This is a genomic window from Brevundimonas sp., assembly GCF_046299595.1.
In the GTDB taxonomy this organism is placed as follows: Bacteria; Pseudomonadota; Alphaproteobacteria; order Caulobacterales; family Caulobacteraceae; genus Brevundimonas.
Map to the genome: position 1 here is coordinate 220552 of NZ_JBKBHQ010000001.1, position 227042 is coordinate 447593.

Genomic DNA, 227042 nt, shown 5'->3' on the forward strand with positions numbered 1-227042 from the left:
CGAGGTGGCAGGCGCCGCCACGCGCGGCCATGACGGCAGACGCATGGCCGAGATCGGCCTGATGCACGAGGCTGGCGCGCTTTACTTCACCGATTGCGACCGGGTGATCGCCGACAGCCGGACCCTGCGCCGCGTGATGGCCTATGCCGGTGCCTTCAACGCCCTGATCGCCCATCGGCCGGTCGATGCCTGGCTGTGCGAGGGCGCCGTGGCGACGGAAGGCGAGCTGGCCGCACGGCTCGGCCTTGCTGCCGTGCCCGCCATCGCCGAGCGCATAGGGCTGGAGCGCGACCTGGCCCTCGTCGAGCTGACCGGCGCGCGCTTTCTCGTTGATATGCTCTCGACGGCCGAGGCACTTCAGACCCTGCGCCGGGCTCGCAAACGCGGCCTCGAGGTCTCGGCCTCGGTCTCGATCAATCATCTTTGCTTCAACGAGATCGACATCGGCGACTATCGCACCTTCTATCGTCTCGATCCGCCGCTGCGGCCCGAGGCCGACCGGCTGGCCCTGATCGAGGCCGTACGCGACGGCGAAATCGACGTGATCACCAGTGCCCACAGCCCTGCGCCCGCCGAGGACAAGCGCCTGCCCTTCGCCGATGCCCAGCCCGGTGCCGTTGGTTTGGAAACCCTGCTGCCCGCCGCGCTCGGCCTGCACCACGAGCATGGCCTTGAACTGATCGAGGTGCTGCGTCCCCTGACCTGCGGACCCGCTGCCCTGCTGGGGCTGGAGCGCGGATCGGTCACAGAGGGGGCGCCTGCCGACCTGTTGCTGTTCGATCCCGGTGCCCCGCGCAGCATAGATGCCGGCCAGCTCATCTCGCGCTCCAGAAACTCTCCTTTCGACGGCAGGCTGCTGCAAGGTAGGGTGAGCATGACGCTGGTGGGCGGGCGAATCGTTCACGATGATCTGAGCTAGCAATGGCCGGGGGGCCAGTTTGATAGAGAGCCTGACACAGAACCCGTCCCTTATGGCCGCCGCCGTCGTGCTGGTCAGTTATCTGATCGGTGCCATACCCTTCGGGCTCATCATCACTGCGCTGGGCGGGGCGGGCGATGTGCGCAAGATCGGATCGGGCAACATTGGTGCCACCAATGTCCTGCGCACAGGACGCAAGGGCCTGGCCCTGGCCACGCTGGTGCTCGATGCGGCCAAGGGTGCGGTGTGCGTGCTGCTGGCCAGCAGGCTTGGCAGCGACGACGTGCTGCCGGTGCTCGCAGGCGGCGCGGCGTTTGTAGGCCACATCTTTCCGGTCTGGCTGGGTTTCAGGGGCGGCAAGGGGGTAGCGACCTTCTTCGGCGTGGCCCTGGCGGTGGCGTGGCCCGTGGGCGCACTGGCAGCCGTCACCTGGATTCTGACGGCCCTTCTGATGCGCATCTCCTCGCTGGCGGCCCTGCTGGCGGTCTCGCTGGCACCGCTCTATGCCTTTGCGCTGGGCGGCAGCTCATCGGTGATCGCCCTGTTCGTGGTGATGGGCCTGCTGGTCATCCTGCGTCACCGAGAGAACATCACGCGCCTGCGCCGGGGAACAGAGCCACGCATCGGCGCCGGGCGCGCATGACCCTGAGCGGCGCTCTCAGCGAGGACGAGCGCCGCGCCCGACTGCGCCTTGCGCGCACCAGCCGCATCGGACCGGTCACCTTCGCCGAGCTTCTGCGCCGCTATGGCTCGGCCGAGGCCGCTGTTGAGGCCCTGCCCGCCCTATCCCGTCGCAGCGGTCGCGCGCTCGATCCCGCCAGCCTTAGCGACATTTCCGCCGAGATTGAGCGCGGCGAGGCTCTCGGTGCCAGACTGCTGGTGCTCGGAGACGAGACATGGCCCGCGCGCCTCGCGGCACTTGATCCGCCGCCTCCCGTTCTCTGGGTTATGGGCGATGCGACCCTGCTGACCCGCGAGCCCATTGCCATCGTGGGCGCACGCACGGCCTCTGTGGGCGGTCAGCGTATCGCGCGGGGCCTGGCCACCCGGCTGGGCGAGGCCGGACATGTGATCGTCTCGGGTATGGCGCTGGGCATCGATGGCGCGGCACACACCGGTGCATTGGCCAGCGGCACGGTGGCCGTTCTCGGCGGCGGCATTGACGACATCTACCCTTCTGCTCATGAGGCGCTCTATGGCGAGATTGTCCAGCGCGGTGCCATCATGTCCGAAAGCCCACCGGGTACCCGCGCCCAGGCCAGGGACTTTCCGCGGCGCAATCGCATCATCTCGGGGCTCAGCCTCGGCGTTGTCGTGGTCGAAGCCGAGATGCGCTCGGGCTCGCTCATCACGGCACGCCTGGCTGCGGAGCAGGGACGCGAGGTGTTCGCCGTACCGGGCTCGCCGCTCGATCCGCGCGCGCGCGGCACCAACGACCTGATCCGCCAGGGCGCGCACCTGTGCGAGGAGCCAGACGATGTGCTGCGGGTGCTCAACGGCCCGCGCAGCCTCTTTGAGCCACCCCGCCCAGAGTGGTCACACACGCCGACGAGCGTGGACGAGGTCGATGAGAGCCTGATCGCGCGCATCGACGCGCTGCTCTCGCCCGTTCCGACCCCGCGCGACGAGCTGGCCCGCGCCCTGCACGTGGACGTTGCCCTGATCAGCGCTGCCCTGCTGGAAATGACGCTGGCCGGCCGCGCCGCGCTTCTGCCCGGCGGTCTGGTCAGCCGCGCCTGATGAAATCAGCGCCCGGAGCGATCCGAAGATGGCGCGCGCTCGGCGATGCCCACAGCCTGTTCAAGCACGCGCGCCAGCGGCTCGTCCCCTTCGTGGCGCGCCATGGCAGCCAGTTCTGCGGCCATGGCCCCGATATACTCGCGCATCGGAAACGGATCGTGGCCTACCTGCGAGGCGCCTGCACGCGGGGGCTGGCCCGCTTCAAAGGTGACATCCATGGCGGCGCGACGTCCCATATCTGCTCCCCTTCCTGTACAGATGACATGGATAATACCCGTTAAACGTGTGGTGGCAACCGTACATTCCACTGGGCTTCGCAAGTTAGATTGACAGTCGGCGCGCGACCCACCACCTTCGCGCGCCCATATCGAAGCGGACTTTTCATGAACGTCGTCATCGTCGAGAGCCCGGCCAAGGCCAAAACCATCAACAAGTATCTCGGCCCGGACTATCGCGTTCTCGCCTCCTACGGCCACGTGCGCGACCTGCCCTCCAAGGAGGGCTCGGTTCGTCCCGATGAAGACTTTGCGATGGAATGGGATGTCGATCCCAAGGCCTCAAAGCGCCTCTCCGAGATCGCCGATGCGGTAAAGTCGTCCAGCCGCCTGATCCTCGCCACCGACCCGGATCGCGAGGGCGAGGCCATCTCGTGGCACGTGTTGGAGGTTTTGCGGCGCAAGCGCGTGCTCAAGGATCAGCAGGTCGAGCGTGTCACCTTCAACGCCATCACACGCGATGCGGTCACCGAGGCCATGCGCAGCCCGCGCCAGATCGACATGGAGCTGGTCGAGGCCTATCTGGCGCGCCGGGCGCTGGATTATCTGGTGGGCTTCACCCTGTCGCCGGTGCTGTGGCGCAAGCTGCCTGGAGCGCGCTCGGCCGGGCGTGTGCAATCGGTCGCCCTGCGGCTGGTCGTGGACCGTGAGAACGAGATCGAGCGGTTCCGCGCCGAGGAATACTGGAGCGTGCTCGCCGAGGTCGCCGCCGACAGCCCGCCCTTCGAGGCGAGGCTGGTAAAACTGGACGGGCGCAAGATCGGCCGGCTCGACCTGAAATCCGAAGCAGATGCCAGCGCGGCGCGTTCAGCCATCGAGGCGGGTAGACTGTCCATCACTTCGGTGGAGAAAAAGCCGGTGCGCCGCTCGCCCGCCCCGCCCTTCACCACCTCGACTCTGCAACAGGAGGCGTCGCGCAAGCTCGGCTTCTCGGCCAGCCGCACCATGCAGGCGGCCCAGAAGCTTTATGAGGGCGTGGACGACAGCGGCGGCCTGATCACCTATATGCGAACCGATGGCGTCCAGATCGCGCCCGAGGCAATCGGCGAGATCCGGGCCGTGATCGGCCAGCGCTTCGGTCAGGCCTATGTGCCTGCCGAGCCGCGCCACTATCGAAGCAAGGCCAAGAACGCCCAGGAGGCGCACGAGGCCATCCGCCCCACCCAGATCGGGCGTCACCCCGACTCCTTGCGCCTCGATGGCGATCTTCAGCGCCTCTACGAACTGATCTGGAAGCGCACCCTGGCCAGCCAGATGGAGAACGCGCGTCTGGATCGCACCACCATCGAAATCGAGAGCGCCGACGCGCAGACGGGCCTGCGCGCCACCGGCCAGGTCGTCGTGTTCGACGGTTTTCTCGGCGTCTATGAGGAAGGGCGCGACGACCGCAACAGCGGGGGCGATGACGATGACGAGGGCGGTCGCCTGCCCGCCGTCAGCGAAGGCGCGCACGCCAGCGTGAACCGAGTCGAGACCAGCCAGCACTTCACCGAGCCGCCGCCGCGCTACAGCGAAGCCACTCTGGTCAAGAAGCTGGAGGAGCTGGGCATCGGGCGCCCTTCGACCTATGCCTCGATCCTGACCACCCTGCGCGATCGCGAATATGTCCGCATGGACAAGAACCGCTTCATCGCCGAGGACAAGGGCCGACTGGTCACGGCCTTTCTGGAGCAATTCTTCACCCGCTGGGTCGAATATGACTTCACCGCAGCCCTCGAAACACGACTGGACGAAGTTTCGGCAGGCGATCTGGACTGGAAAATCCTGCTGCGCGACTTCTGGTCCGATTTCCACGAGGCCACCCAGAAGGCGGGTGAGCTGCGAACCGCCGAGATTCTGGACCATCTGAACGAAGCGCTGGGCCCGCACATCTTCCCGCCGCGGCAGGACGGCACCGATCCGCGTGCCTGCCCATCGTGCGACAGCGGGCGGCTCAGCCTCAAGACCAGCCGCTTCGGTGCCTTCATCGGCTGTTCCAACTATCCCGAGTGTCGCTTCACGCGCCCCGTTGGCGCACCCGTCGACGGCAGTGGTCAGGCCGCCGCCAGCGGTGATCGCGAACTGGGAACGGACCCGGTGAGCGGCCAGCTGGTCAGCCTCAAGATCGGGCGCTTCGGCCCCTACGTCGAAGTAACGCCGCCCGATGCCGACAAGCCGCGCCGCTCCTCCCTGCCCAAGGGATGGTCGCCCGAATCCATCACGCTGGAGCGGGCGTTGCGCCTGCTGTCCCTGCCGCGCGAGGTGGGCACCCACCCCGAGGACGGCAAGTTGATCACGGCGGGCCTTGGCCGATATGGGCCGTTCATCGCTCACGGGGGAACCTATGCCAATCTGGAGAGCATCGACGAGGTGTTCGAGGTCGGCATCAATCGCGCCGTCTCGCTGATCGCCGAAAAGCGGGCGCGGCGCGGCGGCGGCGGCACGGCTCCGCTGAAGGAACTGGGCGTTCATCCCGAATCCGGTGAGGCCATTCAGGTGCTGGCCGGGCGCTATGGTCCCTACGTCAAGGCGGGCAAGGTCAACGCCACCTTGCCCAAGGGACAGGAGCCGGACAGTGTGACGCTGGAACAGGCGCTCGAGCTGATCAAGGCCAAGGCGGGCAAATCTCCGACCAAGGCCAAGGCACCCGCGAAGAAGCCGGCAGCAAAGAAGGCCGCTGCGAAAAAGGCAGCCTCTGGCAAGTCGAGCAAGGCCAAGACCGCATCGAATCCACGAGCAAAAAAACCCGACTGATCTGGCCTTTATCTGAAGGTCTTTAGATCGCGCTTGCGCTGGCATTCGCCAGATAGGCCTCGGCCAGAGCCCGCGTCACAGGCCCTGGCTTCCCATCCCCGACCCTTTGCCCGTCGATGCTGATCACGGGCGTGACAAAGGCCGAGGCTGCGGTGAAGAACGCCTCGCGCGCGCGCCGTGCCTCATCCACGCTGAACGCCCGCTCCTCGATGCGGATCTGATGTTCTGGTGCCAGCGCCATGACGGCCGCGCGCGTGATGCCCCGCAGTATGTTGGCCCCGGTGTCGCGCGTCCTCAGCACGCCGTGCTCGTCCACGATCCACGCATTGGTCGAGCCGCCCTCGGTGACGAGGCCATCACTGTCGACCAGCCACGCCTCCGCCGCACCGGCCTCGCGCGCCGCCTGCTTGGCCAGCACATTGGGCAGGAGACCGACGGTCTTGATGTCGCATCGGCCCCAGCGAATATCGGGCCGGGTAATGACGGCAACACCCTTTTGCGCGCGGGCCAGCTGGGCGCGCCGATCGACCGAACGCGCCGTGACAACGACCGAAGGCGGCGTGCCGGGGGCTGGAAAGACATGATCGCGCCGCGCCGTGCCGCGCGTCACCTGGATATAGACCAGACCATCGCGGACCTTGTTGCGACGCACGGTTTCCTTCAGCACCAGCGTCAGGGCCGCCCGGCTCATGGGCAGGGCCATGGCCAGTTCGGTGAGGCTGCGCTCGAGGCGCGTCATGTGGCCATCGAAATCGGCCAGTCGGCCATCGAACACGCCCCAGACCTCATAGACGCCATCGGCGAACTGAAAGCCGCGGTCCTCGATGTGCACACTGGCCTCGCCATGGGGCCGATAGGTGCCGTTGACATAGGCGATGCGGCTCATGCCTCGCTCTCGTCCCCGTCCGCCTCGCCGCTGCCGCCGCGCACCGGCGCGATGTCGAGGGACTTGAGCTTTCTGTGCAGGGCCGAGCGCTCCATGCCAATGAAAGCCGCCGTGCGCGAGATGTTGCCGCCAAAGCGCATGATCTGGGCGTTCAGATACTCCCGCTCGAACACCTCGCGCGCTTCACGCAGCGGCAGGCCGATGATGCGTTCGGCACCCAGCGAGCCCGCCGAGCTGGTCTGGGCCGTCTCCTGGGGCAGCATATCCGCCGTGATCACGTCGCCGGGCTCGCCCGAACTCATGATGAGCAGGCGCTCGACGTTGTTGCGAAGCTGGCGGATGTTGCCCGGCCACTCCTGAACCTGAAGCACAGCCAGGGCATCCTCGCCGATGCGCCGACGCGGCAGGCCCTGGCTCTCGCACAGGGACTCGATGAAGAATTCGATCAGGCTGCCGATGTCCTCGCGCCGCTCCGACAGTGGCGGCACCCGGATCGGCACGACATTGAGCCGGTGGAACAGATCCTCGCGGAACCGGCCCTCGGCAATCTCGGCGCGCAGGTCGCGCGAAGTCGAGGAGATCACGCGCACGTCCACCTGCACGTCCTGATCGCCGCCGACGCGGCGAAAGCGCTGTTCGACCAGCACGCGCAGGATTCGGCTCTGGCTCTCGCGGGGCATATCGACCACGTCGTCGAGATAGAGCGTGCCGTTGTGGGCGCGCTCGAACACGCCGATCACAGCCGGGCGGCCGTCTGCGCCCTCCTCTCCGAACAGCTCCACATCGAGGCGCTCGGGCGTCATGCCTGCCGCCGAGATCGCCACGAATTCGGCCCGGGCGCGCGAGCTGCCCTCGTGGATCATGCGCGCCACCAGCTCCTTGCCCGAGCCCGGCGCGCCCGAAATCAGCACCCGGCTGTTGGTCGGAGCCACCTTGGCGATCATGCTGCGCAGCGCCTGCGCCGCCGCCGATCGACCGACCAGACCATCCGGCACGAAGGCGCGGGCCCGCAGGCGCCGGTTCTCGCGCTTGAGGGCCGCAGCCTCCAGCGCACGCTCGACCACGACGATCAGGCGGTCAGACTTGAAGGGCTTTTCGAGGAAATCGTAGGCACCCTTCTTCAACGCGCTCACAGCCGTCTCGATGGTGCCGTGCCCCGAGATCATCACCACGGGAAGGTCGGGGTCCAGCTGTTTGACCACATCCAGCAGCTCCAGCCCGTCGAGCCCGCCGCCCTGCATCCAGATGTCGAGCACGACGAGGGACGGTTTGCGCGCGCGGATGGCTGCCAGCGCGGCATCAGAGTCAGAGGCCATGCGCACGCTGTGGCCTTCGTCCTCAAGGATACCCGCCACCAGCTCGCGGATGTCGGCCTCGTCATCGACCACAAGAATGTCGGTTCCAGCAGGGTTTCGCATGATTACCTAGGCTTTCGTCGTGGACTTGGAACGCTTCGTCGGGGCGGCTCGCGCAGGCTTCTGGGCCGTCCCGCCGTCGGACGCCGGGCGCACTGTGGCCTCGTCCTGCAAGGTCGGTGCCGAAGACGCGCTCTGGCGCAGGGGGAACTTCAGACAGATGCGCGCGCCGGAAAGGGTCTGGGCATCGGCCAGTTGCAGCTCGCCGCCGTGGTCCTCGAGGATGCGGCGAACGATGGCCAGACCAAGGCCCGTACCCTTCTCGCGCGTGGTCACATAGGGCTCGATCAGCCGGTCGCGGTCCCTCTCGGGCAGGCCGGGGCCGTCATCCTCGATGATGTAGAACAGGTGATCGCCATCGAGGCTCATCTCGGCGTGAATGGCCAGCAGGGGACCGCCCGAGGCCGGACGCACGGCCGCAACGGCCTCGCCCGCGTTCTTGAGAATGTTGAGCAGCGCCTGGGCGACCATGCGCCCGTCGCAGACCATGCTCACGGCAGGCAGGTCGTCGCCCAGATGCACCGGAATGTCGGGGGCGGCGACACGCTGGGCGAAGACTGCCTCGCGCAGCAGTTCGGCCGCATTCTCGGGAGCAAAGCGCGGAGCGGGCATCCGGGCAAATGACGAGAACTCGTCCACCATCCGCCCGATGTCGTTGACCTGACGGATGATGGTGTCGGTGCAGCGGTCGAAGGTCTCGACGTCCTGTCCCACCTGATCGCGATACTTGCGGCGCAGGCGCTCGGCAGAGAGCTGGATGGGCGTAAGCGGGTTCTTGATCTCGTGGGCGATGCGCCGCGCCACGTCCTTCCACGCGGCGTTGCGCTGAGCCGCGATCAGGCGGGTAATGTCATCGAAGGTCAGCACCGTTTCGCCGCCCATGCCCGCATCAGCCCTGACCTGAAGGCGGCGCGTCTCGCCATCGCGCGTCAGGTCGATCTCGGTCTCTGCGGTCTCCTGAAGGTTCTGGATCAGAACATCGAACTCCGGCGCGATCCTTTCGACCGGCGCGCCGAGGGCCTCGCTCTCGTCCACGCCAAGAAAGTGCGCAGCCTGAGAGTTGATCGCCTTGACCCGCCCCTCTGTATCGAGGCCGATGACACCTGCGCTGACACCGGAAAGGACGGATTCCGTAAACTGACTTCGCGCACGGGCTTCCTCGCCGGCAGCGCGCAATGCTTCCTGCTGTTGCTGAAGATCGGTCGTCATCCGGTTGAAAGCACGAGACAAGACAGCAATTTCAGCGGGGTCTCGATCAGGATCCAGCCGCGCTGTCAGATCGCCGCTGGCCACCTTGTCGGCCGCCTGAACCAGGCGCGCGATCGGTGCGGTGATGGTGCCCGCCGCCGCCATCCCCAGCCACATGGCGCCGACCAGGACCAGCAGGGCCGTCTCCAGATAGCTGACCGCAAAGGCCGCCTGGATACGCGCACGGCTCTCTTCGGCCTCGCGATAGGCCTCGATGGCCTCAAGTCCGCTGGCGAGGCGTGCAATCATGCCGGGCTGGAGCGGCCTGATCCCGTAGAGATAGGCGTCGCCATAGGCCGGAAGGGGATAGAGCGCGCGCACCACATCCGGGTTCTCGGTCACCTGGACGGGCGCATCCTCGCCCTGGGCAGCGATGGCCAGGGCCTCTGCGGGCGGGGCCAGATAGGGCGGCGCGCCGGGAATCTCGCCGCTGGCCAGAACCTGACCCTCAGCATCCAGGATGTAGAGCGCCGGATAGCCAACATATTCTGCGATTCCCGCAAGATAGCCGTTGAACTCGATGCGGCGAGGAAAGGTCGCGCGCACCTCTCCGCTCAGCTCCTCGGCGATGGAGGACATGTCGGCCTCAAGTTGCAGACTGACATCGCGCACATAGATGCGGCCGATGTCGGCACCGTTCTCGACCGCCGCGCGCACATTGCGGCTGAACCACTCCTCGACGCCGCGATTGACCAGCACGCCGAACACCAGCGCCACCAGCACGGCAGGAACCACAGCGACAATGGAAAAGAGCGTGACGAAGCGCAGGTGCAGGCGCGAGGCCGGATCGTCGGTCTTGTGACGAACCAGATGCAGCACGCGAGTGCCCATGGCGAACACCAGAAGACCGATCAGGATCAGGTTGGCCAGCAGCACATAGAGCACGGCGCGGCTGGCGACATCCACGGCTCCGTCACCCGCCCCGGCACCGGGTGCCGCAGCCAGCAGCCAGATGGCCATCGCCACGACCGAAGCCGCCACGGCGTAAGCACCACCAAACAGCAGACGCTGGCGGCTCGGGTCGGCCCACCGCGATGGCAGAAGGCCTTGGAAACGCCGACGATCCTGCTGATCTGCCGTATCGGACATGATCCGGCTATGCCGCGACTGTGTTCAATTTTCAACAGTCATGTTGCGCTCAAGCGGCAATTTGTGTGCTCTCGCCCAGCCACAATCGCGTGAGCGCCGCCTCGATCTCGGCGGGGCTCTCCAGTCGGCAAAGCCGCGCCTTGGCCTCGCGCCTCACGCTTGCATCCCCTGGCCATGGAGCGTTGAGCACATACCAGCCCAGGTGCTTTCTGAACATTCGGATGCCGTGCTTTTCACCGTAAAAGCAGATGGATCGGGAGAGATGATCCATCACGATCTGAAAACGCCCCACCGCATCCGGGCCGCGCAGTGTGTGCACCCCTCCGGTCAGGTCGGCATTGAGGGTTGCGGCCAGCCAGGGCTGCCCATAGACGCCGCGCCCCAGCATCACGGCATCAGCACCGGATTGCGCCAGCGCCGCCCTCGCGCTTTCGGGGTCGGTGATGTCGCCGTTGACAATGAGAGGGATTCTGATGGCCGAGCGCACCGCGGCCACCGCGCTCCAGTCCGCCTGCCCGTTATAGAAGTCACATCGCGTGCGCCCGTGCACGCTGATGGCCATGGCCCCCAGCGCCTCGGCCCTCGCCGCCAGCTCAGGCGCATTCATGCTGGCACGATCCCAGCCAAGTCGCATCTTGACGGTGACAGGACAACGCACGGCGTCCGCGACAGAGCCGATGATGCGGGAGGAAAGCTCCAGATCGCGCATCAGGGCCGAACCCGACAGCACGCCCGTGACCTCCTTGGCCGGACAGCCGAAGTTGAGATCGATGATGTCCGCTCCCGCCGCTTCGGCCAGCCGCGCGCCCTCGGCCATGGCGGTCGGATCGCGCCCGACAAGCTGGATCACGGTAAGGGGCAGCCCCTCGCCCACGGCGGCGCGGCGCACCACATCGGGCCGGCCTCTGGCAAAGGCATCGCTGGCCACCATCTCGGTCGCGACATAGGGCGCGCCCAGCGCGCTGGCGATCTGGCGGAACGGAAGGTCCGTCACGCCGGTCATGGGCGCCATCAGCACCCGTCCGGGCACAGTGACATCGCCGATCTTCATCGCGGGTTCGAGTGTGGGCACGCTCATGATCCCCTAATGCACGACAAGGCGCCCTTGGGTCAAAATCCGCAACGACGCATTGTGAGCCCCCCGGGTTTGAGGCAATGAGCAGCCCATGAGGAACCCGTCATGAGCGCCTTTTGCGCCGTTCTGGTCGCGGCCGGTCAGGGCACCCGCTTCGGCATGTCCAAGCAGTTCGTCTCGCTGGCCGGAAAGCCCGTGCTGCGCTGGTCGGCGGAAGCGCTGCTGCGCGCAGGTGCCGCGCCGCTGCTGGTGGTGGTCGCGCCTGGACAGGAAGAGACCTGTCAGACCGCGCTGCAAGGGCTGGAGGGCTATCGCGTCGTTGCAGGTGGCCCGAGCCGCCACGACTCGGTGCGAAGCGGTCTGGCGGCGCTGGGGGCGGATGCGCCCGATCTCGTGCTCATTCACGATGCAGCCCGGCCCTTGCTAGATGCCCCGGTGATTGAGGCGGTGCTGGGGGCACTGGAGGCAGCGCCCGCGGCGCTGCCCGCCCTCCCCCTGACAGACACGATCAAACGCGCCGCCGATGGCCGGGTGATCGAGACCGTGCCCCGCGATCAGCTCTGGCGCGCCCAGACCCCGCAGGGCTTTCATCGTCACGCCCTGATGACTGCTCTCGCAGCATGGAGCGGCGATGATCCGAGCGACGAGGTGCGGGTGATGGAGGACGCGGGCCACGCGGTCGCTCTGGTTCCCGGCAGCGCGCGCCTGCTCAAGCTCACCCATCAGGAGGACCTGGCCATGGCCGAAGCCCTGGTTCCGCGCATAACCCTCACCGGCCAGGGCCTCGACGCCCATCGCTGGGGGCCGGGCGAGAGCGTCTGGCTGTGCGGGGTGGAGATCGACCACCACCAGAGCCTGATCGGGCATTCGGATGCCGATGCCGGCCTGCACGCCCTGACCGATGCCATACTGGGCGCTCTGGGCGATGGTGACATCGGCGACCACTTCCCGCCGACCGATCCCAGGTGGAAGGGCGCAGCGTCGGATCAATTCCTGGTCCATGCACTGGAGCGCCTGCGGGCACGCGGCGGCGCACTGGTCAATGTTGATGTCACCTTGGTATGCGAGCAGCCTCGCATAAAGCCGCACCGCGCCGCCATGCGCCAGCGTCTGAGCGAACTGCTTGGCCTCGACCTCGCGCGCGTCAGCGTCAAGGCGACCACCATGGAGGGCATGGGCTTCACGGGACGCGGCGAGGGCCTGTTCGCCCAGGCCATCGCGACGATCACCCTGCCCGCCTGACCTGAACCCTAGCGGCGCGTGTACTCGATGTTGCGGCGGATGGCGCCGACCAGATCGACATAGTCATCCGTCCAGGGCCGCACGTCGATATCGGCCACGGTCCGCCATGCGCCGGATTCCCTGAAGGGTTCGAGCCCCTCGGGCGTGGCCGAGATGATGACCACCTCCGATGAGGCCTCCTGCAACTCGCCCGTCTCGCTGCTACGAATGTAGATGCGGTGCAGGTCATGGGCGCCGAGCGCGCGCGCGGCGTTCACCGTCGGCACCGCCAGCTCGATATTGCGGTTGGACAGGTGCAACAGCACCACGCCATCCGGCTTCACCACGCGCAGATACTCGCGGATGGCCTCGACCGTCAGCAGGTGTGTCGGGATCGCGTCGGACGAGAAGGCATCGATGACCAGCAGGTCATGCAGGCCGTCGGGCTCGTTGCGCAAGGTCACGCGCGCGTCGCCGATCACCGTGTTGACCGGGCCGTCGGCACAGCCGGTGATGAAGCTGAAATAGTCCGGGTCGCGAGAGATACGGTCCACCATGGGATCGATCTCGTAGAAGGTCATGGTGTCGCCAAAGCGCTTGTAGGCCGCCATGGCCCCCGTGCCCTGACCGACGATGCCGAAGCTGATGCTTTCCGAGCGCTCGTACATCAGGCGCGCGGCCTCGCCCATCGGGGTCTGGGGCGCGTAGTAAAGCGTCGGCGCGCAGCGGAACTCCTCGGCCAGCGACTGGGCACCGTGCAGGGTCGTGCCGTGCATCATCATGTGCGACCAGCCCCCGATCTGGGCATCATAGAAGCGCGCCACCCGCACCACGCCAAAGAAGCTGCGCTCGGTGAACACATACTCCTGACGATCCATGGCGCGGTGCGCCGAGACCGAAATCATGGCCAGAGCGGCCAGGAACAGCAGCGCCCGCTCTCTCAGCATGAAGGCGGTGACAGCGGCCACCCCCAGCACGATGCGTGTAATGGTGTTGTAGGTGTCGGCTGTAAACATCGCCAGAACATCGGAATTATTGCGCATAAGCCACATCAGGACGGGCGGGATGAGCACCACCATCACCACCCCGCCCAGCAAGGCCCACTGGGCTGGCGTGAACCGGCCCCGCCCCCACGGCCTCACCAGCGCCGCCAGCACAAGCACCAGCGGATATTCCAGGACCACCTCGAACAGCGAGGGCGCCAGAAGAGCGGTAAAGGCCCCGCCGACCGCACCGCCGACGGACAGCCAAAGATAGAACTCGGTCAGCCGGTCCGCAGGTGGCCTGCGCGCGGCCAGATGCTGGTGGCACATCAGGGCGGTGAAGAAGAAGGTGGCGATGTGCATGGCGAAGATGACCAGCCACTCGCCCGTGCGGAACGGCATCAGGGCCGTCGTCGCCGCCGCCAGCGCCGCCTGGATCGTCAGGGTGAGCCAGTACGGAATGAGCGCGCGGCTCTGGAACGCGATGACAAAGGTCAGCAGATAGAGGGCCAGCGGCAGCACCCAAAGAAACGGCACCGAGGCGACATCGGTGGACAGGTGGGCCGTCACGCCCAGCATCAGGCTGGACGGAATGGCCGCCAGCGCGACCCAGATCAGACGCTCGCGCCACGCGATCGGCGCGCTTCGCTCCAGTAGCGGCGTGGGCGCTGCGGCCCGCTCCTTGCGCCACGTCACCACCAGCAGGGCCACGATCAGGGCGGCGAACAGCCCGTAGCCGATGCTCCAGCCGATACGCTGCTGGGTCAGGGTGGCGAGCGGCTCGACCAGCAGCGGATAGGAGATCAGGGCAAGGAAGCTGCCAAGATTGCTGGCCGCATAGAGCACATAGGGATTGGCACCATCTGCCTCCCCTGCCCGTGCGCGCGCAAACCAGGCCTGAACCAGCGGCGCGGTCGCCGACAGCACCGCGAAAGGCAGCCCCACAGACAGCAGCAGGATCGCCATCAGCCACAGGATCGGCTGGCTGGTGTCTGGATCGCCGATCAGTCCTGAAAGGCGCAGAGGCAGGAACAGGGCCGCCACGGCCAGCAGGGCGATGTGCACCATCATCTGCCCGCGCATGGAGCGGATACGCTGAAGCAGGTGCGCATAGGCATAGCCGACCAGCAGCGCGACCTGGAAGAACACCATCGAGGTGTTCCACACCGATGGCGACCCGCCCAGCAGCGGCACGGTCAGCTTGGTCACCATGGGCTGAACCACGAACACCAGAAGCGCACTGGTGAAGATGGTCACCGCGAACAGGGCAGACGCGAATCCGATCCGGCGCGGGTCGAGTTTCCTCAGATCGAAACCGCGCGCGCGCGGCGCCTCGTTCGCGTCCACCGTATCGGTCATGTCATCCCCTGTCGGCCCCGTTCGGCCCAAGCTCGCAAACAGCCTTATGCGGCTGTAGTGCCGACTTTGCCGCGCTCCCGCAATGGGCTAGGGATCGCCCATGAACGCATTCAATTCCGAAGACGTCTCGCGACTGGCCGCCAAGGTGACGGACAGGGCCAGGGCGCTTTCGCTGCGGATCGTCACCGTCGAGAGCTGCACCGGCGGTCTCGTGAGCGCCGCGCTCACGGACATTGCCGGCTCGTCAGACGTGCTCGAATGCGGACTTGTCACCTATTCCAACGAGGCAAAGACCGCTCTGGCCGGTGTTCCGTCCGGGTTGATCCACACCCATGGCGCCGTATCGAAGGCAGTGGCGCTCGCCATGGCCGAAGGCGCGCTGAGCCGCATCGAGAGAGCGGATCTGGCGGTGTCGATCACGGGCATTGCGGGACCGGGAGGTGCCACGCCGGGCAAGCCCGTGGGCCTCGTCCACTTTGCCTGCGCGCGCCGGGGCGAGGCCAGCGTGCATGAGCATCACGTCTTTGCCGGGCTGGACCGTGAGGGGGTGCGCCGCGCCTCGGTGGTGACGGCGCTCGGCCTGATGCTCAGGATGATGGAACGGGGCGACGGCACGGCGGGGCTGCCCTGATGGCCGAGATCACCATTGATGCGCGCGGGCATCGGTGCCCCGTGCCGACCCTGAGGTTGCGCCGTGCCATGCAGGAGGCTGAGCCCGGTGATATCCTGATCCTGCACGCTTCCGACCCGATGGCGCGGATCGACGTTCCTCATTTTCTCAGCGACCTGCCTGCCGATCTGGCCAGTGTCGAGACGGCCGAGAACGGCGACCTCAGCTTTCGCATCATATTGACCGGGCGCTTGCGGTGAGACAGCTCCAGCTCGGTGGCCAGGGCGCCGCCGAAGAACACCGCGTTCACATTCCACGACAGCCAGATCAGCATCACCACTATGGCACCGACCGAGCCGTAGGTGGCACCCAGCTCCACTACCTGCTCCACGTAGATCGCGCACAGCCATGATGCGACCAGTGACAGAAGCGTAGCAGTCACCGCCCCGGTGACGGCCGGCCCCCACGCCACGCGGCCTTCGTGGGACATGGCATAGCGATAAAGCCCGCAAAGCCCCAGCGTCAGCCCTCCCGCAGCCCACAGCCATTCGGTCAGGCTGGCGATACCATCGACGCCGTTGGTCGGCATGGACCGCTCCAGCACGCGCGAGACCACCACCATGCCCGAAATCACCGTGAACAGCAGAAACGCCACCACGGCCACGATCAGGGCCAGCAGGTTGAACTTCAGAAAGCTGTGAGAGCCCTCGTCCTCGCCATGGATGAGATTCAGACCGGCCAGCAGCGCCTTGAAGCCGCGATGGGCGGCATAGGCACCGATGACCAGCGCGACGGCGCTCTGGGCAGAAACGGTGCGCGCCGAGGCTTCGGACAGCCGCCGCACCTCGTTCTCGAAGATGTCGCGCGCCATCACCGGCACCAGATCGGCCAGCGCTGCGGCCTGCTCGGTGATCTGGCCCGTGCTCAGCACCACCTTGAGCGCCCCGATCAGCAGGGCGATAGCGGGAAAGATCGCCAGCAGGGCAAAGAACGACACCCCGCCGGTGTAGAGCATCACATCACGCCCCCATACGCGCCGGAACGAGCGCCCCATCAGGCGCAGGAAGCGGATCATGTAGGGCAGAGCCTGCCGCAGACGTGATTTCACAAGGCACTCCGTCGGATCGGACACCCCAAGGCGTCTTTCCCCAGTCGATCTGTGGGCTTTGCCTACGCGGACGTTGGCGACTCTGGCAACAGTGTTTATGGTCCGCTCGGCTCCGGTTCGGGGCTGATCTGGGGGCGCGCAGGCCGAGCGCGTAAAGGTTGTCAGCGTGGTTTCCATCGCCCGCGTTCTTCTGATTGCGTCTTCTGACGAGGCGGCAGGACCGCTTTCGTCGGGCCTCGACGCGCTGGGCTGGCGCACGCTCACGGCCTACAGCGTCGATGCCGCCATTGCCGCCCTGTCGGACATGAACATCGAGGCGGTCGTGCTCGATCTTTCCGACGCATCGCTGATCGAGGCCACCGACGCCGTGCGTGAAGCAGCGGGCGCGCGCAGGCTCGCCATGGTGGGCTTCAACGCCGGCGAGGGCGCTGCGGCGGGCATTCATGTTCTGGACCTGTGCATGGCAGGCATGCCCCATCCGGCCCAGCTGGCCCTGCGTCTCGAGCAGCTTGTGCGTGCCGCCGTCACCGAGGAAGAACTGCTGGTGCGAAGGGCCACCTTTGCCGAGCATGGTGCCAGCCTGGCCGATCCCCACAGCGACACCGCGCCCATCCGGGTGCTGGCCGTGGGCGCGGCGGACCGGCGCTTTCTGGCCCTGTCCAATGCGCTGAACGATCTGGGTGCCGTGACGGTGGCGGCCCTGACCCCTTACACCGCATTCGACTATCTGCACGAAAGCGCCTTCGACGCCGTGGTCCTGTGGGGCGCCAGCGACCACACACAGGCCCTGTCCATCGCGACGGGCATGAAGCGCAACACGCGCCTCTATCACATTCCCTCGGTGCTTTATCTGAGGCGTCCCGAAGACCTCAATCTGTCGGAAATCTACAACCGCGGCATCAGCGACGTGGCCACGGTCGAGACGTCAGAGGCCGAGACCGCCGCGCGGATCATGACCCTGGCACGCAGCTATCGACGCCAGCAGGCGACGCGGCGCGCCCTCGATCAGGCGCGCGGTTCGGGCCTGATGGACAAGACAACGGGGCTTTTCACCCTGCCGCTCTTCGCCGCCCATCTCTCCAGCCTGACACGCAGTGCGCGCGAGCGGGGGCGCACCTTGTCGGTCGCCGTGCTCAAGGTCAGCGACAGCCCCGAGGTGGCCAGCGCCCGCAGGGGCGGCTGGCTGGGCCGTGCCATGCCCCAGATCGGTGCCATGATCTCGCGCCTGGTCCGCAGCGAGGACACGGCCGCACGTCTGTCCGAGGAAGTGTTCGCCCTCGCCCTGCCCGCCACGCGCGAGGGCGCCGCGCGCCTTGCTGCCGAGCGCATCGCTGCGGTCATCGGCTGCACGGCCTTCGATGCAGGCGAGGACAAGCCCCCGTTCGTGGTCGAGCTGGTGACGGGCGTCGCTGAGATCCGCCCCGGCGAAAGCGCCAGCGAGCTTCTGGAGCGCGCCGCTGCAACGCTCGCCGCCCCCACAGCCGCCGCCGAAGCCTAGCAGGCCCGTTCACGCGGCGCTGCCCTTGCGCGCCACGCCCGCGAGGGCGGTCATGATGCGCTCTGCCGCCTGAAGCCGGTCGGCGCTGCCGGGCCAGTCGCCCATGACGACGACCTTCTGATCGGGCCTGATCTTCCAGGCGGCAGGCGCACGCTGGATCAGGCCCACCAGACCTGCAGGGTTGGCAAAGCGATCCTCGCGGAACGCCACGACCGCGCCCTTGGGCCCCACATCAATGCGCGCCACATTGGCCTCCCGGCACAGGGCCTTGACGCCCAGGATGCGGATGAGCTGCTGCACCTCGTCCGGCAGGGGGCCGAAACGGTCGATCAGCTCTGCGGCCAAGCCCTCGCGATCGGTCGCCGCTTCCGCTTCCGATAGCCTGCGATAGAGCGACATTCGGACGTTGAGGTCGGGCACATAGGCCTCGGGGATCAGCACCGAGGCCCCGACATTGATCTGGGGCGACCAGCCGCGGTCCACGACGTCATCACCCTGCTCGCGCAAGGAATTGACCGCATCCTCCAGCATCTGCTGATACAGCTCGACGCCAACCTCGCGGATGTGCCCGGACTGCTCGTCGCCCAGCAGATTGCCCCCGCCGCGAATGTCCAGATCGTGACTGGCCAGCTGGAACCCCGCGCCCAGACTGTCGAGCGATTGCAGGACCTGCAAGCGCCGCTCGGATGACAGGCTCATGCTCCGGTCGTTCGGCGTGGTCAGATAGGCAAAGGCCCGCACCTTGGAGCGCCCGACCCGTCCGCGGATCTGATAGAGCTGGGCGAGGCCGAACATATCGGCGCGGTGCACGATCAGGGTGTTGGCGGCCGGGATGTCGAGGCCGGACTCCACGATGGTGGTCGAGACCAGCACGTCATACTGCCCCTCGTAGAAGGCGGTCATGACCTCCTCGAGGCGGGTGGGTGCCATCTGGCCGTGGCCGACGACGAACTTCACCTCGGGCACCTGCTCGCGCATGAACTTCTCGATGTCCGGCAGGTCCGAGATGCGCGGCACGACGAAATAGGTCTGCCCGCCCCGGAACTTCTCGCGCAGCAGCGCCTCGCGCACCAGCACCGGATCCCACGGCGTGACATAGGTGCGCACGGCCATGCGGTCGACCGGCGGCGTGGCAATCAGCGACATCTCGCGCAGGCCCGACAGGGCCATCTGCAAGGTGCGTGGAATGGGCGTGGCCGTCAGGGTCAGCATATGGACGTCCGCACGCAGGGCCTTGAGGCGCTCCTTGTGCTTGACACCGAAGTGCTGCTCCTCGTCGACGATGACCATGCCCAGATCGGCAAAGCCGACCTGCTCGGACAGGACTGCGTGGGTGCCGACCACGATCTCGATGCTGCCGTCCTTGAGGCCTGCGCGGGTTTCTGCGGCATCCTTCGCGCTGACCAGGCGGGAGAGGTGGCGCACCTTGACGGGCCAGCCCCGGAAGCGCTCCTCGAAGGTGCGGAAATGCTGACGCGCCAGCAAGGTTGTCGGGCAGACGACCGCGACCTGCTTGCCGGACATGGCCACCACAAAGGCGGCACGCAGGGCCACCTCAGTCTTGCCGAAACCCACGTCGCCACAGATCAGGCGATCCATGGGCACGCCGCGCGTCAGGTCCTCAAGGACATCGGAAATCGCGTTGAGCTGATCGTCGGTCTCGTCGTAAGGGAAGCGCGCGCAGAACTCGTCGAACACGCCAGAGGGCGGGTCGATGACCTCGCTGCGGCGCAGGGCACGTTTGGCGGCCAGAGCGATCAGCCCCTCGGCCATCTCGCGCAGCCGCTCCTTGGCGCGAGCCTTGCGCGACTGCCATGCAGCGCCGCCGAGCCGATCGAGCTGGGTCTCGTCCTCCGAGCCTCCATAGCGCGTGAGAAGGTCGATGTTCTCGACTGGCAGATAGAGCTTCGCCCCGCCGTGATAGGCCAGCTCGAGACAGTCGTGGGGCGCATCCTGCACAGACAGGGTTTTCAGCCCGTCATAGCGGCCGATGCCATGCTCAAGGTGCACCACCAGATCGCCGGTGGTAAGCGATGAGGCCTCGGCGATGAAGTTGGTGGCCCGCTTGCGCCGGGTGGGCCTCGCCAGTCGCTCGCCGAGGATGTCGGTCTCGGAGATGACCGCCAGATCGTCGGTGACAAAGCCCTGATCGAGGGGAAGAACGCCGCGCAGGAACAGGCCGGGATTGGCCGCATCAAGGTCCGCGCCATCCCTGACCTGGACCACGGGAGACAGGCCATGATCGGTGAGCATGAGGCCCAGCCGCTCTGACGCCCCTTCAGAGAATGACGCGAACAGAACCTTGCGCCCGGCCTCCTGATGGCCCTTCGCGTGGGCGGCCACGGCCTCGAACAGGTTCACGCTGTCCTGGGCGCGCTCACCGGCAAAGCTGTAGCCAATCCGCCCGCCTGCATCCTCACCCTCGCCCGAGGGCGCAAAAGGCGAAAGCTGGTGGACCTGATGGGCGATCAGGGCTTCATGCCAGCGGGCGTCATCGAGATAGAGCGCATCCGGTTCCAGAACCCGGTGGCCTGTGCTGCCCTTGACCGGGCTCGCCTCCTTGCGCGCCTGATAGGCATCGAGAATGAGGGCATGGCGCTCCTTGCGCGCCTGCTCGCCCTGATGGTCGATATAGATGCTACTGCCCTCGGGCAGATAGTCGAACAGGGTTTCGGTGGCGGGATAGAACAGAGGCAGCCAGTGCTCCATACCCTGACGGCGCGCGCCCTCGCTGACCGTGACATAGAGCGGATCGTCTCCCGCAGCGCCGAACCTGGCCAGATAGCCGCGGCGAAAGTTCGAGATGGTCTCGGCACTCAGCAGCACTTCAGAGCTGGGCAGGAAGCTCACGCCATCCTGCGATCCTGTCGATCGCTGGGTGGCCGGATCGAAGGTGCGAACGCTCTCCAGCGTATCGCCGAACAGGTCGAGCCGCACGGGCTGCTCGCTGGAGGGCGGAAAGACATCGATCACCCCGCCACGGCGCGCATATTCGCCGCGATCAGAGACGGTCGAGGCACGCACATAGCCATTGGCACTGACGTAGGCCTCCAGACGGGCAAGATCGAGATCTTCGCCGACCTTGATGGAGAAGCCTGCGCCGCGCGCCACCTCGCGAGGCAAGGTCACCTGCTGCGCGCCCGCCACAGTGGTGACCACGATCAGGGGATGGCTCTGCTCTTTCAGCAGGCGGGCCAGGGTTGCCACGCGCGCGGCCAGAATGCCTGCGGTGGGGCTGAGCCGGTCATAGGGCTGCACGTCCCAGGCCGGAAAGGACAGACACTCCACATCCGGCGCAAAAAAGGCCAGGGCGCGGCTGAGCGCCTCGGCGCGGGCGAAGTTGCGTGTGACGATCAGGCTGATGCCGCCGCGTGCACGCGCACGCCGCGCGATCAGAAGCGCGTCCAGTCCCTCAGGCGCACCCGCGATCAGGGGATAGGAGGTCGCCGCATCACTGCCCGCGCTTGTGGCGCGCATCACATCACTCATCGCCGATCACACCGCCGCCTTCGCGCACGAACTGCTGGATGCGGGTCATGATGGGGCTCAGATAGGCTTCGGGCACCGGCTCGCGACCGATCACCCAGGCGTAGAGTTCCTGATCGGGCGCATCCAGCAGGTGTTCCAGCACATCAAGCTCCTCATCGCTCATGGCGCGGGCGTGCTGGTCCGTGAACGGCCCGAAGATCATGTCCGCCTCGCGAAACCCACGTCTCCAGGCCCGAAACCTGAGGCGTTTCAGACGCGCATCGTCATCGGCCACGGTGATTCCCCGCTCCGCTAGGGGGTTGAAATGAGCGCCTCACATAGTCCCTCGATGCGCCCAAGGCCAGCGACTCCATGGCCGTTCAAACCCGCAGGAAGGCCCGCCGATCCCGCCGCGCGCACCGATTTTCCGATCCGGGCCAACAGATATAGCCACAGCCGCCCGCCCAGGGTGTAGCCTCGAGCCATGCGCCCGGAGATTCTGTTTCCCCTGTTCGCGGAGATTTCGACGCTGAAGGGCGTGGGGCCCAGGCTTGCGCCTGCGCTCGCTCACATCGCCGGTCCGGTCGTGCGTGATCTTGCGTTCCTGCTTCCGACCGGCCTAATCGAGCGCCGCCACGCCAGGGCCGGAGATATTGCCGACGGCGAGCAGGTGATCGTCGAGGTGCGCATCGACCAGCACCTCCCGCCGCCCAAGATCGGCATACCGTGGAAGGTGCGCGCCAGCGATGACACGGGCTTCGTGCATCTGGTCTGGTTCAAGGGCGGGGGAAGTCACCTCGAGCGCCTCGCCCCACCCGGTCAGGTGCGGATCGTGGCAGGCAGGGCCGAGCGCTTCAACAATCAGGTCCAGATCGCCCACCCCGACTATATTCTTGCACCCGCCCGCGCCGATGAGATTGTGCGCATTGAACCCGTCTATCCGGCCGGTCAGGGACTGTCGGCGCGCGTGGTGCGGCGCTTCGTTCACGAGGCCCTGTCACGGGTTCCCGATCTGCCCGAATGGCAAGACCCGCTCTGGCTGGAACGGCAGGGCTGGCCCGGCTGGAAAGCTGCGCTGAGCGAGGCGCACAACCCCGCTGGCAGCAGCAGTCTCGATCCGCGCAGCCCGCCGCGCGCACGACTGGCCTATGACGAGCTTCTCGCTCACCAGCTTGCCTTGCAGGCCCGCCGCTCCGAGCGCGTGGCCCAAAGTGCGCCGGTCATCACGCCCTCGGATACGGCTGCGCGGCTTGAAGCGAATCTGCCCTTCACCCTGACGCGGGCCCAGATCGACGCCATCGCCGAAATCCGCGCCGACCTGATGAGCGGTCAGCGCATGGGACGACTGCTGCAAGGCGATGTGGGCAGCGGCAAGACGATCGTGGCCGCCGTCCTCATGGCCGATGCCGGCGAGAGCGGCTTTCAGGCGGCCTTGATGGCTCCCACCGAGATTCTCGCGCGCCAGCACGCCGAGCGGCTTCTGCCCCTGCTGGAACAGGTCGGCGTGCCGGGACTGCTGCTGACCGGACGCGACACCCCGGCACGGCGGCGGGAGAGCCAGCGACGCATTCATGCCGGTGAGGTTCAGGTGGTGATCGGCACCCATGCGCTCTTTCAAGATGACGTTAGCTTTTCAAGCCTCGGGCTTGTCATCATTGATGAACAGCATCGTTTTGGCGTCAGCGAGCGTCAGCGCCTGCTGGCCAAGGGTGAGGGTGTGCACCTGCTGTCCATGTCGGCGACTCCCATCCCGCGCACCTTGGAGCTGACCCAGTTCGGTGACATGGAGGTGTCGCGCCTGACAGAGAAACCGCCGGGTCGCCAGCGTATCGCCACCGCAGCCCTGCCGCTGGAGCGGATCGGGGAGCTGACCGAACGGCTGAAGTCGGCTGCAGCCTCCGGGGCGCAGGCCTACTGGATATGCCCGCTCATCGACGAGTCCGAGACTACGGATGTCGCAGCCGCCGTGGCGCGCGCGGATCATCTTCGGCAGGTCAGCGGCCTGCGCGTGGGCCTCGCCCATGGTCGCATGGCCGGTCCCGATCGCGACAGCGTGATGCAGAGTTTTGCCGATGGCCGCCTCGATGTGCTGGTGGCGACCACCATTGTCGAGGTGGGTGTGGATGTGCCGCGCGCCACCATCATGGTGATCGAGCACGCCGAGCGCTTCGGCCTCGCCCAGCTTCACCAGCTTCGCGGGCGCGTCGGGCGCGGATCTGACCGCAGCGCCTGCATCCTGCTCTACGGACAGCTCAGCGACGTGGCCAGACAGCGGCTCGACATCCTGCGCCAGAGCGACGACGGCTTTCACATCGCTGAGGAAGACTTTCGCCTGCGCGGCGGAGGCGACCCGCTGGGCCTGCGCCAGAGCGGCTTCCCCGCCTACAGATTCGCCGACCCCATGGTGCACCGCGATCTGATGCTGGCAGCCAGCGACGACGCACGCCTCATCAGCCAGATGGGCGAGCGGCTGCCCGCCGAACGCCGTCGCGCCCTGGCCAATCTCTCGGCCCTGTTCGACTGGCGCCCCGAGCGTTCCGACACGGACTGAAGCAAAGCGCGAACCAGCGGGTAGCGTTTCGCAACGATGCCGCTAGTGTAGCCCTTCGCGCTCATTCAGACGGTGCCCACCATGGCTGATCTCGAAACCTTCCGACAGGAAACCCGGCTCTGGCTGGAGCAGAACTGCCCGCCCGAGATGCGCACGCCCGTGCTCTCAGAGGAAGACTACTGCTGGGGCGGTCGCAAGTGGCAGTTCCGCTCGCCCGGCGAGAAGCTGTGGCTGGAGCGCATGGCCGCGCGCGGCTGGACGGCGCCCGAGTGGCCCCGCGAATATGGCGGCGGCGGCCTCAGCCGCGAGGAAGCCAAGGTTCTGGCCAGCGAGATGCGCCGCATCAAGGCCCGCCCTCCTCTTGCCAGCTTCGGCATCTGGATGCTTGGCCCTGCCCTGCTGGCCTTTGGCACCGAGGAGCAGAAACGCCGCTTCCTGCCGCCGATCGTGCGCGGCGAGATTCGCTGGTGTCAGGGCTATTCCGAGCCGGGCGCAGGCTCGGACCTCGCCGGCCTCAAGACCCGTGCGGAGGATCGCGGCGATCACTGGATCGTCAATGGCCAGAAGGTCTGGACGTCCTACGCCGACAAGGCCGACTGGATTTTCTGTCTGGTGCGCACCGATCCCGAGGCCCCCAAGCACCTGGGCATCTCTTTCGTGCTGTTCGACATGGAGACGCCCGGCGTCTCCACCCGCCCGATCACGCTGATCTCGGGCAAGTCCCCCTTCTGCGAGACCTTCTTCGATGATGTGCGCGTCGAAAAAGAGAACCTGATCGGCGAGTTGAACCGGGGCTGGGACGTGGCGAAATATCTGCTGGCCCACGAGCGCACCATGATCGGGGCCATGGGCGAGGGCCTCGATTTCCGCCCACTGGGTCAGGTCTGTGCCGACAGTCTGGGAGCGGATGCGCAAGGCCGCCTCGACGACCCGATCCTGCGCGCGCGCATCGCCGAGTTCGATGTCGACGCCGCCGCATTCCGTCTGGCCATGGAGCGCACGGGCGACATGGCTCGGGCCGGTCAGGCGCACCCTGCCCTGTCATCCATGCTGAAATATTACGGCTCCGAGCTGAACAAGCGCCGCCACGAGATTCTGATGGCCGCTGGCGGCTCTGACGCGCTGGAGTGGTCAGGCGAGCGCTCAAACGATGGCCGCCGGGCCAAGGCCTGGCTGCGCACCAAGGCCAACTCCATCGAGGGCGGCACCTCGGAAATCCAGCTCAACATCATCGCCAAGCACCTGCTGCGACTGCCCGGAGCCTGATCCATGCCTCTCATGCTCAATGACGAACAGCAGATGCTGGCCGAGGCCGCAGACGGCTTCGTGCGCGAAAATGCCCCCGTGGCGCACCTGCGGGCCCTGCGCGACAGGGACGATGAGCGTGGCTACGACCCTGACCTGTGGACACGGTTTGCGCAGATGGGCTTTGCGGGCGTGCTCGTGGACGAGACCCATGGCGGATCGGGCCTAGGCGCGGTCGAGGCGGGCGTGATCGCCGAGGCGCTGGGCCGGACCCTTGCGCCCACGCCCTATTTCTCGACAGGCGTTCTTGGAGCGCACCTGATCAGCGCGCTCGGCAGCGAGGCCCAGCGCGAGCAGTGGCTCTCGTCCATCGCATCGGGCGAGGCGCTGATTGCCATGGCCATTGACGAGCACACCAAGCACAGGCCGCAGGCCACAGCCTTGGGCGCACGCCCGTCGGGCAACGGTTTCGTGCTCGACGGCAGCAAGACCTTCGTTGTCGACGGCCACGTTGCCGATGCCGTGGTGGTGCTGGCCCGCACCTCCGGCGAAGCCGGCTCAGCCCACGGCCTCAGCCTGTTCCTGGTCGATCCCGCAACCTCGGGCGTGGGCATTGAGCGAACGCGCATGGTCGACAGCCACAACGCCGCGCGCATCACCTTCGACAAGGTGCAGGTGGCGGGCGATGCCCTGATCGGGCCGCTCGACGAGGGACTTTCAGCCCTGCAACCCACCCTCGATACCGGGCGCGCCTGCATCAGCGCCCATCTCAACGGCATCAGCGCGGAGTGCTTCGAGCGCACCATGGAGTATCTGCGCACGCGCCAGCAGTTCGATCGCCCCATCGGCAGCTTTCAGGCCCTGCAACATCGCGCGGCGCATCTGTTCACCGAGATCGAGCTGTCGCGCGCCGCCACCCTCGCCGCCCTCCAGCGCCTCGATCAGGATGCAGACAGCGCTGCGGCAGACGTCGCCATCGCCAAGGCCAAGGCCGGGCGCGTGGCCGAACTGGCCGTGCAGGAAGCGGTGCAGATGCACGGCGGCATCGGCATGACCGACGAGCACGACATCGGCCTGTTCATGAAGCGGGTGCGCGTCGCCCAGGAATGGCTGGGCGATGCGGCCTGGCACACCGAGGCGCTGGCGCGCCGTCACGGCTATTGAGGGCGCGCGGGTCTCAGCCCCGGCACGCCGCCACGAAGTTCGCGGCCAGCTCGCCTGTCAGCCCCGGCACCGGGCCCTCGCTCTGGGCACCGTAGGACAGGCCGATCTCGCCGCCGGCTTCCAGCCGCTGCAACAGGTCATCGGGGGCGTCGCCATTGGCCAGCACGCCGCTGGAACGCGACGACTCGAGGTCAGCGACAAAGGCATAGACCTCATCGCCCACGCCGACGCTCATGCGGTCCTCGCTGGCGATGGGCTCGAAGCGCTCGCCCACCACCTGTATCCGCGCAGGGCCTGACAGGCAGGTCAGGCGGATCAGGGGCGTGCCATCATCGCTCGCATAGGACACAGAGGGGCCCATGCTGTCGGCGCTCCAGCCGGTGCGCGCGGGCGGCTCGGGCGGGTCTTCATCCACCGGCGCCTGGGGCGCCTCGCACGCGACAAGCACCGTGCAGGCCATGGCAGTCATCATGCTGGCGGGGCTGGCCCACTTCGCTGCGGATAGTCTCATCGTCATCTCATCATCTGCGGGACTTCGCACCCGGCGCAGAACATCGCGCCGCACCCGGAGCACCATGATCCCTCGCTGAAAGCCCCCTGGCCGGAGGCTGAAACTTATTTGTCGGGCAGGCTTGCGCCGCGCATACCGGACCACCCCACCTGATGACGCCAAACGCGCGCGCCGACGTCAGGCCCGGATCACGGCGCCAGCAGCCTATTTCGGTGCTGGCGTGCTCTGGCCTGTGCAGCTGTTGCGACACCTGTGCCAGCGCTGGCGACAGACGTCCTCATTGCTGGTCCGAGCACGGGTGCAGCGTTGGAAGGGCGCGTTGCACTCCTGCATGCACTGTCGCTGTGCCGGCGTCGGCTGTGCAGGCGTTTGCTGGGCCATGGCGGCATAGGACGCGGCGAATACTCCGGCACCCATGCAGGCTGCGATGCAGAAAGCGGCGAGCCTACCTCTTGACGTCATCGTGTCCTCCCTCGTGACGTTTTCTCCCGTGGCTACAATGCGCTCATTTTTCGATCTGCGCCAGTTTGTCGCAGAAACGCGCCGGAGAAGACGCCGCGAGGCCTACAGGCGCGTGCGGATCGCCCACAGTTCGGGGAAGCAGCGGCGCTCCAGGGTGCTCATCAGATAGCCCACCCCGTCCGTGCCGCCTGTGCCGCGTCGCCGGCCGATGATTCGCTCGACCGTGACGACGTGCTTGTGCCGCCAGGTGAGCAGAGCATCGTCGAGATCGACCAGCTTCTCGGCAAGCTGATAGAGCGCCCACCATCGCCCGGTGTCGGCATAGACGCTCATCCACGCATCCTCCACGGCCGGGTCGGACACATAGGGCTGGCTGACATCGCGCCGGATCACATGATCGGGCAGGCTGAGGCCCTGGGCATGAAGCTGGCGCAGGGTCTCGTCGTATAGGCTGGGTGCCTCGATGGCCTGGCGCAGGGCGGCAAGCGCGTGAGGCCTTGCGGTGTGATATTTCAGGAAGCGCGCGTCCTTCAGGCCCAGCATGGCCTCGACCGTGCGGAACTGGTCGCTCTGAAAGCCCGAACTGGTGCCCAGCTCGCCTCGAAAGCGCAGATAGTCCGCAGGCGTCATGGTCGAGAGGATGTCCCAGCTCTGCGTCATCACGCTCTGGATGCGCGACACACGCGCCAGGCTCTTGTAGGCCGGCACCAGATTGCCCTCACGCACAAGCCGCATCGACAGGCTCAGTTCGTGCAGGATCTGCTTGAGCCACAGCTCCTTGGTCTGGTGGATGATGACGAACAGCATCTCGTCATGCTCGGCGCTCAGCGGTTTCTGCTGATCCAGCAGGGCGTCGAGCGACAGGTAGCTGGCATAGGTGATCTCGCGCGGGGCGTCGGGCGTCTGGGTCATGACCCGTCTTAGCGCGAGCAGGCCCTATCCGACCAGACGCGGCACCAGGCCGTGCTCGCCCGGACAGCTCAGCGCGTGCACGCGCAGGTCGGCTTCCCCGATTGACAGGCCTGCGACAGCCAGAGCCTGTCCGACAAGGGCATCGAGCACCGGCCCCAGCGGCGCCACCAGCAGTTCGAGCGCGCGCGCCAGATTACCAAGGCCGAGCCCCAGCCCCACCACATTGACCTCGATCTCCATGCGTCCCAGCAAGCTGGCGATCAGGCCCGATGCGGCCTGCTGCACGGACACGCGCTTTACTCTCTGCTCCTCGATGTCACGGCCATTGAAGCTGAGCGTCTGCCAGCGCAGGTCAGAGACCGATACGTCCGCCTGCGCGCGTATGCTGACCAGACCGGCGACGGACATCAGCGTGGCCCGCTGCACGGCCACCTCGCGCGTGAAATCGGCCAGGTGGCGCGTATCGACATCGCCGAGCCGCGCCCGCGCCAGGCCGGGGCGCGCCTCCAGCCTGACCTGCCTGCCGCCATCGCAGCTCAGGGCACCCAGCCTCGCCTCCGATGCCGCCAGCTCGACCAGCAGCGGCAGCCTGACCTGCGCCAGGCCCGCCAGCTTCTGCGAAGTCAGGGCCGTGATGAAAAGGCGCGCCTGGGCCGTGCGGATCACCGGGGTGCCGTCCGCGCTCACGGTCATCCAGGGCGAGCGGTTGGGGCGCTCGCCGATGGCAAGTACAATCTGGGTGTCGGCCAGTCCAGTGTGTGCGCCCGTCGCCAGCGCCACCTGCCGCGATCCGGCCGCGACCTCGATCATCGCACTGGCAAGATCAAGGGCCGAGACCCTGACAGCCGGGCTGTCGCGCAGGCTTCCGACGCTCGCATCGAGCACGTCGACCATGCGCACGCTCCGGTCCGCCACGGCGGCGCGGGAGAGGCTGCTCAGTGCGCTGGCGGCCCTGCCCTGAGCCAGAGTCTCGAGCACCCCCAGAGCCCGTGCCAGGGAAATCTCCCCGCTCATCACGGCACTGTCGGATGCCAGGTCGAGGTTCATCTCGCTGGCCAGGGCATCGAAATAGTCCAGCAGACTGATGTCGGCACCGGCCAGGGCCTGATAGTCCATGACCGTCAGAGAGACGCGGCTGCCCGTCAGTTCGCTCAGCACACTGTTGGCCAGACCCCCGTCGAGGCGTGCAAGACGCGATCCGATCGAAAAGGCCGCTTCGGGTCTGGCAAGGCTGACGCTGGCGCGCGCGCGGCGCTCGATCATGACGCTGTCCCGGCCCAGGACCAGCGCGCCAAAGTACAGCCTTGCAGGTGCGCGCAGGCGCACCTCGGCGGCATTGGGCGCGTCGGCATCGGGCGTGAAACGCTCCGTCGGTGCCAGCCGGGCATCGGCACGATAGAGCCCGGCCTGCACGCTCATGACCTCGACCCCGGCCAGATTGGCCTCGGCGGTGGCCCGTGCAGCGCGCTCATGACGTCCGAGATCGCGCGCGGCGGCCAGAGCCGAGAGATCGGCCGCCGATTGCACCTTGCGGGCATGAAAGGCCACGGCCCCAAGGTCGGTCGCTACCGCCACCACCAGGCAGAGCAGGCCAGCCACAAGCGCCCCCATCACCGCCGTGGCACCGCGCGTGTCGCACCAGAAGCGCTTGCGCGAGACGCTCATCAGTAGCCTCCGGTACGCACGACAGCGGTGCGGACGATGTGCTCCGGCGGCGGGGGCAGCATGACGGCAAACGCCTGCAACGGGTGGGCGCTGGCTGCATAGCGAAGCTGCACGCTGATACTCTCGGCATCACTAGCCACGCTGACCTCTATCCCCTCGGGATCGAGCCCCATGGCGCCACTGCCCGCAGAGCGGACATAGCCATGCACTAGTCCTTGCCGCTCATCTTCGGAAAGGCCCGCGATGGCGACCCGCGCCGCATCGGACGCCAGCATCTGGAGACTCTGCGCCATCCAGAACCAGCTGCCATAGACGATGATGGCAAAGACCAGCACCAGCATCAGCGGCGCGATCAGGGCGAACTCGACCGCCGACGCGCCCTTTTCGCAGTGCGTCATGCGACAGCACCCGATGGCGCTGTCCGTGCTGGCGCAATGCCCCCGATGATGCCCCACGCGACGCCCTCCTTCGCCTTCAGGGTGCAACAGTGCCAGCATCGCGTTAAACGCGAGTAAATCGTCAAAACACTCGCATTGGATGTATTCTGCCGAGCTGAAACTTTATGCCCACGCACGCGGTTGTCGGCGTGCAGGCGGGTCGGAAACGGCCAGTGCCAGCTGATTTACACTGCCATGGAAGGGATACAGACATGGGCTCCGACATCGATCACGACATCAAGGTTCTCAACGGCCTGATCGAAACGACGCTTGATTCCGCCGACGGCTACGCGGAAGCAGCCAAGGAAACCGACAACACCGCCCTGCGCTCTCTGTTCGAGAAGCGCGGCTCCGAGCGCCGTCAGGTCGCCAGCGAGCTTCAGAGCAAGGTGCGCGCCCTGGGCGGAGAGCCCGAGGACGACGGCACCGTTCTGGCCAAGGCCCACCGCACCTTCCTCAGCGTGAAGCACGCCGTGCTCAAGGACGAGCAGGCCGTCATCAACTCGGTCGAGAACGGCGAGGACTTCATCAAGGACAAGTATGAGAAGGCGCTCAAGGACGACGACCTGACGCCCGCCACGCGCAGCTTCATCTCCAGCACCTATCCGGTGATCAAGGACGGCCACGACCAGATGCGCGACATCAAGCACGCCATGCAGGGTCATTCCTGAGCGCCTGCGGACTGAACCGTCCATGACGCAGCAAAAAAAAGCCCCGGTCTGACGACCGGGGCTTTTTCACATTCCTGAAGGAGGCCTTACTCGGAAGCGTCCCCGGCCGCGGTGGTGTCCACATCGCGGCGCTGCTGGCGCTCGGCGATACGGGCGGACTTGCCGCGACGGTCACGCAGGTAATAGAGCTTGGCGCGGCGCACGATGCCGCGACGCTTGACCTCGATGGACTCGATGTTCGGCGACAGGATCGGGAACTTGCGCTCCACGCCCTCACCGAAGGAAATCTTGCGGACCGTGAAGGTCTCGTTGATGCCCGTGCCCGCGCGCGCGATGCAGACACCTTCGAAGGCCTGGACGCGCTCGCGCTCGCCTTCCTTGATGCGCACGTTGACGCGAAGGGTGTCGCCGGGGCGGAAATCGGGCAGGGTGCGCCCTTCAATCAGCTTGGCCTTTTCTTCGGCCTCGATCTGCTGAACGATATTCATGTCATCTCTCCTCGGGCTTCAGTCGCCCTTTGCCTGTAAGTTGGCGAGGTGGCGTTCCCATAGATCGGGCCGCCGCTCCCGCGTCGTCTGCTCCCGCTGCTGCTGTCGCCAGTCGGCCACCTTGCGGTGATCGCCCGACAAAAGAACCTCGGGAATATCGACCCCTTCAAACGTCCGCGGCCGTGTAAACTGCGGGTGCTCGAGAAGCCCATCTTCAAAACTCTCACTGCTGAGGCTGTCGGCCTGACCCAGCACGCCGGGTATCAGCCTGACACAGGCCTCGATCGCCACCATGGCCGCCGCCTCGCCTCCGGCAAGAACGGCATCGCCGACGGCGATCTCCTCGAACCCGCGCGCATCCAGCACGCGCTGATCCACCCCCTCGAAGCGCCCGCACAGGACGATCAGTCCCGGTGCCTGCGCCCATTTCCTGACACGTGCCTGGGTCAGGGGCCTGCCCCGGGCACTCATGTAAAGCCGTGGCCGCTTGCCGGTCTCGAAGCTGTCGAGCGCGCGGGCCACCACATCGGCTTTCAGCACCTGTCCGGGGCCTCCGCCCGCGGGGGTGTCGTCGAGAAAGCCGCGCTTATCGTTCGAAAAGTCGCGAATGTCCACAGTTTCGAGTGACCACAAGGCCTTTTCGCGCCACGCGGTGCCGATCAGCGAAACGCCGAGCGGGCCGGGGAACGCCTCGGGGAACATGGTCAGGACGGAAACCGCATAGGTCATCGGACAGCGCTTCTAGCGCCGTGGCGCGTCCGTGGCGAGAGCGCACAGGCGGTGCGGCCCAATGAGCCCCTGTCTGGCGGATCGCCCGCGTTTGCACTATATTGAAGGTGTCCGGGTTCGCCCGGACTATGGAGATAAACGCGCGCATAATAAGCGGACCGGACCCGGGTGCGATTCCCGGCGGCTCCACCACCATTCTTTCCCCCGTCCCACTTCGGGCAGGCTGGAAAGTGCGGGGCCGATCAGCATCGACGGACGTGTAAAGGCGTTGCTTTCTCTCGGCCTGACCCACCGTTTCGGGTCATTAAACTAACTGCGAACGATAACTTCGCTGGAGAAGTCCGTCTGGCCGCGTAATGCGGTCCGACAGATTTCGCATCTAAACTCCTGGGGGTTCAGATCCTCAGGCGGGGCCCGGAGGCGCCTGGCAACAGAAGCCTCCACCCTCCCCCGATTAAATTTAATCCGCTGTGACCGGCTTTGATGCGCCTGCGCCCCTTTCGCCGCAGGGGCCTCCTGTCTATTTTGCGCGGGCGGCGAACACGCCCGGCCAACGCGATCACAGGGACGGCGGCATGAAGGACGAGGCTCCGGTCGACCACCTCGGCTATCAGGACATGGCCCAGGAGGCCCTGCGCGGGGTGATCCGGGCGGCGCTGCGACGCGCGGGCGAGCCCGAGGGCCTGCCGGGCGATCATCACTTCTACATCACCTTCGTGACGCGCGCGGACGGTGTCAGCATTCCCGAGGATCTGGCCAGGGCCTATCCCGACGAAATGACCATCGTGCTCCAGCACCAGTTCTGGGATCTGGTGGTGAGCGAGACCGAGTTCTCGATCGTTCTGCAGTTCTCGGGCCAGCCCAAGAAGCTGGTGGTGCCCTATGCGGCCGTGACGCGCTTCTACGATCCCAGCGTGCAGTTCCTTCTCCAGTTCGAGCTGCCCCCACTCGCAGCACCTTCCGACAGCCCGGACGACACCAAGGGTACAGAGGCACCGGACGAGGCTTCGAGCGCCGCCGGGGACGGCGAGGATGGCGCGGCCAAGGTCGTATCTCTGGATACGTTCCGCAAAAGATGATTTGATCGGCCCACCGGTCAGCTCGCGCTCGTGCCTGCTGGCGCTTCTGGGAGGGGGCTCATCGTGTTCAATCGATTCTTGCGCCAGTCAGGGCAGCATTTCGTGCGCGCAGGCGCGGCGGCATTGGCGTGCGTGCTGGCGGTGGCTTGCACGCCCTCGCCGTCTCCGGGTGCCCATACCCACGCCGATGCGCGCTTTGCCGGCTGGACCGGCGCGGTGGTCTCGGCGGACTGGACCGACAGCGTGCGGCGCCCCATCGACGCTTTCGACAACGCCCGGCGAGACCTGACCTCGGCCTTCATCGCCGCTGGCTTCGATCAGGCAACCTTCGTCAACTATTCGCTGCGCCCGGATGTGAGACAGCCGACCACGCCGCAGCAGGCCCTCAACGGCATCGCTCAGACGGCCCGGCGCGGAACGGCAGGGTGCTTCCTCTATTTCACCTCGCACGGCTCGCCGCGCGGTATCGTTTTTGGTCCGGGCGGATTGATGGCCCCCTCGCAGATGGCCAGCCTGGTCGATCAGTGGTGCGGCACGCGTCCCACGGTGGTAGTGGTCTCGGCCTGCTATTCGGGGGTGTTCGTTCCCGCCCTGGCCGCGCCCAACCGCATGGTCGTGACGGCAGCGCGCCCGGATCGCAACTCCTTCGGCTGCAGCCAGGAAGCGACCTATCCCTATTTCGACGGCTGCATGCTCGAGGGCCTGCGCACGGCGCGCAACTTCGTCGAGCTGGCCGAGGGCGCGCGCACCTGTGTCAGCCGCCGCGAGCGCGAGGAGCGCCTGTCACCGCCCTCCGAGCCCCAGATCTCCATCGGTAGCGAGATCGCCGCTATCCTGCCTGGACTGACGTTCCGGGGCCGCTGACGCACATCAGCGGGCGCTGACCCTGATCACGATCCGCTCGCGCTCGCCCTCGACGCGCTCGACCAGCAGGCGCGCGACCTGGGCGTCGTCGTGGAAGGTATAGCCCTTGACGGCATCCAGCAGGGCCTTGGCCAGATTGTCGAGGTCCAGCCAGGGTGGTTCGCCGATGTGCTCCATGACGATGTGCACGTCGTGGTCCCCCCACGCAGCGCGGCGACCGCGCCACTCCTTGCGGAAGAACTCATAGACCAGCGGCTTGTAGTATTTCGCCTGGGTGGTCAGGCCGTCGATGACGATCTCGAGACCGCTCGCCTGCTCGCGTGCGCGCACCTTGCCCGTGCCGATCCATTCCCCGCTCATCAAAGTTCCTGCGGTCCCTTTGCCTGAAAACCTGCGCTGATCACGGGACGCGCCCGCTCCGGCCTGCGTCTTGCTCAGGGCCACGCTCGTGCTACACCCGCGCCGACGCGACCATAAGCCCCTTTGCGCGAGGCCGACACCATGAGCAGCACCCGCACCGAAACCGATACCTTTGGCCCCGTCGAGGTCGATGCCTCGCGCTACTGGGGTGCCCAGGCCCAGCGCTCGCTCGGCAACTTCCGCATCGGCTGGGAGAAGCAGCCCCTGCCCGTCGTCCGCGCGCTCGGCATCGTCAAGCGTGCCTGCGCCGAGACCAATCTGGCGCTGGGCAAACTGGATCCTTCCCTGGCCGAAGCGATCATCGCGGCGGCCAACGAGGTCATCGAGGGCAAGCTCGACGATCATTTCCCTCTGGTGGTCTGGCAGACCGGCTCGGGCACCCAGTCGAACATGAACGCCAATGAGGTGATCTCCAACCGCGCCATCGAGATTCTGGGCGGCGAGATGGGCTCGAAAAAACCGGTCCACCCCAACGACCACGTCAACATGAGCCAGTCGTCCAACGACACCTATCCCACGGCCATGCACGTGGCCTGTGCCGAAGAAGTCGTGCATCGCCTGCTGCCTGCCCTGACGCACCTTCGCGATGCTCTCCGCGCGAAATCGGACAGCTGGGCCGACATCATCAAGATCGGACGCACCCACACCCAGGACGCCACGCCGCTGACGCTGGGGCAGGAGTTCTCGGCCTATGTCCAGCAGATCACCAAGGGCATCGAGCGCATCGAAAGCACCCTGCCCGATCTGATGCAGCTGGCCCAGGGCGGCACCGCGGTCGGCACGGGGCTGAACGCGCCGGTGGGCTTTGCGCAAGGGGTGGCCGATCGCATCGCCGCCATCACCGGCCTGCCCTTCACAACCGCGCCCAACAAGTTCGAGGCCCTGGCCGCCCACGATGCCATGGTCATGAGCCACGGCGCGATCAACACGGTGGCCGCATCCCTGTTCAAGATCGCCAACGACATCCGCTTTCTGGGCTCCGGCCCGCGCGCAGGGCTGGGCGAGCTGTCCCTGCCCGAGAACGAGCCGGGCTCGTCGATCATGCCGGGCAAGGTCAATCCAACCCAGTGCGAGGCCCTCACCCAGGTCTGCGTGCAGGTGTTCGGCAATCATGCCGCCATCACCTTTGCGGGCTCGCAGGGCCACTTCGAGCTGAACGTGTTCAATCCGGTGATGGCCTATAACTTCCTGCAGTCCGTGCGCCTGATGGCCGATGCGGCGATAAGCTTCACCGACAACTGCGTGGTCGGCATCGAGCCGCGTCGCGACAACATCCAGCGTGGGCTTGAGAACAGCCTGATGCTGGTCACGGCGCTGAACGGCAAGCTGGGCTATGACACCTGTGCCAAGATCGCCAAGACCGCACACAAGAACGGCACCACCTTGCGCGAAGAAGCGGTGGGCGGCGGCTATCTGACGAACGAGGAGTTCGATCAGTGGGTGCGCCCCGAAAAGATGATCTCGCCGGGCTGAGGCGCGCCGGTCATGGCCGAGATCATCAATCTCAGGACTGTTCGCAAGCGCGCGGCCCGATCGAAGGATCAGGCCAGGGCCGCACAGAACCGTGCCCTGCACGGCCAGACGCGCGAGCAGATCACGGCCGCAAAAGCCGAGCGGGCCTCCCTGAATCGCGTCCTGGATCATGCGCGGCGCGAGGACGACGCTCCCGCCGCAGAACCCTGACGGCCTTGCGTGATCTGCATGGTTGATGCAGGCTCTAATAATGTCGATGGTGCGAGCAGGTCTGCTTTTGCTGGGTGTGATCGCATCCCTGATGCTGGGTGCCACACCACCCGTAGCGGCTGAGGTGCCATCCATCCCCTGTCATCAGGAAACCATTGCGGACGCCATAACCGTGAGCGAGGACAAGTCGCGGCAAGCTCCCGACGATCCCGGCTTATCCATCAACTTCATGGGCTGCTGCGTCATATCGGCTTGTGTTGCGACCGAGCCGACCACGCAGGCCGCTGTGTCGACCTTGATGATCACGCACAGCCCCCGCCATCGCTCTGTCGCGTGCGGACTGGACCCGATGCCTGAGCACGGTCCCCCACGGATCTGAGATCGCTGGCCCTGCATCGTTCGGGCACACAGCAAAGCGCAGACCTGTTTGGGCCTCGGACGAGGCACCGCGACGGCTTGCACCAGCGGGCAATCGTCGAGACGGGTCTTTGACACACAGCACCCAGACACAGGAGCAGATCATGTCTGCAACCCATAACGCGCGCCTGGCCGCCTTGGCGCTCGGCACCGCAATTCTGTCACTGACGAGCATCAATGCCTCGGCAGGCGAGCCGCCACGACACGCATCTCATCCCCCTCATGATCACGAACACCAGCCATCTGAAGAGGACGACCACGAAGGGCGGCATCCGCCCCACCATGACCACGACGAAGACCACACCCGCGATCATCGCATGGCGCATAACGAAAACGGGTCAGGCCACCACATGCCAAGTCCTATTGGCCCCTGGACCATCGCTCGTGATGCCTCCGGTACCAGCTGGCAGCCCGATGCTTCCCGTCATGGCGGCCTGCATTGGCAGAATGGTGACTGGTCCTTCATGAGTCACACCCTGCTCAATCTGTCCTACAGCCGCCAGAATGGTCCCCGAGGCGATCAGCAGGTCTTTGCTTCGGGAATGATCATGGGCTCGGCACGACGTGAGCTCAGCCAGGAGACGACCCTTAATCTGCGCGCCATGCTCAGCCCCGACCCCTCGATGGGGCGTGAGGGCTATCCCCTGCTGCTGGCTGCCGGCGAGACTGCGGACGGGGTCACACCGCTGGTGGACAGACAGCATCCCCACGAGCTCATCATGGAGCTTTCAGCATCGCTTTCGAGACGACTGGGAGAGAATTCTTCCGCCTATCTCTATGCGGGTCTGCCTGGCGAACCAGCATTCGGGCCGCCAGCCTTCATGCACCGTATGAGCGCCATGGACAGCCCGGAAGCACCGATCACCCACCACTGGCTCGATTCCACACACATTGTGTTCGGCGTGATCACGGCGGGATACGCGTGGAGAAATTTCAAATTCGAGGCGTCCGCCTTCAGGGGAAGGGAGCCTGACCAGAATCGCCTCGACATCGAATCGCCACGTCTGGACAGTGCAGCGTTGCGCCTGAGCTGGCTGCCGAATTCCGAGTGGGCAGTGCAGGTTTCTTGGGCTGACATCACCGCACCCGAACAGCTCCACCCAGACGATGATGAACGCAGATGGTCAGCAAGCGCTATACACACGCGTAACCTTGGAAGCGGCGGCTGGTGGTCCTCTACAATCGCCTTCGGACGTCGCATCGACGATCACGGTGAAAGCAAGGATGCTTGGCTGCTTGAGACCGCGCTTGCCCCTGACAACCGCTGGACATTGTTTGCCCGTGCGGAAAGCATCGAGAGCGACGAACTCATGCCTGGCCACGGCGGACATCATGGGGACGTCTACAGGGTCTCCAAGATTTCATTTGGCGCCATTCACGACTGGAGTATCGGCAGGCAAACTCGCCTTGGGTTGGGTGCCCTGTATGCCATCAACACCCTGCCGGATGCCCTGGCGATGTTTTACGGCCGCAGTGACCCGAGAGGCATGATGATCTTCCTCAGACTCAGGATCGACTGAGTGACCGAGTCCAGCCCGGCCGGAGCCCTCGGTTGCGGCCGGACTGGACTCACCACCAGCTAGCGACCGGCCTCGATGCGATAGGTCACGGGCTGGCCGTTGCCATCGACATCATCCCACTGCGCACCCACGGCGAGGGATTCGTCGAGCGGACGGCAATAGGGCTCGCTCGAAGGCTGGGGACTTTCGATCGTCACGCAGAGCAGCCCGGCATTCGGATCGAGCGTCCAGCGCCCGGTGATGCGCATGGCCCCTGCGCTGGCGTCCAGGGTACCGTCCTCGTTGAAGTGATAACGCACTTCCATGCCGCTATCGCTGCGCGACACCAGCGTGTTGCTGGTCAGCACATCCATGGGTGCGGCAAACGCAGTAGCCGCCGTCAGCGCAAAGACGCCGACGACAATTGAAGTCATGCAGGTTTTCATGAAACCCTCCCCTCGTTTCTCCCGGTCTGGAGGCTAGCAATACTGGCGCGGCGACTCAAGATTTCAGTCTTCGCCCAGATCAGCGGCAATCAAGACGGCATAACACTTCACTGTCATGAAACTCAGCCCATTGACTTTCCGGCGTTTTCACCTATGTCAGGGGCCACCTCGGAGCAGGACTGGCGAATCCGCGCCGCCCGCTCGCCCACGATCCGGGCGGCTCCGCGTGCTTGCTCCAAGAGTTTCATGACCGAATTCACCAAACTGGGCCTGTCCGCACACGCGCTGCAGGCCATCGCCGAAACCGGCTATACCGAAGCCACGCCCATTCAGTCGCAGGCCATCCCCGTCGCCCTCGCGGGGCGCGACGTGCTGGGCATCGCCCAGACCGGAACGGGAAAGACCGCTGCCTTCACCCTACCCATGATCGACCGGCTGTCGGCCGGGCGGGCGCGGGCGCGCATGCCCCGCGCGCTGGTGCTGGCACCGACCCGCGAGTTGGCCGATCAGGTCGGGGAGTCGTTTCGCAAATATGCCAAGGGCACGCGCCTGAGCTGGGCGCTGCTGATCGGCGGGGTGTCCATGGGCGATCAGGTCGCGGCGCTGGACAAGGGCGTCGATGTACTCATCGCCACGCCGGGGCGCCTGCTGGATCTGTTCGAGCGCGGCAAGATCCTGCTGACCGGCGTGCAGATCATGGTCGTCGACGAAGCCGACCGCATGCTCGACATGGGCTTCATTCCCGACATCGAGCGCATCTTCAAACTGACGCCGCCCCGGCGTCAGACCCTGTTCTTCTCGGCCACCATGCCGCCGGAGATCACGCGCCTGACCGAGGCCTTTCTCAAGGACCCGACCCGCATCGAGGTCAGCCGCCCGGCCACGACCGCCGACACCATCAGCCAGTTCATGACGCGCCTGCCCACCAGCGATCCCAAGGCCAAGCGCACGGCGCTGCGCGCCCTGATCGAGCGCGCGGATGTCAGGAACGGCATCGTGTTCTGCAATCGCAAGAGTGACGTGGACATCGTCGCCAAGTCGCTGAGCAAGCACGGGCTAGACGCGGCCCCCATCCACGGCGATCTCGACCAGTCGCTGCGCATGAAGACCCTGGCCAGTTTCCGGGCCGGAGATCTCAAGCTGCTGGTGGCCTCGGACGTGGCCGCACGCGGTCTCGACATTCCCGAGGTCAGCCACGTCTTCAACTACGACGTTCCCTATCACCCCGACGACTATGTGCACCGGATCGGGCGCACGGGCCGTGCAGGGCGCACGGGCGAGGCCTACATGATCGTCACGCCCCAGGACGACAAGGCGCTCGACAAGCTGCTGAAGCTGATCAAGAAAACGCCGCAAGAACTTGATCTGGATATTGACCTTCCGACCGAGTCGCGCGGGAAGCCTGCGGGTCGCAAGGCGTCAAGCCCTGAGCCCTCTGGCGCGGGTCGCACGCGCCGCGGCGCTGCCAAGAGCAGTGATGCCCCTGCCCCGGCCATGTCGGAGGCTCAAGGCACCGAGCCCCAGGAGCGCGCTGCGGAAGAAACTCGCACGCGCGCCGACAAGCCCGAAAAGAAGGCAAGCAAGCCCAGGTCGGAAAAGGCAGACAAACTCAGGGTCAACAAGGACAGTGGCGACAAGGACGGGGGCAGGGCCAGCGCAAGCAAGGCCTCGCGTTCCGGCGACAGCACCCGGGCTGGCAGTCGTGCTGACACCGCTGCGCGCGGGCGCAGTCGCGCCCAGCCCGAGCCTGTCGGTGCCTCGGCCTTTGGCTCGGCGTCCGATGTGCCCGCCTTCCTGCGACGCGGTTACTGATCCGCCCGGTTTGCGGCGATTATTCGCTGTCCGCCCGCGCGCTTAACCGCGTGTTACGAAACCCCATGCTTAGCCTTATATCGCCATAAGATAAGGCTATAGGGTGCAGGGGAGCGTTCATGGGTGCAGCCGTCCAGACCAAGATCAGGGGGCCGGAGGCCTATGCGCTCGCGCGCCAGGCTCTGGACGAGATGGAAAAGGCCCGCGTCTGGCCGACTCCCCTGAACTTCGAGCTTTGGCTGCATCATCTGGGCGACCCCCACGGGGCTCTGGCGCGTGAGCTGTCCCGGATCATCGCGTCCGGCGACACCATCACCGAAGAAGTCAGCGAGACCCTGGCGGCAGAGTATCTGCCGCGCATGCGCCTTTCCGAAGACATCTACGATGCCGGTGCGGTCCTGACGCGCGAGCTGGCCTCGGTCACCCAGGCCATAACCGATGCCCGCAATGCCCAGAGCGCCTATGGCGAGCACCTGAGCGATGCGAGCCGCAGCCTGAACGCCAGCGTCAGCGCGGATGATCTGGGCGCCATGGTCGCCACCTTGCAATCTGCCACACTGAAGGTCGCCGAGGACAACAGTGCGCTGGAGACCCGTCTGGCCGCGTCCACGCGCGAGATTCAGGTGCTGCGCGAGCATCTCGATCAGGTTCGCCGTGATGCCATGACAGACGCCCTGACAAATCTGGCCAACCGCAAGGCCTTCGACGAGGAGCTTGAGCGTCTGTGCGAGACTGCCGATCGCGAGCGCAGCCCCCTGACGCTGGCCGTGGTCGACATCGATCACTTCAAGGCCTTCAACGACACCTGGGGCCACCAGACGGGCGACCAGGTGCTGCGCTATGTGGCCAGCGTGCTGGCGCGCATCGGGCGCAGCCCGCGCGTTGCGGCGCGATACGGCGGCGAGGAATTCGCCATGATCTTCCCCGCCGAGAGCGCGCCGATCGTGTTCTCTGCCCTGGAGAGCGCGCGTACCGAGATTGCATCACGCTCACTGCGGCGCCGCTCGACCAACGAGGAGCTGGGCTCGGTCACGGTCTCGGCCGGGCTTGCCCAGCGTCAGCCACAGGAAGCGCCCGTTTCGCTGTTCGAGCGGGCCGACGCAGCGCTCTATCACTCGAAGCGCTCGGGCCGGAACCGCATCACCATCGCCGAGAGCCTTGAAGAGGCCGCATAGCCGGTCAAGGCTACGCCGGAATTAGGACCTGCGGAGCGCGCAGCACCATGAGATCGTTTCTCTTTGCCGCGGCCTACTGGGTCCTGTCGGTCGGCTACACCCTGCTGGCGGCACTGGCGGCGCTGTTTCCCGGTCGTGGGCTCGTGCGCGGCGTCATCCGGGCCTATGTACGCTCGATGGTATGGGCCATGCGCCATGTCGCGGGCATCCGTCTGCACGTTGAGGGCCGCGAGCATCTGCCCGAGGGGGCCTTCATACTCGCGTGCAAGCACCAGTCATGGGGCGACGGCTTCTGCATCTACAGCCAGTTCGACGATCTGGCCTTTGTCACGGGCGATCATCTGGAGCGCTTTCCCCTGCTTGGTACCGTGCTGCGCAAGCTGGGCGCGATCGTGGTCAATAACTGCGGCGGGATCGAAGCGCGACGCGCCCTTGCCAGCCGCGCCGCCGAAGCCCACGCCGAGGGGCGGCGCATCCTGATCTATCCCGAAGGCCATCTGGCGCGCGTGGGCGAGAAGTTCCGCTATCGCGCCGGTGTGTGGCACATGGCGCGCGATTTCCAGATGCCCGTGGTGCCCGTGGCGACCAACCTCGGTCTGTTCTGGCCTCAGCAGAGCCACCGCAAGCAACCGGGCCTGGCCACCCTCGCCTTCCTGCCCCCAATCGCGCCCGACCTGCCCAAGGCGCAGTTCATGGAAACTCTTGAGGCCGCCATAGAGCAGCGCACCGCAGAACTGGTCAGTGAGGCATCGGGCCAGCCCATAAGCCCGGCCGTGCGCGTGCCCGCCCCGGACGAGCGTGGGGTCCGCGAGACCTGAGTCTCAGTCCTCGCTGGCGGGCGTGATCGTCACGCTTTCGCCGCAGCCGCAGGCGTCGGTCTCGTTGGGATTGCGGAACACGAACTTCGAGGCAAGCGCCGTCTCCTCGAAATCGATCTCGGTGCCGATCAGGAAAAGAACGGCCTTTGGCTCGACCAGCAGGGTCACGCCCTTGTCCTCTATCACCTCGTCGAGCGGATCGATGGTGGTGGCATAGTCGAGCGTGTATTCCTGGCCTGCGCAGCCGCCGTTCTTCACGCCGATCCGCAGGCCCCGCACGGGCGTGGCAGAGCGCGCCATGATCGCACGCACGCGCTCGGCAGCCCGCTCGGTCAGGCTGACCACCCGGGGGCGGGGACGGCGCGGGCGCATGACGGTCTCGCTCATCATCGCCTCGTCAGAACATATTGAGCGCGAGCTTGGCCTCATCGCTCATCTTGGAGGGATCCCACGGCGGGTCGAATGTCAGGTTCACGCTGGCAGAGCGTACGCCTTCGACCTTGCGCACCGCATCCTCGACCCAGCCGGGCATCTCGCCTGCCACGGGGCAGCCCGGCGCGGTCAGGGTCATGTCGATGCGCACGTCCATGTCGTCCGAGACGTCGACACGATAGATCAGCCCCAGCTCGTAGATGTCGACCGGGATCTCGGGATCATAAACCGACTTCAGCGCCTCGATCAGCGCATCGGTCAGACGCGCCAGATCGTCGGGCGAGAGCGAGGCATGGGCCTGATCGTCAGGCGCGGGCGCGCCGGTCGCGCCTTGCGCTTCGAGGTCTGGGGCCTGGGACGGCTGGACTGCACTCATCGAAAGAAACTCTGGGCCTTGCTGACGGCGGCCACGAAGGCGTCCGCATCGTCGAGGGTATTATATAGGGCAAAGGAGGCGCGCGCGCTCGACGTCACGCCAAGACGCCGGGCGAGTGGCTCTGCACAATGCAGGCCCGCGCGAACGGCCACGCCGTAGCGATCAAGGATCTGCGCCAGATCGTGGGCATGGACCCCTTCCATGACAAAGGTCAGGATCGCACCCTTGCCGGGCGCCTCACCCAGCACCCTGACCCCTTCGATCGCGCCAATCCCGGACAGGGCACGCTCGTACAGCGCCTGCTCGTGCGCGTGCACAGCGGTGCGATCCATAGCCATGAACCAATTGAGAGCGGCATCGAGACCGATGGCCTCGAGGATCGGCGGCGTGCCCGCCTCGAAGCGACGGGGCACCCCGGCATAGACGATGGCATCCTCGCTGACGCTCTCGATCATCTCGCCGCCGCCCTGCCATGGCGGCAGGGACGACAGTGCCTCCTGAGTGCCATAGAGCGCGCCTATGGCCGTCGGGCCATAGAGCTTGTGCCCGGTCAGCACATAGAAATCACAGCCGATGGCCTGCATGTCCGGCTGGGCGTGCACCGCGCCCTGACAGCCATCGACCAGCACCCTCGCGCCCGCCGCATGGGCCAGACGCACGATCCTGTCGAGCGGGTTGATGGTGCCCAGCACGTTGGACATATGGGTCACGGCCACCATGCGCGTGCGCGGGCCAATGGCGCGCTCCAGCGCCGCCATGTCGAGCTGGCCGTCATCGAGGACAGGCACCCAGACAAGACGCGCGCCGCTGCGCTCACAGGCCATGTGCCAGGGCACGATGTTGGAGTGATGCTCCATCTGGGTGACGATCACCTCGTCGCCGGGCTTGAGGGCCAGCCCTGCCGCAACCAGATTGATAGCCTCGGTGCCACCGCGCGTGAGCACGATCTGCTCGGCACTGCCCGCATTCAAGAAGCGCGCGAGCGTATGGCGCACGGCCTCGAAGGCCTCTGTCGCCTCGTTTGCGAGCGTATGCAGCCCGCGATGCACATTGGCATAGGCCCCGCGCATGGCCGCGCTCATGGCTTCGATCACCACCTCGGGCTTCTGGGCCGAGGCTGCATTGTCGAGATAGACCAGCGGGTGCCCGTTGACCTGACGCGACAGGATCGGCACCTGCGCGCGCGCGGCAGCGGGGTCAAAACGGCTCATCAGAGTCTGTCCGTCAGCCATTGCCTCACCACCTCGCGGGCCTGCTCGTGTTCGATGCGCTCGACCACTTCCATGAGGAAAGCCTCGGTCAGCAGCGCCTGAGCCTCATCGCGCGGCAGGCCGCGGCTTTGCAGATAGAACAGCGCGCTCTCATCCAGCGCACCCACCGTATTGCCGTGGGCACAGCTCACGTCATCGGCATAGATCTCAAGCTCTGGCTTGGCATTGACCTCGGCGCGCTCGCCAAGAATCAGCGCGTGGTGGCCCATGCGCGCATCGGTGCCGTCCGCGCCGCGCTCGACCACGATCTTGCCCTGAAACACGCCGCGCGCCTGGTCGTGCACCACGCCTTTGGTCAGTTGCGACGTCACGCCATCAAGCCCGCTGTGGCGCACCACGCTGGTCATGTCCGCGTGGCGCGAACCCTTCAGCACATAGACGCCGTCCATGCGCACCTCGGCGCCATCGCCCGAATGGGCCAGGTGCGTCTCTGCGCGTTGCAGGCGCGCCCCGGTCATGAGCACGATCTGGTGACAGGTGCCGCCCGGCGCCACGCTCACCTTCGCCTCGCTGATTGCCGTGGCGCCCTCGCCATCCTCGGCCAGCACGATGCGCGTGAGCTTTGCACCCACCGGCACCTCGATGCTGACGCGGTTGTGGGCGAAATAGGTGGTGCCCAGCCCCTCGTGGCTCTCCAGCAAAAGCAGGTCCGCTCCGGGCTCCAGCGTGATACTGGCATGGGCGCCATGGCCCGTCCCAACGGTGTTGGAAACGAAGCGCAGTCTCAGGGTCTGCTGACCGCGCGCCTGAAAGTGACCCGTGCCTGGGGTGTGCCCGTTGCCGAACGTCATCTCCTCGCCGCCCAGTGCCCTGAACGGCCCGCCCTGCGCCACGGCGACGGGCGCCGAGCGGGAGGGCGCATCGCGCGTCATGCGCGACAGGTCGCTCCACTTCCAGGCCTCGCTGCGGCGGCTGGGCCAGGTGGACGGATCGAGAATGTCGAGTTGGGTTGTGCTCACGCCGCTGCGGGAAGGAACTTGTCGTAGCCCTCCGCCTCCAGCTCGTGCGCCAGCTCCGGTCCGCCCGAGGCGACGATGCGCCCGGCCGCCAGCACGTGCACCCGGTCCGGTCTGATGTGGTCCAGCAGGCGCTGATAGTGGGTGATCACCAGCATCGACCGATCGGGCGAGCGAAGCGCATTCACGCCCTCGGCCACGATGCGCAGGGCATCGATGTCGAGGCCGGAGTCCGTTTCATCGAGCACCAGCAGCGAGGGTTCCAGCAGAGCCATCTGCAGGATTTCCATGCGCTTCTTCTCGCCGCCCGAGAAGCCCACGTTGAGCGGGCGCTTGAGCATGTCGAAGTCCATACGCAGGGCCGAGGCCGCAGCCTTGACGCGCTTCATGAACTCGGGCGCCGACACCTCGTCCTGTCCGCGTGCGCGAAGCTGGGCATTGAGGGCGGTGCGCACGAACGTCAGGGCCGGAACGCCGGGAATTTCGACCGGATACTGAAACGACAGGAACACGCCTGCCGCCGCCCTCTCCTCGGGCTCCATGGCCAGAAGGTCGTCGCCGCGCCAGGTCACGACACCTTCGCTCGCCTCATAGCCGGGACGCCCGGCCAGGGCATAGCCCAGCGTCGACTTGCCCGCACCATTGGGGCCCATGATGGCGTGCACCTGCCCTGCGGGCACATCCAGCGACAGGCCCTTGAGGATCGGCTTGTCGCCGATGGTCACGTGGAGGTTGTTGATAGAGAGCATTGTTTCTTCTGTTTATCCAACTGAGCCTTCGAGGCTGATCGCCACCAGCTTCTGCGCCTCCACCGCGAACTCCATCGGCAGGGTCTGGAGCACGTCGCGCACGAAGCCGTTGACCAGCAGGGCCACGGCCTCCTCCTCCGACAGGCCGCGCGAGCGGGCGTAGAAAAGCTGGTCATCCGACAGGCGCGTTGTAGTGGCTTCGTGCTCCAGCTGGGCCGAGCCGTTGCGCGCCTCGATATAGGGCACGGTGTGGCTGCCGCAGTCCTTGCCGATCAGCAGGCTGTCGCACTGGGTGAAGTTGCGCACGCCCGAAGCCTTGGGATGCACCGAAACAAGGCCGCGATAGGTCGAGTCCGACCGGCCCGCCGAGACGGCCTTGGCGATGATGCGGCTTTTCGTGTTGCGGCCCAGATGGATCATCTTGGTGCCGGTATCGGCCTGCTGATGCCCGTTGGTGATGGCGATGGAATAGAACTCGCCCGAGCTGTCATCGCCGCGCAGTATGCACGAGGGGTATTTCCAGGTGACGGCAGAGCCGGTCTCGACTTGCGTCCAGCTGACCTTCGAGCGCGGCCCGCGACAGTCGGCGCGCTTGGTGACGAAGTTGTAGATGCCGCCCTTGCCGGTTTCGGGATCGCCCGGATACCAGTTCTGGACCGTGGAGTATTTCACCTCGGCATCGTCCAGCGCCACGATCTCGACCACGGCCGCGTGCAGCTGGTTCTCGTCGCGCATGGGCGCGGTACAGCCCTCCAGATAGCTGACGTAGGAGCCCCTGTCCGCGATGATCAGGGTGCGCTCGAACTGGCCGGTCTGGCTGGCATTGATGCGGAAATAGGTGGACAGCTCCATCGGACAGCGCACCCCCGGCGGGATGTAGACGAAGCTGCCATCGGAAAAGACGGCGCTGTTCAGGGCCGCAAAATAGTTGTCGGACACCGGCACCACCGAGCCCAGATACTGGCGCACCAGATCGGGATGCTCGCGCAGGGCCTCCGAGATGGGCATGAAGATCACGCCCGCCTTGGCCAGTTCCTCCTTGAAGGTCGTCACCACGCTGACGGAATCGAACACGGCATCGACGGCATAGCGCGGTGCGCCCTCGACGCCTGCCAGCACTTCCTGCTCCTTCAGGGGGATGCCCAGCTTGCGATAGGCCTCGAGGATTTCGGGATCGACCTCATCCAGCGATTTCGGCCCCGCCTTCGCCTTGGGCGCCGCATAATAGTGCAGGGCCTGATAGTCGATAGGGTCATAGCGCACGGCAGCCCAGGTGGGCTCGTCCATGGCCTGCCAGCGCTCGAAGGCCGCCAGCCGCCATTCCAGCATCCACTCGGGCTCGCCCTTCTTCTCGCTGATGAAGCGCACGATGTCGGCGTTCAGCCCTCTGGGTGCGAACTCCTGTTCGATGTCGGTGACGAAGCCGTGCTTGTAGCGCTCCAGCTCCGCAACCGTGTCGATGGTTTCCTTGACTGCGGGCATGGTGTCAGACGGTTTCCCTTGCACGCGCTTCCTGGCGCGCTCTGTGAGCGCCATAGGCGCGGGTCCAGACCTCGGCGAAACGCTGCCAGTGCTCGCGGCTCGTGCCCCAGCCGCCCGAGACGCGCACCGCGCCCAGCGCCAGAGGCTCCAGCCCCATCGCCATGAGGGTCTTGGACGGCTTGGTCTTGCCGGACGAGCAGGCCGAGCCTGCCGAGATCATCACGCCTGCCAGATCGAGGCTGATGAGCTGCTGCGGGCTTTCCCAGTCCGCCACGGCCATGAACAGGGTATTGGGCAGGCGCGGTGCGCCCTCGCCGATGATGGTCGCGCCCGCAGCGCGCACACGCGCCTCGGCCTCGTCACGCCAGAGCGCATGAGCGCCGGTCTCGTCCAGCTCGGCCATGGCCAGCTCTGCTGCCAGGCCGAAGCCGGCAATGCCCGGAACGTTCTCGGTGCCTGCGCGATAGCCGCGCTCCTGCCCCGCCCCGTGCAGGATGCGAACCGGCGCACGCCCCTCCTTCAGCACAAGGGCACCCGTGCCCTGCGGGCCGCCCAGCTTGTGCCCCGAGAGCGTCAGGCTGTCAGCGCCCAGCGCCGTCATGTCAACGGCGATCTTGCCGGCCGACTGAATGGCATCGACGTGCAGCCAGCCGCCCGCATCTCGCACCAGGCGCGCCGCCTCGGCGATGGGCTGGATCACGCCGCTTTCGTTGTTGGCGTGGTGGATGGCCACCAGTGCGGGACCGCGCTCATTGAGTAAAGCTGCCAGCTGGTCCAGATCAACGAGACCGTCTGGGCCGACGCCCACGATCTCGACCGGTACGCCGCTGTGCACGGCAGCCTCGGCGACGCATGGGTGCTCGGTGGCAGAGACGATCAGACGCTGACAGCCGCTGGCAATGGCCGAGGCCACTGCCTGGGCATTGCTCTCGGTGCCGCCGCTGGAGAAGGTCACGGCTGTAGGATCGGCACCGACCAGAGCCGCGACCTGGGCACGCGCCGTTTCAACCCGCGCCCGCGCACGGCGGCCCAGAGCGTGCACGGCATTGGGATTGCCGCCTTCGGCCAGCACCTCAGCCATCAGGTTCTGCACGGGCGGGCGGACCAGACCGCTGGCGTTGTAATCCAGATAGATCGCGCTCATGCCCTCGCCCCTTCGGACAGATCGGCAGGAGAGGCGCGGCGGGTGCGCCGCTGCACCACGTCCTCGAGGCTGACGCTCGCCAGATAGCGATGGATCTCAAGACCCAGGTCTTCCCACAGATGATGGGTGATGCACCGCTCGCCACCCATCATGCAGCCGCGCGGCGAGTCCTGACCGGCGCAGCGCGTGGCGCGGATCGGCTCGTCGACAGCCAGCACGATGTCGGCCACGGCGGTCTCGCGCGGCGGTCTGGCCAGGCGATAGCCGCCGCCGGGACCGCGAACGCTTTCGACCAGTCCATGCCTGCGCAGGCGGGAGAAAAGCTGTTCCAGATAGCTCAGCGAGATTTCCTGGCGTGTCGCGATCTCGGCAAGGGACACAGCGCGCACCTTCTCGCTCTCGCCCGCAGCGGGGCCGGAGCCATTGCGGGCCAGGTCGGCCATTGCCATCACTGCATAGCGCCCCTTGGTCGAGAGCCGCATGAAAAACCCCGTCAGAAATCGCGCGCATTCCGTGGCGTTTGTGCTAGAACCCGCCCCTTCGCAGAGGCATGGCGCAGGGGCACGGCGCGCAGGGCGGACATAGAAAGTCCGACTCGTGCGGTCAAGTATTTCCCTCCGTCTTTTGCCCCTGCCGCTTTTGCCGGTTCTTGTCGAGGTCGCCCAAAGTCCATGCCTGAAGTCATTCTGACCGGCGCATCTGGCCGTATCGAAGCCCGCTATTCTCCCGCCAAGCGCGACAATGCCCCCATTGCCCTGATCCTGCATCCGCACCCCAAGGCGGGCGGGCACATGAACAATCCGGTGGCGGTCCAGCTCTATCAGCTGTTCGTCAAGCGCGGCTTTGCGACCCTGCGCTTCAACTCGCGCGGCGTGGGCCGCAGCCAGGGCGAGTATGATTCAGGAATCGGCGAGCTGGCCGACGCAGCTACGGCACTGGACTGGCTTCAGGCCAGCAACCCGGCCGCCAGCCAGACCTGGGTCGCGGGCTATCAGTTCGGCGCCTACATCGGCATGCAGCTGCTGATGCGCCGACCCGAGACAGACGGTTTCATCTCGGTCTCGCCGCCGACCAACATGTATGATTTCAGCTTCCTTGCGCCCTGCCCGGCCTCTGGCCTGTTCCTGCATGGCACGGCGGACACCATCGTGCCGCCCGTCGAGGTCGAGCGCGTGGTCAACAAGCTGCGCACCCAGAAGGGCATCGTCATCGACTACGATCTGGTCGAGAACGCCAGCCACTTCTGGCAGGACCATCTGGCCGAAGTCGAAACGCGCGTCGGCAGCTATCTCGACAAGCGCCTGGCAGAAAAACCCGCCTGAAGATAACGGAACGCACGCGCAGCGCTGTCGTTCTGTGCTTGGGCAGTTGGTCAGGGCACTGTGCAGACAGACATTCTCATCATCGGCGGTGGAGCCGGCGGGCTGAAGCTGGCAACTCATCTGGGTCGCCACTACGCGCGGCGCGAAGGCAGCGAGGCGGCACGGCGGCGGGTCATGCTGGTGGACCGCTCTGCCATTCACCTGTGGAAGCCCACCCTGCACGAGATCGCCGCGGGCACGCTCGATGCCCATCAGGAGGGCCTCGCCTATACGCTGCTGGCGCGCCGCAACCACTTCCGCTTCGTGATGGGTGAGTTCGATGGCCTTGATCTGGACAAGCGCTGCGTGCGCCTGGCGCCTGTGCTCGATCCCGATGGCGAGGCGCTGATCGGGACGCGCACCATCAGCTTTGACCACCTCGTGCTCGCCATGGGCTCGGGCACCAATCTGTTCGACACGGAAGGTGCCGCCGAGCACACGCACCGGCTGGAGGACGCCGAGGACGCGCGCGCATTCCAGAAGCATCTTTCCCAGACCTTCCTCGCCGCCGCCTTCTCCGACGAGCGAAGAGTGCGAACGGCCATCGTCGGCGGCGGGGCCACGGGTGTCGAACTGGCGGCCGAACTGATCGAAGCCCATAGGGGCTTCATCGAGAACCTGCCGCGCGAGCAGCATTTCAAGCTGGATGTCACCCTGATCGAGATGGCAGAGCGCCTGCTTGGCCCGCTGCCCGAGCAGGTGGCCGAGGACGCCACCCGCTCGCTCGTCGAACAGGGCGTCGAGGTCAGGACAAGTACGCGGGTCAAGCGCATCGACGCGCAGGGCCTTCACACCGACAAGGGGCGCATCGAGACCGATCTGGTCGTGTGGGCGGCTGGCATGAAGGCCGATCCGCTGAACGCCAGACTGGGCCTTTCGGTCAACAAGCTCAACCAGATCAAGGTGGACACCTTCCTGCGCACCGAGGTGCCATGCGTCTGGGCCATGGGCGATTGCGCCGAGGTGCCCGGCCCCGACGACAAGCCCGTGCCTGCCCGTGCCCAGGCTGCCGCCCAGCAGGCCCTGTGGCTGGGCCGTGCCCTGCCCCGCTTCATCGCCGGAGAAAGGGTGCCCAGAGGCTTTCGCTATCGGGATCAGGGCTCACTCGTGGCCCTGGGTGATCACGACGGGGCCGGAGCGCTGAGGCTGTCGGTGTTTGGCAGGCGGCTTTATGTCGAAGGTCTGGTGGCGCGCTTCATGTACATGATGCTGCACCTCAATCATCACCGCTCGATCCTGGGTGTCCGCCGCACCGCTGTCCTCGCCCTGGCCCGCCTGATGCACCGGCGGGTGACCGGGAGGCTCAAGCTGCACTAGTAAAGCAGATAGCGCGCGCGCTCGTCCTGCCATGCGGCCTCGTCAGGCAGGGCCACGGCGTCAAGGTCGCCCGGCTCTGCCGCCGCATCATCCACCCAGTCCCGCAGGATCGTGCTGGCATTGATCGTGTCGATGGGCAGGCGTTCGAAGGCGTATTCATAAGGAAAATCGCGCCATAGCTCGTAGTCGGGCCAGAGCTGGCGGATGGCCTTGAAGCCCAGCGCCTGCAAGCGCCACGGCCGGAAGGCCTGATGGTCGTAGTGCGGGCCCTCGACGTGAATCTGCACGCCTGAGCAAAGCTGGCCCGCGTGCTTGTGGAAGGTGGGCTGGAACCACATCTCGCGCAGCACGCAGCCTCGCAGCCACTGCGGTGCCAGCGCCTGCATCCGCTCGATCACCGCGCGGGCGCTGATGTCGGGTGCGCCGAACAGCTCCAGCGGGCGCGTAGTGCCACGCCCCTCCGAGAGCGTGGTGCCTTCCAGCATGACCGTGCCCGCATAGGCGCGCGCCATCGAGATATTGGGCGCATTGGGGCTGGGGTTGATCCAGGCGCGCTCCAGCAGGGGCCAGCCATGACCGGGGGCGCCATCGGGATCGTAGCCCTCCATGGCGATCACGCGATAGTCCACATCCAGCCCGAAGTGTTCAATGAACCACTGGCCCATCTCGCCCAGCGTCATGCCATGACGCATGGGCATGGGTCCGGCCCCGACGAAGCTCTCGAAGCCGGGCCTCAGCAAGGTGCCCTCCACGGGACGACCGGCGGGATTGGGCCGGTCCAGCACCCAGACGCTCTTGCCGTGGCTGGCCGCCGCTTCGAGCACATACAGCAGCGTGGTCACGAAGGTGTAGATGCGACAGCCCACATCCTGAAGGTCCACAAGCATCACGTCGAAGGTGTGCATGGACTGGCCCGTGGGCCTGCGCACCTCGCCATAGAGGCTGAACACCGGGATGCCATGGACCGGATCGGTCTCGTCCGGCGTCTCCATCATGTTGTCCTGAAGGTCGCCCTTCATGCCGTGCTGCGGCCCGAAGGCGGCCGTCAGCCGGATATCGGGACAGGCCGCCAGCGCGTCGAGGCTGTGGACAAGGTTGTGGGTAACAGAGGCGGGATGGGCCAGCAGGGCCACGCGCCTGCCGATCAGGGGCTTGCGAAGCTCCGCATCGGTCAACAGGCGGTCCAGACCAGTTCTCATGAAGGGCTACCAGGCTCCAGAACGAAACTCTCGCGGTCGTGAAAGTCGGGCCGGACCCTTGCGTGGTGCGTCGCCCAGTAGCTCAGCCCCGTGCCCCCGGCGTCACCGCCACGCCACTCAATGACGGCGCAGACGCTGGCACGCAAGGGGGCCTGCGTGCGCGCAAGCGCATCGGGCAGCAACAGGCGCGCCTGAACCTGCCATGCACGCGTGCCCATCTGCCAGTCCACCTCGGGCGCGGGCACCGGGGCGTCGCGCCCACCCCTACGATACGCCTCGAACTCATAGGCCGCCCAGGCCCCGCCCGGTGCCATATTGTACTCGACATAGGCGTCGCCCTCACCGGCGACGAACAGCTCGAGACAGGTGGTTTTCCACAATCCATCCACACGCCGGGCACCCTTGTGGGCAGGGACCACAAGTCGCTCCAGATCCCCGGACAGCCGGTAGTGAACCCGAAGGCTCCGCGCATCGTCTCTGATGACCCAGACCTCAAGCCCGAGATCGCCTGCAAAGCCATCGCCGGGATGAGGCCGCAAAGGCTGCCATTGCGGCGCACCGGGGATCAGGTTTCGCGTGTCCATGCCCTCGTGCTACACGCCCTGCTCCCCAGTCGCAAAATCAAAGCCATGACCGAGACCGCTTTCGCATCAACGTTCCTCAAGACCCTGAAAGAGCGGGGCTACATCCACCAGATCACGCACACGGACGAGCTGGACGAGGCCGCCCGCAACGGGGTGATCAGCGGCTACATCGGCTTTGATGCCACCGCGCCCTCGCTGCACGTGGGCTCGCTCATCCAGATCATGCTGCTGCGCCGCCTCCAGCAGGCCGGGCACAGGCCTGTGGTGCTCATGGGCGGGGCAACGACCAAGGTGGGCGATCCCACCGGCAAGGATGCGTCGCGCAAGCTGCTGAGCGACGATGAGATCGCCGCCAACATCGCTGGCATTCGCACCGTCTTCGAGAAATTCCTTACCTTTGGTGACGGGCCTACCGACGCCATCATGCTCGACAACGACACCTGGCTGTCGCGCTTCGGCTACATCGAGTTCCTGCGCCAGTACGGCACCCAGTTCACCGTCAACCGGATGCTGGCCTTCGACTCGGTCAAGCTGCGGCTGGAACGCGAACAGCCCATGACCTTCCTCGAATTCAACTACATGCTGATGCAGTCGGTTGATTTTCTCGAGCTTTACAAGGCCCAGGGCGTGACACTTCAGATGGGCGGCTCGGACCAGTGGGGGAACATCACTTCGGGGGTGGACCTGATCCGGCGCACCGGCGGGCGGGCGTTCGGCCTGACCACGCCGCTGCTGACCACGGCCAGCGGGGCAAAGATGGGCAAGACCGCCAGCGGGGCGGTCTGGCTCAATGGCGAGCCGTACGACTACTGGCAGTTCTGGCGCAATGTGGACGATGCGGATGTCGGGCGCTTCCTGAGGCTGTTCACCGATCTGCCGCTGGACGAGATCGCCCGTCTTGAGCGCCTTCAAGGTGCCGAGATCAACGAGGCCAAGAAGGTACTGGCCGATGCCTGCACCTCGATGCTGCACGGCGAAGCGGGCGCTGCCACGGCGCGGAGAGCCTCCGAACAGGCCTTCGAGCAGGGCCAGCTTTCGGCCGACCTGCCCGTGATCGAACTGGCGAAGGATGAATGGGAAGCGGCGCGCTCCACGCGCGCACTGGTCAAGGCTGCAGGCTTTGCGCGCTCGCTGAGCGAGGCCGCTCGGCACATGGCCGGCCATGCGATCCGCATCAATGACGAGCTGATCACCGAGGACCGTCTGCACGGCTATGACGAGCTGCTGCCCGAACACCAGGCATTCAAGGTGCAGTTCGGCAAGAAGAAGATCGTTCTGGTGCGCCCGGTCTGATGCGGTGGAAAGCCTGATGCGGGGGAAAGCTCGCCGGGACACTCTTGCCCGCCACCTTGCCGAGCCTATCTGATCTGCCAGCGCGACTTGCGGCAAACCCTACAGCAGGCGGAGACACGATCATGACCACCCCCAGCGTCGGTGAAACGGCACCCGCGTTCGACCTTCCCGTGGCTGGGGGCGGCAAGGTCTCGTCCGCCTCACTCTCGGGCAGCGCCTATGTATTGTTCTTCTACCCCAAGGCCGATACGCCCGGCTGCACCAACGAGGCCAAGGACTTCACCGCGCTCAAGGCCGATTTCGAACGCCATGGCGTTCGCGTGATCGGCGTGTCCAAGGACAGCGTGAAGAAGCTCGAGAAATTCGCCGCCAAGCACGCGCTTGATGTGACACTGGTCTCGGACGAGGAAGGTGATCTGTGCGAGCGCTATGGCGTCTGGACCGAGAAGAGCATGTACGGCAAGACCTATATGGGCATCGAGCGAACCACTGTTCTTGTCGGAAACGACGGCCGCGTGGCGCACATCTGGCCCAGGGTCAAGGTCAAGGGCCACGCCGATGCTGTGCTGGCAGAGGTTTCAAGCGCAGCTTAATCGCCCTTCACCTTAAAGCTTCACGCTGGCGCAAACAGTCTGTGCGATGGCTGGAACAGTCAAGCTGCGCCAACGCCTAGATTCGCCCAAATACCCGCGATAGGCGAAGTTAACCATGCCCAGCATCGTGACAGGTGAAAGCCCTGTCTCGATTGCCCCTGATGCGGGATGGGTCTTGCATCCGGGCGGCTGTTCAAGGATAACCGCTGCGGTGCTAGGGGGCGTTAAGGTATGATTAAGAAACGTGTTGCGCAAATACGCCATCAGGCGGAGACACTGTTTCCTGAAAGACACATCTATCTGCGCAGTCGGGGGGAAACCCGCGGCTACGTGCTCACCACAGGCCGTCAGATGATGATCGCCGCCGCGCTTGTCGCATTCGGCGGCTGGACCCTGCTCTCCTCCGGCTCGACGGTCGTCACCTTCATCGCAGGCAGCCGCGCCGAGGCCGAGGTCATCCGCGTGCGCGCCATGTCCGAGCGCTACAACGCCGATCTGCAAGCTCGCCTCGACAGTGCCGTCGCGCGCATGACCGCGACCACGGGCTCGCTGGATGAAATGGCGCAGATGGTCGAGCGCCGTCACGCCGCCCTCACACAGGTCATGGGCATGTTCCATGGCGTCGCTGGCGCCGAGGATGCCCTGCGCCCCTCGCGGCCCCTCGATCCGGCCACGCGCACGCCCGTCGAGCGCATCGTGGCCGTGCGCATGGATCAGGAGCGCCTGATCGCGCGGGCCGAAGCCTTCGCCCAGAGCCGCGCCGAGCGCCTTCGTCTGGCCTTCCGTCTCGCGGGTCTCAATCCTTCCGCCTATGTGGGCTCCGGCCCCGGCCTCGGAGGACCGCTGGTCGAAGCCAATGACACCCGCGCGCTGGCTGCTGTTCTGGACGTGGACGAGGCCTTTGCCCAGCGCATCCGCCATGCGGCCCACAACCTGTCAGAGATGCGCGGCCTCGCCGATGCGGCCGAGCGCCTGCCCTTCTACCGGCCTGCGCCGGGCGCACGCACGACATCCAGCTTTGGCGTGCGCTTCGACCCCTTCAACGGCCGCCCTGCCCTGCATCAGGGTCAGGACTTCGCCGCACCGATAAACCACCCCATCGTTGCGACCGCGCCGGGCGTGGTGTCGTTCACGGGCGTGCGCGGCGGCTATGGAAACACGGTCGAGATCGACCACGGCGGCGGATTCAAGACCCGTTATGCCCACCTGAATACAATCGCTGTCAGACCCGGCCAGCGGGTCGCTGTCGGCCAGAGACTTGGCGGCATGGGCACCACTGGCCGCTCAACGGGCGTTCACCTGCACTACGAGGTGTGGATGAACGGCCGCCCTCAGAACCCCGCACGCTTCATCCAGGCAGGTGACCATGTTCAGCAAGAGTAAACCCTCCCCCCGTCCCCAGGCCGAGCCGGTTCCGATCCCGGACCTGCCCGATCTGCCCTCGCCCAGCCAGAAGAAGCAGGGCGTGACGACCGCAGCCGCAGCCCCCCAGCCCGCCCCGCAGGCGCGCCCGGCGCAGTCCAGCTCGACCCTCGCCTCGGGCCTCAGCTTCAACGGCGATCTCAGCGGCAACGGCCAGGTGACGATCGAAGGCTCCGTCACCGGCGACGTGCGCGTCAGCCATCTGGTGATCGGCGAGACCGGATCGGTCGAAGGCTCGGTCAGCGCCGATGTGGTCGAGGTGCGCGGTCGTATCGTCGGTGCGGTCAATGGCAAGCAGGTCAAGCTGTTCGCCACGGCCTACGTCGACGGGGATATCAGCCACGAGCAGCTTTCCATCGACGTGGGTGCCTATTTCCAGGGCCGCTGCCTGCAGGCCCGCAAGGACGCGCCCCAGCCCGCCCAGCCGGTCGGCTTCGCGCCGCCTCGCCCTGCCGAGGCTCCCCAGTCCGACGACGGCGCCCAGCTGATCTCGCTCAAGCCCGGCGCCTGAATTCCGGCTGCCTGAAGGCTGGCTGTGCCTGATCGAGAACCGGTCCGGCATTCAGATGAAACGCCCGCCCGGTGCACCCGTGGCGGGCGTTTTGCTGTCAGGACTCGCTGCCGTTTTCGCGTGTCTCGCCGACACTGGCCGCCAGCGCTGCACCCATGAAAGCGTCCAGATCGCCGTTCAGCACGCCGTCCGTATCGGAGGTCTCCACATTGGTGCGCAGATCCTTGACCATCTGATAGGGCTGCAGGACGTAGGAGCGGATCTGGTGGCCCCAGCCGATCTCGGTCTTGGCATCGGCCAGCGCCTGGGCCGCAGCCTGCCGCTTCTGAAGCTCAAGCTCATACAGGCGCGCGCGCAGCATCTTCCAGGCCTGCTCGCGGTTCTGGTGCTGCGAGCGCCCCGCCTGGCAGGCCACGACAGTGTTGGTCGGAATGTGCGTCAGTCGCACGGCCGAGTCGGTCTTGTTGATGTGCTGGCCACCCGCGCCCGAGGCCCGGTAGGTGTCGGTTCGCACGTCGGACGGGTTGATCTCGATCTCGATGGTGTCGTCGATCACCGGCGAGACCCCCACCGAGGCAAAGCTGGTATGGCGGCGCGCGTTGGAGTCATAGGGGCTGATACGCACCAGCCGGTGCACACCAGACTCCGACTTCAGCCAGCCATAGGCATTGGTGCCCTTGACCAGCAGGGTCGCGGACTTGATGCCCGCCTGCTCGCCCGGCGTCTCCTCCTGAAGTTCCACGTCATAGCCACGCGATTCGGCCCAGCGCGTGTACATCCGCAGCAGCATTCCGGCCCAGTCGTTGGACTCCGTGCCCCCGGCGCCCGAGTTGACCTCGACATAGGCATCGTTGCCGTCCGCCTCGCCAGACAGCAGGGCCTCAAGCTCGGCGCGCGCCGCGCGGTCCTTGATCTGGCGAAGCTGGACGCGTGCTTCCTCCAGCGACTCCTCGTCGCCCTCGTCGTCGGCCAGCTCGGCAAAGTCCAGCGCGTCGGCAAGATCGCGCTCAAGGCCCTGAACGGCACCGACCTGATCGCTCAGGCGCGTGCGCTCGCGCATCAGGGCCTGGGCCTGCTCGGCATCATCCCACAGGGTCGGGTCCTCGACCCGCGCATTCAGTTCATCGAGTTTTCGAAGCGCCACATCCCAGTCAAAGACGCCTCCTGAGCAGCCCGATGGACTGCTCGATGTCGGCCTTCATGGCCTCGACATCCAAACGCATGGCTCACTCCGTAAGCACGAATGAAAGGCCCCCGCCCGCGCCCTGGCGGGATCACACGGCGGCCGGTGATTGAGTTCAGGCCAGATAAGGCCTCAGAACAGACCCCTCAAGTCCTCGGAGGTGTCCTTGCGCGGCGGCGGCGGCGGCGCACTCTGCGGTGGCGGGGCCTGACCCTGCTGTCGCTCCAGCGCCTCGCGCTCCTGGCGCAGCACATCGAGGTAGGGGATCGGCCCTGATGGTGTCTCGGGACGCTCCTCGCGCACGGGCACGGTGCCGGGCCTGAACGCCTCCTCGATGCCGTTGACCATGCGGAACTCCGCATTGGCCGGGCGCGGCAGCGGGCGTGCGGGCCGGTCCTGCAGAGCGACACGCATGAAATCGATGAACACCGGCACTGCCGTCGCAGAGCCCGCCTCGCCGCTGCCCAGCGAGCGGTTGTCGTCAAAGCCGATGAACACGCCCACGACGATGTCGGCGCTGAAGCCCACGAACCAGGCGCTGCGATATTCGTTGGTGGTGCCGGTCTTGCCACCGATGTGCGGGCCAAGCTCGCGCGCACGCACCGCCGTGCCGCGCTGGACAACGCCCTCCATCATGGAGGCGAGCTGATAAGCCGTCACCGGGTCCATGACCTGCTCGCCTCGCGGCGCCAGGCGCGGAGAATCGTTGCCGTCGAAGGCGCGCGCACAGCCCGCACATTCGCGGCGGTCGGCCCGGTAAACCGTGCTGCCGTTGCGGTCCTGAACCATCTCGATCAGATAGGGGTCGATGCGCCGCCCGCCGTTCACGAACGAGGCATAGGCCGCAGTCAGACGATAGGGCGTGGTCTCGCCCGCACCCAGCGCCATGGACAGCACCGGCGTCATCTCGTCCACCACGCCATAGCGCACGGCATCATCGGCGACGCGGCGCATGCCGACGCGATCGGCCATGCGCACGGTCATGACGTTTCGCGACAGCTCCAGCCCGCGACGCAGGGTCTGGGGACCATAGAAGCGGCGACTGTAGTTCGAGGGACTCCAGCGCTCGCCGGGGCGCGAGCCTGCGTAGGAGATCGGTGCATCGAGCACGATGCTGGCGGGCGTGAAGCCGTTTTCCAGCGCGGTCGCATAGACGAAGGGCTTGAAGGCCGAGCCGGGCTGGCGCAGCGCCTGGGTCGCGCGGTTGAAGCTGGAAAGACCGAAGGAATAGCCACCCACCATGGCCAGCACACGCCCCGAGGTCGGCTCGATGGCCACCAGCGCGCCGTTGACCGCAGGAACCTGGCGCAGGTTGAAACGCTCGCCGCTGGACGGCTCGACAAAGATCAGATCGCCGCGATTGAGCCCCCGTCCCGCGCGCGCCCAGGTCACATCCGCCGCTTCCAGAAGGCCCGTGCGGTCGCTTTCAGCGGTGCGGATGCGCACGCTGCTGCCCTCGACGCTCTCGATGATGGCCGCTTCCCAGGTGCGGCGCTCGGCCGGCGTCGTGCCCTCGCGGGCCGCGCGTCGCCAGTCGCCGTCAAGCTCGGCCGTGCCCCAAGCTCCGCGCCAGCCATGGCGGCGGTCATAGCTTTCCAGACCACGCATCAGCGCATCGCGCGCCGCTGACTGAAGGCGCGGATCGAGGGTGGTGCGCATATAGTAACCACCCGCATTGATGTCGTCGCCCCACATGCTCAGGGCCCGGCGGCGCGCCTCCTCGACGAAGAAGTCGGCATCGGCATACTGCGCGCGGCGCGGAGCCTCCTGGGTGGCCAGCGGGCGGGCGATGGCGGCTTCGGCCTGCTCGCGCGTGATCCAGCCGATCTGCTGCATCTCGTTGATGATCCAGTTGCGCCGGGCCGTGGCCTGGGCCCTGCGCCGCTGGGGGTGATAGTTGTTCGGGCCCTTCGGCAGGGCAGCGAGGAAGGCCGCCTCCTCGATGGTCAGCTGGTTGAGGGGCTTGCCGAAATAGTTGTAGGCCGCAGCCGCCACGCCATAGGAGCGAAAGCCCAGGAAAATCTCGTTCAGATAAAGCTCGAGGATGCGCTCCTTGGAGATCGTCGCCTCGAGCCGCGAGGCGAGGATGCCCTCGCGCAGCTTGCGCCCGATGGTGGGATCGTCACCGACCAGAATGTTCTTGGCCACCTGCTGGGTGATGGTCGAGCCGCCCTCCAGCCTGCGCCCCTGTGCGGCATTGGCGACGTTCTTGACCGCCGCGCGGCCCAGTCCGCCCACGTCGACGCCGCCGTGCTGGAAGAAGTTGCGGTCTTCTGCGGCCAGGAAGGCCTGCACGACCACTGGCGGGATCTGCTCGTAGGGCACATAGATGCGCCGCTCCTGGGAGAACTCGCCGATCAGGGTGCCATCCCAGGCATAGACGCGCGTGGCCGTCGGCGGGCGATACTCGGCCAGCTCGGCGGCGTCGGGCAGTTCGCGGAACAGCAGCGCCGCATAGACCGCGAGCGCGACGCCCGCCACGGCGATCGCGCCCAGCAGGCCGATGCCCGCGATCACGAACCAGCGTTCGGCGATGGACTTCACCCGATACTCCGCGAAAGGCGCCCCATGGCCTCGTTTAGCGCGCGCCCCCGTTCATGGCCAGAGGGATTGCGGGGGAAGGTCCGTGCTTGCTGGCACTGCAACCTTGAACAGGCGAAGCCGTGGATGAGCAGGCACCCTGCCGACAGAAGCCTGAACCCTACTGATGAGCTAGCGCGAGCCGCCAGCAGGGCTTCCGGCGATCATCATGTCGGTGCCGCTGTCAGCGAAGTAGCGGTCGATGGAGGCTGCGACCGCACGCATAAGGCGCTGACGCTGGCGCGGATCGCTGAGCAGGCGTTCGTCGTCCACATTGGTGATGAAGCCCATCTCCAGCAGCACGGCGGGCACGTCCGGGGCCAGCAGGACGGCAAAACCGGCATCGCGGTGACTGCGCCGCAGCATGGGATGTCCGCTGCCCTCCACCTCGGACAGAAGCGAGCGCGCAAAGATGGCCGAGCGGTTCTGGGTCGCCCGCTGGGTGAGGTCGAGCAGGATGCGGTCTACGCTGGGATCACGACCGGGCAGGCGCATGTCGCGGAACCAGTCCTCGCGGTTGGTCACCTGGCGCACCGCGCGCTGGGCACCCTGTTCCGACAGGGTGTAGACGCTGGCCCCGCGCGTGGTCGGATCGCTGCCCGCATCGGCATGAAGGGAGATGAACAGGTCGGCACTGGCCTGACGGGCGATGCGCACCCGCTGTTCCAGCCCCACATAGACATCGCTCTCGCGCGTCAGAACGACCCGATAGCCGCCGCGACGCTCCAGCTCGCGTTTCAGATCGAGGGCGGCAGCGAGCGTTATGGCGCTCTCGCGCGCGCTCACGCCCTGGGCGCCCGGATCGCGCCCGCCATGACCGGCATCGATGACGATGGTTCGCACGAGACTGTTGCGGGCGGGCTGAGGCGCTGTGGCGGGTGCCCGGCTCGCAGGAGGCGGTGCCGCCTGCGGGCGGGGCTCGGCAGGCGTCTGGGCGCTCGCACTTCGGGGTGCGGAGCCGGAAGCATGGGCAGAGCGCAGATCGATCACATAGCGAAAGTGCGCCACCCCATCGCCCGGAGGCAGCAGGAAACGGCGCTCGACCTCGGCCGGACCGTTCAACTCCAGGCGCACGCGCGCGGCACCGGCCACGGCATCGACATCATAGGATCGCACCAGCCCCCGGCCCGGTCCGGGTGCCACGTCGCGCGAGGGGCGCGCGCCGACCAGTGCGAGCGTCATGCGTGAGGGGCGCGCGCGATCCCCCTCGATCACCTGCCCCTCGACACGGCCGGTCAGATCGATGACCACGCGGGTATGGGTCGCGTCCCCGCCAAAGCGCACACGCATGATCTCGCCGCCGCCTGAGGCCAGGCCCTGGCCTGCCGTCAGCAGCAACGCGATCAGCACAAGCGCGATCAGAGCCGCCAAGGCACGCGCCTTGAGCCCTGGAACCGCCGAGACCCTGTCGTAAAGCGGGCGAACAAACCCCACGGACACCCTCACCATTCTGGTCTGGTTTTCGCGCAAGCCTAGCGCAGCACGGTGAGGAAGGGGTTAAGGCGGCCCCGCTGCGCGCGAAAAATGCCGCGGACGGCCCAACCGCCATGCGACTTTGGGGGCCTTGCCCAACGAGCGCTTTTCTTTCGCCTCCGACATCTCTAAGTTGGCGGCGTTTTCGGCGATGACGCCTCATGCTCCTGTCGCGGACAGAAATGAGAGACATCGACCGGGGGCAACCCGCCGTCGCGCAGAGGCCAATACCAAGCCCGATGGCTGAGGCGTCACGTCCCCCGCTCGAAGTGAGCGGTCGGGCGGGCGCATCCAGGGAAACCGAATCGTTCATGGGCCGCATTGCCGTCCGACCTGACCTGTCAGAGCACGCTCCGGCGCACGCGGCCGCGACGCGCGATCAGCGCGTCCCCATGCCCAGCCTAGCAACACATCATTGGCGAGCCGCCTCCGCCCCCTCGCGGGCCGAGGCTGACGCGCGCCTCACAGAAAGACCCTTTAATGTCGAAGATCATGCTGATCGACGCGGCGCACGCGGAAGAAACGCGCGTCGCGATCATGGATGGACGCCAACTTGAGGAATTCGATTTCGAAAGCCGGGGCCGTCGCCAGCTCCGGGGCAACATCTATCTGGCCAAGGTCACGCGGGTAGAACCCAGCCTTCAGGCCGCCTTCGTCGAGTACGGCGGCAACCGCCACGGCTTTCTCGCCTTCAACGAGATCCATCCCGACTACTACCAGATTCCGGTCGCCGACCGCGAAGCCCTGATGGCCGAACTGGCTGCCGAGGCCGACAGCGACGACGACGGCGCTCACGAGCCTGCGGGTGAGACCGACGAGGCCGGCAGCCTCGATGCCAACGGCGATAACGGACATGGCCCCGACAATGGCGCCGAGAACGGGTCCGAAGCCGCTTCCGACGACGACAACGGCGATTCCGCCCCCTCTTCGGCCGAGGATCGCCTGCGTCGCAAGCTTATGCGCCGCTACAAGATTCAGGACGTCATCAAGCGTCGGCAGATCCTGCTGGTGCAGGTGGTCAAGGACGAGCGCGGTGCCAAGGGCGCGGCCCTGACCACCTGGCTGTCCCTGGCTGGCCGCTATTGTGTGCTGATGCCCAACACGGCCAAGGGCGGCGGCATCTCGCGCAAGATCACCACGGCGACCGACCGCAAGCGTCTCAAGACCGTGGTTCAGAGCCTGGATGTGCCCCAGGGCATGGGCCTGATCGTCCGCACGGCAGGTGCCAAGCGCACCAAGGCCGAGATCAAGCGTGACTACGACTATCTGCTGCGACTGTGGGAGACCATCCGCGAGACCACACTCAACTCGACGGCCCCTTCTCTGATCTACGAGGAGGAAACCCTGGTCCGCAGGGCCGTGCGCGACATGTTCGACAAGGACTTCGACGCCCTTCTGGTCGAGGGCGAGCAGGGCTGGCGCGAGGCGCGCGACTTCATGCGCATGCTCATGCCCTCCCAGGCCAAGAAGGTGCAGCTCTATGCGGGCCAGGCGCCGCTGTTCGCGGCCTACCGTGTCGAGGATACCCTTACGCACATTCACTCGCCGACCGTTCAGCTCAAGTCGGGTGGATATATCGTGATCCACCAGACCGAGGCCCTGGTGGCCATCGACGTCAACTCGGGCCGCGCCACCAAGGAACGCAACATCGAGGCGACGGCCCTCAAGACCAATCTCGAAGCCGCCGATGAGGCCGCCCGCCAGCTGCGCCTGCGCGACCTGGCCGGCCTGATCGTCATCGACTTCATCGACATGGACGAGCCCAAGAACAACCGGGCCGTCGAAAAGCGTCTCAAGGATGCGCTGGCCGTGGATCGTGCCCGCATCCAGATGGGCAAGATTTCCACCTTCGGCCTGATGGAGCTGAGCCGCCAGCGCCGCCGCCTGGGCGTGCTTGAGGGGGCCACGACCGTCTGCGATCACTGCCATGGCACCGGACGAGTGCTGTCGCACGAGACCAGCGCCCTCATGGCCCTGCGCGCCGTCGACATCGAGGCGGTGAAGGGTGCAGGCACCGTCACCCTGACCCTGCCGACCGAGGTGGCGCTCTACATCCTCAATCACAAGCGCGACTACCTCTCGCGCCTGCAACTGCGTTACGGCCTGTTCGTCGCCGTGGCGGTCGACGAGGACATGGCGCAGGACGAGCTGCGCGTCGATCGCACCAGCACGGACGAGACCTTCGTCCCGCCCGAAGCGCCCAGGAGCGACCTGCCCGCCCTGCCCGACCTCGACGACGATCTGGTCGAGGACGATGCGGAGGACGAGGACGAAGAGGGTGCAGGGTCCGAGTCCGACACCAGCGAGCGCGAGGATCGCTCCGAAGAGGGCCGCGGTCGTGGTGGCCGCCGCCGCCGTCGCCGTCGCGGGGGCCGCCGTGACGATGGGGAAGCCCGCGAGGACGATGCCGCTCACGGCACCGGCAATGATGACGAGCGCACCTCCGATGGCGGCGATGACGATGGCGAAGACGGCAATCGCCGCCGTCGCCGCGGCCGCCGCGGCGGACGTCGCGTGCGCGAGGAAGGCTCGCGCCCGAGCGGGATGTTCACCTGGGTTCGTGGGCGCACGCCCTCCATCGAGCAGCCGTTCGTCTGGTTCGATCCTTTCGATGTGGCCCGGGCCGCGCGCAACGACGAGGACAGGGACGCTGGCGCACGCAGACCGCGCCGCGAGGAGCGCAGCAACGTTCAGCCGCAACGGGCAGAGGCTGATGCGTCCCCTGATGTGACTTCCGCCACGCCCCTGCCCGCAGAGGCCAGCCAGGGCACTCCCGCCGAGGAGCCGCGCCGCCGCCGCGTGCGTCGCAAGACCCGCGAGCAGGCCCCCATGCCCGCCGAAGCGGTCGACACGGCATCGCCGGGCGATGAAACCTTCGTGATGGCTGAGGCCGCCGGGGTCGAGGACGCGGCACTCGCCGCCGATGCCGATACCGCTGCCGATCCGCTCGAAACGGGCCATGAGCGCGAGCAGAACGGGGAGCCGGAAACCGCGCCGGAGCCTGTGCTGGAAACGGCTGGAACCAGCGAGACCTTCGCGCCTGAGCCTGAGGCTGCCAAGGCCGAGGCTGCGCCCACAGCCGCCCCGGCCCCCGATCCGAACGAGATCACGGCACCGCCGAGCAAACCCAAGCGGGGCTGGTGGCGTCGCGGCTGAACTGTTGCTACATAGACGGCAGGGGTAGTGCTGGGCCTTCAGCTCGCACGCCTGCCGTCAGCGGCAGCGCGGGCCGGAGTGAAACGTTGAGTGTTGGAGCAAGCCTTTGCCGTTGACGCGCCGCCTCCTCGCCGTTCTCGTTGTCGCCTTCGCCTGGTTCAGCATCACCGATGCGGCCCGCGCCCAGTCGATCATCCGCGACACGGAAATCGAATCGATCATCCGCGACTGGTCCGACCCGGTGCTCGACGCCATGGGACTGGTCCCGGACGATGTGACCATCCTGCTGATCAACGATCCCAGCATCAATGCCTTTGCCACGCGCGGCCAGATCATGGGTCTGCACACCGGCCTGATCCTTGAGGCCGAGACCCCGCTGGAACTGCTGGGCGTGATTGCGCACGAGGGCGGGCACATCAAGGGCCGCCACGTCCAGCGCGACGGTGCCCAGAACGCAGGCATGCAGCCCTTTCTGGTCAGCATGGCGCTGGGGGCGCTCGCGGTCGCGGCCGGTGCACCCGATGCCGGTGCCGTGCTGATGGCCAGCTCGCCCTGGTTCGGCACCATCGGCGCGCTGCAATATCTTCAGAGCCAGGAAGGCGAGGCCGACCTCATGGGCGCGCGTGCGCTCAACGATGCAGGGCTCTCCGCGCGCGGCCTGCTGCGCTTCTTCGAGCGGTTCCGCTTTCAGGAAGTGTTCTCCGACCAGCGCCGCTTCCCCTACTTCCGCTCGCACCCGCTGTCGGATCGCCGCATCGAGAACCTGCGCCGCCCCGTTGAGCGCATGTCGAACTACAACCAGCCCGAAAATCCCCAGTGGGTTGCCGAGCTTGCCCTGATCCACGCCAAGATCCGGGCGTTCCTCGAGCCGCCGAACCAGACCTTCCGCACCTATCGCTCCACCGACCAGAGCCTGCCCGCGCGCTATGCCCGTGCCATTGCCTGGTATCGCGACGGCCAGACCGAACGCGCCCTGAGCGCCATCGACGAGCTTATCGCCGAGGATGAGGACAACCCCTACTTCTGGGAGCTGCGCGGCCAGGTGCTGTTCGAGGCGGGCCGCGCCGCAGAGGCCGTTCCCGCCCACGCCCGTTCGGTCGAGCTGATGAACGATGCGCCGCTGCTGCGCATCAACCATGCCCATGCGCTGCTTCAGTCCTCCGATCCCGCCGATATCGAACTGGCCCTGTCCGAGCTGCGCTGGGCCAGCGTCGAGGAGCCGCAGAACCCGCTCGCGTGGCGTCTGATGGCCGATGCCTATGGCGTTCTCGGCGACGAGGGCCGCGCCCGACTGGCCTCGGCCGAGCTGGCCTATTCGACCGGCCAGATGCGTCAGGCCCGCGACTTTGCCCTGCGCGCGCGCGACCGTCTTGATCGCGGCTCGCCCGAGTGGGTGCGCGCCATGGACATCGCCATGCAGGGCGGCGTGACCGACGAGGACTTTCAGTCGCTCGACCGTCGCGCACGCAATCTTGCCCCCGCTCACAACCACTAAGACCCGACCGCATGACCAGCGAAACGCCGACCGATCCCGCTCGCACGCCCTGGCACGCGCAGATGCTGCGGCCCGAGTGGATCGCACTGTTTGTTGCCGTCATCGCGCTCGGCTTCTCCCTGGCGTCGTACACAGTCGGGTTCGATGCGCGCGTGCGAAACTATCTGCTGAGCAACCCCACCATCCTTCAAGAGATGGTCTCGCGGGCCCAGGCTGCCGAGCAGGCCAGTGACTCGGCCGCCATTCAGGCCAATCTCGACAACGACCCGGCCCTGCTTCGGATCGACCCGCGCGATCCGGCCTTCGGTCCTGCCGATGCGCGCGTCACCGTGGTGGAGTATTTCGATTACCGCTGCCCCGGCTGCAAGGCGATCGCCGAGCCCATGCTGGCCCTGATCGAGGCGAACCCGGACGTGCGCTTCGTTTTTCGCGAATGGCCCATTCTGGACCGGGGCGATGATGTGACCTCGCACACCGCCGCCTATGCCGCCCTCGCCGCCCATCAGCAGGGCCGCTACCTGCAAGTCCACCGCGCCCTGATGGAAGCACGCGCGCTCGATCAGGACTCCATCACACGCATTCTGGAGGACAACGGCGTGGACATCGAACGGGCCGTGGCCTTCATCGAGAGCGCTGGCGTGCGCGACCATGTGGCGGACGTGGGCGCGGTCGCTCAGGGCAAGGGGCTGATCGGCACGCCGTCGTTCATCGTCAACGGCCGCTATGTCGAGGACTTCCGGCCCGAGAGCCTTCAGGCCGCCATCGACGCGGCGCGCGCCGGAACCCGTTAGTCCTCAGACGCTCATGCGGATGCGGCCATCGGCCAGAATGGTCCAGTAGGGATTGTGCGCCACTTCCCAGGCGTGCCCGTCGGGATCGGCGAAATAGCCTGAATAGCCGCCCCATTCAGCCCTGCATGGCGCCTTGAGCGGCTGCGCACCGGCGGCCAGCGCACGGACGAACAGCGCATCCACTTCGGCCTCGGAGCCAAGGTTGTGAGCCAGGGCCACGGCACCCGTGCCCTCGCAAGGGCGCTTCATGTCCTCGGCCAGTGCCTCACGATTGAACAGGGCCAGGACCACGCCCGACAGGTCGATGAAGGCCGTGGTGTCGTTTTCGAAGGCAACAGTCCAGCCCAGCCCCCGGTAGAAACCCAGCGCCCGCTCAAGATCGCTCACCCCGAGGGTGATGAGAGAGACGCGCGGCTCCATCAGATAAGCCCTGCCAGAGGGCTCGACGGGTCGGCATAGAGGCGCTTTTTCATGCGCCCGGCCAGGTAAGCATCACGCCCGGCCATGACCGCGTGTTTCATGGCGCGCGCCATGCGCACCGGATCGCGGGCCTCGGCAATGGCGGTGTTCATCAGCACGCCGTCACAGCCCAGCTCCATGGCGATGGCCGCGTCCGAGGCCGTACCGACACCGGCATCGACCAGCACGGGCACGCGCGACTGCTCGACGATCAGGCGGATGTTCACGGGGTTCTGGATGCCCAGCCCCGATCCGATCGGCGCGCCCAGCGGCATGATGGCGACGGCGCCTGCATCCTCCAGCTTGCGCGCATAGACCGGATCATCAGTGCAATAGACCATCACATCGAAGCCCTCGGCCACCAGCAGTTTCAGCGCTTCCAGCGTCGCTTCCATGTCGGGGAAAAGGGTCTTGGGATCGGAGAGCACCTCCAGCTTGACCAGCGACCAGCCTCCGGCTTCGCGCGCCAGTCGCAAGGTGCGCACCGCCTCGTCTCCGGTAAAGCAGCCGGCGGTATTGGGCAGATAGGTGAAGCGCTCAGGCGACAGATAGTCCACCAGCATGGGCTGGCCCGGATCGGTCAGGTTCACGCGGCGCACGGCCACGGTGACGATCTCGGCACCCGAGGCCTCGGCCGCCGCCGCGTTCTCGGCATAGTCGCGGTACTTGCCCGTGCCCACGATCAGGCGCGAGTGAAAGGTGCGACCGGCGACGGTCCATGTGTCCGGCTGGTCGGTGCTTGAAGGGGAAGGGTTTGTCATGGCGCGTTTGTATCGGCAGCCCGTTCGCTATGAAAGCCCGTGCGCTGTGACAGCGCATGCATCCGCGCTAGGATCGCGGCCTCAGGACGATAACGGAGAGACCCGGTGACAGATCATACGAACGCTGCCCCCGCACCCATCCGCCGCGCCGCTATGGCTGCGGCACTGCCCCTGATGCTCATGGCCGCACCGGTTCAGGCCCAGAGCGGGCCGGTCGATGAATACTGGGCGAGGCTTCAGGCACTGTGTGGTCAGGCGTTCGAGGGCACCTTGCTTCAGGCGCCCGCCGGCGACACCAGCTTCGAGGGCCAGCGCCTGGTCATGCATGTGCGCAGTTGCGAGGAAAACCGCATCCGCATTCCCTTCGTCGTCGGCGATGACCTGTCGCGCACCTGGGTGCTGACGCGCGAGGGCGACCGGATCGAGCTGCGTCACGACCACCGCCATCAGGACGGCTCGGAGGACGAGGTGACTCAATACGGCGGCTTCACGCCCAATCCCGGATCAGCCCACACCCAGATCTTTCCGGCCGACCGGCAGACCTTCGAGACGATCCCGAACGCCTTTCCCAATGTGTGGCTGATGTCGGTGGAACCGGGCGAGCGTTTCACCTATGCCGTCTGGCGGCTGGGCACGGAGCGGGCCTATCGGGTCTCGTTCGATCTGAGCCGCAGCGTCGAGGCCCCGCCCGCGCCGTGGGGCTGGGAGGACTGAGCGGGATCAGGCATCCGACAGCTTCGGCGCACGGATCAGCAGGGCCTGGCCGAGCAGCACGAGGGCCAGTCCTGCAAACGCGCCAATGCCAAAGCGCGCGTCCTCGAACAGCACCGACACCACCATGGCGACCGGCGGCGTCAGGGCCGAGATGTAGGAGGCCAGCGCATAGCCCGAAGATCGTGCCAGCTTGAAATAGAGCAGGAAGGCGACCACCGATCCCAGCAGCGACAGGTGCGCAAGCGACAGGGCATAGGACCAGCTCGCCTCATAGGTCCAGGCCACACCTGTCACCAGGCCATAGATCACCAGAAGGCCCGTGCCATACGCCATGGCCCATGCGGTCGCCTGAATGACAGGCGTGCCAAGCACCTGCCCTCGCCACGCATAGAGGTTGCCGATGGCGGCCCCCAGCACCGCGATGACGGCAAAGATGAGCCCGGTGAGAGCGCGCGGGTCCAGCTCGGCGCGAACCAGTTCCGAAGCGAACAGCACGGCCACGCCCGCCATGCCCAGCATGGCGCCGCCCCAGGCCCAGCCCGAAGCCTTCTGTCCCGCCACCACGCGGAAGGCGATCAGATTGACGAAGGCCAGCGCGGCAAAGATCACGGCGACCACCGCAGAGGCGATACGCTCCTCGGCCCAATAGACGAACGCATAGTCGATGGCGAAGACGAACAGCCCCTGGCCCAGCGCGGCCAGATGCTGGGCGCGCGTAAGCTTCAGCGAGCGACCGGTGAGCAGGCAGAAAGCGAACAGGATCGCGGCGGCGATGCCGAACCGGTAAGAGATCGAGGCGATGGGATCGACCGTGCCCAGTTGCAGGGTGATGGCATACCAGGTCGTGCCCCAGATCAGGGCGCAGATCAGCACCGAGGCTATGGCAAGCGTGCGCGCACGCGGTCTGTAAAGCGATCGAAACGGTGCCAAGGCCACTCTCCGGGTATGGGCCGCTCCCTAGCATCGCGCGCCTCTTTCGTCCCATCACGGATTGCAGCAGAGTGTGAGACCCTCGCACCTCTCCAGCCCTGCCGGGAGCCCGCCTTGAAAGGCAATCTGATCAAGCGCTCGCTTCTGGTGGTGGGCCACCCGACCTCTGTGGCACTGGAGCCCGAGTTCTGGGCGGTGCTCGACGCGGTCTGTGCCGCCCGCGGGCTGACGCTGAGCCAACTCGTCTCGCAGATCGACGAGAGCCGCGCCGGGCGCCCTCTCACCTCTGCCTGCCGGGTGTTCGCGCTCAAGGCGTGCGCCGACCAGCGGGGCTCCTGAATTGCAGATGGCCGGACCTCGCGGCCCGGCCATCGCTTGAGCAAGATATACTGCAATCCGCCTACTGCTGCGGCGTCGCCTCCGGCACCGGCTGCGGCGCGGGCGCCGGGTCCGGATTGGGCACCGAGGGCAGGTCCGGGGTCGGAACCTCGGGCAGCTGAATCTCGGGCAGTTCGACCGTGATCTCGGTCTCGCGAGGCTGATTGTTTGACCACAGGATGTAGCCGATCACGATCACGGCTACGATCAGGCCGCCCACCAGCAGCGCCAGCCAGGCATTGCCGCCGCCACCGCCATTGCTGCTGTTCTGCGGCGGGGGATTGTTGGGCGGCGGGCTGTGCGGCGGAGGCACATTGGGATCGGTATGGGTCACGTCGCTATCCCTCCTGACAGGGCTCAGTTACCGCTGGGCGCGGGCACCGAGGGCGCGTCCGGCACGCTGACATCGATGTTCACATCCTGGGTGTCGTTCGGCACGTTGCCGCCCGCGAACAGGAACCAGGCGATCACGATCACGACCACGACGAGGCCACCGACCAGCAGGGCCAGACCGGTGTTGCCACCCTTGTTTCCTTCAGCCATTTCATTTCCCTCCGGCATGAATGATGGCGTGAGAACGACAGCCAGCGTCTGCGGTTCCCAAGCGCGCCGCGCGTGCCCATGTTAAGGCTGTGAGCGAATCACCGCCTTGCCACCCGATTTTTCCGCGTAAGCCTTGTCCGATCAGCCTATCCCTGCCGCCATGCCCCCTGCCCCGCCGTCCGGGGGCGCGCCTGCCTATCTGAATGGTCTGAACCTGGAGCAAAGCGATGCCGTGCTCAGCACCGATGGCCCCGTTCTCGTGCTCGCCGGGGCCGGAACCGGCAAGACGCGCGTGCTGACGACGCGGCTGGCTCACATTCTGGCCACGGGCCGGGCCAGGCCATGGGAAGTGCTGGCCGTCACCTTCACCAACAAGGCCGCGCGAGAAATGCGCGAGCGGGCGACGCACATCATCGGACCGGGGGCCGAAGGTCTGCGCTGGCTGGGCACCTTCCACGCCATTGCTGCCAACATCCTGCGCCGCCACGCCGAGCTGGTGGGACTGCGCTCGACCTACACCATCCTCGACACCGACGATCAGGAGCGCCTGCTCAAACAGGTGCTTGAGGCCGCCAATGTCGACACCAAGCGCTTCACACCGCGCTCGCTCGCCACGCTGGTCGATCACTGGAAGAACCGGGGCTGGACACCGCAGAAGCTTCCTGCATCCGAGGACTTCGCCAATGGCAGGGCGCGCGATCTCTTCAGCGCCTACCAGGAGCGGCTGAAAGCCCTGAATGCGTGCGATTTCGGCGACCTGCTGCTGCACAACCTGACGATCTTCACCGGCCATGACGACGTTCTGGGCGAGTATCAGCGCCGCTTTCGCTACATGCTGGTGGACGAGTATCAGGACACCAACGTCGCCCAGTATCTGTGGCTGCGCCTGCTCGCAGGCGGGACCAGCGCGAACATCTGCTGCGTGGGCGATGACGACCAGTCGATCTATGGCTGGCGGGGCGCGGAGGTGGACAACATCCTGCGCTTCGAGCGCGACTTCCCCGGCGCGCGCGTGATCCGCCTGGAGCGCAACTACCGCTCGACCTCGCACATACTGGGCGCGGCGTCCGGCCTGATCGCCGCCAATCGCGCGCGGCTGGGCAAGACGCTCTGGACCGAGGCGGAAGGCGGCGAGAAGGTGCAGGTGCGCGGTGTCTGGGACGGCGAGGCCGAGGCGCGCCTCATCGCCGAGGAGATCGAACAGGCCCGTCGTGCCGGGCTGCGCTATGCCGACATGGCCGTGCTGGTGCGCGCCTCGTTCCAGATGCGGGCATTCGAGGAGCGTTTCGTTCTGACGGCCGTGCCGTACGCCGTGGTGGGCGGGCCGCGCTTCTTCGAGCGCGCCGAAATCCGCGATGCCCACGCCTATCTGCGACTGATCCAATCTGACGACGACGATCTGGCCTTTGAGCGCATCGTCAACGTGCCCAAGCGCGGGGTCGGAGACACCTCCGTCCAGCGTATCCTGTCGCTCGCCCGCCATCAGGGTGTATCGGCCATGGCAGCGGTGCGCGAGCTGCTCACCTCGGACGAGCTTCAGGCCCGCACGCGCACGGCTCTGTCCGCCTTCGTGCGCGACATCGACCGCTGGCGCGCCGGCCTCGACAGCTCAAGCCTCAGCGCCCTGACCGAAACCGTGCTCGAGGAAAGCGGCTACACGGACATGCAGCGTGCGGACAAGGCCACCGGACCTGCCCGCCTCGACAACCTCAAGGAGCTGGTGCAGTCCATGCAGGCATTCGACAGCCTGCAGTCCTATCTCGAGCACGTCTCGCTGGTCATGGAGCTTGATCGCGGCGCGGGCGAGGACGCGGTGCAGGTCATGACCCTGCACGCCGCCAAGGGGCTGGAGTTCCCGCTGGTGTTCCTGCCCGGCTGGGAGGAAGGCGTCTTTCCGTCCCAGCGCTCCATAGACGAGAAAGGCGAGAAAGGCCTCGAGGAAGAGCGGCGCCTTGCCTATGTCGGCGTCACGCGTGCGCGCCGCTTTGCCCGCATCAGCTTTGCGGCCAACAGGCAGGTCTATGGCCGCTGGACCAGCCAGCTTCCATCGCGTTTCGTGGACGAACTGCCGCCTGCGCACATCGAGACACGCTCGGACACCGGCTATTACGACGGGGCCGCGCCCGGCTTCGCCATGCCCGCATCACGCTGGGAAGACAGCCGTTTCGGCGGCGGCTACAGCTCTCCGGGCTGGCAGCGCGCGCAGCGCTTCTCGCGCCAGCAACCGGCCATCGAGGCGCGCGCAACCGCAGTCAGCCGCCCCGCACCCCAGGCCTCGCAGCCATGGGCGATCGGCGAGCGGGTCTTTCATCAGAAGTTCGGCTATGGCGCCATTGTCAGCATTGACGCCAACAAGCTGATCGTGGCCTTCGACAAGGCCGGCGAGAAAAAGGTCATCGACACCTTCGTCGAAAAGGCGGGTTGAGAGCCCCCGCCCACTTAAAGGGCAGCCTGGATCACACCTGCTTCAACGCCGCCAGCCGACCAGGATTCTTGGCAAGATGTGCTCTCGACTTCTTGTAGTAACCGAGAATGTCTTTCCGAAGCCACGAGCTGAGGTCGGACTGATTCTCAACCAGTGCCATGAACACGGCCATCGCAAAGCCCCAGCTTGACGGTGACATATAGCCACCGCCGGACACTCGCCAGCCTTGGCCGAAGGCATCCCCGTGCTGGGTTAGGCTAGGAGAGGCATTAGCGCCGAAAACACCAAAGCCCGCATAGGCCACACACAGGTCGGTAACCAGCTCCATGTCCTCACCAAGCTCGTTATGATGCGGGGCCAGGAGATAATGGGACAATTCGTGGGCGAAGGTCGCAATCAGCTGTTTCGGACTGGAAGTCAGGCTCGGCTCATAGGTGATTATGGCTTGGCCATTTTCGATGCTGAATGTCCCTAAGGGGACACCTTCGTTCACGAGAAAGAGAAATTCATCGACCCTGGCGCTGCCTGGTCTCGATGGCTGTGGACGCAGCACCACTGGGAACTCGCTCATTCCCATGCTTTCTTTCACGCAAGAAAAAAGATGCGAGGCCAGTTCGTGTCCACGCTTTGGCCCCGGCGGAAAGAACTCAGCCGTGGGAAGCACTAGGGGTGTATCCGTTGGCGGACCAAGCTTCTCAATCAGGTATTCCCAGGTCGCCCAGTGCCAGTCCTCGATATCCCTGTCGATGACCCTATTCTCACCTAAACCAAACACGGCTGCCCCTCCCCCACACCTCACGCGTTGGCGGCGTGAAATCCAAACCAATCCTTAAGGCGCGGGGGGCGATTTTCGCACCCTCATGCGAACGTATCGCTCCGGCCCTGCCCTGCCTGCCCTGCACTCTGCCCCGGCAGCGTGGGAGACGGCAATGGCGGCCTTCATCGTCATCATGCTCACCGGTGCGCTGGTCGGACCCATCTTCGCGCCCACCCAGGAAGAAACGCCCATCCTGCGCATGATCTGGCCTCCGATCTATGCGCTGGTGCTTGTTCTGGCCGCGCGCCGGTTCAGGGAAATGGTGCGCCTGTGGCCGGCGGCGCTCGTCATGCTGGTGCTGCTGGGCTTCGCCTTTGCCTCGCGCTGGTGGTCCATAGACCCCGAGACCACGGGCAGGCGCACCATCGCACTGGGCATCACCATGTTGTTCGGGCTCTATCTGGCCGCAGGCTGGCCGGGTGTGAGACTCGCGCGGCTTCTGGTCATCGCAGGCGTCGTCATGGCGATCGGCAGCCTGATCATGATCGCGGCCTTTCCGGCCTATGGCATACACTCGGACGTCAATGCCGGGCTGTGGCGCGGGCTTTGGTACGAAAAAAATCAGATGGGCCTGGTCATGGTCGCGGTGGCCATCGCCGCCATGGCAATTCTGGCGGCGCAGGAGCCCTCGCCGGGGCCGGTGCGCTGGCTGGCCATAGGGCTTCTGCCTGTGTCAAGCGCCCTGATACTGGCCACCCAGTCCAAGACCTCTCTGCTGTGCCTCGCCCTTGGCATCGGCCTGATCATCGGCTTCTGGATGTTGCGGAAGATGGGACCGGCTCTAGCCGTCGTGGGCGTCTGGATCGGGGTCAGCCTTGGTGCGCTGGGCCTGCTCATGCTGTTCACCGAGGCCGAGATCATCCTGGCCCTGCTGGGCAAGGATCCCACCCTGACCGGGCGCACCGACATCTGGGAAGCATTGATGCGTCAGGTCGATGCCCGGCCCATGACGGGCTATGGCTATGCGGCTTTCTGGGGGCTCGACTCGGTGCCCGCGCGCTTCATCCGTCACGAGACCGGCTGGCTGGTGCCCTCGGCGCACAACGGCTGGCTGGAGGTGCTGGTGCAGATCGGCTGGCCGGGCACCATCGCTGTGGGGATCGCCGTGGTTCTCGCCGGCCTTGCCACCATGGTGCGCCTGCCCGGCAGTGGTGCGCGCGAGGGCTTCTGGGGCGCGGCCTATCTGGCCGTGTTCTTCCTGCTCAGCCTGTCCGAGAGCGTGCTGATGCTGCACCACAATCTGAGCTGGGTTCTGTTCATCGCCATTCTGGCCCGTGGCTTCGCACCCACCGCCGCCACTCAGAGCGCACCTGCACACAATCACAGCCACAGACTGCCCACAGGCTTGCACCCCGGACGGGCCAGCCCTACCAAGCCGATCCGCGAATCGCATCAGTATCGGCGCCATGGGCAATCCTTCCGACCTTCCCCTGTTCGACACCCCCGCTGAGCCCTCGCCCGCCAGTGAGCTGAAGCCCCAGGCCCTTCAGCCTGCGCCCCGGAGCGAGAGCGTGTCCGTGCCCACTGCGGCGACGCCCTCGGGCTATTCGGCTTCGTCCATCGAGGTGCTTGAAGGGCTGGAGCCGGTTCGCAAGCGTCCGGGGATGTATATCGGCGGCACGGACGAGCGCGCCCTGCATCACCTGTTCGCCGAGGTGCTCGACAACGCCATGGACGAGGCCGTCGCCGGCCACGCCAAGGTGATCCACGTCAGCCTTGATGCCGAGGGCTTTCTGACCGTGCGCGACGACGGGCGCGGCATTCCCGTGGACCCGCACCCGCGCCATCCGGGCAAGTCGGCGCTGGAAGTGGTCATGACCGTGCTGCACTCGGGCGGCAAGTTCTCGGGCAAGGCCTATCAGACCTCGGGCGGCCTGCACGGCGTCGGCGTCAGCGTGGTCAATGCCCTGTCCGATCATCTGGACGTGCGCGTCTGGCGCGATGGCCATGAATGGCGACAGTCGTTCTCGCGCGGCCATGCCCAGGCGCCGATCGAGAAGCTCGGTCCGTCGAGAAAGCGCGGCACCGAGATCCGCTTTCATCCCGATGCGCAGATTTTCGGCGAGGGTGCCCAGTTCCGCCCTTCTCGCCTGTTCCGCATGGCGCGCTCTAAAGCCTATCTGTTCAGCGGGGTCGAAATCCGCTGGAGCTGCGCGCCCGATCTGATCCATGACGCGACGCCCGCCGAGGCGGTTTTCCACTTCCCCAACGGTCTGGCAGACTTTCTGGCCGAGCGCGTGGGCAGCCAGGTCACGGTCACGCCCCAGCCCTTTGCCGGGCGCATCGAGCGCAAGGGCGAGGCCGGTGCCGTCGAGTGGGCCGTAACGTGGAGCCCGGCGGGCTTTGGCGGTGACGCCGACAGTTTCATCCAGTCCTATTGCAACACGGTTCCCACCCCCGATGGCGGTACCCACGAGGCGGGCTTTCGCGCCGCTCTGGTCAAGGGCCTCAAGGCCTATGCCGAAATGGTGGGCGAGAAGCGCGGCGGCCTGATCACCGCCGAGGATGTGCTGGCACAGGCCGGTGCGCTCATCTCGGTGTTTATCCGCAACCCCGAGTTTCAGGGTCAGACCAAGGATCGCCTCTCCAGCAGCGAGGCACAGAGACTGGTCGAAGGTGCCCTGCGCGATCCCTTCGACCACTGGCTGACCGAGAGCCCGCGCAACGCCGCCGCTCTGCTCAATCTGATCATCGAGCGCGCGGAAGAGCGCCTGAAACGGCGCAAGGACAAGCAGGTCGCCCGCGCCGCCGCGACCCGCAAGCTGCGCCTGCCGGGCAAGCTGTCGGACTGCTCGCGCCAGGAAGCCGACGGCACCGAACTGTTCATCGTCGAGGGCGACTCGGCAGGGGGATCGGCCAAACAGGCGCGCGACAGGACCACCCAGGCCATCCTGCCCCTGCGCGGCAAGATCCTGAACATCGCCTCGGCCTCCAGCGACAAGCTGCGCGCCAATCAGGAGCTGTCGGACCTGATGCTGGCGCTGGGTGTTCAGGCCGCGCCGCGCTTCAACCTCGACGATCTGCGCTATGAGCGCGTGATCATCATGACCGACGCCGATGTGGATGGCGCGCACATCGCCGCCTTGCTGATCACCTTCTTCTATCGCGCCATGCCCGATCTGATCCGCTCGGGCAGGCTGTTCCTCGCCCTGCCGCCGCTCTATCGCCTGACCTCGGGGGCGCTCAGCGCCTATGCCAAGGACGATGCGCACCGCGACGAGCTGATGGCCGGGCCGTTCAAGGGCAAGAAGGTCGAGATCGGACGCTTCAAGGGCCTGGGCGAAATGATGGCGGCCCAACTGAAAGAAACCACCATGGATCCGTCGCGCCGCACGCTGGCGCGCGTCACCCTGCCCGAGAGCGAGGAGGACATCGAGGATCTGGTCGAGCGTCTCATGGGCCGCAAGCCCGAGGCGCGCTTCCGCTTCATTCAGGACAATGCCGCCTTCGCGCGCGAGATGGTCGACATCTGAGCAGGGCCTGCGGCCTTGCGGCGTGCCTGCGCCATGACCATCTGCCTGCCGAAGGGGATACGCTCATGACCATTGCCGCCAAGGCCTATGCCGCCCACGCCAGTGACAAGCCCCTGGCGCCCTACAGCTTCACGCGGCGCTCTCCGGGGCCCGGCGACGTGGTCATCGACATCCACTATTGCGGCGTATGCCACTCGGACCTTCACATCGCCCGCAACGACCTCGGTCGCACGCGCTATCCTCTGGTGCCCGGCCACGAGATCACGGGCGTGGTTCGCGCCGTCGGCGACAGCGTGAGCCGGTTCAGGCCGGGCGATCGCGTCGGCGTCGGCTGCATGGTGGACAGCTGCCGCCACTGTTCGGAGTGCGACGCGGGCCTGGAGCAATATTGCGAGGCCATGGTCCAGACCTACGGCTCGCCCGATGCGCACGCAGAGCAGAGCGGCGAGGCGATCACCCAGGGCGGCTATTCCAGCGTGATCACCGTCGATCAGGATTTCGTGCTCGGCATTCCTGACTCCCTACCCCTCGATGCGGCGGCGCCCCTGCTGTGCGCAGGCATCACCACCTGGTCACCGCTGGTCGAATGGGGCGTGGGCAAGGGCGACAAGGTGGCGGTGATCGGACTGGGCGGGCTGGGCCACATGGCGGTCAAGCTGGCCGCTGCCCTCGGTGCGGAAGTGACGGTGATCTCGACATCCGACCGCAAGAAGGCCGATGCCCTGGCCATGGGTGCCAGCGACTTTCTGATTTCGCGCGAGCGTGAAGCCATGGCGCGGGCCCAGGGGCGCTTTGACCTCATCATCAATACGGTCTCGGCCCCGACCGAGCTGGGCGCCCATGTGAATCTGCTGGCGCGAGACGGCACCATGGTCATGCTGGGCCTGACGACCGAAGCCATGCCGGTAATGGCTCTGCCGCTGCTGTTCCGCCGCCGCCGCATCGCGGGCAGCCTGATCGGCGGCATCTCAGAGACCCAGGCCATGCTGGATTTCTGCGGCCAGCACGACATCGTCTGCGACATCGAGACGATCACACCCGACCAGATCAACGACGCGTATGCGCGCATGGAGCGCAGTGACGTGCGCTATCGCTTCGTCATCGACATGAAGGCGCTGGCGGCCTGATCAGAACGGCCACCAGCTGCGCTGGCGCGCGTAGGACATGGTGCCGACACTGGCCCCCAGCCTCAGGCCCACGCCCGTGCGGATCGGGGCCAGTATGATGCCGTCGGCCTGCTGATAGTTCACGCCCAGACCGCCTACCAGATAGGCGGAGCCCTCTACGCCCGGATAGCGGCGATACAGCATGTCGGGGTGATAGAGGCCATAGACCAGGGTGAAGACGCGGCTGGCGTTGCCGCCCACATCCCAGCCGATGGACGCGCCCTGCCAGAACACTTCCTGACTGGCGGACAGATCCTTCATGTGCAGGGCGCCGCGGCCATAACGCAGGCCGACCGTGAACGCACCCGCCCCCTCCTCGCCCGCGATATAGGCCGTGGGCGCATCGCCCTGATCGGCGAAGATGCGCTCGATGGCACCGCCGATGGCCTCGGCGGCCACGCCCAGCTCGCGCGAGCCTGCAGCGATCAGCTCGTCAGAGGTGTAGGTGCGGGTCTGGGTGTCGCTCTGGATCGGATAGTTCGGGGCCGAGTTGACCGCACATCCGGCGGTGCCTGCGGTGCCCGCGGCAGCCAGCCCCGAGAGAATGAGTTGGCGACGATGCATGGACAGCTCCTGAGTTCTGGCACCGGGCAAGGGGCCGAATCGATGACCTGCCCGATTGTGCCACAATCGAAGCCTCTCATTGGGGCCTTGCTGGGGCCAAGAGATTAACGGCCCGCACATTTCGGTGATGGATTTCAGCCCGGTCGCATGGCTCAGAACGCGATGACCGCCTTCAGGCTCAGCCCGTGGTTGTCGGAGGATCGCCCGAACTGCCCCGAGTAGCCAGCCCGCAACGCCACGCCGCGCCCGTTGGTGATCTCGGCGTTGAGGCCCAGCTCGCCCATGGTCCTGTCGCTCTGATACCAGGTCTCGAACAGACCCGCGCTGGCAGGTGCGCCCTCGAAGCGGCCCATCAGGCTGGTGTCGTGGCCTTCGACCAGATGGCTGACGCCGAGGCGGCCCGAGAGACGAACGCGGCCCTCATCGTGGCCCAGTTCGGTGCCGATCTCGACGCTGGGGCGCACGCGCCAGAACGTCTCGTCACGCGCCTCGATATCGAGATTGAGCGGGCCTGCGCCGCGCTCCTCGAAGGCGTCGATGCTGACGAAGGTCCCGCTGACCTCCACGCCCGGACGCCACCATGCGCGCGCATCGCCAAAGGTGCGAGAGGTGCGCACCCCGACGGCGACAAGATCGGCCTGCTGCTGGCCGCGGGCCAGAGCGGGCGCAGGCACGGTGATCAGGCGCTCGGTGTCGGTCTCGGTGCGGCCCAGAGACACGGTGAACGCCGTGTCGATCGGCCCGCCCACATACTTCAGCACCCCGCCCAGCATATGGCGGCGGGTCTCCATGCTGACGTTGTCGCCAAAGCTCTGGCGGCTGCGCTCGAAGGCGATGGCCGAACCCAGGCGCCAGCCGCCGCCGACCCCGCGCTCCAGACCGCCGGCCAGCAGAACCGTGTCTTCTTCCTGCGAGAGCCGCTCGAACGTCGCGTCCGCACTGCCGCTGCGGGCATCGTAACGCACCCAGGCGCAGGCGTTCTCCTGCCCCGGATAGACGTGACCGGCCTCCGCCGAACAACTGAACATCGCATCGTCGAAGCGCTGCTGCGCCTCCACCGTGCGCACAACCTCGGCCAGATAGGGCTGGGGCGTGAACTGGTCGTAGGCAGCCGCCACCATGTCCCGCTCCGGCATCCAGAACAGCGCCTCGATCAGCGGATCAAAGGCCGGGTTGCCGCCCGCGAGCTGAATGGCATTGATGTGATTGCCGGTGGAGGTCTGGTTGCGGTTGAGGCCGTTGACGGCGAAATCCACCTCATAGTCGAGGTTGAGCGTATTGGCATCGGGCTGGGCCAGCACGAAGCCCGCCACCGCGCTGCGCGGTGCCGTCAGCCTCAGGTCATTGCGCGTGAGGCCATCGCTCGCCGTCATGAGGGTGACCGAATGGCTGCCCGGCAGGATGCGCCCGACGTTGCGCACTTCCAGCATCACGCGACCGCCCACCTCGGCGCTGCCGGTGATGTTCAGGCGATCGGCCTCGTTGCCCGCCAGGGTGCGCGCGAAATCGAGGTCGGACAGGAAGGTGCCCGTTCCGCTCTGGACGTAGTTGCCGACCATCTGGGTGATGCGCAGCGTGGCCGAGCCGCCCGGCGCAAAGATGCCGTGGTTCAGCAGCAGGTTGCCCGCGCCGACATGGATCAGATCACCGCTGAGGACGCGACCGGAGACCTGGTTGACGATCTCGTTGAGCCCGCCGCCCAGATCGATGCTGCCGACCAGAGTGCCCGCGTTGCGCACGATGTCCGAACCCACGCCGCCCTGGATGGCCATGCCGTCGATGCCGTCACGCGTGGTGATGAGACCGCCGTTGACGACCGTGTTGCGCCCGCCATCGAGAATGCGGACGCCTGCACCGCCCACGCCGCCGACAATCTGTCCCGCCGTCAGTTCCACCCGGCTGTCGCCATTGCCGCCAAAGCCGACGCTCTGAACGATCACGCCGTCGGCTTCACCGTCCACGACCACATTGCCGTTGATGGTGACATTGACATCGCCCCCACGGCCCTGTCCGCCCGCGCTCTGGGCGAGGATGCCGTGGGCGCCATAGCCCTGGGTCCAGATGGTGCCGGTCTGGTTGACGCTCACGCCTGCTGCCGAGCCGTTGCCCCCGACACTGCCCAGGAAGCCGGTGATGCTGCCCAGAATGGGCAGATCGTTGCCCGTGCTGCCCATCATGCCGCCGCCGCCGCCGACCGACTGGGCGAAGATGCCGATGGCCGCATCACCGCGCGTGATGATGTTTCCGCTGTTGGTGATGCTGACCGCGCCGCCGTCTCCTCCGTTGCCGCCTGGGCGCAGGAAGGCGAGATTGATGCCCATGTTGACACCGGGGATGCTCACCGGTCCGGCACTGACGGGATTGGCCAGGGCCCGGTCGACATTGCCGGCCATGCCACCGCCCCCGCCGATGCTCTGGGCAAAAATGCCGAACGATCCGTGAGCCTCGGTGACGATGGTGCCGCTGTTGGCGATCACGACGGCACCGCCGTTGCCCGCCGCGCCGCCCTCGCCGCCGATGCCGATCGTGCCTGTGGCTCCGACCACGCCGCGCCCGCCCACACCGCCGCCGCCGCCGATGCTCTGGGCAAAGATGCCCGCAGAGTTCACGCCTTCGGTGCCGATATCGCCGCTGTTGGTGATGTCGACCCGCGCACCGTCACCGCTGGCACCACCCGAGCCGCCGACCGCGACCTGGATGCTGCGCCAGATCGGCACCTGGCCCACGGGCACGAAGCCCAGTTCCACCGGAACGTCCAGCAATCCGCCGGATCCGATCACGCCGTTGCCACCCGTACCGCCGCCGCCGCCGATGCTCTGGGCAAAGATGCCGTTAGCGTCGGCCCCGCGCGTGACGATCAGTCCGCTGTTGGTGATGCTGACGGCCTCGCCGTTGCCGCCCGCGCCGCCCTGGCCGCCAACCGTGGCGCTGAGGTTCAGGTTGCGCGAGGAATTGTCGACGCTGCACACCACGGGCAGGCCGCAGGCCGCACCGAAGATGACCGAGATGTTGTTGGCATTGCCGCCGTTGCCGCCGCCGCCGCCGATGCTCTGGGCAAAGATGCCGTGGGCACCATGGCCCAGCGTCATGACGCCGCCGACATTCTCGATCTCGATCTGGCCGGCGTGGTTTCCGCTGCCCCCGGCACCGCCCACCGAGACAGACATATTGACCGTGCGGGTCTTGGTCTGGCTCTCGTCCACGCTCGATACGCCCAGCACGCCCGAGAAGCTGCCGCCACCGTTGCCGCCGCCGCCGCCGATGCTCTGGGCAAAGATGCCGTAGCTCTCGGTGCCCTCGGTATAGAGATCGGCCCAGTTGGAAACACCGACAAGTCCGCCGAGCCCGCCCGTGCCGCCCTCGCCGCCCACGGCCACGCCGATGTTCACATTGGCATCCGTGCCGCTGAGCCCCAGGGCCGCGCCGATGGCATAGCCGCCGTTGCCGCCGCCGCCGCCGATGCTCTGGGCGAGGATGGCCGTCGAATGGGCGCCAAAGGTGCCGATGACGCCGCGATTGGTCACGCTCACCTCGCCGCCGTGGCCGCCGATCCCGCCAAAACCGCCCATGGTGAAGTTGAGCTGCTTGGAATCGCCGCCGACAAAGCTGCCCGAGAAGGCCAGCCCGCCGTTGCCGCCGCCGCCGCCGATGCTCTGGGCAAAGATGCCACTGCTGAACATGCCATCGGTGCGGATCAGGGCGTTGTTGGTGATCGACACCAGACCCGCATCACCGCCATCGCCGCCGAAACCTCCCAGCGCGAAGCCGAGCTGGCGCGCGCCGGTGCCCGGGCTCAGAACACCCGTGACGGCAATGCCTCCCGTGCCACCGCCGCCGCCGATGCTCTGGGCAAGGATCCCAGAAGCGTTGTCGCCCTTGGTGTAGAGCTGCAGATCGTTCAGCACCGTCACGCGGCGGCCATCGCCACCATCGCCGCCGAAGCCGCCCAGCGTCACGCCCACATTGGTGGAATCCTGATTGAAGGCGAGCCCCGCGGTAAAGGCAAAGCCACCATCACCGCCGCCGCCGCCGATGCTCTGGGCCATGATGGCATTGGCGCCGTGGCCCTCGGTGAGGATCGCATCGTCCTGGCCGTCAGTGGCGCGCACGATGACATTGACTATCCCGCCATCGCCGCCGGTGTCGCCGAAACCCCCCACCGTCAGGCCAACGGTGCCCTGGCCGTCGAAATTGGTGCTGACCGAACCGGCGAAGCCGCCCGAGCCGCCGCCACCGCCCACGCTCTGAGCCATGATGCCGTGCGCGCCGTCACCCTTGGTCAGGATGCTCGCCGCATGATCGACGCCCACTGAACCAGCGCTGCCACCCTGTCCGCCAAAGCCGCCCAGCGTGCCGGACAGGGAGCCACCGCGTACCGACAGCGTGCCCGAAAGGGCAAAGCCGCCGTTGCCGCCGCCGCCGCCGATGCTCTGGGCCACCAGGGCCGAGGCCCGCAGGCCCTCGGTGTAGAGGTGTCCGGTATTGATCACGTCGACGATGCCGCTGATGCCGCCGACATTGCCCGCGCCGCCGACACCAAAGGCGAAAGCGTTCTGGTTGGCACCCGAAGCACTGACAGTGAAACCGCCGTTGCCGCCGCCGCCGCCGATGCTCTGGGCGATCAGCGCCGTGCTGAAATCGCCGTGGGTAAAGACATTGGCGGCGTTGGCGAGGGTGACGAGACCGCCCGTTCCACCCTGACCACCGATACCGCCCAGAGTGAGAGAGACATTGCCCGTCTGCCCGCCGCCCGCAGCCAGTGCGCCTGAAAAGGCACCATTGCCGCCGCCGCCGCCGATGCTCTGGGCCAGGACACCATAAGAAGCTGCGCCGAGGGTCAGAATCTGGCCATCGGTGCTGACGCTCACGCTGCCGCCGGTGCCGCCGGTGCCGCCAAAGCCCCCCACACTCCCGGAGATCGCCGACTGTCCGCTCGCCCCTGCCAGGGTGAGGGCAAAGCCGCCGTCACCGCCGCCGCCGCCGATGCTCTGGGCCAGCACGCCGTGCGAGACGGCCCCGCTGGTGGTGATGAAGCCGGAGTGGTTGACGCTCACGGCACCGGCGTTTCCGCCCGCGTCGCCAAAGCCGCCGAGCGAGAAGCTGGCCGCCACGCCTGGACCGGTCAGGGTCGCCGCGCCTGCAATGCCGCCGGTGCCGCCGCCGCCGCCGATGCTCTGGGCCACGATGGCGTGAGAGCCTGCGCCTTCGGTCCAGATGTCCCCTTCAAGACTGACGCTCACATTGCGGCCGATACCGCCACTGCCGCTGTCGCCTCCGAGGCTGACCCCGATGCCGCCGTTGCCCACCGAGAAATTGCCCGCAAGGCTCATGCCGCCGTCACCGCCGCCACCGCCGATGCTCTGGGCCAGAATGCCGAAAGCCTTGTCTCCGCGCGTCCAGATGCTGCCTTCGTGGCTGACTTCGACCGTGCCGCCCTCGCTGCCCGCACCACCGTCACCGCCAAGACCGACGTTCAGGGCCGCCTTGCTGGCACCCACCAGATTGAGCGAGGCACCCCCCGTGCCGCCGCCGCCGCCAATGCTCTGGGCCACGATGGCGTGCGAGCCCGCGCCCAAGGTTTCAAGATCGCCCAGGGCGGTCAGGGTGACATTGCCTGCCGAGCCACCATTGCTGCCTGCACCGCCAAGGGTCAGGCCGAGCGCGCCCATGCCGCCGGCCAGTGCACCGGCCAGACCGCCGTTACCGCCGCCGCCGCCCAGGCTCTGGGCGATGAGGGCGAAGGACTGATCGCCCTGGGTCAGCACGTTGCCCGTGCTGGACAGCGTGACAGTGCCCGCCGTGGTGCCACCGCCACCAGAGCCACCGATGCCGATGCTGAGCCCCACGCCCGTGCTGAGCGCACCCGAGATGGCCATGCCCCCGTTGCCACCGCCGCCGCCGATGCTCTGGGCCATCATGCCGTGGGAGAATGCGCCCGAGGTGAAGACCGAGCCCTCGTTGATCAGGCTGACCACGCCACCGGCACCGCCCGCAGCGCCAGAGCCGCCGATTGTCAGGGCACCGCCCCAGCTGCCGCCCACGGAGCCCGCCACGGAGAAACCGCCGTTGCCGCCGCCGCCGCCGATGGACTGGGCAAAGATGCCGGTCGAGTGATCGCCGAGGGTCAGGACATGAGCCCAAGAACGAACCGTCACGCTGCCTGCGCTGCCGCCGCCGCCGCCAGACCCGCCGACCGAGGCCGTCAGGGCCACCTGGTCGGAGGCCGCCACGGCAACCGAGAATCCGCCGTTGCCGCCGCCGCCACCGATGCTCTGGGCGAATATGCCGCGCGCGTTGTCGCCTTCGGTCAGCACGAAGCCCTTGTACATGACATTGACGTTGCCGCCCCAGCCACCGAGACCGCCCGAGCCGCCGAGCGCGACAGCGGCCGCAAAGCTCGGCCCGATGGCCGCAGAGGCCGCATAGCCGCCGTTACCCCCGCCCCCGCCGATGGACTGGGCGATGATGCCGTCCGAGCGGTCCCCGCGCGTGTAGATGCTTGCGTCTGCCAGGGTCTGGTCCGTGCCGCGGTTGACCCAGACATTGCCCGCACTGCCGCCATTGCCGCCCGAGCCGCCGATGGCGGCACTGGCAAAGACTCCGCCTGCGACAGCACTGCCCCCGTTGCCGCCGCCGCCGCCGATGGACTGGACCATCAGACCCGCAGAATTGACGCTCTCGGTCTGAATGAAGCCGAAGTTCGCGCCCTCCGCGCCCAGCGAGAAGCCGCCGCTGCCGCCTGCACCGCCGATGGCTGCGACGCCGCCTGCATTGCCGCCGTTGCCGCCGCCGCCGCCGATGGACTGCACCAGCAGGCCGTGCGCATTGGCACCGGACGTCAGGATGGTTCCGAAGTTCTGGCCCAGCGCGAAATTGGCGTTGCCGCCGCCGCCGCCGCGACCGCCGATGCTAACAAGGCCAGAACCCGTGCCGCCGTCACCGCCGCCGCCGCCGATGGACTGGACCAGTATGCCGCCGGCACCGCTGCCCGTCGTGACGATCATACCATCGTTGAAGACCTCGATGCGACCGCCGCTGCCGCCGACACCACCCGTCGAGCCCAGCCCCACCAGGCCCGATCCACTGCCGCCCCAGCCGCCGCCGCCGCCAACGGACTGGGCGATGATGCCGTAGGAGCCGGTGCCGGATGTGTCGATCCGGCCCTCGTTGAACACGATGATTGTGCCGCCGCTACCCGCGCCTGCACCGCCGCCGCCATAGGCGAACAGGCCCGAGCCGCTGCCGCCCGAGCCGCCGTATCCGCCGACGCTGAGCGCCGCGATACCCGCTGCCGCCGTGCCGGAGGTGGTAATCGAACCCCGGCTGAGGATGTTGACGGAACCGCCATTGGACGTGCCTGCCCCATCGCCGCCGCTGCCGACGATACCGCTGCCCGAGCCGCCGCTGCCACCGGCACCGCCGATGCTGTGCCCGAAGATGCCCTGGGAGCTGTTTCCGGCGGTAATGATCGTGCCGTCATGGGTGATGTTGACGCTGCCGCCAGCGCCGCCGCCGCCGCCATTGCCGCCCTCGCCCTCTGCACCGGCCCCGTTGCCGCCATTGCCGCCGTTGCCGCCCGCGGAAAAGCCATAGATGCCGTGCGACACTTGGCCCAGGGTGCTGATGCTGCCGTTGTTGGCGATCGACAGGAAGCCGCCATCGCCGCCGCGCCCACCGTTACCGCCCTTGCCCACGATGCCCGCCCCGTTGCCGCCGCGCCCGCCGTTGCCGCCCGAGGAGGAGCCATAGATGCCATAGGCATTGCTGCCGTTGGTCTCGATCTCGCCGTCGAAGGTGATTTCTATGAAGCCACCGTTGCCACCACGACCGCCATTGCCGCCAGTGGCACTGAGGCTGCCCCCGCTGGTGCCTATGACCGAACCGTTTCCGCCGTTGCCGCCGCTGCCGCCGTTGGAACTGGCCTGAAGACCAATGGCAAAGGTGCCGTTCGTGACAATGCCGTAGGGTGATGTGTCAACATTGACGAAGGTGGAAATGCCGGTGCCGCCGCCACCGCCGCCGCCGCCGTTGCCCACGGTCGGGCTGCTGCCGGTCGAGCCCGCACCGCCGTTGGAGCTGTAGAAGACGCCGCGCGCGCCCGCAGCGGGTACGATGTTCTGTGTGATGTTGATGACGTTCAGCCCGTTGCCGCCCGTCTGCAGGACACCACCCGCCTGGTTGCCCTGACAGGTGAAGACGCCGCCCGAGAGGCTGCAAGGATCGTTCTGTGCGGCGGCGGCAGTGCCGATCATGGCCGAGCCGAGCGCGGCGGCCACCATCACGGCACGGGCGCGCTTCAGCAGGCCGTTCACGCGCTTGAGATCGGCAACCTCGAGCACGTCCCGGCCGGTCTCGACCGTCTGCGCGCCGAGCAAGGCTCGCTCCAGCCCGTCCAGCGCCATGACCAGCTCGCACCAGCCCGCACCGTCGCGATGGCGGGCATCATCGCTGAGCCCCCTGACGATTTCGGCGGTCTGAAGCGGGGTCGTCCGCCCCGAGCCCGCAATGCCGTGTGTCTCGATCCTGCGGGCCGCCGATGCGACCTGTTCGGCCAAACGGAGAAGCTGCGCGCGATCGGCACGGATGCGGCTGGACATATTCTCTCCCCCCACGGGAATATGGCTGCGACGCAAAAAAGATCGCCGCGAGAAAAACTTCAGTTTTTGATAATCACGCGCGCTGCGAGCAATCAACCGCTCGCACCTCCTGGGCGAGAAGTAATATTAATCCGTTGCCCCGGGGACACCCGATCCAGAGACACCTGCTCATCAGGCTAGCTGGCGGCAGAATCCTTCCCGGCAGGCTTGTGCCTAACCCCGGACAGTCCCGTCATCACCCCGCAGCAGAACGCCTCAGAGGTGGATCATGCGCCCGTAGGCATCCAGGGCCGCCTCGTGCATGGCCTCGCTCATGGTCGGGTGCGGATAGACCGTGCCGTGCAGGTCTTCCTCGGTCGCTTCCATGGTGATGGCGGTGACATAGCCCTGGATCATCTCGGTGACCTCGGCGCCGATCATGTGCGCGCCGATCAGGGCACCGGTCCTGGCGTCAAAGATCACCTTGACGAAGCCCTCGGTCTCGCCCGCCGCAATGGCCTTGCCGTTCACCTTGAAGGGGAAGCGGCCGATCTTCACCTCGCGCCTGTCTGCCCTCGCCTGCTGCTCGGTAATGCCGACCGAGGCCACCTGGGGCTGGGCATAGGTGCAGCCCGCAATGGGCGAATGCACGTTCGGGGTCTTGAAGCCTGCAATGTGCTCGGCGGCGTGGATGCCTTCGTGCGAGGCCTTGTGCGCCAGCCAAGGTGCGCCCGCGCAGTCGCCGATGGCGTAGAGGCCCTGCACATTGGTCTTGCAGTGCGCATCGGTCTTGATGTGGCCGCGGTCCATCTCGACGCCGAGCGCCTCCAGCCCGATACCGTCGGTGTTGGCGGTGATGCCAACCGCCGAGATGCACACCTCGGCCTCCAGCGTCTCGGTCTTGCCGCCGGTTTCGATGGCGACCTTGACGCCCGACTTGTCCTTGCTGACCTTCGTGACCTTGGCCCCGACGCGGAACTTCATGCCACGCTTCTCGAAGGCCTTCTGCGCTGCCTTCGAGACTTCCTCGTCCTCGACCGGCATGATGCGCTCGACCGCTTCCACCACCGTCACCTCACAGCCCAGCGCGCGATAGAAGCTGCCGAACTCGATGCCGATGGCGCCAGAGCCGATCACCACGATGGACTTCGGCAGGGCCTTCGGCGTCATGGCCTCGCGATAGGCCCAGATGCGCTCGCCATCCGCTTCCAGCCCGATCTGCGGCAGGGCACGCGCGCGCGCGCCAACCGCCAGCATGACGGCCTTGGCCTGCACCGTGCGCGACTTGCCGTCATGAAGGGCGATCACGACCTTCGGGGCACCCTGCCCTTTCTCCAGCCTGGCGTTGCCCTCGATCACCTCGATCCCGTTCTTCTTCATCAGGTAGCCGACGCCCTGATTGAGCTGCTTGGCCACGCCGCGCGAGCGCGCGATGATCGCCTCGAAGTCGAAGGCCGCCTTGTCGACGGACAGGCCATAGTCCTTCAGGTGGCTGAGAGACTCGAACTTCTCCCCGGACTTCAGCAGAGCCTTGGTGGGAATGCAGCCCCAGTTCAGGCAGATGCCGCCCAGCTTCTCGCGCTCGACGATGGCGACCTTCTGGCCTAGCTGGCTGGCGCGGATGGCCGCCACATAGCCGCCCGGCCCCGAGCCGATAACGATCAGATCAAAGTCAGCCACGCTCAAGTCCTCACGCCAGCATCGTCACGGGGTTTTCGATCATGGGCTTGAAGGCCTGAAGGAAGCGCGCGCCGACGGCTCCATCCACCACCCTGTGATCGCAGGTCAGGGTGACGGTCATCACCGTGGCGATCTCGAGCCTGTCACCACGCACCACGGGGCGCTTCTCGCCCGCGCCCACGCTCATGATCGCGCCCTGAGGCTCGTTGATGATCGAGGCGAACGACCTGATGCCGAACATACCGAGGTTCGAGATGGAAAAGGTGCCGCCCTGGAACTCATCGGGCTTGAGCTTGCGCTCGCGGGCACGCCTGGCCAGATCCTTGGCCTCCTCGGCGATCTCCGCGAGAGACTTGGTTTCGGCCTTGCGGATGATCGGGGTGATCAGCCCCCCTTCAATCGCCACCGCCATGGCGATGTCAGCGTGATGGTGCATGGCCAGCCCCTCGGGCGAATAGCTGGCGTTGGCCTCAGGCACGGCCTTCAGCGCCATGGCCGCAGCCTTGATCACCATGTCGTTGACCGAGACCTTGATGCCGCGCGGCTCGAGCAGCGCATTGATCTGGGCGCGCGCTGCCAGCAGGCCGTCGATCTCGCAGTCGATGGTGAGCGGGAAGTGCGGCACGTCGCGGAACGAGTCCGTCATGCGCCGGGCAATGGCTTTCCTCATGCCGTCCAACGGCACCAGATCGTAGGTGCCATCGGGGATGCCCATCTGGGCCAGGGACTGGACCTTGCGCGGCGCACCGCCCTCGGCCGGGCTCTCAGCGGATCGGGCTGACGCGGGCGCGCCCGAGGCCGCTGCCTCGACATCACGCTTCACGATGCGACCGTGCGGACCCGTGCCCTCGATGCTGGCCAGATCGAGGCCAGACTGACTGGCCAGACGCCGCGCCAGGGGCGATGCACGAAGGCGCCTGCCCGACGCGGTTTCGCCCTTCGCAGACTTCGAAGCGCCCGTCCGGGGTTCAGCACTGACCTTCTCGTCCTGAGCATTAGCATCAGCTTTTTCGGCCGCTGCCTTGTTGGTGCTCGGTTTTTTGTCGTCAGCGGCGCCAGCCTTTGCCTCAACGGGAGAGGGCGCGGGCACGGCATCGTCACCGGACAGGCGCGCAATGGGTGTGTTTACCTTCACGCCCTCCGAGCCTTCGGCCACGAGAATCTCCAGAACCTCGCCCTCGTCGACCGCCTCGACCTCCATGGTCGCCTTGTCGGTCTCGATCTCGGCGATCACGTCACCGGCAGACACCTGATCGCCCACCTTGACGTGCCACTTGGCAAGGGTGCCCTCCTCCATGGTGGGAGAGAGCGCAGGCATCAGGATGTCGGTCATTGGCCGTTCTCCGGCGCGCCGGGCTCGCCCATCTTGCGCATGGACTCGTTGGCCTCGGCAAAACCCTCAAGCAGGGAACGCAGAGCCTCGTCGCGCTTGTGCCCGTGCTTGGCCTCTAGCCCGCTGGCATAGTGCCAGGCCAGCTCGGCCATGATCATGCCGAACAGCTTGGGATCGGTGACGGCGGGACGTAGGATCATCTGAGGGCCCTGATCGGCCCACCATATGCGCACCAGCTCGGTGATGCGGTCCCTGGCCTCGGCCTTCAGAACCTCGTCAGGGATCGGCAGGGCAAACTCTTCGACGCTCATTGGCAGACTTCCTTCACCGCCTTGACGATGCGCTCCACGGACGGCAGCGACAGGGCTTCGAGATTGGCAGCATAGGGCAGCGGCACGTCTTCCTGGTGCACGCGCAGCGGCGGGGCATCGAGATAATCGAAGGCGTGCTCGATCACGCGCGCAACCACCTCGGCACCCACGCCCATCGGGCCCCAGCCCTCTTCGGCCGAGACCAGACGGTTCGTCTTCTTCACGCTCTCCACGATGGTCTCGTGATCGAGGGGGCGAAGGGTGCGAAGGTCGATGACCTCGGCCTCGATGCCCTCACCGGCCAGCAGTTCGGCGGCCTTGAGCGACAGCCCCACCATACGCGAGTGACAGGTGATGGTCACGTCCGTACCTTCGCGCCGCACCTTGGCCTTGCCGATGGGCACGATCCAGTCCTCGCCCTCGGGCGTGGCGGGATCGGGAATGTCGAACTCCACGCCATACATCATCTCGTGCTCGAGGAAGACGATGGGGTTGGGATCGCGGATCGCCGCCTTCAGCAGGCCCTTGGCATCGGCGGCGTCATAGGGCGCAATCACCTTGAGGCCCGGCACCTGGGCATACCAGGCCGAATAGTCCTGGCTGTGCTGGGCCGCCACGCGCGCCGCAGCCCCATTGGGACCGCGGAACACCACCGGACAGCGGATCTGGCCGCCCGACATATAGAGCGTCTTGGCCGCAGAGTTTATGATGTGGTCGATGGCCTGCATGCCGAAGTTCCAGGTCATGAACTCGACGATGGGCTTCAGCCCCGCCATGGCCGCGCCCACGCCCAGCCCGGCAAAGCCGTGCTCGGTGATCGGGGTATCGACCACGCGGCGCTCGCCGAACTCCTGCAGCAGCTCGCGGCTGACCTTGTAGGCCCCCTGATACTGGGCCACTTCCTCGCCCATCAGAAAGACGTTCTCGTCGCGGCGCATTTCCTCGGCCATGGCGTCGCGCAGGGCGTCGCGCACGGTGATCTTGACCAGCTTCGCATTGGCGGGGATTTCGGGGTCTTTCAGAGCCGCCTTCTGCGTCACGGGCGCAGGCCCCTCGCCTTCGCTTCTCGCCTCGGCCGCCTCCGGTGCCTTCTTTTCGGGATCGCCCGCCTTGTCGGCCTCAGGGGCCTCCCTGCCGGCGTCGTCGCCCTTGGCAGGCGCGGCATCGTCGCCGGACAGGCGCGCGATGGGGGTGTTGACCTTCACGCCCTCGGAGCCTTCAGCCACGAGGATTTCCAGCACCTCGCCCTCGTCGACCGCCTCGACCTCCATGGTCGCCTTGTCGGTCTCGATCTCGGCAATCACGTCACCGGCCGATACCGTGTCGCCCTTCTTGATGTGCCACTTGGAGAGCGTGCCTTCCTCCATGGTGGGAGACAGGGCAGGCATGAGAATATCGGTCAAGGCTCAGGCCTCCACATAGACATCGGTGTAAAGCTCGGACGGATCGGGCTCCGGGCTTTCCTGGGCGAACTTGACGGAGTCGGCCACGATGGCCTTGATCTCGTCGTCTATGGCCTTGATCTCGGCCTCGGACGCCTTGGCCTCGGCCAGCATGGCACGGATCAGGTCGATGGGATCGCGGGTCTTCTTGACCTCGTCCACCTCTTCCTTGGTGCGGTACTTGGCCGGGTCGGACATGGAGTGTCCGCGATAGCGATAGGTCTTGACCTCGAGGATGAACGGGCCGCCACCCTCGCGCGCGCGCTTGACCGCACGGGCCACGGCGTCGCGCACCTCAAGCACGTTCATGCCGTCCACCTGCTCACCAGGAATGCCGAAGCTGGCACCGCGCTGGCTGAGATCGGTCGTGGACGAGGCCCTCTCGATGGAGGTGCCCATGGCGTACTGGTTGTTCTCGATCAGATAGATGGCCGGCAGCTTCCACAGCTGGGCCATGTTGAAGCTCTCATAGACCTGGCCCTGATTGGCCGCGCCATCGCCGAAATAGATGAAGGCGACATTGTCATTGCCGCGATAGGTGTTGGCAAAGGCGAGGCCTGTGCCAAGGCTCACCTGGGCCCCGACGATGCCATGCCCGCCGTAAAAGCCGGTGGGCACATCGAACATGTGCATCGAGCCGCCCTTGCCCTTGGACGAGCCGCCGATGCGCCCGGTCAGCTCGGCCATCACCTCGCGCGGGTCCATCCCCGCTGCCAGCATGTGACCGTGGTCACGATAGCCGGTGATGATCTGGTCGCCCTGCTTGACGTTGGCCTGCACGCCCACGGCCACGGCTTCCTGACCGATGTAGAGGTGGCAGAATCCCCCGATCAGGCCCATGCCGTAGAGCTGTCCGGCACGCTCCTCGAAGCGGCGGATCAGCAGCATCTCGCGATAGTAGCCGAGCAGTTCCTGCTTGGAGGCAGCGGCCGCGCCGCCCGCCTTCTTAGAAGCGGTCTTTGACGATGTCTTGGCGGCACCTGGCGCCATCCGGTTCCCTCCGGCTGGCTGTCGATCCGGCAAGGGGCCGGTCGCGCAGCGTTCTTGTCGTTACGGAAGTGGGGCTTTAGCAGCCCTTGACCAAGGTGCCAAAGCGAACCGGCGCGATTGTAACGAAATTTCAGCCAGGCGTGTGGACGCGGATCACCACGTCGCGCGGATCGCCGTACCCAAGAAGAACGCGCGCGCGCTCTTCAAGCAGGTCGCGAGAGAGACTCTCGTTGCGCAAATAGCGGGCCCGGACCTGAAGCGATGCCTTCTGGGCCGTCAGAGTGGACAGCTCGGCCTCGCGCTCGCGGAGCATGGCCTCGCGCTCGGCGCCGCTCAGAAGGCCCCGCTCGCCCGTCATCGCCTGAACCCCGAAATAGAGGATCAGCAGGAAAATCAATGCGGTCGTCGCAAAAGGACGCATCCGGTCTACCAGCACGAAAATCACCACGCACGCTCCTTCTGAGCGTCAGAACCGATGTCTCAGCTATGGCGTGAAAATGCCTAATTAATCGTAGCTTGACCTTATGCGCAGTGACGGCCCGATAACCGTGACAGCGGCGGCGTTGGCCCTGTTCGACCTGGCCTATTCGATCAGCATGGAGGCACCGGCATACAGCCCGCGATCGCCCAGTATCTCCTCGATGCGAAGAAGCTGATTGTATTTGGCCGTGCGGTCAGAGCGCGCCAGCGAGCCGGTCTTGATCTGACCGCAGTTGGTCGCCACGGCCAGGTCCGCGATGGTGGCGTCCTCGGTCTCGCCCGAGCGGTGACTCATCACCGCCGTATAGCCCGCGCGGTGGGCCATATCGACCGCATCCAGAGTCTCGGAAAGCGTGCCGATCTGGTTGACCTTGACCAGGATCGAGTTGGCCAGGCCCTCGCCGATGCCTGCGGCAAGGCGCGCAGGGTTGGTCACGAACAGGTCATCGCCGACCAGCTGGATCTTCTCGCCTAGGCGCTCGGTCAGCAGACGCCAGCCCTCCAGATCGTCCTCGGCACAGCCGTCTTCGATGGAGACGATCGGAAAGCGCGCGCACAGCCCGGCCAGATAGTCGACCATGCCCGCCTGATCGAGAGACTTGCCTTCACCTTCAAGAACATAGCGGCCATCCTTGAAGAACTCGGTCGAGGCAACATCCAGCGCCAGGTGAAAGTCCTCGCCCGCCTCGTAACCGGCCGCCTTGCCCGCCGCGACCACAAAGGCCAGCGCTTCCTCTGCCGACGACAGATTGGGCGCAAAGCCGCCTTCGTCACCGACGTTGGTGTTGTGGCCCGCATCCTTGAGCTTGCTGCGCAGGGCGTGGAAGATTTCGGCCCCCATGCGCAGACCTTCGGAAAAGCTGTCGGCTCCGGTCGGCAGGATCATGAACTCCTGGATGTCGATGGGATTGTCCGCATGGGCACCGCCATTGATGATGTTCATCATCGGGGTGGGCAGAACGCGCGCCGACACGCCGCCGACATAGCGATAGAGCGGCAGATCGGCGCTGATGGCGCTGGCCTTGGCGCACGCCAGACTGACGCCCAGAATGGCATTGGCCCCGAGGCGACTCTTGTTCTCGGTGCCGTCGAGGGTGATCAGCGCCTGATCGATGCCGCGCTGGTCCTCGGCATCCATGCCGCACAGGGCATCGAAAATCTCGCCGTTGACCGCATCGACCGCATCGCCCACGCCCTTGCCCAGCCAGCGCGACTTGTCGCCGTCACGCCGCTCCACCGCCTCATGCGCTCCGGTGGATGCGCCCGAGGGCACGGCAGCGCGCCCGAAGCTGCCGTCATCGAGCACCACATCGACCTCGATCGTCGGGTTGCCCCGGCTGTCGAGAATCTGGCGCGCGGAGATGTCGGCGATGTCGGTCATGGCGGGTATCCGTGAAAAATGGCACCAGGCGGTGGCGCGGTCAGGTCTGGTGCGGCTTTAGCGTAAGGCCCGCCACCCGTCATCCCTTTCGGCAACAAGCGATCAGGCGCAGCCCTCGACGTAGAGAATGCTGGGCGTGCCCGCGTGGATCAGGCTCACACGGCCCTCGGCATTGACCTCGTAACGATAGCCGCGCGCGTCGGGCGAGGACGGACCGGCACTGGTCCAGACGTCGATGTACTGCGCAGGGGCCTCGACATATTTGTGCGGCAGCGTTTCGGCGCGCGAGCCGAGGGTCTCCAGAACCCGAGCGGCTTCATCGCCCAGACCGATGTCGTCTGCGGTGCGCACGGGACTTTCGCGGATCAGGGTGATGCGCGTGACGCGATCATTCTCCAGCATCACCAGCACGTTCTCGGGGGCACTGGCCGGGCGGCCATAGGTGCAGACCATGGGATCGTTTACCGCCGACGCCTCGGGCGGCAGGGCCCCGACAGCGCGCTCGAGATCGTCGCGGCTCATGCCGATGCGAATCTCGCCCAGGCCCTCAGGCGTCAGGGTGTTCGCATCGGCTGATTCGGCAGGCGGAGCGTCCGGGGCGGGGCCTGGGGCAGGCTCCGGCTGGCCGCAAGCTGTCAGCAGCAGGGCCGAGCCCGCCATCGCACCGAGTGCGCGCCCGAGGATATGCCCGTTGAAACCGTGAGGGGTCATGTCGCAGCCTTTCGTGTTCAGGCCCAGACTAGACCCGCACGCCGCCCATATCACCCCCAAAGGTGTGACGCGCGATGCGCCGCGGCACACATGCGAAAACGGCGCGTCTGCACGCTTGCAGACACGCCGCTTGATATCGCCGGGACATCGAAGTCCCGAGACGCTCCTGAAAGACCTAGTCTTCCTTGGGCGTCAGAACCTGGCGACCGCGATAGGTGCCGCTCTTCAGGTCGATGTGGTGCGGGCGCTTCAGCTCGCCCGTGTCCTTGTCCTCGGTGTAGCTGTTCGAGCCGAGGGCGTGGTGCGAGCGGCGCATGTTGCGGCGCGACGGGGATACTTTTCGCTTGGGAACGGCCATGTCCGTCTCTTTTTTCTTTGGCAGCGGTGCGTCAGCGCACGAAAGCGCCCCGACGTGAAAACAGTTGCGGCGGCCCCGCAAGGGAGCCGCCACGCGAGCGCGGGCTTATGCCGCAAGGTCGGACAAAACGCAAGGGGGCTTGAAGGCCCCGCACGCGCGGCTCAGTTCCTCGGCGGCGTTATGTTGATGCGCATGTTCTGCCCCGCCAGTACCTGCGTGCGACGGCGACCTGACTGTCCCGTGCCGGCGTCGGCATGGATGTCCCAGCAGCCGGCCGAAACCGTGAAGCGATAGCTGCGACCCGAAGGGATCACCGTGCCGCTGGGCAGGCGGTTCAGGCCATAGCTGGACATGTTGCACGCCGAGATCAGCACCTCACGCAAGGTGCGGCCCGAGACATTGACGATCTCGATGGAACCGACGGGCTCTCCGGGCCGGATCAGCGGCCCGCCGGTCACGAGATCAGCACAGCCCGTCAGGGCCAGACCTGCTGCCGCGACGGCCCCAAGAGCTGCGGTGCGCATGACGTGACGCGAGCCAGACTTGATGAATCCCATCGATCTTCCCTCCAATTGGATGCCGGAGAGAATGTCGCCCGGGCGCACCAGCGTATGCCCCCTGAACGGGGGGCTCAGACGAGGCGGCTCTGAACCACCGCCGCGCCGATGAAGCTGGCAAACAGGGGATGCGGGGCAAAGGGTCGGCTTTTCAGCTCGGGGTGATACTGAACGGCAACGAACCACGGATGATCGGGGCGCTCGACCACCTCGGGAAGAATACCGTCGGGCGAGACACCGGTAATGTGCATCCCTGCCGCTTCCAGCCTGTCGCGATAGCCGATGTTGACCTCATAGCGATGGCGGTGGCGCTCGCTGATCTCGGTGCCGCCGTAGATCTCGGCCACGCGCGAGCCTGGCGTGAGCACGCCCTCATAGGCCCCAAGACGCATGGTCCCGCCCAGGTCGCCGCCCGCAGAGCGGCGCACCCGTGCATTGCCGCTGACCCATTCGGTCATGAGCCCGACCACGGGCTCGCGCGCAGGCCCGAACTCGCTCGATGACGCGTCCGCCAGACCCGCCAGATTGCGCGCAGTCTCGATCACCGCCATCTGCATGCCGAAACAGATGCCGAAGTAGGGAATGTTGCGCTCGCGGGCGAAGCGCACCGCCTCGATCTTTCCCTGGGCACCACGCTCGCCGAAGCCTCCGGGCACCAGCACCGCGTGGGCACCTTGCAGGCGGGCCTCGCAGGCTTCCCTATCGCCCGCGAAGGTATCCGCCTCCACCCAGTCGATGTTGACCTTAACGTTGTTGGCAACGCCGCCGTGATGCAGGGCCTCGATCAGCGATTTGTAGGCATCTTTCAGCACCGTGTACTTGCCGACCACGGCGACGGTGACCTCGCCATCGGGATGGAGCCTGCGCCGCACGATCTCCTCCCAGCGCGACAGGTCGGGCTCGGGCGCATCATGGATGCCGAAGTGGGCGAGAATCTCGCTGTCCAGCCCCTCGCGGTGATAGTCGAGCGGCACGGCGTAGATGTCGGCCGAATCCATCGCCTGAATGACGCCGCTCTCGCGCACATTGCAGAACAGGCCGATCTTGCGCTTCTCATCAGCGGGAATGGGCTGTTCACAGCGACACAGCAGGATGTCGGGCTGGATGCCGATGGAGCGCAACTCCTTGACCGAGTGCTGCGTCGGCTTGGTCTTCATCTCGCCCGCGGTCTTGATGAAGGGCAGCAAGGTCAGGTGCATGAAGCAGCTCTGCCCGCGCGGCAGGTCCTGTCCGAGCTGGCGGATGGCCTCGAAGAACGGCAGGCCTTCGATGTCGCCTACCGTGCCGCCGATCTCGACCAGCACGAAGTCCACCTCGCGCCCGTCCTCGCCCAGGGCGGGGTTCAGGACGAAGTTCTTGATCTCGTCCGTGACGTGCGGGATCACCTGAACGGTGGCACCCAGATAGTCGCCCCGCCGCTCCTTCTCGAGGATGGTGGAATAGATGCGACCCGTGGTGATGTTGTCCGAGCGCGCCGCCGACACGCCCGTGAAGCGCTCGTAGTGGCCCAGATCGAGATCGGTCTCCGCCCCGTCGTCGGTCACGAACACTTCCCCGTGCTGATAGGGGCTCATCGTGCCGGGATCGACGTTCAGATAGGGGTCCAGCTTGCGCAGACGCACCGAATAGCCGCGCGCTTGCAGCAACGCGCCAAGGGCGGCGGACGCGAGACCTTTTCCGAGTGAGGAAACCACGCCGCCGGTGATGAAAACGTACCGGGCCATGGGGGTTCACCTTAGCGCCGATTCGCGCTTCTCGCCTGCCAGAAGTCGTGTGACGGGCACCGGCGGCGTGGATAACCTGCCGCCGGTCTCGCCTGCGGTGTACGCCCTACTGCGCGGGCGGGGTGCCGAACGACTGCAGGTCGTCCAGCGTCGGGCCGGTCTGCTCGGCAGGCGGTGCCGGGGTCACGGGCTCGGGCGCTTCAGCAGGCGGCGGCGCATCCAGGTCGATCGTCCCGATCGTGCCGGCGTCCAGCAGCGAGCGGTCACCGCGCTGCATATTGCCCACGATGGTCAGCGAAATGGCGCAGATGAAGAACAGCACCGCCATGACCGCCGTCGAGCGCGACAGCAGATTGCCCGCACCGCGTGCCGTCATGAAGCCCGAGGGGCCGCCGCCCATGCCAAGCGCACCGCCCTCTGAGCGTTGCAGCAGGATGAGCCCGATCAGAATGACCGAGATGAGGATCTGGACGCCGAGAAGGATGGTCTGGAGCATGACACGACTGATATGCGGCGCAGGGCTGCGCGGTTCAAGCGCGCGGCTCTAGCACCCCGCGTCTCGCTTAGCAATAAAGCCCTGAACGGCGCGAGACGCGCGTCGCCCTGCCAAGAGCGGACAACCAGGGTGTCAGGCCGCCCGAATGATCCCGAGAAAGTCGCTGGCCTTAAGCGAGGCACCACCGACCAGCGCCCCGCCCACCTCCGGTACGCTCAAGGTCTCCGCGGCGTTCGACGGCTTGACCGAGCCACCATAGAGAATAGGCGCGCGATCCCCGCTGTCGCCCAGATGCCGGGCCAGCACGGCGCGGATGTGCGCGTGCATGGTGGCGATATCGGCAGGCTCGGCCACACGGCCCGTGCCGATGGCCCAGACCGGCTCGTAGGCGACAGCGAATGCCTGCCCTGCCAGTGCCTCCGGCAGCGAGGCGAGCAACTGGCGCTCCACGATCTGCTCGGCCTGCCCGGCCTCGCGCTCGGCCAGGGTCTCGCCCACGCAGATGATCGGCTCCAGCCCGGCCGACAGGGCCGCCCGCACCTTTGCCGCGACGAAGGCGTCCGTCTCGCCGTGCATGGCGCGCCGCTCCGAGTGGCCAAGAATTACCAGGCGCGCGCCTGCATCTGTCAGCATCTCGGCGGACACGTCGCCGGTATAGGCACCCTCGCGCTCTGCGTGACAGTCCTGCCCGCCGATCTCCACCGGCCCCGCCCCCAGCGCCTCCTTCATGCGCCAGATGAGCGTCGCGGGCGGGCACAGGGCCACACGAACCGCTGCGGGCGACTGGGCGAGCGCCTCGGCCACCGCTCTGGCCTCATCGAGGCTCTCGCCGGTGCCGTTCATTTTCCAGTTTCCGGCGATGATGCGGGTGGGTCCGGTCATGGTGCGTTTCCCTGAGCGCCTTTTGCGCCTCGCGCACGGTGCGCGGGCGTCATGATTATTGAGCCGCACGGTGGCACAAGCGCCCTTGCGGTCACGTCTCGCCCTCCCCTATACGGCTCAGACGGCATTTTCCAAGCCGCCGCATCATTCAGAGTCCGCTCAATGCTCACCAACATCCGCCGGTTCACCAAGTCGTGGGTCGCCCTGCTGTTCATCATTCCGATGCTGGTCCTGGCATTCGTGTTCGTCGGCATGGACGACGCCTTCAAGAGCGGTGGCGGCAACAGCGTCATCAGCGTCGGCGACCGGCGCCTCGACAGTCAGACCTTCAAACTGCAGTTCGAGCGCGCCAAGGGCGATTTCGAGCAACAGTCCGGCCAGACCATCAGCATGGAAGAGGTGGACCGGCGCGGGTTCGTCGAGCAGTTCCTCGAATCCACGGCTCAGGAAGAGGCGTTCCTGGCCTGGGCATGGCGGGCGGGAATCCGTCCGGGCGCAGAGCTTCTCGCCGCCCAGATCCGCAACTTCCCGGCCTTCTTCAACCAGATCACGGGTGCCTTCGATCCCGAGACCTATCGTGCGCGTCTGGCCGAGGCCGGCCTGACCCAGGCGATCTACGAGACGGAGTTGCGCGACCAGATCATCGTGCAGCACTACGGTGCCGCGCTCTATGCCGGTATGCGCCTGCCGCGCGCCTATGGCGCCCTGGTCGCTGCCCAGGGGTTGGAGGAGCGCGACGCGCGCTGGTTCGAGGTGACCCAGGCCATTGCCGGAACGGCGCCCGCGCCGACGGACGAGCAGCTTCAGGCCTTCCTCGACGAGAACGCCGATGCCCTGCGCATCCCCGAGTTCCGCCGCGTCACGGCCGTGATCTTCACGCCCGCCACCGTCATGGACGATGTCGAGGTCACCGAAGAGCAGATCGTGGAGCGCTTCAACTTCCGCCGCGAGGCCCTGTCCACGCCCGAGACGCGCTCGTTCGTGACCCTGACCGTGCGTGACCGCGAGATCGCCCAGCGCATCAGCCAGGCCCTGCGCGCCGGCCAGAGCGTCGAGGACGTGGCCCGCGCCAACAACGTCGAGCCGGTCACTTACGACCAGCGCCCGCAATCCTCGGTCATCGACCGCCGCGTGGGCACCGCTGCCTTCGCGCTCAGCGCCGATGCCATCTCCGATCCCATCGAGGGTGATCTGGGCTGGAGCGTCATCAAGATGCAGTCGGTCACGCCCGGACGTGCCGCCACTCTGGAGAACGTGCGCGCGGCCATCGTGCAGGAGTTGCAGCAGGAAGCTGCACGCGGCCGGGTATTCGAGCTGGTCGAGGCTTTTGAAGCTGCCCGCGCAGACGGTGCGAGCCTTGCCGATGCCGCCGAGCGCGTCGGTGTCCGTCCGATCAGCCTGCCGCCCTTCACCAGCGAGGGACTGCTGCCCAACACCCAGCGCCTGAATGCGCCGGATCAGATCTTCTCGACCGCCTTCGCCATGTCGGTCGATACCGAGAGCGAACTGGTCGATGCGGGCAACAGCCAGTATTTCGCCTTGCGCCTCGAAGAGGTCCAGCCCGCCAGCCTGCCGCCTCTGGCCGAAGTGCGCCCGTTCCTCGCCGAACAATGGGTGGCGCGCGAGAATGCCCGCCTGCTGCGCGCCCGGGCTGACGAACTGGCCGCGCGCGTGCGCGGCGGCGAGGATATCGCCGAGGTGGCCGCTTCGGTCGGCGCGCCCGTGGTGGTGCGGACCGGCATCATCCAGAACCGCGAGGCACAGGAGTCCCTTGGCGGCGGCGTGTTGCAGGCCGTATTTGGCCAGGCACCCGGTCAGGTCTTCACCGCTCCGCGCGACCAGAGCCGCGTTGCGGTCGGCCGCGTCGATGCCGCCCGCGCGCCCGATCCCCAGATCGCCGCCGTTCCCGCCCAGCAGTTCCGCCCGCGCATAACCGGCCAGGTGGCCGAAGACATGATCGCCACGGCCCAGCGTGAGGCCGCTTCCTCCATGTCGGTCCGCACCAATCCCGAGCGTGCGCGCCGGGCGCTGAACCTGCCCGAGCGCCGCGCCGCGCCGGCCAGTGCGCAATAGTCATCGGTCATGACGCTTCAGGAGCGTGAGGCGTTCGAGCGATCCTATGGGCAGGGCGCGGCCCAGGTGGTGGTTCGCCGCCTGGTCAATGACATCGAGACCCCGGTTTCGGCCTATCTGAAGCTGCGCAGGGGTCAGCCCTACAGCTTCCTGCTGGAATCGGTCGAGGGAGGAAGCTGGCGCGGGCGCTATTCGGTGCTGACCCTCGATCCCGATGTTGTCTGGCGTGCACGCGGCAACGCGGCCGAGATCGCACGGGGCGAAGACGTGACCGCAGGGCGCTTCTCTGCCCTGCCCGGCGCTGCGCTCGACACGCTGCGTGCTCTCGTCGATGACAGCCGCATGGAGATTCCTGCGGGCCTGCCGCCTATGGTGGCCGGGATTTTCGGCGCTTTCGGCTATGACATGATCCGGCTGATCGAGCCGCTGGGCGCTGCCAATCCTGACCCCCTCGGCCTGCCCGACGCCGTACTGACCCGCCCTTCCGTGATCGCGGTGTTCGACGGCGTGGCCCAGGAAATCATCCTCTCGGCACCCGTCTGGCCGAGCAGCGATATTGCAGCGGCTGACGCGCTCGCCCGCGCCCATGCACGTCTCGACGACGTGGAAGAGGCCCTGCGCGAGCCTGCGCCGCCCATGGCCCCCAGCACGCCCGCCCCGATCAGTTTCGAGGGCTCGGTGCCGCGCGCGCGCTATCACGAGGTGGTGGCGCGGGCGAAAGACTACATCGCGGCAGGCGACATCTTCCAGGTCGTGCCCAGCCAGCGCTTCTCAGCCGCTTTTGATGGCGACAGCTTTGCCTTCTATCGCTCGCTGCGCCGCACGAACCCCTCGCCGTTCCTGTTCTACATGGACTTTGGCGATTTCTGTCTCAGCGGTTCCAGCCCCGAAATCCTGCTGCGGCTGCGCGACGGCGAACTGACCATCCGCCCCATCGCGGGCACGCGGCCGCGCGGTGCCACCCCGGAGGAAGATCGCGCGCTTGAGGCGGACCTGCTGGCAGACCCCAAGGAGCGCGCCGAGCACCTGATGCTGCTCGATCTCGGTCGCAATGACGTGGGCCGCGTGGCCGAGCCTGCCAGTGTGCGCGTCACCGACAGCTTCTTCATCGAGCGCTACAGCCACGTCATGCATCTGGTCTCGAACGTGACCGGCAGGGTGCGCGAAGGCGTTCACCCCGTCGATGCCATTCTGGCCGCCCTGCCCGCCGGAACGCTCAGCGGTGCGCCCAAGGTGCGCGCCATGCAGATCATCGACGAGCTGGAGGGCGTAAAGCGCGGCATCGGCTATGCCGGGGCAGCGGGCTACATCTCGGCGGGCGGAGAGATCGACACCTGCATCATCCTGCGTACCGCCCTTTTTGCGGACGGCATGATTCATGTTCAGGCCGGTGGCGGCGTGGTTGCAGACAGCGACGCGGATGCCGAGTACGAGGAAACCCTGCACAAGTCGCGTGCCATCCGCCGTGCCGCCGAGGAAAGCTGGCGCTTCGGCTGAGCCTAGCCCTCGCCCGGCCGCACCAGCGCGCCATTCTCGACCACGAACCCCGGCCCCAGAATGATCGAACCGGCCATGACCACAGAAGACGTCGCCAGCAGAGCCATCGCCAGCAGCAGGGCCACAGCGTGGCCGCGCGAAGTCTCGCGCACACCCTCGCGCACGCCCTCGCCCAGCCGCGCGCGCGCAGCCGCCAGCTTGATGTCGAAGGATGCATCCATCGCTTTCACCGCACGGTCAGTGTCCGCGGGCACTGAACGCCAGAGCCGGTTAAGCAACGGTCAAGCCGGCGGGGGCATCAGGGCATGATCCTCGTCATCGATAACTACGACAGCTTCACCTACAACCTCGTGCACTACCTGGCCGAGCTGGGCGCGCGCACGCGCGTGATCCGCAACGACGAAATGGCGGTCGAGGCGGCACTGGCGCTGAAGCCCGATGCCATTCTGCTCTCGCCGGGGCCATGCGCGCCCGATCAGGCAGGCATCTGCCTCGGCGTTCTTGATCAGGCTCCGGCAGACCTGCCGATCTTCGGCGTGTGCCTCGGTCATCAGGCCATGGGTCAGGCGTTCGGCGGCGAGGTGGTGCGGGCAAGGAGCCTGATGCACGGCAAGACCTCGCCTATATTGCACTCGGGGGCCAGCGTGTTCGCCGGTCTGCCCTCGCCGTTTACCGCCACGCGCTATCACAGCCTGGCGGTGCGCCGCGACACCCTGCCCGACGTGCTGGAGGTCACGGCCTGGACCGAGGATGGCGAGATCATGGGCCTGCGCCACAGGCAGCGCCCCATCCACGGCGTGCAGTTCCACCCCGAATCCGTCGCGACCGAACACGGCCACGCCCTGCTGTCGAACTTCCTCGATCTCGCAGGGATTCCTCACCAGCGGAGATCGGCATGACCGAGGCGCTAAGACCCATACTGGCGCGCCTGTCCGCCGGGGCCACGCTTGACGGTGAGCAGGCGCGCACTCTGTTTCGCGCCATGCTGGCGGGAGAGGCGAGCCCGGTTCAGATGGCCGCAGCCCTGACCGCCCTTCGCGTGCGCGGCGAGAGCGTCGAGGAAATCACCGCCTTCGCCAGCGAGATGCGCGCAGCCGCCTCGCCCTTTGTCACGCAGCACGCGGTGATCGACACCTGTGGCACGGGCGGCGACGGGCTCGATACCTTCAACATTTCGACAGCCGCTGCGATTGTCGCGGCGGGCGCAGGCGCCAGGGTGGCCAAGCACGGCAACCGGGCGCTCAGCTCGCGGTCGGGCTCGTCGGACGTGCTGAGCGCGCTGGGTGTCGACATCAGCGCCCCGACCGACGTGCAGGCACGGGCGCTGGATGAAGCGGGCCTGTGTTTCCTGTTCGCACCTGGCTACCACGCGGCAACGCGCCATGCGGCCAGCGTGCGTGCCGAACTGGGTTTTCGCACCGTTTTCAATGTGCTGGGGCCGCTGTCCAATCCGGCAGGGGCCAGGCGCCAGCTGATGGGCGTCTATGATCCGCGCCTGATCGAGCCTCTGGCGGAGGTGCTCGGTCGCCTCGGCTCGGAGCGGGCCTGGGTGGTTCATGGCGACGGGCTCGATGAACTGACCACCACGGGTGAGACGCTCGTGGCCCAGTGGCACGAGGGCAGACTCGATACCTTCATGGTGCGCCCCGAAGACTTCGGCCTGGAGCGCGTCGAGATCAGCGCCCTGCGCGGCGGCGATGCGCGCGAGAACGCCGAGGCGCTGCTGGGCGTGCTGCGCGGGGAGCGGAGCGCCTATCGCGACATCGTGCTGCTGAATGCCGGTGCGGCCCTAGTGGTCGCGGGCCTCTCAGCCACCTTGCGCGAGGCGATCACTCTGGCAGCTGGTGCCATCGACGAGGGCCGCGCCATGCAGGCCCTCGAGCGCCTGCGCGACATCACCGGGACACCGCGATGAACGGCATCATCCGCTCCGGCGGCACGCTCGAGAAAATCGCGCGCTACAAGCTGGATGAGGTCGCGCACCGCCGCGCAGCCCTGTCCCAAGCCGCCCTCGATCAGGCCATCAGACAACAGTCGCCCCCGCGTGGCTTCATCGAGGCGCTGAGACGCGATCACGCCCAATACCGGCGCCCGGCCCTGATCGCCGAGATCAAGAAGGCCAGCCCGTCGAAGGGCGTCATCCGCAAGGACTTCGACCCGCGCGCCCATGCCATGGCCTATGAGGCCGGCGGTGCCGCCTGTCTGTCGGTGCTGACCGATTCTCCCTCGTTCCAGGGCGCTGATTCTTACCTTGTCGAGGCGCGCAAAGCGGTGGCCCTGCCCGCTCTTCGCAAGGATTTTCTGGTCGATACGTGGCAGCTCAGGGAGAGCCGGGCGCTGGGCGCGGACTGCATCCTGATCATCATGGCCATGGTTGAGGACGCTCTGGCGCGCGATCTTCTTCACCAGGCATACGCACTCGGAATGGATGCCCTGATCGAGGTGCACGACGCCATGGAGCTGGAGCGCGCACTTGAGCTGAAACCACAGATGATCGGCGTAAACAATCGTGATCTCAGGCATTTCTCGGTTGACCTTGCTGTGACCGAAACCCTGGCCGCACAGGTCTCGCCAGATGTGCTTCTGGTCAGCGAGAGCGGCCTGTTCACGCCCTCCGACATCGACCGCGTGGCGCGGTGCGGCGCACGTGCGGTGCTTGTGGGCGAGAGCCTGATGCGCCAGAGCGACCTCGAGGCCGCGACACGCGCCCTGATGGCATTAGGTTGACATTAAGGAAGAACACTTACAGAACATCTGCATCAGTTCACGGCTTGTTCCAAGGGGTCCGCGGCGATGCTCACCCGCAAACAACACGAGCTGCTCATGTTCATCCATGAGCGGATCAAGGAGACCGGGGTCTCGCCATCCTTCGACGAGATGAAGGAAGCGCTCGATCTGGCATCGAAGTCCGGGATTCACCGCCTGATCACGGCGCTGGAGGAGCGTGGCTTCATCCGCCGCCTCCCCCATCGGGCCAGGGCCCTCGAGGTGATGAAGCTGCCAGAGCAGGCCACGGCCTCTGCACCGGCGCGCGGGCGCGGCGGCTTCAGGCCCCAGGTGATCGAAGGCAGTGCCCAGCCCGCCCCTGCCGCACCTGTTGCCGACAACGATACGCGCGAGCTGCCTCTGCTCGGCAAAATCGCGGCGGGCACGCCCATCAGCGCCATCCAGCACGAGCGCGACCGTTTCAGCGTTCCCGAACAGATGCTCGGCGCAGGCGAGCACTTCCTGCTCGAGATCGAGGGTGATTCCATGATCGAGGCCGGGATTCTGGATGGCGATCTGGTGGTCATCCGCAAGACCGACACAGCTCACAGCGGCGAAATCGTCGTGGCGCTGGTCGAGGGCGAGGAAGCGACCTTGAAGCGGCTGCGGCGCAAGGGCGCCTCCATTGCGCTGGAGCCGGCCAACCGCAACTATGAGACCCGCATTTTCGGTCCCGATCAGGTCGAGGTGCAGGGGCGCCTTGTGGGTCTCATCCGCCGGTATCACTGAGCGCGCCCGACCAGGGCCTGCGACCGCGCACGTCCTCTGCCCACAGCGCGCGCCAGCCGCCTGCGCCGTCACGCCATAGCTCAACAGCGCCGCCGCGCGCAAAGTCCGCCCCGTCCAGCACCAGAGACCCCTCGCAGTCTTCGGGAAGACTGGGCAGGACCACGCGCACCGCGACCACCTCGGCGGTGGCACACAGGCTCTCGAGCGCCGCACGATCAGGCTCTCGCCGCCCCCACCAGATCGCCAGCGGCGCCGCCTCGGCCGTCACGGGACGGCAGGAGAAGCGCGTGCAGCTGAATGTGCCCTCGGCGTGCGGCGAGATGGTCAGGCCGCGTCTCTGGCTCCACATCTCGGCGGGAAACCGTCGCACGCGCTGGCGCACCAGCTGTGTCTGGGTGCCCTCGCGCCACGCGCCCTGGGTGCCGCTGGCATCAATCCAGAGGTCTGGAACGGCGGGACGTGGCCACAGGATCACGGCGGCGGCAAAGGGCACGCCCAGCACCCGGCCCCAGCCGCGCCAGATGCAGACCCACAAGATGCCCAAGAACGCCACGGGCAGCGCCAGCACGGGTGCACTGGGAATGGCGGACACCGCACCGGGCAGGCTGGAGGCATAGTGTCCCACCGCCAGCATGATCTCGACGCCCCAGCCTGCCACGATCAGGAACGGGCCGCCGAGGCCCAGCGGCTCCAGGGCGGCCCCGAGCGCAAGCGCCGGCATCATCATGAAGCTGGTCACCGGCGCACTGGCGACATTGGCCAGCAGGCCATAGACGGCCATGCGATTGAAATGCTGCATCGCCATGGGGCCGGTGGCGAGGCCCGCCACAAGGCTGGCGGCAATAGTGGCCAGCAACCAGCTTCTCGTTCGCTGAAAGGTGGCCAGGAGCGCAGGCGCAGAGATTTCCTTTATGCGCCTCGGCCAGCTTTCGGCCAGGGCCACAAGGGCTGCGGTGGCCGCGAACGACATCTGAAAGCCCGGCTGGACGATCGACTCCGGTCTCAGGGCCAGCACCACGAAGGCCGCGATGGCGAGCGCGTTCATGCTGATGGCGCGCCGGTCCAGCAGTATGGCGAGGAAGGCCACGCTGGCCGTGGTGGCCGCGCGCTCTGCCGGGGGCGGGCCACCCGATATGACCAGATAGGTGCCCACCGCCATCAGACCGAACACCGCCGCCAGCTTCTTGCCATTGACCCTCAGGGCCAGCGGCGGAATGGCCGCGATGAGCAGCCGGGCAAAGAAGAACGCAAAGCCACCCACGATCATCATGTGCAGCCCCGAGATGGCCAGCAGGTGCGCCAGGCCTGAATCGCGCATGGCATCGATGTCCTCGCTCGCGGTCCAGACACGATGGCCGGTCACCATGGCCGCCGCGATGCCGCCGCTGCGCTCGCCCAACCGCTCGACGATACGCAGGCCCAGCCGATAGCGCAGCGCATTGACCTGCATGCGCAGCTTCAGCGCCGATGGCGGCTCGGCCAGGGTCACGCTGCGCGCCTGCCCAAGCCCGAACCCCAGCCCGCCGATACTCTGGAAATAGTTGGTGCGGGCGAAATCATAGGCGCCGGGGCTGGGCGGCGGGGGCGGCGGTCCCAGCAGGGCGAACACCTCGATGGCCGTGCCGGGACTGGGCGGTGCGCCGCGCACCGTTACGCGCACGCGATGGGGCACCGCTTCGGGATCGAGGCCGCGAACGCGCACCGGTGCCAGCACGACGCGCGAGCCGCGAGCACCGGGGCTGTCCACATCGACCACCCAGCCGGTGATGACGGTAGGCTCGCTGCTGACCGGCGCGATGGGGGCGTCCACCCGGTCGGTGCGCGCGCTCGCCGCCGCCAACCCCAGTGCCGCGCACGCCGCCAGCATGAGCGGCACACTCACCGCCCGCCCCGCGCCAAGGCGCCGCGCGCCCAGCCACAGGGCCGATGCAAACAGCGCACCGCCATAGACCAGCCAGCGCGCTGGCTCGTTCGAGCTCGCAAAATAAAGGGCGCAGCCGATCCCGAAGGCGACCGGTGCCCACAGCCGCCAGCGCGACTTCTGCAAGGCCAGGGCTTCACGCAGGCCTATGGCGAGGCGCTCGCCAGCGGCTATAAGGGCGCCCCGAGCAGCCCCCAGCCCACTGGTTCCCCCTGCCATGTCCGACGCCCCATCGCCCGTCGTCACCCGCTTTGCCCCCTCGCCCACGGGCTATCTGCACATCGGCGGCGCCCGCAGCGCATTGTTCAACTGGCTTTTCGCAAAACACAACCACGGGCGGTTCCTGCTGCGCATCGAGGACACGGATCGCGAGCGCTCGACGCCCGAGGCGGTGAAGGCGATCTTGCAGGGCCTCAGCTGGCTGGGGCTGGAAGGCGACGGCGAGCCCGTTTTCCAGCATGCCAACATCGCCCGCCACAAGGACGTGGTGCAGCAGCTTCTGGAAGTAGGCGCGGCCTACCGCTGCTTCATGACGCCCGAGCAGACCGAAGCCGAGCGCGAGCGGGCAAAGGCCGAGGGACGCGCCCTGCGCTCTCCCTGGCGTGATCGCACCGATGGTGATGACGCTGCGCCTCACGTCGTCCGGTTTCGCAGCCCCGGCGAGGGCGAGGTGGTGATCGAGGACGTGGTCCAGGGCACGGTGCGCTGGCAGGCCAAGGATCTCGACGATCTGGTGCTGATGCGCTCGGACGGAACGCCGACCTACAATCTGGCTGTGGTGGCGGACGATCACGACATGGGCGTCACCCATGTGATCCGGGGCGATGATCACCTGAACAATGCCGCGCGCCAGAGCCTGATCTACAAGGCGCTGGGCTGGAGCGTGCCTGTCTTTGCCCACATCCCGCTGATCCACGGGCCGGACGGGGCCAAGCTGTCCAAGCGACACGGCGCGCAGGCCGTACACGAGTATGCCGACATGGGCTATCTGCCCGAGGCCATGCGCAATTATCTGGCCCGGCTGGGCTGGAGCCACGGCGATGCCGAGCTGTTCGGCGACGAGGAGGCCATTGGCTGGTTCTCGCTCGAAGCGATCAATCGCGCGCCTGCCCGGCTGGACTTCGACAAGCTGGCCCACGTCAATGCACACTGGATCCGTCTGGCTGACGATGAACGGCTGGCCGATCTGGTCACCGCACGGCTGGGTGACGAAGCGATTGATCGTGAGCGGCTGGTGCGGACCATCGGACTCGTCAAGGATCGCGCCAGCACCCTGCTGGACCTCGAGGCCCAGACCCGCTTCGCCCGCCAGAGCCGACCGATCCCGCTAGGCGGCAAGGCCGAGGTCCTGCTGACGGATGAGGCGCGCGCGCGCCTGTCACGCCTGCGCGATCATCTGGCACAGATGGCCGACTGGTCGAAAGACCCGCTCGATGCCGCCCTGAAGGACTTTGCCGCGGCCGAGGGCGTAGGCTTTGGCAAGATCGGTCCCGTCGCGCGGCTGGTTCTGGCAGGAGAGCAGGGCGCGCCAGACATCGCCAGCACCCTCGCCAGCCTCGGCCGGGAGGAAAGCCTGGCACGCATGGGCGACGCCCTTTCACTTTGAGCCATGAAGGCTTAAGTGAGGCACACGCGAAACGCACGGCTCCTCCCCGCCATGCGCCAGACCCATGGGACAGATCATAAATGACGACCGAAAACCGCGCCTCGGGCTCCGCCAGACTTACCCTTGGTGACAAGACGATCGACCTGCCGGTTCTGACCGGATCGACCGGCCCGGACGTGGTCGACATCCGCAAGCTGTACGCGGGCACGGGTGCATTCACCTACGATCCCGGCTTCACCTCGACCGCCTCGTGCGAGAGCGCCCTGACGTTCATCGACGGCGACGAGGGTATCTTGCTGCACCGCGGCTATCCCATCGAACAGCTCGCCGAGCAGTCGAAGTTCATCGAGGTCTGCTACCTGCTGCTGAAGGGCGAGCTGCCTACGGCGGCCCAGTACGAGGAGTTCGAGAACAACATCACGCGGCACACCATGCTGCATGCCCAGTTCGACCGCTTCTTCGAGGGCTTCCGGCGTGATGCTCACCCGATGGCGATCATGGTGGGCACGGTCGGCGCGCTGTCGGCCTTCTATCACGACAGCCTCGACATCAACGATCCGGTCCAGCGCAACATCTCGGCCATCCGCCTGATCGCCAAGATGCCGACCATCGCCGCGCGCGCCTACAAATATCACGTCGGCCAGCCGTTCATCAGCCCGCGCAACGAGCTGTCCTACGCCGAGAACTTCCTGCGGATGTGCTTTGCCGTGCCCGCCGAGGACTACGAGGTCGACCCCGCACTGGTGCGGGCCATGGACCGCATCTTCATCCTGCACGCCGACCACGAACAGAACGCCTCAACCTCGACGGTCCGCCTCGCAGGCTCGTCGGGAGCCAACCCGTTTGCCTGTATCGCGGCGGGCATTGCGTGCCTCTGGGGCCCGAGCCACGGCGGTGCCAACGAAGAGGCGCTGACCATGCTCGAACAGATTGGTACGCCCGAGAACATCCCCGAGTTCATCGCGGGGGTGAAGGACAAGCGCTACAAGCTGATGGGCTTTGGCCACCGGGTCTACAAGAACTACGATCCGCGCGCCAAGGTCATGCAGAAGTCAGCCTATGAAGTGCTCGCCGCCACGGGCCGCGAGAACGATCCGCTGTTCCAGGTCGCCAAGGAACTGGAGGCCGTGGCGCTCAAGGACGACTATTTCATCGAGCGCAAGCTGTTCCCGAACGTGGACTTCTACTCCGGCATCACCCTGTCGGCCATGGGCTTCCCGACCACGATGTTCACCGTTCTGTTCGCTCTGGCGCGCACGGTGGGCTGGATCGCCCAGTGGCAGGAAATGATGGCCGACCCCTCGCAGAAGATCGGCCGTCCGCGCCAGCTCTACACCGGTCCGACGGCCCGCGACTATGTGCCGATCAAGGATCGCGGCTGACACCTGCAATCAGGCCTGAACCAAAGCGAGCGCCGCAATCCCTCGGGGTTGCGGCGCTTGTCAATTGCAGCGGGCCTCAGTCTCTGTGCGTTACCAGCGCCAGCACGGCCTCGGCGGCCACATCAGAAGGATCGCGCTCGCCCTTGCCCATCAGCTTCAGCGCCTCGGACTGGGCCCGGGCCTGGGCGGCAGCGGCTTCGGGCGACGAGAGCAGCGCGTCCACCGCACCTGCCAGAGCATCGGGCGTGGCCTCGCCCTGCACGAACTCGGGCGCGATGCGGCGTCCGGCGGCCAGATTGAACAGGGTAATGTGCTCCACCGTCACCAGCGGCTTCATGATGGCGTAGCTGAGAGCCCCCAGCCGGTAGGCGATCACCATGGGCACCCCCGCCAGGGCCAGTTCTGTCGAGACCGTGCCGCTGCACGCCAGCGCCGCATGAGCCGCCTTCATGGCATCGCGCCGGTCCTCGCCCGTGACGATGTGTGTTCGCAGCGGCCAGCCTGCGGCCCGTCCCCGCACTTCGCCCTCGACGCCCGGTGCCGCCAGCACCGCCACCTGCAAGGCGGGATGGCGGTCCTTGAGGCGCAGCACGGCCTGCTCGAACACGGGCATCAGGTGCAGCACCTCCGAGCGGCGGCTTCCGGGCAGCACGAGCAGCAGCGGCGTGTCCGGCGCAATGGCCCTCGCGGCGCGAAAGGCTGCGCCGTCCGCCTGAGAGAAGTCGGTGTGCAGGGCGGGTGACCCCACCACGGTGGTCGCCAGTCCCTGGCGCTCGAACCACGGCGCATCGAAGGGATAGAGCGCCAGCAGGTGATCCACGCTCGCCGCCAGAGTCGCAGCACGGCCCGGGCGCGAGGCCCAGACCTGGGGTCCGACATACTTGATAAGGCGGATCTCGGGCATCTGCGCGCGGATGGCCTTGGCCACGCGGATGGTGAAGCCCCAGCTGTCGATCAGCACGACCGCATCCGGCCTGACCTCGCGCACATGGGCTACAGCGTCGGCCACCCGCTTCTTGACGCGCCCATAGGCCATCAGGCCCTCGATCCAGCCCAGGACCGAGAGTTCGGAAATGTCGAACGGGCTGTCGATGCCCTCTGCCTTCATGCGCTCGCCGCCGATCCCGGACAGCGAGACCGCCCCCTCGCCTGCCCGCACCTTGAGCGCGCGCGCCAGATCCGCGCCCAGCATGTCACCGGACGTCTCGGCGGCAACCAGCATGATCTTGAGAGGCATCACGATACGCCCGCCACGAACAGGCCCAGCCGGTCCGCCGCCTCGCGCACGGCCTCGGGCTCGATGACGATCAGGCCCCCGGCCTCACCGGCAACACCCGCCAGACCTGCCCGCGCCGCGTTCTCCAGCGTGCGGACCCCGATAACCGGCAGATCGACTCTACGGTCCTGGCCCGGCTTGGGAGCCTTGACCAGAACGCCCGCACGCGCGCCGTCCCGCCCGCGCAAGGCCTCGGGCAGGGCCGCGACCCGATCCAGCATGGCGTCCGTGCCTTCCTGCGCTTCCACCGCCAGCACCAGACCCCGGCACACCACAGCTCCCTGGCCGATGTCCATTTCTCCGGCCATGCGCGCAACCTGCAGGGCCTTGGCGATGTCAGAGCCCTGCTCGGCATTCGGGCGGACCCGGCCCAGAGCCCCTTCGCCCAGGGTGTCGCCGCCCAGCAGGTCGTCCGCCCCCGTGATCGCAAAGCCCTCGGCCTCGAAGACCGACAAGACCTGCCGCAGAAGGGCATCGTCACCGCGCGTGGCCGCCTTGATCAGACCGGGCAGAACAGTGGCACCCTTCAGGTCGGGCTTCAGTTGCGAGAAGTCGGGGCGGTTCACCGTGCCTGCGAAACACACCTCGCGACAGCCGGCAGCCTTCAGCGCGGACAAGGTGCGCCCGAACTCGCCCAGCCCTGAGTCGATGCCTTCAAAGCGGGCAAGTGTATCACTGGCAAAGCCCTTGAGCCGGACGACGAACAGCGCACGCGCCTCGGCCTCACAGCGCGCAGCCACCCGCACGGGCAGATCGCCGCCGCCCGCGACCAGTCCCAGCCTGCCTGCGCTGTTCATGCTTCGGGAAGGCAGAGCGGTCTTCTGCCCCCTGCCTCGATGAAGGCCAGGATGGTCCGCGCTTCCTCGGGCAGGTCAGTGCGCGCCCGCACGCCCTCCAGCCGCGCCTCGAAAGTGCCCTCGCCCTCGAACAGTTCGCGATAGAAGGCGAGCAGGGCCTTCAGGCCAGCTTTCTCCACGCCCCGGCGCTTCAGCCCCACCATGTTGAGCCCGTGCAGGCGCGCGTGATTGCCCCAGACCGAGCCGAACGGAATGACATCGCGAGTCACAGCCGCCAGACCGCCCACCATGGCGCCCGTGCCGACGCGCCCGAACTGGTGCACCGCGCTCAAGCCTCCCAGAAACACCCTGTCGCCGACTTCGGCATGGCCTCCCAGGGTGGCCTGATTGGCAAAGACGATGTTGTCGCCCACAACACAGTCGTGGCCCACGTGCGCGCCGGTCATGAAGAAGTTGTGCGAGCCCACGCGCGTCACGCCATGTCCGCCGGGCGTGCCGCGGTTGAAGGTGGCGTGCTCGCGGATCACATTGTCGGTGCCGATTTCGAGGCGCACCGGCTCGCCCTTGTAGCCCGTGTGCTGGGGCGCTCCGCCGATCAGGGCAAAGGGATGGATCTGAGTGCGCGCGCCGATGTGGGTGTCACGCTCCACGATCACCTGGGACACCAGTTCGACGTCCTCATCCAGCCGCACGCCGGGGCCGACCTGGCACCAGGGGCCGATCCTTGCGCCGCTGGCGATCTCGGCGCCGGAATCGACAAGGGCGGTGGGGTGGATCGTGCTCACGCGGGCGTCTCGACCACCATGGCTGCAAACTCGCACTCGGCGGCGGGCTTGCCATCGACGAAGGCCTCGCCCTTGAACTTGAACAGGTCGCCGCGATGCCTGGTCACGATCACATGCATCCGCAGCACGTCGCCGGGGCGGACGGGGCGGCGGAAGCGCGCGCCGTCCACGGCCATGAACATGATCGTCTTTCCCGACACGTCCGCGTCGAGCGATTTGGACATCAGCAGCGCGCCGGACTGGCCCATGGCCTCGATGATCAGAACACCGGGCATGACGGGATTGCCGGGGAAATGCCCCATGAAGAACGGCTCGTTGGCGGTGACGTTCTTGATCCCGGTGATCGAGGTGTGCGCCACATAGTCCTCGGCGCGGTCCACCAGCAGGAAGGGATAGCGGTGCGGAATGCGCTTCAGCACCTCGGCATAATCGATCCTGCCACCCGTGGCGCTGGTCCCGTTTTGCGACTCACTCATGCACTCAGCCCTTCCCGTGATCCGGTCTCCTGGCTGACTGTTTGGACACCCAGACGCTTTCGCGCAAGAACTGTCGCAGGGGCCTGGCCGGATATCCAGACCAGGTTTCGCCCGCCGGCACGCTGGAGAGCACCGCCGCGGCTGCCGCGATGCGTGCGCCCTCGCCGATGCTCTGGTGGTCGCCCACGCCCGCGCGTCCGCCGAACATGACGCCGTCACCCACGATCACAGAGCCGGAAATGCCGACATGGGCCGCGATCAGGCAATGGCGACCGATGGTGACGTTGTGGGCGATCTGGACGAGGTTATCGATCTTGGTCCCCTCGCCGATCACGGTGTCGCCAAAGGCGCCGCGGTCGATGCAGGTATTGGCACCGACGCTCACATCGTCCTGAATGATGACGCGGCCGAGCTGGGGAATATCGAGCGGACCGCGCGGCGAGGCGGCAGCGCCAAATCCAGGCTCTCCGATCACGGCGCCCGAGCCGATGCGCACCCGGTCGCCCAGCAGGGCAAAGCCCACCACCGCCCGCGGCGCCAGCGTGCAGCCCCGGCCCATGGCGACACCCATGCCCACCACGGCACCGGCACAGATGCGCGTGCCCTCGCCGATCTCGACCGTGGCACCGATCACGGCCCCGTCCTCGATCACCACGCCCGCGTCTCGCCACGCGGCCAGCTGGGCGGCAGTGGCAGGCACGAAGTCGTGGCCGCTGTACAGGCTGGCGGCAGCAGCAGCCCACGAAGCCTGGGCAAAGCGGCTGGTCAGCACAATGCTGCCTTCGGGTGCGTGCTCGGCCAGCGACGGATGGACGATCAGAATGCCCGCGCGGGTGTTCGACAGGGCATCCCTGAACTTGGCGTCCTGGGCAAAGGCGAGTGCGTCCTTGTCGGCCTCGCCCAGAGGCGCGGCGGCGCTGATGGATCGCCCAATGCAATCGCCGCGCCGGACCTCGAGCCCATGCGCGGCGATGAAGGCATCAAGTGCCAGAGGCTCACGGGTCGCGAAAAAGCGCGGATCGGGCATGATCGCGACCCGTATGCCCTTATTGCTGCTGCTGAACCGGCGGCGTCATGCGCTGGAAGTTCAGCGTGGGCAGCTGCTGGTCGAGGCGCTGGATCACGACATCGGTGATGTCCATGGCCGGGTTCATCAGATAGACGCTCTCGCGGTCGATCAGGATGCCGCAGCCGCGCTCCTGATAGACCTGGATGATGATCGGATCGACGCGCTCGGCGATGGCCATGCGCTGCATCTGAAGGGTGTAGCGAAGCTCGATTTCGCGGGTCTGCTCAAGTTGCTCGGCTTCCTGGGCGCGCTGTTGCAGGGCCTGGGCGCGCTGCTGAAGCTCGGCCTGGGGGATGGTCTGGGCACCCTGCTGGAGCGCCTGGTACTCGTTCTGGATGTTGGTCGCATAGGGCTGAAGCTCGGTGCGCACGTCGTTGGCGAGGCGCTCCATGCCCTGCTGCAACGCGCGCCCGGCTGCCGACTGCGCGAGCAGGCGCTCGTTGTGATAGACGCACACGCCGGCAATGGCCGGACCGGGATTCTGCGGCGCGGAGGGCTGCTGCTGGGCAGCGACCTGACCGGCGATGGCATAGATGCTGACAGTGGCCAGCACGCCGAGAGCGGAAGTTTTCATCTGTTGAGCCTAGAACTGGGTTGAAGTCGAGAAGCGGAAGGTTTCGGTCCGGTCGTAGTCCTCGCGGGCCAGGACGCGGCTGAAATCGAGGCGGATCGGACCCATGGGCGAGCGCCAGTGGACGCTGAGTCCCACCGATGCGCGCAGGGCCAGATCGTCCACGATCGCCGGGTCTTCGGTCCCGTCGGGGAACAGCTTGAAGCGGTTGTCGAGCAGACCGAGCGTGCCGACGTCAGCGAACAGCGAAGTGCGGATCCCGTATTCTTCCGGCAGGCCGTTGGGCACGGTCAACTCCACGGTGCCGATGGCGTAGAAGTTGCCGCCCAGCGAATCGCCGGTGCCACCGAGGCTCTGCAGATCGCGCGGACCCATGCCCGCCGTCTCGAAGCCCCGGAAGCTGTTGCCGCCCTTGAAGAAGCGGTCGTTGATGCGGATCGAGTCGCCGTTCCAGCCGCCGATGTAGCCCATCGAACCCTGGAAGCTGACAACCCATTCGGGGCGGATGCCGTAGAAGACAGCGCCCTCGAGCTCGGTGCGGATATAGTTCACGTCCCCGCCGATGCCCGCGAAGTCCTGCCGCAGACTGCCGGTCCAGCCGCGCGTGGGCCGGATGGGATCGTTACGATAATCGACGAACAGGGTGTAGCCCGCCGACGAGTTCGTAAAGCTGCCGATCTGCTCGCACAGCGCGCGCGAGCCCACGCCGTCGCAATAGCCCGGCGGCACGATGATCTGGTCCTGGCGCAGGAAGTAGCGCGTCGACAGCAAGGTGTTGCCATTGATCGGCCAGGACAGGCGCAGACCGCCGCCCGTCGAGCGATAGTCGAACGAGGACTCGGTCTGGAAGTCATAGCGCGAGTGGAACAGGTCGAAGCCCGCACGCAGGTCACGGCCCAGGAAGCGCGGCTCGGTAAAGCGGAAGTCGACCTGCTGGCGCAGCGAGCCCCACTCCAGACGCGCCACCAGGTTCTGGCCGCGTCCGCGGAAATTGCGCTCGGAAATGCCGAGGTTGATCACGAAGGCGTCGATGGAGCTGAAGCCCGCGCCGAACGACAGCTCGCCCGTGGCCTGCTCCTGCACCTGCACCTGAACCACCGAGCGGTCCGGCTCGCTGCCGCGCGTCTCGGAGATGGTCACATCGCCAAAGAAGCCCAGAGCGCGCAGATTGTTGCGCGAGCGGTCCACCAGCACGCGGTTGAAGGCGTCCCCCTCGGCCAGCAGGAGTTCCCGGCGGATCACCGAGTCGAGCGTGCGGGTGTTGCCCACGATGTCGATGCGCTCGACATAGACGCGCTCGCCCTCGCGCACGTTGAAGGTCACGTCGACAAGCTGGGTGTCGGGGTTGGCGCTGTAGCTGGGACGGATGTCCACGAAGGCATAGCCTGCCGCGCCCGCCGCGAAGGTCAGGGCATCGACGGCCTGCTCGATCTTGTCGCTCTCGTAGAGCTGGCCGCTGCGGATCGGCAGCAGGCGGCGCAGGAACTCGGGGTTCAGGCGCTCGTTCTCGGTGACGACCGTGATCTCGCCGAAATTGTAGCGCGGGCCTTCATCGACCGACAGGGTGATGGCGAAGTCGTCCTGGCTGGGCGACAGCTCGGCCACCGCCGACAGGATGCGGAAATCGTAATAGCCGCGGTTGGTGTAATAGCTGCGCAGCTGCTCGCGGTCGTACTCGAGGCGGTTCGGGTCGTAGTTGTCGTTAGACGAGAACAGACGCCACCAGCGAGACGTCTTGGTGACCATCACCTCGCGCAGGTCACGATCCGAGAAGGCGTCGTTGCCGAGGAAGTTGATCGAGCGCACCCCGGTCTGGGCGCCCTCGTCGATCTCGAACACCAGATCCACGCGGTTCTGGTCCAGCTGGACCAGACGCGGCGTCACGGTCGCGCCGATGCGGCCTGACAGGCGGTAGAGCTCGATGATCGCCTGGGCGTCCTGCTGCACGCGCGAACGGGTGAAGATGCCGCGCGGACGGATGGTGACTTCCTCGCGCAGCTTCTGTTCGTTGAAGGCGCGGTTGCCCTCGAACACCACCTGGTTGATGACCGGGTTTTCCGTCACCTCGACGATCAGATCCGTGCCCTGAAGGCCGATCTGGATGTCGGCGAACAGGTCGGTGCGATAGAGCGTGCGCACCGCCACATCGACGATGGCCGGGTTCACCGTGTCACCGGCCTGGATCGGCAGGTAGGAGATGATGGTGGTGGTGTCGATGCGCTGGTTGCCCGTCACCAGAATGCGGTTGACCACACCCACCTCGGCCGGATTCACGGCAGCGGAGGGGCGCGGCTGGATGTCAGGCGGCGGCAGGGCGTCTTCTTCGGACTGGGCCAGCGCCGCAGTGCCCAGGCTGGCTGCGACCACAAGGGCGCCAAAGCTGGCGAAGCCTCGCAGGGAGCCGAGCGTGCGGCGGGCGTGAGAAGAGACGTTTGCGTTCATGCGGGTAACCATCGGCGGACTACGGCGGCTCACGAAGGGAGCCCGCCGAGGAAATCGAAGACGCTGAGTTTTCTCAGATCGTTCCAGGTGGCGAACAACATCAAACAGACCAGCAAAGCAAGTCCAACACGATAGGCCCCCTCCTGAACCTGAGCGGCCAGAGGCCGTCGCGCCACAGCTTCATAGGCGTAGAACACCAGATGCCCCCCGTCCAGCACAGGAACAGGCAGCAGATTAAGGAAACCAATCCCGACAGAAAGAAGGCCGGCCAGTGTCAGAAGCGAGAGAAACACCCGCCCGGCGGCCTCTCCGGGGTCCTGGGTGCTCGCCGCAGCGGCACCGGCCACGGCACCGGAGGTCGTAGCGATACCCAGCGGCCCGCTGAGCTGGTCGCCCGACTCGCGCCCGGTGATGATTCTGCGCAGGTAGGTCAAGGTGGTGTCCAGCACGGCAAAGGTCTGCACAAAGCCCTGCCCCACAGCCTCGACGGGGCCGTAGCGCGCGCGCTCGATGTTCTCGGGGGCATTGCTGGCGGCCAGCCCGAGGTAGCCTGCGCGGAACGTCGAGCCGTCAATGCCGCTCTGCAACTCGCGCACGCCCGGTGTGGCCGTCAGACTGACACGCTCGCCCCCGCGCTCGACCGTGAAACGGATCGCCTCGCCAGAGCGCATCAGCACATACTGTTGCAGGTCGGCCCACTCGTTGATGCGGCGCCCGTCGGCCTGGACGACCAGATCGCCCTCGAGAAAGCCCGCCTCGGCCGCAGGACTGCCCGGCTCGACGGAGGCCACCCGCGGCAGCACGCGCACCACCTCGCCCGCAATCAGGGCCAGGAATGCGAAGATCACGATGGCCAGGACGAAGTTCGCCACCGGCCCTGCGGCCACGATGATGGCGCGCTGCCAGACCGGCTTGAAGTGGAAGTAGTCCTTCTCCGATCCCGCACCGGTCTCGGCGGCGATCTCGCTGCGGATTTCCTCGAGGTGCGCGCTGTCGGGAACGCTGGCGGGATTCACGTCACCGGCGAACTTGACGTAGCCGCCCAGCGGAATCCAGCCGAGCCGCCACTCCACGCCGCGCCTGTCGGTGCGGCTGAAAACGGCCTTGCCAAAGCCGATGGAGAACCGGTCGATCTTCACCTTGAACAGCCGCCCGGCATAGAAATGCCCCAGCTCGTGGATGGTGATGACCAGCGTCAGCACGGCCAGAAAAGACAGCACGACCACCAGGGTCTGGCTCAGAAAGTCCATCATGCTTCAGGCTTGCCTCTCAAGCATCGGCGGGACCGAGCGGCACCAGGATCAGGCCGCTCGCGCTCGTTGCAACACAACCATGTCAGCAATGCGCCGCGCTCTGGCATCGATGGCCAGCGCCTCTGCACATGTGACCTGCTGATCACCCCGAACCTCGCCGCCCTCCCATTTCTCAAGGGTTTGGGCCGCAACTGCCGCAATATCGAGAAAGCCGATGCGTCGGTCAAGAAAGGCGCTGACTCCGACTTCGTTGGCCGCATTGAACACCGCCGGCATGGCCCCGCCCTGCACCAGGGCCTCGCGCGCCAGCCGCAGGGCAGGAAACCGTGTCTCGTCAGGGGCGAAGAAGTCCAGTCGGGCAAGGCTGGCGAGGTCCAGCCTCGGCGCTTCCCAACGCACGCGCTCGGGCCAGCTCAGCGCGCAGGCGATAGGCGTCCGCATATCCGGCGGCCCGAGCTGGGCCAGGGTCGAGCCGTCTGCATATTCCACCATGCTGTGCACGATGGATTGCGGGTGAATCAGAACCTCGATCTGGTCGGGAGCGAGGGCGAACAGATAGGCCGCCTCGATCACCTCGAGCCCCTTGTTGGCCATGGTGGCGCTGTCCACCGAGATCTTGGCGCCCATGCTCCAGCGCGGATGGCGCACCGCCTGCTCGGGCGTGATGCGCTCCATCCGGGAGAGCGGAACATCGAGGAACGGCCCGCCCGAGGCGGTCAGGGTCACGCGGGCCACGCTGGCGCGGTTCTCGGGCTCGAGGGCCTGAAAGATCGCCGAGTGCTCGGAATCCACCGGGATGATGCGCGTGCCGCTGGCTGATGCGTGCGCCATAAGGGCGGGACCGCAGCAGACGAGGCTTTCCTTGTTGGCCAGCGCCAGGGTCGTGCCGCGCGACATCGCCTCCCACACCGGCTCCAGCCCCGCAGCGCCGACGATGGCCGCCATGGTCCAGTCGCTGGGCCTGCGCGCGGCCTCGATCACGGCGTCGCGCCCGCTGGCGACCTCCGTTCCCTGCCCCGCCAGGGCGTCGCGCAGGCGCTCGCCGTCCGCCTCGTCAGCACAGACGGCCAGAGCAGGCTTCCAGCGCCGGGCCTGTTCGATCAGGCGCTCGATATTGCGTCCGGCCACCAGGGCCGCGATGGCGAAACGGCACTGGCCGCTGCGCTCCAGCTCGTCCATCAGCTCCAGTGTAGAGACCCCGATCGAGCCCGTCGAACCGAGGATGGTGACGACTTTCTCCACGCCTCAGCCCTGCCCGGTTGCAATGAGGAACACGCGCGCGCCAGCGACCACCACGACGGCGAACATCAATCCGTCCACCCGGTCCAGCAGCCCGCCGTGGCCGGGAATGAGCGCGCCGGCATCCTTGACGCCATAGCGCCGCTTCAGCGCCGACTCCCACAGATCGCCCGCCATGGTGGCTCCCGCCGCCGCAAGGCCCAGCATGGCGCCCCACAGCGGCGTCACTGCGCCCAGATCGAGCCACCATGCCGACAGTGCCCCCGCGATCATCCCCGCAGCCAGCCCACCGAAGAAACCGGACCAGGTCTTGTTGGGCGAGAAGCGCGGCCACAGCTTGGGGCCTTTCAGGATGTTGCCCACCACATAGGCCAGGCTGTCGGAGGCCCAGACGACGGCAAACAGCAGCACCACGAAACCGAATCCGCTCTCGGTGCCCCGAAGCCAGATGATCAGGATCAGCGGCCAGCCGAGATAAAGCACCCCATAGGCCGCATCGATCGCCCCCACGCCCATGCGCCGGGCGAACAGGGCCGCCGCCACCGCCGAGAACACCAGCAGCACCAGCGCCAGCGAGACATAGCCCCCGAAAGTGGCAAAGATCGCCGCCAGCAGGGCCACGCCCACAGCCACCGAAATGCGGTTGGGCGCGGCAGGTGCGCTCATCAGGCCCCACTCGATCGCCATCAGGCTCGCGGCCAGGGCGATCAGCACCAGGAACCAGCCCCCTCCGGCCCAGGTCGCCGCAATGGCCGCCGGCGCCAGGATCAGCGCGGATGCAACCCTCAATCTGATGTCCCGTGCGCGCAAGATCAGCCCGCCGCCCGCATCGGGCCGGGTCGCGCGCCAAAGCGCCTCTGGCGGCACCGGAACGCCTCCAGCGCGGCGCTCAGGGCCTCGGGGCCATAGTCGGGCCAGAGCACCTCCTGAAACACCAGTTCCGCATAGGCCGCTTCCCAAAGAAGAAAGTTCGACAGCCTCACCTCGCCACTGGTGCGGATGATCAGGTCCAGCGGCGGGGCCTCGCAGGTGGAGAGGCGCTGGCTGATGGCCGCGTCGGTGATCTCGTCGATGACGCCCGCCTTCATGTCGGCGTGCAGGCGGCGCATGGCCTCGGTGATGTCGGCGCGGGCGCCATAGTTGAAGGCCACCTGAAGAAGGAACCGGTCGTTGCCTGCCGTGCGCGCCTCGGCGTCGTCGATCAGTTCCAGAATGTCATCGGGAACGCCTTCACGCTGGCCGATGACCCGCAGGCGCACGTTCTCGCGCACCATCCGCTCCAGATCGCTGCGCACATAGGCGCGCACCAGGCCCATCAGATCCGAGACCTCGTCCAGCGGCCGGTTCCAGTTCTCGGTCGAAAAGCCATAGACCGTCAGGCACCGGATTCCGAACTGGGGTGCGGCCTCGACGGTGCGCTTGAGCGCCTGCACGCCCTCGCGGTGGCCGACGGCGCGCGGCACGCCGCGCCTCTGCGCCCAGCGGCCATTGCCGTCCATGATGATGGCGACGTGACGCGCCGGACCGGGGCTTTCATCGCCCTGAGCGCCCTGCCCTTGCAGGACGCCGCTCTGGTCGGCACCGCTGGCCATCTCGACTGTCTCCCACACCCATGCGCGGGCCTGAGCGCCGTGGGCGTCAGACCTGCATGATCTCCTGCTCCTTGGCCTTCAGCGTCTCGTCGATGCGCTTGATGGCCGCGTCCGTTTCCTTCTGAACCTCGCCCTCGAGACGTTTCTGTTCGTCCTGGCTGATGTCCCCTGCCTTTTCGGCTTTCTTGAGGTCGTCATTGGCGTCGCGGCGCACATTGCGCACGGCCACGCGCTGCTGTTCGGCATATTTGCCCGCCAGCTTGGCGATCTCCTTGCGCCGCTCCTCGGTCAGGGGCGGGATCGGGATGCGCAAGGTGGTGCCGTCCACGACCGGATTGAGGCCGAGACCGGCGTTGCGGATGGCCTTTTCCACCGAGACCACGAGGCCCTTGTCCCAGACGCTCACCGAGATCATGCGCGGCTCGGGCACCGAAATGGCCGCGACGGCGGTGATCGGAGAGGTGCCGCCATAGGCCTCGACCTGCACCGGCTCGATCAGGGCCGAGCTGGCCCGCCCGGTGCGCAGCCCCGCGAACTCCTCTTTGAGGGTCGTGACACAGCGATCCATGCGGTCGCGATAGCTCTTGATGTCGGGTTTGCTCATCTTGTCCGTTTCCCTGTCCTATTCCCGCTCCAGCCGACCTTCGCTGATGATGGTGCGCGTGCCCTGCCCCAGGATCACGTCGCGCAGGCGGCCGGGATGGCGGATCGAAAACACCACGATCGGAATGCCGTTATCGCGCATCAGGCTGATGGCCGAGGCATCCATGACGCGCAGATCGCGCGAGAGAACATCCATGTAGCTCAGACGCTCATAGCGCGTGGCCGAGGCATCCTTCTTGGGATCGGACGTATAGACGCCATCGACGCTGGTGCCCTTCAGCAGGGCATCGCAACCCATCTCGGCCGCCCGCAGTGCCGCGCCCGAATCGGTGGTGAAGAACGGATTGCCCGTGCCCGCCGCGAAAATCACCACGCGGCCCTTTTCCAGGTGCCGCTGCGCACGGCGGCGGATATAGGGCTCGCAAACGGTGTCCATGCGGATGGCCGACTGCACACGCGTGCTGACGCCCAGCTTTTCCAGTGCGTTCTGCATGGCGAGCGCATTCATGACTGTGGCCAGCATGCCCATGTAGTCGGCACTGGCGCGCTCCATGCCCCGCGCAGCCGTCGACAGGCCCCGGAAGATGTTGCCCCCGCCGATCACCAGGCACAGCTCGACGCCCATGCCCACCACCTCGGCCACCTCCTCGGCAACCGCGTCGACAGTATTCATGTCGATGCCATAGCCCTGCTCACCCATCAGCACTTCACCCGAAACCTTGAGCAGAACGCGCTTGTAATGCGGTTTCGGCTTTCCGGCGTCGGGCTGGGTAGCGTCTGGCACAGTCATGGGATGGGTCCGGCTACGCGCGAGATGGATACGGGTCTGGCAGGTGATGGCGACGCTCTCGCTTACACTGCCCTTGGAATCGCCCGCCATCATAGACGAAGGGCGCGACGGCCTTCAAAGCCGAACGCGCCCCTTTAGTCCAGAAAACTTTGCCCCGGCTACGCCAGCCGGGCCGCCGTCATCATTCGCCGGTGATCAGCCGCCGGTCATCGACGCGACTTCGGCAGCGAAGTCATCCGCCTTCTTCTCGACGCCCTCGCCCAGCGCCAGACGCACGAAGCGCGTGACCTTGATCGGCGAGCCGAGCGTCTTGCCGGTGTTCTCGACCAGCTGCTCGATGGTCTCGTCGGGGTTCATGACGAAGGGCTGCTTGAGCAGGACCACTTCCTTCTGGAACTTGGCGATCTGACCGCTGACGATCTTCTCGATCATGTTGTCGGGGCGGCCTTCCTCGCGGGCCTTTTCCATCAGCACCGCGCGCTCGCGCTCGATGGCCGCAGGGTCCAGGTCGGAGGTATCCAGCGACAGGGGCGCGGTGGCGGCGATGTGCATGGCGATCTTGCGGCCCAGCTCCTTGAGCGCCGCGCGGTCGGCAGCGGACTCGAGGCCCACCAGCACGCCGATGCGGCCCAGATCGGGCGCCGTGGCGTTGTGGATGTAGGATGCGACCGCACCTTGCGAGACGGCGATGGCGTCCATGCGGCGCACCTGCATGTTCTCGCCGATGGTGGCGATCAGGTTGGTCACCTCGTCCTGAACGGTCTTGCCGCCCACATCCGCGGCGTTCAGAGCGTCCACGCTGTCCACCTCGATGGCAGCGGCGGCAAAGCGGCGCGCGGCGCTCTGGAACAGGTCGTTGCGGGCCACGAAGTCGGTTTCTGCGTTGAACTCGATCACAGCGGCGCGCTCGCCTGCACCGTCTTCACGGCTGGCGATGGCGACGAGGCCTTCGGCGGCGACGCGGTCGGCCTTCTTGGCGGCCTTGCTGAGGCCCTTGGCGCGCAGCCAGTCCATGGCCGCTTCAAGATTGCCGTCGTTTTCCTGCAGCGCCTTCTTGCAGTCCATCATGCCGACGCCGGACTTCTCACGCAGTTCCTTCACCAGTGCAGCGGTGATCTCTGCCATGACCTTCTCCATTTCATTTCATGCGCTGACGGCCGGGTGATTAGCCCGGCCGTGTGTCGTTTTCGTGAGCCCGCGCCAGGGCGAGCCCGTCAGGGATCAACCCTCGGTCTTCTCGGCTTCCGCTTCGGCGGGCTCGACCACTTCGTCAGAGGCGGCCTGCTCGGCTTCAGCAGTGGCCTGCTCGGCCGGAGCCTCTTCCTCGGTCTCGCGCAGCAGCGTCTCGACCGGGGCTTCCGAAGCGCCAAGGTCAACGCCCGAGGCCGAAGCACCCGCCGCCAGACCATCGAGCACGGCATCGGCCACCAGATCGCAATAGAGCTGGATGGCGCGTGCGGCGTCGTCATTGCCGGGGATCGGATAGGTGATGCCGTCCGGGTCGCAGTTGGTGTCGAGGATGGCCACCACAGGAATGTTCAGCTTGCGCGCTTCCTGAATGGCGATGGCTTCCTTGTTGGTGTCGATCACGAACATGATGTCGGGGATGCCGCCCATGTCCTTGATGCCGCCGAGGCTCAGCTCCAGCTTGTCGCGCTCGCGCGTCAGGTTGAGCAGTTCCTTCTTGACGCGGCCCTCGCCGCCGCCTTCCAGCACGCCTTCCAGCTCGCGCAGGCGCGTGATCGAGCCCGACACGGTGCGCCAGTTGGTGAGCGTGCCGCCCAGCCAGCGGTGATTGACATAATACTGGGCGCAGCGCTTGGCCGCCTGGGCGATCGGGTCGGAGGCCTGACGCTTGGTGCCGACGAACAGCACGCGCCCGCCCTTGGCCGCCACGTCGCGGATCTGGACCAGGGCCTGATGCAGCAGCGGCATGGTCTGCGACAGGTCGATGATGTGAATGTTCGAGCGCGAACCGAAGATGTAGCGCTCCATCTTCGGGTTCCAGCGGTGCGTCTGGTGGCCGAAGTGGGCACCCGATTCCAGCAGGGTGCGCATGGAGAAGTCTGGCAGAGCCATGATCGTTTTTCCTTTTTCCGATCTGTCCTGGCGCAGGCACTTAAAGACGGACCCGAAGGCCGACCTCGGAACGGAGCGGGCGGGATGTCTCCCCGGCACGCGCCATGCCTGCGTGTGAAGTGGGCGCGCCTATAGCCCGCCTGCCCGGCAAAGGCAAGCGCACAGGCCCCGCCGGGGTATGCGCTCGCTCAGGGTGCGCCTTTTCAGGGTGCGCCTTTTCAGGGTGCGATGGTGTATTCCAGCCGATAGCGGTGGATGCCCGGCTCGATCAGGATGTGCATTCGCCCCGAGAGGCCGGAAAGCTCGCCCGTGCCGCTGTCGGGCACGATGGTGACCAGCAGGTCAGGCCCACCGCGGGTCATCACGCCCCTGTGCACCATGTGAAAGGTGCCCGCACGTCCCGCCAGCACCCCCTCGAAGCGCTCGATCGCCACATAGGCGCCTGAGCCGATCTCGCCCGGCGGCACTCCGATCAGCTCACCCGAAGCGATGCCGCTCAGCTCGCCCTCGAAGGTCTTGTCGAGACGCACGTGCATGGGCACCGCCCCTTCATCGACGCCTTCGCGCGCCACCGGCGTCATCTGCACGCTGAAGGTGCCCTCGGCGACGCTCAAGGAAGGATCGGTGCTGTTCATGGCAAGGGCTCCCGGCTGTACCGACAGGACGGTGACAGCGATTATGGACAGGGCGACAAACGGGAGGGCGGGTCTGAGCATCACACGTCCTCGATCAACAGCACGCCCGGTGCCGATTTCAGCGCGCTTCTGAGCGCTGCATCAAGGCGATAGCGGCCGGGCAGGCGCATCTCGACCTCGGTGCGGTCCTTGAGCTGGGCGACCATGATCACCTCGCCCCCCTGGGCCGTTTCGGCACGCGACAGCCGGGCCTTGAGCGAAGCGGCCTGCGCCACCTCGGCCTGGAGGTGCACGCGAAGGCCTGCATCGTTCTCGCTCATCACCGTGTCGATCAAGGTAGCGTCGTCACCGAACAGGCGCACCTCGCCATCGCCCGACTTCGCCCGCACGCGCAGCAAGACCACGCTCTGCGGCTCCAGATTCTCGCGGCAGCGGCGCAGGGTGTCGCCCGAGAACAGGCACTCGAACTCGCCCGAAGGATCGGAGAAGGTCACGAAGGCGAACTTCTCGCCCGTTCGCGCCGAGGGCCGCTCCTGCTTGCGGCGCACCACCCCGGCCATCATGAAGGCCTCATGCCCCTGCTCGGCCAGCTGCATGGCCTCGGCCACGAGCGTGACGCGCCTGCGCCGCAACATGGCGATCATGTCGTCTAGGGGGTGCCCCGACAGGTAGAAGCCCACGGCCGCCAGCTCCTGATCCAGTCGCTCGGGTGCCGACCACGGCTCCACGGGCTTCAGGCGCGGGCGCGTCGCGGTGGCCTGATCGGCACCGAACAGATTGACCTGGGACGAGGCGCGCTCGGCGGCGACGCTGGCCCCGTAAGCGACCAGAATGTCGGCCTGCTCGACGATCTGGCGCCGGTTGGGGTGGATGGCATCAAAGGCCCCTGCCCGGCCAAGGTTCTCGATCGCCCGCTTGTTGACGCTGCGCGGGTCCACGCGCTCGAGAAAGTCGAAGATGTCGGTGAAGGGGCCGCCGGCCTCGCGCGCGGCTACAACATCGCGCATGGCCTCGATCCCGACATTGCGGATGGCCCCCAGCGCATAGAGCACGGACAGTCGCCCGTCCTCGCCCTCGGCCACGTCGAAGTCGGCCTGGGAGCGGTTGATGTCCGGGGCCAGCACCGGCACCTCGAAGCGCCGCGCATCCTGATAGAAGACCGCCAGCTTGTCGGTGTTCGACAGATCGAGGCTCATGGAGGCCGCCATGAACTCGACCGGATGGTTCGCCTTAAGCCAGCCGGTCTGATAGGCGATCATCGCATAGGCGGCCGCGTGGCTCTTGTTGAAGCCATAGCCCGCAAACTTGGCAACCAGATCGAAGATGCCGCCCGCCTGCTCGGCACTGACGCCCTTTTCCGCTGCGCCGGAGATGAACCGCGCGCGCTGCAGGTCCATCTCTTCTTTTTTCTTCTTGCCCATGGCCCGGCGCAGCAGGTCGGCCTCGCCAAGGCTGTAACCCGCCAGGATCTGGGCGATCTGCATCACCTGTTCCTGATAGATGATAACGCCGTAGGTCTCCTTGAGCACTTCGGTCAGGCTGGGGTGCAGGTAATCCACCTCGGCGCGGCCGAACTTGCGGTCCACATAGGTGTCGATCATCTCCATCGGGCCGGGGCGATAGAGGGAGATGAGCGCCGTGATCTCCTCGATGGAGCCACAGCGCATCTTGCGCAGCGTGTCGCGCATGCCCTGGCTTTCGAGCTGGAACACGCCGACCGTCTGTCCCGAGGCCATAAGCTCATAGGTGCGCGCGTCATCGAGCGGCAGCGCATCAAGATCGCGGGCCGCCCCGCGCTTGGACAGATAGCGGTGCGCGCGGTCCAGAACCGTCAGGGTCTTGAGCCCGAGGAAGTCGAACTTGACCAGTCCCGCACTCTCGACCCACTTCATGTTGAACTGGGTCGCCGGGATTTCGGAGCGCGGATCCTTGTAGAGCGGCACGAGCTGCGTCAGCGGACGATCGCCGATCACGATGCCCGCGGCATGGGTGGAGGCGTTGCGATAGAGCCCCTCCAGCTCCAGCGCCGTGTCCAGCAGGGTCTCGACGGACTTTTCCTGGGCGCGCGCCTCGCGCAGGCGGGGCTCCTGCTCGATGGCCTGGGCCAGCGTCACGGGATTGGCCGGGTTGTTCGGGACCATCTTGGCGAGGCGGTCCACCTGGCCCAACGGCAGTTGCAGCACGCGGCCCACGTCGCGCAGCACGGCACGCGCCTGCAAGGTGCCGAAGGTGATGATCTGGGCCACGCGGTCGCGGCCATAGCGGTTCTGGACGTACTCGATGACCCTGTCGCGCCGCTCCTGACAGAAGTCGATGTCGAAGTCGGGCATGGAGACCCGCTCGGGGTTAAGGAACCGCTCGAACAGCAGGCCGAAACGCAGAGGATCGAGATTGGTGATCGTCAAGGCCCAGGCCACCAGCGAGCCCGCACCCGAACCGCGCCCCGGCCCCACCGGTACGCCCTCGACCTTGGCCCATTTGATGAAGTCGGACACGATGAGGAAATAGCCCGAGAAGCCCATCTGCTGGATGATGGACACCTCCCACTCGAGACGCTTCCAGTAGTCCTCCTCGGGCGCGGCGGGTGTGACCTGTGCCAGACGCGCCTTCAGCCCCTGTCGAGCCTGATAGGCCAGCTCCTCGGGCTCGGTGCGACCGTCGCCGGTCTCAAATCCGGGCAGGATCGGCGCGCGCGTGCGCACCATGAAGGCGCAGCGCCTGGCGATGTCGAGGGTGTTGTCGCAGGCCTCGGGCAGGTCGGCGAACAGGGCGCGCATCTCGTCGCCGGAGCGGAAATAGTGCTGGGGCGTCACCCGGCGCCGCTCGTCCTGACCGATGAAGGCTCCATCGGCCACGCACAGCAGGGCATCGTGCGCGCGCGCCTGTTCCGGCCGGGCGAAGTGAACGTCGTTGGTCGCCACCAGCGGCAGGTCACGAGCATAGGCATGGCGAACCAGGTGCGGCTCGGCCAAGCGCTCACGGTCCAGATCGTGCCGCTGAAGCTCGACATAGAAGCGCCCGGCAAAGGCCTCGGACATGGCCTCAAGCGCCTGATCGCCCTGATCGATCCGCCCCAGCGCATAGAGATTGTCCACAGGGCCGTCGGGGCCGCCGGACAGCAGGATCAGACCCTCACTGTGGCGAACCAGAGCCGACCACGGCACGCAGGGCTCGTTCTCGTCTTCGACGCCATCCAGATAGGCCATGGACGACAGGGCGCACAGGTTCAGATAGCCTACCTCATCCTGAGCCAGCAGCGTGACGGTGGGGGCCTTGGCCCACCGTTCAGGCGGTCGTGCGCCGATACCGCTGACCGGCAGGGCGCAGCCGATGATCGGCTGGACACCGGCGGCACTGGTGCTCTGGCTGAACTCCAGTGCCCCGAAGAGATTGGCGCGGTCGGCCATGGCAACGGCGGGCATGGCCATGCTGGCGGCCAACCTGCCGATCTCGCCGGCCTTGATGGCCCCCTCCAGCAGTGAATAGGCCGAGCGCACGCGAAGATGGACAAACCCCTTCTGCATGACTCGCGCGAACTCCTCTGTCTCAAGGTCAGGGCCGACAGGCGCCCGCGCTAGCCGATCAGGAAACCGACCTGCCAGACCATCCACACGAAGCTAGCGACCGAGACCGCCGAGAGGGTCTCACGAATGAGGCGCAACATGACTTATCCCCAGAAAGGCTGTTCTGGGTCTGTTCTATGTTCTCTTATTGTTCCAGTCAAGCCGCAATGTGGCGCTCAGGCCCGCGTGCCGAGCGCCCTCAGTAGGCGTGGCTTTCGGCGGCACGCTCCTCCAGATGGCCCTCGCGCAGGGCGAACACGCGATCCATGTGCCCGGCCAATTCCATGTTGTGCGTAGCGATCAGCGCGGCCACGCCGGTCTCGCGCACCACGCGGCGCAGGGCGTCGAACACGCTCTGGCTGGTGGTGGGATCGAGGTTGCCGGTCGGCTCGTCGGCCAGCAGCAGGCGCGGCCGGTTCACCAGAGCGCGAGCGATGGCCACGCGCTGCTGCTCTCCACCCGAGAGCTGAGCGGGCTGGTGATGGGTGCGCTCGCCCAGCCCGAGTTCTTGAAGCAGCGCCACCGCCCTGTCTCGTGCCGGGCCCTGGCGCTCGCCTGCGATCCGCAGTGGCAGGGCAACGTTGTCGCGCGCATCGAACTCGGGCAGCAGGTGGTGGAACTGATAGACGAAGCCGATGTGCGACAGGCGAAGGCGCGTCATGCCCCGCTCGCTGAGCGTGCTGGTGTCCTCGCCGTCAATGATGATCCGCCCCGAGGTGGGACGCTCCAGCAGCCCTGCCGCGTGCAGAAGGCTGGACTTGCCCGAGCCTGACGGGCCGATCAGCCCGACGATCTCGCCCGGCACGAGTTCGAGATTGACGCCCTTGAGCACTTCAAGAGCGCTTTGTGCGGTCTCGTAAGTCCGGCCCACATCTACCAGTTTCAGAACACTATTCATAGCGAAGCGCCTCCACCGGGTCGAGACGCGAGGCCGCGCGTGCGGGCAGCAGGGTCGCCAGACATGAGGCGAACAGGGCCCAGAAGGCCACGAACAGCACCTCGCCCCATTCCACCCGCGCCGGAACGTGGGCCAGCATATAGACCTCGGGGTTGAACACCCGCGCGCCTGTCAGCCGTTCGATGAGCTGCTGGATAGGCACGATATAGGTGCAGAACAGCACACCCAGTATCAGCCCCGCGATGGTGCCCGACACGCCGATCAGGGTTCCGGCCGCAAAGAACACCCGCATGATGGCCCCTCGACCCGCGCCGATGGTGCGCAGGATGGCGATGTCGCGGCCCTTGTTCTTCACCAGCATGACGATGCCCGAGATGATGTTCATGGCCGCGATCAGCACGATCAGCATCAGGATGATGCGCATGGCCGTGCGCTCGACCTGCAAGGCTTCCCAGAAACTGGCATTGCGCGTCGTCCAGTCGGTGATGTAGCCGCCCGGCCCCGCCACCTCCTGAATGGCCGGGATGACGCTGCGGGTCTGGTCGGGATCGTCGATCATGACCTCGACCACGTCCCACATGCCGTCCTTGCCGAAGAAGATCTGCGCCTGCTCCAGCGGCATGTAGATGAAGGCCCGATCATAGTCGTTCATGCCGACCTGAAAGATGCCGCCGACCGTATAGGCCTTCTCGAGGCCCAGCGAGCCAAAGGCCGTGCCACCGCCCGTGGGCGACAGCAGCGAGATCACATCGCCCACGCCCACGCCGAGCTGTTCGGCCAGAGCGCGTCCGATCAGCACATTGTCGCCGCCCCACTCGCCCGCGCCAAAGCTGTCGATGGCGGCCTGATCGAGCGAGCTGGCCACCAGGCTCATGCGCGGCAGGTCTTCGGGCCGCACCCCGCGCACGATCACGCCGGAAAGCTGGCCGCCCACGCGCACGGCGGTGTGGGATTCGATCAGGGGCGCGGCCAGGGTGACACGCGGCGTGTCCTGAAGCGAGCGCACCATCTGGTCCCGGTCGGGCCGCGCCAGCGCCTCGCCCTGGATATAGACATGGCCGTTGAAGCCCAGAATCCGGCCCAGCAGCTCGGCGCGGAAACCGTTCATGATGCTCATGACGCTGATCAGCACCGCCACCGCCAGCATGATGCCGAGGAACGAGATGATGGCGATCATCGCCACGCCCCCGTCCTTTCGGCGCGCCTTCAGATAGCGCAGCGCCAGCCCCAGTTCCCATGGCGAGAACGGTCCGGTGAAGCGCGCAGAGCCTCTGTCCGTCATGCGCAGATGATCTCCAGTGCCTGTTCGAGCGGCACCGATTGCCGCTCGCCGGTGGCACGGCGTTTCAGCTCGACCTTGCCCTCGGCAAGGCCCTTGGGTCCGATGATGAGCTGCCAGGGCAGACCGATCAGATCGGCCGTGGCGAACTTGGCACCGGGGCGATCGTCCCGATCGTCGTGCAGAACGCTGCGCCCGCGCTGCTCCAGCGCCTGCACGGCCTGCTCGCACGCCGAAGCTACGGCCTCGTCGTCGGGGCGAAGGTTGATCAGGGCCACATCGAACGGGGCGACCGGATCGGGCCAGATGATTCCGGCCTCATCGTGGCTGGCCTCGATGATCGCACCCACGAGACGCGAGACGCCCACGCCATAGCTGCCCATGTGCACGGGGCGCTCGGCACCGTCGGGCCCGGCCACGAAGGCGCGCATGGGCCGCGAGTATTTCTCGCCGAAATAGAAGATATGCCCCACCTCGATCCCGCGGGCCGACAGGCGGTCGCCCTCGCCCACCTCGGCCTCGAAGCGTGCGGGCTCATGCATCTCCTCGGTGGCGGCGTAGAGGGCGGTGCGCTGATCGACCAGGGCCTGAAGGTCGTCCCAGTCCACGTCCGGGCCGGGCGCGGCCATGTCAACGAGGCGGCGGTCGCAGAACACCTGGCTCTCGCCGGTCTCGGCCAGAATGATGAACTCGTGGCTCAGGTCGCCGCCGATGGGGCCGGTGTCCGCGCGCATCGGAACCGCTTTCAGGCCCATGCGGGAAAAGGTGTTCAGATAGGCCACGAACATCCGGTTGTAGGCCCGGCGCGCGCCTGCCTCGTCCACGTCAAAGGAATAGGCGTCCTTCATCAGGAACTCGCGGCCGCGCATCACGCCAAAGCGCGGGCGCTGCTCGTCGCGGAACTTCCACTGGATGTTGAACAGGTTGAGCGGCAGGTCGCGATAGCTCTTGACGTAGGCCCGGAAGATGTCGGTCACGACCTCCTCGGCGGTCGGCCCGAAGAGCATGTCGCGCTCGTGCCGGTCGGTGATGCGCAGCATCTCCTGACCATAGTCATCATAGCGCCCTGACTCCCGCCACAGGTCGGCCAGCTGCATGGTCGGCATCAGCAGCTCGACCGCGCCTGCGCGCTCCTGCTCCTCGCGCACGATCTGCTCGATGCGCCTCAGCACCTTCAGACCCAGCGGCAGCCAGGCATAGATGCCCGCGGCCTCCTGACGGATGAGGCCGGCGCGCAGCATCAGACGGTGCGAGACGATCTGCGCCTCGGCAGGCGTCTCCTTCAGGGTCGGCAGGAAATAGCGCGACAGGCGCATGAATCAGGTCCGCAGGTCAGAGGCACGCCTGTCATCGAGGCGAACGGGGGAGGATTGGCGATCTAGCCGCTGGCGGGCGCCGATGGCAACGCACAAGCTCAGCTTTTTGGCTGGCCTATTGCACGCCCACATAGGTGCTGGTGACCGGAAAGTCGGGCAGCGGGATCAGGCCGAAGTAGATCACGATCAGCACAAGCACCCAGATCACCAGCGACGCCAGGGTCGTGGTGATGAACTTGCGCTTCAGCTGGTGGGTCGGGGGCGCGCCCCAGTCCCCCCCATCGACAGGGCGCTCGCGCTCGCCTCCCCCCTGGCCCAGTGGCAGGATGGCGAACAGCACCACCCACCAGATTACGATGAAGATGGCAATGGCCGTAAGGGGACCGATCACGGGTGCCCCTCCTGCGGGGCCTGCATCAGCTCGACCAGCACACCGCCGGTGTCCCTGGGGTGCAGGAAGATGATTGGCGTGCCGTGCGCGCCGATGCGCGGCTCGCCGGTGCCGAGGATGGTCGCCCCCTTGGCGCGCATGGCATCGCGTGCGGCGATGATGTCATCGACCTCGAAACAGATGTGGTGCTGGCCGCCCTTGGGGTTGCGCGCCAGAAAGCCGTGCAGGGGCGAGGCCTCGCCCAGTGGCTCGATCAGTTCGATCTGGCTGTTGGGCAGGTCGATGAAGCAGACCCGCACCCCCTGTACGGGCAGATCGAAAGGCGCACCGGACGCGCGGGCACCGAAGAGGGTCTCATAGGCTTTCAGGCTCTCGTCGATGGAGGGCGTGGCCACCCCGACGTGGTTCAGTCTTCCGATCATGTCGTTCTCAGCATCCCGCAGGGGGTGTGGCAGGCAGGCTCAGGATCGCCCGCAGGTTCCAGCCATTGCTTACACCCTCGACGTTCTGGATGCGCCATTCCCCGTTGTCGCGGCGGCACAGGTCATAGGCGACGCGCATGGGCTGTCCGAAGTTGCGAAACTGCGCCTCGATGCGCGAGCCCTCCGGCCCGGCGGCGACCTCGCTCAGGGCAAAGCCTGTGATCTCGGCATCCTGGGCATCAAAGCGGTAGTCGAAGTCTATCAGGGGCTCCTCGCCCGGATCGGGCGTCAGGCCGGGCACAAACTCCTCGGTGAAGAAACGGCGGATCTGGGCAGGCGTGACGGGGATGGAATCCTCGCCATAAAGCGTGCGCACCAGGCTGTCGGGCGGCTCTGCGGGGGTGTCGGCACCCTCGGTGATGGCTGCGGGCTCAGGCAGAGGCTCGGCCTCGCGCGTGGGCGGCCCGTCCTCGGCAGGCGAGCATCCCGCCAGAAACAGCGCGACAAGACACGCTACCGGCAGCGGCACGCTGATACCCATGGCAAAGCCCTCATCTGTTGCAGAGCCTGACAGCTCCCCTCAGGCCCAAGGGTGGCCCATAAAGAGGCGCTCTGCAAATGGGCGCGCGCCGGGCCTTCAGACGCGCAGCACAACGGTCTCCACGATGGGGCGGCGGTCCCACAGGCGTTGCGAGGCCTTCTTCAGACGCCGCGCCACGGCGTGCTCGATGGCGGTGTCGTCGTCACGCTCCTCGCGCTTCAGCCCTTCGACGACGCGCTCGACTTCCTCGGCCAGATCATCCAGCGCATCGCCCAGCGGAAGGGTTTCGTCGCCCGGCAGGCCAAGCGAGCGCATGTCGATGTCGCTGGCCAGCCGCCCCTTGCCGTCCAGGGCGAAGCTGACGATCAGCACGCCATTGGTCGAGGCATGGCGACGCTCGCGCAGGGCCTCGCCCGCCGCAGGCACCAGCATTCCGCCATCGACGTAGAGACGCCCCGCAGGCACCTCGTCTATGATCTCGGCACGGCCCGGCGCAAGGCGCACCATGTCGCCGTTACGCATGGCGACGGCCTCGGGCACCTGAAGGTCGCGCGCCAGATTGACGTGCTCGACCAGATGGCGGCGCTGGCCGTGGGTGGGGATGGCGATGCGCGGGCGCACCCAGCCATACATCTGGCGCAGCTCCTCGCGGCACGGATGGCCCGAGACGTGAATGCCGGGGTGATCCTTTTCGGTGTACAGGCGCACGCCCCGATCGGCCAGCTTGTCCTGCAAGCGCCCGATGGCCAGCTCGTTGCCCGGAATGACCCGCGAGGAAAAGATGCAGTGATCGCCCTGGCCAAGACTGGCATGAGGGTGGGTGCCCTCGGCCAGACGCGACAGCGCCGCGCGCGGCTCGCCCTGGCTGCCGGTGCACAGCAACAGCACCTTCTCCTTGGGAAATACGCGGATCTCGGCATCGGTGAGGAAGGGCTGGATGTCCTGCAACAGGCCCACATGGCGCGCGGCCGCCGTGATGCGGTGCATGGACCGGCCCAGCAGACCGACCCGGCGCCCGGACGCCTCTGCCGCCCGGATCACGCTGTCGAGGCGCGCCACGTTCGAGGCGAAGCAGGCCACGGCGACCCGCCCCCGCAGCTCTCCGATCAGGCGGGTCATGGCCTCGCGCACGCCTTCTTCCGAGCCCGCCGAGCCCTCGACGAAGACGTTGGTGGAATCGCACACCATGGCCAGCACACCCTCGTCGCCAAGGCGCCTGAGCGCATCGACATCGGTGGGTGCGCCCGTGATGGGCTGATCGTCGATCTTCCAGTCACCCGTGTGCAGCACCGTGCCCAGCGGCGTGCGGATGGCCAGACCGTTGGGCTCGGGGATCGAGTGGGTGATCGTCACCAGGGTCATCTCGAACGGACCCAGCTTCAGATCGCCGCCCAGCGGCACCTCGATGATCTCGACCTCGTCGAGAATGCCCGCATCGCGCAGCTTCTCGCGTACCAGATAGGCCGTGAACGGCGTTGCATAGATCGGCACGCGAATGCGCGACCACAGCCAGCCGACCGCCCCGATGTGATCCTCGTGCGCGTGGGTCAGCACGATGCCGAGGACGTTCTCGCCCTCAATGAAGGAGGGGTCGGGCACGATCACATCGACGCCCGGCGTGCTCAGGTCGCCGAAGGTCACGCCCATGTCCACGATCACCCACTGACGCGCGTGTTCCGGCCCGTAGCCATAGAGGTTGAGATTCATGCCGATCTCGTCGGACCCGCCGAGAGGCAGGAACACGAGTTCGTCCGCTTGCTGTTTCTTGCTCATTGGCCTGCCAGATGTGCGTTGCGACGCCAGATTTCCAGCAGGCCGCGAAGGGTGAGGTCGGGATCGAAGTGGTCGATGCAGTCGGTGGCGCCTTCAAACAGCGAGACCACACCGCCGGTGCCGATCACGCTCATGGGCCGCCCCCATTCGGTGCGGATGCGCGCCACCAGTCCTTCGATCAGGCCGATATAGCCCCAGAAGATGCCCGACTGCATATTGGTGACGGTGTCCTTGCCGATCACGCGGGCCGGTCTCTGGATAGCGATGCGCGGCAGCTTGGCGGCGGCATCGTGCAGAGCCTGTAGCGACAGATTGATCCCCGGCGCGATGATGCCGCCCTCGAACGCCCCGTCTGCGGCGACGATATCGAAGGTGGTGGCGGTGCCGCTGTCGATGACGATCAGATCGCCTCTATAGCTCAGGTGCGCGCCGATGGCATTGACCAGCCTGTCAGCGCCCGCCTCGCCCGGATTGTCGATGCGCAGCGCAATGCCCAGATCGACGTTCTCGCCGATCACGAGGGGCTCGATCTCCAGATAGCGGCGCGACAGGTTGCGCAGGTTGAACAGGGACTGGGGCACCACGCTCGAAATGATGCAGCCGTCCAGATCCTTGAGCGAAAGCCCCGCCAGGGCCAGCAGCTGGCTCAGCCAGACGGCATATTCGTCCGCCGTGCGGCTGGCCTCGGTGGCCGTGCGCCACTGGGCGCGCCAGCGCTCGCCGTCATGAACGGCAAACAGCGTGTTGGTATTGCCCTGCTCGATCGCCAGCAGCATCAGACCTGCTCCCCGAAGAAGACATCGCCCGCCGAGATAAGGTGGAGACGGCCCGCATCGTCGATCAGGCGCAGTGCGCCGTCCTCGGCCAGACCATCCGCCCGTCCTGTCAGCGTCTCGTGACCCAGGCGCGCGCTGCATGGGCCGTGCAGCCCGCGCGCGCGGCGGCTCCAGGCGTCGAGCACCGGCCCGTCGCCCGCTCCCTCCCACAGCGACTGCCAGCGTGCAAAGCTTGCGGCCAGCGTCTCCGACACCTGATCCAGATCAGGGGCCTCGCGCAACTCGGGTCTCAGATGCGCGCCGATATGAGTGGCCGGGCGCTCCACGTCCTCGGGATGGGCACGGATATTGATGCCGATGCCCACTGCCAGCCACAGCCCCGCCCCTTCGCCCAGCGATGCGTTCAGCGCACCGGACTCCACCAGTATGCCCGATGCCTTGCGCGCGTCGATCAGCACGTCATTGGGCCATTTGATGCTGACCAGGCTTTCGGGGACATAGAGGCTGATGGTCTCGGCCACAGCGAGGGCCGCGACGAAGCTGACCCGCGCCGCCTCGGCAGGCGGCCTTTGCGTCGTGGTCAGCAAGGTCGCTGACAGATTGCCCTCAGGCGCCGACCAGGCACGCCCGCGACGCCCCCTGCCCGCGCTCTGGCGGCGCGCCACGATCCACAGGGGGCCGACCTCGCCGCGTTCGGCCTTGCGGCGCGCTTCGAGATTGGTCGAGTCGATCTCGTCGAGAATCAGCCGGGGCGCGGGCGCGCTCACGCTCAACCGCCGCCGAGACCCGCCACCGCGCTGGCCGTGATCGGATCGAGGAAGGCGATCAGCACGATCACGCCCGGCAGAGCAAACAGGGCCGCCACATAGGCCACGAAGCGCGGCACTCTGGGCGCGGCATCAACGCCGCCGGGTGCCGGGTCGAACCAGATCACCTTGATGATGCGAAGATAGTAGAAGGCCGCCACCACGGATGCCACCAGACCGGCCGCCGCCGCCATCCACAGCCCTGCACTGATCGCGGCGCCAAACACATAAACCTTGGCCCAGAAGCCCGCGAAGGGCGGCATGCCCAGCACCGACAGCGACAGGGCCGTCAGGGCGATGGCCGTGCCGGGCCGGTCCTTCTTCAGTCCGGCCAGATCCTCGATGCGCCGGATGGGCTTGCCGTCGCGCGACAGGCTGAGCAGGCATGCGAAGAAGCCCAGGGTGTCGATCATGTAGATGACCATGAACACCAGCAGGGCCTGAAGGCCCATGGTCGTGCCCGCTGCGATGGCCAGCAGCGCATAGCCCATATTGGCGATGGACGAATAGGCCAGCAGGCGCTGCACGTCGCGCTGCATCAGACCGCCCAGCGACCCGACCACGAACGAGAGCACGGCAATGATGATCAGCACCTGGCTCCACTGACCCAGCGCGTCGCCAAAGCCGTCCTGAAGCACGCGCGCGAACAGCACCATGGCCGCCAGCTTGGGCGCGGTGGCAAAGAAGGCCACAACCGGCGTGGGCGCGCCCTCATAGACATCGGGCGTCCACATATGGAACGGCGCCGCGGATACCTTGAACGCAAGCCCGCACATCAGGAACACCAGACCGAAGATCAGGCCCACGCCCGTGCCCTCGGCGGCCACGGCGGCGATGTCCTCATAGCGCATAGAGCCGGCAAAGCCGTAGATCAGACCCGCACCGTAAAGCAGCAGACCCGACGACAGGGCACCCAGCACGAAATACTTCAGGCCCGCCTCGGAGGCGCGCGCATCGTCGCGGTGGAATGCGGCCATGACATAGAGCGCCAGCGACTGCAGCTCGATGCCGATATAGGTCGAGATCAGGTCGCCGCTGGAGACCATCATGCTCATGCCGATGGCGGCCAGCACGATCAGGATGGGATATTCAAAGCGCGCTATGCCCTGACGGTGCAGCCACCCGCCGCCCAGCATGATCGCCACGATGCTGAACAGATAGATGCCGACCTTGGCAAAGACGCTGAGGCTGTCGATGACGAAGGCACCGTTGAAGGCCACGCCAAGCGCACCCGTGGCCGAGACGGCCGCAGCCGCAGCCAGCAGGCCTGCGCACACCCACGCCACAAGATCGTGGGCCTTGTCGCCGCGGATCGAGCCGAAGATCAGCACCACCATGGCGCCGATGGCCAGGATCAGTTCGGGAAGGGCCAGATTGAGAGCGGTCTGAAGCATGTCTTATCCGCCCACGGCAGACTGATAGGTGGTCACCAGCGCATCGACAGAGCTGGCCGTGATGTCGAGAACGGCGGCAGGATAGATGCCCAGCCACAAGGTGCCGATGATCAGCGGCGCAAAGATTGCCACTTCGCGCCAGTCCAGATCGGTGATCTCGAACAGCTTGGGATTGCTTAGCTCGCCGAACACGACCTTGCGATAGAGCGTCAGGGCATAAACGGCCGACAGGATCACGCCGAAGGCCGCGCCGAACGCAGTCCATGTCGAGGCCTGATAGGCGCCCACCATGGTCAGGATCTCGCCGATGAAGCCCGAAGTGCCCGGCAGGCCCACATTGGCCATGGTGAACAGCATGAACACGGCGGCGAACCACGGCATCCGGTTGGCCAGACCGCCATAGAAGGCGATCTCGCGCGTGTGCATCCGGTCATAGACAACGCCGACGCACAGGAACAGCGCGCCCGAGATCAGGCCGTGGCTGATCATCTGGAAGACCGCGCCCTGCACACCCTGATCGTTCACCGCAAAGATGCCCATGGTGACAAAGCCCATGTGCGCCACCGACGAATAGGCAATCAGCTTCTTGATGTCGGTCTGACGGAAGGCCACCAGCGAGGTGTAGATGATCGCCACCACCGACAGGGCGAACACCAGCGGCGCGAACATGGCCGAGGCATCGGGGAACATGGGCAGGTTGAAGCGCAGGAAGCCATAGCCGCCCAGCTTCAGCAGTATGCCGGCCAGGATGACCGAGCCTGCGGTCGGTGCCTGGACGTGCGCATCGGGCAGCCAGGTGTGCACGGGCCACATTGGCATCTTGACCGCAAACGAGGCGAAGAAGGCCAGCCAGAGCAGCGGCTGGACCCCGATGGCAAAGTCATAGGCGGCCAGTTCGGGAATGCTCGATGTGCCCGCCGTCGCGAACATGTAGAGCATGGCCGCCAGCATCAGCACCGAGCCCAGCAGGGTGTAGAGGAAGAACTTGTAGGCCGCATAGACCCGGTTCTGCCCGCCCCAGATGCCGATGATCAGGAACATCGGCACCAGCCCGCCCTCGAAGAAGACGTAGAACAGGAACAGGTCGAGCGAGGTGAACACCCCGATGACCAGCGTTTCCAGCACCAGGAACGCGATCATGTATTCCACGACGCGCTCGCGGATCGGCTGCCAGCTCGCCGCGATGCAGATCGGCAGCAGGAACGCGGTCAGCAGGACGAACAGGATCGAGATCCCGTCCACGCCCATGTGATAGCTGATGCCCGCAAACCACGGCACCAGCTCGACGAACTGATAGCCCGGATTGGACTGATCGAAGGCGGCGACCAGCCACACCGACATGGCCAGGGTAAGCAGGCTGGTGATCATGGCGATCCAGCGTGCGCCATTGTCGGTGCGCGCGTCCGCCTGCTTGCTGGCGAGGCGCAGCCCCAGGATCAGCAGCGCGCCGATCAGCGGCGTGAAGGTGATGATGCTCAAGGCATAGGGCATTGGATCAGGCTCCCCACGCGTAGATGGCGAAGGCGAGCAGACCCGCGACCCCCACCAGCATCACGAAGGCATAGTGATAGACATAGCCCGACTGGAGCTTGACCAGCCTGCGGGCGGATTCGAGCGAGGCTCTTGCGGCACCGTTGGGGCCAAGGCCGTCGATGATGCGCACGTCGCCGATCTTCCAGAACAGGTCGCCCAGCGCCTTGGCACCCTTGACGAACACGACGTTGTAAAGCTCGTCAAAGTACCACTTGTTGTAGAGGAAGCTGTGCAGCGGCCCGCCGCGCTCGGCAATGCGCCGCGCCAGACCCGCCTTCACCACATAGATGAAGAAAGCCGCCGCCGTGCCGGTCAGGCTGACGATCAGAGGCGCCCACAGCACCCAGGTCGGCACCTCGTGGCTGTCATGGAGCACATGGTTGCTCTCGGCCGTGAAGATGGCCCCGCGCCAGAACGCTTCCTCGTAGTAGCCGACGAACTGGCCATAGAAGGCAAAGCCCGCCGCCACCGCACCCACCGCCAGCACCAGCAGCGGCACCAGCATGATCCACGGGCTCTCGTGGGGTTTCAGCGGTCCGTGATGGTGCCCGTCGTGGTGATGATCGTGATGGGCCGCCGCCGCATCGTCGGCCAGAGGCTCGGAATGGGTTTCGAACTGCGGGCCGGTCTCGTGCTGGTCCCTGGCGGGGTCGGGGGCTTCGCCCTCCTCCCAGTTGCGCTTCCCATGGAAAGTCATGAAGATCAGGCGCCAGGAATAGAACGCCGTCAGGCCTGCGGCGAACAGGCCGATGAAGAAGGCGAACATTCCGGCCGGATTGTCGGCACCGGCGGCAAAGGCGGTCTCGAGCACCGAGTCCTTGGAGTAGAAGCCCGCGAAGCCGAACTTGAAGTCGATGCCGAAGCGGCTGAGGTCGGGCACGCCGAGGCCCGTGATGGCGATGGTGCCGATCATCATCATGGCATAGGTGACCGGCAGCAGCTTCCACAGCCCGCCCATCTTCCGCATGTCCTGCTCGTGGTGCATCCCGTGGATGACCGAGCCCGCGCCAAGGAACAGCAGCGCCTTGAAGAAGGCGTGGGTGAACAGGTGGAACATCGCCGCCTGATAGGCTCCGACGCCTGCGGCAAAGAACATGTAGCCCAGCTGCGAACAGGTCGAATAGGCGATCACGCGCTTGATGTCGTTCTGGGCCAGACCGACGGTGGCGGCGAACAGGGCCGTGATGGCACCCACGATGGCGATGACGAAGGCGGCCTGGGGCGCGAACTCGTAAAGCGGCGACAGCAGGCAGACCATGTAAACGCCCGCCGTGACCATGGTGGCCGCGTGGATCAGGGCCGAGACGGGCGTCGGCCCTTCCATGGCGTCAGGCAGCCAGGTGTGCAGGAAGAACTGGGCCGACTTGCCCATGGCGCCCACAAACAGCAGCAGGCCCGCCAGATCGAGCGCGCTCCACGTCTGGCCGAGGAAGCTCCAACCCTGCCCGCTCATGGCCGGGATTAGCGGGAACAGCTCGTCAAAGCGGATGGTGCCGAACATCCAGAACACGGTGATGATGCCCAGCGCAAAGCCGAAATCACCCACACGGTTGACGACAAAGGCCTTGATAGCAGCCCCTGAAGCACTGGATTTCTTGAACCAGAATCCGATCAGCAGATAGGATGCAAGGCCCACGCCTTCCCAGCCAAAGAACAGCTGCATGAAATCGTTGGCGGTCACCAGCGCCAGCATGGCGAAGGTGAACAGCGACAGATAGGCGAAGAAGCGCGGCCGGGAATCGTCCTCGGCCATGTAGCCCCACGAATAGAGGTGCACCAGCGCCGACACCGTGGTCACCACGATCAGCATGATCGCCGACAGCGCATCGATGCGGATCGACCAGGTCGAGCGGAAGTCGCCCACATTGATGAAGGGCAGCAGCTCGAGCGTGAAGGTCTCCATCCCGCCCCAGGTGTGGGCCGAGAAGATGATCCACGACACCGCGCAAGAGAACAGCAGCAGGCCCGTGGTCACGCTCTGGGACGCGACATCGCCGATGCGGCGGCCGAACAGGCCGGCGATGGCGGCGCCCAGCAGGGGCGCGAACACACCGAGGGTGACGAGTGTTTGCAGGCTCACCGGATCAGCCCTTCATCATCGAGGCGTCGTCCACGGCGATGTCGCCGCGGTTGCGGAAGAAGGTCACGAGAATGGCCAGGCCCACAGCGGCTTCGGCTGCGGCCACGGTCAGGACGAACATCGCCATGATCTGTCCCGACACGTCGTTCAGATAGGCGGAAAAGGCGACGAAGTTGATGTTCACCGCCAGCAGGATCAGCTCGACCGACATCAGGATGATGATGATGTTCTTGCGGTTCACGAAGATGCCGAACACCCCGATGGTGAACAGCATGGCCGCCACTGCCAGATAGTGCGCCAGCCCGACGATCATTCCGAAATCCCCTTGCCGGTCTCGACCGACACAATGTCCACGGCGTCCGCGCGGCGGCGGCCGACCTGACTGGCGATGTCCTGACGGCGCACATGGGTGCGGTGGCGCAGCGTGAGCACGATGGCCCCGATCATGGCTACCAGCAGCACCAGACCCGCCGCCTGGAACATGTAGACGTAGTCCGTATAGAGCACGCGCCCAATCGCCTCGATGTTGCTCACATCACCCGGCGCAGTCAGGGCCATGCCCGCCGCACGCCCACCCTGGGCGACCGCCATGGTCACCAGCACCATCTCGGCCAGCAGCACGCCCGCGATGATGGTGCCCAGCGGCAGATGCTTCGCAAAGCCCTCTCGCAGGCGCAGGAAGTCCACGTCCAGCATCATGACCACGAACAGGAACAGCACAGCGACCGCGCCCACATAGACCACGACCAGCAGCATGGCGAGGAACTCGGCACCCAGCAGCACGAACAGGCCCGCCGACGAGAAGAAGGCCAGGATCAGCCACAGCACCGAGTGAACCGGGTTGCGGCCCGACACGACCAGCACGCCGGACAGAACCGTCACGGCAGCCAGAAGATAGAATGCGATCGCCTGCAACATCGGCGGGTCGTTGCCCCTGTCTTGCGCTCGGGCCGGGCCTTGGGAAGCACCGGTCGGCTCTGATAATGCGGCATCATGGGCGGGCCCGAGTCAGCCGGTGACGAAATGCGCGCCCCTCTTAGCGATAGGGCGCATCCAGTTCCAGATTCTTCGCGATGACGCGCTCCCACCGGTCGCCGTTCGCCAGCAGGCGCGCCTTGTCGTAGTAGAGTTCCTCGCGCGTCTCGGTGGCGAACTCCTGGTTCGGTCCCTCGACGATGGCATCGACCGGGCAGGCCTCCTGGCACAGGCCGCAGTATATGCACTTGACCATGTCGATGTCGTAGCGGGTCGTGCGGCGACTGCCGTCCGCGCGCGGCTCGGCCTCGATGGTGATGGCCTGGGCGGGACAGATGGCCTCGCACAGCTTGCACGCGATGCAGCGCTCTTCACCGCTGGGATAGCGGCGCAGGGCATGCTCGCCGCGAAAGCGCACCGACTGCGGGTTGCGCTCGAACGGATAGTTCACCGTGGCCTTGGGCCGCAGCATGTATTTCATCGACAGGCCGAACGCGCCGATCACATCCAGCAGCAGCGCACCGCGCACCGCCTGTCCCAATCGCTGCATCATGGCTTAGCTACCGCCTTCCTGAGTATCGTCGGCGCGGAACTCGCGCAGGCCCGCGCACTCGCGCTGAAAGCGCTCGGAGGCGCGATCCAGGGTGCGGCAGCGCGCGAGGGTCTCCTGATAGTCGCGCTCGATGCGCGCCTGACGCTGCTCCCACTGATAGGGCGAGGTGGGATTGGCCTCATAGGCCCCGCATGCGGCCAGAAGCAGGGCCAGGGCACCGAGGGGGATCACTTTGGGCATGGTCATGCGCCGCCTCCATACACGCGCCAGCCCGCCACCAGGACCACGGCCACCAGCGATGTGGGCAGAAACACCTTCCAGCCCAGGCGCATGAGCTGGTCATAGCGGTAGCGCGGCACGAAGGCCTTCACCATGGCGAACATGAAGAACCAGAACACCACCTTGGCCATGAAGGTCAGCAGATAGATGGCGTAGGCCACGAAGGCCGGCAGGCTGTCCAGCACGTCCTGCGGGATGAAGCCGGGGTTCCAGCCGCCCATGAACAGCAGGGTCATGATGGCGCACATCAGCACGATGTTGGCGTACTCGCCGATCATGAACAGCAGATAGGGCGTGGAGGAGTATTCCACCTGATAGCCCGCCACCAGCTCGGACTCGGCCTCGGGCAGGTCGAAGGGCGGGCGGTTGGTCTCGGCCAGGGCCGAGACGAAGAACATGACCAGCATGGGGATCATGACGAAGATCAGCGGCCAGTTGGCCAGGCCGTTGCCGAACATGTTCCAGTTCCAGAACCAGCCGGACTGCGCCTCGACAATGGCCGTCAGGTTCATAGTGCCCGCCAGCAGGATCACCGTGATGATGATGAAGCCGATCGAGACCTCATAGGACACCATCTGGGCCGCCGAGCGCAGGGCACCCAGGAACGGATACTTCGAGTTGGACGCCCAGCCGCCCATGATGATGCCATAGACACCCAGAGAGCTGATCGCGAACAGGTAGAGCACGCCGACATTCAGGTCCGAGATCACCCAGCCGGGCGCGAACGGGATCACGGCCCAGGCGATGAACGCCAGAATGAAGGTGATGAGCGGCGCGAGCAGGAACACCGCCTTGTCGGCTCCCGCCGGCACGACGATCTCCTTGAACACGAACTTGAAGAAGTCCGCGAAGGACTGCAGCAGGCCGAACGGGCCGACCACATTGGGGCCCTTGCGCATCTGCACGCCCGCCCAGATCTTGCGGTCGGCCAGCAGCAGGAAGGCCAGGCTGATCAGTATGCCCACCGTGACCAGCAGGATCTGGCCGATGGTGATGAGGGTCCAGCCCGCAGGCGTCGTCCAGAATTCCATCAGGCGGTCTCGATATAGATGAGATAGGCGAACAGCAGGATCGCGATGAACTGCACCACAAAGGCGATCCGCATGCGCCACACGATGTGATGCACGTCCAGATCATGCAGGCGCCGCTCGGAAGCATAGAGGGCGCGGGTGATCTGGTCCTGTCCCGCCGTATCTTTGCGGGGGTTCAGTCGGCTCGAGAGGTCCATGAAACCCTTCAGCACCACCACCGAACAGGCCATTGCCACGACAAGCGGCAGGAAGACATACAGTGGATAACCGCCAATCATCATCGCCCTACTCCGCTGCCATCAGACGCGCGGAGGTGCGCTGTGCCGAGAGCTCGGCCATGGTCACGCTGGCGCGGGCGATCGGGTTGACCAGATAGGCATCCTTCAGCGCCGGGCCGAAAGCCTGGTCGCCCAGCGTGCCCTTGCGCCCCAGGGCGGCCACATCGAAGCTGAGTGCCTCGGGCAGATAGTCGATGCGCCCGAAGGTCGGATGATCGCTCATCAGGCGTGCACGCAGCTCATCGAGGCTGTCATAGGGCAGCGTATGACCGACACGCTCGGACAGGGCGCGGATGATGGCCCAGTCCTCGCGGGCCTCTCCCTTGGGAAACACCACGCGCTGCGCCATCTGAACGCGGCCTTCGGTGTTGACATAGAGGCCCGGCTTCTCGGTCCAGGCCGCGCCGGGCAGGATCACGTCCGCACCGTGTGCGCCCGCATCGCCGTGGCTGCCCAGATAGACCTTGAAGGCATCGCTGGCCGAGGTGTCGATCTCGTCCGCACCCAGCAGGAAAAGCACGCCCAGCGCACCGGGCTGCACCATCTGCATGGCCGACAGCCCGCCCTGTGCGGGGATGAAGCCCATGTCGAGGCCGCCCACGCGCGCAGCCGCGCAGTGCAGCACGTTGAAACCGTTCCAGCCTTCGCGCACGACCCCATATTTGGCCGCCAGCGCACCGATCTGGTTGAGGACCGCAGCGCCGCTGTCGCCCGCCAGGGCCGCCGTGCCGACGATGATGGCGGGGCGCTCGGCCCCCGCCAGCAGGTCGCCCGCCGCCTTGGGCAGGCGCGCCAGGGTCTTGGTGCCTGCGCCCAGCCACTGATAGTCATAGGTCAGGTCGGACTGCTCGCCGATCAGCATGATCTCGGAGCGCCCGGCCAGCCAGCTCTTGCGCAGGCGCGCGTTCAGCAGCGGCGCCTCAAGGCGCGGATTGACCCCGACCAGCAGCACCACATCGGCCTGTTCGATGCCGGCGATGCCCGTGTTGAACAGCCAGCCTTCGCGCGGACCTTCGCCCAGGGCAGCGCCATCCTGGCGACAGTCGGTGTTGGCAGAGCCCAGCGCCCGCATCAGGTCGAGCGTCGCCTTCATGGACTCGGCGTCCTGAAGATCACCGGCGATGGCACCGATGCGCTCCCCGCCCGCCGCCTTCAGGCGCCCGGCGACCACGCCAAGGGCCTCGTCCCATGATGCGGGGCGCAGCCGCCCGTTCTCGCGAACATAGGGACGGTCGAGGCGCTGGCGCGACAGGCCGTCGACCACATAGCGGCTGCGGTCCGAAAGCCATTCCTCGTTGATGGCCTCGTTCACGCGCGGCAGGATACGCATGACCTCGGCACCGCGAGAGTCGGCACGGATGTTGGAGCCGAGCGCGTCCATCACGTCGATGGTCTCGGTCTTCTTCAGCTCCCAGGGGCGATAGTTGTATTGCCACGGGCGGTGGGTCAGGGCACCCACCGGGCACAGGTCGTTGACATTGCCAGAAAGCTCTGAATCGACGGCCTTTTCCAGATAGGTCGTGATCTCGGCCCCCTCGCCGCGGCTGACCATCCCGATATCCGGCACGCCCGCGACCTCGGTGATGAAGCGCACACAGCGCGTGCACTGGATGCAGCGCGTCATGAAGGTCTTGATGGTCGGGCCCATGTGCTTTTCTTCGACCGCGCGCTTGTTCTCGGCATAACGAGAGCCGTCGCGGCCATAGGCCATGGCCTGATCCTGCAAATCGCACTCACCGCCCTGATCGCAGATGGGGCAGTCGAGCGGATGGTTGATCAGCAGGAACTCCATCACCCCCTTGCGGGCCTTCTCGACCAGCGGGGTGTTGGTGAAGATTTCCTGGCCATCGGCGGCGGGCAGCGCACAGGACGCCTGCGGCTTGGGCGGGCCGGGCTTCACCTCGACCAGGCACATGCGGCAGTTGCCCGCGATGGACAGGCGCTCGTGATAGCAGAAGCGCGGAATCTCCTCGCCCGCCCGCTCCGCGACCTGCAGAACGGTCATGCCGGGCTCGAACTCGACCTCGACGCCATTGACCTTGGCTGTGGGCATTGTTCCCTACTCCGCCGCTACTGCGTGGCCCGCAAACGAGCCGCGACGTGAACGATACTGGGCGATGCGGTCCTCGATCTCGTGGCGGAAGTGCCGGATCAGGCCCTGCACGGGCCAGGCCGCCGCATCGCCGAGCGCGCAGATGGTGTGACCTTCGACCTGACCGGCCACGTCGAGCAGCAGGTCGATCTCGGAAGGGTCCGCCTCGCCGATGGCCATGCGCTCCAGCACGCGCCACATCCAGCCCGTGCCCTCGCGGCAGGGCGTGCACTGGCCACAGCTCTCATGCTTGTAGAAATAGCTGATGCGCGCGATGGCCTTCACCAGATCAGTGGACTGGTCCATCACGATCACCGCCGCCGTACCGAGGCCCGACTTCAGATCACGCAGGCTGTCAAAGTCCATCAGCGCGGTCTCGCACTGCTCGGCGGTGATCAGGGGCACGGACGAGCCGCCGGGAATGACCGCCTTGAGGTTGCCCCAGCCGCCGCGCACGCCGCCGCAGTGCTCCTCGAGCAGCTGGCGCAGCGGGATCGACATGGCTTCCTCGACATTGCACGGCCTGTTCACATGGCCCGAGATGCACATCAGCTTGGTGCCGGTGTTGTTCTGGCGACCGAAGCCGGCAAACCAGTCCGCACCCCGGCGAAGGATGGTGCCCACCACCGCGATCGACTCGACATTGTTCACCGTGGTCGGGCAGCCATAGAGCCCCGCTCCGGCCGGGAACGGCGGCTTGAGGCGCGGCTGGCCTTTCTTGCCCTCGAGGCTTTCGAGCAGCGCGGTCTCCTCGCCACAGATGTAGGCGCCCGCGCCGTGGTGCACATAGACGTCGAAGTCCCAGCCGTGCACGTTGTTCTTGCCGATCAGGCGGGCCTCATAGGCCTGGCGCACGGCTTCTTCCAGCACCTCGCGCTCGCGCACATATTCACCGCGCAGGTAAATGTAGCAGGCGTGGGCCTGCATGGCGAAGCTGGCGATCAGACAGCCCTCGATCAGCAGGTGCGGATCATGACGCATGATCTCGCGGTCCTTGCAGGTGCCCGGCTCGGACTCGTCGGCATTGACCACCAGATAGTGAGGCCGCTCGCGCACCTCCTTGGGCATGAACGACCACTTCAGCCCGGTCGGAAAGCCCGCGCCGCCACGCCCGCGCAGGCCAGAATTCTTGACCTGCTCGATCACCCAGTCGCGCCCGAGGGCAAGCATGTCGCCAGTGGCGTTCCACGCGCCGCGCTTCTTCGCGCCCTCAAGGCCCCAGTCGTGCAGGCCGTAAAGGTTGGTGAAGATGCGATCCTTGTCTTCGAGAATGCCGACCATGTTCAGCTAAGCTCTCCATGCCGTGCGGCGGCCTGTGCGTCGTGTCGTTCGAGGCCCATCACAGCCCCTCCTCGAGGTGGCGGCGATGATGACGGGTGCGGATCACCACGGCGGCGATGATCATAACCCAGCCCAGCAGAAGGGCCCCATAGCCCAGCGGCTGCATACCCGAAGGCAGGGCACCGCCCGGCTGCGCCATCCAGGTGATCGCCGCGCCGATCAGGATCAGCACCAGCCCCGCCAGCCGGTAGGGACGGCCCACGCCGCGCAGCTCGGCGCGATAGGCGGCCCGCCCCTGCTCGGTTTCGAGATCGTGGCGCGTGTTCATGCCTCGACCTTGCCCCTGGCGGACTTCTGCGGCGCATTGGGAAGCGTCTTGATCGGCCTGGCGGCCGAGCCGTCATAGAGCGCCGGATCGCTGAGCGTCAGGGCGCCGCCCTCGGGCTCGCTGGAGTGGCGCCCGGCGTAAGAGCCCGCCCTGGGCGCCTTGCCCGCCGCGAAGTCCTCGATGATGGCCTTGAGGCTCTCGGGCGTGAGATCCTCGTAGTAATAGTCGTTGATCTGGGCCATAGGCGCATTCACGCACGCGCCGAGGCACTCGACCTCCTGCCAGGTGAACTTGCCGTCCTTTGACACCGTGTCGCGCGGGCCGATGTGCTTTTCGCACACCTTCATCAGCTCGCCCGCGCCGCGCAGCATGCATGGCGTGGTGCCGCACACCTGGATCAGCGCGCTGGTGCCCACGGGCTCGAGCTGGAACATGGTGTAGAAGGTCGCCACCTCCAGCACCCGGATGTAGGGCATTCCCAGCAGGTCGCCGATGGCGCGGATGGCAGGCTCGCTGACCCAGCCTTCCTGCTTCTGCACCAGCCACAGCACGGGAATCACGGCGGACTGGCGGCGGTCATCCGGATATTTTGCGATCCACCACTGCGCCTTCTTCATCGTCTCCTTGGAGAAGGCGAAGCTCTCAGGCTGGATTTTGGCGAGACGACGAGCGCTCAACGGTCAACCTCCCCGAACACGATGTCGAGCGATCCCAGAATGGCCGAGACGTCCGCCAGCAGGTGCCCGCGGTTCATCCAGTCCATCGCCTGAAGGTGGCGGAAGCCCGGCGCGCTGATCTTGCAGCGATAGGGCTTGTTGGTGCCGTCCGACACCAGATAGACGCCGAACTCGCCCTTGGGCGCCTCGACGGCGGCATAGACCTCGCCCGGCGGGGTATGGAAGCCCTCGGTATAGAGCTTGAAGTGATGGATCAGGGCCTCCATCGAGCGCTTCATCTCGGCGCGGCGGGGTGGCACGACCTTGTTGTTCTCGACCATGACGGGGCCGGGGTTGGCGCGCAGGCGCTCAAGGCACTGCTCCATGATCCGCAGCGACTGGCGCATCTCCTCGACGCGGCACAGATAGCGGTCCCAGCAGTCGCCGTTCTTGCCGACCACGATGTCGAAATCCAGCTCGCCATAGCACTCGTAGGGCTGGGACTTGCGTAGATCCCAGGCCACGTTCGAACCGCGCAGCATCACGCCCGTGAAGCCCCAGGCAAACGCCTGCTCCTTGCTGACCACGCCGATGTCGACGTTGCGCTGCTTGAAGATGCGGTTCTCGGTGACGAGCTTCTCGATGTCGGCCAAAGCGGCGGGGAACTCGCGGCACCAGCGGCCGATGTCCTCGATCAGCTCCAGTGGCAAATCCTGATGCACGCCGCCGGGGCGGAAGTAGTTGGCGTGCAGGCGCGCCCCGCAGGCGCGCTCATAGAACACCATCAGCTTCTCGCGCTCCTCGAAGCCCCACAGCGGCGGGGTCAGGGCGCCGACGTCCATCGCCTGGGTGGTGATGTTCAGCAGGTGGTTCAGCACGCGCCCGATCTCGGAATAGAGCACGCGGATCAGCTGGGCGCGGTAGGGCACCTCGATGCCCAGCAGCTTCTCGATCGCCAGGCAGAAGGCGTGCTCCTGGTTCATCGGCGCCACATAGTCGAGGCGGTCGAAATAGGGCACGTTCTGAAGATAGGTGCGGGCCTCCATCAGCTTCTCGGTGCCGCGATGCAGCAGCCCGATATGCGGATCGACGCGCTCGACGATCTCGCCGTCGAGATCGAGCACCAGCCGCAGCACGCCGTGCGCCGCCGGGTGCTGAGGCCCGAAGTTGATGGTGAACTTGCGCTCGTCTTGCTGACGCGCCGCCGTCATGGCCAGAGGCTCGGTGGTGCTCTCGCTCATCAGCCCTGCCCTCCCGCCTTTTCATCGCCGGGCAGCACGCCGCGCGGCGTCATGCCTTCCCATGGCGACAGGAAGTCGAAGTTGCGGAACTCCTGGGTCAGCTTGACCGGCTCATAGACCACGCGCTTCTCGGCCTCGTCGTAGCGGACTTCGACATAGCCCGTCATGGGAAAGTCCTTGCGCAGCGGATGGCCCGAGAAGCCATAATCGGTCAGCAGGCGGCGCAGGTCCGGGTGATTGGCGAAGATCACGCCGTACATGTCGAATGCCTCGCGCTCGAACCAGCCGGCGGCCGGATAGACCTCGATGGCGCTGGGCACCGGCTGGTGCTCGTCGGTCGAGACCTTGACGCGCAGGCGCAGGTTCCGGGTCAGGGACAGCAGGTGATAGACCACCTCGAAGCGCTCGGCCCGCGCGGGATAGTCCACGCCGCACAGGTCGATCAGCTGCTGGAAGCCGAAGTCGTCGCGCAGGCGCGTGAGCACCTCAATGATCTGATCGCGCGTGGTCGTGAGGGTGAGTTCGCCATAGGCCAGCTCGGCCTGCACCGACAGGGCCGGGGCCAGCTCGTCGGAGAGCCGCTGAAGATCGGCGGAAACAGTGACGGCGCTCATCGCTGGATGGTCCCCGTGCGGCGGATCTTCTTCTGGAGCTGGAGCACCCCATACACCAGCGCCTCGGCGGTCGGCGGACAGCCGGGCACATAGATGTCCACCGGCACGATACGGTCACAGCCGCGCACCACGCTGTAGCTGTAGTGATAATAGCCGCCGCCGTTGGCACAGCTTCCCATGCTGATGACATAGCGCGGGTCGGGCATCTGGTCGTAGACCTTGCGCAGGGCGGGGGCCATCTTGTTGGTCAGGGTGCCCGCCACGATCATCACGTCCGACTGGCGCGGGCTGGCCCGCGGGGCAAAGCCGAAGCGCTCCAGATCATAGCGCGGCATCGACGCCTGCATCATCTCGACCGCGCAGCAGGCCAGACCGAAGGTCATCCACATCAGCGAGCCGGTGCGCGCCCAGGTGATGATGTCGTCGGCCGCGGCCACCAGAAAGCCGCGCTCTCCCAGCTCGCTCGAGACCTGCTCGAAGAAGGGGTCGTGGCGCTGGGGGTCATAGCCCTCGACACTCGCGCGGCCCGCGCCGCCATAGGGTGTGACTACTCCCATTCGAGCGCGCCCTTGTTCCATTCATAGATGAAGCCGACCGTCAGCACGCCCAGGAACACCACCATCGACCAGAAGGCGAAGATGGTCTCTGCGCGCGACAGGTCCATCATCGTCACCGCCCACGGAAAGAGGAAGGCCACCTCCAGGTCGAAGATGATGAACAGGATCGAGACCAGATAGAAACGCACATCGAACTTCATGCGCGCGTCGTCGAAGGCATTGAAACCGCACTCATAGGCCGAGAGCTTTTCGGAGTCGGGGTTCTTGGGCGCGATCACCCAGGCGGCGATCATGAAGCCCAGTCCCAGCGCCGTCGCTATGCCCGCAAAGACAACGATCGGCAGATATTCAAGCAGAAACTCAGTCATGAGACATCCCGTGGCCGCTCAAGGCCGTGGCCGCTGACGGTGCGGCGGAATCGAGGGCTTATTAGACCGATCAAACGCGCGGTTCAAACCCATGCGACAAAAGGATTTTGTGAGAATCATTCGCAACATATCGCCGATCACGGGTGCGGGAATGGACAGCCCGTCGCACCCTCGTCATAGTCCGGCCCGCGGACAGGTCGCCATCAGTGCCAAGAAGCCGGTTCGCACAAGGCTCTAGCGCAGTTCAACAGCGTGATTTCGTCGGGAGAGGGACGCTCATGGGTATCGGCAATATGCTACTGAACGGGGTGGAGAAGGTCGGCAACCGACTGCCCGATCCCGTCTTCATCTTCGTGTGGCTGATCGTTGGCCTGATGGCCATCAGCGTGTTCGGAGCCTCTGCCGGCTGGTCGGCGGTCAACCCCGTCACCAATGAGGCGATCGTCGCCCAGAGCCTGTTCGCCAGCGAGAATCTGCGGCGGCTGTTCGAGGAGATGCCGCGCACGCTCACAGGCTTTGCCCCGCTGGGCTATGTGCTGGTGGTGATGCTGGGCGCGGGCGTGGCCGAGCGCACGGGTCTGTTCTCCTCGGCCATGAAGGCGGCGGTTCGCAAGGCGCCCGTCGCCCTGCTGACCCCTGTGGTGATCTTCACCGGCATCGTGGCCAACCACGCGGCGGATGCGGCCTATGTTGTGCTGATCCCGCTGGCGGCGGCGCTGTTCGCGGCTGCCGGGCGCAATCCCATCGCCGGTCTGGCCGCAGGCTTCGCCGGTGTGTCGGGCGGCTTTTCGGCCAACATCCTTCCCGGTCAGCTCGATGCGCTGCTGCTGGGCCTGACCGAGCCTGCCGCCCAGATCATCGATCCCAGCTTTTCGATCAATCTGGCGGGCAACTGGTATTTCATCAGCGCCATGACCCTGCTGTTCGTGCCGCTTGGCTGGTGGGTCACGGACAAGATCGTCGAGCCGCGCCTCGGGCCGTGGCAGCCCATCGAGGGCGCACCGATCCAGGAAGCCGAGGCTCCCCTCGAGAAGCGCGAGATTCGCGGCCTGTGGGCTGCGGGCCTTGCCGCCCTGCTGGTGGTGGGCCTGATGGCGTGGCTGGTGCTGTCGCCCAATGCGCCGCTCTATGACACCACGGCCGAGACCACGCCGGGCGCGCTGCAACCGTTCTTCCACTCGCTGGTAGCCGCCTTCTTCCTGCTGTTCCTGCTCACGGGCGTGGCCTATGGCGTCATGGCCGGGACGGTGAAGAATCACCGCGACATCGTGCGCATGACCTCCCAGGCCATGTCCGACATGGGCCCCTACATCGTGCTCGCCTTCGTCGCGGCGCACTTCGTGGCACTGTTCAACTGGTCGAACCTCGGGGCGATCATGGCGATCATGGGTGCCGAGCAGATCCGCCTTCTGTCGGGCATCGAGCCGGGCTCCACCGATCCCATCGGCGCGGGCCAGATCTTCATGATCCTGATGCTGATCGTGTTCGTGGCGGGCTTCATCAACATCTTCGTCGGCTCGGCCTCGGCCAAGTGGGCGTTCCTGGCCCCGATCCTGGTGCCCATGCTGATGCTGGTGGGTGTCAGCCCCTACATGACGACCGCTGCCTACCGGATGGGCGATTCGACCACCAACATCATCACGCCGCTGATGGTCTATTTCCCGCTGGTGCTGACCTTCGCCCAGCGCTGGGTGCGTGATTTCGGGCTCGGCAGCCTGATGGCCGTGATGCTGCCCTATACGATCGTCTTCTCCATCGTGGGTGCGATCATGACGGGCCTGTGGGCCGCAGCGGGCCTCGCGCTCGGGCCGGGAGAGGGCGTGCAGTACACCGCTCCCGCCCCTGCCGAAGCGGTGCAGCCGGCCAATCCGGTCGGCCCTGCCGCACCGGTCGAGCCTGCCACTGACGGGCCGCTGGAACCGGCAGCGCCGCCCGCGCGCTGATGGTGCTTGACACGCTGGTGAGGGGTGCCTAAACGACGCCCCTCACCACGGCGCCACCGGGCGCCGCCAGGGAACTGCGGGTGTAGCTCAGTTGGTTAGAGTGCCGGCCTGTCACGCCGGAGGTCGCGGGTTCGAGCCCCGTCACTCGCGCCAGTTCCCCCTGTGATCTTCAGCGAAAATCCGAACACAAGGTCCGGCCCGCCGGACAACTGCCGAAAGCGCCGCTGCCCCCTGCGCGCGCAGCATTCGACGCTGCCCTGGCCTTCCGGCTCTGTCTGCTCTCCTCTTCGATCAAATCGCCTGTCGGGGCGAGGCCCTGCGCTTCTGCTGTGGGCGGATTGGTGCCGCGCTTGAACTCGGCGGCGTCGGGGCCACATAGTTTAATGAACAAGAGCCGTTGAATCGGCGTGCCGGGACCGCGCTTCGACGCCAAGTCGCTGCCGGTCCGATGCCCGAAAGGGAACGCGATGCACGCCGATGGAGTAGTGCATCATCATGACTGAACCCCGCATCCTGCCCGTCCTGCCCCTTCGGGACATCGTCGTCTTCCCGCACATGGTCGTGCCGCTGTTCGTCGGACGCGAGAAGTCCGTGAAGGCCCTCGACGAGGTGATGCAGGCCGACAAGGCGATCCTGCTGGCCACCCAGAAGAATTCGTCGGACGACGATCCCGCGCCGGGCGACATCTACAGCGTGGGTGTCATCGCTACCGTGCTGCAACTGCTCAAACTGCCCGACGGCACGGTCAAGGTGCTGGTCGAGGGCGTGCAGCGCGCGCGCCTGACCCGGTTCACCGAGCGCGAGGAATACTATGAGGCTGAATCGGTCCGGCTGGAGGACGAGTCCGGCGCCGAGCACGAGGTCGAGGCCCTGTCGCGCGCGGTGGTCGAACAGTTCGAGTCCTACGTCAAGCTGAACAAGAAAATCCCACCCGAGGCCCTCAGCTCGATCCCCCAGATCGCCGATCCGTCCAAGCTGGCCGACTCGGTCGCCGCGCACCTTTCGGTGAAGATCGCCGACAAGCAGGCCCTGCTCGAGACCGTGGCCGTGCCCCGGCGCTTGGAACAGGTCTATGGCCTGATGGAGGGCGAGATCTCGGTCCTGCAGGTCGAGAAGAAGATCCGCTCGCGCGTCAAGCGCCAGATGGAGAAGACCCAGCGCGAGTACTACCTCAACGAACAGATGAAGGCGATCCAGCGCGAGCTGGGCGAGACCGACGACGCGCGCGACGAGCTGATCGAGCTGGAGGCGCGCATCCGCAAGACGCGCCTTTCAAAGGAGGCGCGCACCAAGGCTGAGGCGGAGCTGAAGAAGCTGCGCAACATGAGCCCCATGTCGGCCGAGTCCACCGTCGTGCGAAACTATCTGGACTGGCTGCTGTCGATCCCGTGGGGCAAGGCGCGCACAAAGGCCATCGATCTGGACAAGGCCGAGGAAATCCTCGAGGCCGATCACTATGGCCTTGAGAAGGTCAAGGAACGCATTCTCGATTATCTGGCGGTTCAGGCCCGCACCGGCAGCCTGAAAGGTCCGATCCTGTGCCTGGTCGGACCGCCGGGCGTGGGCAAGACCTCGCTGGGCCGCTCCATCGCCAAGTCGACCAATCGCGAGTTCGTGCGGATGTCGCTGGGCGGGGTGCGCGATGAGTCCGAGATCCGTGGCCACCGGCGCACCTACATCGGCTCCATGCCGGGCAAGATCATCCAGTCGATGAAGAAGGCCAAAACCACCAACGCCTTCATCCTGCTCGACGAGATCGACAAGCTCGGTGCCGACTGGCGCGGCGACCCCTCCTCCGCCCTGCTCGAAGTCCTGGACCCGGCCCAGAACTCGACCTTCAACGATCACTATCTGGAGGTGGACTACGACCTGTCGCAGGTCATGTTCGTCACCACGGCCAACTCGCTCAACATGCCCCAGCCGCTGCTGGACCGCATGGAGATCATCCGCATCTCGGGCTACACCGAGGACGAGAAGGTCGAGATCGCCAAGCGGCACATCCTGCCCAAGCTGGCCAAGGATCACGGGCTGAAGGACGGCGAGTGGATCGTGCCCGATCAGGCCATCCGCGACCTGATCCGCTATTACACCCGCGAGGCGGGCGTGCGCTCGCTGGAGCGGGAACTGGGTCGCCTGGCCCGCAAGGCGGTGCGCGACATGGCCCGCGAAAAGCTGCTCAGCGTCACCATCGATGACGAGCGCCTCGCGCGCTATGCGGGCGTGCGCAAGTATCGCTATGGCGAGACGGACGAGACCGATCAGGTCGGCATCGTCACGGGCCTGGCCTGGACCGAGTTCGGCGGCGACATCCTCACCATCGAGGCGGTGCGTATGCCCGGCAAGGGGCGCATGAACATCACCGGCAACCTCAAGGACGTGATGAAGGAGTCGATCTCGGCTGCTGCGTCCTATGTGCGTGCGCGCTCGGTCAGCTTTGGCATCAAGCCTCCGCTGTTCGAAAAGGTCGATGTGCACGTCCATGTGCCCGACGGCGCAACGCCAAAGGACGGGCCGTCCGCGGGCGTGGCCATGGTCACGGCCATGGTCTCGGTGCTGACCGGCATTCCCATCCGCAAGGACGTGGCCATGACCGGCGAGATCACCCTGCGCGGACGCGTCACGGCCATCGGCGGCCTGAAGGAGAAGCTGCTCGCCGCCATGCGCTCCAATCTCAAGACCGTGCTCATCCCCGAGGAGAACGCCAGGGATCTGGCCGAAATCCCCGAGAACGTGAAGTCGGCGCTCGAGATCATCCCGGTTTCGACCGTCGATGAGGTGCTGAGCCACGCCCTGGTGCGCAAGCCCGAGCCCATCGAGTGGGACGAGGAGGCCGAGCCCATGCCCCCTCCCTCCCCTGCCGATGACGGCGGAGCGCCCCTCGCGCACTGAAATCCGGTGGAAAACCGCACAAAAAGGCGGCCTGCGGGCTTGCGGGCCGCCTTTCCCTTTTGACGCAAGGGAATTTCCGCCCATAGTCACATCATGCAGCGAGCGGTCGAATCGTCTTCGGGCGGAGGGCCTGCCTGCAATAGGGCTGGAGATAAACAATGACGACAAAAGCTGAACTGATTGCCGCCATGGCCGACGGTGCGGGCATCACCCGCGATCAGGCCAAGAAGGCGCTCGACGCCTTCACCCAGACGGTCGAATCCTCGCTCAAGTCCGGCAAGGACGTGCGCCTGGTGGGCTTTGGCACCTTTGCGGTGAGCGAGCGCAAGGCCGGTATGGCCCGCAATCCGCGCACCGGCGAGAGCGTGCATCGCCCGGCTTCCAAGACCGCGCGCTTCCGCGTGGGCGAGGGCCTGAAGACCGCTCTCAACGGCTGACAGGACCCGCCTGAACACAGGCTCGAAAGAGGCGTGGGCTATCGCAGCCCGCGCCTTTTTTGTATGGGAGCGCACGCGCCACCCTGCGCCCTGTTTTTGATTGGTTCGATGGGCAGCTAGCTCAGCTGGTTAGAGCACCTCGTTTACACCGAGGGGGTCGGGGGTTCGAATCCCTCGCTGCCTACCATCGACCCTTACCATCGCTTCTCGTGAAGCTGGCGCAGGACGCCCGGCAGCAGGTCCGGCAGGTCTTCGGCCGTCAGACCCGGGCCGAAGCTGTCCGCCGCGCGCGCGTGCATCCAGACCGCCGCCGAGGCCGCATCGAAGCCCGGCACGCCCTGTGCCAGCAGACCGCCGATCAGACCGGCCAGCACGTCGCCCGTGCCCGCCGTGGCCAGCCAGGGCGAGCCGCCCCTGTTGACGCGCAAGCCCCCCGCCGGGCTGGCGATCAGGCTGTCGTGGCCCTTGAGCACCACGGTGGCATTGGCCTGTTCTGCGGCGCTGCAAACGGCACGTTCGCGGCCCTCAGCGGCCAGCAGACCGGGAAACAGGCGCTCGAACTCGCCCTCATGCGGGGTGAGCACATCGTCCTGATCGAGCACGGCATACAGGGCGGCGGCCTCGCCCTCGAACACCGAGAGCGCATCGGCATCGACCACCAGCGCTGCGCCCGTTCGCGACAGGGCGGTCAGATTGGCACGGGTGCGCGCGTCGAGCCCTGCGGCAGGGCCGATCACTATGGCATCCAGCGGCCGGGCCAGAGCCTCCAGCGTCTCGATGTTCTCGAAGCTCGACAGCATGATGGCTTCGAGCGCAGGGGCCAGGGCGGGTATGGCCTCGGGCGGCGCCAGCACCCGCACCAGACCCGCACCCGCGCGCAGACCCGCCCGCGCCGCCAGCCGTGCCGCCCCCGTGCTGGTCAGCCCGCCAGAAATCACCCCGAGACGCCCGCGATTGTGCTTGTGGGTCTGCGGTCCCGGCCAGCGAAGCAAGCCAGCCCACAGAGGCGGTGCGTTGGGCTCTGCTGTTACTCTCATGTCGCCGTGCCCCCGGAATCGTCCGCGTGCGGAGCCATGTTTTTCGCAAAGGGGCTTGCCTTATGCTGCAATGCAATGTCCCATCTGTGCCCGAGCAGATCGCGCCGCATCACGGGCGCGCTTCGGGGTTGTCATGAAAAAAGTCGAAGCCGTCATTAAGCCCTTCAAGCTGGATGAGGTCAAAGAGGCGCTTCAGGAAATCGGCGTCCAGGGCATGACGGTCATCGAGGCCAAGGGCTACGGGCGACAGAAGGGGCACTCCGAGCTATACCGCGGCGCCGAATACGTCATCGATTTCCTTCCCAAGATCAAACTCGAGATCGTCGTGACCGACGACCAGCTCGACCCCGTCATCGAGGCCATCGCCACGGTCGCGCGCACCGGCAAGATCGGCGACGGCAAGATCTTCGTCACCCCCGTCGAGCGGGTCATCCGCATCCGCACCGGCGAGACCGACAACCAGGCCCTTTAGAGTATCACCGGCCGCCTGACGGCGGCCGGCCCCGCGTCCTCCCTCCCCGCAACGACCAGATCAGGACCACCACCCATGAGCGCCAAGGCCATTCTCGACGAAATCAAGTCGAAGGAGGTCCGCTACGTCGACCTTCGCTTCACCGACATCCGCGGCAAGCTTCAGCACGTGACCTTTGACGTCGACCTCGTGGACGAGGACTTCCTCGAGGAAGGCACCATGTTCGACGGCAGTTCGATCTCGGGCTGGAAGGCGATCAACGAGTCGGACATGCTGCTCAAGCCCGACCTGTCGAGCGCGATCATCGACCCGTTCTATCAGCAGACCACCCTGGCGCTGTTCTGTGACGTGCTGAACCCCGACACGGGCGAGCCCTACAACCGCGATCCGCGCTCCATGGCCAAGAAGGCGCTGGCCTATGTCCAGTCGTCGGGCGTCGGCGATCAGGTCTATTTCGGCCCCGAGGCCGAGTTCTTCGTCTTCGACGACGTGCGCTGGTCGACCGCGCCCGAGAACACCGCCTATGCCTTCGATTCCGTCGAGCTGCCGTCGAACACCGGACGCATCTATCCCGAGGGCAACATGGGCCACCGGCCCGGCCCCAAGGGCGGCTATTTCCCGGTCAATCCGGTTGATTCGGGCCAGGACCTGCGCGGCGAGATGCTGGCCGTCATGGCCGAGCTGGGCATGCAGCCCGAAAAGCACCACCACGAGGTCGCCCCCGCCCAGCACGAGCTGGGGCTGAAGTTCTCGGACCTGCTGACCATGGCCGACCGGCTGCAGCTCTACAAGTATGTGATCCACAATGTGGCGGCGGCCTATGGCAAGTCGGCCACCTTCATGGCCAAGCCCATGTTCGCGGACAACGGCTCGGGCATGCACGTTCACCAGTCGATCTGGAAGGACGGCAAGCCCCTGTTCGCAGGCGACAAATACGCAGGCCTGTCCGAGATGTGCCTGTGGTACATCGGCGGCATCATCAAGCACGCCAAGGCGATCAACGCCTTCGCCAACTCGACCACCAACTCCTACAAGCGCCTGGTGCCCGGCTACGAGGCCCCGGTGAAGCTGGCCTATTCTTCGCGCAACCGCTCGGCGTCGATCCGTATTCCGTGGGTGTCCTCGCCCAAGGCCAAGCGCATCGAGGCCCGCTTCCCCGACGCCATGGGCAACCCCTACCTGACGTTCGTGGCCCTGCTGATGGCCGGTCTGGACGGCATCGAGAACCGCATCGATCCGGGCGCGGCGGCGGACAAGAACCTCTATGACCTGCCGCCTCAGGAGCGCAAGGACATCCCCGAGGTCTGCGGCAGCCTGCGCGAGGCGCTGGAGAATCTCGACAAGGACCGCGCCTTCCTCAAGCGCGGCGGCGTCATGGATGACGACTTCATCGACTCCTACATCGAGCTGAAGATGGAGGAGGTCATGCGCCTGCAACTGCATCCGCACCCGGTCGAATTCGACATGTACTACAAGTGCTGACGTGAGCGATCCGGTCCGCCCTGCCCGACACACCGAGGAGGCCCTGATCGCGGCCACCGGGCGCGGCTGGGCGGACTGGAAGCGCGCGCTGGAACAGGCCGGCGCAGGCGCGCTGTCTCATGCCCGGATCGTGCACCTGCTGGCCGAAGGCCACGGCGTGCCGGGCTGGTGGGCGCAAGCCCTGACCGTCCGCTTCGAACAGGAGACCGGCCTGCGCGCGCCGGGCCAGAGCTGTCGCGGCGATTTTCAGGCCAGCGCCTCGCGCACCATGGCCGGCGATCTCGATGAGGTGTTCGCCCGCGTCTGTGCGCACCTGGCGCCGCTGGACGCGCTGGATGGCTGTTCGTTTGCCGCACCGGCAGAGACATCGGCCACCGAAAAGTGGCGTTACTGGAAGGCGCGCCTTGCCGACGGAAGCCGCGCAACCGTGCACCTGAGCCTCAAGTCTCCGGGCAAGGTCGGGGTGGGCGTCAGCCACGAAAAGCTGGATGATCCCGAGGCCGTCGCACGCTGGAAGGCATGGTGGAAACAGACGCTGGGCGCGATGTAAGGCGCCGTCAGGCGTGCAGCGCGTCCTCGGCGGCGCGGCGGCGCTCCATCAGACGCACGCACCAGATCGAGACCTCGTAGAGCAACAGGAGCGGCAGCCCCAGCAGGGTCTGGCTGATGGGATCGGGCGGCGTCACGAAGGCTGCGATCACGAAGATGCCGACGATGGCATAGCGGCGTCCCTTGGCCATGGCACTGGCGCTGACCAGACCCGCCATGCCCAGCAGGCTCATGATCACCGGTAACTGGAAGCACAGGCCGAACGCCAGCAGCAGGGCCGTTACCAGGCTGAGATATTCGGACACCTTGGGCAGCAGTTCGACCGACACCTCGCTGGTCACGATCTGCTGGCTCAGCGAGAACCACATGACGAACGGCAGCATGATGAAATAGACCATGGCCGCGCCTATGCAGAACAGCACCGGGGCCGCGATCAGGAACGGCAGGAAGGCGCGGCGCTCGCGCCTGTAGAGCCCCGGCGCGACAAAGCGGTAAAGCTGGGTCGCGATCACCGGAAAGGTGAGCACGATGGCACCAAACGCGGCCAGCTTGATCTTGGTGATGAGGATTTCCAGCGGACCGGTCGAAATCAGGCTGACCACGCCGCTGCCCTCGGCGGGAACGGGCGCGAGGCCCGCCGTGACCATGATGAGATCGAGCGGCGATACCCCCTCGCCCGCGCTGGCGCTGTAGAGCGCATAGGCCGCCGAGAACGGCTTGACGAGCACCAGATAAAGCGGTTCGGCAAAGACGAAGCACACCAGAAAGCCGACCAGAAACGCCGCCGCGCAGATGATCAGACGCTTGCGAAGCTCGCGCAGGTGATCGAGCAGGGGCGCGCGCGAAGCCTCGATGTCGGCATCGTCATCAAGGGGCAGGTTCATGAGCCTGCCCCCCCGTCGCCGGCCGGAGCCTTGCGGGTGGGCCTGGCGGCTCGCCTGGCTGGCGCTGCCTTGCTCGAAGACCTGCTGGCGGTCGGCTTTTCAGATGCGGGCTTCCTGGGGCCCGACTTTTTGGCGGCTGGCTTCTTCGCAGCCGACCTGGCGGGGGTCGGGCTGGCAGCTCCTGTACTGGGCTTCGGCACCACCGGCGCGTCTTCGCTGGGCGCGGGCAGCGGAGCCGGAGGCGCGGCGTCACCGCCGTCGGGCGTGCCAAGCGCAGGCGCGGGCGTGTGGATCGCCCGGCCCGCCTCGTTCAGGTCCTGGCTGATCTCGCGGAACGCCTTGTCCGCATCCTCGCCGAGCGGATAGAGCCCCTGGCCCTTGCGAAGCGCCTCGACCTCCTTGCGCAGGTCGTCCAGCTCTGACTGGCGCGCCATCTCGTCGAAGCTGGCGCGGAACTCGTTGGCCATGCGCCGCATCCCGCCCACGAACTCGCCGATCTTGCGCATCATGGCGGGCAGGTTTTCGGGCCTGACCACGATCAGGGTCAGCACCACGATGACAAATAGCTCAAAACCCCCGATGCCGGGGCCGAGGCCGCCCATGGGTCAGGCTCTCCGCGCTGAAGGCGTCAGGATTTCAGGTCTTCTTTTTCGGCTTCGGTGCGCGGCAGGGAGCTGACTCCGTCGCTCGGACCCTTCTCGTCCTGCTCGCCCTTGAGCCCGTCACGGAAGGCCCGGATGCCCTTGGCTGCATCGCCCATCAGGCCGGACAGCTTGCCGCGCCCGCCAAAAAGCAGGAGCACCAGCGCGGCGACGATTAACAACTGCCAGATACTGGGCTGCATGAGGTCACTTCTCTCGCATCAACGGGGCGGGCGTCATGCCATCGCCCCTTCGGGTTCCATTGTGCCGATCATATAGGCCATTGCGCGGCACGACGCCAAGTTTCAAGCACGCAAATGGCACGCGCTTGCGGGCACGGGTGATAAGTGCGAACCCATGGCCCCTTCGCTGTCCCTCAAGCTTCCGAGCCTGCCCGTGCCGCCATCGCAAGAGGTCATCATTCACACCGACGGCGCGTGCCGCGGCAACCCCGGTCCCGGCGGCTGGGGCGCGCTTCTGCAATGGGGCGGGCACGAAAAGGCGCTGTGGGGCGGAGAGCGCGAGACCACCAACAACCGCATGGAGCTGATGGCCGCCATCATGGCGCTGGAGAGCCTCAAGCGCCCCTGCACGGTCTCGCTGCACACCGATTCGACCTATGTGATGAAGGGCATCACCCAGTGGCTGCCGGGCTGGAAGGCGCGCGGCTGGAAGACCGCCGACAGGAAGCCGGTGAAGAATGCCGATCTGTGGCTTCGGCTGGATGAGGCGGTGGGCAGGCACAAGGTGCGCTGGCACTGGGTCAAGGGCCATGCGGGGCACGAACTCAACGAGCGCGCCGACGCCCTGGCGAACAGGGGCGTGGACGAGGTGCTGGGCCTCACTTCGGCGGGCCCCGCCTCGGCCTAGGGCGCGGGAGGCGTCTCTATGGCGCGCACCGTCAGTCGCGTGCCCTGAAAGCCCATCACTACGACCTTGTCGCCCACCGGCGGGGCCGGGCCCTCGATATCGGCCGGCCACTCCGAGCCGGAGACGAACACGCGCCCGCGCCCGTTCTCGAAGGGGGACGTGACCTGGGCCTGAAGGCCGACGAGACGCACATTGCGGTCATTGATGTCCGCATCGGGCGGATTGACCCGCTTGGTCAGCTTGCGCGACGCCAGTGTCGTGCCGATGGTAAGCAGCGAAAAGACCGCCAGATCGATCGGAAAGCCGAAGCGCAGGCCGATGGCCGTCAGAACCGCCACCACCGCCGCGCAGACCGCCGGCCAGAGCAGCCACTCGGTATTGGCCCCGGCCTCGACCGCCAGAATCACCGCACCGATGGCGAGCCAGACCCAGTAGGGATGACTGGCGTAGAAGGCGACGATATCCATGCTGATGCCCTCCCCTGCTCAGTTTCAGGCCGTCGGCGGAACGGAGCCGCGGCGTGCCGCGGTGCCGCCGCCACGCGGCGTGCCCGGATCGTTGCGCTGTTGATCCTTGGCCATGTTGACCAGCTCGCCCACCCCGGCGATGGAGCCCACCAGCGAGGCGAGGTCAGCAGGCACGATGACCGTCTTCTGCTGGGGCGAGGTGGCCAGCTGGGCAAAGGCCTCGACATATTTCTGGGCCACGAAGTAGTTGATGGCATTGACATCTCCGCGCGCAATGGCCTCGGAGACCATGGCGGTGGCGCGCGCCTCGGCCTCGGCCTCGCGCTCGCGGGCCTCCGCGTCGCGGAAGGCCGCTTCCTTGCGCCCCTCGGCCTGGAGGATGGCCGACTGCTTGGCCCCCTCGGCGCGGGCGATGGCGGCCTGCTTCTCGCCATCGGCCTCGGTGATGACGGCGCGGCGCTCGCGCTCGGCCTTCATCTGGCGGGCCATGGCATTGGTGATGTCGGTCGGCGGCGTCAGATCCTTGATCTCGATGCGGTTGACCTTGACGCCCCACGGCTCGGTCGCCGCGTCGATGACGTGCAGCAGGCGCGTGTTGATGCTGTCGCGCTGGCTGAGCACCTCGTCCAGCTCCATCGAGCCCACCACGGTACGCAGATTGGTCATGCAGAGCTGGGCAATGGCATAGTTCAGGTCATCGACCCGGTAGGCCGCTGCCGCCGCGTCCATCACCTGGATGAACACGATGCCGTCGACCTTCACCATGGCGTTGTCCTTGGTGATGACCTCCTGGGTCGGCACGTCCAGCACCTGCTCCATCATGTTCATGCGCCGCCCGATCCCTTCGACGAAGGGGGTCAGGAAGCTGATGCCGGGCGAGAGGGTGCGGGTGTATTTGCCGAACCGCTCGACGGTGAACTCGCGGCCCTGGGGCACGATCTTGATGGTGCTGAACAGCAGCACGATCGCCAGAACCAGCAGCACAAGACCGAAATAGCCCATGGACATCTCCTCACCCTTTGCGCGACCCGCCCGGCAGGTCGCCTTGTCGTTCAGACACGCTAGCGCCCGCGCGCCCTGGCCGCCAGCAAAACCGGACGGTGCGATGGATTACGTCGCGCTCATGTTCAGGCCCATCATGCGCGCACCATCACGGATGACCTGACGCGTGGCCGGCCATGCAACCCGCTCCATGGCCTCGGCCAGAGTGACGAAAGCCGCATCGCTGGCATCATCACCTGCCACTGGCTCGCCCGAGCGCCAGCGCGCCACGTAGTCGATCATCACATAGTGCCGCCCGGCCTCAGGAAAGTGGCCGTCCACAACATCGACCAGGGCGACCAGCTCGGCGCGCACGCCCGTTTCCTCGAACAGCTCGCGCAGGGCCGTTTCGCGCACGCCCTCGCCCCACTCGACCCGGCCACCCGGAATGGACCACTCGCCCAGCCTGGGAGGCCGCCCCCTGCGGATCAGCAAGACCTCATCGCCGCGAAAACAGATCACACCGACCACGGGAACGGGCGTGTGACCGGGGGACGGCACATCGGGGGGCGCACTCTGGCTCATGGCCCTTTCATAGCCTTGCAGCCTTTGCCACAACAGAGGCCCACCTGAGCGGAACCTCAAACCATGGCCCTGACTCCCGATGTCATCGAAAAGATCGCGGCCATCGTCGGCCCGAAGGGCATCGTGCGCGATGAAGACAGCCTCGCTGCGCACCTGAAGGAATGGCGCGGCCAGTGGCACGGCCACACCCCCGCCCTCGTCTTGCCCGCCTCCAGCGCAGAGGTCAGCGAGGTGCTCAGGCTCTGCAATGCCCACGTCATCCCCGTAGTGACCCAGGGCGGCAATACCGGCCTGGTGGGCGGTCAGATCCCGTTTGGCGAGCTTCTGGTCTCGACACGCAGGATGCGGGCGGTGCGCGATGTCTCAAGGCTGGATGATGCGATCACAGTCGAAGCCGGCGTGACCCTTGCCGAGACCCAGACCGCCGCCGCCGAAATCGGGCGCCGCTTTCCGCTCAGCCTCGCTGCCGAGGCCAGCGCCACCATCGGCGGGGTGATCTCGACCAACGCGGGAGGCACGGCCGTGCTGCGTTACGGCGTGATGCGCGATCTGGTGCTGGGGCTGGAGGCGGTGCTACCGACCGGCGAGGTGTTTCGCGGTCTCAAGCGCTTGCGCAAGGACAACACCGGTTATGACATCAAGCAACTGCTGATCGGCGCCGAAGGCACGCTCGGCATCATCACGGCTGCCAGCCTGAAACTGGTCGCACCCATGCGCTCGATTGCCACCGCCATGCTGGCCGTGCCCGATCCGCACAGCGCCGTTGCCCTGCTGGCCCGTGCCAGGGAAGAGACCGCTGGCGGCGTCGAGGCCTTCGAGCTGATGAAGCGCATCGGCGTCGAGCTGGCGCTCGCGAACGTGCCAGGGAACCGCGAACCCCTCGAAGCTCCCTCGCCATGGTATGTGCTGATCGAGCTGGGGTCGGGGGAGGAAGGCGCGGCGCAGGCGGCCATGGATCGGCTTCTGGAAGCGGCTCTTGCCGAAGGACTGGTCTCGGATGGTGCCATCGCCCAGAACGAGACCCAGCGTGCCGCCTTCTGGAAGCTGCGCGAGGATCAGTCCGCCGCCCAGAAGCCCGAGGGGCCGGGCTGGAAGCACGACATATCAGTGCCTGTATCGAGCATCGCGGACTTCATCGACGAAGCCGGCCGGGCACTTGAAGCGCGCTATCCGGGTGTGCGCATCAGTGCCTTCGGTCACGTGGGTGATGGCAATGTGCACTATGACGTCATGGCCCCCGCAGGCGGTGATCGCGCCGCCTTCATGGACCTGCGCGACGAGGGCATGGCGCTGGTGCATGACATCGTGGCGCGCCTGCACGGCTCGATCTCTGCCGAACACGGCCTTGGCAGGCTCAAGAGCGAACAGGCCCGCGCCTACAAGTCGGCCACGGAGATCGACCTGCAGCAGCGCCTGCGCCGCGCGCTCGATCCGAACGGCATCATGAACCCCGGGGTGCTGTTCTAGCGCTCGCGAGGGTGGACATCGGCGTCTTTGCCACTATCTGGCCCCGCATGAGCCACGGCTGCACGGCGCCTGCCCGCCTCGCGCGCAGCACGGGTTCCAATGTCTCACCCCTTCGTCTGACGTGCCTTCTGGAGTGGCTTCATGCTGATCGTTCTGTCACCGGCCAAGCGTCTGGATTTCTCGCCTCCGCCGGTGAAGGTCGAAGCCACCGAGCCGCCGCTCGGCCGGGACGTCGAGGAACTGGCCAAGGCCACACGCAAGCTGACCCGTGCGGACCTGCGCCGCCTGATGTCGATCTCGGAAAAGCTGGCCGATCTCAATCACGCGCGCTTTCAGGCCTTCGATCCCGCGCCCGGCGACGACGCCCTGCCCGCCGCCCTGGCCTTTGCCGGCGATGTCTACGCAGGTCTTGATGCGCGCTCGCTCAGCGAGGACGATCTGGCTTTCGCTCAGGACACCGTGCGTATCCTGTCAGGCCTCTACGGCGTTCTGCGCCCCCTCGATGCCATCCGCCCCTATCGCCTCGAAATGGGCACCCGGCTGCGCACCCGGCGCGGCGCGACGCTCTATGACTTCTGGGGCGACCGCATCGCCAGGCATCTCAACGAGGCTGCCGAGCCCCACGGTGACGCGGTGCTGATCAATCTGGCCAGTCACGAATATTTTGGTGCCGTCGATGCCGCGGCGCTGAAGCTGAAGGTCATCACGCCCCACTTCAAGGAAGTGCGCGATGGCGAGACGCGCTTCGTCTCGTTTCATGCCAAGAAGGCGCGCGGCCTGATGACACGCTATGCCATAGAGAACCGCATCACGCGCGCCCAAGACCTCAAGGGCTTTGACCGCGAGGGCTACCGCTTCGTGGCCGAGCAGTCCGACGCCCACGAATGGCTGTTCGTGCGCGAGTATCAGGGCTGATCGCGCAAGCTCGGGCGAACGGGCGTTTTTCCCCCTCGGCAAGAGCGCGGCGACAAGCTAGGGTTCAACCTGATCTGTTATTCATTGCGTGCGGAATATAAATGTTTCAGTGGCTCAAGCGAGCGGGGGCACCCACGCCCACATCTCCAGCACACAAGCCCGGTGCGGGCGTCAGCGAGGCGGGCATTGCGGCGGCGGGCTCACCCTATGATCTGAGCGGACAGGCTGCTGTCGTCACCGGCTCGACTTCCGGCATCGGGCTGGCCCTGGCGCGCGCTCTGGCCATGCGCGGTTGTCGCGTGGTGCTGAACGGCCTGGGCGATCCGGCCGAGATCGAGCGCACGCGTGCCAGTCTGGAATCCTCGTGCGGGGTGGAAGTCCTCTATCACCCTGCCGACATGCGAAAGGGCGACGAGGTCGGCGATCTGGTCGCCTTTGCCCGCCACAAGTTCGATCGCCTCGACATTCTGGTGAACAATGCCGGCGTCCAGCACGTCGAGGCCATCGAGAAGTTCCCTGCCGAGAAGTGGGAACAGATCATCGCCATCAACCTGTCCTCGGCCTTCTATGCCACGCGCGCGGCGGTCGCCATCATGAAGGCCCAGGGCCGCGGGCGCATCGTCAATGTCGCCTCGGCGCACGGTCTGGTCGCCAGTCCCTACAAGTCCGCCTATGTCGCGGCCAAGCATGGCGTCATCGGCCTGACCAAGACCGTGGCCCTCGAAGTGGCCCAGCACAACATCACCTGCAACGCCATCTGTCCGGGCTATGTCATGACGCCCATCGTCGAGAACCAGATCGCCGATCAGGCCCGCACCCACGGCATCTCTAAGGACCGCGTAGTCGAGGAAATCATGCTCAAGCCCCAGCCGACCAAGCGATTCGTGACCACGGACGAGTTGGCGGGCCTGTTCCTCTATCTGGTGTCCGATCTCGGCGCTTCGGCCAACGGCACGGCGTTCTCCATCGACGGCGGCTGGACGGCCCAGTAGCGGGCCATGGACACCCCTCCCTCCCTTTCGCTGGGACTGCAAGGCGGCGGCGCTCACGGGGCCTTCCAGTGGGGCGTGCTGGACCGCCTGCTGGAGGACGGGCGCTTCGACATCCGCGCGATCACCGCCACTTCGGCAGGCGCCATGAACGGCGCGGCCTTCATCACCGGCTTTGAAGCCGGAGGTCGCGACGGGGCACGCGAAGCGCTGGATCGGCTGTGGCACGAAGTCAATCGCTCGGGCGGGCGCAATATGTTCGGCAACAGCGCCATCTGGTCGGGCGCGCTCGGCCAGAGCTGGCTGAAGGCCAATCCGCTGTGGCGCTCGTTCGAGACGCTCGCCCTGTCCATGAGCCCCTACGAGTTCAACCCCTTCAACCTCAACCCCATGCGCCGCGTGCTGGACGCCAGCATCGACTTCGAGGCCGTGCGCGCCTCCTCGATCCGCTTCTATGTCGGTGCCACCTCGGTGCGTCATGGCAAGCCGCACATCTTCAAGGGCGAGAGCCTCAGCGCCGAGATGCTGCTGGCCTCGGCGTGCCTGCCCCATGTGTTCCAGGCCGTGGAGGTGGACGGCGAGCCCTACTGGGACGGCGGCTATCTCGCCAATCCGCCGCTTTGGCCCCTGTTCTACGAGGACACGCCCCACGACCTGCTGCTGGTGACGCTCAATCCCTTTCGCCGGGACGAGACCCCGAAGAGCGCAGGCGAGATCGTGGACCGCCTCAACGAGATTTCCTTCAACGCGCCTCTGTCGGCCGAGCTTCGCGCGGTCGCCTTCGTGCAGAAGCTGATCGACGAGGGCCTGCTTACGCGCAGCGGGCGCCATCGCTATCGGCGCATCCGCATCCATGCCATTGGCGCCGACGGCTGGCTGGACGGATACAGCTTGAGCAGCAAATTCAATACCGAACGCAGCTTTCTTCACAAGCTGAAGGAAAAAGGGCGCGAGGCCGCGGCCCACTGGCTCGAGACCTGCGCCGAAGCGGTCGGCGAGCGCAGCAGCGTCGATCTTAAGGCGCGCTTTCTCTAGCCGACAAAGCCGGCCGCACGGCGCAGGCGGTCGTTGATGGCTTCTCCCAGCCCATCGTCGGGCACGCGCGCCACGGCGATGAGTTCGGGCTTTCTCCTGTCTGCCTCGCGCAGCATACGGAACAGATTGGCGGCGGCTTCGCGCAGGTCTCCGCTCTCGCTGAGATTGAAGTCGGCATCGGCCATCCCCTGACCAAAGCCGATCAGCACACCGCCCAAGGGCCGCGCGTCAACATTGATTCTGACCGGGGCGTCGGGGGCATAGTGCAGGCTCATCCGCCCCGGCGAGCGATGGGCCTCGGCCTCGCTGCCACTGAGGTCTCCGACCACCTCGGCGATCTCGGCGCGGGTGATAGAGCCGGGCCTGAGAAGGCGCACCTCACCGTCCAGCAGCGAGACCACCGTGCTCTCCAGGCCCACCGCGCACGGCCCGCCGTCCAGACTGGCACCAGCGTGGCCGCCCGTCTCCTCCATAGCGTCGGCATAGGTCGTCGGGCTGGGCCTGCCCGAGCGATTGGCCGATGGTGCCACCACTGCGCCGCCAAAGGCCGCGATCACGGCCCGTGCCGCGCCGTGACCGGGAGAGCGCACCGCCACGCTCGACAGGCCCGCGCGCGCCAGATCGCAGACGGCCTGCTCGTCCCGTACCGGCAGCACCAGCGTCAGCGGACCGGGCCAGAAACGCTCGGCAAGGGCCTCGGCACGGCCATCGAAGCGGGCGATCTGCGCGCCGTGGGCCGCATCCGCGACATGAGCAATGAGAGGATTGAACCTCGGGCGTCCCTTGGCCTCGAACACGCGCGCCACCGCGACCGGATCGGCAGCATCGGCCCCCAGCCCATAGACCGTCTCGGTGGGCAGGATGACCAGCTCTCCCGCCTTCAGGGCGCTGGCGCAGGCCTCGACGTCGAGGGGGTTCACCGCCCCGGTCCCACAAGGGGCAGCATCCGCGCCAGCACGCCGTCGCGGTTGAGGAAATGATGCTTGAGCGCCCCGGCCAGATGCAGCGCCACCAGCACATAGAACACCTTGGCCCACAGCGAGTGGATGCCGATCATCTGGCGTGCCAGGTCCATCGACTGGGGTGCGGGCAGGTTGGGGATGGTGAACAGGCTGTACCAGATGGTCGGGCGATCCGCCGCCGAGGCTGCGATCCAGCCACTGAGCGGCAGGGCCAGAAGCACCACATAGAACATCGTCTGCACGGTGCGCGCGCTGATCTTCTGCCAGCGTGGCGTGGACTCGGGCAGTGGCGGCGGCCGGTGGCCGAGCCGCCAGCCGATACGCACCAGCGTAAGCAGCAGGATGGTCATGCCGCCGGACTTGTGCAGCATGATGTAGAGGCCGCGCTCGGGGCCCTCCAGACCGTCCGCCACCATGATCAGGCCGATCTGGGCGAAGGCCAGCAAGGCGATCAGCCAGTGCAGAACAATGGCAACCGTGGAATAGCGCGCGCTCATGCCTGCCTCCTGATCCCTTCAGGCCTCTTGGATAGCACCCCGGACGCTTCTAGATAAGATCAGTCGCGCCATCGCGCCCTCAGCTTCAGGAGCCTAGCCCATGACCTATCGCGCGCCCGTGCGGGAACTGAGCTTTTGCCTTGAGGCGGTCGCGGACCTGCCTGCTCTGGTGGAGACGGGCGCCTATCCCGACTACGACCCCGATCTGGCCCAGGCGGTTCTGGATGCGGCGGGACAGTTCGCCAGCGAGGTTCTGGCACCGCTCAACACCATAGGGGATCGCGAGGGCTCGACCTGCGCCAACGGAGCCGTGCGCGCCGCGCCGGGCTTTGCCGATGCCTATCGCCAGTTCGCCGAGGGCGGCTGGCTCAGCCTTGCCGCTCCCGCCCGCTGGGGCGGTCAGGCCCTGCCCAAGGCCCTGGAACTGGCCGCCTTCGAGGCCTTCCATGCCGCGAACATGGCATTTGGCCTGTGCCCCATGCTCTCCCAGGCGGCCATCGAGGCGCTGGAGGCCCACGGCACACCGGAACAGCAGGAACGCTATCTGACCAGACTGGTGTCGGGCGAATGGACCGGGGCCATGGTGCTGACCGAGCCGCAGGCGGGCTCGGACCTCGGAGCCCTGAACGCCACGGCGGTGCCGAACGGCGACGGCACCTACCGCCTCAGCGGCCAGAAGATCTTCATCACCTGGGGCGACCACGACATGACGGACAACATTGTCCATCTCGTGCTGGCGCGCCTGCCCGACGCGCCGCCCGGATCGCGCGGCATCTCGCTGTTTCTTGCGCCCAAGTTTCTGGTGAACGAGGACGGCAGCCTGGGCGCGCGCAACAGCTTCCGTCCCGTCAGCGTGGAGCACAAGCTGGGCATTCACGCCTCGCCCACCTGCGTAATGGCCTATGAGGATGCGAGAGCCGAGCTGGTGGGCCGCCCCAACGAGGGGCTGGCACATATGTTCACCATGATGAATGCCGCGCGCCTGGCCGTCGGTGTCGAGGGCGTGGCCATCGCGGAGCGCGCCTATCAGCAGGCCCTCGCCTATGCCGTCGACCGCCGGCAGGGCCGCTCGGTGTGGACGGGCGAGGCCAATGCCCCGATCTTCGATCACCCGGATGTGCGCCGGATGCTGGTGCTGATGAAGGCGAAGATCGAGGCGGCGCGGGCCATCTGCCTGTCGTGTGCGGTCGCCGCCGATCAGGCCCGCCATGCGCCAGAGGACGCGCGAGCCGACTGGAAGCGCCGCGAGGACATCCTGACCCCCATCGCCAAGGCCTGGTCCACGGATGTGGGCTGCGAGGTGGCGTCCCTGGGCGTGCAGATTCACGGCGGCATGGGCTTCATCGAGGAAACGGGCGCTGCCCAGCATTACCGCGATGCGCGCATTGCCCCGATCTATGAGGGCACCAACGGCATTCAGGCCATGGACCTTGTGGGCCGCAAGCTCGGACAGGACGGCGGACTTGCGGCCATCGCCCTGATCCGCGAGATGCGCGAGACACTGGTGCCCCTGCATGGCCTGTTCTCGGGCAAGCCGCTGGAGCGCCTCACCGCTGCGGTGCAGGCCGCCGAAGACGCCACCTTGTGGCTGCTGGATCGCAAGAAGGATCCCGAGGCGGGTGCCGACGTGCTGGCGGCGGCAGAGCCCTATCTGAAGCTGATGGGCGATGTGACGGGCGGCTGGCTGCTGGCCAAGGGGGCACTGGCCGCGCGCGCGCGTCTGGATGCAGGCGAGAACGATCCCTGGCTGGAGAGCCGCATATCGCTTTATGAGGCCTATGCCGCCAATGTGCTGGGCCATGCCTCGTCGCGTCTTGCCGCCATCGGTCAGGGCGGCGAACTGTTGTCCCGCTTCACGCCCGAGGTGCTGGCGGCGCAATAGGCCTCAGTCGCCCGAGTAGGCGCCCTGCCAGGCCTGGGCCTGATCCAGCAGGGCCACGGCCTCGCGCACATAGAGGGCATGGGCCACCACGCCTATCTCGAGGCGCTCGGCGTTCAGTTCGACCTGACGGGTGATGATGCCCGCTATGAACGGATGGGCCAGTTCGGTGCGCCCGTCGCGCCTGCGCGTGCCCGCCGTAAAGAACACCGGCCCGCCAGAGTTTCCGGGAAACACGGTGAAGTCGATGAGAAAGGTCGGAAATGCCTCGATGGGCGAGAGCGGATAGGACGCGATCCGCCCCGACCTCAGGATCGGAAAACCGGCACGGTTGGCAGACAGCCCGCGCGGATAGCCCAGCGCCATGACCTCGTCGCCCGGTCCGACCTGGGCGCGCTCGAAGGTGTGCTCATCGGCCAGCCAGCCCAGCGGCAGGGCGGCACCGGCAAAGGGCTCTGGCGCGCTGACCTCCATCACCGCGATGTCGCGCTCGGGATGCTGGGTCCACAGGGCGAGGCCATTGTCGCGGATGCGGACCTGGGCGGGAGAATACTGCCACGAGCCGTCCGCCTGGGCGAAGCGCCAGCCCACGCGCATCTCGTTGTGGGGCATCCGGTCAAGGACGTGCGCCGCCGTGACCAGCACCACGCGCGGGCTGCCATCGGCGCGGGGGGCCTGAAGCAGAAAGCCCGTGCCCACGGTGCGCGTGCCATCGCCCAGCGGCTGGTCGATCTGCACCGTCGCATTGATGAAATGCACGGTCATGTCCCATGCCGGCACCGCAAGATCGAACACCGCATTCCCCTCGAAACTCAAGGCACCGGAAACTCAAGGCACTGGGGGCTCGCGCCCTCATTTGGCCCTTTCGCAAGCTTCATTTGACGCGAGCTTGGCCGTCTGCACAAGTTTGCCCACCGCATCGTCATCGAGATTCTTCCATGAACCGCAGAGAACTGATCGCCTCCGTGGCCGCGACCGCCTCCCTGGCGGCGTCCGGCCACGCTCTCGCCCGCCAATCCAGTGGAGCCAGCCGAATGCCCGTGCCGCCCGTGGCCCGTCAGGAGCCGCACACCATCACCCAGCTCGGTCGCACCCGCATCGACGAGTATCACTGGATGAAGGACGAGAACTGGCAGCAGGTCATGCGCGATCCGGGCGTGCTGCGGGCGGACATACGCGATCATCTCAATGCCGAGAACGCCTACACGCGCGCCATGCTCGCGCCGACCGAGACCTTGCAGAACACCATCTTCGAAGAGATGCGCGGGCGCATCCGCGAGGACGACTCCTCGGTCCCTGCCCCCGATGGCGACTGGGAATACTATGTGCGCTACGAGACGGGCGCCCAGCACCCGATCCACGCGCGCCGTCCGCGCGGGCGCACAGACGGCGAGCAGGTGCTGATCAATGTCGCCCAGATGGCCGAGGGCCACGACTATTTCGAGATCAATGCGGCCGGACACAGCCCCGACCATCGCTTCTACGCCTGGGCCGAGGACAGGCAGGGTTCGGAATACTACACCATCCGCATCAAGGATCTGGCCTCGGGCGAGGTGCTCGCCGATGCCATCGACGCAGGGTACGGCGACCTGACCTGGACGCCGGACTCACAGTGGCTTTTCTGGACGTGGCGCGACGAGAACGGCCGCCCCGCGCGCATCTATCGCCGCCGCGTCGGCAGCGCCGAGAACGAGCTGGTCTATGAGGAACGCGATCCGGGAATGTTCATCGGCGTGGGCCTTTCCCAGTCGCGCCAGTGGCTGATGATCACCGTCGCCAATCAGGAAACCAGCGAGGTTCACCTGATCCCGGCCAGCGAGCCGACGCGCGCGCCGCGCCTGGTCGAGCCGCGCCGCGAGGGTGTTCTCTACAGTCTGGAAGACTGGGGCGATCGCTTCGTGGTGCAGACCAACGACGATGGCGCGACGGACTTCAAGCTGATGTGGGCCGATGCGGCCAACCCCGGCCGGTCGGGCTGGCGCGAATGGATCGGGCACCGCCCCGGCATCTTCATCATGGAGGTGACGGCCTTCGCCAACCATCTGGTGCGCCGCGAGCGCGTCAATGCCAACACGCGCATCGTCATCACCCGCAAGGCAGACCTCAGCGAGCACGAGATCGCCCAGGACGAGGACGCCTATCTGCTCGGCTACTCCAGCGGTTACGAGTACGAGACCGACATCCTGCGCTACACCTATACCTCGCCCAGCACGCCGGTGGAGACCTACGACTACAACGTCGTGACCCGCCAGGAGACACTGCGCAAGCGTCAGGAAATCCCGTCAGGCCACAACCCCGAGGATTATGTCGTTCACCGCCTCTATGCCACCGCCAGCGACGGTGCCGAGGTGCCGATCACGGTGCTGGCCCTGCGCTCGACGCCCATCGACGGCACGGCACCCCTGATGGTCTATGGCTATGGCTCCTACGGCTTTGCCATGGAGCCCAACTTCTCGATCCGCAACCTGTCGCTGGTCAACCGCGGCTGGGTCTGGGCGACGGCGCACATCCGGGGCGGTTCGGAAAAGGGACGCGGCTGGTTCGAGGACGGTCGCAAGGATCGCAAGATCAATACCTTCACCGACTTCATCGCCTGTACCGAGCATCTGCTGGCCAACGGTTTCGGAGACCGCCGCAAGGTGTGTGCCTATGGCGGGTCGGCGGGCGGCCTGCTTATGGGCGCTGTGACCAACATGCGCCCGGACCTCTGGGCAGGCATCATCGCGGCCGTGCCGTTCGTGGACGTGCTGAACACCATGAGCGACACGTCCCTGCCCCTCACCCCGCCCGAATGGCCCGAGTGGGGAAATCCGCTCGAGGACGAGGCGGCCTATGACTACATCGCCAGCTACAGCCCCTATGACAATGTGGGCGCGCTTGCCTATCCGGCCATTCTGGCCACCGGTGGTCTGTCCGACCCGCGCGTGACCTACTGGGAGCCCGCCAAGTGGGTCGCGCGCCTTCGCGCCCGCACCACCTCGGACAATCCGGTGCTGCTCAAGATCAACATGGAGGCCGGACACGGCGGAGCCTCGGGCCGGTTCGATTTCCTCAAGGAGATCGCCTTCGACTATGCCTTTGCCATCTGGGCCGTCGAGCGGGGATGGCAGCAGGCCTGAGAACAGCCCGGAAAGCCACGCGAAAGGGCCGGAGCGGCGACTCTCCGGCCCTTACGCCCGGCAGGATGCGCTGTCAGCCGATCAGTAGTTCAGGTTCCAGGTGAACACGCCCTCGTGGTCAGCGCGGATGGCGCGGAAGCCGACCAGGGACTGGCCCGACGCACAATAGCTGGAGCCCGTCGAATAGAAGCGATACGGCCCCGGATACTGAACGCACAGGTTGAAGTTGCCGCCCCACCTGAGGTTCGAGTTTCCGTCCACCTCGGCATAGCCGTAGAAGTTGCGGTTCCCCGTCGTCGCCAGGTTCTGGCACTGGCGCGGCCCGACACGCAGCCAGCCCCGGTTCAGGAACCGGCTCTCGCCCACTGGAATGTAGCTGAGGGCCACGAGGGCGGTGTTGTTGGTGTTGTTACACACCCGAATGGTCACACTGGCCTGGCGCGCCTCGGCCGCCGGGGTGATGCCCGCGAGCGGTGCCGCCGCCGCAGCCACACCCAGCACCAGCGCACACGATGTGCGGATCGCTTTCATGCTTCTGTCCTCCAAACCCCTGTTGGACAGTATGTTCTCAAGAACATTGTTTTGCAAAAACCCCCTCTTCCGGGGGGATCAGCGCCGCGGCGGCAGCGGAATCCAGGGCGCGGGCCGCATCCTGCGGGGTATGGCGCCGATGACCCCTTCATGCAGATAGCGGCGCACGAAGCCGATCACCTCGAACACCGTATCCTCGTCGAAAGGCTTGGAGATGCAGCCCAGTGCCCCGTTCATGTTGGCGGGAACCTGCTCGGGATTGGCCGTGATGAAAATGACCGACGCCCCGTGCTCCTGAATCAGGTCCCGCGCCACATCGGGGCCGGAGATCCCGTCGGTCAGGTTCACGTCCACGAAGGCGAGATCGACATGGGTGCCTCGGGCCTTGTTCAGGGCACCGGTGGCATCGATGGCCGTGCCCACCACCTCGCAACCGGCATCGCTGACGATCATGGTCAGCGCCACAGCCGTCATGGGCTGATCTTCGACGATGAGCACACGCAGAATATCTGAGGCAGGCAACGCACTATCCGATCAATCGTACGCGCCGAGCCGGTAATCCAGACCGGGCGCGATTGCAAATCCACGCGGGTTTACCCTGTTTCTGTTCGAAACCGTACACAATTAGGGCAAGGCGCGAAAATCCCCCGCGGATCGCTCATTGCGGGCAAGAAGAACAGGACCGCCCTGCCCGGTCCCTGTCAGGCGACTGCGACGGCGCGGTGGGCGCGAACGATGCGACGCCAGTTGAGCAGGTGCGCTGCGGCCAGAATCAGGCTGCCCGCCACGGTCAGCGGAACTTCCAGATGCGGCTGAGGCCAGCCCGCAGCGCCCATGATCAGGAACACCAGCCCTGCGACAGCCATGCAGCTGGCCAGTACGGCACGCCGGCCCGCGCGATGAAATGCCGCCAGAGACACGGGCACAGCAAGCGCCACAAAGCTCCAGTGCAGCCACTCGGCCTGGGCGATGGTGCCAAGCACGGGCAGCGCCACCACGAGCAGCGGAAGGGCCAGACAGTGTGCCAGGCAAAGGCCGGACAGGCTTATCGCGGCAGCATCAAGCGAAGGATAGCGGGCCATGGAGGGGTTCGCGGACGGGGGCGGATGGTCAGTCACAGTCCACGAGATATGTTACATGATAACACTTCGTTCAAGTGGGGCCGGGCCGATAAATCGCCGCAGGTCGCCTCAGCCCGCCTCGTTCCACTCATGACCTTTCAGCGTGGAAAGGAACTGTTCGGCATCGGCCACGATCTCGCGGCGGCGAGCGGCCTCCCAAGCCTTGAGCGTGCGATAGGGCATGGCCAGGCGCGGATTGTCCTTCAGCCTTTCCTCGTTGCGGATCAGGAACGCCCAGTAGAGCCGGTTGAAGGGGCAGGCGTCGGGGCCGGACTTCTGTTTCACATCATAGGCGCAGCGCCCGCAGAAATCCGACATCCTGTCGATGTAGGCACCCGAGGCCGCATAGGGCTTGCTGGCCATGCGCCCGCCATCGGCAAAGGTCGCCATGCCCAGCGTGTTGGCCATCTCGACCCACTCGAAGGCATCGGCGTAGACGGCCAGATACCAGCGCTCGACCTGGCGGGGGCTGATTCCGGCCAGAAGCGCGAAATTGCCCGTGACCATCAGGCGCTGGATGTGGTGAGAATAGGCGTGGTCCATGGTCTGGCCGACCGCTTCGCTGATACAGCGCATGGGCGTCTCGCCGGTCCAGTAGAAGTCGGGCAGCGGACGCTCGGCCTCAAGCGCGTTGCTCTGCGCATAGTCCGGCATCAGCGTCCAGTAGACACCGCGCACATATTCGCGCCAGCCCAGGATCTGGCGCACGAAGCCCTCGACGGCATTGAGCGGCGCATGGCCCTCGCGCCAGGCCTTGAGCGCTGCCTCGCAGACCTCGCGCGGTTCCAGCAGGCCGATGTTCAGGGCTGGCGAGAGCAGAGAGTGATAGACGAAGGGCGCGCCGCGCTTCATGGCGTCCTGATAGTCTCCGAATGACGGCAGGGCCTCCTCGATGAAATGGCGCAGCGCCGCCAAAGCCTCGGTGCGCGTCACCGGCCAGCCGAACGGCTCCAGACGACCGGGATGATCGGCAAAGCGCGCGCCCACCAGCGCCAGCACCTCGGCGGTGATCCCGTCAGGGCGAAAGCGCCTGCGATGGGGCAGAGCATGACCGGCGGGCAGCTTGCGCCGGTTCTCGGCATCGAAGTTCCAGCGCCCGCCTTCGGGCTGATCGCCGTCCATGAGGATGTCGTGCTCGCGGCGCATCTCGCGATAGAAATGCTCCATGCGCCACTGCCTGCGCCCCCGCGTCCATTGGGCAAAGCGATCACGGCTGGCAAAGAAGCGCTGATCGGGGCGCACGATGATCTCGGCATCAAACCTTTCACGCCAATCCCCGATCATCTGCTCGACCCGCCACTCGCCCGGCTCTGTCAGGATGATGCGCTCGGGGTTGTGGCGCGCGACGGCGCGCTCCAGCTCGCCGGTGAAGGTGCCGGTGTTATCCGCATCGTCGAGCCGCACATAGTCGACATTCACGCCGCGCTCGCGCAGATCCTCGGCGAAGTGGCGCATGGCCGAAAGGATCAGGGCAATCTTCTGCTTGTGGTGGCGCACATAGGTGCCCTCCTTCGCCACCTCCATCATCAGGACGGTGTCCGCATCCGTGTCCAGATCGGACAGGGCCGAGAGGCCGCGCGAGAGCTGGTCGCCCAGAACGATTCTCAGCGTGCTCATGTCGCGGTCCTCGCCGTGCGACGGGCCTCGCCGGCACAGCGGCGCGAGCAGAACTTCACCTGCTCCCAGTCGCGCTTCCACTTCTTGCGCCAGACGAAGGGTCGCTGGCAGTGCAGGCACACCTTGCTGGGCAGCGTGAGCTTGGCGTGCGTCACCAGGGCACCGCCTCGCCCTGCCAGTCCCAGAAGCCGCCGCTGTGCCCGGGCCGCAGGCGCAGCAGCACCTCCCACAGATCGCGGGCGGCCTCGGCGGCAGGACGCACCTTCAGCCCCGATCTAGCGAAGGGGGCGGACAGCTTCGTCTCGACCGTGCCGGGGTGAAGGGCGGCGATGATCGTCTCTTTTCGCCGCCTTGCCGTCTCCACCGCCGCCGTGCGCAAAAGCTGGTTGAGCGCCGCCTTGGATGCGCGATAGGCATACCAGCCGCCCAGACGGTTATCGCCGATGCTGCCCACCCGCGCGGACAGGCTGGCGAACACGGCCTTGCCCTCGCCCGCCAGCAGGGGCAGCGCATGTTTCATCAGCAGGGCGGGGCCGCTGGCATTGATCGCAAAGGCACGGGCCAGATGCTCGGCATCCAGCTCGGCAAGGCTGCGCTCGGGGCGGAAACGCTCATCATGCAGAAAGCCCGTGGCATCAAGGACCAGCCGCATCTCGCCATGGATGGCGCCCATGCAGCGGATGATGCTGGCCTCGTCCAGCAGGTCGAAGTGGGGCCGCGAGAGGCGCACCACCCTTGCGAACGCGCCTTGCGCCTCCAGCAGGTCGGCCAGCGCCGACCCGATGCCGCCCCCCGCCCCCGCCACAACCGCGACGCCGCCGGGAGGAAATGGCGTGTGGCTCTCGGGCAGCACTGCCGCATCCACAGATTCCTGCATGACCACCTCCTGCCCCGTGCAGGTGGGCGTTGCAGCACGGCCCCGCAAGACGCACTCTTGCCTCAAGACAGCTCTGGAACCGGCTGCGGTGCCGTGCGGTTAGCCCTCCCGCCCCTATTGGTCAGCGGACCAGCATCGCGAGAGCCCGTTCATGCGAAAAGACCTCACCATTCTGGTCATGGGCCTGATCATGACCCTGAGCCTGTCAGCCTGCGTCTCGCTCGTGTCCGGGCCGGTGGGAAATGCCTCTGTGCCCCAGCCGCGCGTCAGCGTCGATCTCGATCGCTATGCGGGCACCTGGTTCGAGCTGGCCCGCTACGAAAACAGCTTCGAGCGCGGGTGCGAGAACACCACCGCCACCTATACCCGCCGCCCCGACGGCCTGATCGGCGTAACCAACCGCTGTTTGGTGGACGGGCGGGAGCGCATCGCCGAGGGCCGGGCGCGGGTGATCGAGGGCAGCGGCAATGCCCGGCTCAAGGTCTCGTTCTTCGGACCGTTCTTCTTTGGCGACTACTGGGTGCTGGACCGGGCGGACGACTACAGCTGGGCGATCGTGGGCGAGCCTTCGGGCCGTTTTCTGTGGCTGCTGTCCCGCACGCCCGAGCCCGCGCCGGCCACGCGCCAGACCATCGAGTCCCGCGCCCGCGCGCTAGGCTATGACCTGAGCCTGCTGCGCCCGGTTCGCCACGACCAGAGCCAGCGCCGCGACTAGAGCTTGCGCCGGACCGGCACCTCCGCCCCGCTGGCGAGCAGGCGAAGGCCGCTTGCGCCGCAGAACACCATCACCTCCAGCCCCGATGAGGCCCAGGCCCTGATCGCGGCCTCGAAGGGTGCCTTGCGCCATGCATTGGGGCGGGACGGCTCGGTCTCGACGATCAGGCGCTGGCCCGACAGCTCGGTGTGCAGCACGAAACCTGCCCGGTCCGGCCGCCACTCCTGGCCGAGCGCCTCGGTCAGCAGCCAAAGACAGTTGAAGGCCCGGCACGCGCCGGGGCGGGTCTCATAGATGGCGCAACCGCCGCGCTTCGAGAAATGGCTGCACCAGCGATGGGGCGGCTTTTCGATCTCGTTCACGCCCATGATCTTGCAGCACAGGCCACAGCCCTCGCAGCCGCGCGCAGGGCTCGCGGCGGCGGCCGTCATCTGGGCTGAGGATGCAGGCTCGCTCACGCGCCGAGTTTAGAGCGCCGCGCGCGTTTGGCCATGGCTCAGGTGAGCAGGACCGATCACGCCATCTCGACGGCCATGGCCACGGCCTCGCCGCCGCCGATGCACAGACTGGCCATGCCCTTCGACTTGCCGTGAGCCTTCAGTGCCGCCAGCAGCGTCACCAGCACGCGCGCGCCCGAGGCACCGATGGGGTGGCCCAGCGCGCAGGCTCCGCCGTTCACGTTCAGCCGCGCATGATCGATCTCAAGTTCGCGCATGGCGATCATGGCGACCACGGCAAAGGCCTCGTTGACCTCCCACAGGTCCACGTCCGAAGCGCTCCAGCCTGCGCGATCGAGCGCCTTGCGCATGGCCGGCACCGGCGCGGTGGTGAACTGTCCGGGCTCGTGAGCGTGAGCGGCATGGGCGGCAATGCGCGCCACGACGGGCAGGTTCAGCGCCCGCGCCACGCTCTCGCGCGTCATGACCAGAGCCGCCGCCCCGTCCGAGATCGAGCTGGCATTGGCGGCGGTGATGGTGCCGTCCTTGGCAAAGGCAGGCTTGAGAGCGGGAATCTTGGCCGGATCGGCCTTCATGGGCTGCTCGTCCTGATCGACCGTGACGCTGCCCTTGCGGGTGCTGACCTCGACCGGCGTGATCTCGTCGCGGAAGTCGCCCTGCTCGGTCGCCCGGCGCGCGCGGCTCAGGCTCTCGATGGCATAGGCGTCCTGATCCTCGCGCGTGAACTGATAGTGGCGCGCCGTATCCTCGGCAAAGGCGCCCATCAGCTTGCCGGGCGTGTAGGCGTCCTCCAGCCCGTCCAGATACATGCTGTCCGAGATGACGTCGTGGCCGATGCGCGCACCGCCGCGGTGCTTGGCCATGACATAGGGCGCGCCGGTCATGCTCTCCATGCCGCCCGCCACGATCAGCTCCGCCGAGCCCGCCCGCAGCGCGTCGTGCGCCATGATCGCGGCCTGAAGGCCCGATCCGCACATCTTGTTCACCGTGGTGGCTTCGATGCCCAGCGTCAGCCCTGCGCCCAGAGCCGCCTGTCGAGCTGGCGCCTGGCCGAGACCGGCGGGAAGCACGCAGCCCATGAAGATCTGTTCTAGCCGCGCGGGCTCGACCCCGGCGCGTTCCACGGCCGCCTTGACCGCTGCCGCCCCCAGATCGGTCGCCTTGACCCCGGCCAGGGCACCCTGAAAGCCGCCCATGGGCGTGCGGGCAAAGGAACAGATCACGATGGGATCGGACATGGTGCGGCTCTCGACAATGAACACAATGGATCGGACGGGGCTGACATAGGGGCGCTGGCCCCTGTCATGCAAGCGCGCGCCGCACTCTAGAGCAGCTTGCGGCGCTGGCGCGACAGGGCCAGGGGCGTGCCGTCAGCGCTGTGGCAGAGTACCTCGTCCACCGTCCAGCCGCTGCCCAGGTCCAGCATGGAAAAGGTGAAGAACGCCCAGCCGTCAGGGGCTTTCGCGCCAGGATCGGCACAGAGAAAATCATAGCGCAGGTCCACCGTCGTCATCATGGGCGGCGAGGCCAGGGCGGTCCAGGACGGCGGGTACAGCGCATCGAGCAGATAGCACAGCCGTCCATGATCGAGTGCCCCGCCCTGTTTCATCCGCATCCAGACCCGCTCGACCGGCGCGCGACCGGCATTGCCGCCAAACAGGTTCGGTCCGTCGGCAAAGCGATAGTCCACGTGCCGGGTGAAGCGCGGTGACATTCCGCCATCCAGCTGGCGGGCGGGGTCAAGGCTGTCGAGGGCGGGGGGCCGCTCTGCCAGCGGGGTGATGACCGGTCCGTCCGCGCTCTGGCCCCAGGTGGCAGTGGCGTGATGGGTCTGGCGCGGCCCCTGATACACGTCCAGCGCGCTGTAGCTGACCGTACGTCCGCCCCGCAGCAGGCGCGGCATGAAGCGCAGGGGCTGGCCGTAGCGCGAGGCGGAAAGATACTGAACGCTCAGGCTCTGCAATGGCACCTCGAGGCCAAGGCCCTGTCGCATCGCGCCCGCCGCCAGCGCTGCGATCATGCCGCCGAACGGTGGTCCGGCCTCGGGCGGAGCGGCGATGGGCGCATTGGAGAAATCGCCCGTCAGGGTCGCTTCCAGCGTGCCCTCGCCCGCAGGCGTCAGGGTGATGGCCTCGTCGTAGGACTGCATGAGTGTGCTCATTGCCCCATCCCGTTCCTGAACTGCGATCACTTATGGGGCACACCATGCCGACTGCATCTTAAAACGCAACCCACTTGTAATCAGGCTGACGCAAGGGCACTTTAGGGCCATGGGACGTACCGCCGACTATTCGCGCCAGAGCTGTTCGATTGCCGCCACCCTGGAGGTGATCGGTGATCCGTGGACCCTGCTGGTCATCCGCGATGCCTTTCAGGGCGTGCGTCGCTTTGAGCAGTGGCAGGAGCGCCTCGGTGTCGCACGCAACGTGCTGGCCGCCCGCCTCAAGACCCTGGTGGCCCATGGCGTGCTGGAACCGCGCCTCTATTCCGAGCGCCCACCGCGCAACGAATATGTGCTGACGAACAAGGGCAAGGATCTGTATGCCGTGCTGCTGACCCTTCACGACTGGGGCCAGAAGCATCTCTACGGCGACTGCGATGCGGGCGTGGTCCTGACCCATCGGCCTTGCGGCGCACCGCTCGATCCGCGCATCGCCTGCGCCTCCTGCGGAGAGATCGTCGCTCCGACCGACATCGACGTGGTGCGCCGCGACGACAAGCCCACCGTGGGCGATGTGCTGACCCGCGAAGAAGCGGCCTGACGTCCACGCTCCATGTCCTTCACGCGCCGATACGACGGGCCCGAGCCCCAGCGGGTCAACAAGTGGCTCGCCCAGAGCGGGGTCTGCTCGCGCCGCGAGGCCGAGGCCCTGATCGCGCGCGGTCTGGTCAGCATCGACGGCGAGCGTGTCACCGATGCCGGGCGCAAGATCGGACCGGGCCAGACCCTGACCCTCGCCGACGAGGCGACCACCACCCTGTCCAGCAGCTTCTGCATCCTGCTGCACAAGCCGGTGGGCTATGTCTCGGGACAGCCCGAGCCCGGCGATGTGCCTGCCGCGCGCCTGCTGACGCGTGAGCGCCGCCATGACGACGCGCCCGTGCCCCCTTCCGATGCCTCGCTGCCCCCGCTGGGGCGACTGGACAAGGATTCGCGCGGCCTGCTGCTGCTGTCGGACGATGGCGTCCTGGCCAAGGCGCTGATCGGGCCGCAGTCGCGCCTCGACAAGCAGTATCGCGTGATCGTGCGCGGCCAGATCACGCCGGAAAAGCTGTCGCGACTGCGTCACGGGCTGGAGCTGGACGGGCGCCGCCTCAAGCCCGCCATCGTCACCCGCCTGACGGCCCAGACCCTCAGCTTCACGCTCACCGAAGGGCGCAATCGCCAGATCAGGCGCATGTGCGAGCTGGTGGACCTGCGCGTCATCGATCTTTTTCGCCATCGCATCGGGCCGCTGGAACTGGGCGACCTGCCCGAGGGGCGCTGGCGGAGCTTGAGCGCACAGGAGCGTGAGCGCCTGATCGCGGCCTCAGGCGGCTGATGGCCGGCTGATCGACCACCGAAGCTGACAGGGCGTCTGCTATGGGCTAAAGCCACGCCCTCGCTGATGGCGCGCGCCGCCCTCGCCTCCCCTTCCTGCCTGCCTGACCGGGTGAAAGTCTCTCCATGTCGCTCAAAGTCGCCATCGTCGGCCTGCCCAATGTCGGCAAGTCCACCCTGTTCAACGCCCTGACCCAGACCGCTGCGGCCCAGGCTGCCAACTATCCTTTCTGCACCATCGAGCCCAATACCGGCGACGTGGCCGTGCCCGAGGCGCGCCTCGACACCCTGGCGCGCATCGCGGGCTCGAAGGAGATCATTCCCGCGCGCATCACCTTTGTGGACGTGGCGGGGCTGGTGCGCGGAGCGTCCAGGGGCGAGGGCCTCGGCAATCAGTTCCTGGCCAATATCCGCGACTGCGATGCGGTGGCCTTTGTCGCGCGCTGCTTCGAGGATGACGACATCACCCACGTCGAGGGCCGCGTCGATCCGCTCTCGGACCTCGAGATCATCGAGACCGAGCTGATGCTGGCCGATCTGGAGAGCCTTGAGCGCCGCGTGGTGCAGGTCGAGAAGCGCGCCAAGGGCGGCGACAAGGAATCCCAGGCCACCTTGCGCCTGATGAACCTTGCGCTGGAGAAGCTGCGCGAGGGCAAGCCCGCGCGCACCGCCGACATCTCGAAGGAAGACGAGAAGGGCTGGCAGATGCTCCAGCTTCTGACCTCCCTGCCCGCGCTCTATGTCTGCAACGTCGAGGAGGCGTCAGCCGACAAGGGCAATGCCCTGTCCGACGCCGTGGCCGCGCGCGCGCGCGCCGACAACGCCAACTCGGTGGTCATCTCGGCGCGCATCGAATCCGAGATCGCCCTGCTGGAGCCCGAGGAGCGCACCGAGTTTCTTGAGACCATGGGGCTGGAGGAGCCGGGCCTCAACCGCCTGATCCGCGAGGCCTATGCCCTGCTGGGCCTGCAGACCTATTTCACCGTCGGCCCCAAGGAAGCGCGCGCCTGGACCATTCCCGTGGGCGCCACGGCACCTCAGGCCGCCGGGGTGATCCACACCGATTTCGAGAAGGGCTTCATCCGCGCCGAGACCATCGCCTACGACGACTATGTCGCCCTGGGCGGCGAAGCGCGTGCGCGCGAGGCCGGCAAGCTGCGCGCCGAGGGCAAGAGCTATGTCGTCAAGGATGGCGACGTGATGCACTTCCTGTTCAATACCTGAACCGGAAGGGCTGCGGCCCTAATCGCAGCGCACCAGCATGATCGGGTCGGTGCCGCGCTCCAGATAGGTGAGGCGCAGCGTGTCGCCGTCAGCCACCATGCGCACGGTGTGGCGGTATTCCATGCCCTCTGCCATGCAGATCATCTGGGCATCCCAGCCCTCCCCGGTCTCATCCAGCGCGATGATATCGCAACTGTTCTCATAGCCCTCGAAGCGCGTCTCACTGATGCGCACGGGCACGCGGTCCGTGGTCATGGCCGTGTTGGCACACCACTGGGCATCGGCGGCCCATGTGCCGACAAAGGCGAGCCGGGGCGCAGGCTCCGGCGCGCCGCTGGGCGCATCGGTGCAGGCCGCCAGCGCGAGGCAGACAGCCGAAACGGAAACAAAAAGACGCGGCATGAGAACAGTCCTGACAGAATTGCCTGTGCAGCGGAACGCCTCAGCGCCTGCGCGGTTCGCTCCCAGCACTCAGGCCGCGGCCACGGCCTCGATCTCGACCATCCAGCCCTGCTCGAACAGGCCCGTGATGATGACCGTCAGGGCAGGTTGGCGGCCCTCCAGCATCTCGAGGCGCACGGCGCGATTGGTCAGGGCATGGCTGCGATCGGCCAGGTAAGTCGTGACCTTGACCAGATTGTCGAGGCCCATGCCTGCGCCGTCGAGCTGGGCGCGCAGGTTCGCCCACACCTGACGGCACTGGCCCTCGAAGTCATCGGGCACGGTGCCATCGGGCGCGACCGGCACCTGACCCGAGATGAACAGCCAGCGCGTCGCCCCCTCGACCAAAGCGGCTTGAGGATAGGCACCCTGCACCGGCGGGGAGCCTTCAGCGGAAATCGGAGTGATGCGCGTCACCTGGGTTCCTGGCGGCGCTGGTCGTCGCTGAGCGCACGGGTGGCCGCGTATTCCGAGCCCGGCTTCCACTGCGGCCAGCGCTCCGAGTTGGCCAGGTCCAGCGCCAGCCGATACAGCAGCTCGAGGTTCTGAACCGCCGCGCGGAAGTCCAGATCAGGCGTCCAGATGTCGCTGGGTTGATGATAGTTGGCGCGGAACATCTGGTCATAGGCGCGCAGGCCAGCCTCGCGCCCGCCCTCGACCCAGTCGACCCCGTGCCAGGGCATCAGAGCGGGCACGCCGCGCACGGCAAAGGCAAAGTGGTCGGAGCGGGTATAGAACCCCTGCTCGGGCTGGCCGTCATCGGTGATCACGCGGCCCTGCTCTGCCGCCAGCACCGCCAGATCGTCCTCCAGAGTGTTCTGCCCATAGCCGAAGATCTGCAGATCGCGCGTGGGCGGCGAGAGGGGCAGCATGTCGATGTTGATGTTCGCCGCCGTGGTCTCGAGCGGATAGAGCGGATTGAGCGTGTAGTAGAACGCGCCCAGCAGGCCCTGCTCCTCGGCGGTGACGTGCAGGAAGACGATGGTGCGCCGGGGGGCGCCTGCGGCTTTCAGCTCGCGCGCCATCTCGACAAGTCCGACCGTGCCCGTGGCATTATCCCAGGCACCGTTATAGATCTGGCCGCCGCGCTCGCCCACGTGGTCCCAGTGCGCCGAGAACACGATGGTCTGGTCGGCCAGATCGGTGCCGGGGATGCGCGCGACGAAGTTGTTGGTGGTCAGGGTCTCGATGGACTCCTCCACGTCCGCTGACAGGCTGACGCCCTCAAGCGGCACGGCACGGAAACCTCCGCTGGATACGGCGGCGACCAGATCACCGCCCCTCAGCCCGGCTGCGCTGGCCCATCGGTCGAACAGGTCGCGTGCAACGATGCCCGTTAGGGGAACGCTGTTCAGCCCCGGCACCGTGGTGCGCGTCGAGGAAGCCTGGCGCGAGCCCTGCTGCCAGTTGGAGGCGCTGGCGTTCACGGGCACAAGCGTGATCAGGCCGACCGCACCGCGCCGCACGGCCTCGGCCTCCTTGTGGCGGGCATTGCGGTAGAAGGTCGGAAAGCCGGTGCCGAAGTCGGGCTCGCCGCCCATGACGATGACCACCGCGCCGCGCACATCCACATCACCATAGTCGTCCCACCCGCGCTCGGGCGCATGGATGCCGTACCCGGCGAACACGACCGGCACGCCCTCGCCCTGATAGCGGCCGCTGGCCAGCGCGCGCAGGGCCAGGCCGTCAGACAGGCGCAGCGCGCCGCCCTGCCCGCCATTGCCGCGCCAGCGCGCCGTAGCCTCGCGCGCAGGCGTGATGCGCTGCAAGGTGACTTCCTGATACCAGCTGCCGTTCTCGCCTCCGGGCTCCAGGCCGATGGCCTCATACTGAGTGCGCAGCCACTCCAGGGTCAGGCGCTCGCCTTCCGTGCCGGGCCAGCGCCCGCCGTAGGCATCGGAAGCGATCTCGCGCACGCCGTCGGACAGGCGCTGGGTCGAGAAGTCCTGCGCGGCCACCGGCACGGCCAGCAGCATTGCGACGGCGACAATCAGGCTGCGCTTGATCAGGTGCGGGCGGGAGGTCTTCAGCATGGAGGATCAGACTTTCGCATCGGGCAGAAGCACCCGGACAAAGAAAAGGGGCGCGGGAGCCTCGGCTCGCTCGCGCCCCTTGAGGCAGCTCTTACTGGCGCGCCGCCGCAGAGGGCGCGCGGGCCGGTCCGAACTCGGAAGACTCGCTCCACTGCGGCCAGTCGCGGCTGTTGGCGAGATCCTGACCGATGCGGATGAACAGCTCCAGATCCTCGATCATGCCGCTGAGGTCATAGCGGTCATCCCACTCGTCACCGACCTGGTGATAGCGGTCGCGGCCATATTCGGCCCGCAGTTCCTCGCGCAGGGCGACAGGCTCTTCGCGGAAGGTGATGCCGCCGCCCGCATAGGCCATCGGCACGCCGCGCTTGGCCAGCGGGAAGTGGTCGGAGCGGAAATAGATGCCCGCAGCCGCGCGCGTATCAGGGGCGATGGTGCGGTCCTGCTGTGCGGCGGCGGCACGCAGGCGGTTGTCCATGTCGGCGGACTGGCCATAGCCGTTGATGTTGAGGTCGGTCGTGCGGCCATAGACGTTCATGGCGTCCATGTTGAAACCCGTCACCGTGGTCTCGAGCGGCCACACCGGGTTGGCAGCATAGAACTCCGAGCCCAGCAGGCCGCTTTCCTCGGCAGTGAAGCCGATCAGCACGATGGAGCGCTCGGGGCGCGGGCCGCTGGCGAAGTGGTGGGCCACCTCGATCAGGGCGGCGGTGCCGGTGGCGTTGTCCACGGCGCCATTGAAGATCTCGACCGTGCCGTCCTCGCGCTCGACCACGCCGAGGTGATCCCAGTGAGCGGTGTAGAGGATGGTCTCGTTCGGATAGCGGCTGCCAGGCAGGCGCGCGATGACATTGTCGGTCTGGATGGTGTCGGTGCTGACGCCATAGCTGGCCGAGAGGCTGGCGCCTTCCAGCACCACGGGGCGGAAGTCGCGCGAGCGCGCCTCGACCTTGAGCGCCTCGAAGTCGAGACCGGCGCGCTGGAACAGCTCCACGGCCAGGTCGCGCTGGATCCAGCCTTCCAGCGGCACGCGCTCCGCGGCCGGGTTCTCGCGAACGATGTCGAACTGGGGACCAGTCCAGCTGTTGGCCACGGTGGCCCAGCCATAGGACGCCGGCTCGGTCTCATGGACGATCAGCACGCCCGCAGCACCGCGCCGCGCGGCTTCCTCATACTTGTAGGTCCAGCGCCCGTAATAGGTCATGGCGCGCCCGCCGAAGGTGTTGAGCTCGGGCTGCTCGAAGTCGGCGTCATTGACCAGCACCACGATGATGCGCCCGGTGACGTCCACGTCCTTGAAATCGTCCCAGTCGCGCTCGGGCGCGGTGGTGCCATAGCCGACAAAGACCAGCGGCAGGTTGTTCAGACTGACGTGCTCGTTGGGCAGGCGCGTCGAGATCACCACGTCCTCGGCCTGAACCAGCGGGCGGTTCCAGTCGCCGACGGTGATGCTGGCGCTTGTGTTGGCTACCTCGAAGCGGCGCAGGGTCACGGTCTGGGTCCAGCCGCCGTTCTCTCCGCCCGGCTCGAAGCCCGCCTCGGCAAAGGCGCGGGTGAGCATCTCCACAGTCATGCGCTCGCCTTCCGTGGCTATGGCGCGGCCCTGGAACTCGTCGCTGGCCAGCTCGCGGATATTGGCTTCGAGGCGCTCGGCATTGATGGCGGGGTCGGACACGGCGGCCACCGACATCACCGGCAGGGCGATGGCAGCCGCAAACGCTGCGAGACGGGGAATATGACGCATGAAGCTACCTTCTGCTTGGACGGTCGGTTCTGAGGTTGGCGAACCCTAGCGGCTCAATTTTGACCTGTCACGCCAATGTCAGGGGCGATCCGCGCTCAGTGGCCGTCAAAGGCAATCAGGGCCTCGGCGCGCACCCCCTGCTCGGCCACGCGCTGCAATCCGCCCAGTTCGGGCAGGTCGATAACGAAGGCCGCCCCCGTCACCTCTGCGCCAGAGCGCCGCGCCAGGGTGACGGCGGCCAGCGCCGTGCCGCCCGTGGCGATCAGGTCATCGACGATGAGAACGCGGCAGTCCGGCGACAGCGCATCGATGTGCATCTCCAGCGCATCGGTGCCGTATTCCAGCTCATAGGTCTGGGCCGTGGTGACGTGGGGCAGCTTGCCCGGCTTACGCAGAGGCACGAAGGCCGCCTCCAGCGCCACGGCCACCGCACCGCCAAGGATGAAGCCGCGCGCCTCTATGCCAACCACATGGGTAATGCCTGCCGAGCGGAACGGCGCGCTCATGTGCTCGACCGCATGGCGCATCGCTCCGGCGTGACCCAGCAAGGTGGTGATGTCGCGAAACTGGATGCCCGCCCTCGGATAGTCCGGGATGGTGCGCACATAGTCCCTGAGGTCCAGCACCGGCTCCACCTTCGCGCCTCCCGCGGCCCATGAAAAACCCGCCGGAGTGAAGCACACACCGGCGGGTCCAGTCATCACAACTTGTCGTCCGGCACTCCTGCGCGAGGGTGCCGGAGGAGCGCCGCCTCAGTGGGCGACGCCCTTCCAGATGCGCCGATAGCTGGCGTAGGTCAGGCCGGCGAACATCAGCAGATAGAGGAACACGGCCAGTCCCGTCTGCTTGCGCTCGGTCGCGCGCGGGTCGGAGGCCCAGGCGATGAAGGCCGCCACGTCGCGCGACATCTGGTCCACGGTTGCCGCGGTACCGTCGTCATAGGTGACCTGGCCATCGCGCAGCGGCTGGGCCATGGCGAGGAACCCGCCATAGGGCACGTGCTCGGGATCACCGCTCCAGAACGGCGTCACATCGCCGGGGAAGTAGGGGTTGTAGTAGAGGCCGGTCGGCACATCGAGGCCCGCAGGCACCTGACCATAGCCGATCAGCAGCGAGTAGATGTAGTTGGCCCCGTCATGGCGCGCCTTGGCCATGACCGACAGGTCCGGCGGCGGTGCCCCGCCGTTGGCGGCAGCAGCGGCGGTGCGGTTCGGATAGGGCTCGGGGAAACCGTCCGACGAAATGCCGGGACGGAAGATTTCCTCGCCTGTCTCGCTGTCGATGTCGGCGATCTCGAACTCTGCCGCGATGGTGCGGACATAGGGGTTGTCGTTCGGGTTGGGATAGCGGCTGTCCCAGAACGGCCCGCCGCGCTCGCCCAGATTGCGGAACGAGAGCAGGTTCATGCCGTGGCACGCGGCGCAGACCTCGCGATAGACGCGATAGCCGCGCTGAAGCTGGGCCTGGTCGAAGGTGCCGAACGGTCCCTCGAACGAGAAACCGGCGCGCTCGGGATGCTTGGCACCCCCGGCAGCCATGGCCGGGCCGCTGGCCAGGCCGAGCACCGCAGCGGCGACCGCCACCGACAGGGGCTTGGCCAGACGGGAGGTGAAGTTGCGCATGGTCATCCTCATCAGCCCTTCTTCTCGGGCGCGGCAACGGCCGGGGCGGGCGCGGCGTCGGGTCCGGCGAGCACGGGCTCGGAGATGGACTTGGGCCTTGGCAGTGGCACTTCCTTCAGGCCCACCCACGGCATGATCACCAGGAAGAAGGCGAAGTAGTAGAGCGTCGCCAGGCGCGTCAGCCACAGATAGCTGTTCAGCTGGCCGTCCAGCAGCACGAAGCTGGGCATGCCGGGCACCACGGGCGCGTCGGGCAGCATGGCCCCGCACCAGCCGAGCACGAAGGCATTGGCCACGAAGATGAAGAAGAACACGCGCATCATCGGGCGATAGCGCAGCGAGCGCACCTTGGAGGTGTCCAGCCACGGCAGCACGAACATCACCCCGATGGCCGCGAACATGGCCACCACGCCGCCGAACTTGTCGGGGATGGCGCGAAGGATCGCGTAGAACGGCAGCAGATACCACTCGGGCACGATGTGCGCGGGCGTCACCAGCGGATCGGCGGGGATGTAGTTGTCCGCATGGCCCAGCACGTTGGGCATGAAGAACACGAACCAGGCGAACAGCAGCATGAACACCAGGATCGCGAAGCCGTCCTTGACCGTGTAGTAGGGGTGGAAGGGCACCGTGTCCTTGGCCACGCGCTCTTTCGGGATCAGGATGCCGACCGGGTTGTTCTGGCCGGCCGTGTGCAGCGCCCACAGGTGCAGCACCACCACGCCGAGGATCACGAACGGCAGCAGATAGTGCAGCGAGAAGAAGCGGTTCAGCGTCGCATTGTCGATGGCCGGGCCGCCCTGCAGCCACGTCAGGATCGGACCGCCGACCACGGGGATCGAACCGATCAGGTTGGTGATAACCACCGCGCCGTGGAACGACATCTGACCCCAGGGCAGCACATAGCCGAGGAAGGCCGTGGCGATCATCAGGAAGAAGATCACGACACCCAGGATCCAGATCATCTCGCGCGGCGCCTTGTAGGAGCCGTAGTAGAGGCCGCGCAGCATGTGGATGTAGACCGCGATGAAGAACATCGAGGCCCCGTTCGAGTGCACATAACGGATCAGCCAGCCGCCGTTGACGTCGCGCATGATGCGCTCGACCGAGGCGAAGGCCATTTCGGTATTGGGCTGGTAGTGCATGGCCAGCACCACACCGGTGATGATCTGGATCACCAGGCACAGCATCAGGATGGCACCGAAGGTGTACCAGTAGTTCAGGTTCTTCGGCGTCGGCAGGGCCATGTAATCGGCGCCGAAGCGGATGATCGGCAGACGCTGGTCGAGCCAGCGCTCGAAGCCGGTCTTGGGGACGTAGGTGGATTCGTGAGCGCTCATGGATTTTCCGCCGGTCAGCCGATGCGCACGCGCGTATCAGAGAGGAACTCGTAATCGGGCACGACCAGATTGGTCGGCGCCGGGCCTTTGCGGATACGCCCCGACACATCGTAGTGCGAGCCGTGGCAGGGGCAGAACCAGCCGCCGTAATCCCCGGTGCCGAACGTCGGAACGCAGCCCAGGTGCGTGCAGGCACCCACCAGGATCAGATACTGCTCGTTGCCCGGCTTGACGCGCTCGGCATCGGTCTGCGGGTCGGGCAGGCTGGCATTGTCGTCAGCGCGCGCGCGGGCGATTTCCTCGGGCGTGCGATAGCGCACGAACACCGGCTTGCCCTGCCACAGCACGACGACCTGCTGGCCTTCAAGCACCTTGGTCAGGTCGAACTCGATCGAGGCCAGGGCGAGAGTGTCGGCAGCGGGGTTCATCTGGTTGATGAGCGGCCAGGCGACCATCGCGCCTGCGCCCACAGCCGCCGCGCCGGCGGCGATGTGGATGAAATCGCGGCGGGTCGCGTCGTGCTCCTCGCCGGGGCCTTCGGGGCCGTTGGAGACCACTTCGGTCACAGGTTCACCTCTGCAGGGCGGAGACGGCTCATGACCCGGAGGGGCCAGGCGTCACCGACGACGTCAAAGTCTATGCGAAAACCGGGGGTGGAGCCCGAACCGGCTTTGCGACGGATCGCCGCAAGATGTAAGCCATCGCGCGAGGATGGCACACCAAACCAGTCCGCGACGAGCCCCCGGGCCGCGCGTTGACAAGGGCTCTAGAATGAGGCTCGCGCTTTTTCAACCTGACATTCCACAGAACGTGGGGGCATGTATCCGCCTTTCTGCCTGTCTGGGTGTGGGTCTGGACGTCATAGAGCCTTGTGCTTTCAGGCTTGACGACCGCGCGATGAAGCGTGCGGCGCTGGACTATGGCCCGTTGTCGCACATGCGCGTCCATGGCGACTGGGAGCAATTCCAGCGCGATCGGCAGCCCGGCAGGCTGGTGCTGATGACCACGCGCGCGGCCGTGCCGCTCCAGCGATTCTGTTTCGAGCCCGGCGACACCTTGCTGATGGGCCGCGAGAGCGCGGGCGTGCCCGATTTCGTCCATGCCGCCGCCGATGCGCGCCTCGTCATTCCGATGATGCCCGGCGCGCGCTCGATGAATCTGGCCACTTCGGCCGCCGTGGCTACCTTCGAGGCCCTGCGCCAGATTGACAGGTTGCCTGCCCGGGCCGTTGCCGCGACATAGCCCCATGACCCAGCCCAGCGCCGATGCCGCCGATTTTCTCGCTGCCCTGCCCGCCGATCCCATGCGCGGTCAGGCCCGGCAATGGTTCGAGAGCCTGAGGGACTCCATCTGCGCCGCCTTCGAGGCCCTTGAGGACGAGGCCCCTGCCGATCTCTACTCGGGCGATGCGGGGCGCTTCGAGCGCACGCCCTGGCAGCGCGAAGAGGGCCACGGCGGCGGCGGGGTGATGTCGATGATGCATGGCCGCCTGTTCGAGAAGGTCGGGGTGCATGTGTCGACCGTGTTCGGCACCTTCTCGCCCGAGTTCGCCAGCACCATTCCGGGCGCGGCCGACGACCCTCGCTTCTATGCCACGGGCATCAGCCTGATCGCCCATATGCGCAGCCCCCGCGTGCCTGCCGTGCACATGAACACACGCTATATCACCACCACGCGAAGCTGGTTCGGGGGCGGCGCCGACCTGACCCCCCTGCTGGGCTCCCAGCGTGACCAGGGCGCGCCCGATGCCGTGCGCTTCCATGGCGCCCTCAAGGCCGCCTGTGACGCCCACGACCCAAGCTGGCATGCCCGCTACAAGGCGTGGTGCGACGAGTATTTCTTCCTGCCCCACCGCAACGAGCCGCGCGGTGTGGGCGGCATCTTCTACGACCACCACAATTCGGGCGATCAGGCCCGAGACTTCGCCTTCACACAAGATGTGGGCCGGGCGTTCCTGGACGTTTATCCGGCCATCGTGCGCGATCGCATGGGCGAACCGTGGACCGAGGCCGAGCGCGAGGAGCAGCTTGTGCGCCGGGGCCGCTATGTCGAGTTCAACCTGCTCTATGACCGGGGAACCACCTTCGGGCTCAAGACCGGGGGCAATGTCGATTCCATCCTCAGTTCCATGCCGCCGGTGGTAAGGTGGCCCTGATGGCCAGCCCCTCGCCCCCCCTGCCCGAAGACAGCGTGCCCGAAGGCGCGATCGTGCTGATCAATGTCTTTACCTGCGAGCCGTCCAGTCAGGATGCGCTCATGGCCCTGCTCGACGATCTGACCCGCAATGTCATGGCCGGGCTGCACGGCTTTGTCTCGGCGCGGCTGCACAAGGGTCTCGATGGCCGGCATGTCGCCAACTATGCGGTCTGGCACAGTGTCGAGGACTGGAAGGCCATGACCCGCCACCCCGATGTGGTGGAAGCCATGCGGCCCATTCTGGCGCTGGCGACATTCCAGCCCCACACCTATCGGGCGGGCAGCCTGATCGGGCCGATCTGAGCTTCAGGCGCTCAGGAAACGCCGTATCCAGCCCTGGACACGCAGGCGCTCATCAGGGCCGGACAGGCTCTGGATGGCACCGTCAGCCTGCTCGTCACTGAACGCCCTGCCGCGGCGCGTCTCGATCAGGTCACGGGCGAAGGCGGGCGTGAACTCGGGGTGCGCCTGAAACGAGATCGCATCATCGCCGTAAGCCAGCCCGGCATGGGGGGTGAAATCACTGCTCAGGGTCACGAGCGCATCTGCGGGCGCGACCACCACCTGATCCTGATGCGAGGCGGGAATGGCGATGGTGTCAGGCGCGTCGTGCATGAAGGGCGGACGCGCGCGCACCTCATAGCTCTGCAAGCCGATGCCCCAGCCGCGCTCGACCTTCTCCACCCTGCCACCAAAGGCCGTGGCCATGGCCTGATGGCCAAAGCAGATGCCAACCATGGGCACCTTGCCGCGCTGCTGCGCCAGCCACTCGATCAGAGCGGCAATCCACGGGTCGCTCTCGTAAACCCCGGCGGGCGAGCCGGTGACGATCAGGCCATCCTTGAGCGTGCCCGGGAAGTCTCCCCGGCGCGCATCATGCACCTGCGCCCCGAAGCCCTCGCCCAGCATGGCGATCATCATGTCGGTGTAACGGCCATGGCGAGCCTGCAAACTGGCAGGCGGAGCACCAGTTTCAATTATATGGATTATTTTCATTCTGTTTTACTGATTTTCTCACGTATTAAATCAAGTTCGGAGTCGATGGCGTCATCGTCGAAGTCGCTTTCCAGCCAGCGGGCCTCCAGCCGGGCAAGCTGCTCGCCCATGGCCGGACCGGGCTGCACGCCGAGGGCTTTCAGGCGCGCGCCATCCACCGGCAGGACCGGCCGTCGCCACTGCGAGGCCAGATCGCGCAAGGCCTCGGCGCGGCGCCCGGCGGCGGCTTCGGCCAGGGCCAGAGCGTCGAGAAACGGCTGAACCCCATGCTGGTAAAGGCTGCGGCGCGCTTCGCGCTCACTCGTGTCAATGTTGACAACAGCCTGCGCGCGTCTGGCCTCGACCATGCGTTTCGTCTGGGCCCGCGACAGGCGAAAGCGCCGCGCCATGGCATCTACCTGATCGGCGTCGCCCTGAAGCATGGCCAGCCAGCGCACCAGCGGATCGTTACTGAACGCAATGATCCGGGGGCTGAGGCGGAGCTGATCACCGCCGATAACCGCCAGCACACCCGTCTTCTCCATCAGCTCCAGCGCCAGACCGGGATCGGGCGCAGCCAGCAGCTTCAGCCACTCGGCGCTGATGCGCTCGACAGACAGCCCAGCGAGACCGTCCCGGTGCGCGGCACAGGCCCGAAGTGCTGCTTCGTCCGGGGCGGTGCGACCATACCAGGCCTGGAACCTGAAGAAGCGCAGCACCCTCAGATAATCCTCGCGGATGCGCTCGCCCGCGTTGCCGACAAAGACGATCCGCCCTGCCCTCGCATCGTCCACTCCCTGTCCGGTCGGATCATGCACCGTGCCGTCGCGGCTCATGTAGAGGGCGTTGAGGTGAAAATCGCGGCGGCGCGCGTCTTCTGACCAGTCGTCCGTGAAGGCCACCACTGCGCGACGGCCATCGGTGGCGACATCGCGGCGCAAGGCGGTGATCTCGAAGCCGCGCCCGCCCGACACTGCCGTTACCGTGCCGTGATCCAGACCCGTCGGCACGGCCTTCAGCGCCGCCGCCTCCAGCGCATCCATCACGGCCTCGGGCCGCAGGGTGGTGGCAAGGTCCACGTCCGCGACCGGCAGGTCCATAAGGGTGTTGCGCACCGCCCCGCCCACGGCGCGCACGCAGCCGCGCCCGCCTGCGGCCTCCAGAGCGTCCAGGATCTGACAAAGCGCCGGATCATCCAGCCAGGAGGGTTTCATGCCGCCACCTCGCCGCTGGCGCGCGCCAGACGCTCGGCAAGGTTTCTCAGCATCCCGGCCGTGGCCCCCCAGATGTATCGCTCCACCGTGCCGTCGCGATAGGGCATGGCCCAGAACCAGCGGCGCACGCCTCCGTCCAGATCGTAGTGGGCGCGCTGGTGGTGCTCGGGGTTCATCAGAAAATCGAAGGGCACCTCGAACACCTCGGCCACCTCGGCGGGGTCGGGGCGCAGCTCTATGTCCGGCCCGACGCTGGCCACAACGGGCGTGACCGCATAGCCCGTCACGGTGCGATAGGGCGACAGCAGGCCCAGAGGCTGCACCACGCGCGGCGACAGGGCGATCTCCTCCTCGGCCTCGCGAAGGGCCGCCTCGATGGCGTTCTCGCCCGGATCGAGACGCCCGCCCGGAAAGGCCACCTGGCCGGTGTGGCTGGCGAGGGCATCGGAGCGGCGCGTGAGCAGCAGGGTCGGCACCTCGCGCATGACGACAGCCACCAGAACGGCGGCCTCGCGCAAGGGCACGCCCTCTGGCACCGCCATGTCGGGATTGAGATCATAGTCCGAGCAGGCAGCGGCCTGGCCCGTGCCGGGACGATCCAGCGGGTCGAGCACGCGCAGCAGCCGCGCTTCGAGGCTCATGCCTGCGCCCCGTGGGCCGGGCCGAGCACAAAGGTGCTGCCGCCTGAGCGCACCACGCGGTGCTCGCCGCGCAACTCGCTCATCTCGACCAATTCGTAGAAGACATTGCGCGAGATCAGCGCCTCGAGGCCCGCGCGCACATGAACATAAGGGCGCGGCTCGCCGGTGGTTTCGTCCACCTCGACGCGAATCTCGTTGTCAGGCCCCGCCCGGACGCGATCACCGACATGGGTGGTGAAGACCAGATCCCCGCCGTTCCGATCGACCCGCACGGCCAGGAAAGGCGCGTCCTCTACCGTGATCTTCAGCTTCTCGACCGGCGTGACCAGATAATAGCCGTCATCGTCCAGCCGCAGCACCGACGAGAACAGGCGCACCAGTTCGGGTCGTCCGATGGGCGTGCCCTCGTGCATCCAGACCCCGTCGGCGCGGATCACGATGTCGATATCGCCGCAATTGTCCGGGTTCCAAAGATGCACGGGCGGCAAGGCGCGCCGACCCTGCCCCTCTGCGCCCTGCATCCGCATCAGGGCCTCGATCCCGCTCAATCGCTCATTGCCGCTCATGGTCCAGACTTAAGGTCTCTCTCGCGCGCTTGCCAACATTACATGGAATTCAGACTGGCCCCCTTGCATCTGCCGCCCTCATGCCGTCACGGTGGCGACAAGCACTCATAATGGCCCTCTGTCCGGTTGCCCGGCGAGCATGGCCGCACACGGATCGTGGGGATTTCAGACATGACCTTTCATCGCTCGGCCAATCGCACGGCCCGGATTCTGGGCGTCACCGTTTCGGCTCTGGCGCTGATGGCCTGTGCGAGCGGGGGTATGATGCAGGCCGAGCGTCCGGCCGGTGTGCCCGCCAGCCCTGCCGGCAATGCCCCGGCCACCGCGCCCGCCTCGCCCCAGTCCCTGCCGCCCGGCAGCCAGACCTGGACCCAGCAGCGCAGCGACATTCCCGCCGATTCCAGCGTTCGCTTCGGCCAGCTCTCCAACGGCATGCGCTATGCCATCATGCGCAACGCCAGCCCGCCCGGTCAGGCCTCGCTGCGCGTGCGCATCGCGGCGGGCTCGCTGATGGAGGACGACAACCAGCTCGGCCTCGCCCACTTCATCGAGCACATGGCCTTCAACGGCACGACCAACATCCCCGAGGGCGACCTGATCCCGATCCTGGAGCGTCTGGGCCTCGCGTTCGGCCCCGACACCAACGCATTCACGTCCTTCGACCAGACCGTCTATCAGCTCGACCTGCCCAATACGGGTGAGGAGACCGTCAACAACGCCTTCTTCATCCTGCGCGAGATGGTCGGCGAGATGACGCTGGATGCCGGAGCCATCGACCGCGAGCGCGGTATCGTGATCTCGGAGGAGCGCACGCGCGCCACGCCGGGCCTGCGCGCGGTCATGGCCCGCTATGACTTCCTGATGCGCGGCCAGCTCATTCCCCGGCGCTTCCCCATCGGCGATGTCGAGGTGCTGCGCACGGCCCCGCGCGAGGCGTTCGTCTCCTATTACGAGCGCTACTACCGGCCCGAGCGCGCCACCATCGTGGCCGTGGGCGATTTCGACGTCGATGTGATGGAGCAGCATATCCGCCGCACCTTCTCGGACTGGCGCAATGACAATCCCGCAGGCCCCGACCCCGTCATCGGCGACGTGGCAGAGCGCGGGCCGGAAGTCGGCATCTATGTCGAGACCGGCACCCAGCCTTCCATGCAGATCGCCTGGGTCTCTCCGCCTGACCTGAGCCCCGACACCCTGGAAGCGCGGCGTCTGCGCACCATCCGCAATCTCGGCTTCGCGGTGCTGAACCGTCGCTATCAGAACCTGGCGCGCAGCGAGAACCCGCCCTTCACCTCGGCTTCGGGCTTCCGCTCGACCGATCTGAACGCCATCGACACGGTCTCGCTCTACGCCAGCTTCGAGCCCGCCAACTGGCAGCGCGCGCTCGAAGCCATGGAGCAGGAAGCACGCAGGATCACCCAGTTCGGCATCACCGAGGCCGAGTTGCAGCGGGAGATCACCGAAAGCCGTGCCTCGCTCGAGAGTGCCGTGGCCGGGGCCGACACCCGCCGCACGCCCCAGCTTTCCAACCAGATCATCGGCACGGTGAACGACGACCGCGTGTTCACCGCCCCGGCCACCAATCTCGAGATCTTCGAGGCGACGGTCAGCGACCTGACCGCCGAACAGGTGTCGGCCGTGCTGCGCGAGGCGTTCTCCGGTTCGGGTCCGCTGGTGTTCATCACCTCCCCCACGCCCATCGAGGGCGGCGAGGCGGCCGTTCTTGCGGCGCTGAACGCCTCCCGGGCCACTGCGGTGCAGGCGGTGGAGCAGGCCAGCGCCATCGCCTGGCCCTATGGCGACTTCGGTCAGGGCTCGGCCATCGCGTCCAGGACCGAGATCGCGGACCTCGAGACCACCCTGGTGCGCTTCGAGAACGGCGTCACCCTGACCGTCAAGCCGACGGGCTACCGCAACGATCAGGTGCTGGTCTCGGTGCGTGCGGGCCAGGGCTATCTCGCCGTGCCGCGCGATCGCTTCACGCCCCTGTTCGCGCTCAGCAACGTCATGCCCGAGGGCGGGCTTGGACAGCTTACCGCCCAGCAACTGGAGGAGGCCCTGGCCGGCCGGGTCTATGGCGCTTCCGTCACCCCGGGCGAGAGCAGCTATCTGTTCTCGGGCGGCACCCGTCCGCAGGACCTGCGCGTCCAGCTCGAGGTTCTGACCGCCTACCTGACCGATCCCGCCTGGCGCCCGGAGCCGTTCGAGCGGCTGCGGACCGTCTATCGTCAGGCGCTGGGCCAGCTCGATGCCACGCCCTCGGGCGTGTTCAGCCGCGAGAGCGGCGCGCTGCTGCGCTCGGGCGATGCCCGCTTCGCCTTCCCCACCGCCGAACAGATCGCCTCGGCGCGCGTCGAGCAGCTGCGCGATCCGGTCATGACCGATCTGGCGCGCGGGCCCATTGAGGTCATCATCGTCGGTGACGTGGACGTGGACACTGCCATTGCCGAGGTCCAGCGCACCTTCGGCGCCCTGCCCGCCCGCCAGAGCGCGCCCGAGGTGCAGGCGTCGGCACGCGACGTGCGCTTCCCCCAAGGCGTGCTCGAGCCGGTGCAGCTGACCCACAGCGGGCGTGCCGATCAGGCCCTCGGCTATGTGGCCTGGCCCACGGTGGACTCGCGCGAGAACCTCTATGAGGCCCGTGTCGTCAGCCTGCTGGCCGGCGTGATGCGCCTGCGCCTGATCGAGGAACTGCGCGAGGGTCAGGCCGTGACCTATTCGCCCAGCGTCGGCTCGACCGCCTCGTGGAACTTCCCCGGTTACGGCTATCTGTCCGCCTCGATGGAAGCGCCGCCCGAGGCCATGGCCGAGTTCTTCTCGGACGTGGACGACATCGCCGCCCAGCTTGTGAACGAGACCATCACCCTCGACGAGCTTGAGCGCGCGCGCCGTCCCGCCGTCGAGGCCCTGCGCCGCAACATGAACACCAACGAGTACTGGCGCGGCCAGCTCCAGGACCTGCACACCGACGAGACGCGCCTGCACGCCATCCGCAGCGCCGTGGCCGATCTGGAGCGGGTCACGCCCGAGGAAATCCAGCGCGCGGCACGCACCTATCTGGTGCGTGACCGGGCCTGGCGGGCCACGGTAACGCCGCGCAACCGCTGACGAAAAAGCCCCGGCCGGCTGGGCCGGTCGGGGCAAGGTTCGCACTCAGGATCGCCGAACACGTCGACGATGCCTTTGTCTCATGTCGGGGCTGACGTGCACCTGAACGGCGCACTTCATGTGCCGTTCACTCTGGCGGCACGCCGGAGCACACCGTCGTCGCCGATCAGAACACCCGTCCACCCACGCCGCCATCCAGCGTGAGCGATGCGCCGGACGCGATCACACCGCTCTCGATCACGGTCTCCTCGCGCCACAGGGTGATGGTCTCCTCACGCACCATGGTCAGCACCTTGATTCCCGCACCGTAACGGCGCAGCAGCGAGCGCTCGTTGCAGTCGCGCTCGCGGCGCTGGGGGCGGCACTGCAGCAGGCCGCCGGGCGAGTGATAAAGGGCCTCGGCGCGGTTGCACACCAGGGTGTCGCCGCCCGAAAAATCCACCCGTCCATCGTATTCGGCCACCGTAACCTGAAGGTAGGTGCCGGCCAGACAGCGATACAGCTCACCGTCATAGCCATCATGGATGTCGCGGTCAGGGCGCACCTGGGCCGCCGGATGGGGCACGCCGCGCGTGTCGATGCAGAAGGCCTGGATGACCACGCGGCGCGTGCGGCGCACCACTTCGGTGTAGGGCACGCGCACCAGGCGCGCCATGGCGGCGGCCTCGACCGTCAGATTGCTTATGGTGGTCGGATAGGGCTGGTCGACCTGGAAATAGGCCCCGCCTCCACCGCCGACGATCACGGTGCTGCCTGCCGAGGCGCGCGCGCCCGCACGGGCATTGGCGTTGACGTTCACATTGACGTTGATGTTGGCATTGCCGCCGAAACAGCACGGCGGGGGCGGCGGTGCGTGACAGCAGTTGGGCGGCGGCGGAGGCGGCGGAGGCGGCGGCGGCGGGGGCTCGCAGCACGGCGGCGGAGGCGGCGGCGCACAGCACTGCGCATCGGCCTCGGTGGCGCCGAAAATGACGAACAGACCGGCCAGGACCGGTAGCAGGCTCAAGATCCGCAGTCGCATGGGCCGGGACTCCGCGTGGCAATCGGACGGGCCCCTGCAAGTCGCGCGCCGGAACCCTTGATCGACCACTTCGCCCGAAAACCCTTGCGTTTCCGTTGCCACAGTATGCCGCGGGCCAGAAATAGCTGTGCGTACGGTTGTGGCGCGGGCCTTGCGCCATCAGGGGCGAGAGCCTCATCCATGTTTCATCCTGACACACAGACCCTGATCGACCACTGGCACAGCCTGCCTCGCAAGAGCGGGCTGCCGATGCGCGCGCGCTTCGATCCCTCGCGCCTCGGCCCGCTGGTGCCATGGCTTCTGGCGGCGCGCTTCGAGCGCGAGGGCTTTGTGCTGCGCCTGCTGGGCGAGGCCCTGCGCGAGGCCAGCGCCCTGGCACCGGGACAGCGGCTGACGGGCCTGTTTGCCGATGGCGCCGATGCGACAGCGGTCCATGCCAGCGCCATGGAAGCCATCGTGCGCCATCAGCCCATGGTCATTTCCGCTCAAAGCCTGGAGGGCACGCCCGCAGAGCTGTGCCTGCTGCCCTTTCGCAGCGCCAACGAACGACCCGACCGGCTGATTGGTCTGATACGCATGGCCAGCAGCGATGCGCTTGAGGCGCCCCTGCGGCTTCAGTTCATCGAAGCGCGCGCCTGTGAGACTCCGGCGATCCAGGCCCTCAGGCTGGCTGCCATCGACGGCAGGCGACTGGGCTGAGCCCTACAGGGCGCGCAAATCGCGCCCATAGCGCTTCCAGTTCTGCACATAGTGCTCGGCGGACATCTTCAGCATGGCCACGGCCGCATCGTCGAGCGTGCGGATCACCTTGCCCGGTGCGCCGACCACCAGCGAGTTGTCGGGGATTTCCTTGCCCTCGGTGATGATCGCCCCGGCTCCGATGATGCAGTTGCGCCCGATGCGCGCGCGATTGAGCACCACGGCATTGATCCCGATCAGCGAGTTGTCCCCGATGGTGCAGCCGTGCAGCATGACCTTGTGCCCCACCGTCACGCCGCGCCCGATGGTCAGGGGGATGCCCACGTCGGTGTGCAGCACCGAGCCGTCCTGAACATTGCTGTCCTCGCCGATGGTGATGGGATCGTTGTCGCCCCGGATCGTCACCCCGAACCAGACACTGGCGCCCGGCCTGAGAATCACGTCACCTATGACGGTTGCGTTTGGTGCGATCCAGTATTCGCCTTCGGGCGGGAGCTGAGGTTGCTTGTCGCCGAGCGCGTATAAACTCATCAGAACACTTCCTATTCTTTGAATTTCCCGGGTTTAACACTCGGGAAAGGACGCTACCATCAACATGGAGTGGCGATTCGAGAGTCTCTCTCGGGTCTTGCAGCCGGATCATAACCGATCCGGCCATTGCGGAGGTTTACACGGGTGTCGCGTCTCTTGTCGCGCCTGGCGCTTCGGTGCCACGATCCCCGAACCGGCCATCGCCGGGGCCCCTGGTCCCGCCCGGGGCCTCCAGGACCGCTGCCCGAGCCGCCAGGCCCGGCCGTGGTCTCGCAGACCTCCGCGCCCTACCCTCCCCTCTCCTGTGGCGAGTCCTTTCCCGGCCTCGCCTTTTTTATTGCCCGGAGACTTCCATGACCAAGCGTGCGCTCAAGCGTCAGGCTCGTGAAGGCGTGTTCGATCACCACCCTTACAGCGAGGATGCCAAGGTTCGTCGGCTGCCCGTAGATCGCGGCGGCTGGAGCCCGATGGGGGCTCATGGAGATGACCGGGACCAGAGCTATCTCAAGACCCTCAAACCCAAGTCCACCGGTCAGGCCGCGCTGATGGAGGCCATCGACGCCTACAGCCTGGTCATGGCGCTGGGCCCGGCAGGAACGGGCAAGACCTATCTGGCGGTCGCCAAGGCCGTCGAGGCGCTTGAGGCCGGCAAGGTGGGGCGCATCGTGCTCTCGCGCCCCGCCGTGGAGGCCGGAGAGTCCATCGGCTATCTGCCCGGCGACATGGAAGACAAGCTGGCTCCTTACCTGCGCCCGCTCTACGACGCCCTGTCAGACCGGCTGTCCATGAAGCGGGTCAAGCAGCTGCTGGCCGAAGGACTGATCGAGATCGCGCCGGTGGGCTACATGCGCGGGCGCACGCTCAACAACGCCTTCATCGTCGTCGACGAGGCCCAGAACTGCACCTACACCCAGCTCAAGATGCTGCTGACGCGCCTTGGCTGGCACTCGACCATGGTGGTCACGGGCGACCCGGCCCAGTCGGACCTGCTGCCCGAGCTGTCGGGGTTGTCGGACATCGCCGCGCGCCTTGAGGCTGTGCCGGACATCTCGGTGGTGCGACTGGCCGAGGGCGACATCGTGCGCCACCCGCTGGTCGCCAGCATGATCGGGGTGCTCTAGAGCCGCAGGCACGGCCGGGGCGCGCAGGCGTCCCGGCCACTGCCCGCACCACGCGCGCCCGCACCCCCCCGGCGTCACTGGCGTGTCATTTATGGCTGGCCAGCCGTTGAGAAACACGGCTAATCTCGCCGCCGCCCCTGCGTTCGAGGGGCCATGGGCGGGGAATATCCTGATATGACGACCGAGACCGGAGGCATGGAAGCCTTCTACGCTGTCGTGAGCAACGTCAGCGACTTCATCTGGGGCGGCCAGTGGAACGGCGAGACCGTGCTGGTCCTGCCGCCCATGGTGGTGCTGCTTCTGGGCGTGGGCGCCTGGATCATGATCGGGCTGCGTTTCTATCCGATCCTGAAACTGGGCGAAGCCTTCGCGGGTCTGTTCAAGAAGGACAAGGACGGCAAGGGCGAGATCTCGCCGTTCGCGGCCCTGTCCACCGCCCTGTCCGGTCAGGTCGGCACCGGCAACCTTGCGGGTGTGGCCACGGCCCTGACGCTGGGCGGGCCGGGCGCACTGTTCTGGATGTGGATCACGGCCCTGTTCGGCATGGCGCTGGCCTTTGCCGAGGGCTCTCTGGCCATCCGCTATCGCGAGCAGCGTGCGGACGGCACCTTCCAGGGCGGGCCGATGAACTACATCCGCCGGGGGCTGGGCAAGAAGTGGACCTGGCTGGCCGTGCTGTTCTGCGTGGGCACCCTGTTCTCGTCCATCGCCACGGGCAACATGATCCAGGCCAACTCGGTGTCCGTGTCGATCACGGGCATGACGGGCGTGCCGACCTGGGCTGCGGGCCTGCTGGTCGCCCTGGCCGTGTTCATCGTGATCATCGGCGGGATCAAGTCCATCGGCAGCGTGGCCGAAAAGGTCGTGCCCTTCATGGCCGTGGCCTATCTGCTCATGGCCCTGCTGGCGCTGATCCTGAACCTTGAAGACCTGCCGGCCTCGTTTGCCCTGATCTTCAATTCGGCCTTCAACGGCATGGCCGCCACGGGCGGCTTCCTCGGTGCCAGCGTCATGATGGCGATCCGCGCGGGCGTGGCACGCGGCCTGTTCTCCAACGAAGCCGGTCAGGGCTCCACGCCCATGGCACACGCCGTGGCCAAAACCGACGATCCCGCCCGCCAGGGTCGCTTCGCCATGATGGGCACCTTCATCGACACCATCGTGATCTGCACCATGACCGGCCTCGTGCTGCTGACGGTGCAGGGCGCGTTCCCCGCAGGAGGCGGCACGGTCGAGCACGTCTGGAACTCGGACCTGCGCGGATTCGAGATGACGCTGGCGGCCTTCAACACCGCCTTCCCGACCCTGCTGTTCGGCAGCACCAGCATCGGCGGCTTCGTCGCCTCGATCGCGCTGATCATGTTCGTGTTCACGACCCTGCTGACGTGGAGCTATTACGGAGAGAGGGCCGCGACCTATCTGTTCGGCCAGAAGATCGCCATTCCGTGGCGCCTGCTGTGGGTTGTGATGATCTTCGTGGGCGCCTTGCAGGAGGTCGATTTCGTCTGGCGCATGGGTGACATCGCCAATGCCACCATGGCCTTCCCGAACCTGATCGCACTGGCGGTCCTGTCCGGGGTGGTGTTCGCCCTCGCCAAGGGCCACCGCAACGCCGGACGCGATCACGACTAGATCCGCTCCGCGCACAGCATGAGAAACGCCCGCCAGGTGCAGACCCGGCGGGCGTTTTTCATTCAGGCCAGGGGGATGGTCAGAACCGGCGCCGTCCGCTCACGGTCTCGAAGAACAGGCGAAAGTCGCCCATCAGGCTCCACAGCGGATACTTGAACGTCGCGGGCCGGTTCTTCTCGAAGAAGAAATGCCCCACCCAGGCAAAGCCATATCCGATCACCGGCATGGCCAGCAGCCACCACGGGTTCAGCGTCACGATCGCCGCGACCAGCGCCACCAGCACCAGCCCCGTGCCGATCACGTGCAACCGCCGCGAAACCGGGTTGGTGTGCTCGCTCATGTAGAAGGGATAGAACTCGGAGAAGCTCTGATAGCGGCGCTCGGGCGCGCCATCGGGATGGTTCGGGTGCCGCGTGGTCTGGTTCATGCCCGCACAGTGCCCCGGTCCTGCGCACACGGGCAAGAGCAGCTCATCTGGTTATTTTTAATAACTGACTGGTTGACTTTGATGACCAATTCGGCCAGCCTGCGGGAGTCAGAGCTTCAACCCGGAGCATAGCCGTGACTGCTGCCGCCCCCCGCATGATCTTCATCAACCTGCCGGTGCGCGATCTGCCGCGCTCCATTGCCTTCTACGAAGCCACCGGGGCCAGGGTGAACCCCGACTTCACCGACGAGACGGCGGCCTGCATGGTGATCTCGGACACCATCTTCGTCATGCTGCTGACCCACGAAAAGTTCGCCAGCTTCACCTCCCGCCGGATCATCGGGCGCGACAGCGTCGAGGCGCTGCTGTGCCTGTCGTGCCCGTCGAAGCAGGCGGTTCTGGATCAGCTAGAGGCTGCCGTGGCCGCGGGTGGGCGGCCCGATCCCATTGCAGAGCAGGACTATGGCTTCATGTATGGCCGCTCTTACGAAGACCCCGACGGGCACATCTGGGAGGTCATGTGGATGGACCCTGCCGCTGCCGCCGAAGGGCCGCAGGCCATGGCCGAAGCCTGACCCGCAAGGAGCGAGCATCATGCGCGAGAAGATCACCCCGTGCCTGTGGTACGACCACGGCCAGGCCGGCAAGGCGGCGGCTTTCTATGTCTCGCTGGGCCTGCCCGACAGCCGCATCGAGCACATCCACAAGAGCCCCGTCGCCACACCCTCGTCCGCTCCCGGCGACGAGCTGGTGGTCGAGTTCACCCTGGCCGGGCGGCGCTACATGGGCCTGAACGGCGGGCCCAGATTTCCCCACACCGAGGCCGTGTCGTTCCAGATCCTGACAGAGGATCAGGCCGAGACCGATCACCTGTGGGACACCATCATCGGCAACGGCGGTCAGGCCAGCCACTGCGGCTGGTGCAAGGACCGCTGGGGCGTGAACTGGCAGATCACCCCCCGGCGCCTGATGGAGTTCTACGACGATCCTGATCCCGCCCGCCTGCACGCGGCCTTCACGGCCATGATGAGCATGGACCGTATCGACATCGCCGCGCTGGAGGCCGCCGCCGACGCCGCGCGCTGAGGCCCGCTGGCTGGGGCTCCCTAGCCGTCCAGGAACGAGCGCAGCTTGCGCGAGCGCGAGGGGTGCTTGAGCTTGCGCAGCGCCTTGGCCTCGATCTGGCGGATACGCTCGCGCGTCACCGAGAACTGCTGGCCCACTTCCTCAAGCGTATGGTCGGTGTTCATGCCGATGCCAAAGCGCATCCGAAGCACCCGCTCCTCGCGCGGCGTCAGCGAGGCCAGCACGCGGGTGGTTGTCTCGCGCAGGTTCGACTGGATGGCCGCATCAATGGGCAGGACCGCGTTCTTGTCCTCGATGAAGTCGCCCAGATGCGAATCCTCCTCGTCGCCGATGGGCGTTTCTAGGCTGATGGGCTCCTTGGCGATCTTGAGCACCTTGCGCACCTTTTCCAGCGGCATGGCCAGCTTCTCGGCCAGCTCCTCGGGCGTGGGCTCGCGGCCGATCTCGTGCAGCATCTGGCGGCTGGTGCGCACAATCTTGTTGATCGTCTCGATCATGTGCACCGGGATGCGGATGGTGCGGGCCTGATCGGCGATGGAGCGGGTGATGGCCTGACGGATCCACCAGGTGGCATAGGTCGAGAACTTGTAGCCGCGGCGATACTCGAACTTGTCGACGGCCTTCATCAGGCCGATGTTGCCTTCCTGAATGAGATCAAGGAATTGCAGGCCGCGGTTGGTGTATTTCTTGGCGATCGAGATCACCAGGCGAAGGTTGGCCTCGACCATTTCCTTCTTGGCCTGACGCGCCTCGCGCTCGCCCTTCTGGACGGTCTGGACGATGCGGCGATAGTCGTCGATGGGCAGGCCCGCCTCGGTGGCGATGGCGGCCACCTGCTGGCGGATGTCGGCCACCTGGTCGCCCTCGATCTCGACGAACTTGGTCCAGCGCACGCCCATTTCCTTGACCTTCTCGGGCCAGGCGGGGTCCAGCTCCGAGCCAAAATAGGCCTTGAGAAACTCGGGACGCGAGATGCCATAGCTGTCGGCCAGGCGCAGCAGGCGCCCTTCCAGACCGATCAGGCGCTTGTTGATTGCATAGAGCTGCTCGACCAGCGCCTCGATGCGGTTGTTGTTGAGCTTGAGGGTCTTGAGGCGGTCAGAAATGCTCCTGGTCAGGGCCGTATACGCGGCACGGTCCTTGGTGCTGAGATCGCCGCCTTTCAGGCGCGCCTCGACCAGCTTGTCGTTGAGTTTGCGGAAGCTCTCGAAGTCGACCGCGATGGCGTCCAGAATCTCCATCACGCCGTCGCGCAGCTCGGCCTCCATGGCCGAAATCGACAGGCCCGCGCCGTCGTCGAAGTCGTCCTCGTCCTCCTCGCCTTCCTCTCCGCCCTCTTCCTTTTCTTCTTCCGCCGGAGCCTCGCCCTCGCCAGAGCCGCTCTCCTCGGCGTTCTGGCCGCCATATGTCTGGTCGAGGTCGATCACCTCGCGCAGCAGGATGCGGCCCTGGGCCAGCTCGTCGCGCCAGACCATGATCGCCTCGAAGGTGAGCGCGCTCTCGCACAGGCCCGAGATCATGGCGTCGCGGCCCGCCTCGATGCGCTTGGCGATGGCGATCTCGCCCTCGCGCGACAGCAGCTCGACCGCACCCATCTCGCGCAGGTACATTCGCACCGGATCGTCGGTACGGTCATAGGCGGGCTTGGACTCCGCCTCGGTGACGGCCGTTTCCTCGCGAACGGCAACCTCGCCGGGGCCGCCGTCGGCCTCGACGTCCTCGGCCTCGACCACATTGACGCCCATCTCGGACAGCATGGCGAGGGTGTCCTCGATCTGCTCGGAGGTCACCTCCTCGGACGGCAGCACCTTGTTCAGCTCGTCCATGGTGACATAGCCGCGCGTCTTGGCCTGCTTGATGAACTTCTTGACGCCCGCGTCGGTCAGATCGAGCAGGGGGCCGTCGTGTGTGGTTTCGGCTTCCTGCGTATCGGCCTGGCTGCTCATTCACGATCTCCGGCGGGCGCTCTCACCCGCATAGGCCCGGCGGGGCCTGTATATGCCAAGGGCGGCACGCCCATCATCAGGATGCCGCCACGTCCCAAATTGTTCCGGTCTTGATCGCGCGCCTCAGCGCATCACGCTCGCCCACGAGGCCTCGATAGGCTGCAGGATTGATGGCGAAAAGGCCATCTTTCTTGGCAGACTCAATCGCTTCCTCCAACGCCGCCATCCGGGTCAGGGTCTCAAACGCTAGCGACCATCGGGCCCGCGCCTCGGCGAGGGGCACACTCGTGGCCAGGAAGGGCGCGCCGGACCTTGCCGCCGCCTTCTCGACCTCGCGCATGAGCGCATCAAAGCCCGATTGGGCCAGATGGCGACGCAACGCTTCTGTGTCAAGGCCTTGATCGCTCATTCTCAGGGCGACCAGAGCCTGGGCCATGGGCTCGACGCTGGCATCGCCAAAGCCGTGGGCGGCGATCTGCTCCAGATGATCGTCCAGACGCTCGGGATCATCCAGCGCCGCCTGAAGGAGCGCCGCGGCCATGGGCTCCACCGAACGGTTCAGGGCGCGGGCGGCGGCGCGGCCCTCGTCGGTGATCTGGATCGGAGGCACAAGGCCCCCGTCCTTTCGGCGGTAAGCGCCCGTGCGGGGCGGGCGGGCAGCCTGCCCCCCGCCCTGTCCGGCGAACAGCGCATCGAAGCGGCGGTAGAGGTCGAGGCGATACTGTTCGGCCAGATCAGTGTCGGCGATCTTGCGGGCCTGTTCGCGCAGCCTCGCCTTCAGCCCGGCGCGTCGCTCCGGGGTGTCCAGCGGCTCCAGATCGCGCTCCTTGGCGAACAGCACCTCGACCAGCGGGCGGGTGTCGGACAGGGCCTGGCGCAGGGCCGGAGCGCCCGAATCGCGCAGAATGTCGTCCGGATCATTGCCCCCGCCCAGCAGCGCAATGCGGAACGAGCGCCCCGGCTTCAGCAGCGGCAGGGCGCGCTCCACGGTCCGGTAGGCAGCGCGCAGGCCCGCCGCATCGCCATCGAAGCACAGCACCGGCTCGCTGCTGACGCGCCACAGCAGCCCCATCTGGTCTTCGGTCAGCGCCGTACCCAGAGGTGCCACCGCCGGTATGCCGGCCCTCTGGCAGGCGATGGCGTCCATGTAGCCCTCCACCACCGTCAGATGCGCGCTCTCGCCGCCGCGCGCGATCAGCCTGCGCGCCTCGGGCAGGCCATAGAGGGTGCTGCCCTTGTGAAACAGCGGTGTCTCCGGCCCGTTCAGATACTTGGCGCGCTCGTCCGGGTTCATGGCCCGGCCGCCAAAGCTGATCACCCGCTCACGGGCATCCAGGATGGGAAAGATGATCCGGTCGCGAAAACGGTCATAGGGCGAGCCTCCGCCCTCTGGCGCGATCAGCAGCCCGGCCTCGACCAGATCGGCAGGGCGCGCGCCCTTCTGGACCAGCGCGTCCTTGAGGCCCGTGCGCGAAGGCGGGGCATAGCCGATGCGAAACCGGCTCCACTGCTCGTCGGGCAGGCCGCGCCGCCTGAGGGTCTCGCGGGCGCTCTCGCCGAGGCTGCGCCGCAGTTGGGCCTCGAACCATTTGGCCGCCAGTTCCATCCAGTCGATCAGGTCGCTCTGGCGCTCGAAGCGGGCCTGGGCCTGGGGGTCGGGTGCGGGCAGGGCCATGCCGGCCTCGGAGGCCAGCCGCTCCACCGCCTCGACGAAGCTCAGCTTCTGGGTCTCCTGCAGGAAGCTGATGATGTCGCCGTGCTTGCCCGAGCTGAAGTCGTGGAAGAAGCCCTTGTCGTCATTGACGAAGAACGATGGCGACTTTTCCTTGGTGAAGGGCGACAGCCCGACCCACTCGCGCCCCTGTCGCTTGAGCTTCACCGTGCGCCCGATCACATCGGAGGGGCGCAGGCGGGATTTCAGTTCCTCGATGAAGCGTTCGTCAAAGCGCATGGCCTGCTTATAGCCGGGTGAGGCGGGAGATGTCGCGCGCGCAGCAACGCGCCCGGGCAGGTCGTCCGCATTAAGCCTTTGTTTACCATATGGGCAAAACCTTGACTCTATCGCATTGAAATAGCTGACATTTTATCGTCCGAATTCGGAACTACTCACAGGGGCTGTGGATTACTCGTTCCACAAGGGCCGGGAAATGGCCCTGCCCTGCCGCCCGCCTCAGAAAGCTCCGCGTGCGGCGCATAGACGACTGAGGAGCCCGTGACGTGTTCATGCCCGTATCGCGGCCCGCCATCCGGCCCCGGGGGCCTGATGCGGTTGCCACACCCCACAGCCCACGCCTGACCCCCGACACCGCCCGCGCGCTGCACGCGCGCCTGCTGGGCAATGCCAGCGCACGGCGCCTTCGCGGCATCGAGCGGCGCGCGCGCGAGAGGCACGAGGACGCCGAATACTGGCTGGGCGGGGTCGGCTTTGCGGTCAGCAAGGCCCGTGACCTTCGCCTGTCGGGGCATCTGCCTGCCCTACCCTGAGAACTGCCCTGCCGTGAACGCTGTCAGGCGCTCCTGTGGGCGCGCACCGCGTCCATGAAGCGATCGAACAGATACAGGCTGTCGGTCGGCCCCGGCGAGGCTTCGGGGTGATGCTGGACCGAGAATACCGGACGGTCTTTCAGGCGGATGCCGCAGTTGGTGCCGTCAAACAGCGAGACATGGGTTTCCTGAACCGCTTCGGGCAGGCTGTCGCGATCCACCGTGAAGCCGTGGTTCATGGAGACGATCTCCACCTTGCCCGTGGTCAGATCCTTGACCGGATGGTTCGCGCCATGATGGCCCTGGGCCATCTTGACCGTGCGCCCGCCCAGCGCCAGCGCCAGCATCTGGTGGCCGAGACAGATGCCCATGACCGGCTTGCCCGAGTCCACAAGCTTGCGGATTTCAGGAACGGCGTATTGGCCCGTGGCCGCCGGATCGCCCGGCCCGTTCGAGAGCACAATGCCATCGGGATTGCGCGCCAGCACCGATTCGGCGTCCGTGGTGGCGGGCACCACGGTGATCTTCGCCCCCGTCGAGGCCAGGGCCCGCAGGATGTTGCGCTTCACGCCATAGTCCACGACCACGATCTCGGCCTGGGGCTCGCCTGACTGAACATGGCCCTCAGGCCATTGCCACAGCCCTTCGTTCCACTCGAACGGCTGCAGAGTCGAGGCCGCCCTGGCCAGATCCAGCCCTTCCAGCCCGGCCCACTCGCGCGCCCGCGAGATCAGAGCCGGAATATCGAACTGTCCCGTGGCGCTGTGGGCGATCACGCCGTGGGGCGCGCCAGCATCGCGGATGCGTGCAGTCAGGGCGCGTGTGTCGATCCCGGCAAGACCCACGACCTGTCGCCGCTTCATCCACGCATCGAGACTGCCCTGAGCGCGCCAGTTGGCCGGATCGGTGGGCAGGTCGCGAAACACGGCACCGCACGCAGAGGTCTCGGCACCGCCGCCGATCTGCTCCAGGTCTTCGACATTGACCCCGACATTGCCGACGTGCGGGAAGGTGAAGACAAGAATCTGGCTCATGTAGGAGGGGTCGGTCAGGATTTCCTGATAGCCGGTCATGGCGGTGTTGAAGACCACCTCGCCCAGCGCCTCGCCCTCGGCGCCCACGCCAATCCCGGCCATGACGGTGCCGTCAGCCAGAACCAGCACGCCGGTCGTTCCCTCGGGCAGCGAAGTCGTCATGGCCATCCATCCTCACATCGGGCGTCGCGGGCTCATCCGCCAGCAGGCAAACGCGCAAGCAGCTATGGCCAGCCATGGGCGGCGTCAAGCGCGGCTCAGGCTTTAATGTCGGACAGCGGCGCAAAGACGGCATGGGTCGCGCCCGCAGCGGCCGCCGCCTCGCCGCGCTCGGGCGACAGGTGGGCGATCAGCACATGGGGCGCAACCTTGCGGGCCGCCACGATCAGGCGCTCGGCCTCGGCCCAGTCGCCGAGATTTCTGGTGGCCACGCTGGCAAAGTCGAGCGACAGGCAATTGGGCCGCGCCAGCCCCAGCCGCGCAATGCTGGCCAGATCGGGGGCTGCGTGCAGGACAACGCCCCGGCGCTGGGCCTGAATGTGCTCGCACGCATTGACGACGCCCTCGACGCCGATGCCGGGGCCAAGGCCCATGATCTCCACCAGCAGCCTGCCGGGGTCCGCATCGGTCTGGAGCCCGGCGTAAAGCAGCGAAAAGCGCCCGCGCGTGGTCGCCACCGTGCTCCAGAAGGCCGGCAGTATGCCGGCCCCACCGGTGCTGAGATCAAACAGGCCAAGGCCGTGCTTCAGCGTCTCGACGTCGATGCGCTGGAAATCCATGGGCTCCAGCCGGATGCGCTGGTTACCGTGCAGGGCGCTCTCGCCGCCCACGCGGCGCACCGAGCGCGCGATTCGCGTGCCCACCAGACAGCGTCTTTGCAGGTCGAACACCATGGCCGGGCGCAGGGTGATGCTGACCGAGCGGCGCTGGGCGGTCATCAGCGGAAAGGTCAGGCTGCGCGGCGGGGCGTGATGGGCTTCGGACAGATAGTCCGCGATGGCATCGCCCGGACGAAAGTCCAGGGGATCGTTGGGGTCGTAATCGGCGCCGGGCTGGCCGGGCGGAAGGACTGGATAGGGCATGAGACCCTCCCGATGAAGGGACGCCCCCACGGCCCTGAGACTCTGACAGCGCGTGAGAGCGCCACAAAGCCATGATGCGCTCTCATTTCGCAACGCAAGGCTAAGAGATATGGCGAACACACAAGGTGAATCCCGCGGCCCGTGTTGGCGCAGGCGCGCAGCCTCGCTAAACCGCTGCCATGACCATCACCACCCTTGGCCTCGATGCCGACGACACCCTGTGGCACAACGAGACGATCTTTCGCCTGACGCACGACCGCTTTGCCGAACTTCTGTCCGAGCATCACGACCGCGAGCAGATCGAGGCGCGGCTGGAGGCCGTGGAGCGGCGCAACCTGCGGCTTTACGGCTATGGCGTGAAGGGCTTTACCCTGTCGATGATCGAGACGGCGATGGAACTCACCGACGGCGAGGTCTCGCCCGCCGTCATCCGCGAGATTCTGGCCGCCGGGCGCGAGATGCTGGGCCATCCGGTGGAGCCCCTGCCCGGCGTGCGCGAGACGCTGGACCGGCTGTCGGGGCGCTATCGTCTGGTGCTCATCACCAAGGGCGACCTGATGGATCAGGAGCGCAAGCTGGCCGCCTCGGGGCTGGGTGAGCTGTTCTCGGGCGTGGAAATCGTCTCGGAGAAGACACCCGACACCTATGCCAGCGCATTTCGCCGCCACGGCACGGGCGCGCACCAGGCCGCCATGATCGGCAACTCGATGAAATCCGATGTCCTGCCCGCGATTCTGGCCGGGGCGTGGGGCGTGCACATTCCCTATCATGTCACCTGGTCGCACGAGGTGGCCGATGCCCCCGCCGACGAGCCCCGCTTTGCCGCGCTGGACAGCATCAGCGAGGTGCCCCCGTGGGTCGAAGCGCGCAACCGGGGCTGAGCCGCCCCAGTCTCGTCCCTGCCCGGCCTGTTCGGCCCTGTACCTATTCGGCCTTGTGATCGGGGCGCGTCACCTCTAAACGAGCCGCTTGACCGACAATCAGACCCTGCACGCCTGCTGACAGCCCCCCGAGGGGTGCCAGCGGGCCCCAACCCTGCGCGCGAGTGGCATGCCCAAACGGACAGACATCCAATCCATCCTGATCATCGGCGCCGGTCCCATCGTCATCGGTCAGGCGTGCGAGTTCGACTATTCGGGCGTTCAGGCCTGCAAGGCGCTGAAGGCCGAGGGCTATCGCATCATTCTGGTCAACTCGAACCCGGCCACGATCATGACCGATCCGGGCGTGGCCGATGCGACCTACATCGAGCCGATCACGCCGGAGATCGTCGAGAAGATCATCGAGAAGGAGCGCCCCGACGCCCTTCTGCCGACCATGGGCGGCCAGACTGCGCTCAATACCGCCCTGGCGCTGGAGCGTTCGGGCGCGCTGGCCCGCTACGGCGTCGAGATGATCGGTGCGCGCGCCGAGGTCATCGACAAGGCCGAGGATCGCCAGAAGTTCCGCGACGCCATGGACGCCATCGGGCTGGAGAGCCCGCGCTCCCAGGTGGCCCACACCTTCGAGGAGGCCGAGGCGGCGCTGGAGCTGGTGGGCCTGCCTGCCATCATCCGCCCCAGCTTCACCCTTGCGGGCACCGGCGGCGGCATCGCCTACAACGTCGAGGAGTTCCGCGAAATCGTCGAGCGCGGGCTGGACCTGTCGCCCACCACCGAGGTGCTGATCGAGGAATCGGTGCTGGGGTGGAAGGAATACGAAATGGAGGTTGTGCGCGACCGGGCGGACAACTGCATCATCATCTGCTCGATCGAGAACATCGACCCCATGGGCGTGCACACGGGCGATTCCATTACCGTGGCCCCTGCCCTGACCCTGACGGACAAGGAATACCAGCGCATGCGCTCGGCCTCTCTGGCGGTGCTGCGCGAAATCGGCGTCGAGACCGGCGGATCGAACGTGCAGTTCGCGGTCAATCCGCGCGACGGGCGCATGGTCGTGATCGAGATGAACCCGCGGGTCTCGCGCTCGTCGGCCCTGGCGTCCAAGGCCACCGGCTTTCCCATCGCCAAGGTCGCCGCGCGCCTGGCCGTGGGCTACACCCTCGACGAGCTGACCAACGACATCACCCGCGTGACGCCCGCCAGCTTCGAGCCCAGCATCGACTATGTCGTCACCAAGATTCCCCGCTTCGCCTTCGAGAAATATCCCGGCTCAGAGCCCAGCCTGACCACCTCGATGAAGTCGGTCGGCGAGGTCATGGCCATCGGGCGCACCTTCCAGGAGAGCGTGCAGAAGGCCCTGCGCGGTCTCGAGACCGGCCTTGCGGGCTTCGACGAGATCGAGATCGAGGGCATCACCCCCGACAGCAGCGAGCAGGAGCGGCGCGAGGCGACCTTGCGCGCGCTGGGCCTGCCGACGCCTGACCGCCTGCGCGTCATCGCCCAGGCCTTCCGCGAGGGGCTGGGCATCGAGGAGATCGAGGCGGCCTGCGCCTATGAGCCGTGGTTCCTGCGCCAGATCGAGGACATCGTGCGCGAGGAAGCGGCCCTGCGCGAGCAAGGCCTGCCCCGGGGCGATGGTGCTGCGCGCGCCCTGCGCCGGCTCAAGGCCAAGGGCTTTTCCGATGCCCGTCTCGGCCATCTGACCGGACAGAACGAAGCGAGTGTCAGGGCGGCGCGGCGGGGTCTGGGCGTGCGGCCGGTGTTCAAGCGCATCGACACCTGTGCCGCCGAGTTCGCCTCCAGCACCGCCTATATGTATTCGACCTACGAGACCAGCGTGCTGGGCCATGAGCCGCACTGCGAGGCCCAGCCTTCGGAGCGGCGCAAGGCGATCATTCTGGGGGGCGGTCCCAACCGCATCGGGCAGGGCATCGAGTTCGACTACTGCTGCTGCCACGCCGCCTTCGCCTTTGCCGAGGTCGGCATCGAGTCGATCATGGTCAACTGCAACCCCGAAACCGTCTCGACCGACTATGACACCTCCGACCGCCTCTATTTCGAGCCGCTGACAGGCGAGGACGTGCTGGAGCTGATCGACGTCGAGCGCACGCGCGGCGAGCTGCTGGGCGTGGTGGTGCAGTTCGGCGGCCAGACCCCGCTGAAGCTGGCCCATGCGCTGGAGGCTGACGGCGTGCCGATCCTGGGCACCTCAGTCGACTCCATCGACCTGGCCGAGGACCGCGAGCGCTTCCAGCAGATGCTGCACCGCATCGGCCTGACCCAGCCGCCCAACGGCCTGGCCCGCTCTGCCGACGAGGCTGCCGCCATCGCCGATCAGGTCGGCTATCCGGTCGTGCTGCGTCCCTCCTATGTGCTGGGCGGGCGCGGCATGATGATCGTGCACGACCGCGAACAGCTTGAGCGCTATGTCCACGAGGCCGTGCGGGTGTCGGGCGACGATCCGGTGCTGATCGACCATTACCTGAACCGCGCCACCGAGGTGGACGTGGACGCCCTGTGCGACGGCGAGAACGTCTTCGTGGCCGGAGTGCTGGAGCACATCGAGGAGGCGGGCGTGCACTCCGGTGACAGCGCCTGCTCCATGCCGCCTTGGTCCCTGTCCGATGCCGTCATCGCCGAGCTGAAGCGCCAGACCACCGAGATGGCGCGTGCACTCAGGGTGCGCGGCCTGATGAACGTGCAGTTCGCCATCGAGGAGCCGCACTCGGATGCGCCGCGCATCTTCGTGCTCGAGGTCAATCCGCGCGCCAGCCGCACCGTGCCCTTCGTCGCCAAGACCATGGGCGCGCCCATCGCCTCGATCGCCGCGCGCATCATGGCGGGCGAGCCGCTGTCCGCCTTCGAGCTGAGCGAGCGGGCCTATGACCACATCGCGGTCAAGGAAGCGGTGTTCCCCTTCGCGCGCTTTGCCGGTGTCGACACCCTGCTGGGGCCGGAGATGCGCTCCACCGGCGAGGTCATGGGCATCGACTGGCGCCGCGAGGACGAACAGGGCCTCGACGAGGCCTTTGCACGCGCGTTTGCCAAGTCCCAGCTGGGCGGCGGCACGCATCTGCCGACAGAGGGCTGCGCCTTCGTCTCGGTGCGCGATTCCGACAAGCCCTTCATCGCCGAAGCGGTCGCCCTGCTGATGAAACAGGGCTTTTCCATCCTGGCCACGGGCGGCACCCACGAGCATCTCAGGGCACTGGGACTCGATGTCGGCTACATCAAGAAAGTCCAGCAGGGCCGCCCGCACATCGTCGACGCCATGAAGAACGGCGAGGTGCAGCTGGTGTTCAACACCACCGAGGGCAAGCAGTCGATCGCCGACAGCTTCTCGATCCGGCGCACGGCCCTGATGATGAAGATTCCCTACTATACGACGGCTGCCGGGGCTCTGGCCGCCGCCCAGGCCATCGCCGCCATCCGCAGCGACGCGCTCGATGTGCGCGCCATTCAGGACTATGCCCGATGATCACCGTGCACCATCTGGCCGACTCCCGCTCCCAGCGCGTGCTGTGGCTGCTGGAGGAGCTGGCCCTGCCCTATCAGGTGCGCCGCTATGAGCGTGATCCGGCCACCATGCTGGCGCCGCCCGAGCTAAAGGCCGTGCACCCGCTGGGCAAATCGCCGGTGATCGAGCACGAAACGGCGTCCGGCACGATCCGGGTGGCGGAGACCGGGGCCATAGTCGACTATCTGGGCGAGGCCTTCGCCGCCAGCGGTCCCGGCTCGAGCCTGTGGCCCGCTCACGGCACCGAGGCGCACCGCCAGTGCCGCTATTTCACCCACTATGCCGAGGGCTCGGCCATGCCGCCCCTGCTGCTCAAGCTGGTGTTCAGCCAGTTGCCCGTGCGCGCACCGGCCCTGATTCGCCCCGTCGCCGCAGCCATCTCGAAAAAGGCGGGCCACTCGTTCATCGATCCGCAGATCGAAGCCCATGTGCGCTTCTGGGAACAGAGCCTGTCGCACAGCGGCTGGTTCGCCGGAGAAAGCTTCTCGGTCGCCGACATCATGATGAGCTTTCCGCTCGAGGCGGCCAGCACGCGTATCGGCAAGGTGAGCGAGAGCGCACCGATCCGCGATTTTCTCGCACGCATCCATGCCCGCCCCGCCTATGGACGGGCGCTGGCGTCGGGCGGCGACTATGCCTACGCCAAAAGCTGACAGCGGCGCCTGAAAGAGCCCTGACAGCGCCCTCTGACAACGCCGTTATCGCAGCAACCAACTTGCCGGGCCCGCGTTTGGGCCTTCATGCGATCAGAACTCATTCGTCTGTCTGCCGCCGCCCTGGCGGCCCTGGCCCTGCTTCTGGCCTTCATGGCATCAGGTGCGGCACTGGGTTTTGCCGCGCTCGCAGCCCTGTGCGCTGCTGCCCTCGTCTGGCTGGGATGGTCGATGCTGAAATCGGCCTTTTCGCAGTCGCGGAATCGATCAGCTTGAAGTCCGTGCCTTCGCGCCCTATCCTCCCTGCCCGGTCGCAACGCCCCGACCGGACCGGTTGCGTATTGTGTGTCTGAGGGCGAGCAGAAACCTCATCACCTATGGAAAAAGTGCCCATGACCGCCGAGGGTTATCGCGCCCTCGACGAGCAGCTCAAGCATCTCAAGTCCAACGAGCGCCCGAGCGTGATCGCGGCGATCGCGGAGGCGCGCAGCCACGGCGACCTGTCGGAAAACGCCGAGTATCATGCCGCCAAGGAGCGTCAGGGCTGGATCGAAGGTCAAATCGCCGAGATCGAGGACCGCATCAGCCGCGCACAGATCATCGACGTGTCCAAGCTGTCCGGCAGCCAGATCAAGTTCGGTGCCACCGTCACGGTCGTCGATGAGGACACCGAGGAAGAAGGCCGCTACCAGATCGTCGGCGAGCACGAGGCCGATGTGAAGTCGGGCAAGATCTCCGTCACTTCCCCCATTGCCCGCGCCCTGATCGGCAAGGAGCAGGGCGATGTGGTCGAGGTCAACACGCCCGGCGGCGTCAAGGCCTACGAGGTGCTCAAGGTCGAGTGGCTCTAGCGGGCGCACCTCGGCAGGGCGGTGATCGCCCCCTGCTTGTCTGGGCCGTCTCGGACGGCCGCACCGGCATAGAGAATCAGGCGCTCGGTCTGGCCGAGGCCCTTGCCCGGATCACACCGGCCGAGGTGGTGCGCCGCCATGTGCGCTATCAGCCCCTGTTCGAGCGCTGGCCCACCGCGCTGCGCCTCGCGCCCAATGCCATGCTGGCCGAGGGTCTGCCGCGCATCGAGCCACCCTGGCCCGACGTGTGGATCGCCACGGGCCGCGCCAGCCTGCCCTTTTCACTGCGCATGAAGCGATGGTCGGGCGGACGCACGCTCATTGTCCAGACCCAGGATCCGCGCGCGCGGCTGGATCGCTTCGATCTGGTCGTGGCGCCAGAGCACGATGACCTGAGCGGACCTAATGTGTTGTCGATTACCGGTTCGCCCAACCGCATCACGCCAGAGCAGCTCAAGGCCGAGGGCACGCACTGGGCCGAGCGCCTCGACGCCATGCCCGGCCCGCGCATCGCCTGCCTGATCGGCGGTCGCTCGAAAAGCCACGACCTGTCGCCGGAGCGCGCGCGCAGTCTTTCGGCAGAGATCGCCGGGGCGGTTTCAAGCAGCGGCGGCAGCCTGATGCTGACCTTCTCGCGCCGCACTCCCTACGAGGCGCGCGCCATCATCACCGAGGCCCTGTCTCCCCTGCCGGGCATGATCTGGGACGGGAGCGGCGACAATCCCTATTTCGCCTTCCTTGGCCGCGCGGACCATATCCTCGTGACCGAGGACAGCGCCAACATGGCCGCCGAAGCGGCGAGTACGGGCGCGCCGGTGCACATCCTGCGCCTTGAGCGACGCGGCAAGGCCGACAAGTTTGCGCGCCTGCATACCGATCTGGAGCGGCGCGGCATCGCCCGCCCACTCACCCTTCCGCTGGCGCACTGGACCTATGAGCCCCTGCACGAGACCGACCGGGCCGCGCGGGAGGTGCTGCGCCTGATGCTCGAGCGGGCACGCTGACAGGGCTGCCGATTGCACCGCGGGGCGTTTTGCGGCAAAGCCCTGCCTGACAAGAGGGCTGCAAGCCACGGCGGGGATCAGATGCGGAGCCAGCGGCTCAAGAGGGTCATGGACGTGCTCGGGGCCGGTGCTGGCCTGCTCGTGTTCGCGCCTGTGATGCTGGTGGTCGCCGTGCTGATACGGCTGCGGATGGGCAGCCCCGTCCTGTTTCGCCAGACCCGCCCCGGCCTGCACGGCCAGCCCTTCGACATGGTCAAGTTCCGCACCATGCGCCATGGCACGGACGCCAGAGGCAATGTGCTGTCCGATGCCCAGCGCCTGACGCCGCTTGGCCGGTTCCTGCGCGCATCCTCGCTCGATGAGCTGCCCGGCCTGTGGAACGTGCTCAGGGGCGACATGAGCCTGGTTGGCCCGCGCCCGCTGCTGATGGAATATCTGCCGCTCTATTCGCCCTTTCAGGCCCGTAGGCACGAGGCGCGCCCCGGCATCACCGGCTGGGCGCAGGTCAATGGCCGCAATGCCATTTCTTGGGACGAGAAGTTCGCGCTGGATATCTGGTATGTCGACAATCAGAACCTGTGGCTGGACCTGAAGATCATCGGCCTGACCGTGCTGAAAGTGTTTCGCCGCGAGGGCATCTCTGCGCCGGGGGACGTGACCATGCCCCGCTTCACCGGACAGGGCGGCCAGATGGACGACTATCAGAAGCGTGATGCGCTGGAGGGCCAGGGCTGATGGACAGGCAGGCCACGCGAGAGCTGATCGGGGTTTACGGCGCTGCTGGCTGCGGGCGTGGAATCCTGCCCCTGGTGCGCGAACAGAACCGCGATGCAGAGGTCATCTTCATCGACGACGGGCGCGCTGGCGAGACGATCAACGGACATGACTGCGTGGACTGGCAGGGCTTTCTGGCCCGACCTGCCACCTTGCGGCGCGTGTGCCTCGCCATCGCCAACTCACAGGTGCGCGAAAGGCTGGCCCGGACCTGCGATCAGTCCGGCATCGCTCTGGCGGAAGCGCGCGCTGCTAACGTCGTTCAGATGGATGATGTGCAGATCGGTGACGGCGCGTGCCTCTCGCCCTTCGTCACCCTGACCTCGAACATCCGCATCGGGCGGGCCTTCCATGCCAATCTTTATGCCTATGTGGAACACGACTGCCGGGTGGGCGATTTCGTGACCCTCGCGCCGGGTGCCATGATCAATG

The 227042-nt window shown here is 66.6% G+C and carries 213 protein-coding genes, 2 tRNA genes, 1 other RNA gene and 1 pseudogene (2 of these 217 only partly in view); 81 read left to right on the forward strand and 136 right to left on the reverse strand.

Going from position 1 to position 227042, the window contains the following annotated elements; all coding sequences use genetic code 11:
* The 3 genes in view from pyrC to dprA are tightly spaced (at most 22 nt apart) and all read left to right on the forward strand, a layout consistent with a single transcriptional unit that may run on beyond the window.
* Positions 1-919 carry the 3' portion of a dihydroorotase gene (pyrC, locus tag ACK4E3_RS01155; protein ID WP_409695124.1) on the forward strand. The gene continues 368 nt to the left of window position 1, outside the view, so 919 of the gene's 1287 nt are visible here — the last part of the coding sequence; its start codon lies off the left edge, out of view; its stop codon occupies positions 917-919.
* A gap of 22 nt (positions 920-941) precedes the next feature.
* Positions 942-1562 carry a glycerol-3-phosphate 1-O-acyltransferase PlsY gene (gene plsY / locus ACK4E3_RS01160; protein ID WP_409700990.1) on the forward strand — a complete coding sequence of 207 codons (621 nt, stop codon included), beginning with the start codon at positions 942-944 and terminating at the stop codon, positions 1560-1562.
* On the forward strand, positions 1559-2659 hold the full coding sequence (dprA, locus tag ACK4E3_RS01165) for a DNA-processing protein DprA (protein ID WP_409695128.1): 1101 nt from the start codon (positions 1559-1561) through the stop codon (positions 2657-2659). The genes plsY and dprA overlap by 4 nt, the downstream gene beginning before the upstream one ends.
* A 5-nt stretch (positions 2660-2664) precedes the next feature.
* Here dprA and ACK4E3_RS01170 read toward each other — a convergent pair whose 3' ends face one another.
* Positions 2665-2895 (reverse strand): hypothetical protein, encoded by a 231-nt coding sequence (locus ACK4E3_RS01170; RefSeq protein WP_409695131.1) that lies wholly within the window; start codon positions 2893-2895, stop codon positions 2665-2667.
* Positions 2896-3042: 147 nt separating this feature from the next.
* Between ACK4E3_RS01170 and topA the strand changes: the two genes are divergently transcribed.
* A complete protein-coding gene (gene topA, locus ACK4E3_RS01175) occupies positions 3043-5667 on the forward strand; it encodes a type I DNA topoisomerase (protein ID WP_409695134.1) in 2625 nt (874 codons plus the stop codon).
* A 22-nt stretch (positions 5668-5689) separates the two neighbouring features.
* Here topA and ACK4E3_RS01180 read toward each other — a convergent pair whose 3' ends face one another.
* Genes ACK4E3_RS01180 through dusB form a run of 4 tightly spaced genes read right to left on the reverse strand, consistent with a single transcriptional unit; the run spans position 5690 to position 11383 of the window.
* The gene (locus tag ACK4E3_RS01180) at positions 5690-6553 is read right to left on the reverse strand and encodes a D-amino-acid transaminase (RefSeq protein ID WP_409695137.1); all 864 of its coding nucleotides are present in this window, start codon (positions 6551-6553) and stop codon (positions 5690-5692) included.
* Positions 6550-7971 carry a sigma-54-dependent transcriptional regulator gene (locus ACK4E3_RS01185; RefSeq protein ID WP_409695140.1) on the reverse strand — a complete coding sequence of 474 codons (1422 nt, stop codon included), beginning with the start codon at positions 7969-7971 and terminating at the stop codon, positions 6550-6552. Before ACK4E3_RS01185 ends, ACK4E3_RS01180 begins: the two co-directional genes overlap by 4 nt.
* Before the next feature lie 6 nt (positions 7972-7977).
* On the reverse strand, positions 7978-10305 hold the full coding sequence (locus tag ACK4E3_RS01190; protein ID WP_409695144.1) for an ATP-binding protein: 2328 nt from the start codon (positions 10303-10305) through the stop codon (positions 7978-7980).
* A 49-nt stretch (positions 10306-10354) separates the two neighbouring features.
* Complete coding sequence (dusB, locus tag ACK4E3_RS01195; RefSeq protein ID WP_409695147.1) at positions 10355-11383, reverse strand: tRNA dihydrouridine synthase DusB; 1029 nt, start codon at positions 11381-11383, stop codon at positions 10355-10357.
* 102 nt (positions 11384-11485) lie between these two features.
* On the opposite strand from dusB, the gene ACK4E3_RS01200 reads away from it, so the two are divergent.
* A complete protein-coding gene (locus ACK4E3_RS01200; protein WP_409695150.1) occupies positions 11486-12622 on the forward strand; it encodes a bifunctional 2-C-methyl-D-erythritol 4-phosphate cytidylyltransferase/2-C-methyl-D-erythritol 2,4-cyclodiphosphate synthase in 1137 nt (378 codons plus the stop codon).
* Between the two features lie 8 nt (positions 12623-12630).
* On the opposite strand, the gene ACK4E3_RS01205 is transcribed toward ACK4E3_RS01200, so the two are convergent.
* Entirely contained in the window at positions 12631-14943 is a 2313-nt protein-coding gene (locus ACK4E3_RS01205; RefSeq protein WP_409695153.1) for a fused MFS/spermidine synthase, read from the reverse strand.
* 100 nt (positions 14944-15043) lie between these two features.
* Between ACK4E3_RS01205 and ACK4E3_RS01210 the strand changes: the two genes are divergently transcribed.
* Positions 15044-15574 (forward strand): CinA family protein, encoded by a 531-nt coding sequence (locus tag ACK4E3_RS01210; RefSeq protein ID WP_409695156.1) that lies wholly within the window; start codon positions 15044-15046, stop codon positions 15572-15574.
* Complete coding sequence (locus ACK4E3_RS01215; protein ID WP_409695159.1) at positions 15574-15813, forward strand: sulfurtransferase TusA family protein; 240 nt, start codon at positions 15574-15576, stop codon at positions 15811-15813. The genes ACK4E3_RS01210 and ACK4E3_RS01215 overlap by 1 nt, the downstream gene beginning before the upstream one ends.
* Here ACK4E3_RS01215 and ACK4E3_RS01220 read toward each other — a convergent pair.
* On the reverse strand, positions 15714-16661 hold the full coding sequence (locus tag ACK4E3_RS01220) for a YihY/virulence factor BrkB family protein (RefSeq protein ID WP_409695161.1): 948 nt from the start codon (positions 16659-16661) through the stop codon (positions 15714-15716). The two genes, ACK4E3_RS01215 and ACK4E3_RS01220, sit on opposite strands and share 100 nt — an antisense overlap.
* A 166-nt stretch (positions 16662-16827) precedes the next feature.
* On the opposite strand from ACK4E3_RS01220, the gene ACK4E3_RS01225 reads away from it, so the two are divergent.
* The gene (locus ACK4E3_RS01225; RefSeq protein ID WP_409695164.1) at positions 16828-18159 is read left to right on the forward strand and encodes a diguanylate cyclase domain-containing protein; all 1332 of its coding nucleotides are present in this window, start codon (positions 16828-16830) and stop codon (positions 18157-18159) included.
* Between the two features lie 9 nt (positions 18160-18168).
* Here the strand turns inward: ACK4E3_RS01225 and mfd are convergent, their stop codons facing one another.
* Together mfd and ACK4E3_RS01235 are read right to left on the reverse strand one after the other, a co-directional pair.
* Positions 18169-21636, reverse strand: a complete 3468-nt coding sequence (mfd, locus tag ACK4E3_RS01230; RefSeq protein ID WP_409695167.1) for a transcription-repair coupling factor — start codon at positions 21634-21636, stop codon at positions 18169-18171.
* A 4-nt stretch (positions 21637-21640) separates the two neighbouring features.
* Positions 21641-21922, reverse strand: coding sequence for a succinate dehydrogenase assembly factor 2 (locus tag ACK4E3_RS01235; protein WP_409695170.1), 282 nt, complete (start codon positions 21920-21922; stop codon positions 21641-21643).
* Between the two features lie 189 nt (positions 21923-22111).
* On the opposite strand from ACK4E3_RS01235, the gene recG reads away from it, so the two are divergent.
* The 3 genes from recG to ACK4E3_RS01250 all read left to right on the forward strand — a co-directional run bounded on the left by recG (position 22112) and on the right by ACK4E3_RS01250 (position 26587).
* Positions 22112-24178, forward strand: coding sequence for an ATP-dependent DNA helicase RecG (gene recG, locus ACK4E3_RS01240; RefSeq protein WP_409695173.1), 2067 nt, complete (start codon positions 22112-22114; stop codon positions 24176-24178).
* A gap of 81 nt (positions 24179-24259) precedes the next feature.
* The gene (locus tag ACK4E3_RS01245; protein WP_409695176.1) at positions 24260-25444 is read left to right on the forward strand and encodes an acyl-CoA dehydrogenase family protein; all 1185 of its coding nucleotides are present in this window, start codon (positions 24260-24262) and stop codon (positions 25442-25444) included.
* Positions 25445-25447: 3 nt separating this feature from the next.
* Positions 25448-26587, forward strand: coding sequence for an acyl-CoA dehydrogenase family protein (locus tag ACK4E3_RS01250; protein ID WP_409695179.1), 1140 nt, complete (start codon positions 25448-25450; stop codon positions 26585-26587).
* Between the two features lie 13 nt (positions 26588-26600).
* On the opposite strand, the gene ACK4E3_RS01255 is transcribed toward ACK4E3_RS01250, so the two are convergent.
* The 4 genes from ACK4E3_RS01255 to ACK4E3_RS01270 all read right to left on the reverse strand — a co-directional run bounded on the left by ACK4E3_RS01255 (position 26601) and on the right by ACK4E3_RS01270 (position 30535).
* Positions 26601-27098 (reverse strand): hypothetical protein, encoded by a 498-nt coding sequence (locus ACK4E3_RS01255; RefSeq protein WP_409695182.1) that lies wholly within the window; start codon positions 27096-27098, stop codon positions 26601-26603.
* Between the two features lie 564 nt (positions 27099-27662).
* Entirely contained in the window at positions 27663-28472 is an 810-nt protein-coding gene (locus ACK4E3_RS01260) for a tryptophan 2,3-dioxygenase (RefSeq protein WP_409695185.1), read from the reverse strand.
* A gap of 24 nt (positions 28473-28496) precedes the next feature.
* Positions 28497-30137, reverse strand: coding sequence for a TadG family pilus assembly protein (locus ACK4E3_RS01265; protein ID WP_409695188.1), 1641 nt, complete (start codon positions 30135-30137; stop codon positions 28497-28499).
* Complete coding sequence (locus ACK4E3_RS01270) at positions 30137-30535, reverse strand: TadE/TadG family type IV pilus assembly protein (RefSeq protein ID WP_409695191.1); 399 nt, start codon at positions 30533-30535, stop codon at positions 30137-30139. The genes ACK4E3_RS01265 and ACK4E3_RS01270 overlap by 1 nt, the downstream gene beginning before the upstream one ends.
* Before the next feature lie 251 nt (positions 30536-30786).
* Between ACK4E3_RS01270 and ACK4E3_RS01275 the strand changes: the two genes are divergently transcribed.
* Positions 30787-31245, forward strand: a complete 459-nt coding sequence (locus tag ACK4E3_RS01275) for a ferritin-like domain-containing protein (RefSeq protein WP_409695194.1) — start codon at positions 30787-30789, stop codon at positions 31243-31245.
* Between the two features lie 86 nt (positions 31246-31331).
* Here ACK4E3_RS01275 and rplS read toward each other — a convergent pair whose 3' ends face one another.
* Complete coding sequence (gene rplS, locus ACK4E3_RS01280) at positions 31332-31733, reverse strand: 50S ribosomal protein L19 (RefSeq protein WP_409695197.1); 402 nt, start codon at positions 31731-31733, stop codon at positions 31332-31334.
* A gap of 18 nt (positions 31734-31751) precedes the next feature.
* The gene (gene trmD / locus ACK4E3_RS01285; RefSeq protein ID WP_409695200.1) at positions 31752-32462 is read right to left on the reverse strand and encodes a tRNA (guanosine(37)-N1)-methyltransferase TrmD; all 711 of its coding nucleotides are present in this window, start codon (positions 32460-32462) and stop codon (positions 31752-31754) included.
* Positions 32463-32532: 70 nt separating this feature from the next.
* On the opposite strand from trmD, the gene ssrA reads away from it, so the two are divergent.
* The 3 genes from ssrA (at position 32533) to ACK4E3_RS01300 (ending at position 34405) form a co-directional block, all read left to right on the forward strand.
* Positions 32533-32907, forward strand: a transfer-messenger RNA (tmRNA) gene (gene ssrA, locus ACK4E3_RS01290).
* Positions 32908-33037: 130 nt separating this feature from the next.
* Positions 33038-33541 carry an SspB family protein gene (locus ACK4E3_RS01295; protein WP_409695202.1) on the forward strand — a complete coding sequence of 168 codons (504 nt, stop codon included), beginning with the start codon at positions 33038-33040 and terminating at the stop codon, positions 33539-33541.
* A 63-nt stretch (positions 33542-33604) separates the two neighbouring features.
* Positions 33605-34405: a C13 family peptidase gene (locus tag ACK4E3_RS01300; RefSeq protein WP_409695205.1), complete on the forward strand. Its 801-nt coding sequence runs from the start codon at positions 33605-33607 to the stop codon at positions 34403-34405.
* Positions 34406-34411: 6 nt separating this feature from the next.
* On the opposite strand, the gene ACK4E3_RS01305 is transcribed toward ACK4E3_RS01300, so the two are convergent.
* Positions 34412-34765 (reverse strand): RusA family crossover junction endodeoxyribonuclease, encoded by a 354-nt coding sequence (locus tag ACK4E3_RS01305; RefSeq protein WP_409695208.1) that lies wholly within the window; start codon positions 34763-34765, stop codon positions 34412-34414.
* Between the two features lie 141 nt (positions 34766-34906).
* Between ACK4E3_RS01305 and fumC the strand changes: the two genes are divergently transcribed.
* Together fumC and ACK4E3_RS01315 are read left to right on the forward strand one after the other, a co-directional pair.
* Positions 34907-36298 (forward strand): class II fumarate hydratase, encoded by a 1392-nt coding sequence (fumC, locus tag ACK4E3_RS01310; protein ID WP_409695211.1) that lies wholly within the window; start codon positions 34907-34909, stop codon positions 36296-36298.
* Positions 36299-36310: 12 nt separating this feature from the next.
* The gene (locus ACK4E3_RS01315) at positions 36311-36508 is read left to right on the forward strand and encodes a DUF4169 family protein (RefSeq protein WP_409695214.1); all 198 of its coding nucleotides are present in this window, start codon (positions 36311-36313) and stop codon (positions 36506-36508) included.
* A 144-nt stretch (positions 36509-36652) separates the two neighbouring features.
* Here the strand turns inward: ACK4E3_RS01315 and ACK4E3_RS01320 are convergent, their stop codons facing one another.
* On the reverse strand, positions 36653-36814 hold the full coding sequence (locus tag ACK4E3_RS01320) for a hypothetical protein (protein ID WP_409695217.1): 162 nt from the start codon (positions 36812-36814) through the stop codon (positions 36653-36655).
* Between the two features lie 215 nt (positions 36815-37029).
* On the opposite strand from ACK4E3_RS01320, the gene ACK4E3_RS01325 reads away from it, so the two are divergent.
* Positions 37030-38445 carry a hypothetical protein gene (locus ACK4E3_RS01325; protein ID WP_409695220.1) on the forward strand — a complete coding sequence of 472 codons (1416 nt, stop codon included), beginning with the start codon at positions 37030-37032 and terminating at the stop codon, positions 38443-38445.
* Between the two features lie 59 nt (positions 38446-38504).
* On the opposite strand, the gene ACK4E3_RS01330 is transcribed toward ACK4E3_RS01325, so the two are convergent.
* The gene (locus ACK4E3_RS01330; RefSeq protein ID WP_409695223.1) at positions 38505-38858 is read right to left on the reverse strand and encodes a hypothetical protein; all 354 of its coding nucleotides are present in this window, start codon (positions 38856-38858) and stop codon (positions 38505-38507) included.
* A 258-nt stretch (positions 38859-39116) separates the two neighbouring features.
* On the opposite strand from ACK4E3_RS01330, the pseudogene ACK4E3_RS01335 reads away from it, so the two are divergent.
* The 3 genes and pseudogenes from ACK4E3_RS01335 to ACK4E3_RS01345 form a co-directional block, all read left to right on the forward strand.
* A pseudogene (locus tag ACK4E3_RS01335) lies at positions 39117-40247 on the forward strand (DEAD/DEAH box helicase); the annotation flags it as partial.
* A 554-nt stretch (positions 40248-40801) separates the two neighbouring features.
* On the forward strand, positions 40802-41857 hold the full coding sequence (locus ACK4E3_RS01340; protein WP_409695226.1) for a GGDEF domain-containing protein: 1056 nt from the start codon (positions 40802-40804) through the stop codon (positions 41855-41857).
* A gap of 47 nt (positions 41858-41904) precedes the next feature.
* Complete coding sequence (locus tag ACK4E3_RS01345) at positions 41905-42675, forward strand: lysophospholipid acyltransferase family protein (RefSeq protein WP_409695229.1); 771 nt, start codon at positions 41905-41907, stop codon at positions 42673-42675.
* Between the two features lie 3 nt (positions 42676-42678).
* Here the strand turns inward: ACK4E3_RS01345 and ACK4E3_RS01350 are convergent, their stop codons facing one another.
* Genes ACK4E3_RS01350 through ACK4E3_RS01385 form a run of 8 tightly spaced genes read right to left on the reverse strand, consistent with a single transcriptional unit; the run spans position 42679 to position 49567 of the window.
* Positions 42679-43062 (reverse strand): HesB/IscA family protein, encoded by a 384-nt coding sequence (locus ACK4E3_RS01350; protein WP_409695232.1) that lies wholly within the window; start codon positions 43060-43062, stop codon positions 42679-42681.
* Between the two features lie 10 nt (positions 43063-43072).
* Complete coding sequence (locus tag ACK4E3_RS01355; RefSeq protein ID WP_409695235.1) at positions 43073-43483, reverse strand: SUF system Fe-S cluster assembly protein; 411 nt, start codon at positions 43481-43483, stop codon at positions 43073-43075.
* Positions 43480-44694 carry an aminotransferase class V-fold PLP-dependent enzyme gene (locus ACK4E3_RS01360; protein ID WP_409695238.1) on the reverse strand — a complete coding sequence of 405 codons (1215 nt, stop codon included), beginning with the start codon at positions 44692-44694 and terminating at the stop codon, positions 43480-43482. Before ACK4E3_RS01360 ends, ACK4E3_RS01355 begins: the two co-directional genes overlap by 4 nt.
* Positions 44694-45713: a Fe-S cluster assembly protein SufD gene (sufD, locus tag ACK4E3_RS01365; RefSeq protein ID WP_409695241.1), complete on the reverse strand. Its 1020-nt coding sequence runs from the start codon at positions 45711-45713 to the stop codon at positions 44694-44696. The genes ACK4E3_RS01360 and sufD overlap by 1 nt, the downstream gene beginning before the upstream one ends.
* The gene (gene sufC, locus ACK4E3_RS01370) at positions 45710-46459 is read right to left on the reverse strand and encodes a Fe-S cluster assembly ATPase SufC (RefSeq protein WP_409695244.1); all 750 of its coding nucleotides are present in this window, start codon (positions 46457-46459) and stop codon (positions 45710-45712) included. Before sufC ends, sufD begins: the two co-directional genes overlap by 4 nt.
* 12 nt (positions 46460-46471) lie before the next feature.
* The gene (gene sufB, locus ACK4E3_RS01375; RefSeq protein ID WP_409695247.1) at positions 46472-47941 is read right to left on the reverse strand and encodes a Fe-S cluster assembly protein SufB; all 1470 of its coding nucleotides are present in this window, start codon (positions 47939-47941) and stop codon (positions 46472-46474) included.
* A 4-nt stretch (positions 47942-47945) separates the two neighbouring features.
* Positions 47946-49085 (reverse strand): cysteine desulfurase family protein, encoded by a 1140-nt coding sequence (locus ACK4E3_RS01380; protein WP_409695250.1) that lies wholly within the window; start codon positions 49083-49085, stop codon positions 47946-47948.
* On the reverse strand, positions 49082-49567 hold the full coding sequence (locus ACK4E3_RS01385; protein ID WP_409695253.1) for an Rrf2 family transcriptional regulator: 486 nt from the start codon (positions 49565-49567) through the stop codon (positions 49082-49084). Before ACK4E3_RS01385 ends, ACK4E3_RS01380 begins: the two co-directional genes overlap by 4 nt.
* 189 nt (positions 49568-49756) lie before the next feature.
* Here ACK4E3_RS01385 and ACK4E3_RS01390 point away from each other — a divergent pair, with 189 nt between their 5' ends.
* Positions 49757-50407 carry an alpha/beta hydrolase gene (locus tag ACK4E3_RS01390; RefSeq protein WP_409695256.1) on the forward strand — a complete coding sequence of 217 codons (651 nt, stop codon included), beginning with the start codon at positions 49757-49759 and terminating at the stop codon, positions 50405-50407.
* 60 nt (positions 50408-50467) lie between these two features.
* Positions 50468-51763 (forward strand): NAD(P)/FAD-dependent oxidoreductase, encoded by a 1296-nt coding sequence (locus tag ACK4E3_RS01395; RefSeq protein WP_409695258.1) that lies wholly within the window; start codon positions 50468-50470, stop codon positions 51761-51763.
* Here ACK4E3_RS01395 and ACK4E3_RS01400 read toward each other — a convergent pair.
* Entirely contained in the window at positions 51760-52962 is a 1203-nt protein-coding gene (locus ACK4E3_RS01400; protein WP_409695261.1) for an exo-beta-N-acetylmuramidase NamZ domain-containing protein, read from the reverse strand. The two genes, ACK4E3_RS01395 and ACK4E3_RS01400, sit on opposite strands and share 4 nt — an antisense overlap.
* Positions 52959-53546, reverse strand: a complete 588-nt coding sequence (locus ACK4E3_RS01405) for a DOMON-like domain-containing protein (RefSeq protein WP_409695264.1) — start codon at positions 53544-53546, stop codon at positions 52959-52961. Before ACK4E3_RS01405 ends, ACK4E3_RS01400 begins: the two co-directional genes overlap by 4 nt.
* A 45-nt stretch (positions 53547-53591) precedes the next feature.
* On the opposite strand from ACK4E3_RS01405, the gene tyrS reads away from it, so the two are divergent.
* From tyrS to ACK4E3_RS01425, 4 genes are all read left to right on the forward strand, one after another.
* Positions 53592-54839 carry a tyrosine--tRNA ligase gene (tyrS, locus tag ACK4E3_RS01410; protein WP_409695267.1) on the forward strand — a complete coding sequence of 416 codons (1248 nt, stop codon included), beginning with the start codon at positions 53592-53594 and terminating at the stop codon, positions 54837-54839.
* A 122-nt stretch (positions 54840-54961) separates the two neighbouring features.
* Complete coding sequence (gene bcp, locus ACK4E3_RS01415) at positions 54962-55432, forward strand: thioredoxin-dependent thiol peroxidase (RefSeq protein WP_409695270.1); 471 nt, start codon at positions 54962-54964, stop codon at positions 55430-55432.
* A gap of 231 nt (positions 55433-55663) precedes the next feature.
* Positions 55664-56815 carry a M23 family metallopeptidase gene (locus ACK4E3_RS01420; RefSeq protein ID WP_409695273.1) on the forward strand — a complete coding sequence of 384 codons (1152 nt, stop codon included), beginning with the start codon at positions 55664-55666 and terminating at the stop codon, positions 56813-56815.
* Complete coding sequence (locus tag ACK4E3_RS01425; protein ID WP_409695276.1) at positions 56799-57365, forward strand: polymer-forming cytoskeletal protein; 567 nt, start codon at positions 56799-56801, stop codon at positions 57363-57365. Before ACK4E3_RS01420 ends, ACK4E3_RS01425 begins: the two co-directional genes overlap by 17 nt.
* 97 nt (positions 57366-57462) lie before the next feature.
* Here the strand turns inward: ACK4E3_RS01425 and prfB are convergent.
* The 3 genes from prfB to ACK4E3_RS01440 all read right to left on the reverse strand — a co-directional run bounded on the left by prfB (position 57463) and on the right by ACK4E3_RS01440 (position 62562).
* Positions 57463-58588, reverse strand: a protein-coding gene (gene prfB, locus ACK4E3_RS01430; RefSeq protein ID WP_409695279.1) for a peptide chain release factor 2 whose coding sequence is annotated in 2 segments (ribosomal slippage) — positions 57463-58518 and positions 58520-58588 — 1125 coding nt in all. Because the reading frame shifts where the segments join, the coding sequence is not laid out codon by codon here.
* Between the two features lie 92 nt (positions 58589-58680).
* Entirely contained in the window at positions 58681-61092 is a 2412-nt protein-coding gene (locus ACK4E3_RS01435; RefSeq protein WP_409695282.1) for a penicillin-binding protein 1A, read from the reverse strand.
* 168 nt (positions 61093-61260) lie between these two features.
* Entirely contained in the window at positions 61261-62562 is a 1302-nt protein-coding gene (locus tag ACK4E3_RS01440; protein WP_409695284.1) for an N-acetylmuramoyl-L-alanine amidase, read from the reverse strand.
* A 519-nt stretch (positions 62563-63081) separates the two neighbouring features.
* On the opposite strand from ACK4E3_RS01440, the gene ACK4E3_RS01445 reads away from it, so the two are divergent.
* The 3 genes from ACK4E3_RS01445 (at position 63082) to ACK4E3_RS01455 (ending at position 68043) form a co-directional block, all read left to right on the forward strand.
* The gene (locus ACK4E3_RS01445) at positions 63082-65757 is read left to right on the forward strand and encodes a ribonuclease E/G (RefSeq protein ID WP_409695287.1); all 2676 of its coding nucleotides are present in this window, start codon (positions 63082-63084) and stop codon (positions 65755-65757) included.
* 112 nt (positions 65758-65869) lie between these two features.
* Positions 65870-67252, forward strand: a complete 1383-nt coding sequence (locus ACK4E3_RS01450; RefSeq protein WP_409695290.1) for a M48 family metalloprotease — start codon at positions 65870-65872, stop codon at positions 67250-67252.
* Between the two features lie 11 nt (positions 67253-67263).
* Positions 67264-68043 carry a thioredoxin domain-containing protein gene (locus ACK4E3_RS01455; RefSeq protein ID WP_409695293.1) on the forward strand — a complete coding sequence of 260 codons (780 nt, stop codon included), beginning with the start codon at positions 67264-67266 and terminating at the stop codon, positions 68041-68043.
* Positions 68044-68046: 3 nt separating this feature from the next.
* Here the strand turns inward: ACK4E3_RS01455 and ACK4E3_RS01460 are convergent, their stop codons facing one another.
* Positions 68047-68463 (reverse strand): VOC family protein, encoded by a 417-nt coding sequence (locus ACK4E3_RS01460; protein ID WP_409695296.1) that lies wholly within the window; start codon positions 68461-68463, stop codon positions 68047-68049.
* Positions 68463-69263: a thiazole synthase gene (locus tag ACK4E3_RS01465; protein WP_409695299.1), complete on the reverse strand. Its 801-nt coding sequence runs from the start codon at positions 69261-69263 to the stop codon at positions 68463-68465. Before ACK4E3_RS01465 ends, ACK4E3_RS01460 begins: the two co-directional genes overlap by 1 nt.
* A gap of 105 nt (positions 69264-69368) precedes the next feature.
* Here ACK4E3_RS01465 and ACK4E3_RS01470 point away from each other — a divergent pair, with 105 nt between their 5' ends.
* Complete coding sequence (locus tag ACK4E3_RS01470; RefSeq protein WP_409695302.1) at positions 69369-69977, forward strand: hypothetical protein; 609 nt, start codon at positions 69369-69371, stop codon at positions 69975-69977.
* A 6-nt stretch (positions 69978-69983) separates the two neighbouring features.
* Here the strand turns inward: ACK4E3_RS01470 and ACK4E3_RS01475 are convergent, their stop codons facing one another.
* Positions 69984-70907 (reverse strand): DMT family transporter, encoded by a 924-nt coding sequence (locus tag ACK4E3_RS01475; protein WP_409695304.1) that lies wholly within the window; start codon positions 70905-70907, stop codon positions 69984-69986.
* A 114-nt stretch (positions 70908-71021) separates the two neighbouring features.
* Between ACK4E3_RS01475 and ACK4E3_RS01480 the strand changes: the two genes are divergently transcribed.
* On the forward strand, positions 71022-71246 hold the full coding sequence (locus ACK4E3_RS01480) for a ribbon-helix-helix domain-containing protein (protein ID WP_409695307.1): 225 nt from the start codon (positions 71022-71024) through the stop codon (positions 71244-71246).
* Between the two features lie 61 nt (positions 71247-71307).
* On the opposite strand, the gene ACK4E3_RS01485 is transcribed toward ACK4E3_RS01480, so the two are convergent.
* Both ACK4E3_RS01485 and ACK4E3_RS01490 read right to left on the reverse strand, forming a co-directional pair.
* Positions 71308-71619: a hypothetical protein gene (locus tag ACK4E3_RS01485; RefSeq protein ID WP_409695310.1), complete on the reverse strand. Its 312-nt coding sequence runs from the start codon at positions 71617-71619 to the stop codon at positions 71308-71310.
* A 23-nt stretch (positions 71620-71642) separates the two neighbouring features.
* The gene (locus ACK4E3_RS01490) at positions 71643-71828 is read right to left on the reverse strand and encodes a hypothetical protein (RefSeq protein ID WP_409695313.1); all 186 of its coding nucleotides are present in this window, start codon (positions 71826-71828) and stop codon (positions 71643-71645) included.
* A 160-nt stretch (positions 71829-71988) separates the two neighbouring features.
* Between ACK4E3_RS01490 and ACK4E3_RS01495 the strand changes: the two genes are divergently transcribed.
* On the forward strand, positions 71989-74253 hold the full coding sequence (locus ACK4E3_RS01495; RefSeq protein ID WP_409695316.1) for an ATP-dependent helicase: 2265 nt from the start codon (positions 71989-71991) through the stop codon (positions 74251-74253).
* 31 nt (positions 74254-74284) lie between these two features.
* Here the strand turns inward: ACK4E3_RS01495 and ACK4E3_RS01500 are convergent, their stop codons facing one another.
* Entirely contained in the window at positions 74285-75028 is a 744-nt protein-coding gene (locus tag ACK4E3_RS01500) for a hypothetical protein (RefSeq protein WP_409695319.1), read from the reverse strand.
* 154 nt (positions 75029-75182) lie between these two features.
* Between ACK4E3_RS01500 and ACK4E3_RS01505 the strand changes: the two genes are divergently transcribed.
* The 3 genes from ACK4E3_RS01505 to ACK4E3_RS01515 all read left to right on the forward strand — a co-directional run bounded on the left by ACK4E3_RS01505 (position 75183) and on the right by ACK4E3_RS01515 (position 79670).
* Positions 75183-76520, forward strand: coding sequence for an O-antigen ligase family protein (locus ACK4E3_RS01505; protein WP_409695322.1), 1338 nt, complete (start codon positions 75183-75185; stop codon positions 76518-76520).
* Entirely contained in the window at positions 76477-78543 is a 2067-nt protein-coding gene (gene parE / locus ACK4E3_RS01510; protein WP_409695325.1) for a DNA topoisomerase IV subunit B, read from the forward strand. Before ACK4E3_RS01505 ends, parE begins: the two co-directional genes overlap by 44 nt.
* A 65-nt stretch (positions 78544-78608) precedes the next feature.
* Positions 78609-79670 carry an NAD(P)-dependent alcohol dehydrogenase gene (locus tag ACK4E3_RS01515; protein ID WP_409695328.1) on the forward strand — a complete coding sequence of 354 codons (1062 nt, stop codon included), beginning with the start codon at positions 78609-78611 and terminating at the stop codon, positions 79668-79670.
* Here ACK4E3_RS01515 and ACK4E3_RS01520 read toward each other — a convergent pair whose 3' ends face one another.
* From ACK4E3_RS01520 to tpiA, 15 genes are all read right to left on the reverse strand, one after another.
* Positions 79671-80273, reverse strand: coding sequence for a DUF1134 domain-containing protein (locus ACK4E3_RS01520; RefSeq protein WP_409695331.1), 603 nt, complete (start codon positions 80271-80273; stop codon positions 79671-79673). It abuts the gene before it with no gap.
* Between the two features lie 152 nt (positions 80274-80425).
* The gene (locus ACK4E3_RS01525; protein ID WP_409695334.1) at positions 80426-88870 is read right to left on the reverse strand and encodes a hypothetical protein; all 8445 of its coding nucleotides are present in this window, start codon (positions 88868-88870) and stop codon (positions 80426-80428) included.
* Positions 88871-89125: 255 nt separating this feature from the next.
* Entirely contained in the window at positions 89126-90529 is a 1404-nt protein-coding gene (gene lpdA / locus ACK4E3_RS01530; RefSeq protein WP_409695337.1) for a dihydrolipoyl dehydrogenase, read from the reverse strand.
* A gap of 10 nt (positions 90530-90539) precedes the next feature.
* Positions 90540-91862: a pyruvate dehydrogenase complex dihydrolipoamide acetyltransferase gene (locus tag ACK4E3_RS01535; protein ID WP_409695341.1), complete on the reverse strand. Its 1323-nt coding sequence runs from the start codon at positions 91860-91862 to the stop codon at positions 90540-90542.
* Positions 91859-92173 (reverse strand): DUF5076 domain-containing protein, encoded by a 315-nt coding sequence (locus ACK4E3_RS01540; protein ID WP_409695344.1) that lies wholly within the window; start codon positions 92171-92173, stop codon positions 91859-91861. The genes ACK4E3_RS01535 and ACK4E3_RS01540 overlap by 4 nt, the downstream gene beginning before the upstream one ends.
* Positions 92170-93576: a pyruvate dehydrogenase complex E1 component subunit beta gene (locus tag ACK4E3_RS01545; RefSeq protein WP_409695347.1), complete on the reverse strand. Its 1407-nt coding sequence runs from the start codon at positions 93574-93576 to the stop codon at positions 92170-92172. Before ACK4E3_RS01545 ends, ACK4E3_RS01540 begins: the two co-directional genes overlap by 4 nt.
* A 3-nt stretch (positions 93577-93579) precedes the next feature.
* Positions 93580-94605: a pyruvate dehydrogenase (acetyl-transferring) E1 component subunit alpha gene (gene pdhA, locus ACK4E3_RS01550; RefSeq protein WP_409695350.1), complete on the reverse strand. Its 1026-nt coding sequence runs from the start codon at positions 94603-94605 to the stop codon at positions 93580-93582.
* Positions 94606-94735: 130 nt separating this feature from the next.
* On the reverse strand, positions 94736-95026 hold the full coding sequence (locus ACK4E3_RS01555) for an FtsB family cell division protein (protein ID WP_409700993.1): 291 nt from the start codon (positions 95024-95026) through the stop codon (positions 94736-94738).
* Positions 95027-95188: 162 nt separating this feature from the next.
* Positions 95189-96466, reverse strand: coding sequence for a phosphopyruvate hydratase (gene eno / locus ACK4E3_RS01560; protein ID WP_409695353.1), 1278 nt, complete (start codon positions 96464-96466; stop codon positions 95189-95191).
* A 102-nt stretch (positions 96467-96568) separates the two neighbouring features.
* Entirely contained in the window at positions 96569-97177 is a 609-nt protein-coding gene (locus ACK4E3_RS01565) for a hypothetical protein (protein ID WP_409695356.1), read from the reverse strand.
* A 175-nt stretch (positions 97178-97352) separates the two neighbouring features.
* A complete protein-coding gene (gene rpmF / locus ACK4E3_RS01570) occupies positions 97353-97535 on the reverse strand; it encodes a 50S ribosomal protein L32 (RefSeq protein ID WP_409695359.1) in 183 nt (60 codons plus the stop codon).
* A gap of 161 nt (positions 97536-97696) precedes the next feature.
* Positions 97697-98092: a hypothetical protein gene (locus ACK4E3_RS01575; protein ID WP_409695362.1), complete on the reverse strand. Its 396-nt coding sequence runs from the start codon at positions 98090-98092 to the stop codon at positions 97697-97699.
* Between the two features lie 74 nt (positions 98093-98166).
* The gene (locus tag ACK4E3_RS01580) at positions 98167-99816 is read right to left on the reverse strand and encodes a CTP synthase (RefSeq protein WP_409695365.1); all 1650 of its coding nucleotides are present in this window, start codon (positions 99814-99816) and stop codon (positions 98167-98169) included.
* A 106-nt stretch (positions 99817-99922) separates the two neighbouring features.
* Positions 99923-100312, reverse strand: a complete 390-nt coding sequence (gene secG / locus ACK4E3_RS01585; RefSeq protein ID WP_409695368.1) for a preprotein translocase subunit SecG — start codon at positions 100310-100312, stop codon at positions 99923-99925.
* A gap of 132 nt (positions 100313-100444) precedes the next feature.
* Complete coding sequence (gene tpiA, locus ACK4E3_RS01590) at positions 100445-101194, reverse strand: triose-phosphate isomerase (RefSeq protein WP_409695371.1); 750 nt, start codon at positions 101192-101194, stop codon at positions 100445-100447.
* A 162-nt stretch (positions 101195-101356) separates the two neighbouring features.
* On the opposite strand from tpiA, the gene ACK4E3_RS01595 reads away from it, so the two are divergent.
* A complete protein-coding gene (locus tag ACK4E3_RS01595) occupies positions 101357-103267 on the forward strand; it encodes a SurA N-terminal domain-containing protein (protein ID WP_409695374.1) in 1911 nt (636 codons plus the stop codon).
* A 9-nt stretch (positions 103268-103276) separates the two neighbouring features.
* Positions 103277-104764 carry an anthranilate synthase component I gene (gene trpE / locus ACK4E3_RS01600; protein ID WP_409695377.1) on the forward strand — a complete coding sequence of 496 codons (1488 nt, stop codon included), beginning with the start codon at positions 103277-103279 and terminating at the stop codon, positions 104762-104764.
* Between the two features lie 2 nt (positions 104765-104766).
* Here trpE and ACK4E3_RS01605 read toward each other — a convergent pair whose 3' ends face one another.
* Positions 104767-104985, reverse strand: coding sequence for a hypothetical protein (locus ACK4E3_RS01605; protein WP_409695380.1), 219 nt, complete (start codon positions 104983-104985; stop codon positions 104767-104769).
* Positions 104986-105069: 84 nt separating this feature from the next.
* On the opposite strand from ACK4E3_RS01605, the gene ACK4E3_RS01610 reads away from it, so the two are divergent.
* The 4 genes from ACK4E3_RS01610 to lexA all read left to right on the forward strand — a co-directional run bounded on the left by ACK4E3_RS01610 (position 105070) and on the right by lexA (position 108259).
* Complete coding sequence (locus ACK4E3_RS01610; protein ID WP_409695383.1) at positions 105070-105663, forward strand: anthranilate synthase component II; 594 nt, start codon at positions 105070-105072, stop codon at positions 105661-105663.
* The gene (trpD, locus tag ACK4E3_RS01615) at positions 105660-106679 is read left to right on the forward strand and encodes an anthranilate phosphoribosyltransferase (RefSeq protein WP_409695386.1); all 1020 of its coding nucleotides are present in this window, start codon (positions 105660-105662) and stop codon (positions 106677-106679) included. Before ACK4E3_RS01610 ends, trpD begins: the two co-directional genes overlap by 4 nt.
* Positions 106676-107491 carry an indole-3-glycerol phosphate synthase TrpC gene (gene trpC, locus ACK4E3_RS01620; protein WP_409695389.1) on the forward strand — a complete coding sequence of 272 codons (816 nt, stop codon included), beginning with the start codon at positions 106676-106678 and terminating at the stop codon, positions 107489-107491. The genes trpD and trpC overlap by 4 nt, the downstream gene beginning before the upstream one ends.
* A 66-nt stretch (positions 107492-107557) precedes the next feature.
* Positions 107558-108259, forward strand: coding sequence for a transcriptional repressor LexA (gene lexA, locus ACK4E3_RS01625; RefSeq protein ID WP_409695392.1), 702 nt, complete (start codon positions 107558-107560; stop codon positions 108257-108259).
* Here the strand turns inward: lexA and ACK4E3_RS01630 are convergent.
* Positions 108240-110399 (reverse strand): ComEC/Rec2 family competence protein, encoded by a 2160-nt coding sequence (locus ACK4E3_RS01630; protein WP_409695395.1) that lies wholly within the window; start codon positions 110397-110399, stop codon positions 108240-108242. The genes lexA and ACK4E3_RS01630 overlap by 20 nt on opposite strands.
* Here ACK4E3_RS01630 and gltX point away from each other — a divergent pair.
* On the forward strand, positions 110398-111786 hold the full coding sequence (gltX, locus tag ACK4E3_RS01635; protein ID WP_409695398.1) for a glutamate--tRNA ligase: 1389 nt from the start codon (positions 110398-110400) through the stop codon (positions 111784-111786). The genes ACK4E3_RS01630 and gltX overlap by 2 nt on opposite strands.
* Before the next feature lie 80 nt (positions 111787-111866).
* Positions 111867-113168 (forward strand): citrate synthase, encoded by a 1302-nt coding sequence (gene gltA / locus ACK4E3_RS01640; RefSeq protein WP_409695401.1) that lies wholly within the window; start codon positions 111867-111869, stop codon positions 113166-113168.
* Positions 113169-113244: 76 nt separating this feature from the next.
* On the opposite strand, the gene lpxB is transcribed toward gltA, so the two are convergent.
* From lpxB to ACK4E3_RS01860, 44 genes are all read right to left on the reverse strand, one after another.
* Positions 113245-114411, reverse strand: a complete 1167-nt coding sequence (gene lpxB, locus ACK4E3_RS01645; RefSeq protein WP_409700996.1) for a lipid-A-disaccharide synthase — start codon at positions 114409-114411, stop codon at positions 113245-113247.
* The gene (lpxI, locus tag ACK4E3_RS01650; protein ID WP_409695404.1) at positions 114405-115241 is read right to left on the reverse strand and encodes a UDP-2,3-diacylglucosamine diphosphatase; all 837 of its coding nucleotides are present in this window, start codon (positions 115239-115241) and stop codon (positions 114405-114407) included. Before lpxI ends, lpxB begins: the two co-directional genes overlap by 7 nt.
* A complete protein-coding gene (lpxA, locus tag ACK4E3_RS01655) occupies positions 115238-116026 on the reverse strand; it encodes an acyl-ACP--UDP-N-acetylglucosamine O-acyltransferase (RefSeq protein ID WP_409695407.1) in 789 nt (262 codons plus the stop codon). Before lpxA ends, lpxI begins: the two co-directional genes overlap by 4 nt.
* The gene (gene fabZ / locus ACK4E3_RS01660) at positions 116023-116502 is read right to left on the reverse strand and encodes a 3-hydroxyacyl-ACP dehydratase FabZ (protein ID WP_409695410.1); all 480 of its coding nucleotides are present in this window, start codon (positions 116500-116502) and stop codon (positions 116023-116025) included. Before fabZ ends, lpxA begins: the two co-directional genes overlap by 4 nt.
* Positions 116503-116506: 4 nt before the next feature.
* Positions 116507-117529, reverse strand: a complete 1023-nt coding sequence (lpxD, locus tag ACK4E3_RS01665) for a UDP-3-O-(3-hydroxymyristoyl)glucosamine N-acyltransferase (RefSeq protein WP_409695413.1) — start codon at positions 117527-117529, stop codon at positions 116507-116509.
* 19 nt (positions 117530-117548) lie between these two features.
* Positions 117549-118145, reverse strand: a complete 597-nt coding sequence (locus ACK4E3_RS01670; RefSeq protein ID WP_409695416.1) for an OmpH family outer membrane protein — start codon at positions 118143-118145, stop codon at positions 117549-117551.
* Positions 118146-118154: 9 nt separating this feature from the next.
* Complete coding sequence (bamA, locus tag ACK4E3_RS01675) at positions 118155-120584, reverse strand: outer membrane protein assembly factor BamA (protein WP_409695419.1); 2430 nt, start codon at positions 120582-120584, stop codon at positions 118155-118157.
* A gap of 29 nt (positions 120585-120613) precedes the next feature.
* A complete protein-coding gene (locus ACK4E3_RS01680) occupies positions 120614-121837 on the reverse strand; it encodes a M50 family metallopeptidase (RefSeq protein WP_409695422.1) in 1224 nt (407 codons plus the stop codon).
* A gap of 48 nt (positions 121838-121885) precedes the next feature.
* Entirely contained in the window at positions 121886-123079 is a 1194-nt protein-coding gene (gene dxr / locus ACK4E3_RS01685; RefSeq protein WP_409695425.1) for a 1-deoxy-D-xylulose-5-phosphate reductoisomerase, read from the reverse strand.
* Positions 123080-123082: 3 nt separating this feature from the next.
* The gene (locus ACK4E3_RS01690) at positions 123083-123865 is read right to left on the reverse strand and encodes a phosphatidate cytidylyltransferase (protein ID WP_409695428.1); all 783 of its coding nucleotides are present in this window, start codon (positions 123863-123865) and stop codon (positions 123083-123085) included.
* A 23-nt stretch (positions 123866-123888) separates the two neighbouring features.
* Positions 123889-124575: a polyprenyl diphosphate synthase gene (gene uppS, locus ACK4E3_RS01695; protein ID WP_409700999.1), complete on the reverse strand. Its 687-nt coding sequence runs from the start codon at positions 124573-124575 to the stop codon at positions 123889-123891.
* A gap of 139 nt (positions 124576-124714) precedes the next feature.
* Positions 124715-125272, reverse strand: coding sequence for a ribosome recycling factor (gene frr, locus ACK4E3_RS01700; RefSeq protein WP_409695432.1), 558 nt, complete (start codon positions 125270-125272; stop codon positions 124715-124717).
* Between the two features lie 18 nt (positions 125273-125290).
* Positions 125291-126061, reverse strand: a complete 771-nt coding sequence (gene pyrH / locus ACK4E3_RS01705) for a UMP kinase (protein ID WP_409695436.1) — start codon at positions 126059-126061, stop codon at positions 125291-125293.
* Between the two features lie 195 nt (positions 126062-126256).
* On the reverse strand, positions 126257-127186 hold the full coding sequence (gene tsf / locus ACK4E3_RS01710) for a translation elongation factor Ts (protein WP_409695439.1): 930 nt from the start codon (positions 127184-127186) through the stop codon (positions 126257-126259).
* A 96-nt stretch (positions 127187-127282) separates the two neighbouring features.
* Positions 127283-128140, reverse strand: coding sequence for a 30S ribosomal protein S2 (gene rpsB / locus ACK4E3_RS01715; RefSeq protein ID WP_409695443.1), 858 nt, complete (start codon positions 128138-128140; stop codon positions 127283-127285).
* 218 nt (positions 128141-128358) lie between these two features.
* Entirely contained in the window at positions 128359-128775 is a 417-nt protein-coding gene (locus ACK4E3_RS01720; RefSeq protein WP_409695447.1) for a DUF3224 domain-containing protein, read from the reverse strand.
* A gap of 80 nt (positions 128776-128855) precedes the next feature.
* Positions 128856-132299 (reverse strand): DNA polymerase III subunit alpha, encoded by a 3444-nt coding sequence (gene dnaE, locus ACK4E3_RS01725; protein ID WP_409695450.1) that lies wholly within the window; start codon positions 132297-132299, stop codon positions 128856-128858.
* Between the two features lie 50 nt (positions 132300-132349).
* Entirely contained in the window at positions 132350-132439 is a 90-nt protein-coding gene (gene sidA / locus ACK4E3_RS01730) for a cell division inhibitor SidA (protein ID WP_409695453.1), read from the reverse strand.
* Positions 132440-132537: 98 nt separating this feature from the next.
* Positions 132538-133236: an ABC transporter ATP-binding protein gene (locus tag ACK4E3_RS01735; protein ID WP_409695456.1), complete on the reverse strand. Its 699-nt coding sequence runs from the start codon at positions 133234-133236 to the stop codon at positions 132538-132540.
* A complete protein-coding gene (locus tag ACK4E3_RS01740) occupies positions 133229-134518 on the reverse strand; it encodes a lipoprotein-releasing ABC transporter permease subunit (protein ID WP_409695459.1) in 1290 nt (429 codons plus the stop codon). The genes ACK4E3_RS01735 and ACK4E3_RS01740 overlap by 8 nt, the downstream gene beginning before the upstream one ends.
* Complete coding sequence (proS, locus tag ACK4E3_RS01745) at positions 134515-135831, reverse strand: proline--tRNA ligase (protein ID WP_409695462.1); 1317 nt, start codon at positions 135829-135831, stop codon at positions 134515-134517. The genes ACK4E3_RS01740 and proS overlap by 4 nt, the downstream gene beginning before the upstream one ends.
* A 115-nt stretch (positions 135832-135946) precedes the next feature.
* Positions 135947-136222 carry a DUF1467 family protein gene (locus ACK4E3_RS01750; protein ID WP_409695465.1) on the reverse strand — a complete coding sequence of 92 codons (276 nt, stop codon included), beginning with the start codon at positions 136220-136222 and terminating at the stop codon, positions 135947-135949.
* A complete protein-coding gene (gene mce / locus ACK4E3_RS01755) occupies positions 136219-136644 on the reverse strand; it encodes a methylmalonyl-CoA epimerase (RefSeq protein ID WP_409695468.1) in 426 nt (141 codons plus the stop codon). The genes ACK4E3_RS01750 and mce overlap by 4 nt, the downstream gene beginning before the upstream one ends.
* Before the next feature lie 7 nt (positions 136645-136651).
* Complete coding sequence (locus tag ACK4E3_RS01760) at positions 136652-137185, reverse strand: hypothetical protein (protein WP_409695471.1); 534 nt, start codon at positions 137183-137185, stop codon at positions 136652-136654.
* Positions 137186-137281: 96 nt separating this feature from the next.
* On the reverse strand, positions 137282-138958 hold the full coding sequence (locus ACK4E3_RS01765; protein WP_409695474.1) for a ribonuclease J: 1677 nt from the start codon (positions 138956-138958) through the stop codon (positions 137282-137284).
* Positions 138955-139737: a type III pantothenate kinase gene (locus tag ACK4E3_RS01770; RefSeq protein WP_409701002.1), complete on the reverse strand. Its 783-nt coding sequence runs from the start codon at positions 139735-139737 to the stop codon at positions 138955-138957. Before ACK4E3_RS01770 ends, ACK4E3_RS01765 begins: the two co-directional genes overlap by 4 nt.
* Positions 139734-140501, reverse strand: coding sequence for a biotin--[acetyl-CoA-carboxylase] ligase (locus ACK4E3_RS01775; protein ID WP_409695477.1), 768 nt, complete (start codon positions 140499-140501; stop codon positions 139734-139736). The genes ACK4E3_RS01770 and ACK4E3_RS01775 overlap by 4 nt, the downstream gene beginning before the upstream one ends.
* A gap of 2 nt (positions 140502-140503) precedes the next feature.
* Entirely contained in the window at positions 140504-141934 is a 1431-nt protein-coding gene (gene nuoN / locus ACK4E3_RS01780) for an NADH-quinone oxidoreductase subunit NuoN (RefSeq protein WP_409695480.1), read from the reverse strand.
* 3 nt (positions 141935-141937) lie between these two features.
* Positions 141938-143425, reverse strand: a complete 1488-nt coding sequence (locus ACK4E3_RS01785; RefSeq protein ID WP_409695483.1) for an NADH-quinone oxidoreductase subunit M — start codon at positions 143423-143425, stop codon at positions 141938-141940.
* A gap of 4 nt (positions 143426-143429) precedes the next feature.
* Complete coding sequence (nuoL, locus tag ACK4E3_RS01790) at positions 143430-145541, reverse strand: NADH-quinone oxidoreductase subunit L (RefSeq protein ID WP_409701005.1); 2112 nt, start codon at positions 145539-145541, stop codon at positions 143430-143432.
* Between the two features lie 10 nt (positions 145542-145551).
* Complete coding sequence (nuoK, locus tag ACK4E3_RS01795) at positions 145552-145857, reverse strand: NADH-quinone oxidoreductase subunit NuoK (RefSeq protein WP_409701008.1); 306 nt, start codon at positions 145855-145857, stop codon at positions 145552-145554.
* Complete coding sequence (locus tag ACK4E3_RS01800) at positions 145857-146465, reverse strand: NADH-quinone oxidoreductase subunit J (RefSeq protein ID WP_409695486.1); 609 nt, start codon at positions 146463-146465, stop codon at positions 145857-145859. The genes nuoK and ACK4E3_RS01800 overlap by 1 nt, the downstream gene beginning before the upstream one ends.
* 118 nt (positions 146466-146583) lie before the next feature.
* Positions 146584-147075, reverse strand: coding sequence for an NADH-quinone oxidoreductase subunit NuoI (nuoI, locus tag ACK4E3_RS01805; protein ID WP_409695489.1), 492 nt, complete (start codon positions 147073-147075; stop codon positions 146584-146586).
* 3 nt (positions 147076-147078) lie between these two features.
* Positions 147079-147321, reverse strand: a complete 243-nt coding sequence (locus tag ACK4E3_RS01810) for a hypothetical protein (RefSeq protein WP_409695492.1) — start codon at positions 147319-147321, stop codon at positions 147079-147081.
* Positions 147318-148385 (reverse strand): NADH-quinone oxidoreductase subunit NuoH, encoded by a 1068-nt coding sequence (gene nuoH / locus ACK4E3_RS01815; protein WP_409695495.1) that lies wholly within the window; start codon positions 148383-148385, stop codon positions 147318-147320. Before nuoH ends, ACK4E3_RS01810 begins: the two co-directional genes overlap by 4 nt.
* Positions 148385-148666 (reverse strand): hypothetical protein, encoded by a 282-nt coding sequence (locus ACK4E3_RS01820; protein ID WP_409695498.1) that lies wholly within the window; start codon positions 148664-148666, stop codon positions 148385-148387. Before ACK4E3_RS01820 ends, nuoH begins: the two co-directional genes overlap by 1 nt.
* Before the next feature lie 4 nt (positions 148667-148670).
* Complete coding sequence (gene nuoG / locus ACK4E3_RS01825) at positions 148671-150716, reverse strand: NADH-quinone oxidoreductase subunit NuoG (RefSeq protein ID WP_409695501.1); 2046 nt, start codon at positions 150714-150716, stop codon at positions 148671-148673.
* A 6-nt stretch (positions 150717-150722) separates the two neighbouring features.
* On the reverse strand, positions 150723-152036 hold the full coding sequence (gene nuoF / locus ACK4E3_RS01830; protein WP_409695504.1) for an NADH-quinone oxidoreductase subunit NuoF: 1314 nt from the start codon (positions 152034-152036) through the stop codon (positions 150723-150725).
* A 58-nt stretch (positions 152037-152094) separates the two neighbouring features.
* Positions 152095-152364: a hypothetical protein gene (locus ACK4E3_RS01835; RefSeq protein WP_409695507.1), complete on the reverse strand. Its 270-nt coding sequence runs from the start codon at positions 152362-152364 to the stop codon at positions 152095-152097.
* Entirely contained in the window at positions 152361-153041 is a 681-nt protein-coding gene (gene nuoE, locus ACK4E3_RS01840) for an NADH-quinone oxidoreductase subunit NuoE (RefSeq protein ID WP_409695510.1), read from the reverse strand. Before nuoE ends, ACK4E3_RS01835 begins: the two co-directional genes overlap by 4 nt.
* The gene (locus ACK4E3_RS01845; RefSeq protein WP_409695513.1) at positions 153038-154261 is read right to left on the reverse strand and encodes an NADH-quinone oxidoreductase subunit D; all 1224 of its coding nucleotides are present in this window, start codon (positions 154259-154261) and stop codon (positions 153038-153040) included. Before ACK4E3_RS01845 ends, nuoE begins: the two co-directional genes overlap by 4 nt.
* The gene (locus tag ACK4E3_RS01850) at positions 154261-154875 is read right to left on the reverse strand and encodes an NADH-quinone oxidoreductase subunit C (protein WP_409695516.1); all 615 of its coding nucleotides are present in this window, start codon (positions 154873-154875) and stop codon (positions 154261-154263) included. Before ACK4E3_RS01850 ends, ACK4E3_RS01845 begins: the two co-directional genes overlap by 1 nt.
* The gene (locus ACK4E3_RS01855; protein WP_409695519.1) at positions 154872-155453 is read right to left on the reverse strand and encodes a NuoB/complex I 20 kDa subunit family protein; all 582 of its coding nucleotides are present in this window, start codon (positions 155451-155453) and stop codon (positions 154872-154874) included. The genes ACK4E3_RS01850 and ACK4E3_RS01855 overlap by 4 nt, the downstream gene beginning before the upstream one ends.
* Positions 155423-155800: an NADH-quinone oxidoreductase subunit A gene (locus ACK4E3_RS01860; protein WP_409695523.1), complete on the reverse strand. Its 378-nt coding sequence runs from the start codon at positions 155798-155800 to the stop codon at positions 155423-155425. The genes ACK4E3_RS01855 and ACK4E3_RS01860 overlap by 31 nt, the downstream gene beginning before the upstream one ends.
* A 278-nt stretch (positions 155801-156078) precedes the next feature.
* Between ACK4E3_RS01860 and ACK4E3_RS01865 the strand changes: the two genes are divergently transcribed.
* The 5 genes from ACK4E3_RS01865 (at position 156079) to ACK4E3_RS01885 (ending at position 161256) form a co-directional block, all read left to right on the forward strand.
* Positions 156079-157743 carry an AbgT family transporter gene (locus ACK4E3_RS01865; protein ID WP_409695526.1) on the forward strand — a complete coding sequence of 555 codons (1665 nt, stop codon included), beginning with the start codon at positions 156079-156081 and terminating at the stop codon, positions 157741-157743.
* A 76-nt stretch (positions 157744-157819) separates the two neighbouring features.
* A tRNA-Asp gene (locus ACK4E3_RS01870) sits at positions 157820-157896 on the forward strand.
* Positions 157897-158238: 342 nt separating this feature from the next.
* Entirely contained in the window at positions 158239-160632 is a 2394-nt protein-coding gene (lon, locus tag ACK4E3_RS01875; protein WP_409695529.1) for an endopeptidase La, read from the forward strand.
* 158 nt (positions 160633-160790) lie between these two features.
* The gene (locus tag ACK4E3_RS01880; protein WP_409695531.1) at positions 160791-161069 is read left to right on the forward strand and encodes an HU family DNA-binding protein; all 279 of its coding nucleotides are present in this window, start codon (positions 160791-160793) and stop codon (positions 161067-161069) included.
* A gap of 110 nt (positions 161070-161179) precedes the next feature.
* Positions 161180-161256 (forward strand) — tRNA-Val (locus ACK4E3_RS01885).
* A 7-nt stretch (positions 161257-161263) separates the two neighbouring features.
* Here the strand turns inward: ACK4E3_RS01885 and ACK4E3_RS01890 are convergent.
* The gene (locus ACK4E3_RS01890) at positions 161264-162061 is read right to left on the reverse strand and encodes an NAD(P)H-hydrate dehydratase (protein WP_409695534.1); all 798 of its coding nucleotides are present in this window, start codon (positions 162059-162061) and stop codon (positions 161264-161266) included.
* Positions 162062-162239: 178 nt separating this feature from the next.
* Here ACK4E3_RS01890 and ACK4E3_RS01895 point away from each other — a divergent pair, with 178 nt between their 5' ends.
* The 3 genes from ACK4E3_RS01895 (at position 162240) to ACK4E3_RS01905 (ending at position 164610) form a co-directional block, all read left to right on the forward strand.
* Positions 162240-162578, forward strand: coding sequence for a P-II family nitrogen regulator (locus tag ACK4E3_RS01895; protein ID WP_409695537.1), 339 nt, complete (start codon positions 162240-162242; stop codon positions 162576-162578).
* 75 nt (positions 162579-162653) lie between these two features.
* Positions 162654-164060, forward strand: coding sequence for a type I glutamate--ammonia ligase (gene glnA, locus ACK4E3_RS01900; RefSeq protein WP_409695542.1), 1407 nt, complete (start codon positions 162654-162656; stop codon positions 164058-164060).
* A 1-nt stretch (position 164061) separates the two neighbouring features.
* On the forward strand, positions 164062-164610 hold the full coding sequence (locus ACK4E3_RS01905; protein ID WP_409695545.1) for a hypothetical protein: 549 nt from the start codon (positions 164062-164064) through the stop codon (positions 164608-164610).
* Positions 164611-164617: 7 nt separating this feature from the next.
* Here ACK4E3_RS01905 and tatC read toward each other — a convergent pair whose 3' ends face one another.
* From tatC to ACK4E3_RS01920, 3 genes are read right to left on the reverse strand one after another with little or no spacing between them, the layout of a single operon-like run.
* Positions 164618-165493, reverse strand: a complete 876-nt coding sequence (tatC, locus tag ACK4E3_RS01910; RefSeq protein ID WP_409695548.1) for a twin-arginine translocase subunit TatC — start codon at positions 165491-165493, stop codon at positions 164618-164620.
* The gene (gene tatB / locus ACK4E3_RS01915; RefSeq protein ID WP_409695551.1) at positions 165490-166095 is read right to left on the reverse strand and encodes a Sec-independent protein translocase protein TatB; all 606 of its coding nucleotides are present in this window, start codon (positions 166093-166095) and stop codon (positions 165490-165492) included. The genes tatC and tatB overlap by 4 nt, the downstream gene beginning before the upstream one ends.
* Positions 166096-166121: 26 nt before the next feature.
* Positions 166122-166337 (reverse strand): twin-arginine translocase TatA/TatE family subunit, encoded by a 216-nt coding sequence (locus ACK4E3_RS01920; RefSeq protein WP_409695554.1) that lies wholly within the window; start codon positions 166335-166337, stop codon positions 166122-166124.
* Between the two features lie 154 nt (positions 166338-166491).
* Here ACK4E3_RS01920 and rnhA point away from each other — a divergent pair, with 154 nt between their 5' ends.
* Positions 166492-167004 carry a ribonuclease HI gene (rnhA, locus tag ACK4E3_RS01925; protein ID WP_409695557.1) on the forward strand — a complete coding sequence of 171 codons (513 nt, stop codon included), beginning with the start codon at positions 166492-166494 and terminating at the stop codon, positions 167002-167004.
* Here rnhA and ACK4E3_RS01930 read toward each other — a convergent pair.
* The 3 genes from ACK4E3_RS01930 to ACK4E3_RS01940 form a co-directional block, all read right to left on the reverse strand.
* Positions 167001-167471 (reverse strand): NfeD family protein, encoded by a 471-nt coding sequence (locus ACK4E3_RS01930; protein WP_409695560.1) that lies wholly within the window; start codon positions 167469-167471, stop codon positions 167001-167003. The genes rnhA and ACK4E3_RS01930 overlap by 4 nt on opposite strands.
* Before the next feature lie 24 nt (positions 167472-167495).
* Entirely contained in the window at positions 167496-168473 is a 978-nt protein-coding gene (locus ACK4E3_RS01935) for an SPFH domain-containing protein (RefSeq protein ID WP_409695563.1), read from the reverse strand.
* 108 nt (positions 168474-168581) lie between these two features.
* Complete coding sequence (locus ACK4E3_RS01940) at positions 168582-169037, reverse strand: NUDIX hydrolase (RefSeq protein WP_409695566.1); 456 nt, start codon at positions 169035-169037, stop codon at positions 168582-168584.
* 63 nt (positions 169038-169100) lie between these two features.
* Here ACK4E3_RS01940 and ACK4E3_RS01945 point away from each other — a divergent pair, with 63 nt between their 5' ends.
* The 4 genes from ACK4E3_RS01945 to ACK4E3_RS01960 all read left to right on the forward strand — a co-directional run bounded on the left by ACK4E3_RS01945 (position 169101) and on the right by ACK4E3_RS01960 (position 173443).
* On the forward strand, positions 169101-170504 hold the full coding sequence (locus ACK4E3_RS01945) for an FAD-binding oxidoreductase (protein ID WP_409695569.1): 1404 nt from the start codon (positions 169101-169103) through the stop codon (positions 170502-170504).
* A gap of 141 nt (positions 170505-170645) precedes the next feature.
* Positions 170646-171419 (forward strand): peroxide stress protein YaaA, encoded by a 774-nt coding sequence (yaaA, locus tag ACK4E3_RS01950; RefSeq protein ID WP_409695572.1) that lies wholly within the window; start codon positions 170646-170648, stop codon positions 171417-171419.
* 101 nt (positions 171420-171520) lie between these two features.
* Complete coding sequence (locus ACK4E3_RS01955; RefSeq protein ID WP_409695575.1) at positions 171521-172411, forward strand: 3-hydroxybutyrate dehydrogenase; 891 nt, start codon at positions 171521-171523, stop codon at positions 172409-172411.
* 6 nt (positions 172412-172417) lie between these two features.
* Entirely contained in the window at positions 172418-173443 is a 1026-nt protein-coding gene (locus ACK4E3_RS01960) for a patatin-like phospholipase family protein (RefSeq protein ID WP_409695578.1), read from the forward strand.
* On the opposite strand, the gene ACK4E3_RS01965 is transcribed toward ACK4E3_RS01960, so the two are convergent.
* Complete coding sequence (locus ACK4E3_RS01965; protein WP_409695581.1) at positions 173440-174363, reverse strand: L-threonylcarbamoyladenylate synthase; 924 nt, start codon at positions 174361-174363, stop codon at positions 173440-173442. The two genes, ACK4E3_RS01960 and ACK4E3_RS01965, sit on opposite strands and share 4 nt — an antisense overlap.
* Complete coding sequence (locus tag ACK4E3_RS01970; protein ID WP_409695584.1) at positions 174360-174902, reverse strand: cytochrome b; 543 nt, start codon at positions 174900-174902, stop codon at positions 174360-174362. The genes ACK4E3_RS01965 and ACK4E3_RS01970 overlap by 4 nt, the downstream gene beginning before the upstream one ends.
* A gap of 100 nt (positions 174903-175002) precedes the next feature.
* On the opposite strand from ACK4E3_RS01970, the gene ACK4E3_RS01975 reads away from it, so the two are divergent.
* The gene (locus ACK4E3_RS01975) at positions 175003-176784 is read left to right on the forward strand and encodes an acyl-CoA dehydrogenase (RefSeq protein WP_409695587.1); all 1782 of its coding nucleotides are present in this window, start codon (positions 175003-175005) and stop codon (positions 176782-176784) included.
* A gap of 3 nt (positions 176785-176787) precedes the next feature.
* On the opposite strand, the gene ACK4E3_RS01980 is transcribed toward ACK4E3_RS01975, so the two are convergent.
* Complete coding sequence (locus ACK4E3_RS01980; protein WP_409695590.1) at positions 176788-177597, reverse strand: trypsin-like serine peptidase; 810 nt, start codon at positions 177595-177597, stop codon at positions 176788-176790.
* A 122-nt stretch (positions 177598-177719) separates the two neighbouring features.
* Between ACK4E3_RS01980 and ACK4E3_RS01985 the strand changes: the two genes are divergently transcribed.
* Positions 177720-179900 carry a S9 family peptidase gene (locus tag ACK4E3_RS01985; RefSeq protein WP_409695593.1) on the forward strand — a complete coding sequence of 727 codons (2181 nt, stop codon included), beginning with the start codon at positions 177720-177722 and terminating at the stop codon, positions 179898-179900.
* Between the two features lie 81 nt (positions 179901-179981).
* Here ACK4E3_RS01985 and ACK4E3_RS01990 read toward each other — a convergent pair whose 3' ends face one another.
* The 6 genes from ACK4E3_RS01990 to ACK4E3_RS02015 form a co-directional block, all read right to left on the reverse strand.
* Complete coding sequence (locus ACK4E3_RS01990; RefSeq protein ID WP_409695596.1) at positions 179982-180431, reverse strand: DUF1036 domain-containing protein; 450 nt, start codon at positions 180429-180431, stop codon at positions 179982-179984.
* Positions 180432-180509: 78 nt separating this feature from the next.
* The gene (locus ACK4E3_RS01995) at positions 180510-180929 is read right to left on the reverse strand and encodes a response regulator (RefSeq protein WP_409701011.1); all 420 of its coding nucleotides are present in this window, start codon (positions 180927-180929) and stop codon (positions 180510-180512) included.
* Between the two features lie 203 nt (positions 180930-181132).
* Positions 181133-181513, reverse strand: a complete 381-nt coding sequence (locus tag ACK4E3_RS02000) for a MerC domain-containing protein (protein WP_409695599.1) — start codon at positions 181511-181513, stop codon at positions 181133-181135.
* A gap of 108 nt (positions 181514-181621) precedes the next feature.
* Positions 181622-183169, reverse strand: coding sequence for a cryptochrome/photolyase family protein (locus tag ACK4E3_RS02005; RefSeq protein ID WP_409695602.1), 1548 nt, complete (start codon positions 183167-183169; stop codon positions 181622-181624).
* On the reverse strand, positions 183166-183324 hold the full coding sequence (locus ACK4E3_RS02010; RefSeq protein WP_409695605.1) for a DUF2256 domain-containing protein: 159 nt from the start codon (positions 183322-183324) through the stop codon (positions 183166-183168). Before ACK4E3_RS02010 ends, ACK4E3_RS02005 begins: the two co-directional genes overlap by 4 nt.
* Entirely contained in the window at positions 183321-184046 is a 726-nt protein-coding gene (locus tag ACK4E3_RS02015; protein WP_409695608.1) for an SDR family NAD(P)-dependent oxidoreductase, read from the reverse strand. The genes ACK4E3_RS02010 and ACK4E3_RS02015 overlap by 4 nt, the downstream gene beginning before the upstream one ends.
* Before the next feature lie 151 nt (positions 184047-184197).
* Here ACK4E3_RS02015 and ACK4E3_RS02020 point away from each other — a divergent pair, with 151 nt between their 5' ends.
* On the forward strand, positions 184198-184761 hold the full coding sequence (locus ACK4E3_RS02020; RefSeq protein ID WP_409695611.1) for a lipocalin family protein: 564 nt from the start codon (positions 184198-184200) through the stop codon (positions 184759-184761).
* Here the strand turns inward: ACK4E3_RS02020 and ACK4E3_RS02025 are convergent.
* The 3 genes from ACK4E3_RS02025 to ACK4E3_RS02035 all read right to left on the reverse strand — a co-directional run bounded on the left by ACK4E3_RS02025 (position 184758) and on the right by ACK4E3_RS02035 (position 187380).
* Positions 184758-185219: a YkgJ family cysteine cluster protein gene (locus tag ACK4E3_RS02025; protein ID WP_409695614.1), complete on the reverse strand. Its 462-nt coding sequence runs from the start codon at positions 185217-185219 to the stop codon at positions 184758-184760. The two genes, ACK4E3_RS02020 and ACK4E3_RS02025, sit on opposite strands and share 4 nt — an antisense overlap.
* Positions 185220-185275: 56 nt before the next feature.
* Entirely contained in the window at positions 185276-186457 is a 1182-nt protein-coding gene (locus ACK4E3_RS02030; RefSeq protein WP_409695617.1) for an acetyl-CoA C-acyltransferase, read from the reverse strand.
* An 86-nt stretch (positions 186458-186543) separates the two neighbouring features.
* Positions 186544-187380, reverse strand: coding sequence for an acyl-CoA thioesterase (locus ACK4E3_RS02035; protein WP_409695620.1), 837 nt, complete (start codon positions 187378-187380; stop codon positions 186544-186546).
* Positions 187381-187489: 109 nt separating this feature from the next.
* Between ACK4E3_RS02035 and ACK4E3_RS02040 the strand changes: the two genes are divergently transcribed.
* The 3 genes from ACK4E3_RS02040 to ychF all read left to right on the forward strand — a co-directional run bounded on the left by ACK4E3_RS02040 (position 187490) and on the right by ychF (position 189984).
* Positions 187490-187981, forward strand: a complete 492-nt coding sequence (locus ACK4E3_RS02040; RefSeq protein WP_409695623.1) for a winged helix-turn-helix transcriptional regulator — start codon at positions 187490-187492, stop codon at positions 187979-187981.
* Between the two features lie 12 nt (positions 187982-187993).
* Complete coding sequence (locus tag ACK4E3_RS02045) at positions 187994-188761, forward strand: pseudouridine synthase (RefSeq protein WP_409695626.1); 768 nt, start codon at positions 187994-187996, stop codon at positions 188759-188761.
* 125 nt (positions 188762-188886) lie between these two features.
* Positions 188887-189984 (forward strand): redox-regulated ATPase YchF, encoded by a 1098-nt coding sequence (gene ychF / locus ACK4E3_RS02050; RefSeq protein ID WP_409695628.1) that lies wholly within the window; start codon positions 188887-188889, stop codon positions 189982-189984.
* Between the two features lie 18 nt (positions 189985-190002).
* Here the strand turns inward: ychF and ACK4E3_RS02055 are convergent, their stop codons facing one another.
* From ACK4E3_RS02055 to petA, 8 genes are all read right to left on the reverse strand, one after another.
* Entirely contained in the window at positions 190003-190386 is a 384-nt protein-coding gene (locus tag ACK4E3_RS02055; RefSeq protein ID WP_409695631.1) for a hypothetical protein, read from the reverse strand.
* Between the two features lie 69 nt (positions 190387-190455).
* Positions 190456-190842 (reverse strand): RidA family protein, encoded by a 387-nt coding sequence (locus ACK4E3_RS02060; protein ID WP_409695634.1) that lies wholly within the window; start codon positions 190840-190842, stop codon positions 190456-190458.
* A complete protein-coding gene (locus ACK4E3_RS02065; RefSeq protein ID WP_409695637.1) occupies positions 190839-192458 on the reverse strand; it encodes a M28 family peptidase in 1620 nt (539 codons plus the stop codon). Before ACK4E3_RS02065 ends, ACK4E3_RS02060 begins: the two co-directional genes overlap by 4 nt.
* A 91-nt stretch (positions 192459-192549) precedes the next feature.
* Entirely contained in the window at positions 192550-194202 is a 1653-nt protein-coding gene (locus ACK4E3_RS02070) for a M28 family metallopeptidase (RefSeq protein WP_409695640.1), read from the reverse strand.
* Positions 194203-194297: 95 nt separating this feature from the next.
* Entirely contained in the window at positions 194298-194903 is a 606-nt protein-coding gene (locus ACK4E3_RS02075; RefSeq protein ID WP_409695644.1) for an adenine phosphoribosyltransferase, read from the reverse strand.
* 51 nt (positions 194904-194954) lie between these two features.
* Positions 194955-195836, reverse strand: a complete 882-nt coding sequence (locus tag ACK4E3_RS02080; protein ID WP_409695647.1) for a cytochrome c1 — start codon at positions 195834-195836, stop codon at positions 194955-194957.
* Entirely contained in the window at positions 195836-197164 is a 1329-nt protein-coding gene (locus ACK4E3_RS02085) for a cytochrome b (protein ID WP_409695650.1), read from the reverse strand. Before ACK4E3_RS02085 ends, ACK4E3_RS02080 begins: the two co-directional genes overlap by 1 nt.
* 14 nt (positions 197165-197178) lie before the next feature.
* Complete coding sequence (petA, locus tag ACK4E3_RS02090) at positions 197179-197730, reverse strand: ubiquinol-cytochrome c reductase iron-sulfur subunit (protein ID WP_409695653.1); 552 nt, start codon at positions 197728-197730, stop codon at positions 197179-197181.
* Positions 197731-197935: 205 nt separating this feature from the next.
* On the opposite strand from petA, the gene ACK4E3_RS02095 reads away from it, so the two are divergent.
* The 3 genes from ACK4E3_RS02095 to ACK4E3_RS02105 all read left to right on the forward strand — a co-directional run bounded on the left by ACK4E3_RS02095 (position 197936) and on the right by ACK4E3_RS02105 (position 199663).
* Complete coding sequence (locus ACK4E3_RS02095) at positions 197936-198406, forward strand: tRNA (cytidine(34)-2'-O)-methyltransferase (RefSeq protein WP_409695656.1); 471 nt, start codon at positions 197936-197938, stop codon at positions 198404-198406.
* A gap of 61 nt (positions 198407-198467) precedes the next feature.
* Entirely contained in the window at positions 198468-199319 is an 852-nt protein-coding gene (hemF, locus tag ACK4E3_RS02100) for an oxygen-dependent coproporphyrinogen oxidase (protein WP_409701014.1), read from the forward strand.
* A complete protein-coding gene (locus ACK4E3_RS02105; RefSeq protein WP_409695659.1) occupies positions 199319-199663 on the forward strand; it encodes an antibiotic biosynthesis monooxygenase family protein in 345 nt (114 codons plus the stop codon). The genes hemF and ACK4E3_RS02105 overlap by 1 nt, the downstream gene beginning before the upstream one ends.
* Before the next feature lie 3 nt (positions 199664-199666).
* Here ACK4E3_RS02105 and ACK4E3_RS02110 read toward each other — a convergent pair whose 3' ends face one another.
* From ACK4E3_RS02110 to ACK4E3_RS02125, 4 genes are read right to left on the reverse strand one after another with little or no spacing between them, the layout of a single operon-like run.
* Complete coding sequence (locus ACK4E3_RS02110) at positions 199667-200356, reverse strand: type 1 glutamine amidotransferase (protein WP_409695662.1); 690 nt, start codon at positions 200354-200356, stop codon at positions 199667-199669.
* Positions 200353-201549, reverse strand: a complete 1197-nt coding sequence (locus ACK4E3_RS02115) for a CCA tRNA nucleotidyltransferase (RefSeq protein WP_409695665.1) — start codon at positions 201547-201549, stop codon at positions 200353-200355. Before ACK4E3_RS02115 ends, ACK4E3_RS02110 begins: the two co-directional genes overlap by 4 nt.
* Positions 201546-202190, reverse strand: a complete 645-nt coding sequence (locus tag ACK4E3_RS02120; RefSeq protein WP_409695668.1) for a CoA pyrophosphatase — start codon at positions 202188-202190, stop codon at positions 201546-201548. Before ACK4E3_RS02120 ends, ACK4E3_RS02115 begins: the two co-directional genes overlap by 4 nt.
* The gene (locus ACK4E3_RS02125) at positions 202187-202711 is read right to left on the reverse strand and encodes a DUF1285 domain-containing protein (protein ID WP_409701017.1); all 525 of its coding nucleotides are present in this window, start codon (positions 202709-202711) and stop codon (positions 202187-202189) included. Before ACK4E3_RS02125 ends, ACK4E3_RS02120 begins: the two co-directional genes overlap by 4 nt.
* 216 nt (positions 202712-202927) lie before the next feature.
* On the opposite strand from ACK4E3_RS02125, the gene ACK4E3_RS02130 reads away from it, so the two are divergent.
* The gene (locus tag ACK4E3_RS02130; protein ID WP_409695671.1) at positions 202928-205864 is read left to right on the forward strand and encodes a M16 family metallopeptidase; all 2937 of its coding nucleotides are present in this window, start codon (positions 202928-202930) and stop codon (positions 205862-205864) included.
* A gap of 166 nt (positions 205865-206030) precedes the next feature.
* Here the strand turns inward: ACK4E3_RS02130 and ACK4E3_RS02135 are convergent, their stop codons facing one another.
* Positions 206031-206885, reverse strand: a complete 855-nt coding sequence (locus ACK4E3_RS02135; RefSeq protein ID WP_409695674.1) for a hypothetical protein — start codon at positions 206883-206885, stop codon at positions 206031-206033.
* Positions 206886-207065: 180 nt separating this feature from the next.
* On the opposite strand from ACK4E3_RS02135, the gene ACK4E3_RS02140 reads away from it, so the two are divergent.
* The gene (locus ACK4E3_RS02140) at positions 207066-207584 is read left to right on the forward strand and encodes a PAS domain-containing protein (protein WP_409695677.1); all 519 of its coding nucleotides are present in this window, start codon (positions 207066-207068) and stop codon (positions 207582-207584) included.
* A gap of 3 nt (positions 207585-207587) precedes the next feature.
* On the opposite strand, the gene ACK4E3_RS02145 is transcribed toward ACK4E3_RS02140, so the two are convergent.
* Entirely contained in the window at positions 207588-208115 is a 528-nt protein-coding gene (locus tag ACK4E3_RS02145; RefSeq protein WP_409695680.1) for a gamma carbonic anhydrase family protein, read from the reverse strand.
* A 353-nt stretch (positions 208116-208468) separates the two neighbouring features.
* Here ACK4E3_RS02145 and ACK4E3_RS02150 point away from each other — a divergent pair, with 353 nt between their 5' ends.
* Both ACK4E3_RS02150 and ACK4E3_RS02155 read left to right on the forward strand, forming a co-directional pair.
* The gene (locus tag ACK4E3_RS02150) at positions 208469-209236 is read left to right on the forward strand and encodes a PhoH family protein (RefSeq protein ID WP_409695683.1); all 768 of its coding nucleotides are present in this window, start codon (positions 208469-208471) and stop codon (positions 209234-209236) included.
* Positions 209237-209410: 174 nt separating this feature from the next.
* Positions 209411-210868, forward strand: a complete 1458-nt coding sequence (locus ACK4E3_RS02155) for an alanine/glycine:cation symporter family protein (RefSeq protein ID WP_409695686.1) — start codon at positions 209411-209413, stop codon at positions 210866-210868.
* Positions 210869-210947: 79 nt separating this feature from the next.
* Here the strand turns inward: ACK4E3_RS02155 and ACK4E3_RS02160 are convergent, their stop codons facing one another.
* On the reverse strand, positions 210948-211295 hold the full coding sequence (locus ACK4E3_RS02160) for an Mpo1-like protein (protein WP_409695689.1): 348 nt from the start codon (positions 211293-211295) through the stop codon (positions 210948-210950).
* A 155-nt stretch (positions 211296-211450) separates the two neighbouring features.
* Here ACK4E3_RS02160 and ACK4E3_RS02165 point away from each other — a divergent pair, with 155 nt between their 5' ends.
* Both ACK4E3_RS02165 and ACK4E3_RS02170 read left to right on the forward strand, forming a co-directional pair.
* Positions 211451-211870, forward strand: coding sequence for a VOC family protein (locus tag ACK4E3_RS02165; protein WP_409701020.1), 420 nt, complete (start codon positions 211451-211453; stop codon positions 211868-211870).
* A gap of 19 nt (positions 211871-211889) precedes the next feature.
* A complete protein-coding gene (locus tag ACK4E3_RS02170) occupies positions 211890-212381 on the forward strand; it encodes a VOC family protein (RefSeq protein ID WP_409695692.1) in 492 nt (163 codons plus the stop codon).
* A 20-nt stretch (positions 212382-212401) separates the two neighbouring features.
* Here ACK4E3_RS02170 and rpoD read toward each other — a convergent pair whose 3' ends face one another.
* Both rpoD and dnaG read right to left on the reverse strand, forming a co-directional pair.
* Positions 212402-214327, reverse strand: a complete 1926-nt coding sequence (gene rpoD / locus ACK4E3_RS02175; protein ID WP_409695695.1) for an RNA polymerase sigma factor RpoD — start codon at positions 214325-214327, stop codon at positions 212402-212404.
* A 76-nt stretch (positions 214328-214403) separates the two neighbouring features.
* Positions 214404-216278, reverse strand: coding sequence for a DNA primase (gene dnaG / locus ACK4E3_RS02180; protein ID WP_409695698.1), 1875 nt, complete (start codon positions 216276-216278; stop codon positions 214404-214406).
* Between the two features lie 272 nt (positions 216279-216550).
* Between dnaG and ACK4E3_RS02185 the strand changes: the two genes are divergently transcribed.
* A complete protein-coding gene (locus tag ACK4E3_RS02185) occupies positions 216551-216811 on the forward strand; it encodes a hypothetical protein (protein ID WP_409701023.1) in 261 nt (86 codons plus the stop codon).
* Between the two features lie 23 nt (positions 216812-216834).
* Here ACK4E3_RS02185 and carA read toward each other — a convergent pair whose 3' ends face one another.
* Together carA and ACK4E3_RS02195 are read right to left on the reverse strand one after the other, a co-directional pair.
* Positions 216835-218007 (reverse strand): glutamine-hydrolyzing carbamoyl-phosphate synthase small subunit, encoded by a 1173-nt coding sequence (gene carA / locus ACK4E3_RS02190; protein WP_409695701.1) that lies wholly within the window; start codon positions 218005-218007, stop codon positions 216835-216837.
* A gap of 95 nt (positions 218008-218102) precedes the next feature.
* Positions 218103-218927 (reverse strand): hypothetical protein, encoded by an 825-nt coding sequence (locus ACK4E3_RS02195; protein WP_409695704.1) that lies wholly within the window; start codon positions 218925-218927, stop codon positions 218103-218105.
* A 179-nt stretch (positions 218928-219106) separates the two neighbouring features.
* On the opposite strand from ACK4E3_RS02195, the gene ACK4E3_RS02200 reads away from it, so the two are divergent.
* From ACK4E3_RS02200 to ACK4E3_RS02235, 8 genes are all read left to right on the forward strand, one after another.
* Positions 219107-219808 carry an HAD family hydrolase gene (locus tag ACK4E3_RS02200; protein WP_409695707.1) on the forward strand — a complete coding sequence of 234 codons (702 nt, stop codon included), beginning with the start codon at positions 219107-219109 and terminating at the stop codon, positions 219806-219808.
* Positions 219809-219977: 169 nt separating this feature from the next.
* Entirely contained in the window at positions 219978-223289 is a 3312-nt protein-coding gene (gene carB, locus ACK4E3_RS02205) for a carbamoyl-phosphate synthase large subunit (protein ID WP_409695709.1), read from the forward strand.
* Entirely contained in the window at positions 223286-223981 is a 696-nt protein-coding gene (locus ACK4E3_RS02210) for a glutathione S-transferase (RefSeq protein ID WP_409695712.1), read from the forward strand. Before carB ends, ACK4E3_RS02210 begins: the two co-directional genes overlap by 4 nt.
* A gap of 87 nt (positions 223982-224068) precedes the next feature.
* On the forward strand, positions 224069-224257 hold the full coding sequence (locus tag ACK4E3_RS02215) for a hypothetical protein (RefSeq protein WP_409695714.1): 189 nt from the start codon (positions 224069-224071) through the stop codon (positions 224255-224257).
* 101 nt (positions 224258-224358) lie between these two features.
* Positions 224359-224832, forward strand: coding sequence for a transcription elongation factor GreA (gene greA / locus ACK4E3_RS02220; RefSeq protein ID WP_409695717.1), 474 nt, complete (start codon positions 224359-224361; stop codon positions 224830-224832).
* Complete coding sequence (locus tag ACK4E3_RS02225; RefSeq protein ID WP_409695720.1) at positions 224823-225836, forward strand: mitochondrial fission ELM1 family protein; 1014 nt, start codon at positions 224823-224825, stop codon at positions 225834-225836. The genes greA and ACK4E3_RS02225 overlap by 10 nt, the downstream gene beginning before the upstream one ends.
* A gap of 81 nt (positions 225837-225917) precedes the next feature.
* Positions 225918-226571 (forward strand): sugar transferase, encoded by a 654-nt coding sequence (locus ACK4E3_RS02230; RefSeq protein WP_409695723.1) that lies wholly within the window; start codon positions 225918-225920, stop codon positions 226569-226571.
* On the forward strand, positions 226571-227042 hold the 5' portion of the coding sequence (locus tag ACK4E3_RS02235) for an acetyltransferase (protein WP_409695726.1). Its footprint extends 173 nt past the window's final position; only the first 472 of its 645 coding nucleotides appear in the window; the start codon lies at positions 226571-226573; the stop codon falls past the right edge of the window. The genes ACK4E3_RS02230 and ACK4E3_RS02235 overlap by 1 nt, the downstream gene beginning before the upstream one ends.

Bases quoted from the DNA above. Each gene is read 5' to 3' on its own strand.
- ACK4E3_RS02110 (WP_409695662.1), bottom strand. From the start codon at position 200,356: ATGAAAATAATCCATATAATTGAAACTGGTGCTCCGCCTGCCAGTTTG.
- lexA (WP_409695392.1), top strand. From the start codon at position 107,558: ATGCTCACCCGCAAACAACACGAGCTGCTCATGTTCATCCATGAGCGG.
- ACK4E3_RS02005 (WP_409695602.1), bottom strand. From the start codon at position 183,169: ATGAGCACGCTGAGAATCGTTCTGGGCGACCAGCTCTCGCGCGGCCTC.
- ACK4E3_RS01185 (WP_409695140.1), bottom strand. From the start codon at position 7,971: ATGCGAAACCCTGCTGGAACCGACATTCTTGTGGTCGATGACGAGGCC.
- fumC (WP_409695211.1), top strand. From the start codon at position 34,907: ATGAGCAGCACCCGCACCGAAACCGATACCTTTGGCCCCGTCGAGGTC.
- ACK4E3_RS01630 (WP_409695395.1), bottom strand. From the start codon at position 110,399: ATGGCAGGGGGAACCAGTGGGCTGGGGGCTGCTCGGGGCGCCCTTATA.
- ACK4E3_RS01895 (WP_409695537.1), top strand. From the start codon at position 162,240: ATGAAAAAAGTCGAAGCCGTCATTAAGCCCTTCAAGCTGGATGAGGTC.
- ACK4E3_RS02035 (WP_409695620.1), bottom strand. From the start codon at position 187,380: ATGAGCACACTCATGCAGTCCTACGACGAGGCCATCACCCTGACGCCT.
- ACK4E3_RS02210 (WP_409695712.1), top strand. From the start codon at position 223,286: ATGATCACCGTGCACCATCTGGCCGACTCCCGCTCCCAGCGCGTGCTG.
- proS (WP_409695462.1), bottom strand. From the start codon at position 135,831: ATGCGCCTGTCGCGCTATTTCCTGCCGACCCTGAAGGAGACGCCTGCC.
- topA (WP_409695134.1), top strand. From the start codon at position 3,043: ATGAACGTCGTCATCGTCGAGAGCCCGGCCAAGGCCAAAACCATCAAC.
- tyrS (WP_409695267.1), top strand. From the start codon at position 53,592: ATGACCGAGACCGCTTTCGCATCAACGTTCCTCAAGACCCTGAAAGAG.
- ACK4E3_RS02215 (WP_409695714.1), top strand. From the start codon at position 224,069: ATGCGATCAGAACTCATTCGTCTGTCTGCCGCCGCCCTGGCGGCCCTG.
- ACK4E3_RS01505 (WP_409695322.1), top strand. From the start codon at position 75,183: ATGGCGGCCTTCATCGTCATCATGCTCACCGGTGCGCTGGTCGGACCC.
- secG (WP_409695368.1), bottom strand. From the start codon at position 100,312: ATGCTCCAGACCATCCTTCTCGGCGTCCAGATCCTCATCTCGGTCATT.
- greA (WP_409695717.1), top strand. From the start codon at position 224,359: ATGGAAAAAGTGCCCATGACCGCCGAGGGTTATCGCGCCCTCGACGAG.
- ACK4E3_RS01540 (WP_409695344.1), bottom strand. From the start codon at position 92,173: ATGAGCGTCGAAGAGTTTGCCCTGCCGATCCCTGACGAGGTTCTGAAG.
- ACK4E3_RS02045 (WP_409695626.1), top strand. From the start codon at position 187,994: ATGTCCTTCACGCGCCGATACGACGGGCCCGAGCCCCAGCGGGTCAAC.
- nuoN (WP_409695480.1), bottom strand. From the start codon at position 141,934: ATGCTTCAGACCGCTCTCAATCTGGCCCTTCCCGAACTGATCCTGGCC.
- ACK4E3_RS01735 (WP_409695456.1), bottom strand. From the start codon at position 133,236: ATGAATAGTGTTCTGAAACTGGTAGATGTGGGCCGGACTTACGAGACC.
- ACK4E3_RS02135 (WP_409695674.1), bottom strand. From the start codon at position 206,885: ATGCGACTGCGGATCTTGAGCCTGCTACCGGTCCTGGCCGGTCTGTTC.
- ACK4E3_RS01935 (WP_409695563.1), bottom strand. From the start codon at position 168,473: ATGGGCTATTTCGGTCTTGTGCTGCTGGTTCTGGCGATCGTGCTGCTG.
- nuoI (WP_409695489.1), bottom strand. From the start codon at position 147,075: ATGATGCAGCGATTGGGACAGGCGGTGCGCGGTGCGCTGCTGCTGGAT.
- ACK4E3_RS02120 (WP_409695668.1), bottom strand. From the start codon at position 202,190: ATGAGCCTCGAAGCGCGGCTGCTGCGCGTGCTCGACCCGCTGGATCGT.
- lpxI (WP_409695404.1), bottom strand. From the start codon at position 115,241: ATGAACAGCGCAGGCAGGCTGGGACTGGTCGCGGGCGGCGGCGATCTG.
- ACK4E3_RS01305 (WP_409695208.1), bottom strand. From the start codon at position 34,765: ATGAGCGGGGAATGGATCGGCACGGGCAAGGTGCGCGCACGCGAGCAG.
- trmD (WP_409695200.1), bottom strand. From the start codon at position 32,462: ATGACCTATGCGGTTTCCGTCCTGACCATGTTCCCCGAGGCGTTCCCC.
- ACK4E3_RS01245 (WP_409695176.1), top strand. From the start codon at position 24,260: ATGGCTGATCTCGAAACCTTCCGACAGGAAACCCGGCTCTGGCTGGAG.
- ACK4E3_RS01255 (WP_409695182.1), bottom strand. From the start codon at position 27,098: ATGAGACTATCCGCAGCGAAGTGGGCCAGCCCCGCCAGCATGATGACT.
- ACK4E3_RS01360 (WP_409695238.1), bottom strand. From the start codon at position 44,694: ATGAGCCGTTTTGACCCCGCTGCCGCGCGCGCGCAGGTGCCGATCCTG.
- ACK4E3_RS01495 (WP_409695316.1), top strand. From the start codon at position 71,989: ATGCCCCCTGCCCCGCCGTCCGGGGGCGCGCCTGCCTATCTGAATGGT.
- sufC (WP_409695244.1), bottom strand. From the start codon at position 46,459: ATGCTCTCTATCAACAACCTCCACGTGACCATCGGCGACAAGCCGATC.
- recG (WP_409695173.1), top strand. From the start codon at position 22,112: ATGCGCCCGGAGATTCTGTTTCCCCTGTTCGCGGAGATTTCGACGCTG.
- pdhA (WP_409695350.1), bottom strand. From the start codon at position 94,605: ATGGCGCCAGGTGCCGCCAAGACATCGTCAAAGACCGCTTCTAAGAAG.
- ACK4E3_RS02000 (WP_409695599.1), bottom strand. From the start codon at position 181,513: ATGGCCCGCTATCCTTCGCTTGATGCTGCCGCGATAAGCCTGTCCGGC.
- eno (WP_409695353.1), bottom strand. From the start codon at position 96,466: ATGACCGACATCGCCGACATCTCCGCGCGCCAGATTCTCGACAGCCGG.
- mce (WP_409695468.1), bottom strand. From the start codon at position 136,644: ATGATCGGAAGACTGAACCACGTCGGGGTGGCCACGCCCTCCATCGAC.
- ACK4E3_RS02075 (WP_409695644.1), bottom strand. From the start codon at position 194,903: ATGACTGGACCCGCCGGTGTGTGCTTCACTCCGGCGGGTTTTTCATGG.
- ACK4E3_RS01490 (WP_409695313.1), bottom strand. From the start codon at position 71,828: ATGGCTGAAGGAAACAAGGGTGGCAACACCGGTCTGGCCCTGCTGGTC.
- rpsB (WP_409695443.1), bottom strand. From the start codon at position 128,140: ATGGCTCTGCCAGACTTCTCCATGCGCACCCTGCTGGAATCGGGTGCC.
- ACK4E3_RS01265 (WP_409695188.1), bottom strand. From the start codon at position 30,137: ATGAGCGTCTCGCGCAAGCGCTTCTGGTGCGACACGCGCGGTGCCACG.
- dprA (WP_409695128.1), top strand. From the start codon at position 1,559: ATGACCCTGAGCGGCGCTCTCAGCGAGGACGAGCGCCGCGCCCGACTG.
- ACK4E3_RS01525 (WP_409695334.1), bottom strand. From the start codon at position 88,870: ATGTCCAGCCGCATCCGTGCCGATCGCGCGCAGCTTCTCCGTTTGGCC.
- ACK4E3_RS01850 (WP_409695516.1), bottom strand. From the start codon at position 154,875: ATGAGCGCCGTCACTGTTTCCGCCGATCTTCAGCGGCTCTCCGACGAG.
- ACK4E3_RS01865 (WP_409695526.1), top strand. From the start codon at position 156,079: ATGGGTATCGGCAATATGCTACTGAACGGGGTGGAGAAGGTCGGCAAC.
- ychF (WP_409695628.1), top strand. From the start codon at position 188,887: ATGTCGCTCAAAGTCGCCATCGTCGGCCTGCCCAATGTCGGCAAGTCC.
- ACK4E3_RS01535 (WP_409695341.1), bottom strand. From the start codon at position 91,862: ATGACCGACATCCTGATGCCTGCGCTCTCTCCCACCATGGAGGAGGGC.
- tatC (WP_409695548.1), bottom strand. From the start codon at position 165,493: ATGAACCTGCCCCTTGATGACGATGCCGACATCGAGGCTTCGCGCGCG.
- ACK4E3_RS02115 (WP_409695665.1), bottom strand. From the start codon at position 201,549: ATGAAACCCTCCTGGCTGGATGATCCGGCGCTTTGTCAGATCCTGGAC.
- tsf (WP_409695439.1), bottom strand. From the start codon at position 127,186: ATGGCAGAGATCACCGCTGCACTGGTGAAGGAACTGCGTGAGAAGTCC.
- ACK4E3_RS01215 (WP_409695159.1), top strand. From the start codon at position 15,574: ATGGCCGAGATCACCATTGATGCGCGCGGGCATCGGTGCCCCGTGCCG.
- dusB (WP_409695147.1), bottom strand. From the start codon at position 11,383: ATGAGCGTGCCCACACTCGAACCCGCGATGAAGATCGGCGATGTCACT.
- ACK4E3_RS02015 (WP_409695608.1), bottom strand. From the start codon at position 184,046: ATGCAGGAATCTGTGGATGCGGCAGTGCTGCCCGAGAGCCACACGCCA.
- rnhA (WP_409695557.1), top strand. From the start codon at position 166,492: ATGGCCCCTTCGCTGTCCCTCAAGCTTCCGAGCCTGCCCGTGCCGCCA.
- ACK4E3_RS01260 (WP_409695185.1), bottom strand. From the start codon at position 28,472: ATGACCCAGACGCCCGACGCCCCGCGCGAGATCACCTATGCCAGCTAC.
- nuoF (WP_409695504.1), bottom strand. From the start codon at position 152,036: ATGGTCGGCATTCTCGAAGACAAGGATCGCATCTTCACCAACCTTTAC.
- ACK4E3_RS01420 (WP_409695273.1), top strand. From the start codon at position 55,664: ATGATTAAGAAACGTGTTGCGCAAATACGCCATCAGGCGGAGACACTG.
- ACK4E3_RS02130 (WP_409695671.1), top strand. From the start codon at position 202,928: ATGACCTTTCATCGCTCGGCCAATCGCACGGCCCGGATTCTGGGCGTC.
- dnaE (WP_409695450.1), bottom strand. From the start codon at position 132,299: ATGCAGAAGGGGTTTGTCCATCTTCGCGTGCGCTCGGCCTATTCACTG.
- mfd (WP_409695167.1), bottom strand. From the start codon at position 21,636: ATGCGCGCCACAAGCGCGGGCAGTGATGCGGCGACCTCCTATCCCCTG.
- trpC (WP_409695389.1), top strand. From the start codon at position 106,676: ATGAACGGCATCATCCGCTCCGGCGGCACGCTCGAGAAAATCGCGCGC.
- ACK4E3_RS01760 (WP_409695471.1), bottom strand. From the start codon at position 137,185: ATGGGTATCAGCGTGCCGCTGCCGGTAGCGTGTCTTGTCGCGCTGTTT.
- ACK4E3_RS01520 (WP_409695331.1), bottom strand. From the start codon at position 80,273: ATGCATCGTCGCCAACTCATTCTCTCGGGGCTGGCTGCCGCGGGCACC.
- ACK4E3_RS01205 (WP_409695153.1), bottom strand. From the start codon at position 14,943: ATGACCGATACGGTGGACGCGAACGAGGCGCCGCGCGCGCGCGGTTTC.
- ACK4E3_RS01565 (WP_409695356.1), bottom strand. From the start codon at position 97,177: ATGACCCCTCACGGTTTCAACGGGCATATCCTCGGGCGCGCACTCGGT.
- ACK4E3_RS01720 (WP_409695447.1), bottom strand. From the start codon at position 128,775: ATGAACAGCACCGATCCTTCCTTGAGCGTCGCCGAGGGCACCTTCAGC.
- ACK4E3_RS02085 (WP_409695650.1), bottom strand. From the start codon at position 197,164: ATGAGCGCTCACGAATCCACCTACGTCCCCAAGACCGGCTTCGAGCGC.
- gltX (WP_409695398.1), top strand. From the start codon at position 110,398: ATGTCCGACGCCCCATCGCCCGTCGTCACCCGCTTTGCCCCCTCGCCC.
- bcp (WP_409695270.1), top strand. From the start codon at position 54,962: ATGACCACCCCCAGCGTCGGTGAAACGGCACCCGCGTTCGACCTTCCC.
- gltA (WP_409695401.1), top strand. From the start codon at position 111,867: ATGACGACCGAAAACCGCGCCTCGGGCTCCGCCAGACTTACCCTTGGT.
- ACK4E3_RS01985 (WP_409695593.1), top strand. From the start codon at position 177,720: ATGAACCGCAGAGAACTGATCGCCTCCGTGGCCGCGACCGCCTCCCTG.
- ACK4E3_RS02040 (WP_409695623.1), top strand. From the start codon at position 187,490: ATGGGACGTACCGCCGACTATTCGCGCCAGAGCTGTTCGATTGCCGCC.
- fabZ (WP_409695410.1), bottom strand. From the start codon at position 116,502: ATGAGTGAGTCGCAAAACGGGACCAGCGCCACGGGTGGCAGGATCGAT.
- yaaA (WP_409695572.1), top strand. From the start codon at position 170,646: ATGCTGATCGTTCTGTCACCGGCCAAGCGTCTGGATTTCTCGCCTCCG.
- ACK4E3_RS02170 (WP_409695692.1), top strand. From the start codon at position 211,890: ATGCGCGAGAAGATCACCCCGTGCCTGTGGTACGACCACGGCCAGGCC.
- ACK4E3_RS01270 (WP_409695191.1), bottom strand. From the start codon at position 30,535: ATGACGCACTGCGAAAAGGGCGCGTCGGCGGTCGAGTTCGCCCTGATC.
- ACK4E3_RS01315 (WP_409695214.1), top strand. From the start codon at position 36,311: ATGGCCGAGATCATCAATCTCAGGACTGTTCGCAAGCGCGCGGCCCGA.
- ACK4E3_RS01960 (WP_409695578.1), top strand. From the start codon at position 172,418: ATGGACACCCCTCCCTCCCTTTCGCTGGGACTGCAAGGCGGCGGCGCT.
- tatB (WP_409695551.1), bottom strand. From the start codon at position 166,095: ATGGGCGGCCTCGGCCCCGGCATCGGGGGTTTTGAGCTATTTGTCATC.
- lon (WP_409695529.1), top strand. From the start codon at position 158,239: ATGACTGAACCCCGCATCCTGCCCGTCCTGCCCCTTCGGGACATCGTC.
- hemF (WP_409701014.1), top strand. From the start codon at position 198,468: ATGCGCGGTCAGGCCCGGCAATGGTTCGAGAGCCTGAGGGACTCCATC.
- ACK4E3_RS01855 (WP_409695519.1), bottom strand. From the start codon at position 155,453: ATGGAACAAGGGCGCGCTCGAATGGGAGTAGTCACACCCTATGGCGGC.
- ACK4E3_RS01580 (WP_409695365.1), bottom strand. From the start codon at position 99,816: ATGGCCCGGTACGTTTTCATCACCGGCGGCGTGGTTTCCTCACTCGGA.
- ACK4E3_RS02145 (WP_409695680.1), bottom strand. From the start codon at position 208,115: ATGAGTTTATACGCGCTCGGCGACAAGCAACCTCAGCTCCCGCCCGAA.
- glnA (WP_409695542.1), top strand. From the start codon at position 162,654: ATGAGCGCCAAGGCCATTCTCGACGAAATCAAGTCGAAGGAGGTCCGC.
- ACK4E3_RS01460 (WP_409695296.1), bottom strand. From the start codon at position 68,463: ATGGAGCCGCGCGTCTCTCTCATCACCCTCGGGGTGAGCGATCTTGAG.
- ACK4E3_RS02095 (WP_409695656.1), top strand. From the start codon at position 197,936: ATGAGGCTCGCGCTTTTTCAACCTGACATTCCACAGAACGTGGGGGCA.
- sufB (WP_409695247.1), bottom strand. From the start codon at position 47,941: ATGCCCGCAGTCAAGGAAACCATCGACACGGTTGCGGAGCTGGAGCGC.
- ACK4E3_RS01810 (WP_409695492.1), bottom strand. From the start codon at position 147,321: ATGACCATGCCCAAAGTGATCCCCCTCGGTGCCCTGGCCCTGCTTCTG.
- rpoD (WP_409695695.1), bottom strand. From the start codon at position 214,327: ATGAGCAGCCAGGCCGATACGCAGGAAGCCGAAACCACACACGACGGC.
- trpE (WP_409695377.1), top strand. From the start codon at position 103,277: ATGACGCTTCAGGAGCGTGAGGCGTTCGAGCGATCCTATGGGCAGGGC.
- ACK4E3_RS01170 (WP_409695131.1), bottom strand. From the start codon at position 2,895: ATGGGACGTCGCGCCGCCATGGATGTCACCTTTGAAGCGGGCCAGCCC.
- ACK4E3_RS01180 (WP_409695137.1), bottom strand. From the start codon at position 6,553: ATGAGCCGCATCGCCTATGTCAACGGCACCTATCGGCCCCATGGCGAG.
- ACK4E3_RS01330 (WP_409695223.1), bottom strand. From the start codon at position 38,858: ATGACTTCAATTGTCGTCGGCGTCTTTGCGCTGACGGCGGCTACTGCG.
- ACK4E3_RS01860 (WP_409695523.1), bottom strand. From the start codon at position 155,800: ATGACTGAGTTTCTGCTTGAATATCTGCCGATCGTTGTCTTTGCGGGC.
- ACK4E3_RS01605 (WP_409695380.1), bottom strand. From the start codon at position 104,985: ATGGATGCATCCTTCGACATCAAGCTGGCGGCTGCGCGCGCGCGGCTG.
- uppS (WP_409700999.1), bottom strand. From the start codon at position 124,575: ATGGACGGCAATGGCCGCTGGGCGCAGAGGCGCGGCGTGCCGCGCGCC.
- ACK4E3_RS02165 (WP_409701020.1), top strand. From the start codon at position 211,451: ATGATCTTCATCAACCTGCCGGTGCGCGATCTGCCGCGCTCCATTGCC.
- ACK4E3_RS02160 (WP_409695689.1), bottom strand. From the start codon at position 211,295: ATGAACCAGACCACGCGGCACCCGAACCATCCCGATGGCGCGCCCGAG.
- ACK4E3_RS01595 (WP_409695374.1), top strand. From the start codon at position 101,357: ATGCTCACCAACATCCGCCGGTTCACCAAGTCGTGGGTCGCCCTGCTG.
- ACK4E3_RS01380 (WP_409695250.1), bottom strand. From the start codon at position 49,085: ATGAGCGCGATCTATCTGGATTACAACGCCAGCGGTCTGGTCCGCCCG.
- nuoG (WP_409695501.1), bottom strand. From the start codon at position 150,716: ATGCCCACAGCCAAGGTCAATGGCGTCGAGGTCGAGTTCGAGCCCGGC.
- ACK4E3_RS01880 (WP_409695531.1), top strand. From the start codon at position 160,791: ATGACGACAAAAGCTGAACTGATTGCCGCCATGGCCGACGGTGCGGGC.
- ACK4E3_RS02080 (WP_409695647.1), bottom strand. From the start codon at position 195,836: ATGAGGATGACCATGCGCAACTTCACCTCCCGTCTGGCCAAGCCCCTG.
- rplS (WP_409695197.1), bottom strand. From the start codon at position 31,733: ATGAATATCGTTCAGCAGATCGAGGCCGAAGAAAAGGCCAAGCTGATT.
- ACK4E3_RS01800 (WP_409695486.1), bottom strand. From the start codon at position 146,465: ATGTTGCAGGCGATCGCATTCTATCTTCTGGCTGCCGTGACGGTTCTG.
- ACK4E3_RS02200 (WP_409695707.1), top strand. From the start codon at position 219,107: ATGACCATCACCACCCTTGGCCTCGATGCCGACGACACCCTGTGGCAC.
- parE (WP_409695325.1), top strand. From the start codon at position 76,477: ATGGGCAATCCTTCCGACCTTCCCCTGTTCGACACCCCCGCTGAGCCC.
- ACK4E3_RS01555 (WP_409700993.1), bottom strand. From the start codon at position 95,026: ATGCGTCCTTTTGCGACGACCGCATTGATTTTCCTGCTGATCCTCTAT.
- ACK4E3_RS01945 (WP_409695569.1), top strand. From the start codon at position 169,101: ATGGCCCTGACTCCCGATGTCATCGAAAAGATCGCGGCCATCGTCGGC.
- ACK4E3_RS01405 (WP_409695264.1), bottom strand. From the start codon at position 53,546: ATGGACACGCGAAACCTGATCCCCGGTGCGCCGCAATGGCAGCCTTTG.
- ACK4E3_RS01975 (WP_409695587.1), top strand. From the start codon at position 175,003: ATGACCTATCGCGCGCCCGTGCGGGAACTGAGCTTTTGCCTTGAGGCG.
- ACK4E3_RS01955 (WP_409695575.1), top strand. From the start codon at position 171,521: ATGTTTCAGTGGCTCAAGCGAGCGGGGGCACCCACGCCCACATCTCCA.
- ACK4E3_RS01845 (WP_409695513.1), bottom strand. From the start codon at position 154,261: ATGAGCGAGAGCACCACCGAGCCTCTGGCCATGACGGCGGCGCGTCAG.
- ACK4E3_RS01940 (WP_409695566.1), bottom strand. From the start codon at position 169,037: ATGAGCCAGAGTGCGCCCCCCGATGTGCCGTCCCCCGGTCACACGCCC.
- dnaG (WP_409695698.1), bottom strand. From the start codon at position 216,278: ATGCGCTTTGACGAACGCTTCATCGAGGAACTGAAATCCCGCCTGCGC.
- ACK4E3_RS02105 (WP_409695659.1), top strand. From the start codon at position 199,319: ATGGCCAGCCCCTCGCCCCCCCTGCCCGAAGACAGCGTGCCCGAAGGC.
- ACK4E3_RS01275 (WP_409695194.1), top strand. From the start codon at position 30,787: ATGGGCTCCGACATCGATCACGACATCAAGGTTCTCAACGGCCTGATC.
- ACK4E3_RS01740 (WP_409695459.1), bottom strand. From the start codon at position 134,518: ATGACGGACAGAGGCTCTGCGCGCTTCACCGGACCGTTCTCGCCATGG.
- ACK4E3_RS01785 (WP_409695483.1), bottom strand. From the start codon at position 143,425: ATGCCCTATGCCTTGAGCATCATCACCTTCACGCCGCTGATCGGCGCG.
- ACK4E3_RS02140 (WP_409695677.1), top strand. From the start codon at position 207,066: ATGTTTCATCCTGACACACAGACCCTGATCGACCACTGGCACAGCCTG.
- ACK4E3_RS01820 (WP_409695498.1), bottom strand. From the start codon at position 148,666: ATGATGATTGGCGGTTATCCACTGTATGTCTTCCTGCCGCTTGTCGTG.
- ACK4E3_RS01610 (WP_409695383.1), top strand. From the start codon at position 105,070: ATGATCCTCGTCATCGATAACTACGACAGCTTCACCTACAACCTCGTG.
- ACK4E3_RS02020 (WP_409695611.1), top strand. From the start codon at position 184,198: ATGCGAAAAGACCTCACCATTCTGGTCATGGGCCTGATCATGACCCTG.
- tpiA (WP_409695371.1), bottom strand. From the start codon at position 101,194: ATGACCGGACCCACCCGCATCATCGCCGGAAACTGGAAAATGAACGGC.
- ACK4E3_RS01920 (WP_409695554.1), bottom strand. From the start codon at position 166,337: ATGCAGCCCAGTATCTGGCAGTTGTTAATCGTCGCCGCGCTGGTGCTC.
- ACK4E3_RS01970 (WP_409695584.1), bottom strand. From the start codon at position 174,902: ATGAGCGCGCGCTATTCCACGGTTGCCATTGTTCTGCACTGGCTGATC.
- ACK4E3_RS01325 (WP_409695220.1), top strand. From the start codon at position 37,030: ATGTCTGCAACCCATAACGCGCGCCTGGCCGCCTTGGCGCTCGGCACC.
- ACK4E3_RS01190 (WP_409695144.1), bottom strand. From the start codon at position 10,305: ATGTCCGATACGGCAGATCAGCAGGATCGTCGGCGTTTCCAAGGCCTT.
- ACK4E3_RS01765 (WP_409695474.1), bottom strand. From the start codon at position 138,958: ATGAGCAAGAAACAGCAAGCGGACGAACTCGTGTTCCTGCCTCTCGGC.
- ACK4E3_RS01210 (WP_409695156.1), top strand. From the start codon at position 15,044: ATGAACGCATTCAATTCCGAAGACGTCTCGCGACTGGCCGCCAAGGTG.
- ACK4E3_RS02125 (WP_409701017.1), bottom strand. From the start codon at position 202,711: ATGCAGGGCGCAGAGGGGCAGGGTCGGCGCGCCTTGCCGCCCGTGCAT.
- ACK4E3_RS01455 (WP_409695293.1), top strand. From the start codon at position 67,264: ATGACCAGCGAAACGCCGACCGATCCCGCTCGCACGCCCTGGCACGCG.
- ACK4E3_RS02065 (WP_409695637.1), bottom strand. From the start codon at position 192,458: ATGCTGAAGACCTCCCGCCCGCACCTGATCAAGCGCAGCCTGATTGTC.
- ACK4E3_RS01390 (WP_409695256.1), top strand. From the start codon at position 49,757: ATGCCTGAAGTCATTCTGACCGGCGCATCTGGCCGTATCGAAGCCCGC.
- ACK4E3_RS01200 (WP_409695150.1), top strand. From the start codon at position 11,486: ATGAGCGCCTTTTGCGCCGTTCTGGTCGCGGCCGGTCAGGGCACCCGC.
- ACK4E3_RS01835 (WP_409695507.1), bottom strand. From the start codon at position 152,364: ATGAACACGCGCCACGATCTCGAAACCGAGCAGGGGCGGGCCGCCTAT.
- lpxD (WP_409695413.1), bottom strand. From the start codon at position 117,529: ATGCCCGATCCGCGCTTTTTCGCGACCCGTGAGCCTCTGGCACTTGAT.
- ACK4E3_RS01575 (WP_409695362.1), bottom strand. From the start codon at position 98,092: ATGGGATTCATCAAGTCTGGCTCGCGTCACGTCATGCGCACCGCAGCT.
- ACK4E3_RS02230 (WP_409695723.1), top strand. From the start codon at position 225,918: ATGCGGAGCCAGCGGCTCAAGAGGGTCATGGACGTGCTCGGGGCCGGT.
- ACK4E3_RS01515 (WP_409695328.1), top strand. From the start codon at position 78,609: ATGACCATTGCCGCCAAGGCCTATGCCGCCCACGCCAGTGACAAGCCC.
- ACK4E3_RS01345 (WP_409695229.1), top strand. From the start codon at position 41,905: ATGAGATCGTTTCTCTTTGCCGCGGCCTACTGGGTCCTGTCGGTCGGC.
- ACK4E3_RS01425 (WP_409695276.1), top strand. From the start codon at position 56,799: ATGTTCAGCAAGAGTAAACCCTCCCCCCGTCCCCAGGCCGAGCCGGTT.
- trpD (WP_409695386.1), top strand. From the start codon at position 105,660: ATGACCGAGGCGCTAAGACCCATACTGGCGCGCCTGTCCGCCGGGGCC.
- bamA (WP_409695419.1), bottom strand. From the start codon at position 120,584: ATGAACGCAAACGTCTCTTCTCACGCCCGCCGCACGCTCGGCTCCCTG.
- frr (WP_409695432.1), bottom strand. From the start codon at position 125,272: ATGAGCAAACCCGACATCAAGAGCTATCGCGACCGCATGGATCGCTGT.
- ACK4E3_RS01250 (WP_409695179.1), top strand. From the start codon at position 25,448: ATGCCTCTCATGCTCAATGACGAACAGCAGATGCTGGCCGAGGCCGCA.
- ACK4E3_RS01340 (WP_409695226.1), top strand. From the start codon at position 40,802: ATGGGTGCAGCCGTCCAGACCAAGATCAGGGGGCCGGAGGCCTATGCG.
- ACK4E3_RS01400 (WP_409695261.1), bottom strand. From the start codon at position 52,962: ATGAGAACTGGTCTGGACCGCCTGTTGACCGATGCGGAGCTTCGCAAG.
- pyrH (WP_409695436.1), bottom strand. From the start codon at position 126,061: ATGACTGTGCCAGACGCTACCCAGCCCGACGCCGGAAAGCCGAAACCG.
- ACK4E3_RS01295 (WP_409695202.1), top strand. From the start codon at position 33,038: ATGAAGGACGAGGCTCCGGTCGACCACCTCGGCTATCAGGACATGGCC.
- ACK4E3_RS01680 (WP_409695422.1), bottom strand. From the start codon at position 121,837: ATGATGGACTTTCTGAGCCAGACCCTGGTGGTCGTGCTGTCTTTTCTG.
- ACK4E3_RS02070 (WP_409695640.1), bottom strand. From the start codon at position 194,202: ATGCGTCATATTCCCCGTCTCGCAGCGTTTGCGGCTGCCATCGCCCTG.
- sidA (WP_409695453.1), bottom strand. From the start codon at position 132,439: ATGTTGCGCCTCATTCGTGAGACCCTCTCGGCGGTCTCGGTCGCTAGC.
- ACK4E3_RS02185 (WP_409701023.1), top strand. From the start codon at position 216,551: ATGCCCGTATCGCGGCCCGCCATCCGGCCCCGGGGGCCTGATGCGGTT.
- ACK4E3_RS01350 (WP_409695232.1), bottom strand. From the start codon at position 43,062: ATGAGCGAGACCGTCATGCGCCCGCGCCGTCCCCGCCCCCGGGTGGTC.
- ACK4E3_RS02195 (WP_409695704.1), bottom strand. From the start codon at position 218,927: ATGCCCTATCCAGTCCTTCCGCCCGGCCAGCCCGGCGCCGATTACGAC.
- ACK4E3_RS01445 (WP_409695287.1), top strand. From the start codon at position 63,082: ATGTCGAAGATCATGCTGATCGACGCGGCGCACGCGGAAGAAACGCGC.
- ACK4E3_RS01385 (WP_409695253.1), bottom strand. From the start codon at position 49,567: ATGCGGCTCTCGACCAAGGGGCGCTATGCAGTGATGGCAATGGCCGAC.
- nuoH (WP_409695495.1), bottom strand. From the start codon at position 148,385: ATGGAATTCTGGACGACGCCTGCGGGCTGGACCCTCATCACCATCGGC.
- ACK4E3_RS02030 (WP_409695617.1), bottom strand. From the start codon at position 186,457: ATGTCCGATCCCATCGTGATCTGTTCCTTTGCCCGCACGCCCATGGGC.
- ACK4E3_RS01465 (WP_409695299.1), bottom strand. From the start codon at position 69,263: ATGACAAACCCTTCCCCTTCAAGCACCGACCAGCCGGACACATGGACC.
- ACK4E3_RS01990 (WP_409695596.1), bottom strand. From the start codon at position 180,431: ATGAAAGCGATCCGCACATCGTGTGCGCTGGTGCTGGGTGTGGCTGCG.
- carB (WP_409695709.1), top strand. From the start codon at position 219,978: ATGCCCAAACGGACAGACATCCAATCCATCCTGATCATCGGCGCCGGT.
- ACK4E3_RS02155 (WP_409695686.1), top strand. From the start codon at position 209,411: ATGACGACCGAGACCGGAGGCATGGAAGCCTTCTACGCTGTCGTGAGC.
- carA (WP_409695701.1), bottom strand. From the start codon at position 218,007: ATGACGACTTCGCTGCCCGAGGGAACGACCGGCGTGCTGGTTCTGGCT.
- ACK4E3_RS01355 (WP_409695235.1), bottom strand. From the start codon at position 43,483: ATGAGTGCAGTCCAGCCGTCCCAGGCCCCAGACCTCGAAGCGCAAGGC.
- ACK4E3_RS01670 (WP_409695416.1), bottom strand. From the start codon at position 118,145: ATGAAAACTTCCGCTCTCGGCGTGCTGGCCACTGTCAGCATCTATGCC.
- rpmF (WP_409695359.1), bottom strand. From the start codon at position 97,535: ATGGCCGTTCCCAAGCGAAAAGTATCCCCGTCGCGCCGCAACATGCGC.
- ACK4E3_RS02055 (WP_409695631.1), bottom strand. From the start codon at position 190,386: ATGCCGCGTCTTTTTGTTTCCGTTTCGGCTGTCTGCCTCGCGCTGGCG.
- ACK4E3_RS01930 (WP_409695560.1), bottom strand. From the start codon at position 167,471: ATGGATATCGTCGCCTTCTACGCCAGTCATCCCTACTGGGTCTGGCTC.
- ACK4E3_RS02150 (WP_409695683.1), top strand. From the start codon at position 208,469: ATGACCAAGCGTGCGCTCAAGCGTCAGGCTCGTGAAGGCGTGTTCGAT.